We start from the raw sequence: 230,686 nt of genomic DNA, 5'->3' as shown, positions 1-230,686 counted from the left end.
AACGCCAGACGCTGCACAGCGACGCGACCATCGGCCAGCCGAAGGTCGATTCCGCCCGCGATGCGCTGGCGCGCATTAACCCGCACGTTCGGCTGGCCGCCATCAATGCAATGCTGGATGACGCGGCGCTGGCAACGCAGATTGCCGATCACCATCTGGTACTGGACTGTACCGACAACGTTGCTATTCGCAATCAGCTTAACGCCGGCTGCTTCCAGCACAAAACCCCGCTGGTCTCCGGCGCGGCGATTCGTATGGAAGGGCAAATCAGCGTCTTTACCTATCAGGACGGCGAGCCATGCTATCGCTGCCTGAGCCGCCTGTTCGGCGAAAACGCCCTCACCTGCGTCGAAGCCGGGGTGATGGCGCCGCTGGTCGGCACTATCGGTTCGCTGCAGGCCATGGAGGCGATTAAACTGTTGACCGGTTACGGCACCCCCGCCAGGGGAAAAATCGTGATGTATGACGCGATGACCTGCCAGTTTCGCGAAATGAAGCTGATGCGCCACCCCCAATGCGAGGTGTGTGGTTCACGCTAATTCCAGCCGCCGGCGAGGCAGGTCGCCGGTTATTTTGTGAACCACGCCGTTCTTTTTCTCCCATCTCTACTACCCACTCTGATTGTTGATTTGCGTCAATATAACTTTCATTCGAAAGTTATTTAATCTTCATATGCAAATAAGAGGGTAAATCATGATCTTCAACATCCAGCGCTACTCCACCCATGACGGCCCGGGGATCCGTACCGTCGTATTCCTTAAAGGCTGTTCGCTGGGCTGCCGTTGGTGTCAGAACCCGGAAAGCCGCGCCCGCAGCGAAGACCTGCTGTACGACGCGCGGCTGTGTCTTGACGGCTGCGAGCTGTGTCAGCAGGCGGCGCCGGAGGTGATTACCCGTACTCTGGACGGCCTGATTATCCATCGGCAAAACGTCAACGACGACCATATCGCCGCGCTACGCGACTGCTGCCCCACTACCGCGCTGACGGTCTGCGGCGAGGAAAAAAGCGTGGCGGAAATTATGGCGACGGTGCTGCGTGATAAACCATTTTACGATCGCAGCGGCGGCGGCATCACCCTTTCCGGCGGCGAGCCCTTTATGAACCCGACGCTGGCGCAGGCGCTGTTCGAAGCCAGCCATCAGGCGGGCATTCACACCGCCGTGGAAACCTGCCTGCACGTACCGTGGAAGTACATTGAACCCTCTTTACCGTTTGTCGATCTGTTTCTGGCCGACCTGAAGCACGTCGATGACGCCGTCTTCCAGCAGTGGACCGACGGCAGCGCCCGCCGGGTGCTGGATAACCTGCAGCGCCTGGCGCAGGCAGGGAAAAAAATCATCATTCGCGTCCCATTAATTCAGGGATTTAACGCCAGCGAAGCCGACATTACCGCGATTACCGATTTTGCCGCCGACCGTCTTCAGGTCAGCGAAATCCATTTCCTGCCGTACCACACGCTGGGAATGAATAAATACCAACTACTCAGTCAGCCCTATACCGCACCGGACAAACCGCTGGCCGCTCCAGAGCTGCTGGCCTTTGCGCAGCAGTACGCGCAAAGCAAAGGTTTAACGGCGACCCTACGAGGATAACTTATGACCACCTTAAAACTGGATACTCTGAGCGCCCGCATTCAGGCGCATAAAATGGCGCTGGTGCATATCGTTAAGCCGCCGGTTTGTACCGAGCGCGCCCAACACTATACCGCCGCCTATCAGCAACATCTCGATAAACCGATCCCGGTACGTCGCGCGCTGGCGCTGGCTCATCACCTGGCGGAACGCACTATCTGGATCAAGCACGATGAGCTGATCGTCGGCAACCAGGCCAGCGAAGTTCGCGCCGCGCCGATTTTCCCGGAATATACCGTCAGCTGGATTGAGAAAGAGATCGACGATCTCGCCGACCGTCCGGGCGCCGGCTTCTCGGTCAGCGAAGAGAATAAGCGCGTATTACATGAAGTGTGCCCATGGTGGCGCGGGCAGACCGTTCAGGACCGTTGCTACGGCATGTTTACCGATGAACAAAAAGCGCTGCTCGCTACCGGTATTATCAAAGCCGAAGGTAACATGACTTCCGGCGATGCCCACCTGGCGGTCAACTATCCGCTGCTGCTGGAAAAAGGGCTCGACGGCATGCGCGCGAAGGTCGCTGAACGCCGCTCGCGTATTAATCTGACGGTGCTGGAAGATCTGCACGGCGAACAGTTCCTGAAGGCGATCGATATCGTGCTCGCGGCAGTGAGCGAACACTGCAAACGCTTCGCTACGCTGGCGCGCGACATGGCGGCACAGGAGCCGCGCGAACTGCGCCGCGACGAGCTGCTGGCGATCGCCGAAAACTGTGAAATTATCGCCCACGAGCCGCCGAAAACCTTCTGGCAGGCGCTGCAGCTCTGCTACTTCATTCAGTTGATCCTGCAGATTGAATCCAACGGCCACTCGGTCTCTTTTGGCCGCATGGACCAGTACCTCTATCCATACTACCGCCGCGACGTTGAACTGCAGCCATCGTTGGATCGCGAACAGGCCATTGAGCTGCTGCATTGCTGCTGGCTGAAGCTGCTGGAGGTCAACAAAATTCGCTCAGGCTCGCATTCCAAAGCTTCCGCTGGTAGCCCGCTGTACCAGAACGTCACCATCGGCGGGCAAAATCTGGTCGACGGTCAACCGCAGGACGCCGTCAACCCGCTGTCGTACGCGATCCTCGAATCCTGCGGCCGCCTGCGCTCTACCCAACCGAACCTCAGCGTGCGTTACCACGCCGGGATGAGCAACGACTTCCTCGACGCCTGCGTTCAGGTGATCCGCTGCGGTTTCGGCATGCCGGCGTTTAATAACGATGAAATCGTCATCCCGGAATTTATCAAGCTCGGCATTGAGCCGCAGGACGCCTACGATTACGCCGCTATCGGCTGTATCGAAACCGCGGTCGGCGGCAAATGGGGCTATCGCTGCACCGGCATGAGCTTTATTAACTTCGCGCGGGTGATGCTAGCGACGCTGGAAGGCGGCCGCGATGCCACCAGCGGCCAGGTATTCCTTGCCCAGCAACATGCGCTATCGAAAGGTAACTTCGCTAACTTCGACCAGGTGCTGGAAGACTGGGACACCCAGATCCGCTACTACACCCGTAAATCCATCGAGATTGAGTACGTTGTCGATACCATGCTGGAAGAGAACGTCCACGATATTCTTTGCTCAGCATTAGTCGATGACTGCATCGAACGGGCGAAAAGCATCAAGCAAGGCGGCGCGAAATATGACTGGGTTTCCGGCCTGCAGGTCGGGATTGCCAACCTCGGCAACAGCCTGGCGGCGGTGAAAAAACTGGTCTTCGATCAGGGCGTCATCGGCCAGCAGGAGCTGGCGAAGGCGCTGGCGGAAGATTTTGCCGGCCTGACCCACGAGCAGTTACGTCAGCGCTTGATCAACGGCGCGCCGAAGTACGGTAACGACGACGACAGCGTCGACATTCTGCTGGCCCGCGCCTATCAGACCTATATCGACGAGCTGAAGCAGTACCATAACCCGCGTTACGGCCGCGGCCCGATTGGCGGTAACTATTACGCCGGTACGTCGTCTATCTCCGCTAACGTCCCGTTCGGCGCGCAGACCATGGCGACGCCGGATGGCCGCAAAGCGCACGCGCCGCTAGCGGAAGGGGCCAGCCCGGCCTCCGGTACCGATCACCTGGGGCCAACGGCGGTTATCAGTTCGGTAGGTAAATTGCCGACCGGCGCGATCCTCGGCGGCGTGCTGCTCAACCAGAAGCTGAATCCTGCCACGCTGGAGAACGAGTCTGATAAGCAGAAGCTGATGGTGCTGCTGCGCACCTTCTTCGAGGTGCATAAAGGCTGGCATATCCAGTACAACATCGTGTCACGCGAAACGCTGCTGGAAGCCAAGAAACACCCTGACCAGTACCGCGATTTAGTGGTCCGCGTCGCCGGATACTCGGCGTTCTTCACCGCCCTGTCGCCGGATACCCAGGACGACATCATCGCCCGTACCGAGCATACGTTGTAAGGAAAATACCCGGCCGGCGCTGCGCTGAGCCGGGTTACTGCTTCCATGCCCGGTAGCTACGCTGACGGGCATGCTGATGAATAGGTAACTTTCATTCGAAATAAATTTGTGCTCCCCATCACATTGTAATTAGAATGTTACTGGTCGAAGTTAAGCCAGGAGCACCTCTTATGACCGTTAAAGTTATCGTCACCGATATGGACGGAACTTTTCTCAATGACGCCAAGCAGTATGACCGCCCGCGTTTCCTCGCGCAGTTTGCGCAGCTTAAACAGCAAGGTATTGAATTTGTTGTCGCCAGCGGCAACCAGTACTATCAGCTGATCTCATTTTTCCCGGAAATTCGCGAGCAGATTTCATTCGTCGCAGAAAACGGCGCTCTGGTTTACGAGCATGGCAAACAGTTGTTCCACGGCGAACTGACCCGTCACGAGTCGCAGGTGGTGATTGGCGAACTGCTGAAAGATCCGCAGCTCAACTTTGTCGCCTGCGGCCTGCAAAGCGCATACGTGAGCGATAAAGCCCCGGACGCTTTTGTTGAGCTGATGTCGAAGCACTACCATCGTCTGCAGCGGGTAAGCGATTACCATCGCATCGACGATACGCTATTCAAATTCTCCCTCAACCTGCCTGATAGCGATATCCCACAGCTTATCGATAAATTGCACGTCTCGCTGGATGGGATCATGAAGCCGGTCACCAGCGGCTTTGGCTTTGTCGATTTGATTATCCCCGGCCTGCATAAAGCCAACGGCATCAGCCGCCTGCTCAAACGCTGGAACCTTTCGCCGCAGCAATGCGTAGCAATTGGCGACAGCGGCAATGACGCCGAAATGTTAAAACTGGTGAAATATGCTTTTGCTATGGCCAACGCTGCCGACAGCATCAAAGCCATCGCCGGTTTCACCACCGATGACAATAACCACGACGGCGCGTTGAAGGTGATTCAGGCCGTTCTCGATAAGACCTCCCCTTTCAACGACTGATCCTGTGCCGGGGCATCAATCCCCGGCTTTTCCATTTTGTGCGCCGCTGCATAATTTTAAACTTGCATTAACTTTAATTTAACTTAAATTAACGTTTGTAAGATTTAATACTTTCGAATGAAAGATACAGCGAGGTGATTATGGCTGCTCTCCCTACCCACGAAACATTACCTGCCGACCATAAAGCGGCGATTTGCCAGATGAAACAGGCCCTACGCGCGCAAATCGGCGACGTTCAGGCAGTGTTCAATAAACTCTCGGCGCGTATCAGCGAGCGCCTGGACGAGATTAACGCCCTGAAAGCCGCAGGCCAGGAGGTCTGGCCGACGATCCCGTTTAGCGATATCGCCCAGGGTAAAGTGAGCGATGCGCAGCGCGAGGCGATTAAGCGCCGCGGTTGCGCGGTTATCAAAGGCCACTACCCGCGCGAACAGGCGCTGGCCTGGGATAACGCGATGCTGGAATACCTGGATCTGAACCATTTCGACGACGTTTACAAAGGGCCTGGCGACAGCTTCTTCGGCTCGCTGGAGGCTTCGCGCCCGGAGATCTATCCGATCTACTGGTCGCCCTCGCAAATGCAGGCGCGCCAGAGCGATGAAATGGCGGCGGTACAATCCTTCCTTAACCGCCTGTGGCGCTTCGAACAGGACGGCAAACGCTGGTTCGATCCGGATGTCAGCGTGATTTACCCTGACCGTATCCGCCGCCGCCCGCCGGGAACCACGTCAAAGGGGCTGGGCGCGCATACCGATTCCGGGGCGCTCGAGCGCTGGCTGCTTCCCGCCTATCAGCAGGTTTTCGCCAACGTCTTTAATGGCAATATCGACGCCTACGATCCGTGGGACGCGGCGCACCGTACCGAAGTGGAAGAGTACACCGTCGATAACACCACCAAATGTTCGGTGTTCCGCACCTTCCAGGGCTGGACGGCGCTGTCGGACATGATCCCCGGTCAAGGGCTACTGCACGTGGTGCCGATCCCGGAGGCGATGGCTTACGTACTGCTGCGTCCGCTGCTGGATGATGTGCCGGAAGATGAACTGTGCGGCGTCGCGCCGGGCAAGGTGTTGCCTATCTCTGAGCAATGGCATCCTTTGCTCATCAAAGCGCTAAGCTCGATTCCCGCTCTAAATGCCGGTGATTCCGTCTGGTGGCACTGCGATGTCATTCACTCGGTCGCGCCGGTGGAAAATCAACAGGGCTGGGGCAACGTCATGTACATCCCAGCCGCGCCGATGTGCGAGAAGAATCTTGCCTATGCGCAGAAGGTAAAAATCGCCCTGGAAAAAGGCGCCTCGCCGGGGGATTTCCCGCGTGAAGATTACGAATGCGACTGGCAGGCGCGCTTCACCGTGGCCGATCTTAACGATCACGGCAAACGCGCATTGGGCATGAAGATCTAATCATCATACAGACCTTGCTGTTCTACGGCGGTATGGCTCTTGCCAGGCCGGATCCGCCGCACCGAATCGCGTACCACCAGGGCGCCGTGCAGCAGCAGCGAGCCGTGCGGCGCTTCCGGGCGCAGCAGACGCTGCTGCAAAAGATGCACCGCCTCGCTGCCGAGCTCATCCCGCGGCACATGAATCGCCGTTAGCGGCACGTCCTGAATCGCCGCCAGATTAAAACCGTCGATACTCATCACCGAGACATCCTGCGGCACCCGCAGGCCTCGTTTTTGCAGCGCGCTGACGGTACCTGCGGCCATAAAATCGCCGCCCACCAGGAACGCCGTCAGTATCGGGCGCCCCTGTAAAGCGTCGAGCCAGGCCCCGACCTGCTCTTCCGTTTCTCGGGCGCTAAAGTTGGCGACGCTAATCAGGTCGCGGCTACCGGTAAACCGCAGGTTGCGCGCGCGCCATGCCTCTTTAATACCCACCAGCCGTAGCTCCATGGTATAGCGGCGCAGGCACATCACGTTCATTACCGCCTGATGGCCCATATCAAACAGATAACGAGCGGCGCACTGGCCAATCAGCCGATGGTCAGGCGCAATGGAGGGGAGACGCATCCCTTCATCCCGGCAGTTAATTAATACACAAGGTTTGCCAAGATCCGCCGCCAGCGCGTGGATATGCCGATCGTCGATCCCCAGCAACACCGCCGCCTGGGTATCGGTCTCGTTCATGCGGGCCAGAAACAGATTGGCGTCGCTGTCGTTTTCTTCCAGCGCGCAATAGCGCAGACGCACTTCATGCGGCGCCAGCGCGTTATTGATACTCTGGATGACGCGGTAGTAGAAGATATCTGAGCGTTCGTCGAAGGCCCGCTGCGGCGCAAAAATCAGCAGATTATTCAACAGTAGCCGCCCGGCGGCCAATCCCTGCATCACCCCCAGTTCGCGGGCGCAGGCCAATACCGCCTGACGGGCCTTTTCGCTGGTATTCGCTTTTCCGGCTAAGACGCGCGAAACCGTACTGGCTGAGAGCCCGGTGCGGGCGGCAATTTCGGCGACTCGCAGCTTTTTATCCATTATGTGATCCAGCTCCAATTCAAAAATGAAAGAATTTTCATAGTCGCCAAACCCTGATCAACAAGCAAATACTCCGGCAAATTATGAGAACTACGTCATCTCATGAAAAATTTTGCATAAATAGCGCTACTGCCCGCCGCCTTTCTCCCTTATTTTGAATTGGTCCAATATCTTCCATACTAGTTATACCAATAGATATTGAAATAAAAACAAATAATTCAAATGGTTAGAACTATTACGTGACGACTCAGCGGCTGAAGCGTCACTTCCCCCTACAACGTCTTGTGGAGAGTTCTATGAGTCAAGGCCTCAACAATGATATGGCAGTCAGCAAAACGCGTCGGGTGGTGAAAAACCTGCGCTGGTGGGTGCTGGTGCTGTTTTTACTTGGCGTCACCGTCAACTACATCACACGCAACTCGCTGGGGATTATTGCCCCGGAACTGAAAGCCACTCTCGGTATTACCACCGAGCAATATTCGTGGATCGTCGGCGCATTTCAGCTGGCTTATACCATCTTTCAACCGCTGTGCGGCTGGCTTATCGACGTCATCGGGCTCAAGCTGGGCTTTATGGTTTGCGCCACATTGTGGGCAGTAGCCTGTATCGCGCACGCCGGAGCAGGCAGCTGGCTGCATCTGGCTATTTTACGCTTCTTTATGGGCGGCGCGGAGGCGGCCGCCACCCCGGCTAACGCTAAAACCATCGGCGAGTGGTTCCCGAAATCCGAACGGCCGATCGCCGCCGGCTGGGCTGGCGTCGGCTTTTCTATCGGCGCAATGCTGGCGCCGCCTATCATCTATTTCGCCCACGCTTCCTTCGGCTGGCAGGGCGCGTTTATGTTTACCGGCGTGCTGGCGCTGCTGTGGGTCGTGCTGTGGTGGGCGTTCTATCAGAGCCCGGAAAAACACCCGAATCTCAGCCAAAGCGAGCTGGAGTACATCAAGCAGGATAACGAAGCGCCGCCGGTGAAGCTGCCCTTTTTTACCGCGCTAAAAACCGTCTCGAAGAACAAACGTTTCTACGGTATCGCCATCCCCGCTTTTATGGCCGAGCCCGCCTGGGCGGTGCTGAGCTTCTGGGTGCCGCTGTACCTGGCGAAAGAGCACGGTATGGATCTTAAACAGATAGCGATGTTCGCCTGGCTGCCGTTCCTCGCCGCCGATCTTGGCAGCGTGGTCAGCGGCTACCTCACCCGCCTGTACGTCCGTTGGTTCGGCTGTACGCGAGTCAACTCGGTCATCGCCAGTTCCGTTACCGGCGCGTTTCTGATGATCTCGCTGGCGCTGGTCGCTATTACCCGCGATCCCTATATCACCATCATCCTGATCTCCATTGGCGGTTTCGGCCACCAGATCATCTCCTGCATGCTCAGCGCGCTGGTGGTGGAGTCTTTCGACAAGGGACAAATGGCGACGGTCAACGGTATGCGCGGTTCCGCGGCATGGATCGCCAGCTTCCTGTTCTCATTATTAATCGGGGTGACCGCCGACAAAATCGGCTTCAACCCGCTGTTTATCGCCATGGGGTTCTTTGACCTGATTGGCGCCGTTTTCCTGGTGGCATTTATTGCTGAACGTCGCGCCAAGCGCGCCTGAGAGTGGATGTAAAATATGAAGACGTTGAAACACTGGAGTTTGCACCAACAGCTGGAGCATCACGTTGAATTGACCGTTGATGGTCAGCACACTTTGTGTCTGTACGTGCTGGAAGAGAATTTATTCCGCGTCCTGCTGAAGCGCCAGGGCCAACTGGCGCTGGATCGCACCTGGAGTATCGCCCCGCAGCAGGATGTGCCGTGGGAAGGCCGCGCGCGGGATGACCTCAGCGGTTTTAGCCTCCCGGCCTGGCAGATGACCAAAGAAGATGACGCGCTGACCATCGCCACCAGCCAGCTGCGCGTCACCGTCCACCAGCCGCTTTGGCTGGAGTGGAGCTATCGCGACGACGCCGGCGAGTGGCGGACGCTCGCCAATGACCGCCCAACCAGCGCCTATCTGGCAAATGCCCACGGGGATGGCGTCGCCCATTATCTCAGCCGTCGTAAAGATGAGCGTTTCTATGGTCTGGGTGAAAAGGCCGGCGACCTGCAGCGTAACGGTAAGCGCTACGAAATGCGTAACCTCGATGCTATGGGCTACAACGCCGTCAGCACAGACCCGCTGTATAAACATATTCCGTTTACCATCACGCAGCGCAGCGATATCAGCTACGGCCTGTTCTATGACAACCTGAGCAGCTGCTGGCTGGATCTGGGTAACGAAATCGACAACTACCACACCGCCTATCGCCGCTGGCAGGCGGAAGCCGGCGACATCGATTATTACCTGTTTACCGGTCAGCAAGTGCTGGATGTGACCAAGGCGTTCGTCCGTCTGACCGGTAAAACCCTCTTTGGGCCAAAATGGAGCCTCGGCTACAGCGGCTCAACGATGCACTATACTGACGCGCCGGATGCGCAAAATCAGCTGATGAATTTTATCCGCCTGTGCGAGCAGCACGCGATCCCCTGTGATTCGTTCCAGCTCTCTTCCGGCTATACCTCAATCAACGGCAAGCGCTACGTCTTTAACTGGAACTACGACAAGGTGCCGCAGCCAAAAGTGATGAGCCGGTCGTTCCACGATGCCGGGCTGAAACTGGCTGCCAATATCAAACCGTGCCTGCTGCAGGATCACCCGCGCTATGGCGAAGTGGCGGAACGCGGCCTGTTTATTCGCGATTCGCAAACCGATGCGCCGGAGCGCTCCAGCTTCTGGGACGATGAAGGTTCGCATCTCGACTTCACCAACCCGCACACCGTGGCCTGGTGGCAGGAAGGCGTAACCACCCAGCTACTGGAGATGGGTATCGATTCGACCTGGAACGATAACAACGAATATGAGGTATGGGACGGCGAAGCCCGCTGCTACGGCTTTGGCCGCGAAATCGCCATTAAGCATATTCGTCCGGTGATGCCGCTATTGATGATGCGCGCCTCGCTGGAAGCGCAGCAGCGCTTTGCGCCGCAAAAGCGCCCGTATCTGATCTCCCGCTCCGGCTGCGCCGGGATGCAGCGCTACGTACAGACCTGGAGCGGCGACAACCGCACCAACTGGGATACGCTGCGCTATAACACCCGAATGGGATTAGGGATGAGTCTCTCCGGGTTGTTTAACGTCGGCCATGACGTCGGCGGTTTCTCCGGCGATAAACCCGAGCCAGAACTGTTCGTTCGCTGGGTGCAAAACGGCGTGATGCATCCGCGCTTTACCATTCACTCGTGGAATGACGATCAGACGGTCAATGAACCCTGGATGTACCCGGAAATCACCCCGGCGATCCGCTCAGCCATCGAGCTGCGCTACCGTCTGCTGCCCTATTTGTACACCCTGTTATGGCAGGCGCATGCCGATGACGAACCCATGCTGCGCCCGACCTTCCTCGATCACCAGCACGATACCCAGACCTTCGCCGAGTGTGATGACTTCATGCTGGGGCGCGATCTGCTGGTAGCAAGCGTGGTCGAGCCCGGCGCCCGTCAGCGCCAGCTGTGGCTGCCCGATAATCAGGACGGCTGGTACGATTTTTACAGCCACCAGTGGTTTGCCGGCGGTCAGTGGGTAACGCTGGACGCGCCGCTGGAAAAACTGCCGCTGCTGGTCCGCGCCGGCGCCGGTCTGCCGCTCAGTGAACGTATCAGCCACGTCGATGCGCAAAAAGACGATCGTCGCGAACTGCAGTTGTTCCCGCTGAAAGGTACCGGCTCAACCCGCGGTCTGTTGTTTGAAGACGACGGCGAAAGCTGGGGCTATAAAGAGGGGGATGCGCTATGGCTGGAGTGGGAAATGACCTGCAGCGCCAACAGCATAAACCTGAATATCAATGCTCGCGGCAACTATCGCCCGGCTTGGAAAGCGCTGAAGCTGTCATTACCGGCGGGAGAAAAACGGCAACTGCTGGTGAATGGCGTCGAAGGAACGGAGTGGATGCTCTGACCAAGGCCCGCTGAAACCGCCGGTATTGGTGACCTCGAAATCCCCGGTGGCGCTACCGCTTACCGGGGCTACAACACTGTGCGGTTTGGTCGCCCCGGTAACGGACAGTTTCAGAAGCCATGGGTACAAGATAGAGATCTTAAGCACACAATGGCACGGACCGTAGGCCGGATAAGGCGCAGCCGCCATCCGGCGCAAACAACACTGTGCGGTTTGGTCGCCCCGGTAACGGACAGTTTCAGAAGCCATGGGTACAAGATAGAGACCTTAAGCTTACAATGGCACGGACCGTAGGCCGGATAAGGCGCAGCCGCCATCCGGCGCAAACAACACTGTGCGGTTTGGTCGCCCCGATAACGGACAGTTTCAGAAGCCATGGGTACAAGATAGAGACCTTAAGCTCACAATGGCAAGGACCGTAGGTCGGGTAAGGCGTTAGCCGCCACCCGACAAAAAACGGCACCTCGTATTACCCGGGTAAGGCGCAGCCGCTACCCGGGTAACGGAGAGGGATTACTCGATACCTTTACTGCGCAGGTAATCTTCGTAGTTGCCGCTGAAATCGATTACGCGTTCTGGGGTGATCTCCAGTACGCGAGTCGCCAGCGAGCTAACGAACTCACGGTCGTGAGAAACGAAAATCAGGGTGCCCTGATACATTTCCAGCGCCATGTTCAGCGATTCGATCGATTCCATATCCAGGTGGTTAGTCGGTTCATCCATCACCAGGATGTTCGGTTTCTGCATCATCAGCTTACCGAACAGCATGCGACCTTTCTCGCCACCGGAGAGGACTTTCGCCGGCTTTTTGATATCGTCCTGGCTAAACAGCAGACGACCGAGGATACTGCGTACCGCCTGCTCGTCATCGCCTTCCTGTTTCCACTGGCTCATCCAGTCAAAGACCGTCAGGTCATTCTCGAAATCTTCGGCATGATCCTGCGCGTAGTAGCCGATACGGGCGTTTTCGGACCACTTAACGGTACCGTTGTCCGCTTCCAGTTCGCCAACCAGCGTTTTCAGCATCGTTGATTTACCGACGCCGTTGGTCCCCAGTACCGCCAGCTTTTCGCCGACTTCCAGCAGCAGATTAACCCCTTTGAACAGCGGGCCGTTATCAAAACCTTTCGCCAGCGCTTCCACTTCCAGCGCGTTACGGAACAGTTTCTTATCCTGTTCGAAGCGAATGAACGGGTTCTGACGGCTGGAGGCTTTCACTTCATCCAGCTTAATTTTATCAATCTGACGAGCGCGAGAGGTCGCCTGACGCGATTTTGAAGCGTTGGCGCTAAAGCGGCTAACAAAGGCCTGCAGGTCGGCAATTTGCGCTTTCTTCTTGGCGTTATCGGCCAGCAGACGCTCACGCGCCTGGGTCGCCGCAGTCATATATTCGTCATAGTTGCCCGGATACACGCGCAGTTCGCCGTAATCGAGATCCGCCATATGGGTGCAGACCATGTTCAGGAAGTGACGGTCGTGCGAAATGATGATCATGGTGCTGTCACGTTCGTTCAGCACCTGCTCCAGCCAGCGAATAGTATCGATGTCGAGGTTGTTCGTCGGTTCATCGAGCAGCAGGATATCCGGATTGGAGAACAGCGCCTGCGCCAGCAGGACACGCAATTTCCAGCCCGGCGCGACTTCGCTCATCGGGCCGTAATGTTGCTCCACCGGAATACCGACGCCGAGCAGCAGTTCGCCGGCGCGCGCTTCGGCGGAGTAACCGTCCATCTCGCCGTATTTTACTTCCAGGTCGGCCACTTTATAGCCGTCTTCCTCGCTCATTTCCGGCAGCGCGTAGATGCGATCGCGCTCTTGCTTCACTTCCCACAGCTCGCCGTGGCCCATGATAACCGTATCCAGCACGGTGAACTCTTCGAAGGCGAACTGATCCTGGCGCAGCTTACCGATGCGCTCGTTCGGGTCGAGAGACACGTTGCCCAGCGTCGGCTCAAGATCGCCGCCGAGGATCTTCATAAACGTGGATTTGCCGCTGCCGTTGGCGCCAATCAGGCCGTAGCGGTTGCCGCCGCCAAATTTGACGGAGATGTTTTCAAACAGCGGCTTACTGCCAAACTGCATGGTGACGTTGCTGGATACTAGCACGAGGATATCCTGAAAATAGAGAATTAGGGATGTGATGAACCAGACATTATGCCAGCAAATGGTTCACTTTTCACGGACTGCGGTAAAAAGCCCGCCAATAACTATGCTATGGTCAGGGTTTTACCGCAAAATGACCGATTGCTAAGACATAATAATTATCCGCAATTCAGAGGGAATTTATGACCACCCGCACCAGCCATCCTGCATTTATCTCGCTTCAAGGCGGCATCAACTTTCGCGACCTCGGCGGTCAACGCGCGGCCGATGGCCGGCGCGTACGTTCTGGCAAACTGCTGCGCTCGGGTTCGCTGCACAACATGACGCCGGAGGATCTCAATCATCTCAGCGCTATTCCGCTGAGCCGGGTGCTGGATTATCGCGATCCGACAGAGGTCAATCGCAGCCCTGACCGGCTAAATAGCGAGGCCTTCTACCTCAACGCTCCGGCCAATCCGCTTTCCAGCAGCGTCAATGCGAAAGTCACCGAGTTTAACGCCGCGACCCTCAACACCATGGACGGCGAGCAGTTTATGCTACAGCTCTACCGTCAGTTGCCGTTTGATAACGCCGCCTATCGCCAGTTGACTCAGTGGTTGATGGAACCTTTCGACGGCGCGCTACTGCAGCACTGCGCGGTTGGTAAAGACCGTACCGGCGTCGGCTGCGCCCTAACGTTGTTCGCGCTCGGCTGCGATAGCAATACGGTCATGGAAGAGTATCTGCTGACCCAGGGGATGCTGGCGCAGGTCGAAGGATTCCTGCTCGACACCTTCGGCGAAGGCCTTAATGATAACGGACGTAAAAATCTCGCCGCCATCATGACCGTCCAGGAGTCGTATCTGGCGACCGCGTTGTCCAGCATTGAACAACGTTACGGTCATGTCGACCGCTGGCTGGAGCAGGAATATCGCCTGACGCCGCAGGCGCGCGAAGCGTTACAGTCGCGGCTGCTGGAAGATTAATCCACGTTTCGATAACCAGACAATTCGCCGTGAAAGCGGCGCGTTGCGCACTACACTAGTAGCAACAGGAAAAAATTGTGATTTCGTACACATCTGATTTACCTGTTTATCGGAAAGCACATATAATGCGCTCCCATCTACTATCTGAATATCTAACAAGGCCCGTGTGGCGTTGACACCGCGCACGACATGAAGAATATGAAATTATCGACACTCTTAGCGGCAGCCTTCGCCATCGTGGGCTTTTGCAACACAGCTTCAGCTGTTACCTATCCTCTGCCGACCGACGGCAGCCGTCTGATTGGCCAGAACCAGGTCATTACTATTCCAGACGATAATAAACAGCCGTTGGAATATTTCGCTGCCAAATACCAGATGGGTCTGTCCAACATGCTGGAAGCGAACCCGGGCGTGGATACCTACCTGCCGAAAGGCGGCACCGTGCTGAATATTCCGCAACAGCTGATTCTGCCGGACACCGTGCATGAAGGTATCGTCATCAACAGCGCCGAGATGCGTCTGTACTACTACCCGAAAGGCACCAATACCGTGATCGTACTGCCGATCGGTATCGGCCAGTTGGGCAAAGATACGCCGATCAACTGGACGACCAAAGTTGAACGTAAGAAAGCGGGCCCGACCTGGACCCCGACGGCGAAAATGCACGCCGAATACGCCGCGGAAGGCAACCCGCTGCCGGCAGTCGTGCCAGCAGGCCCGGATAACCCGATGGGCCTGTACGCGCTGTATATCGGTCGTCTGTACGCTATCCACGGTACCAACGCCAACTTTGGTATCGGCCTGCGCGTGAGCCACGGCTGCGTGCGTCTGCGTAACGAAGACATCAAATTCCTGTTTGAGAACGTGCCGGTCGGCACCCGCGTGCAGTTTATCGATGAGCCGGTGAAAGCCACTACCGAACCGGATGGCAGCCGCTACGTCGAAGTACACAACCCGCTGTCGACCACCGAAGCGCAGTTCAAAGGCGGCGAAATCGTGCCTATCAGCCTGACTCAGGCCGTGCAGTCGGTGACCAGCCAGCCTGACGTTGACCAGAGCGTAATGGATCAGGCGATCCAGAACCGTTCAGGGATGCCGGTGCGCCTGAACTAATTTCAGCTAGCACATGAAAACGGCGGGCCAGGTGCCCGCCGTTTTTTTATCTGCTCGCAGCGCCAGCAGGGCAAATCTTCCCGCTAGCCGTTATTGACCAGAATGACCCCGCCATGATCGTAGCGGTAGTGGCAGTGCGCGTACTCCAGCGGCGTACCATCTTCCAGATAAATCACCTGCTCAACCTCCAGCACCGGATCGGTCGGCTCGCAGTTAAGATGTAATTTATCCAGATCATCCGGCTTCTTCGCCCGCACCACCCGATAAGACCCCATCAGCTTCAGCCCCAGCGTCTCCTGCACGTAACGAAACACCGAACTCTGCAGATGGCTTTTATTGAGCCCCGGCACCAGCGCCACCGGCATTACCGTAAGATCCAGCGAGACCGGCTCGCCGTTAAGCAACCGCAGGCGGACGAAGTCATACACCGGCGCATCGGCGTCGATCAGCAGCGAACTTTGCTCCTTCTCGCTGGGAAAACGCAGCTCAAAGCGCAGCACTTCGCTTTGCACCTCGCCAAGATGCTCCCAGGTTTTAGTGGCGCCAAAATAGTCGCTGCCGGGCAGTTCCCACTGCGATAGCTGGAGGAAATTTTTCCGTACAAAGGTACCCTGACCTTTGCGGGTGTAGATAAGACCCTCGACAATCAGCTGACGCATTGCCTGCTGGATGGTCATCCGGCTGGTATTGAACTCTGCCGCCAGCGCAAACTGGTCGGGTAACGGCGCGCTGGCAGGATACTGCTGGCTAATGATCCGCTTTTTTATTTCCCGCGCGATATTAAGATACTTCGCCGTCATTCTCCGATCCTTTAACATTTTGTGAATGGCTGGCGGGCGGCATACACCGCCCGCTCGCCGTTACATCTCTTCGCCATTACTGTGGATAACCCGCTTCAGCCACGCGTAGCTTTTCTTAGGTACCCGCTTGAGATCCTTAAGATCGTGGTTTTCACGATTGACGTACACCACGCCGTAGCGTTTACGCATGTCGCCCTGCGAGCTAAGGATATCGATTAATCCCCAGCCGAGATAGCCTATCACCTGCGCCCCGTCCTCAAACATTGCCGCTTTCATGGCGTTAATGTGGTCACGGTGGTAGGCAATGCGGTAATCATCGGCGACCTGATTTTCGCCGTCCCAGGATTCGATCACCCCAATCCCGTTTTCAATTGGGAAGACCGGCAGCCGCCAGTCGTTGTAATAGCGGGTAATGATCGTGCGGAATCCCAGCGGATCGATCTGCCAGTTCCATTCCGTCGCTTTCAGGTACGGATTGTCCTGATTACCGAACAACATATAGTTGTTCACCGCCGTACCTGGCGGAATCGCGTCGCTATTGAGCGTACGGCTGGCGTAGTAGCTGAATGCCAGATAGTCGACCTTCACCCTCGCCATCAACGCGATATCTTCAGGGCGATAGATATCGTCAAAGCCTTCACGGGCGACAAAATGCATCACTTCCGGGCTATAACCCTCGCCCGCGTAGGCGCGCAGCAGGTTCTGGTTTAAAAACTCGTCCAGTTGCTGGGCGCACAGAATATCGCGCGGCTTACAGGTCGCCGGATAGACCAGCGCATGGGCCAGCATTCCGCCCATCAGACACTGCGGTTTGGCCTGATGGAGATAGTCGGTGAGATGGACGTGGGCCATCATCACGTGGTGCTGAATTTGGTAAAGCTCGCGCAGCGTTTTATCGCCACGCAGATAGCCGGTGATCAGAAAAGCCTCCGGCGAATGGTAAAGATTCTGTTCGTTGAAGGTCAGCCAGTACTTCACCTTATCGCCGTAGCAGTCGATCATCTTCTGGCCATAGCGGATAAAGGCGTCCTTTACCCGGCGGTCGGTAAAACCGTTGTAGCGCTCCGCCAGCGACAAGGGCATATCGAAGTGATAGAGGCAGATCATTGGTTCAATACCGCGGGCAATGAGCTCATCAATAAACTGATGGTAGAACGCAATCCCCTCTTCATTGAACTCGCCATCTCCCTGCGGGCAGACGCGGCTCCAGGCTATCTGGAAGCGATAGCAGTTCATGCCCAGATCCTGCATTAAATCGAAATCTTCGCGGAAGCGATGGTAAGAGTCGGTCGCCACCTTCCAGTCCGAGGCGAACTCCGAGGGTTCACGGATATCGTACACCGACATCCCTTTCCCCCCCTCATTCCACGCTCCTTCGGTCTGCATGCTGGAGACCGAATTGCCCCATAAAAAATCGGCCGGTAGTTTGTCTTTCATGGTTCGCCTCTGTATATGACTAGTCATTTAAAAGTTATGACTAGTCATATACAGAAAAACCACCGCCGAAGCAAAAGCAGGATCGTTTTCTGTGAGCCATACAAACAAAAAAGATCGCCGCAAGCGGCGATCTTTATAAGCACGGAAAAAACGGCGTTACTGCGCGTCAAGCTGCTTATGGCGATATTCCCCCTGGCGCTCCAGCATCCAACCCGGATACTCGCGCGGCAGCGCGCTGACCGCGTCAAGCTGGCGTAACTCATCTTCACTCAGGCGAATAGCGGTGGCCGCAATATTATCCTGCAACTGTTCGGCCCGTTTGGCGCCAATAATAACGCTGGTAACCGCCGGCTGATGCAGCAGCCACGCCAGCGCAATCTGCGCCACCGAGACCCCTTTCGCTTCGGCTATCACCTGCATGACGTCAATGCAGTCAAAGGCGCGATTTTTATTCACCGGCGGGAAGTCAAACTCCAGGCGACGACCGCCCGCTTCCGCCTGTCCATCGCGGCGATATTTACCGCTCAGCAGACCGCCCGCCAGCGGGCTCCAGACCATCAGGCCGAGACCTTCGCTTTGCATCATCGGCACCAGTTCGCGCTCCAGGTCACGCCCGGCAATCGTGTAGTAAGCCTGCAGAGAAGCAAAGCGCGAGAGCCCAAGGCGTTCCGCGATGCCCAGCGCTTTGGCGATTTGCCAGGCCGCCCAGTTAGAAACGCCGATGTAGCGCACGTGCCCCTGCTGCACCAGGGTATCCAGCGCCGACAGCGTCTCTTCGATAGGCGTCGCCGGATCGAAGCCGTGCAATTGGTAGAGATCGATATGATCGAGCTGCAGGCGGCGCAGGCTCTCTTTCACGCTGCCCATGATGTGATAGCGGGAGCTGCCGCGCGAGTTCACCCCGGCGGTGCCGGTTTCGCCGAACACTTTAGTCGCCACCACCACGTTTTCACGCGGTATCTTCAGGTTCTTTAACGCCTGGCCGGTGATCTCCTCCGAGCGTCCTTCTGAATAGACGTTGGCGGTATCGATGAAGTTGATGCCCGCATCCAGCGCGCTCCCCACCAGCTGTTCGGCTTCCGCCTGGCGCAACTGGCCGATTTTTCCCCACATCCCCTCTTCGCCGCCGAAGGTCATGGTGCCAAGGCACAGCTCAGAGACAAACAGGCCGGTATTTCCCAGTTTTTGATAACGCATAGCAGTGTCCTCATTCGGATGATTAACGTCAGCCAGATAGTTATAGCCCGAGCGTCGTCATCGCGAATGGGGTGTTCCTGCCCGTTTCTTGCCCAATCCTCTGAAAATCAGCGCCACAGCGCGAGCAAGGCGTAACCGGTGAGCGCCGCCCAGATCAGCAGCGGAATGGAATAAAGATGAAAGCGCCACCAGATCCGGCGGTCGCCGGCCATCCGCAGCGCAATCAGATTCGCCAGCGATCCGGGCAGCAGGCCAAAGCCGCCGACGTTCACCGCCCAGGCTAATAACATCGTTGGCGGCACGTAGTTGAGCAGCAAAATAGTCGACGGCACGTTGCTGATAAACTGCGACAGTCCGATTGCCGTCAGCCACAGCCCGCCGGGAGAGAGCTGGCCGACGCCGTTCAGCCACTGCTGCAGCACCGGCAGCTGCGTCAGCAGGTGAACGTCGATAAACATCGCCATAAACACCAGCAGCAGCGACCAATCGACGTTGATAATCACCGCTCGCGCCAGCAACAGGAATCCGACGGCAATGAGCGCCAGCCCCCACAGCTCCTGTTTCATCTCCAGCGCCGCCAGAAAGACAAGGTAGAAAGCAAGACAGCTCCACACCAGCTTCGGCCGCCACTCCGGCGCTTTGTCGCTACTTTGATAATTGAGCCGCGCGGCGGGGAAACAGCACCAGCATAGCACCAGCAGGGTAAGCATCATCGCCGCCGCCAGCGGCAGCATCTGGCCGATAAAAGCGAGGAAAGACAGCCCGGAGCGCCCCCACAGTAAGATATTCTGCGGATTGCCGATGGGTGTTAATAAAGAGCCGGCGTTAACCGCCAGCGCTTCAAAAATTATCAGCCGGTTGACCGGGATGGCGCACCATTTTTTTAGCGTCAAGGTGAGCGGAACGACAATGAACAGGGCGACGTCGTTGGTCAGAAAGGTGGAAAGTAGCGCGGCAGCCAGCACCATAAAGATGGCCAGCTGGCGTTCGGTGACGAAACGGCGCGCCATTTTGCGCCCCAGCACATCAAAATAGCCGCTCAGTTCAATCCCTTTGGTCAGCAGCATTAGCCCGCTGAGAGTAATAATAGTGTGCCAGTCGATAGCCTGTCCCCAGCGCTGAGGCGCGAAAGGAACGAACAGGCTGAGGATAACGGCGATAAGTAACAAAAGATGCAGGAAACGGTCACGGGCAAGCGACTGCACAAAAGGGAGATTCATTCTGCGTGTAATCTCTGGGTAAACAGCTTGAATTGCGCCAGCGTTTCTTCGCTAACGTGGTGTTCCATTCCTTCCGCATCGCGGCGGGCAATCTCCGGACTCACGCCAATCGCCAGCAGAAAGTTTTCCACAATCTGATGACGCTCTCGGCTTTCATGGGCCAGCTTCTCCCCCTCCGGGGTTAAGAAGATCCCGCGCCAGGGGATCTGTTCGATCAAGCCGACGCTCGCCAGACGTTTAAGCATTTTCGCCACCGTCGGCTGCGAAACGCCAAGACGCGCAGCCATATCCACCTGGCGCGCCTCGCCCACTTCGTTAATCAGATCGGAAATCAGCTCCACATAGTCATCAATCAGCTCGCGGCGATGCGCTTCGCGCACCTGACGGAACCCCTCTACGTGTTCTTCGACATTAACCAGCTGCGTCACTTTTTTAGTTATGGGCTTACCTGCGCGACGGTTCATTGTGCTTCCTCGTTGGTGTGACGCATCAAGCATCATATAAAAGGATCCACATTGTAATGGATTGCGCTCATAGCACAAAAAATTAACGTTTTAGCCATAGCTATAAAATATAGCCTGTGCTATATCTGTATGTAATGCAAACAGCCATCACGGATTTGACGGCGCGAAAAGGCAGGAGGAATAACCATGAACGAATTCAAGAGGTGCTTAAACGTGTTTAGCCATTCACCCTTCAAAGTACGCTTAATGCTGATCGGCATGCTGTGCGACATGATCAACGGCAAACCGCAGCAGGACAAACCTAAACATTAACGCGGCGTCGCGGTACGCCGCTTCATTTTTTTGTCATCTTTCCCCGCTAACCTATCTGGTTACCTCGTCTTTCAGCGCTTTTTTCAAGTTTTGTAAGCTTTCTCGCAAAACAATCTGTTATGAACAGTTGACCTTACCATTCGCAGGCCCTATCGTTTGTCAGCCCTGCCACTACTGCGGCTCGCAGAGACCCTCTTCACGCACTGTCCAGCAGGTTTTACCCCCTTGATGCCAGGGGACGAACATGGCGTCTTGTTGATTACGAATTATGAATGTCACTCTGAAAGAAACGCTGGCCGCCCGCAGACTGGCCCTGAACCCGTGGACAGGATTCTACTTTTTACAGTCGCTGTTGATTAATCTGGCGCTTGGGTATGAATTTAGCTTGCTCTATACCGTTGCGTTTACCTGCGTACTCCATCTGCTTTGGCGCACCTTCCCGCGCGTTCAAAAAGGGGTAGTTGGCCTCTATTCCCTGCTGGCCGCGATGTACTATCCCTTCGGCCAGGCTTACGGCGCGCCAAACTTCAATACGCTGCTGGCGCTGCACGCCACGAATGTTGAAGAGTCGACGGAAATTCTCACTATTTTCCCGTGGTACAACTATTTGCTGGCGGTATTCATCTTCGCTCTCGGCGTCATTGCCGTACGGCGCAAACCGCAGCCGCCCACGCGCCTTGGCAAAGTGGAATATCTGGGACTGCTGTTTAGCATCGGCATCTTTTTCCTGCAGCCTGTGCAGAATCTGGCCTGGGGCGGCGTCTTTAAAGTCATTGATAGCGGTTATCCCGCCGTGCGCTTCGTAAAAGACGTGATCGTTAATAACAACGAAGTGCTGGATGAACAGGCGCGGATGGCGCAGTTGGCTAACATGAAAGATAGCTGGCACGTGCTGGCGGTGAAGCCGAAGTACCATCTTTATGTCGTGGTGATTGGCGAGAGCGCACGCCGCGATGCGCTTGGCGCTTTCGGTGGCCACTGGGACAACACGCCGTTCGCCAGCTCGGTCAACGGCTATCTGTTTAAAAACTACGTGGCCGCCAGCGGCTCCACGCAGAAATCGCTTGGCCTGACCCTCAACCGGGTGGTTGACGGTAAACCCCAGTATCAGGACAACTTCGTCACCCTCGCCAACCGCGCGGGCTTCCAGACCTGGTGGTTCTCCAATCAGGGACAAATTGGTGAATACGACACCGCTATCGCCAGCATCGCCAAACGTGCCGATGAGGTGCAGTTCCTGAAAAACGGTGATTTTGAAGCCAATAAAAATACTCAGGATGAGCAACTGCTGAAACTGACCGAGCAAGTCTTATCAGTCGAGCGCAGCCAGCCGCAGCTGATCGTATTGCATATCATGGGCTCGCACCCGCAGGCCTGCGATCGTACCAAAGGCAAATACACCACCTTTGTGCAGTCAAAGGAGACCTCATGCTATCTCTACAGCGTGACGCAAACCGACGCGCTGTTGGCGAAGCTCTACGGTCAGCTGCAGAATTCCGGCAGCACTTTCTCGCTCACCTATTTTTCCGATCACGGTCTGGCGTTTAAAGAGCGCGGTAAAGCGGTGCAATATCTCGCCCATGATGACAAATATCAGCAGAACTTCCAGGTGCCGTTTATGGTGCTCTCCAGCGACGATAAAGCGCATAAGATGATTAAAGCCCGCCGCTCGGCGAATGATTTTCTCAGCTTCTTCGCGCAGTGGACCGGGATCAGCGCGCAGGAAATTACCCCGCGCTATCGCTTTATCTCGGAACAGAAAGCCGGACCGGTGTATATCACCAATTTCCAGTTACAGAAGGTGGACTACAACCATCTGGGCAGCGACGAGTTTACCGTCAACTAAACGGTATTGCCGAATCACAGGCAAAAAAAATCCGCCCCTTGAGGCGGATTTTTTATATCACCGAAGTGATTAGAAGCGGTAACCTACACCGGCAATCCAGGTGCCGACGTCAACGTTACGAATACGAGACTGCTCGTAGGAGAAGTCCAGGGCAACGTTTTCGATCGGGTTGAACTGCATACCAGCGCCGTAAGAGAAACCGTAGTCGCTCATGTCGGATTTCTGGTTCGGGAAGTTGTTGTTCTGGAATTTACCGTAGCCAACACCGATTACGCCGTAGATGCTCGCCCAGTCGTTCAGACGGTAAGCCGGACCAGCGGTGATGCCGTAGTACTGACCTTTGTTGTAAGTACCGTTGCTGGTGTTGTCTTTTTCGGTGTAGGTGAAGGAACCGATAACGCCCAGCGGGTTGTTATCTTGCTCGTAACGGTACTTAAGGTTGAAACCGCCTGCTTTGTTGGCTTTACCCTGCATGTCGCTCTGAGCGTAACCACCGGTAACGGTAGAAGTTGCAGCGAAAGCAGTAGTACCTACGGATGCAGCCAGAACAACGGCCAGTGCTGAAAGACGTGCAATTTTATTCATAACCACCTCAAATGTGTTTCTAATAAGTCCTAAGTCTTAAATATATCAAAAACTTTTGGGAAACTCTTTTGACTTTACATTGTCTAACATACTTTTTCATGTAAGCAAAAGTTTCCACGATTTCGTAACAATCTGGAAATCAAACACTTTTCGCGCAAAAAGTGCTTAACGATTGCCAGCAGCAAACGCTGCGCATCCAGATTATTCTTAGCCGTGAAGGCATTCCCCTACGTATTTTACGCCATTGTACTGTTTTTCCACCCTCTTTTTTCAACAATCGCTAAACCGTTAAGCGGTTATTCCAGTACACTGGAACCTTTACCTCTTTTGACAAACCCTGACAGGAGAAAGGATGCCCGGCTCGTCCCGTAAAGTTCCGGCGTGGTTGCCGATACTGGTTATTTTGATCGCCATGGTCTCGATTCAGAGCGGCGCATCGCTGGCGAAATCGCTCTTCCCGTTGATTGGCGCACCGGGCGTCACCGCTTTGCGCCTGACGCTCGGCACTTTAATTTTAGTCGTTATTTTTAAGCCGTGGCGACTACGTTTTGCCCCGCAGCAGCGGCTGCCGCTGTTCTTTTACGGCGTGGCGCTAGGGGCGATGAACTATCTCTTCTATTTATCGCTGCAGCGGATCCCGCTCGGCGTCGCGGTCGCGCTGGAGTTCACCGGGCCGCTGGCGGTGGCGCTCTTCGGTTCACGCCGCCCGCTTGATTTCGTCTGGGTGGCGCTGGCGGTGCTCGGGCTGTGGTTCCTGCTGCCGCTTGGGCAAAACGTAGGGGAAGTGGATTTAGTCGGCGCGCTGTTCGCGCTCGGCGCCGGCGCATTCTGGGCGGTCTATATTCTTACCGGCCAGCGCGCGGGTGAAGAACACGGCCCGGCGACGGTGGCCATGGGCTCGCTCATCGCGGCGGTGATTTTTGTTCCCATCGGTATCGTCCAGGCCAGCGATACGCTGCTGCAATGGTCGCTGCTGCCGCTGGGGCTTGGCATCGCCATTCTCTCCACCGCCCTGCCCTACTCGCTGGAAATGATCGCCCTGACGCGGATGCCCACCCGCACCTTCGGCACGCTGATGAGCATGGAGCCGGCGCTGGCGGCGCTGTCGGGAATGGTGTTCCTCGGCGAGACGCTGACCCTGACGCAAACTCTGGCGTTAGGGGCGATTATCATCGCCTCAATGGGTTCGACGCTGACCATGCAGCGGCAAAGCAAAATCGAGAAAGTCGATATAAATTAAGATTTTGTTACCGCACTGGCTCGCGTTCATAGCGAGCCAGCTATTTACTTTTAATTATCTGATTTTATAAATCTTTTTAAATAGCCAACAACTCTGCGCTATCGGACTGATATGGACAGCCGATGCCTCATATCCAATATCCCTTGCTATAATTAGTCCCGAAGTCATTTGGGACAAACGCTCTACATAATTCAAATTTGAAGTATGACGAGTATCAATATCAAGAGGATATGAAACTATGAGTACCGCAAAACTGGTTAAAACTAAAGCGTCTAACCTGCTCTATACCCGTAACGATGTCGCAGACAACGAGAAGAAAGCTACCGTTGAGCTGCTGAATCGCCAGGTGATCCAGTTCATCGACCTGTCGCTGATTACCAAGCAGGCCCACTGGAATATGCGCGGTGCCAACTTTATTGCCGTTCATGAAATGCTGGATGGTTTCCGCACTGCGCTCACCGATCACCTTGATACGATGGCTGAACGTGCCGTTCAACTGGGCGGCGTCGCTCTGGGCACCACTCAGGTCATCAACAGCAAAAGCCCGCTGAAAAGCTACCCGCTGGATATTCACACCGTTCAGGAACATCTGAAAGAACTGGCCGACCGTTATGCCATCGTGGCCAATGATGTGCGTAAAGCGATCAGCGAAGCGAAGGATGAAGACACCGCCGATATCTTTACCGCGGCTTCCCGTGACCTGGATAAATTCCTGTGGTTCATCGAAGCGAATATCGAATAAATGTCCGCAGCCGTCAGCGCCCGCTGGCGGCATTTTTCATTTCTCCCACTCTTCCCCCCGTAATCGCTTAGCTCGCCCTCTTTTGGTGCAGGCGCTTGTACACAATACGTACTAAAGTAAAACAATTGTAATAATCACCTCACACAATCGTTACAGCAAGATTGTTTTCCCATCAGGGTTTGCGTTAAAAATGCTCTGGTTATTCGCTACGTTTATATTGCACCAAAATGACGCCCTGTTACGGTGCATTTGCTTTATCGGATAACCGAAATTGTGCAAACGATATGAAAGCTCCTGTTGAAAAACAATGGCTTGTAAAACTGGCACGATTTTTTCATTAGGCTACACGTTCTCGCAGGGGCTCGTCCCGTGGATAAAAAAGGAAATACTATGAAGTCTGTATTAAAAGTGTCACTGGCTGCACTGACCCTGGCTTTTGCGGTTTCGTCTCACGCCGCAGATAAAAAACTGGTAGTCGCCACCGATACGGCGTTTGTTCCGTTTGAATTTAAGCAAGGTGATAAATACGTCGGCTTCGATATTGACCTGTGGGCCGCGGTCGCCAAAGAGCTGAAACTGGACTACACCCTGAAACCAATGGACTTCAGCGGCATCATTCCCGCGCTGCAGACCAAAAACATCGATCTGGCGCTGGCGGGGATCACCATCACCGACGAGCGTAAAAAAGCAATCGACTTCTCCGACGGCTACTACAAAAGCGGCCTGCTGGTGATGGTGAACGCGAAAAACAATGACATCAAAGACGTGAAAGATCTGAACGGCAAAGTGGTCGCCGTGAAGAGCGGCACCGGCTCCGTTGATTATGCGAAAGCCAACATCAAAACCAAAGATCTGCGCCAGTTCCCGAACATTGATAACGCCTATATGGAGCTGGGCACCGGCCGCGCTGACGCGGTACTGCACGACACGCCAAACATCCTGTACTTCATTAAAACCGCCGGTCAGGGCAAGTTCAAAGCGGTAGGCGAATCGCTGGAAGCGCAAAGCTACGGTATCGCCTTCCCGAAAGGCAGCGACGAACTGCGCGAAAAAGTGAACGGTGCGCTGAAAACGCTGCGTGAAAACGGCACCTACAACGAAATTTACAAAAAATGGTTCGGTACTGAACCAAAATAATAATTAGGCCTACTTCTCGCGGCCAATCCGCCGCGGGCTCCACGGCGCCAGGGTTTCATTCCCCGGCGCCGTATTCGCAGAGGCTTTCTCTGCTTTCGACACGGTAACAGTAACAGGAACACATTATGCAGTTTGACTGGAGTGCCATCTGGCCCGCCATTCCTATTTTGCTGGAAGGCGCCAAAATGACGCTGTGGATTTCGGTCCTCGGCCTGGTTGGCGGCCTTATCATCGGTCTGGTGGCCGGTTTCGCCCGCTGTTTCGGCGGCTGGATAGCCAACCACGTCGCGCTGGTATTTATTGAAATCATCCGCGGCACGCCAATTGTGGTGCAGGTGATGTTCATCTACTTCGCGCTACCGATGGCGTTTAGCGACTTACGCATCGACCCATTCACCGCCGCGGTGGTGACCATCATGATCAACTCCGGCGCCTATATCGCGGAAATCACCCGCGGCGCGGTGCTGTCCATCCACAAAGGTTTCCGCGAAGCGGGTCTGGCGCTGGGGCTCTCCCGTCGCGAAACTATCCGCCACGTGATCCTGCCGCTGGCGCTGCGTCGTATGCTGCCGCCGCTCGGTAACCAATGGATTATCAGTATCAAAGATACGTCGCTGTTCATCGTTATCGGCGTCGCCGAACTGACCCGTCAGGGCCAGGAAATTATTGCCGGCAACTTCCGCGCGCTGGAAATCTGGAGCGCCGTCGCCGTCATTTATCTGATCATCACCCTGGTGTTGAGCTTCATTCTGCGTCGTCTTGAAAGAAGGATGAAAATCCTGTGATTGAATTTAAAAACGTTTCCAAACACTTTGGCCCGACTAAAGTGCTGCACGATATCGATCTGAAGATCGACAAAGGTGAAGTGGTCGTGATCATCGGGCCGTCCGGATCCGGTAAATCCACGCTGCTGCGCTGCATCAACAAACTGGAAGAGATCACCAGCGGCGATCTTATCGTCGATGGCCTGAAGGTGAACGACCCGAAAGTTGACGAGCGCTTAATTCGCCAGGAAGCCGGAATGGTATTCCAGCAGTTCTATCTGTTCCCGCACCTGACGGCGCTGGAGAACGTGATGTTCGGCCCGCAGCGCGTGCGCGGCGCGTCGAAGGCGGCGGCGGAAACGCTGGCGAAAGAGCTGCTGGCGAAGGTGGGTCTCGCGGAACGCGCGCACCACTATCCATCCGAACTTTCCGGCGGTCAGCAGCAGCGCGTCGCCATTGCCCGCGCGCTGGCGGTGAAACCGAAAATGATGCTGTTTGATGAGCCGACGTCGGCGCTTGACCCGGAACTGCGCCATGAAGTGCTGAAAGTCATGCAGGACCTGGCCGAAGAAGGCATGACGATGGTCATCGTAACCCACGAAATCGGCTTTGCTGAAAAAGTGGCGTCGCGGCTGATCTTCATCGATAAAGGCCGCATCGCCGAAGACGGCGACCCGCAGGTTCTGGTTAAGAACCCGCCAAGCCCGCGTCTGCGCGAGTTTTTACAGCACGTAGCCTGATGCGCCCGGCTCTCCCCGGCAAGGGGAGAGCCGCTTTCCAGATTCATCCCAACGCTCCTCCTCGTCTGACCCCTTCTATACTTAGCAGTTTGAGATGCAATGGAGGCGCCCATGCCGTGGATCCTACTGTTGCTCGCTGCGCTGTGGATTTCTCCGCTGTCGGCGGCGTCATTGCCCGGCATACCGGCGGCGACAACCGACAAAAGCACAGCCAGCGAGCCTGACCTCGAACAGAAAAAAGCCGCCTGGGCGGCATTAGCTGACGTGCTGGATAATCCGCAGTCGCGGCAGGAGTTAATCGATGAGCTGCGTAAAGCCGCCGCCACCCAGCCGCCTGCCGCCGCCCCCACGCTGACCCCGCCAGAAGTTAAAGACGAGCAAACCGTTCTGGAAAGCGTGACGGAAGTAAGTCGTCAGTATAGCGAGCGCCTGTCGTCGCGGTTTTCTCAGCTATGGCGCAATATCACCGGCTCACCCCATAAGCCTTTCCATGCCGATGCGTTTCGCAATGCCGCTGGCGACTTCCTGCTGCTGTCCGGGCTGGTATTTGCCTTCTGGTGGTTAGTACGCCTGGCGGCGCTGCCGCTGTATCGCAAAATGGGCCATTGGGGAAGGCACAAAAACAGTGAGCGCAATAACTGGCTGCAGTTACCGGCCACCATTGCTGGCGCTTTCATCATCGACCTGCTGCTGCTGGCGCTAACGCTGTTTATCGGGCAGCTGTTAAGCGATCGTTTAAACGGCGGCAACCGAACCATTGCTTTTCAACAAAGCCTGTTTCTTAACGCCTTCGCGCTGATCGAGTTTTTTAAAGCCATCCTGCGAGTGATTTTTTGCCCGCGAATCGCCGATTTACGCCCCTTCAATATCAGCAACGAACACGCAACGTACTGGAACTTACGCCTCAGCGCCTTGAGTAGCCTGATTGGTTACGGGCTGATCGTAGCGGTGCCGATTATCTCCAATCAGGTTAACGTGCAGATTGGCGCGCTGGCCAACGTCATCATAATGTTGTGCATTACGGTGTGGGCGCTGTATCTGATTTTCCACAACAAAAGCGCCATCACTCAGGGGCTTATCCATCTTGCCGACCGCTCGCTGCCCTTCTTCAGCCTGTTTATTCGCGCTTTTGCGCTGGTCTGGCACTGGCTGGCCTGCGCTTACTTTATCGTGCTGTTCTTCTTTTCGCTCTTTGACCCCGGCAACAGCCTCAAATTTATGATGGGCGCGACGCTACGTAGCCTGGCTATTGTCGGCGCCGCGGCGCTGGTATCCGGTATTTTGTCACGCTGGATAGCTAAAACCATCACCCTGTCGCCAGAAACGCAACGCCACTACCCGGAGCTGCAAAAGCGGCTCAACGGCTGGATCTCCGCCTCGCTGAAAGCCGCGCGGATCCTGACGGTATGCGTGGCGGTGATGCTGTTGCTGAGCGCCTGGGGACTGTTTGATTTTCAGCAATGGCTACACAATGATGCCGGACAAAAAACGGTGGATGTCCTGATTCGTATCGCGCTGATCCTGTTCTTCTCCGCCGTCGGCTGGACCCTGCTGGCAAGCCTGATTGAGAACCGCCTGTCATCGGACATTCATGGACGCCCGCTGCCCAGCGCTCGCGCCAGAACGCTGCTGACGCTGTTTCGCAACGCGCTGGCGGTGGTCATTACCACTATTACGATAATGATCTTATTGTCGGAAGTGGGGGTGAACATCGCGCCGCTGCTGGCGGGCGCCGGGGCATTAGGATTGGCCATCTCTTTCGGCGCCCAAACGCTGGTCAAAGATATTATTACCGGCATCTTTATCCAGTTTGAAAACGGGATGAACACCGGCGATCTGGTGACCATCGGGCCATTAACCGGCACGGTGGAACGGATGTCGATCCGCTCGGTGGGCGTGCGCCAGGATACCGGGGCGTACCATATTATTCCCTGGTCTTCGATAACCACCTTCGCCAACTTTGTGCGCGGGATCGGTTCGGTGGTCGCCAACTATGATGTCGACAGGCAGGAGGATTTGGATAAAGCCAATCAGGCGCTGAAGGCGGCGGTCGACGATCTGATGGCGCAGGAGGAGATCCGCGGGCTGATTATTGGCGAACCGTCGTTCGCCGGGCTGGTAGGGCTGAGCAATACCGCGTTTACCTTACGCGTCAGCTTTACGACGCTGCCGCTGAAGCAGTGGACGGTACGCTTTGCCCTCGATACCCAGGTGAAGCAGCATTTCGACCGCGCCGGCGTGCGCGCGCCGGTACAAACCTGGCAGGTATTGCCGCCGCCGGGCAACGCAAACCCGGCGGCAGAGACTTAAAATGGACGGCGGCGCTTTGCGTCGTCCATAAAACTCCAGGCGATAAAGCGGCTCTGTTTCTGCCCCTGCGCCATCTCTTTTTTCACCACTTTCACCGCGCCGACTTCGGTCAGCAGGCGATACAGCGGCGGCAAATTATCGCCGCGGGAGACCAGCGAGGTAAACCATTTAACCTGGCGGCCGAACTGCTGGCTTTCGCGGATCATCTGCGAAATAAAAGCCACTTCGCCGCCTTCACACCACAGTTCCTGCTGCTGGCCGCCGAAGTTCAGTACGCTATCTTCCCCCAGCCCCAGATTACGGCGTTTACGCTCGCCGCCGGCACGCGCGCTGGCGGCGGAATCGTGGAACGGCGGGTTGCAGAGGGTCGCATCATAGGTTTCATTCTTATGAATGATGCCGGTAAAGATTGCCTGGCCCTCTTTCTGACGACGCAGACGAATTTGTCGCGTCAGCCCTGGATTGCCGTTGATAATCGCCTGGGCGCTGGCAAAGGCCTGCGGGTTGACTTCGCTACCGGTGAAGCGCCAGCCGTATTCATGCACGCCAATCAGCGGATAGATGCAGTTCGCGCCGGTACCGATATCGAGAATGGTGGCATTTTTCGGGATCTCGCCGCTATCCTGCGCCAGCAGGTCGGCCAGATGATGGATATAGTCCGCGCGTCCCGGCACCGGCGGGCACAAGAAGCCGTCAGGAATATCCCAGTGTTTTACCGCGTAAAAGTGCGCCAGCAGCGCCTTATTCAGCGCCTTCACCGCCAGTGGATTAGCAAAATCAATGGTTTGCTCACCTACCGGATTCAGGGTGATATAGCTTTGCAGCTCGGGATGAGTCTGGCACAGCGCTGGCAAATCATAGCGTTGGTGATGACGGTTACGCGGGTGCAACCCCGGCTTTTCGGCTTTCATGGCAATCTCCTTTCAACAGCCGCGTAAGATACCCGTTGACGGCGGCGCGGTAAATAAGGGAGTCTGGATATCTTCTTATTTCGCTTTCTGGTGCTCTATGTACTTCTATCAACCTGCCGAAGGCCACGGCCTGCCGCACGACCCGCTGAATGCCATCGTCGGGCCGCGCCCCATCGGCTGGATCGCTTCGCTCGATAGCGCAGGGCAACGTAATCTCGCCCCCTACAGCTTCTTCAACTGCTTTAACTATCGGCCACCGATCATCGGTTTCGCCAGCGGCGGCTGGAAAGACAGCGTGCAGAACATTGTTGAAACAAAAGAATTTGTCTGGAATCTGGCTACCCGGCCACTCGCCGAAGCGATGAATGAAACTTCCGCCACTATTCCACGTCATGAAGATGAATTCCTGCGCGCCGGATTGACCGCTGCGCCGAGCCGGATCGTCCGCGCCCCGCGCGTGGCGGAAAGCCCGGTCAACTTCGAATGTCGCCTGTCGCAGTGTATTCAGTTAACGCGCGCCAGCGGTGAAGCCATCGATAGCTGGCTGGTGCTCGGTGAAGTGGTCGCCGTGCATATCGATGAGTCGCTGCTGGAAGACGGGATTTATCAAACCGCGAAAGCGCAGCCGATTTTACGCGCCGGCGGGCCGACGGCCTACTACAGCATTGATGAAAGCCAGCGCTTCGATATGATCCGCCCGGACGCTCGTTAACTTTAGCGTAGCAAGGCTAATACATGCCGCCGCGGGCGAATGCCCGGCGGCATTACGCACGTAAAGTGGTTGTTTGCCCACTATTATTTATCCGGTGGTTCGGCGCATCACGACCTAAACTTAAGGTATGTCCCATGCTGTTAATGAGGATATAGCCATGAGAACCTTTCTGCTCGCACCCGCTTTTATCGCGCTTGCCCTTCTCTCCCCGCCCACACAGGCCAACACCCCTGAGACCGCTGCCGTGGCCGTTGGCCCGCTGCGCCCGTCCGGCTCTGTTTCCGCCTCCGGCTCCAGCACCCTCGACGACTTACAGGCGCAACTGGCGCAAAAAGCCCACCAGCAGGGGGCGATTGCCTGGCGAATTAACGCCGCCGGCGGCGGCAACAAATTAGCCGGCAGCGCGATTATTTATAAATAATCCTTCTGCCCGCGCCGGGAATACGCAGGCGGAAATCCAGGCGCCCGGGACTTGGCTGCGCATTTTTTGCCCCCATATTTTCTATACTGTTTATAGATTGCTAATACGAGGAGCGCATCATGGCATCAGGTTGGGCAAACGATGGGGCCGTCCACGATCAAATTGACAGCACGGTAAACGATGCCGTCGCCCGCGCCCGCAGCGAGCTTCCTGGCGGGGAGAGCAACAAATTTTGTGAAGAATGCGGCGAGCCTATTCCAGAGGCGCGGCGCAAGGCGCTGCCCGGGGTTAAATACTGCGTGAAGTGCCAGCAGGATAAAGATTTACATAACAATACATATTCAGGATATAATCGCCGCGGCTCCAAAGATAGCCAGCTGCGCTGACCTTCCTTTACCGTTCATTACCGCTGATTGCGCTAACTTTTCACCCACGTTTTTTGGCGAAAAAAGTGGCAAAATGTGCCTTTAGTTGCCATGGCAATTAGTTTGAGTCTGCCGGAGCCAAAACCTGTAAAATAATTTATTAATAATCAATAAATTATTCCTCATTCAAAAAATTCGATGAAGACTGTGAATTTCCTTCGATTTTATCTCGCGACAAAAAACGTGATACTCATCACATCGACAGAACATCGTCCCCCTACAGAACACACTGCGAGAGATTAATTATGAAAAACATCAAATACGCTGCCGCTGCTATCGCCCTTTCCGCTCTGTCTTTCGGCGCATTCGCCGCTCAGCCGGTGACCTCCGCACAGGCAGAAAGCATGAATAAAATCGGCGTCGTTTCCGCTGAAGGCGCAACGACTCTGGATGGCCTGGAAGCCAAACTGGCTGCTAAAGCAGATGCCGCTGGCGCAACCGGCTACAGCATCACCTCCGCTAACACCAACAACAAAGTTAGCGGTACCGCGGTTATCTACAAATAATCGCAGCAACACTCTGAAATGCCACTGAATTAACCCTGAAAAGACCTTTTAAATACCCTTATTTGCCCGTCCGAGCCACCGGACGGGCTTTTTTTTGTCCGTTTACCAGCGTTCGGCAACCTGCGCCAGACCATGGGCGAGCGAAGTCGCCTGACCGGTGGCGACCAGGCAGCAGGCAAGCTGAATTTTCAGCGACTGCGGAACCGGCTCGCTACCGCTCACGCAGCGCTCAATCCAGCGCGCGGTGGTTTCGGGGTCTTTGGATTCCGGCAATGCCACTTTTTCCTGCGCAATCTCGTCGGCCCGCTCATGCAACACTCGGGTTCCCGCCGCATCAATCAGGTTAATTTGCGGGCAGCGCTGCGGGTTGGCATAGACTTCGCCTTCGGTACCGTGCATCAACAGCGCCCGACCGCCGATTTGCGTAAAGAACGCTGCGACCTTGCCGACATATTCCGGATGCGAGACGCTCGACAGCCGCAGCGCGGCATCTTCAGCGAACGGCGTCACCAGCTTGGCCAGGGTATGGGCGCTGTTGCGCACCCCCATCCGCCAACGCAATGCCAGCTGCTTTTCCAGCGCCGGGCACAGCGCGCCGACCGGGATATAGACCGGCTCATGGCTGTCGAGACGCGCCTGGGCCTGACCCGCGTGGGTGGTGGCCGGGATCCCCATCAGCGCAAATATGGTCTCGGTCAGGACGCGGGTTGGATCGTGGCTGACGCCGTGAACCACCACCGGGAAACCGAGTTTATGCAGCAGTACCGCCAGCAGCGGCGTCAGGTTGGCCTGTTTGCGCGCGCCGTTATAGCTGGGGATAACAATCGGCATCGGTTTCGCTACCGGTGGCGTCAGGCGGAGGGTCTGTAGCTGCATCGCCTCATAGAAGCCCTGTATTTCGGCTTCGCCTTCGCCCTTGATGCGCAGCGCGATGAGAATAGCGCCCAGTTCCAGATCGTCCACTTCGCCGTTTAACATCCGCGTATACAGCGCACGGGCCGTGGTTAAATCCAGGTCGCGAGCGTGATTTTTACCGCGCCCGACTTCTTTGATGATTTTGGTGTAATCCATCGACTTGCTCCCTCCAGCGGTAGGCTCCGCCGACCGGACCGCTTATGCGCTTAGCGGCGTCGGCGACGCGTCTGTTTTGCTTTGCTTTTTACTATAACCTCGGGAACGCCCGGCTGCTCTATGGGAAATACCGGTAACGCATTTAACAATCGCGCGCCGTAATTTTTGGTCAGCAGGCGCTTATCGTAAATAATGACTTCGCCCCAGCACTGATGGCTACGGATCAGGCGCCCGACCTGTTGAATCAGGTTGAATGAGGCGCTCGGCAGGCTTTGTACCTCAAAGGGATAGCGGTTGAGGCTTTTCAACCACTCGCCTTCGGTGATCACCACCGGGCTGTCGATCGGCGGGAAGGCGATTTTATGGATATGCACCTGGCTTAACAGTTCGCCCTTTAAATCCAGCCCTTCGGCAAAAGATTGCAGGCCAACCAGCACGCTGCGCTCGCCGCCTTCAACGCGTTTACGATGTAGCTCGACCAGCCGATAGCGCGGCTGGTCGCCCTGCACCAGCAGCATCAGGCGCAGGTCGGTAACATGTTCCAGAAAGCGATTCATGGCCCGCCCGCTGGCGAACAGCACCAGCATACCGAGATGCTTTTTGCTCTCGACCTGCTCACGGAAAAAAGCCGCCATTTCGGCGATGTGCTGCTCTTCGTTATCAATAAGCGGCTCATAGCGCATCTGCGGAATAATAATTTTTCCCTGCTCGACGTGATTGAACGGCGAGTCCAGCGCCACGAAACGATCGCCCGCTTTTTCTTTCAGACCGCTCATCTCCTGCAGACGCGAGAAGCTATTCAACGAACGCAGCGTCGCCGAGGTGACGACAATATGCGGCACGCTGCGCCACAGCAGACGTTCGAGCTGATCGCTGACGCGGATCCCAACGCAGTGGAACCAGACATGGATCTGGCCGTCGCGGACCTCGCGGGTGGCCCACTTGGTCACCGGGGCGCCGGAAGACTGCGCCATTGAGGCCAGCCGCCACAGCTTGCTCTGGCTTTCGAACATGCCAAGGGCCCGGTTCATCTGCAGCAGGATACGATGCAGGCGCACCACGTCGTGGCTGCCGGTCTTTTCACTGAGATCGTTGAGAAACAGCTCTGCCAGCCCGCGCAGCATTTCGGTGAGCTTGGCCAGCCGCTGACAAATCTCCATGACTTCCTGCGGCAGTTCGCCCATCGGGAAGCGATGCTCCGCCTCCTGGGCGGCTGGCATATAGAGATTGAGAATATTATTGAGCGAGGCGATAAGCTCATACAGCTCTTCGCAGTGTTCGTTCAACCGTTCCGGATTGGCCAACGGCGGCGCGGTCTTCGGACGGAACTGCTCCATGCAGGTCGCCACCAGCTTGCTGAACAGATCCAGCTGCAGCCGGTACCAGGGCGCGGTTATCTCCGCGCTCATCTCTAAGGCATCGCGGGCGACGTCCGGGAGATGGTGGCCTTCATCAAGCACCAGCAGCAGGTTTTTCGGCTCCGGCAGCACCGCTTCGCTCTCCATCGCCGCCATCACCAGCGCATGGTTGGCCACCACCACTTCCGCTTCCTGAATTTCGCGGCGGGCCACGAAAAACGGGCATTCACGGTAGTAGTGGCAGTTGCGGTTAAGACAGCTGGCTTTATCGGTGCTCAGCCGCCCCCACAGGGCGTCGTCAATGGGCTTATCGGTATGGTCGCGCAGGCCGTCCCATTTATAGCCGTCGAGATCGGTTTTCAGCGTCGCGCACAGCTTTTGTTCGGCCTGGTTTTTTGGCGTCAGATCGTCATCGAGGAACGCCAGCAGGTCCTGCTGCGTCGCCTCGGTGCTGGCCAGCGCCGCCAGATTACGCGGACAAACGTAGCGGCCGCGGCCAAAGGCGGCGGTAAAGCGCAGGTCGGGAATAATCTTGCGCAGCAGCGGCAGGTCTTTACTGTAGATTTGATCCTGCAGCGCGACGTTGGCGGTACTGACCACCAGCGTTTTTTGTTCCTCACGGGCGATGGCGATGCCGGGGATCAGATATGACAGCGTTTTGCCGACGCCGGTCGGCGCTTCGATAGCCAGATGCCGCCCCTCTTCCCCGGCGAGCGTTTTCGCTACATCGGCGATCATCTGCCGCTGCGGGGCTCGGGGGATAAAGTCCGGGATCTGTTCCTGAAGCGCCTTATACCAGGCGGCGATTTGCGCTTTTAGCGCAGCGGTCAAAGCCATGAGAAAACCTGAATACTGTATAAACAGCCACTATTGTGCCATTTTTGCCGGCCAGGAGGTATTGCTTTCTGTAAGGGGTGGAATCGCGCTCGATAAAAAGCGAGATGAACGGCAAAAAAACGGCCCGCCGCCGCGCACGCGGGCAGACGAGCCGTGATGATGCCTGAGCGCTTTATCGTCCCAGGCGACAGCGTCTTATTCGCCGGCAGGTTTACGCGGGCGACGACGACGCGGTGGTTTACCGTCCTGGGTACGCGCTTTCGGCGCTTCACCATCCTGACGGCGCGGCGCCTGTTGGCTACGGCCCTGGCTCTGACCGCCGCGTCCCTGTCCCTGCCCCTGACCGCGGCCTCCGCCGCCACGCTGCTGACGACCGTTTTGAATCGGCTCCGCTTTAATCGACGGATCCGGCTCATAACCGGCAATAGCAATACGCGGGATCTCTTTTTTCAGCAGGCGTTCGATATCACGCAGCAGCTTATGCTCGTCCACGCAGACCAGCGACAGCGCTTCGCCGGTCGCCGCCGCGCGGCCGGTACGGCCAATACGGTGTACATAATCTTCCGGCACGTTCGGCAACTCATAGTTAACCACGTGCGGTAGCTCTTCGATGTCGAGCCCGCGCGCGGCGATGTCGGTGGCGACCAGCACACGAATGCCGCCGGATTTAAAGTCAGCCAGCGCGCGGGTACGCGCGCCCTGGCTCTTGTTGCCGTGGATAGCGGCGCTACGGATACCGTCTTTATTCAGTTGCTCCGCCAGATGGTTGGCGCCGTGCTTGGTGCGGGTAAAGACCAGCACCTGCTGCCAGTTGCCTTCGCCAATCAGCTGCGAGAGCAGTTCACGCTTACGTTTCTTATCCACAAAGTGAACGTGCTGGGTGATCTGCTCAGAGGCGGTGTTTCGGCGCGCCACTTCGACTTCCAGCGGGTTATGCAGCAGTTTTTCCGCCAGCGCTTTGATCTCGTCGGAGAAGGTAGCGGAGAACAGCAGGTTTTGACGACGCGGCGGCAGTTTAGCCAGCACGCGGCGGATGTCGTGGATAAAGCCCATGTCCAGCATGCGGTCGGCTTCATCCAGTACCAGCACTTCAACTTTATCCAGGCTGACCGCGTTCTGGTGCTCGAGATCCAGCAGACGGCCCGGGGTGGCGACGAGGATATCGACGCCGCCGCGCAGTTTCATCATCTGCGGGTTGATGCTCACGCCGCCGAAGACCACCAGCGAGCGGATATTCAGATATTTGCTGTAGTCGCGGACGTTTTCGCCCACCTGCGCCGCCAGTTCGCGGGTCGGCGTCAGGATCAGGGCGCGCACCGGACGGCGCCCCTTCGCGTGCGGCTGCTCCTGGGTCAGGCGCTGCAGCAGCGGCAGCGTAAAACCGGCGGTCTTGCCGGTCCCGGTCTGGGCGCTGGCCATCAGATCGCGGCCCTGCAGTACTGCCGGGATCGCCTGCTGCTGGATAGGGGTCGGCTCAACGTAGCCCTGCTCGGCGACGGCGCGCAGGATATCGGGATTCAGGCCAAGGGAATCAAAAGACATAACAACTCCGAACCGCCCCGGCCCGTTTAAGGGCGTAGTTTTCAGGGAGATTATTGCGATAGAGATGGCAAAAACCACAATGCCATGAAGGGGCGCAGTCTAGCAGATTTTGTGACGAACCGCATAAAATATCCCCGCAGGAATTACCAGCAAAATAATGCACGCTTGCGCCGGGTAACTTTTAGTATTCATCATGATGGACAGTTCAGCGAATCGCCTCTATTCTTAATCAATCGATTGATTAATTTTTTAGAGTGCGATGAACAGTACCTCCGTGACCAGTAAAGGCGAACAAGCCAAAAGCCAGCTTATCGCCGCCGCCATCGCGCAATTCGGCGAGTATGGCCTCCATGCGACGACCCGCGATATCGCCGCGCAGGCCGGGCAAAATATCGCTGCTATCACCTATTATTTCGGTTCGAAAGACGACCTGTATCTCGCCTGCGCGCAGTGGATTGCCGACTGTATCGGCGAGAATTTCCGCCCGCATGCCGAAGCGGCCGAAGCCCTGCTCGCCCAGACGCCCCCCGACAAACCGGCGCTGCGGGAATTGATTCTGCGCAGCTGCCGCGATATGAGTCTGCTGCTGACCCAGGACGACACGGTCAACCTCAGCAAATTTATCTCTCGCGAGCAGCTCTCCCCTACGGCGGCTTACCAGCTTATCCACCAGCAGGTTATCGCCCCGCTACATAGCTATTTGACGCGGCTTATCGCCGCCTGGACCGGGCGCGATGCCAACGATACGCAAATGATTCTGCACACCCACGCCCTGCTTGGCGAGGTGCTGGCCTTCCGCCTCGGGCGGGAAACCATTTTACTGCGTACCGGCTGGGCGCAGTTCGATCAACAAAAGGCTGAACAAATTTTTCAGGTGATTACCTGTCATATCGATTTCATTCTGCAAGGGTTAGCGCAAAGGAGCCTGGGATCATGAAAAAACCCGTCGTCGTTCTACTGGTCGTCATCGTGCTCGCCGCGATCGGCGGCGCCTGGTGGTGGTATCAAAGCAGCCAGGCGAAAGATCTCACTCTCTATGGCAATGTCGATATTCGCACTGTGAATATGAGCTTCCGCGTCGGCGGACGGCTGGCAACCCTGAACGTCGATGAAGGCGATGAAATTCGCCGCGGGCAAACCCTCGGCGAACTTGACCGCGCGCCGTATGAGAACGCGCTGCAGCAGGCGCAGGCCAACGTCTCCACCGCCCAGGCGCAGTACGATTTGATGATGGCGGGCTACCGTGCCGAAGAGATTGCGCAGGCGGCGGCCGCGGTGAACCAGGCGCAGGCCGCCTGGGTCTATGCGCAGAATTTTTATCAACGTCAGCTCGGCCTGCGCGCCAGCAGCGCGATTTCAGCCAACGACCTCGAAAACGCCCGTTCTTCACGCGATCAGGCGCAGGCGACCTTAAAATCGGCGCAGGACAAACTGCGTCAATATCGCGCCGGTAACCGCCCGCAGGAAATTGCCCAGGCCAAAGCCAGCCTTGAACAGGCGCAGGCGGCCCTGGCGCAGGCCAAACTGGACCTGCACGATACCGTACTGACCGCGCCGTCCGACGGTACCCTGATGACCCGAGCCGTAGAGCCCGGCACCATGTTGAACGCCGGCGGCACGGTGTTGACGCTATCGTTAACCCATCCGGTTTGGGTACGCGCCTACGTTGACGAGAAAAACCTTGGCCAGGCGCAGCCGGGGCGCGAAGTACTGCTGTATACCGATAGCCGGCCGAACAAGCCCTATCATGGTAAAATCGGCTTTGTCTCCCCCAGCGCCGAATTCACGCCGAAGACCGTGGAAACACCGGATTTGCGTACCGATCTCGTCTACCGCCTGCGCATCGTGGTGAACGACGCCGACGGCGCGCTGCGTCAGGGCATGCCGGTCACCGTCTCCTTCAGCAACGGAAACGGGCATGAGTAAGGACGCGATAACTTTAACCGGACTGACACGCGGTTTTCCCGGTATGGACCGACCCGCGGTCGCGCCGCTGAACTGTACCATTCACTCAGGCTACGTCACAGGGCTCGTCGGCCCCGATGGCGCGGGTAAAACCACCCTGATGCGAATGCTGGCCGGTTTGCTTAAACCTGATGAGGGCAGCGCCAGCGTAATCGGCTTCGATCCGCTCAAGGACGACAGCGCGCTGCACGCGGCGCTCGGCTATATGCCGCAGAAATTCGGCCTGTATGAAGATCTGACGGTGATGGAAAACCTGAACCTGTACGCCGATCTGCGCAGCGTCACCGGCGAGGCGCGGAAGAAAATATTCGAGCGCCTGCTGGAATTCACTTCTCTTGGCCCTTTCACCGGGCGATTAGCCGGCAAACTCTCCGGCGGCATGAAGCAAAAACTGGGGCTCGCCTGTACGCTGGTAGGCGATCCGAAAGTGCTGCTGTTAGATGAGCCCGGCGTCGGAGTCGATCCTATCTCGCGCCGCGAGCTGTGGCAGATGGTCCACGAACTGGCCGGCGACGGCATGCTAATTTTGTGGAGCACCTCTTATCTCGATGAAGCCGAGCAGTGCCGCGATGTGCTGCTGATGAACGAAGGTAAATTGCTTTACCAGGGCGAACCGAAGGCGCTGACGCAAACCATGGCCGGGCGCAGCTTTCTGGTCTCCAGCCCGCAGGAAAACAACCGCCGTCTGCTGCAGCGAGCGCTGAAACTCCCGCAAATTAGCGATGGCGTGATTCAGGGCAAATCGGTGCGTTTGATTCTGAAAAAGGAAGCCCGCATTGATGAGGTTCAGCAACATAACGACATGCCGCCGCTACAGGTGGCCGAAACCGCGCCGCGTTTTGAAGACGCCTTTATCGACCTGTTAGGCGGCGCCGGAACCGCCGAGTCGCCGCTGGGAGAGATTATTCATCACGTGGACGGCAGCAAAGACGAAACGGTCATTGAAGCACGGTCGTTAACGAAAAAGTTTGGTGATTTCGCCGCCACCGACCACGTCGATTTCCAGGTTAAGCGCGGTGAGATTTTCGGCCTGCTCGGCCCCAACGGCGCCGGTAAATCCACGACCTTCAAAATGATGTGCGGCCTGCTGGTGCCGACCGACGGAAAAGCGCTGGTGCTGGGGATGGATCTCAAGGTTAGCTCCGGTAAAGCGCGCCAGCATCTGGGCTATATGGCGCAAAAATTCTCGCTGTATGGCAACCTCAGCGTCGAGCAGAACCTTCGTTTTTTCTCCGGCGTTTACGGCCTACGCGGCCGGGCGCAAAATGAAAAAATCGCGCGCATGAGCGATGCCTTCGGCCTAAAAAGTATCGCCAGCCACGCCGCCGATGAGCTACCGCTCGGCTACAAGCAGCGGCTGGCGCTAGCCTGCTCGCTGATGCATGAACCCGACATCCTGTTTCTCGATGAACCCACCTCCGGCGTCGACCCGCTTACTCGCCGCGAATTCTGGCTGCATATCAACAGCATGGTCGATAAAGGGGTCACGGTGATGGTGACTACCCACTTTATGGATGAGGCGGAATACTGCGACCGCATCGGGCTGGTCTACCACGGTAAGCTTATCGCCAGCGGCACGCCGGACGCGCTGAAGGCGCAGGCGGCGAATGACAGTCAGGCGGATCCCACCATGGAACAGGCGTTTATTACCCTGATTAACCAATGGGACAAGGAAAACGGTCATGAGCAATAGCATTCTCTCCTGGCGACGGGTTCGCGCGCTGTGCGTCAAAGAGACCCGGCAGATCGTCCGCGATCCCAGCAGTTGGCTGATTGCGGTGGTGATCCCGCTACTCCTGCTGTTTATCTTCGGCTACGGCATTAACCTCGACTCCAGTAAACTGCGGGTCGGCGTATTGCTGGAACAGCAGAGCGAAGAGGCGCTGGACTTTGTCCATACCATGACCGGCTCGCCCTACATCGACGCCACCGTCAGCGATAATCGCCAGCAGTTGATTGAGCTGATGCAGGCCGGGCGCATTCGCGCGATGGTCGTCATTCCCGTCGATTTTGACCGTCAGATGGCCCGCGCCGGCGCCAATGCGCCGATTCAGTTGATTACCGACGGCAGCGAGCCTAATACCGCTAACTTCGCGCAGGGCTACGTCGAAGGTATCTGGCAGATCTGGCAACAGCAGCGGGCGGAAGACCGCGGTGAAACCTTTGAACCGCTTATTGACGTGCAGATGCGCTACTGGTTTAACCCGGCGGCCATCAGTCAGCACTTTATTATCCCCGGCGCAATTACCATCATCATGACCGTGGTCGGCGCGATATTGACCTCGCTGGTGGTAGCGCGCGAATGGGAACGCGGCACCATGGAAGCGCTGCTATCCACCGAAATCACCCGCGCCGAACTGCTGCTGTGCAAGATAATTCCCTACTATTTCCTCGGCATGCTGGCGATGTTGCTGTGTATGCTGGTATCGGTATTTATTCTCGGCGTGCCCTATCGCGGCTCGCTGCTAATTTTGTTTGTCATCACCAGCCTGTTTTTGCTCAGTACGCTGGGAATGGGGCTACTGATCTCGACCATTACCCGCAACCAGTTTAACGCCGCGCAGGTCGCGTTGAACGCCGCTTTTTTACCGTCAATTATGTTGTCGGGGTTTATTTTCCAGATAGACAGTATGCCGGCGGTGATCCGCGCGGTGACCTACGTGATCCCGGCGCGTTATTTCGTTAACACCCTGCAAAGCCTGTTTCTGGCGGGCAATATTCCCGTGGTGCTGCTGGTGAACGTGCTGTTTTTGATTGCTTCGGCGGTGATGTTTATCGGCCTGACGTGGCTAAAAACCAAACGGCGTCTGGATTAACCCTGGCGCTCGAATTTTGCCCGGTGGCGCTACGCTTAACGGGCCTACGATAGGTTTCGGTCGCCCGGGTCCGACATGAGGAAGGTTCTATGTTTCATCGTTTATGGACATTAATCCGCAAAGAAATGCAGTCGCTGCTGCGCGAACCGCAAACGCGGATGATTTTAATCATGCCGGTGCTGATTCAGGTACTGTTGTTTCCCTTTGCCGCCACGCTTGAGGTGACCAACGCTACCATCGCTATCTATAACGAAGATAGCGGCCGCCACGCGGTGGAGCTCACCCAGCGCTTTGCCCGCGCCAAAGCCTTTACCCACGTCCTGCTGCTGAAAAGCCCGCAGGAGATCCAGCCGACCATCGATGAACAAAAAGCCCTGCTCGTGGTGCGCTTCCCGGCGGATTTCTCGCGTAATCTCGACAACTATCAAACCGCCCCGCTACAGCTACTGCTCGACGGGCGTAACTCCAACAGCGCGCAAATCGCCGCTAACTATCTACAGCAGATTGTTAAAAACTATCAGCAGGATCTGCTGCAGGACAAAGCGAAACCGAACAACAGCGAACTGGTGGTGCGCAACTGGTACAACCCGAATCTCGACTATAAATGGTTCGTGGTGCCGTCGCTTATCGCCATGATCACCACCATCGGGGTGATGATCGTCACCTCGCTGTCGGTGGCACGCGAGCGCGAACAGGGTACCCTCGATCAGCTGCTGGTTTCACCGCTCGCCACCTGGCAAATCTTCGTTGGCAAAGCGGTACCGGCGCTGATAGTCGCCACGATGCAGGCGACTATCGTGCTGGCAATCGGCATCTGGGCCTATCAGATCCCATTTGCCGGCTCGCTGCTGCTGTTCTATTTCACCATGCTGATTTACGGACTCTCTCTGGTGGGCTTTGGCTTATTGATTTCTTCGCTGTGTTCAACCCAGCAGCAGGCATTTATCGGCGTGTTCGTCTTTATGATGCCGGCGATTCTGCTTTCCGGCTACGTTTCACCGGTAGAAAACATGCCGCAGTGGCTGCAGGACATCACCTGGATCAACCCTATCCGGCACTTTACCGATATCACCAAACAAATTTATCTGAAGGATGCGAGTCTGAAGATTGTGTGGGGAAGTTTGTGGCCGCTATTAGTCATAGCGGCCACTACCGGCTCAGCGGCGTATGCGATGTTCCGAAGAAAGATTGCCTAGTTTTTTATCTTTCGCCAGCAGCGATACCACCGCCGGGCCTGCCAGTATGACCAGCCCGGCGAGGGCCAGCAGCAGGTTGTTGTGCAACACGCGCGACAACAACCAGAGCACTATCATGGCGGCGCCGAAGTACCAGGTTGTGGTGAGCTCCTCAAGGAAGTCCCCCACGTCGCGCCAGCGTGCTTCATGGTGACGCTGTAAAAACAGCATCGCCAGCAGCGTGACGCCGTACAGTACGCACAGCCCTAATCCGACGCGCACCAGCGCGCCGCTCATCCAACCCATCACCAGTACTGCCACGACCAGTAGATGCAACATAATCTGCCAGCAACTAAGACCTGTTGCGACGCGTACACGTTGTTGCCACTTCATGGCTTCTCTCCTGAAGGATTTTTCTCTGCTACTCAGAGTACCGCACTTTACGGAAAATTCCGTATCACCGCATCTTTTTGTGACGTCTACTACACTATTTTATTCAGGAAAGTGACATTAACTGGAGAATTATGGCTGAGCCAACGTCGCGAATTTCGGTGAACGTGCTGACAATTAACACTCATAAAGGCTTTACGGCGTTTAATGGGCGTTTTATTTTGCCCGAACTGCGCGAGGCCGTTCGCAGCGTCAGCGCCGACATAGTTTGCCTACAGGAAGTGATGGGCGCGCACGAAGTGCACCCTTTGCATATCGAAAACTGGCCTGACACCACCCATTACGAGTTTCTTGCCGACACAATGTGGAGCGATTACGCCTACGGGCGCAACGCGGTCTACCCCGAAGGCCATCACGGCAATGCGGTACTGTCGCGCTTTCCCATTGAATACTATGAAAATCGCGATATCTCAGTCGGCAATGGCGAAAAACGCGGCCTGCTTTACTGTCGCATCGTACCTCCGCGCAGCGGCGTGACGATCCACGTCATCTGCGTGCATCTCGGTCTTCGCGCGCACCAGCGGCAGGCACAGCTAACGATGCTGGCGGAATGGGTCAATACGCTACCGGTAGGCGATCCGGTGGTAGTAGCTGGTGATTTCAACGACTGGCGCCAGCAGGCTAATCAGCCCTTAAAAGCGCAGGCGGGGCTTGAGGAGATTTTTACTCGCGCCCGCGGGCGGCCGGTGCGCACCTTTCCGGTCGCTTTCCCGCTGCTGCGCCTCGATCGTATTTACGTTAAGAATGCTCATGCCAGCCATCCGAAGGCGCTGGCTCTTAAACACTGGCGGCATCTGTCCGATCATGCGCCCCTGAGCGTGGAGATACATCTGTGAAATGTCGCTGGCAGGAAGGCAATCGTATTACCCTACTGGAGAATGGCGACCAGTATTATCCGGCGTTATTCACCGCCATTGGCCGCGCGCAGCGCAAGGTGATCCTCGAATCCTTTATCTGGTTTGAAGATGAGGTGGGCTGGCGCCTGCATGCGGTGCTGCTGAAAGCCGCCCGCCGCGGTATTCAGGTGGAAGTGCTGCTCGACGGCTACGGCTCGCCTGATCTCAGCGATGAGTTTGTTGGCGAACTCACCGCCGCTGGCGTGGTCTTCCGCTACTACGATCCGCGCCCCCGGCTAATGGGTATGCGTACCAATTTATTCCGCCGCATGCATCGAAAAATCGTGGTGATTGACGACACAACGGCGTTTGTCGGCGGCATCAACTACTCTGCCGAGCACATGAGCGATTACGGTCCGGAGGCGAAACAGGATTATGCCGTGCAGGTTGAGGGGCCGGTGGTGCTCGATATTCTCCAATTCGAGCTGGAGAACCTGCCCACCAGCGAGGCAGCCCGCCGCTGGTGGCGTCGCCGTCGCCATCAGCCGGAAATTAACCAAACCCCTGGCGAAGCGCAGGCACTATTTATCTGGCGTGATAATCACGAACATCGTGACGATATTGAACGTCACTATCTGAAGATGCTGACCAGCGCCCGCCGCGAGGTCATCATCGCCAACGCCTATTTCTTTCCCGGCTACCGTCTGCTGCACGCCATGCGCAATGCCGCCCGGCGCGGCGTACGAGTCAAGCTGATTGTCCAGGGCGAGCCGGATATTCCGATTGTTAAGTTTGGCGCCCATCTGCTGTACCACTACCTGATTAAAGGCGGCGTTCAGGTGTATGAATACCGCCGCCGTCCGCTGCATGGCAAGGTAGCGCTGGCGGACGACCACTGGGCCACCGTCGGTTCAAGTAACCTCGACCCGCTGAGCCTGTCGCTGAATCTGGAGGCCAATCTGATTATCCACGACCGCGAGTTCAACCAGACCCTGCGCGATAATCTCAACGGCCTTATCGCCAGAGATTGCCAGCAGATAGATAAGTCCATGCTGCCAAAACGCAACTGGTGGCGGCTCGGCGTCAGCGTGCTGGCCTTCCACTTTCTACGCCACTTCCCCGCCTGGGTCGGTTGGCTGCCGGCGCATACCCCGCAATTAGCCAGGGTCAGCCCGCCAGTGCAGCCGGAAATTGAAACCCAGGACCGGGTAGAAACGCAAACCAGAGACAATCCGCTATGAGCAAATCGCATCCCCGCTGGCGGATGGCGAAAAGAGTGCTGACCGCGCTCTTTTTTATCGCCGTCATCGTATTGCTGGTGATTTACGCGCAAAAGGTCGACTGGCAGGATGTATGGAAGGTCATCCGCGGCTACGATCGTCTGGCGCTATTTAGCGCCGTTGGGTTGGTTATCGTCAGTTACCTGATTTATGGCTGCTACGATCTGCTCGGGCGAGCCTGGTGCGGCCATAAGCTGGCAAAAAAACAGGTGATGCTGGTATCGTTTATCTGCTACGCCTTTAACCTGACGCTGAGTACCTGGGTTGGCGGGATCGGAATGCGCTATCGGCTATACTCGCGGCTGGGGCTGAACGGCAGCACCATTACCCGTATTTTCTCGCTTAGCATTACCACCAACTGGCTGGGCTATATTCTTCTGGGCGGCGTCATATTCACCGCGAATCTGGTGACGCTGCCGCCGCACTGGTACATCAGTCAAACTACGCTACGTATTATTGGCAGCGTTCTGCTGCTTTTTACCCTGCTCTATCTTTTCGCTTGCGCCTTCGCTAAACGCCGCCACATGACGATTAAGGGGCAGCGGCTGGTGCTGCCCTCTTTTCGTTTCGCTCTACTACAGATAGGGATTTCGGCGGCGAACTGGATGGTGATGGGGGCGATTATCTGGCTGCTCCTGGGCAGCGAGATTAACTATTTTCTGGTGCTGGGCGTGTTGCTGGTGAGCAGTATCGCCGGTGTTATCGTTCATATTCCCGCCGGAATTGGCGTGCTGGAGGCGGTGTTTATCGCCATGCTCTCCGGCGAGTCGATTTCGAAGGGGGCGATAATCGCCGCTCTGCTGGCGTGGCGCGCGCTGTACTATTTTCTGCCGTTGCTGCTGGCGACCGTCGCCTATCTGGTGCTGGAGAGTCGGGCGAAAAAGCTGCGGCAGAAGAACGAACGCAAGCTGGCCCGCGGATGAAACGGCCCGGTTGCGCTCACCGGGCGACATTTTTGCGGATTGCCTGGATTGGTAGCCCGGATAAGGCGCATCGCGCCGCTATCCGGGATAACATTAACGGCGGTTGCCGAAGATACGCAGCAGCATCAGGAACAGGTTGATGAAGTCCAGATACAGCGTTAAAGCGCCGAGAATCGAATATTTACGCAGCGTGGCGCTATCGCGGGTATCAATCTGCTCGCCGATGTTTTTCAGCTTCTGGGTATCGTAGGCGGTCAGGCCGACAAACACCACCACACCAATGTAAGTCACCGCCCACATCAGCGCTTCGCTCTTCAGCCACAGGTTAACCAACGACGCCAGCACGATACCAATCAGCCCCATAAACAGCATGCTGCCGAAGCCGCTCAGATCGCGCTTGGTGGTGTAACCATACAGGCTCATCGCGCCGAACATCCCGCCGGTCACCACAAAAGTGCTGGCGATAGACGAATAGGTATAAACGATAAAGATGCTCGCTAAGGTTAGCCCGGTCAGCGCCGAATAAAGCATAAATAGCGTTGTCGCCATGCCCGCGCTTAAGCGCTGCACCATCCCCGAGAGCACAAACACCAGCGCCAGTTGGGCGATAATCAGCCCGAAGAAAGTGATTTTGCTTGAAAAGACGAACATCATGACCGCCGGGGTATTCGCCGCAAACCACGCGATAAACGCGGTTAACAACAACCCGACCGTCATCCAGCCGTAAACCTGCGCCATATAGGTCTGCAGGCCGCTGCGGCTCTGAACAATTGAATCGGAACGAGGGAATCTGTCCATGACTATCTCCTGATTAACAAGTTTCTCTCAGTAAGCGTATCACACTACCAACGCTCTGCCGCCTGATGATCGCTGTCGCGGGCATCGACCCAGCGTTCGCCTTCCGGCGTCGCCTCGCGTTTCCAGAACGGCGCGCGGGTTTTCAGGTAATCCATAATGAACTCGCCGGCGGCGAAGGCGCTGCCGCGGTGGGCGCTGGTCACGCCAACAAAAACAATCTCTTCGCCCGGCCACATTTCGCCAATGCGATGGATAACCGTCACCCGGCCAAGCGGCCAACGCTCTCGCGCCTGTTCGACGATTTCCGCCAGCGATTTCTCGGTCATGCCCGGATAGTGCTCCAGCGTCAGCGCTTTCACGCTGTCGCCGAGATTATGATTACGCACTTTGCCGGTGAAGGTGACCACCGCGCCGTCTTCATCGCGCTCGGCCAGCCACGGATACTCATCGCCGACGCAAAAGCGCGCCGGGCTAACCACGATACGAGTTTGCGTCATCTTAGCCCCCGGTGACCGGCGGGAAAAACGCCACTTCGTCGCCGCTCGCGACCGGATGGTCAAACGAGGTCAGCGTCTGGTTGACTGCCGCCAGCAATTTTCCCTCTTCCAGCGCCAGCGCCCAGCGGTCTCCGCGCGCGGCAAGCTGCTGACGGACGGCTTCAACGGTCGGCAATTCGCTGGCGTCGAGAGTCAGGGTATCGGTGCCAACCAGTTCGCGCACCTGGGCAAAAAACAGGACGTTAATCATGGGCTTCCTCCACCTTAAAATCGCCGGACTTACCGCCGCTTTTCGCCAGCAGACGTACCGGGCCAATCACCATATCTTTCTGTACCGCTTTACACATATCGTAAATCGTCAGCGCGGCAACCGAGGCCGCGGTCAGCGCTTCCATTTCTACGCCGGTTTTACCGGTCAGGCGGCAGAGTGACTCAATGCGCACGCGGTTATGTTCCGGCTGCGCCTGCAGGTTCACTTCTACTTTGCTGAGCATCAGCGGATGACACAGCGGGATCAGCTCCCAGGTACGTTTCGCAGCCTGGATCCCGGCGATACGCGCGGTGGCGAACACATCACCTTTATGGTGGCTGCCGTCAATAATCATCGCAAGCGTTGCGGCCTGCATTTCAACGTAAGCCTCAGCGCGCGCCTCGCGTACCGTTTCCGCTTTGCCGGAGACGTCAACCATGTGGGCTTCGCCCGCGGCGTTAATGTGGGTCAGTTGTGACATAAACTATTTCTTTAAATGAGGAATGAAGTTACACGGGCGAGTGCGCGCATCCAGCTGCGGCGCGATAATATTGTCCCACGCGGTGGCGCAGGCCTTAGTCGAGCCCGGCATGGCGAAAATCAGCGTGCGGTTGGCAACACCGGCAACGGCGCGGGACTGCAGCGTCGAGGTGCCAATCTCTTCAAACGAAAGCATACGGAACACTTCGCCAAAACCTTCGACCTCGCGGTCAAACAGCGGCAGCAGCGCTTCCGGCGCTTGATCGCCGTCGGTAAAACCGGTACCACCGGTGATCAGCACCACCTGCACCTCATCGCTGGCAATCCACGCCGAGACCTGGGCGCGAATCGCGTAGCGGTTCTCTTTCACAATCGCCTTATCGACGAGGATATGTCCCGCTTCGTGCAGCGCATCGCGCAGCCAGTGGCCGGAGGTATCGTCCTCTTCGCCGCGGCGGTTGGAAACGGTAAGAATAGCAATACGGGTCGGGATAAACTCAGCGCTAGCCTGGCTCATCTGAATGCTCCTTTCGAAAACGATTATCCGCCAATATACGATAGATTCTGCGTAATACCGGTGTTGCCCTGGTGCAGGAAATGGGTCTGCTTTTTATGGGTTAAGGCTTCGGCTATCCGCGCTTCCAGCTCGGCCTGCTGCTCGTCCTCGGCCATCAGGTCGCGCAGATCTACGCCGCCTTCGCCAAACAGACACAGGTGCAGTTTGCCAACGGATGAGACGCGAAGACGGTTACAGGTGGCGCAGAAGTCTTTTTCATAGGGCATGATCAAGCCGATTTCGCCGGCGTAATCCGGATGGCAAAAGACCTGTGCCGGGCCATCGCTTCGCTGACGGATCTGATGGATCCAGCCGCGACGCAGCAGTTCATCGCGCAGCACCATGCCGGAAATGTGGTGACGGCGGAACAGGTCGCTGCCCTCGCCGGTTTCCATTAACTCAATAAAACGCAGCTGAATACGACGTGGTTTGATCCACGCGAGGAAGGTGTCGAGCTGGTGATGGTTGACATCACGCATCAGCACGGTGTTGACCTTAACCTTTTCAAAACCGGCGGCAAAGGCGGCGTCAATACCGTCCATCACCTGCTGGAATTTATCCTGACCGGTAATGACATGGAACTGGCGAGCGTCGAGGCTATCGACGCTGACGTTTATCGCCGTCAGCCCGGCATCGCGCCAGCGTTCGACATCGCGAGCCAGACGGTAACCATTGGTGGTCACCGCGATCTGACGAATCGCGCTGTTTTCACGCACGGCGGCAATAATCTCGGTAAAGTCGCGACGTAAAGAGGGTTCGCCGCCGGTAAGGCGGACTTTTTCCGTGCCAAGGGCGGAAAAAGCGCGCGTCACGCGGCGCACTTCGTCTACGCTAAGAAAGCCCTTGTTGGTCACGGCGCCGGGCTTGTAGCCATCCGGCAGGCAGTAGGTGCAACGAAAGTTACACACGTCGGTAATCGACAGGCGCAAGTAATAAAACTTACGCGCAAATGCATCAGTAAGCTGTGAGGCCATATACACCTTTCCAAGTACGGGAGGCGTGGTCATTTCTTTCCACGCCCTGGCGACAGCGCGGCTGCCGCGGCCAGAGCACCATATCTTGCGACACAGGTACTAAGGCTAGAGTGTTAGTTGGTTATGCCGATAGTAGCGCTTTCACGATGGTTTCGCCATTTTCATTTTCGCTATATAATCATCTATATATCGCTAATATCTTGCATTTTCAGTACAGAATAGCCAAAAATCACACTTTAACATTGATATCGGTCAGTTTGACGGAAACCGGGCATTATCTTTTAGGGGTAGATCGGATACGCTAAACCCGAACATTGAACAGAAGGAATTCGTATGCGCAATCGCACTTTCGCCGATCTGGACCGCGTCGTCGCCCTTGGCGGAGGCCATGGTCTGGGGCGGGTGATGTCGTCGCTCTCGTCGCTCGGCTCGCGCCTGACCGGCATCGTGACCACCACCGATAACGGCGGATCAACGGGGCGAATTCGCCGCTCGGAAGGGGGGATCGCCTGGGGCGATATGCGCAACTGCATTAATCAATTAATCGCCGAACCCAGCGTCGCTTCAGCAATGTTTGAGTACCGTTTTGGCGGCAATGGCGAGCTTTCCGGACATAACCTCGGAAATTTGATGTTAAAGGCGCTGGATCACCTGAGCGTACGGCCTTTAGAGGCCATCAATTTGATCAGAAATCTGCTTAAAGTAGATGCTTTCCTGATTCCGATGTCGGAACAACCGGTCGATCTGGTGGCGCTCGATCATGAAGGCCATGAAGTTTATGGTGAAGTGAATATCGATCAGTTGGATCACGTGCCTCAGGAACTGATGCTCAGCCCACCGGTGCCAGCGACTCGCGAAGCGGTTGAGGCCATCGCCGAGGCCGATCTGATCCTGATTGGGCCCGGAAGCTTCTACACCAGCCTGCTGCCCATTTTACTGCTCGACGAAATGGCCCAGGCGCTGCGGCGGACCCCGGCGCCCATGGTGTTTATCGATAACCTGGGTAAGGAACATAGCCCAGCCGCCAATCTGACGCTGGCGGACAGAATTACTATTCTGGAACATTACGTCGGCAAAAAAGTGATTGATGCCGCCATCGTCGGGCCGAAAGCCGATGTTAAGGGCATGGAAGAACGACTGGTGATTCAAACTGCGCTGGATGCCAGCGATGTCACCTATCGGCATGACCGCGTACTGCTTCGCCAGGCGCTGGAGCAGGCTATTCAGGCATTAGGTTAATCCTCAAGCGGCACTATTTTAAACAAGACGACGCCTCAGATTAAAATCTTAAGGTTGTCTTAAAATATCGCTGTCAACATAACGAGCATCTCCTACTAAGGGTATTCGTTATGTCGTTTATTTCTTTACGTCGGCCGGTACTCGGCCGCACGGCTTATTTGATTCTCTTTGCCTGTTATATCGGTATCTTTCTTAACCTGGCCTTTTATCGCCAGGTTTTCCCGCTACTGCCGGTAAACAATCTCCATAACTGGCTGGTTTTCCTCAGTATGCCGATCGTGGCGATTAGCGTGATGAACATCATCACCACCCTCGCCTCGTTCTTAAAACTCGACCGGGTGGTCATCAGCCTGTTTATTCTGCTGAGCGCCTCGGCGCAGTACTTTATCTGGACCTTCGGCGTGGTGATCGATCGTTCGATGATCGCCAATATCTTCGATACGACACCTGCGGAAAGCTTTGCTCTGCTGTCGACGAAAATGGTCATCATACTGGGCCTCTCCGGGCTATTGATGGTTCTGGTCGCCTGGTGGATTAAAGTTCGTAAACCGGCCTCTTTCTGGCGCGGCGCGGCGATGCGCCTGCTCAATATCGCCGTTTCAGCACTGCTGATTGTGCTGGTGGCGGCGCTGTTCTACAAAGATTACGCCTCGGTGTTCCGTAACAATAAAGAGCTGGTGAAATCGTTAAGTCCCTCCAACAGCATTGTGGCGCTGAACTCATGGTATGCGCATAACCGGATGGACAACCTGCCGCTGGTGAAGATCGGCGAAGATGCCAAACAGAAAGCGGTGATGCATAACGGCGCGCGTAAAAATCTGACCATCGTGGTGCTGGGAGAAACCTCGCGCGCTGAGAATTTCTCGCTGGGCGGTTACGATCGCGAAACTAACCCACGCCTGAAGCAGGACGACGTGGTGTACTTCCCGAAAACCACCTCCTGCGGCACCGCGACCGCGGTTTCCGTCCCCTGCATGTTCTCCAATATGCCGCGCGCGCATTACGATGAAGAACTGGCGCACCATCAGGAAGGCGTTCTGGATATTCTTCAGCGCGCCGGTGTACAGGTGCTGTGGAACGACAACGATGGCGGCTGTAAAGGCGCCTGTGACCGCGTGCCGCACCAAAACGTCACCAACCTGAACCTCAGCGGCCAGTGCATTGATGGCGAGTGCTACGATGACGTGCTGTTCCATAATCTGGATAGCTATATCGATAATTTACAGCAGGATGGCATTATCGTTCTGCACACCATTGGTAGCCATGGCCCAACCTACTACAACCGCTATCCGGCTGAATTCAAAAAATTCACTCCGACATGCGATACCAATGAAATCCAAAGTTGTACGCAACAACAGTTGACCAATACCTACGACAACACCATTTTGTATGTCGACTATGTAGTTGATAAAGCGATAAAATTGCTGCAATCAAAACAGGATAAATTTACCACCAGTCTGGTGTATTTGTCTGACCACGGCGAATCGCTGGGTGAAGACGGCGTGTATTTACATGGTCTGCCGTACTCCATAGCGCCGGACACGCAAAAACACGTGCCGATGCTGCTCTGGCTGTCGCCGGATTATCAGCAACGCTATGGCGTATCCAGCCAGTGTTTGCAACAACACGCGAAGACGAACGATTATTCACAAGATAATCTGTTTTCTACCCTGCTTGGCCTGCTCGGGGTAGACACCCGCGAGTATCAGGCAAAAGACGACCTTTTAACGCCATGTAGAGAGACCGGCAGATGAAAATCTTAGTCATTGAAGACGATGCGCTCCTGTTACAAGGGTTAATCCTGGCCATGCAAAGCGAAGGCTATGTCTGCGATGGCGTCGCCACCGCGCACGAAGCCGCGCTGTCGCTAGCCAGCAACCATTACAGTCTGGTGGTGCTCGACCTGGGCCTGCCGGATGAAGACGGTCTGCATTTCCTGGCGCGTATGCGCCGGGAGAAATTCACCCAGCCGGTGCTCATCCTCACCGCCCGCGATACCGTGGGCGACCGCATCAGCGGGCTGGATACCGGCGCTGACGATTACCTGGTGAAACCTTTCGCGCTTGAAGAGCTCAACGCCCGCATTCGCGCGCTGCTGCGTCGTCATAATAATCAGGGCGATAATGAGCTGACCGTCGGCAACCTGCGCCTTAATGTTACCCGTCGTCAGGTGTGGCAGGCCGGCGAATCGCTGGAGCTGACGCCAAAAGAGTATGCCCTGCTCTCGCGCCTGATGATGAAGGCCGGCAGCCCGGTGCATCGCGAAATTCTCTACAATGATATCTACAGCTGGGATAACGAACCGGCCACCAATACCCTCGAAGTGCATATTCATAATCTGCGCGACAAGATTGGTAAAGCGCGGATCCGCACCGTCCGCGGCTTTGGCTACATGCTGGTGAATAATACGGAGTCAGAATAACGCTATGGCACTGTTTGCGACCGAAACCTGGACCATGCGCCACCGCCTGCTGCTGACCATCGGCGCGATTCTGGTGGTCTGCCAGCTGATCAGCGTATTTTGGCTATGGCATGAAAGCAAAGAGCAAATCCAGCTGCTGGTTGCCAGCGCCATTGAGGGTCATAACAATCAAAGGCACGTCGAGCATGAGGTACGCGAGGCGGTCGCCAGCCTGCTGATACCCAGCCTGCTGATCATCGGGCTGGCGCTGTATATCAGCCTGGTGGCGGTGAAGAAAATCACCCGTCCGCTATCAAACCTGCAGAGCGAGCTGGAAAGCCGGACGCCGGATAATCTGCAACCCATTATTCTGCAGGAGTCGGTGCCGGAAGTGACCGCAGTGACCATGGCGATTAACCAACTGGTGTCGCGGCTGACCATGACGCTCGATCGCGAGCGTCTGTTTACCGCCGACGTCGCCCACGAACTGCGTACCCCTCTTGCCGGGCTGCGCCTGCATCTGGAACTGCTGGCGAAGGTTCACGGCGTCAGCGTTGATCCCTTAATTCAACGTCTCGATCAGATGACCAACAGCATTTCTCAGCTGCTACAACTGGCGCGCGTTGGGCAGTCGTTTTCCGCCGGGAGTTACCAGCAGGTTCATTTGGGCGAAGATGTGGTTGAGCCCCTGCAGGATGAGCTGAAAACAATGCTCGAAGCGCGCCAGCAGACCCTGGAGATAGAAAGCGGCGCAGGCGAGGATCTCATTTCCGGAGATGCGACGCTGGCGCGGGTGATTTTACGCAATCTGGTGGAGAATGCGCACCGCTATAGCCCCGCGGGGTCGAAGATTAAGATTTCGGTAAAACCGGGAAATACGCCGATTCTGGCAGTAGAAGATGAAGGGCCGGGCATTGATGAGGCCAAGAGCGGCGAACTGAGTAAAGCATTTGTCCGCATGGACAGCCGCTATGGCGGAATAGGCCTCGGTTTAAGCATTGTCACCCGCATCGCTCAACTTCACGATGCGCAATTCTTTTTGCATAACCGCCAGCCCGGGCCGGGCGTCCGAGCCTGGGTGCTGTTCCCGCGCAGTTCGCGTCAGAAGGTTAATACCCATTGATGGAAGAAGGCGACCACAATCACAAAGGCGGTCGCAATGGCCAGATATTCACGGTTAGTCAGTTTTTGCATGGCGCTATCCTCATTAAACTGAGGATAGTTTGGCTGAAGAAAATTAAGCCAACATTAAGATCCTAAGATAATAGCGTGACGGCAATTGCAAATTACGCATTGCCGTCATTTTTTAACCGTTCCCCGTATCGCCCTCACGATGCCGCAATAAACAGTTCGCGTAGCTGATGCAATTGATCGCGAATCTGTGCCGCTTCCTCAAACTCAAGGTTCTGCGCGTGCTGCATCATTTGCCCTTCCAGCTCGTGGATCTTCTGCTGCAGCGCTTTCGGCGTCAGTTCGACGCTATCGGCTTCCACCGGAGAACGGGCTTTACCGCGGCCTTTGGCTTTGGTCTTCGCGATGTTCTGACCCAGCGCCAGAATATCGACCACTTTCTTATTAAGCCCCTGCGGCACAATACCGTGCTCTTCGTTATAACGCTGCTGCTTCTCGCGGCGGCGTTCGGTTTCACCGATCGCCTTCGCCATCGATGGCGTGATTTTATCGCCGTAAAGGATCGCCTTGCCGTTAACGTTACGCGCCGCGCGGCCGATGGTCTGGATAAGCGATCGCTCGGAACGCAGGAAGCCCTCTTTATCGGCATCAAGTATCGCCACCAGCGATACTTCCGGCATATCCAGCCCTTCGCGCAGCAGGTTGATACCCACCAGCACGTCGAACTCGCCAAGACGAAGATCGCGAATAATTTCCATGCGCTCGACGGTATCGATATCGGAGTGCAGATAGCGCACCCGCTCGCCGTGCTCTTCCAGGTATTCGGTTAAATCTTCCGCCATGCGTTTGGTCAGCGTCGTCACCAGTACGCGCTCATTAATCGCCGCACGGGTACGGATTTCTGATAACAGATCGTCGACCTGCGTCGCCACCGGACGCACCTCGATGACCGGATCCAGCAGCCCGGTTGGGCGGACGACCTGATCTACCACCTCATCGCCGGATTTTTCCAGCTCATAGGCGCCCGGCGTCGCCGAAACGTAGATAGTCTGCGGCGCCAGCGCTTCAAACTCTTCGAACTTCATCGGCCGGTTATCCAACGCCGACGGCAGGCGGAAGCCATATTCCACCAGCGTCTCTTTACGCGCCCGGTCGCCGCGGTACATACCGCCGATTTGCGGGATAGTCACGTGCGATTCATCGATAACCAGCAGGCCATCCGCCGGCAGGTAGTCGAACAGCGTCGGCGGCGGCTCGCCCGGCCCGCGGCCGGAGAGAAAGCGCGAGTAGTTCTCAATTCCCGAGCAGTAGCCCAGCTCGTTCATCATCTCGAGGTCGAACTGAGTGCGCTGGCTCAGCCGCTGCTCTTCAAGCAGTTTGTTGTTCGCCAGCAGTACCTTGCGGCGGTCAGCGAGCTCGTCTTTGATCTCTTCCATCGCCTGAACGATACGCTCGCGCGGCGTAACGTAGTGGGTTTTCGGATAGATGGTATAGCGTGGAATGGACGATTCAACGTGGCCGGTCAGCGGGTCAAACAGCGATAGCCGTTCGACCTCTTCGTCAAACAGTTCAATACGCAGCGCGATATCATCGGATTCCGCCGGGAAGACATCGATAACCTCGCCGCGCACGCGGAAAGTGCCGCGCTGGAAGGCCTGATCGTTGCGGGTGTATTGCAGTTCGGCCAGCCGGCGCAGGATCGCCCGCTGATCGATCAGCATGCCGGTGGTCAGGTGCAGCATCATCTTCAGATACAGATCCGGATCGCCAAGACCGTAGATGGCGGAAACCGAAGCCACCACCACCACGTCGCGCCGTTCGAGCAGCGCTTTGGTGGCCGACAGACGCATCTGCTCAATGTGTTCGTTCACCGAGGCGTCTTTTTCGATAAAGGTATCCGAGCTCGGAACGTAGGCTTCAGGCTGATAATAATCGTAATAGGAGACAAAATACTCCACCGCATTCTCGGGAAAGAACTCTTTCATCTCGCCATACAGCTGCGCCGCCAGGGTTTTGTTCGGCGCCAGCACCATCGTCGGGCGCTGTAAATCAGCGATAACGTTGGCGATGGTGAAGGTTTTCCCCGAACCGGTTACCCCAAGCAGGGTCTGATGCGCAAGGCCATCTTCCAGCCCCTCTTCCAGGCGGCGGATGGCTTCGGGCTGATCGCCGGAAGGACGGAATGCGGAGTGCAGCTTGAACGGTTTGCTCATATTTCAGGACCTGAAGATGGGATTGGCCAGCAGGTGTTTAATTCTACCCTTCAGTTTGACTTTTGCCAATAAATAATACTGGATATAAAAACAGTATCGCATTATTGTATGGCGGTAAACGGACGCGTTGTACTCTGACGGCGGGCGTAAAATGCGCGCTTTGCGGAATAATCCACCAGCCTGTGTGGTTATCCCCAGAAACATTTATCATTTAACATTTGTCAAGCAAGGTAATGAATCTTTTATGGCAGCCGGTGACACTTTTCTGACAGCCATTGCTTTTATTTAACTTGCTGAAATAAAACATAATTTACCAAAAGACGGGTTTCGCGCCAATTTGCTCGCAGGCCGCGTACTCTCTAGCTTACCGCAAGTTTTCTAACTCTAATACACAAGGTTATCCACAGGAATAGTGGATAACTGTCTGCAGGCCGCGAGGTCTGCCACCCGGCAGAAAAGTCTCATCGGACCAAAGCCCGCGACTAAAAAAAATTATCGAATTTTTTTTGATATTTATCAGCTAAAGACGGCTGGATTTTTTGCGTTTTCTGGACCACATTTCATCGTCCTGTCAACAAAAAATAGAGCCGTCTCGCAGGCTTATGCGGGATTATTGCAGTGGGCTCAGATCCAGGTACTGCGCGAGATCCTTACGCTGCGATGCGTCGGCAAGCCAGGGAATTTCCCCCAGCAGCGGCGCTGGCAATACCCGCATTAAGGTTTGCAGATATTCGCGATGGCGTTTACCCGGCGGCTGGATATCGTTGGCGATCCAGCCCACCAGCGGCAGCCCTGCCTTGCGTACCGCCTGGGCGGTGAGCATCGCGTGATTGATACAGCCAAGTTTAACGCCGACGACTAAAATCACCGGCAGTTGTTCCTGCTGCGCCCAGTCGGCGAAGGTCAGGGTTTCCGAGAGCGGCGTAAACCAGCCGCCCGCCCCTTCCACCAGCACCCAATCGGCCAGGCGTTCCAGCTCGCGTAAGCCGCAGGAAAGCGTGGTCGCGGCGATTGGTCGTCCTTCATCGGCGCTAATAATATGCGGCGAGGTCGGCTCGGCAAAGGTATAAGGGTTAACCTGTTCATAGCGCAGCGCTACCCGGCTATTGCGCTGCAGGGCCAGCGCATCTTCATTGCGTAACCCGTGTGCGGTCAGGTCGCTACCGGAAGCCACCGGCTTATAGCCCGCGGTGTTAAATCCCAGCTGATTCGCCGCCTGCAGCAGCGCGCTGCTGGCGACCGTTTTACCGACTTCAGTATCGGTTCCGGTAACGAAGAAACGTTTAGTCACGTTCAATGACTCCTGTAAAAAGATGATACGTCAGCGGGCACTGGCCCTGCTGTTGCGGCCAGGCCAGCTGCAGTTCGCGCAGCTTGCCGCGGCTAAGCGGCGCAGACGACCGCCCCTGGTGTAAATGGGTGGCGCCAATGCCCTTTAGCGAGCGCATGGCGCTTAACGCGTCGGCGAACGGTAAGCTAATCTGATGCACGACGCCTTCGGCGCGCAGGCCGCTCAGCGCCGCCCTTACCGCCTGTTCGCTGAGAAAACGGTTAGCATGGGGATGGTCGTCGACCGCCCGCCACGCTTGATTGAGTTCCGGTAGCGATCCGGCGAGCAACGTGGTGAACGCTACTCGCCCGCCGGGCCGCACCACCCGGTACAGCTCGCCGATTGCCGCGCTTAGCTCGTCACACCACTGCACCGCCAGGTTACTCCATGCCAGATCGAAGCAGGCATCCGGCAGCGGCAGCGCTTCGATATCGCCCTGCAGATAATGCTGCGCGGCGTCGTTGCGTTGCGCCTGCGCCAGCATCCCGGCGGAGAGATCCAGCGCGGTAACTTCGCTTCCCGCTTCGCGCCAGTAACGGCTCATGCTGCCGGGGCCGCAGCCGGCATCGAGCACCCGGGAAAAATCGCTCCGCGCCAACTGGCGCAGCAGCAATTCAGCGCTGCGGCGCTGCAGCTCATCATGTTGCGTATAGCCGCTGGCCGCCCGACCAAACGCCGCGGCGACCGCCAGCTTATTCACCGTGGTCATGCAGCACCTCCAGTAAACGAGCAATGTCCTCAGCCTGATGAGCGGCAGTCAGAGTCAGGCGCAGGCGAGCGCCGCCGACGGGAACCGTCGGCGGGCGAATAGCGGTAGCCCAACAGCCGGCCCCGCGTAGGCTGGAGGCCAGGGCCAGCGCTCGCGCGTTGTCGCCGACAATCAGCGGCTGAATCGCGCTCCGGGAATCGGTCAGCCCCAGCGCAACATCGCCCATTCCTGCGCGGAACTGACGGATGCGGGCGCTCAAGATTTCCCGCCGCTGCTGGCCCTCATCGCTGCGAATGACCCGCAGGGCCGCGCTCAGCGCCACCGCCTGCGCCGGCGGCATCGCGGTGCTGTAGATAAGATGACGGGCAAACTGCAGCAGATAGTCGGCCATCGATTCATTGCACAGTACCGCCGCGCCGCTTACCCCAAACGCCTTGCCGAAGGTGACTACCAGCAGCTCCGGACGAACCGCCTGCGTATGACAGCTTCCGCGCCCTTCATCGCCAATCGCCCCGATTCCGTGAGCATCATCAACCAGTAATAATGCTCCGGCGCTGCGGGCTGCCGCCTGAATGTCAGCCAGCGGCGCGCTGTCGCCGTCCATGCTGAAAATCCCTTCGGTAACGACTAACTGCTGGCCGTCCAGCGGTTTCGCCAGCAGTTGAGCGAGCTGTTGCGGGTCATTGTGGGTAAAGCGGCGCAGCTGCGCCGGGCTGAGGCTTGCCGCCTCCAGCAGGGAGGCATGGCTCAGGCGATCGGCCACAATCCGATCGTCTTTTTCCGCCAGCGCGGCAATCAACGCCTGATTCGCGGCAAAGCCGGAGATAAACAGCAACGCGCGCGGATAGCCCAGCCAGTCGGCAAGTTCCTCTTCCAGCACGCGATGCGCCTCGCTATAGCCGCTAACGTGGCCCGACCCGCCGGAACCGACGCCATAACGTTCCGCTCCCTGCTGCCAGGCGGCGATAATCTCGCCATGCTGGCTCAGGCCGAGGTAGTCATTACTGGAGAAGTTGAGCCAGCGCTCCCCTTCACGCTCCAGCCAGCGTCCGGCGCCGTGGCTTACCGGTAGGCGGCGGCGGAAAGCCTCCGCCGCCCGCCGTTCATCCAGCGCTCGATCGATTCGTTGCTGCCAACTCATAGCGCCGCCGCGTTGTAGTATTCCTCTGTGTCCGGGGTGAGTAAGGCCTGCTCCAGGCGCTGCTGCTGCTCATTATCGCCTTCCAGCACCGCCGTCTGCTGCGGATTGATCCCCAGCTTGCGGAACAGCTGCAGGTCTTTATCTTCTTCCGGGTTAGGCGTCGTCAGTAGCTTGCAGCCATAGAAAATCGAGTTCGCCCCGGCCATAAAGCACATCGCCTGAGTCTGCTCGTTCATCTGCTCGCGCCCGGCGGAGAGACGCACGTAGGAGGTAGGCATCATGATGCGCGCAATAGCGATCGTGCGGATGAAATCGAAGGCGTCGACATCGTCGTTATCCGCCAGCGGCGTACCCTTGACCTTCACCAGCATATTGATGGGCACGCTTTCCGGCGGCGTTGGCAGATTGGCCAACTGCAGCAGCAGCCCGGCGCGATCGTTCACGGTTTCCCCCAACCCGACGATGCCGCCGGAGCACACTTTAATCCCGGCATCGCGCACCTTATCCAGCGTATCCAGACGCTCCTGATAGGTACGGGTGGTGATGATGTTGCCGTAAAATTCCGGTGAGGTGTCGAGGTTATGGTTGTAGTAATCAAGCCCCGCGCCGGCCAGACGCTGCGCCTGACTATCGGTAAGGGTACCGAGCGTCATACAGGACTCCAGCCCCAGCGCCTTGACGCCTTTGACCATCTGTTCCAGGTACGGCATATCGCGGTCGTTGGGGTTCTTCCACGCCGCGCCCATGCAGAAACGGGTCGAGCCGGCGTTTTTCGCCTGACGCGCCGATTCCAGCACCTGCTCGACTTCCATCAGGCGCTCGGATTCAAGGCCGGTTTTGTAGCGTGCGCTTTGCGGGCAATATTTACAATCTTCCGGACAAGCGCCGGTTTTAATCGATAGCAACGTACTGACCTGCACCTGACGCGGGTCAAAATGCTGACGGTGGATTTGCTGCGCTTCAAATAGCAGATCGATGAGCGGTTTATTAAATAACTCAGTTACTTGCGACATTGTCCAACGTGCGTGGTGAGCCATTAGCCTCTCCAAAGGGTTTTGTTAATTTACGGTTCGGTTTATACTCGTAAACCTAAATGTTTTCAAAATGGTTTACAAGTCGCTTATGACACTGGACGATCTCGCCTTCGATCGGCGCCACATCTGGCACCCCTACACCTCTATGACTTCCCCCCTGCCGGTCTACCCGGTGGTTTCCGCCCACGGTTGCGAGCTGTCCCTCGCCGGCGGCGAACAGCTGGTTGACGGCATGTCCTCCTGGTGGGCGGCGATCCACGGCTACAATCACCCGCGCCTGAATGCGGCGATGAAAGCGCAGATCGACCAGATGTCGCACGTGATGTTCGGCGGGATCACCCATCCGTCGGCGGTGGCGCTCTGCCGCCAGCTGGTGGCGATGACGCCGGAATCGCTGGAGTGCGTTTTCCTCGCCGATTCCGGTTCGGTGGCGGTAGAAGTGGCGATGAAAATGGCGCTGCAGTACTGGCAGGCTAAAGGCCAACCGCGCCGTCGTTTCCTGACATTCCGCAACGGCTATCACGGTGACACCTTCGGCGCGATGTCGGTCTGCGATCCGCAGAACTCGATGCACAGCCTGTGGCAGGGCTATCTGCCGGATAACCTGTTTGCCCCCGCGCCGCAAAGCCGCTTCGACGGCGAGTGGGATGAGATGGATATGGTGCCGTTTGCCCGCCTGATGGCCGCGCATCGCCACGAAATCGCCGCGGTGATCCTCGAACCGGTAGTCCAGGGCGCCGGCGGGATGCGCATGTACCATCCGGAGTGGCTAAAGCGAGTGCGTAAAATGTGCGACCGGGAAGGGATTTTGCTGATCGCCGATGAGATTGCCACCGGCTTTGGCCGTACCGGCAAACTGTTCGCCTGCGAGCATGCCGGTATCTCCGCCGATATTCTGTGTCTGGGTAAAGCGCTGACCGGCGGTACCATGACCCTTTCCGCCGCCATCACCACCCGAACGGTAGCTGAAACCATCAGCGATGGCGAAGCCGGCTGCTTTATGCACGGCCCCACCTTTATGGGCAATCCGCTGGCCTGCGCGGTGGCAAGCGAAAGCCTGCGCCTGCTGGAGAGCGGCGAATGGCAACAGCAGGTAGCGGCGATTGAAGCCCAGCTGAAGGCCGAGCTGGCTCCGGCGCGCGAGTCAGAATGGGTCGCCGACGTGCGCGTACTCGGCGCGATTGGCGTGGTTGAAACCCGTCATCCGGTCAACATGGCCGCTCTGCAGCGCTTTTTCGTTGAGCAAGGGGTATGGATCCGCCCGTTTGGCCGCCTGATTTACCTGATGCCGCCGTATATCATCAGCCCACAACAGCTGACTCGCCTGACCCGAGTGGTCAATATGGCGGTACAAGAAGAAACATTTTTTAGCGAATAAACAGCGGAATTGCGCTGTCGGGACGGCTACACTTCTTTGTTAATCAGCGCATTATCAATGAGGATGAAGCATGAAACTGACCAGTCACGATCTGCAAGACGGCGGCAAGCTGCCTAATCGTCACGTATTCAACGGTATGGGATACGATGGCGATAATCTTTCGCCGCATCTGATGTGGGACGACGTTCCCGCAGGAACCAAAAGCTTTGTCGTCACCTGCTACGACCCGGATGCGCCGACCGGTTCCGGCTGGTGGCACTGGGTGGTAGCCAACCTGCCTGCCGATACCCGGGTTTTACCGCAGGGGGCCGGTTCCGGTCAGGCGGAGCTACCGGAAGAGGCCATTCAGACCCGCACCGATTTTGGTAAGGCCGGCTACGGCGGCGCGGCGCCGCCGAAGGGGGAAACCCACCGCTACATTTTTACCGTACACGCGTTGGATATCGATAAGATTGATATCGACGCCGAGGCGAGCGGCGCGATGGTCGGCTTTAATGTCCATTTCCATTCGCTCGCCAGCGCTTCCATCACCGCCCTGTTCAGTTAATTATCCCCCCGGATAGCGGCTTGCGCCTTATCCGGGCTACTCGCTATGGTCAGTGCCATTTGTAGCCCCGGTAAGCGCAGCGCCACCGGGGAGATTGACCTTACTGTTCCGTGGCCACCTGCAGCGCGGTTTTACGCACGCGCGCGTACCACACCACCGTCAGCAGCCCCAGCCACACCAGCCCGGCTAACAGCGCCACGCGCGTCTCTTCCACCATTCCCAACACGGCGATTACCAGCCCCATAAACAGTAGCGTCAACAGCGGGCCAACCGGCCAGAAGGGGATCGGGAATTCGATCTTACTGCGCTCTTCAGCCGACAACCCGCGGCGCATCGAGAAATGAGAGAGCAGGATCATCAGCCACACCCAGACGGTGGCGAACGCCGCCAGCGAGGCAATCAATACAAATACCTGTTCCGGCATCAGATAGTTAAGCACCACCGCCACCAGCAGCGCCACGCCCATCACCACGACCGTCATCCAGGGTACGCCGTTGCTGGCGATCCGCTGGAAGCACTTCGGCGCCAGCCCCTCTTTCGACATACCGTACATCATGCGTCCGGCGCCAAAAATATCGCTGTTAATCGCCGAGATACTGGCGCTAATCACGATGATATTCAGCACGGTCGCCGCCGCCGGGATCCCGAGACCATCGAAGATCAGCACAAACGGACTGCCCTGCTCGCCAAAACTATTCCACGGGAAGATCGCCATCAGCACCGCCAGGGTGCAGACGTAAAACAGAATAATACGCAGCGGAATGGTGTTGATGGCCTGCGGGATGACCTTCTTCGGGTTCTGCGCTTCCGCCGCGGTGACGCCGATAATTTCCACGCCGCCGAAAGCGAACATCACGATGCCAAGCGAGGCGATGATCCCCTGCCAGCCATTTGGCGCAAAGCCCCCGTGGCTCCACAGATTTTCCAGCCCGGTGGCCGGGAAACTATGGCCAAAGCCAAAGAAGATGATCCCTGCGCCCGCCGCCATCATGGCGATAATCGCCACCACTTTAATCAGCGACAGCCAGAACTCCATCTCGCCGAACACCCGCACGTTGCACAGGTTCATCGCGCCAATAAAGAAGATGATGCTAAGGATCCAGATCCAGCGCGGCACATCGGGATACCACAACCCCATATAGATACCGAATGCGGTGACGTCGGCCAGCGCCACGATCACCATTTCAAAGGTGTAGGTCCAGCCGGTAATAAATCCGGCCAGCGGCCCAAGGTACTGGCGAGCGTAGCTGCCGAAGGAGCCGGAAACCGGATTGCGCACCGCCATTTCACCCAGCGCGCGCATGACCATAAAGACCGCCGCGCCGCCGATCAGATAGGCCAGCAGCACCGCCGGACCCGCCGCCTTAATGGCGGAGGCCGAACCGTAGAACAGCCCGGTGCCGATAGCGGAACCGAGCGCAATAAAACGAATGTGTCGGGCATTCAGCCCGCGCAGCAGATGCGGTTTGTGTTGTTGTTGCATATACAGGTGTCCTGGTTTTTTTATATGACGACAAATATGCGATGTAGGACGGTCGGGGGGATGACATCCCCCCGACGCGGGTACAGAGAACAACGGTGATTAATTCAGGCCAGGCAATACGGCAGGCAGCAGACGCGTCAGGTGACGTGCGGCCAAAAGCTCGGTGGCATTTTCAATATCAGGAGCGAAGAAACGGTCTTGGGTATAATGCGGCACGCGTTCGCGCAGCAGATGACGCGCCTCTTCCAGCAGCGGACTGGTGGTCAGCCCTTCGCGCATATCCAGCCCCTGCGCCGCCGCCAGCCACTCGACGGCCAGCACCCCACGGGTGTTTTCCGCCATCGCCCACAGGCGACGACCGGCAGCCGGCGCCATGGAAACATGGTCTTCCTGGTTCGCGGATGTTGGCAGGCTGTCAACGCTATGCGGGTGCGACAGCGCTTTGTTTTCACTGGCCAAAGCCGCCGCCGTGACCTGAGCAATCATAAAGCCGGAGTTGACGCCGCCATTTTTGACGAGGAACGGCGGCAGCTGCGACATATGGCTGTCCATCATCAGCGCGATACGGCGCTCGGAGAGCGAGCCGATTTCCGCGATCGCCAGCGCGATATTATCCGCCGCCATCGCTACCGGTTCGGCATGGAAGTTACCGCCGGAGATGACGTCATTTTCGGCGGCAAAGACCAGCGGGTTATCGGAGACCGCGTTCGCTTCGGCTAACAACACCTCAGCCGCCTGACGAATCTGCGTCAGGCAGGCGCCCATCACCTGCGGCTGACAGCGCAGAGAGTACGGATCCTGCACCTTGGCGCAGTTATGGTGCGACTGCGAAATCGCGCTGTCATCGGTCAACAGATGGCGATAGAGCGCCGCCGCATCAATCTGGCCACGCTGGCCGCGCACCTCGTGAATACGTGCATCGAACGGTCGACGCGAACCCAGCGCCGCTTCGGTGGTTAACGCTCCGCAAACGACCGCGGAGGCGAACAGATCTTCGGCTTCGAACAGGCCGCGCAGCGCAAAAGCCGTCGACGCCTGGGTGCCGTTCAGCAGCGCCAGACCTTCTTTCGCCGCCAGGGTAATCGGCTCCAGCCCTGCCTGACGTAACGCTTCCGTCGCCGGCAGCCATTCGCCGCCGCGTACCCGCGCTTTGCCTTCGCCAAGCAGCGTCAGCGACATATGCGCCAGCGGCGCGAGGTCGCCGGAGGCGCCGACGGAACCTTTCGCCGGGATCCACGGCGTCACGCCGGCATTGACCAGGCCAATCAGCGCCTGGATCACGCTCAAGCGGATCCCGGAGAAGCCGCGGGACAGGCTGTTAATCTTCAGCACCATAATCAGGCGCGCCAGGTCATCGTCCAGCGGCTCGCCAACGCCCGCCGCATGGGATAACACCAGCGAACGCTGCAGATTCTCCAGATCTTCCGTCGAGATACGGGTCTGCGCCAGCAGGCCAAAACCGGTGTTAATACCGTAGGCGGTCCGCCCTTCGGCAAGGATGGCGTTAACGCAGGCCACGCTCTCATCGATTGCCGCAAACGCGCTGCTATCGAGGGTAATGTTCAGCGGGTGGCTGTAAACGTCGCGGAGCTGCGACAGGCTCAGTTGCCCCGGAATTAGCGTTAAAGATTTCATTTAGCGTTCCCCTGCGTTGCCGCAACCATCGGAAGATTCAGACCCTGTTCCGCCGCACATTCAATGGCGATATCGTAACCCGCATCGGCATGACGCATCACGCCGGTCGCCGGATCGTTATGCAGGACGCGAGCGATACGCGCTGCCGCTTCATCGGTACCATCACAGACGATAACCATCCCGGAGTGCTGCGAGAAGCCCATGCCTACGCCGCCGCCGTGGTGCAACGACACCCAGGTCGCGCCGCTGGCGGTGTTAAGCAGTGCGTTGAGCAGCGGCCAGTCGGATACCGCATCCGAGCCGTCGCGCATGGCTTCGGTTTCGCGGTTCGGGCTGGCGACGGAGCCGGAATCAAGGTGATCGCGGCCAATCACGATCGGCGCGGAGACTTCGCCGCTACGCACCATTTCGTTAAAGGCCAGCCCCAGCTTCTGCCGCCACTCCAGACCTACCCAGCAGATACGCGCTGGCAGTCCCTGGAAGCTGATGCGCTCGCGCGCCATATCCAGCCAGTGGTGCAGATGCTTATCATCTTTAATGATCTCTTTCACTTTCGCGTCGGTTTTGTAGATATCCTGCGGATCGCCGGACAGCGCCACCCAACGGAACGGGCCGATACCACGGCAGAACAGCGGGCGGATATACGCCGGCACGAAGCCCGGGAAATCGAAGGCGTTGCTGACGCCCATTTCCTGCGCCATCTGGCGGATGTTGTTGCCGTAGTCGAAGGTCGGTACGCCCATTTCATTAAAGGCCAACATCGCCTGAACGTGGTCGGCCATCGAGCGTTTGGCCGCCAAAATAGTGCCCTGCGGATCGGATTCGGCTTTCTGCTGATACTCTTCCCAGCTCCAGCCTTTCGGCAGATAGCCGTGCAGCGGGTCGTGGGCGCTGGTCTGGTCGGTGACCATATCCGGGCGCACGCCGCGTTTCACCAGTTCCGGAACGATATCCGCGGCGTTGCCGCACAGCGCGATGGAGATAGCGCGGCCTTCGGCGGTATATTTTTTGATGCGCGCCAGGGCGTCATCCAGAGAAGTGGCCTGTTCATCCACGTAGCGGGTACGCAGACGGAAATCGATGCGGCTCTGCTGACATTCAATGTTCAGCGAGCAGGCGCCTGCCAGCGTCGCGGCCAGCGGCTGCGCGCCGCCCATACCGCCCAGACCGGCGGTTAACACCCAGCGGCCTTTCAGGCTGCCCTGATAGTGCTGGCGACCGGCTTCGACGAAGGTTTCATAGGTGCCCTGCACGATGCCCTGGCTACCGATGTAGATCCAGCTGCCGGCGGTCATCTGGCCGTACATCGCCAGCCCTTTGGCATCCAGTTCGTTGAAGTGTTCCCAGGTGGCCCAGTGCGGGACCAGGTTGGAGTTAGCGATCAGCACGCGCGGCGAGTTTTCATGCGTTTTAAATACGCCGACCGGTTTGCCGGACTGCACCAGCAGGGTCTCGTCGCTTTCCAGGTTTTTCAGCGCCTTCACGATAGCGTCATAGCATTCCCAGTTGCGCGCAGCGCGACCGATACCGCCATAGACCACCAGCTCATGCGGGTTTTCGGCGACATCGGGATCGAGGTTGTTCATTAACATACGCAGCGGCGCTTCGGTCAACCAGCTCTTGGCGGTAAGCGTCGTGCCTCTCGGGGCACGTACGTCCAGCTGGCGATATTTGCTTTGCGACATCGGGGTTTCTCCTGACAATTAACGTTGTGTACGTAGATACATATACTTGTCTATACAACTCTACGCAAGCCAGGATTTAACAGAAATGATACAATTTTGTTATATTGCGTCAGCAATCACGTTTTGCTGACGCCAGGGAGAATTACGAGCTGAAATGGCCCTGCAGCCGGTAGCGCGCGCCGGGGAACAGCAGGCGAGCGTGTGAGACAATATGCGTCGTCGACCAGGTTCGGCGGCGAATAAGCAGACAGGGATCGTGCGGCATGATGCGCAGCAGCGCGCACTCTTCTGACGTCGCCTGCACCGCCTCGACGATATGTTCGCCTTCGGTTAACGGCGCGATGAGCGATAGATAATCATGCGGCGTGGTGGCGGTGTAATCCTGTAGTAGATAGTCCGGCACCACCGCGGCATTGACGCAGCGATCTTCGATTTGTACCGGGACCTCGTTTTCGAAATGCACCATCAGCGAATGGAAGATACGCGTGCCTTCGGCGACGTTGAGCGCCTCCGCCTGGATAACATCCGCTTCGGTCTCCTCTAAAAGCAGCACCTCGCAGCGGTGCTGGTGACGGCGGGAGGCAATCTCATCGGCTATGCTGCGCACTTCAAACAGCGCCGACTGCCCTTTCGGCTCAGCGACGAAGGTACCGACTCCCTGTAGCCTCACCAGCAAGCCTTCATCCGTCAGCTCGCGCAGCGCGCGGTTGATGGTCATGCGGCTGAAGCCGAACTGGGCGACCAGTTCAGCCTCCGAGGGAATTCGGTCGTGCGGACGCCACTCGCCGCGGTGGATCTTTTCGCTGATCGCCTGCTTCACCTTTTCATAGAAAGGCGCGGGCGCGGAGCGAGGTTGTTGTGCAAACATGGCCTGGCTTTCCTTATGCGTAATAAGCGGAGCGGCGAAACGAAAATAATAGCGCGGATCGCTAGCGCCACCAATGGGCGATTTGCCATGCCAGACGGGCCGCCGCGCGGGCGCCCTGTCCGTCGATGTCAAATTGCGGATTAAACTCGACCAAATCCACCGCCTGTAGCTTACCGCTGCGGCACAACGGCTCTACGATCCGCAGCAGGGTCGCCAGCGGCACGCCCAGCGCCGCCGGCGCGGAAACCGCCGGCATTTCGCGCGCCGGCAGCACGTCGAGATCGATAGTCAGATACAGACGGTCGAATTGCGCGATATTGCGCTCAAGCTCCGGCAACACGCGAGTTTCGAAGGCCTCCAGCACCTCCAGATCCTCAACGATAGCCACCTGGCGGCGCGCCGCTTCATCCCACAGCGCCTGGGTGTTCGCCGCCCGGCTCACGCCGATGCAGGTATAGTGAAAACCTCGCTGCTGCGCCTCGCACTCCAGCGCCAGCTGGCGGAACGGCGTCCCGGAGCTGGCGCATTCGGCAAAGCGTAAATCCAGATGCGCGTCGAGATTAATAATGCCCACGTTTTCACCCGGGAAGGCATCCAGTACCCCAGCGCCGTGGCCGAAGGCCGTCTCGTGGCCGCCGCCCAGCACCAGCGTGCGTTTGCCGGCGCGTTGACAGGCGGCCACCGCCTCGCGCAGCGCCTGATGCGCGGCTTCTAACTGTTCACCGTCGACGCTAATCGTGCCCATATCCACGCAGCGGTCATGGCCCTGATGGCTGGCCATATTGGCCAACGCCCGGCGTAGCGTTTCCGGACCATGTCCGGCGCCGGTACGACCTTTATTACGCCGTACGCCTTCGTCGCAGGCGAAGCCGAGCAGCGCGATATCGCCGGGCATCTCCTGCGGCGCGAAGCGTTCCGCGCGGGCGATGGTCTGGAACAGGCGCAGCGCATTGGGCGCTTCCGCGCTATCATCACGCCCCTGCCAAAGGTTGGCGGGCGTAGCTTGCCACAGCATCATTGCAGTTCTCCTCGTACCACGCGCCCCCAGAGCGGCGCGCGCCCCGGCTCATACACCATCTCGACCGGATGTTCTGCATCCCAGATAGCGAAGTTTGCGACAAAGCCCGCCGCCAGCTGACCATGACTCTCCTGTCGCCCCAGCGCCCGCGCGGCATGGCGAGTCACCCCGGCCCAGGCCTCCTCCGGCGTTAAACCAAACTTGACGCAGGCCATGTTCATCGCCAGATGCAGGCTAGCGAAGGGGCTGGTGCCCGGGTTGAAATCGGTCGCCACCGCCATCGGCACCTGGTACTTGCGCAGCAGTTCCACCGGCGGTTTGCGGGTTTCGTTAAGGAAGTAAAACGCGCCGGGGAGCAGGGCTGCCACGGTGCCGCTTTCGCGCATCGCCGCCACGCCCTCTTCCGTCAGATACTCGATATGGTCGGCGGAAAGCCCGTGATAGCGGCTCACCAGCTGAGCGCCGCCCAACGACGAGAGCTGCTCAACGTGGCCTTTTACCGGAATGCCCAGCGCCTGCGCGGCCTGAAAGACGCGCTCGGTTTGCTGTGGGCTGAAGCCGACGTTTTCACAGAAGACGTCAACGCTTTCAAACAGTCCCTCTTGCCACAGCGTCGGCAGTATGGTCTCGCAGACCAGCGAGATATAGCCATCGGCGTCGCCATGATATTCCGGCGGCGTGGCGTGGGCGGAGAGCAGCGTCGCCGACAGTTCTACGCCATTGTCGTCGGCCAGTTGTCGGGCGACCCGCAGCATTTTGCGTTCGTTTTGCAGATCGAGACCGTAGCCTGATTTAATCTCCAGCGTTGTCACCCCTTCACGCAGCAGGCGAGCAAGACGCGGCTGCGCCAGCGCCAGTAGTTCAGCTTCGCTGCTTTCGCGCGTGGCGCGCACGGTGGAGTTAATGCCACCGCCGTTGGCGCTGATGGTTTGATACGACACGCCGTTCAGCCGCTGCTCCCACTCCTGCGCCCGGCTACCGCCAAAAATCAGGTGAGTGTGGCAGTCAATGAGGCCCGGCGTCAGCAGCCGGCCTTCGAGGTCGATTCGACGCCCCGCCGGGGCATCAGCATCGTCGACGATCGCCTCAATGCGGCCGTTACGCACCAGCAGCGCATGGCGCTCCAGCAGGCCGTACGGTTGGGAATAATCAGGGTTCAGGGTGGCGAGACGCGCGTTTCGCCAGATAACGAGTTCAGAGGTGGCTTCAGTCATAGCGTTCAACTTGTCATGGGTTGTATAGACATTTATTTTCATAACGCCGGTAATGTCAATAAAAGCGCGGGTAAATGTTATTTTTTTGTGACTACAGACGTTCCACTGTCACCAGGTATTGCGTAAAGAAGTGAAGTTTTTGAACTGGCATCTTCCCGTTTCGTTCAAGTTAGTATAAAACAGCAGGTTTTAAAGGACTTATACCCTGTCGCGCACAAAGGGTATGTAACTTTGCATATTATCGCCCGGAGCAACATGAACACATATTCCGTTTCCCGTCTGGCGCTGGCGCTGGCCTTCGGCGTGACGCTGTCCGCCTGTAGCTCGACGCCTGCCGATCAAAAGCCCTCAACGCAGACTGCACCGGGCAATACCGCACGGCCAATTCTTAGCGCCGATGAAGCGAAAAACTTCACTCAGGCAGCTTATTTCCAGTCGCTGACGCCGAATGCCGCCGCGTGGACGCCATCCGCGATCAGCCTGCCGGCGCAGCCTGATTTCATCGTCGGCCCGGCGGGCGCCCAGGGCGTGACCCACACGACTATTCAGGCCGCGGTCGATGCGGCGATTGCCCGCCACTCCGCGCGTCGCCTGTTCATCGCCGTTATGCCGGGCGAATATGCGGGTACCGTCTATGTGCCTGCCGCGCCAGGCGCGCTGACCATTTATGGTACCGGTGAAAACCCTGCCGACGTCAAAATCAGCGAAGCGATTGATTCCGAAATGGACCGCAATAGCTGGCGTCACCTGGTCAATCCGGGCGGCAAATACATGCCGGGCAAGCCCGCGTGGTATATGTTCGACAGCTGCCAGAGCAAATCCGCCGCCACCGTGGGCGTGATGTGTTCCGCGGTCTTCTGGTCGCAGAACAATGGCCTGCAGCTGCAGAACCTGACTATCGCCAACAATCTCGGCGATAGCGTCGATGCCGGTACCCACCAGGCGGTGGCGTTGCGCAGCGATGGCGACCAGGTGCAGATCAACAAGGTCAACATTCTTGGCCGCCAGAACACCTTCTTTGTGACCAATAGCGGCGTGCAGAACCGTCTGCAGGACAACCGTCAGACCCGCACGCTGGTGACCAATAGCTATATTGAAGGCGATGTGGATATCGTTTCCGGTCGCGGCGCGGTGGTATTCGATAATACCGATTTCCGCGTCGTGAACTCGCGTACGCAGAAAGAAGCCTACGTTTTCGCACCAGCAACGCTGAAAAGCATGACCTACGGCTTCCTGGCGACCAATAGCCGCTTCACCGCGTCCGGCGATAACGTCGCGCAGCTGGGCCGCGCGCTGGACGTCGACGGCAACAGCAATGGCCAGGTGGTGATTCGCGATAGCGTCATCAATGAAGGCTTTAACATTGCTCAACCATGGGCGGCGGCGGTCGGTTCTAACCGCGCTTTCAGCGGTAACGTTGGCGCGCAGGATGATAAAGGCAACCCGCAGCGTAACCTTAACGACAACGGCTTCAACCGCATGTGGGAATATAACAACCGCGGCGTGGGCAGCTTTGTGGTTGCCGCTCCGAAACAGTAATATTATCGGCCCGCGCTCTCCCCAGGCGCGGGCTTTTCTTGTTAACGCATACTCTCACCACAACCCCAATTAATAATTTTCGCCAACGGCGAATAAATCCTCCCGCTCGCGCGTTTACTCCTCAGAACCGACAACGCGATGCTTTATCGCGTCTCTCGCCCTCCAGGAGGTCACCATGAACGCACAAATTTCTCCCATCAGGCGCTTAGTCGTTCCGGCGCTGCTATTTTTGTTATATACCCCGGCGGCGTTGGCCATGGGCGATAACAGCCCGAGCAAACAAACCCCGGATTGCCCGAACGGTCAGGCCTACGACAGCGTGAGCCAAAAATGCGTTCCGCAAAAAACCAGCAGCCTTAGCGATGAAGATAAAACCAATTATGCCTGGCATCTGGCGAAAAAAGGGGAATATCAGACCGCGCTTAACCTGCTGGATACGCTGCACAACGCCAATACGCCTGAGGCGTGGAACTATCGCGGCTACGCCACGCGTAAGCTCGGCAGAACCGATGAAGGAATTGGCTATTATCAGCGGGCGCTGGCGCTGAAACCGGACTACGCGAAAGCCCGCGAATACCTTGGCGAGGCATGGATGGTTAAAGGACGCCCCGATCTGGCTAAGCAGCAGCTGGCGGCGATTGCCGGCATTTGCGGCCAAAGCTGCGAAGAGTACCGCGATCTTCAGTCGGCAATAAACGGACACCCTGAATCCTGATAGTCGTGATTCGCCAGAATCAATAAGGATAAGAACATCGCTAACCGTATCGTTGATAGCCAACTGGCCGCCCATCTTCCTCGCCTGTGGCGCTACGGCCTCGTACTCTCGCACAACCGCGACGTCGCCGAGGAACTGGTGCAGGCCACCTGCCTTCGCGCGCTCGAAAAGAGCGCGCAGTTTACCCCCGGCACCCGCATCGACAGGTGGCTATTTTCCATTTTGCACTCAATCTGGATTTCAGAGCTGCGCGCCCGCCAGGTCCGCCTCGGCCAGGGGTTTGTCGAGTGTGAGGAGCTGGCCGCCCCCGAGCCGGGCGAACAGGACGATACGCGGTGGCGCTATCGGCAACTTATGCTGCGGGTTAATCAACTGCCCGAGGCGCAGCGTAATGCCGTCTTTTTGGTGTATGTCGAGGGGTTTAGTTATCAGGAAGCCGCCGAGACGCTATCGGTACCTATTGGCACCATTATGAGTCGGCTGGCCGCCGCGCGGGAAACGCTGGCCAAAACGCCGGCGATTTCGCCCCCGGCGCAGGAGAAACGCTCATGAACCCTATTCGCTTTTCCCCACCCTGGCAGGACGAGGCCATTGTCGCCTGGCTTGATGGCGAAATGTGCGCGGAGGACGCCCGCCGTTTTAGCGAAACCTTTGCCCGCGACCCGCAGCTCGCCAGCCGCACCGCCACGTTGATGAATAATCATCAGCCTTATCAACATGCTTTCGCCGCCCTGCTTGATGAAGCACCCGTGGCGCGGATGCAGGCGAAACTGGGGCCCTATCTCGCCGCGCCGGAAAGTGAAGCGCAAAATCAGGCGCGCTTCAGCCGCCGCGCGCTGATCGCCGCCTCACTGGGCCTGTTGGTTATTGGTAGCGCAACAAGTTACTTCTGGCGGCCTGCGCCGCAGGAGGACGATGACGAGAATATTCGTCGTCTTGAAGCCCAGTACATGTCGCTATATAGCGCGGAAACCGTGGCCGATGTTGATAATTCACCTGAGATGCTCGACCGTGGCCTGCGTCGTTCGGCGCAGGATACAGGACTGTTGCTAGAACGACGCCAGCTCGCCTTGCCTGAGGCGGAGCTGAAAATGGTCCGTATGCTGCGCTACGAAAGTACCTCCATCACGCAAATTCTCTGGCTGCATACCGGTTACGGCCCGGTCGCGCTTTGTATTTCACCCGCCGCCCGGCAAACCGCCTCGCCGCCGCAAAATGAGCAGCGTCAGGGCATGAACCTGCGCTGGTGGCGCCACGGCGGCTACCAGTTTGCGTTGATCGGCCGTATGCCGACGCCCGCGCTCAACGATGCGGCGCACACCCTGCTGCAGGCGATAGTTTAAGCCTTCGCCTGCGGCACCCAGACCAGTTTGTTAACCGCGAAACCGAGCTCAGCGGCCAGGGCAAGGTACTGTTGTCGGATGTGGGACGGAATATCCGGGGTGCGCGAAAGCAGCCATAAATAGTCGCGGTTAGGCCCACTCACCAGCGCGTATTGATAATCCTCGTCGAGCGCGATCACGTTATATCCGCCATAGAAGGGACCGAAGAACGAGACTTTCAGCGCTGCCGTGGTGGAAGCGCCGGTGAAATAGGCTTTGCCTTCACTTTCGCGCCAGCGGTTGTTTCGCGGATCAAATCCTCGATTAAGTACGCGAATGCCGCCGTCATCACGCATGCTGTAAGTTGCCGTTACCTGCTGCAGACCTCGTTCGAAACGGTTTTCCAGGCGCGCGACTTCATACCAGCGCCCCAGATAGCGGCTGGCGTCAAAGTGGTTTATCGGTTTTACTCCGTGAGGCGGCGTGGGAGTCTTACAGGCGACTAACGCCAGCGATACCGCAACCCCGGTCAGAATTGGCCATAGTTTCATCGCATTCCCTCCTTTTTCTCTTTCCTGGCAGACAAGTATAACCCCGCGCAGAGAGCATTCGTCGTTTTTCAGAGAGATTTACCGCCTGACCTGTACAAGAAAGAAGAAAATAAAAATCATACATATCAACAATATAAACAAAAACACATTAACCCATCGCTAATTTGTACAAATTAATTCGCAGAAATTTGTACAACTTTTCCCTGAGCGTCTATAGTTGACGGGTAGCTCGATTTTACGCGCGCGCTCGGGTCAGCACTCTGCGCCAACGCCGCGGTTATTTTGAGGTGGTTCCTGCTTTACCGTTGCCTGTCCGCAATGTTTTGGCGTAAACGATGTGCAAATCGTTTACGCCAGCGGCTTTTATTTATCGCGTGGGAGATTCAGGGTTATGCATATCAAAAATACGATCCCTGTGCAGTTTATAGCTAACTGCGCATTGCTGAAAAACATTGAAAATAGCTTATTGCAGGAAAATAAAACCGTGGATGACCTTCAATTAATTAGCGAGATTAATCAACGGTTACAAATAGAAAGTAATGAAATCCTTGCCGACCTCTATTTACAGGCGCTGGATATTCTGCGCTGTGGTGTTCATCATTAATCCGTCCATCCGCTTCGTGGAGACCAAAATGTTCAGTAAACACACGCACATTTGTTCCGAACGCTATGACCTGTGGATTGACAACCACTATCTTCTGAGCGGCATCAGCCTCATTCTGCGTACGCTGCCAGAAAGATGCTTCAGTAAAAAACATGTCTTTTTTACCAGCGACAGTTATTTTTCGGTATTACAGCATAAATACAATCGCCGGGAGACGGTTTTTGTTTTATTAACTGAAGGCAACGATCTTAATTTCCTTAGCGAGCTGCCAATGTTACGCATCCCCGCCAGATCGACCCCTGCTGAATTAAAAACATTTCTCAATCAACCGACCCGATATTATAAATCGCATACTTCTCCTGGCGAACTGATACAGTTTACCGAGCGAGAAAAGAAAGTCATTCAGCTCATCAGTAATGGCGAAGCCATTGCCAGTATTGGTCGCTCGCTAAACTTGCATATTAAGACTATTTATCAAATCCGCTTGAATCTGATAAAAAAACTTGGCTGCAGCGGCAGGACAGATTTCTTTAATATCAGCCGTAGCGAAACATTTAAGTCCTGGAGTCAAATCCATCTGTAAGCGCGCGCGGCGTGAGCAAACAGAAACCTGCCTCACTTAAAAGGCAGGTTTTTTTATTCGTTACCGTGGAAGTGAATACTGAAACCCTGTTCCTGCCAGTGGCCCAGCAGCTCCAGTTGCAGCGGCGAAGCGGGCCGCCCGGTCCAGACGAAGATATGTTGCCCAGGAAACAGCTCCGGGCGGGGAGATTCTAACGGTTCCGCCAGCACGTTGACGTGCCAGCCACGCTGAGAAAGGCGCCAGGCTTCCAGCCATAGGCCGGTGCGGTCTTCATTCCCCCACCCCACCAGCAGCGTCTCCTTACCATTTTTTTTACGCGATTCCGCTAAAAACAGCGCCACGCAATCAATCAATATGCCATCCAACATGCTGCTAATGACCATTGAGGTATTTTGATCGAGTTTCAGCCGCTGGCGCACCGGCGCGAACAGGCTATCAAGCAGGGTGTCGACGGGATGCTGATGGCTTAATGCGGTGATTTTGGCGCGGATTTTTGCCGGCTGCATATAGCGCAGGATACTCATCATCTCTTCCTGCAACTGTGCGGATTCGTCACGGGCGGCAGGTAGCTGGCCTTCAAGCAGCGCCTTCACTTTGCCCACTGAAACGCCACGCTCTATCCAGCGCTTAATTTCTTCGATTCGCTGAATATCTTCTTCATCAAACTGACGGTGCCCGCCTTCGCTACGCTGCGGTTTCAGCAAACCATAACGCCGCTGCCAGGCTCGAAGGGTGACCGGATTGATTCCGCAACGCTCGGCTACTTCACCGATACTGTAAAAAGCCATAAGCCGCCTTTTCTCAACCTGATACTTTAGCGCCTAAACTAACGAATTTAGGCATACTGTACAACTCTCTTTTCTTGTACAGATAAAGATATCAGGTTGCAGCTCACAGCTTGCGGGAAAAAGGATGAAAGTGCGTTTACGCTATCTCAGAGTGGATCATATTTTCCCCGGCCAGGCGATAGCCGGCAGGCCACCCAGTCGCGGACTGGCAAACAGATTTCCCTGAAAATGAGAAATACCCGCCGCCTCCAGCCACATCCACTCCTCCGCCTGCTCAACGCCAACCACCGATACGGAAATTTCCAGCGAGTGACAGCATTTAATAATCGCCTGCACGATAGCCTGACGCGGCCCGTCACGATGGATGTTGCGGATCAGCTGCTGATCAATTTTAATTCGATCCGGTTGATAGTGCGCCAGCAGCGATAGCCCGGCAAAACCGGCGCCAAAGTGATCGATAGCGACGCGAATTCCCGCCCCCTTCAATTTGCGTACGGCATCGGTAAACTCATCCATCCGCGAGATCACTTCACGCTCGGTGAATTCAACAATAATCTGTTCCGGGATCAGATCGTTGCGCTGAATTTCCGTTAGCAGGAATGGCACCGCATCCGCCACTTTCACCAGCGTCATCGGCAGCAGATTGATGGTCAGCGTACGTTCACGCAGGCCTAATTTACCGGCAATGGCCAACGCAACCCGTTTACATTGCAAATCCGCGACGTAAACCTCATCGCCGGACAAACCGGCAAAGTAGGCCGCAGGCGGCTCTCCATCAACGGTGCGTAGCAGCGCTTCCCAGGAGACTATTTCACAGGCAAAAGGGTCAACCACCGGCTGAAAAGCAAAACAGCATGATTCAGCGCGGTCGATACAGGGCGCGGCCGGGTAAAACGAGCTCTCATCAGCAGTAAAATCCCAGCTATCAGCTGACGGAATTTCATAATAATTCTCTTTTTCCGTCGCTTCGACAAAGGTACGGAAAAAATGTAGCGCCCGGTCGTCGTAAGTCAGCTGATATTTTGTCGTCCCCTTATCCAGCACGTTCTGTAATACCGCGTCGCGATCGTGTTCCCTTAAATCAAACAGCTCCATGCCGACCTTACCAAAGCGGCGAGACGGCGCGTAATCGCACAGAAGCTCCACCAGATTGTAATGACGCGGGTCCGCGCAAATATGCCGATAGATTTGCTGTACGTTTTCTTCCGGTCCCTCAATGAGTTGGAAGAAATGCGTACCGTTAAAAAGTAAAATACCGGTGACATCCGCCTGACCATTTCTCTCGTTAGCCGCAGCAACCATCGACTCGAGCGATTTGAATGAGACATCGTCGCAGATATGGCTGCGATAAATGATGGTGGTGAGCATAGCGATTCCAGATGAGAGGTATAAGCATTCACAGTAGCAGTTACTGTTCGATACGTCTTGCGAAACAAGTATTTATATTAACAAAAATTGAACACACAACGCCGCCAGGCCGTATAATCTTGTACAAACTGTCACGCTTAGAATCCTCATCGCAATTTTACACAAAATAAAAAAAACAACAAATTTATCGTTATCTTTCAATAAACTATACTCCAATCACAATTTATTGCGCAACACGCTATGTACAAGTTACAGATTATTGTATAAGTTTACTCACAGTTAACAGATGAGTGAAATTAAAGGAGCGCATATGCAGCAGAATGGTTACATTCCAGATACAGCGAACGCGATAGCCCAGTATTTCAACAAAGCATCGTTACCTTCCCAGCAGGAGACGCTGGGCGAAATCGTGATGGACATACTCACCGAAGGGCGGCATTTAAACCGCAAAGCGCTCTGCACCAAGTTACTGAGCCGTCTTGACGTCGCACGAGCTCCGGAAGAAGAAAATCATTATCAAACGTTGATTGGCCTGCTGTTTGAGCGTCAGGAGTAAACGCTGACTGTCGGCCTGCACCTGACCTGGCTTACAGGAACAACGAGGCATGCAGAGGGACGATGATGAAAAGCAGTCAATCAGAACGGGTTAGCGATGAGATTATTGGCGAGGCGGTTTTATCCCTTCTTAAAACAAACCGGCCAATTAATATTCCGACGCTGCTAGTCAAACTTCGGTTAATGCAGGCAGCGGAAACGAACCACCAGCGAAGGAATGCAATTATTGCCGTTATTGATGAAATTAGCGTCAGACTCACGACGCGCGGCAATCACGCTCCGGTCATTAAAAAGATTAACGGCCAGTGGGAAAACAGAGCCGTTGTTGTGGATGGTAACGTCGAACCGACGGGTAAAAAAATACACTGATCCCCAATCAAGTTTAATAAACAAGTGAGAATATGATGAGACAGACTATGCATCAGCAATCAGATATTTACGCAGGACTGCAGGATAGAGCGCTCTCAGAATATTTCCGCGCCGCCGGAGATAAATTAGTCGATGAATCTGCGGTAATGTCGCTGGCAATCGACAGCATCCTCAGCTCAGATGGGCATCTGAGCAATAAGGCGCTTATTTTATGGTTGATCAATGCCCTGGAAACCACCGATAACGTGGTCACCGCGGATGTGATTCGCAAGACGCTGGAAATTGTCGTCGGCTATACAATGGATGATATTTAAGCCTGTCAGTCCGAATAAAAAAACCTCGCGGCGCGAGGTTTTTTTATTCCATCAGTAGCACATTAATGCGCGTTAACCACTACCCACATCGGTCCCTGACCAACGGCATAACGCCCTTTCTCTTTTAACAGCCCCTGCTCGCCGGCAATTTCATATACTGCGATATGATGCGATTTCTGCCCGGCGGCAATCAAATACTTACCGCTGTGATCGAGATTAAAGCCGCGCGGCTGCGCTTCGGTCGGCTGGTAGCCTTCAATAGACAGTACGCTACCGTCTTCAGAAACGCTGAAGATGGTGATAATGCTGGCGGTACGATCGCAGGCATAAAGATGACGGCCATCCGGCGTAATATGAATATCCGCAGCCCAGCGCACGCCGGTGAAATCTGGCGGCATCATATCCAGCGTCTGCACGCACTCAATTTTCCCGTGCGGATCTTTAAGCTCCCACACGTCAACGGAGCTGTTCAGTTCATTCACACAGTAGCCATACTGCTGGTTCGGATGGAACACCATATGCCGCGGACCGGCGCCTTCAACGGTAGTGACTTCCGTCGGCTCCTGTGCGGCCAGATAGCCGTCGTCGCTCAGGTTAAACAGGCAAATACGATCCTGCTTCAGCGCCGGTACCCATAGCGTGCGGTTGTCCGGCGAAATATTGGCCGAGTGACAGCCTTCCAGCCCCTCGACGACGGTGACCGTTTCGCCCGGCAGGCCGTCAATCAATGGCGTCACGCTCACGCAACCCTGATTGTAGGAAGCGCTAAAAACAAAACGGCCCTGATGGTCGGTGGAGATATGCGTCGGGCTCCCCGGCAGCGCAGCTTCACCGGCGAAAGTCAGCGCGCCATTATCTGGCGCAATGCGGTAAGCCAGGACGCGAAACTCCGGACGAACGCCGACATAGAGATACTCTTTGTTCGGACTTACCACCATCGGCTGCACCTGGCCCGGGGCATCAACAACCTGAACCAATGTCAGATTTCCCTCAGCATTGAGGCTCCAGACGTGAATCTGATGGCTCTCCGGGCTGGCGGTATATACGGTTTGTTTCATGACTACTCCTTTCCTCACTGCTCGTGAAACTGCTCGTGGACATCGTTATACATTTCATCCGGCGCGCGACGCAACGATGAATGGTATAGACGTTTTTAACGGTAGATGCTGAAAAATTTGCCCCTGAGACGAAGCCGTGTACCATCATGGCAGACAACTTTTCATCATTTACCGGAACCAACACATGACCTCACGCGTGATCGCCCTCGATTTAGACGGCACCCTACTGACCTCGAAAAAAATGATTCTTCCGGCGTCGCTCGATGCGCTGGCTCGCGCCCGGGAGGCTGGATATCAGGTGATCGTCGTAACCGGCCGACATCACGTCGCTATCCATCCTTTTTATCAGGCACTGGCTCTCGATACACCTGCAATTTGTTGTAATGGTACCTATTTGTATGATTATCATGCAAAAAAGGTTCTCGAGTCCGATCCGATGCCGGTGGATAAAGCCCTCAGCCTGACCAACATGCTCGCCGAACACGATATTCACGGTCTGATGTACGTCGATAACGCCATGCTTTATGAACGTCCGACCGGCCACGTGATCCGCACCACTAACTGGGCGCAGTCGTTGCCGGTTGAACAACGCCCGGTTTTCACCCAGGTGGATTCTCTGGCGCAGGCGGCGCGTGAAGTACAAGCGGTATGGAAATTCGCCCTTACCGACGAAAATATCCCGAAATTGCAGGCCTTCGCGCAGACCGTCGGCCAGAAACTGGGCCTGGAATGCGAATGGTCGTGGCACGATCAGGTTGATATCGCCCGCGCCGGCAATAGCAAAGGCAAACGCCTGGCGCAGTGGGTCTCCGCGCAAGGATTATCCATGCAGGACGTCATCGCTTTTGGCGATAACTACAACGACCTCAGCATGCTGGAAGCCGCCGGGACCGGCGTGGCGATGGGTAACGCGGTTGAGGAAGTAAAAGCGCGGGCCAACGTGGTGATCGGCGAAAACGAAACCACCAGCATCGCCGACTTTATCAATCGTAACTTGCTGTAATCAGGCCGCGATCGACACGCTCTTAATTTGCGCATACAGCCACTGGCCTGGGCTGACACCCAGGTCATCCCGCGCCCACGGGCTAATTCGCGCCCATAGCGTTTTGCCGCTGACCGTAAGCTGTACCTCAATCTGACCGTTGGTTTCCACGCAGCCAACAACCTGTGCGCGCAGAATATTCCGGATACTGGTCTGTCGCGGATGCTCCAGCACCAGCGACACATCCGACGCCTGAATACGAATACGCGCCGCTTCGCCCGGCTCCCGCGCCAGTTGATTAACCCATAGTTGCTGATCGCCCAGCGCCAGCGCGGTCATCGCATATTGCGGATGCTGCGCGATGACCGAGACGTTAAGAATCGTGCTCTGCTGCTCCTGCGGCAGCCACGGATGCATCACGCTGCTGCTCCAGACCGTTTCGAGATCGCCAAACGCCTTCACTTTCCCCGCCTCCAGCACCAGCACGTTATCGGCCAGGTGCTGAATTTCATCGAGCGAGTGGCTGACATATAGCATCGGGATGTGGATCTCGCGCGCCAGTCTCTGTAAATAGGGGAGTAATTCGCGCTTGCGCGGAATATCCAGCGAGGCCAGCGGCTCATCCAGCAGCAGCAATTCCGGCGCGGTCAACAGGGCGCGGCCAATCGCCACCCGCTGTTTTTCCCCGCCGGACAAACTACCGGGCAGTCGTTCAAGCAGGTGCTCAATGCCCAACAACGCCACCAGCTTATCAAATTGCGCGGCCATGCTTTTGGCCATCCCATATTTCAGGTTGCCGCGCACTTTGTAGTGCGGAAACAGCCGCGCGTCCTGAAACACGTAGCCGATGCGCCGCTTCTCCGGCGCCAGGCAGATGCGCTGTCGCGCGTCATTGAGTACCCGACCATTGAGCACAATGCGCCCCTGCTGCGGCTGCGTCAGCCCGCCGATCGCATTAATCAGCGAGGTTTTGCCCGCGCCCGAGACGCCGAAAATTGCGGTAATGCCGCTGGCGGGCAGGGTTTCATGTACTTCAAGACAGTGGTTGCCCAGCGTCTGGCTAAAATCGAGCTCCAGCATAGTTATTTTCCCATCCGCTTACGGCTAAGGCGCGCCAGCCATTCGGAGACCAGCAGTGATACCAGCGCCAGGACAATAGAGATGATGCACAACCGCGCGGCGGCGCCTTCGCTGCCTGGCGTTTGAATCAGGGTATACATCGCGGAAGGAATGGTGCGCGTTTCGCCAGGAATGTTTGAGACAAAGGTGATCGTCGCGCCAAACTCCCCCAGCGAACGGGCGAAAGCCAGCACCGTACCGACAATAATGCCCGGCAGAGTCAACGGCAGCGTGATGGTGAAAAATACCCGCCAGCGATTAGCCCCGAGGGTGCGCGCCGCCTGTTCAAGCTTTACGTCCACCCCTTCAAGGGCGAGGCGAATCGCCCGTACCATCAGCGGGAATGACATCACCGCCGCCGCCAGTACCGCCCCCCGCCAACTGAAGGCGAAAGTCAGACCAAACCAGTCGTATAACCAACTGCCAATAAAGCCGCGCCGCCCCATGGAAATCAGTAGCAGATAGCCGACCACCACCGGCGGCAGCACCAGCGGTAGATGTATAATACTATCGAGTAACGCTTTGCCGGGAAAATGGCGGCGCACCAGCAGCCAGGCAAAAAAGATCCCAAAAGGTAAGCTGCAAACCACCGCCAGGGATGAAACTTTCAGGCTCAGCAGTACCGCCTGCCATTCGGGATCGCTTAAAATCATTGCTGTGTGGTGAATCCGTAACGTTTAAAGATAGCCGAGGCTTCCGGGCCTTTGAGGTAGTCGTAAAACGCGGTTACGGTAGCATTTTTATGCCCATCAACGATAGCCAGCGGATACTCGACTTTTTTGTGCGAATCCTCCGGGAAGGTGCCCACCACTTTAACCCCCTTGCTGGCGACGGCATCAGAGCCGTAGACGATGCCCAGCGGCGCTTCGTTGCGCTCCACCAGCGCCAGCGCGCCGCGCACGTCTTCTGCCGGCGCGAGCTTCGGCGACAACGTCTCCCAGGCCCCCAGTTTCTGCAGCGCTTCTTTCGCGTAGATCCCCGCCGGCACGTGATCCGGATCGCCGACCGCCAGACGCCCGCCTTGCAGCAGGCTGACCCAGTCGGTTTTATCATTAATGGCGATATCGCCGCGATCGCTGGCTTTCGGCGCCACCACCACCAGGCTATTGCCCAGCAGCGTGGTGCGGGAAGCCGTATCGATTGATTTTTTGTCTACGGCATAGTCCATCCATTTCTGATCCGCAGAAATAAATAGATCGGCAGGCGCGCCGGCTTCAATCTGGCGCGCCAGCGTGGAGGAAGAGGCAAAGGAAGAAACCACCTCGACATGACGCTCTTTTTTATACGCCTGGGCGATATCCTGCATAGCGTTAGTTAACGACGCCGCGGCAAAAACGGTTATTTTGCCGTCCTGCGCCAGCGCATGACCAGAAACGCAGAGCGTTAATACCGCCCCGGTAAGTAAACGCGACCATTGACCTGCCATTGGAAACTCCTGTTTATTCGTTATGTAATGAATAATATAACGACTATGGTGAGAATTTCACAGCGCCAATTAGGGGTAATCAGGATGGGGACAAAAGAAAACGCCCGGCGGGCCGGGCGTTGGGGAAATCAGTGGTTTTGCTGGCTGCTGTCTTTATGACCGGCGCCGGAGAAAAGGTTGAACACTTCACCGAGACCGTAAATCAGACCGAGGATGACCGCCATCACCACAGGTACCATGACGACAGCAAATACCAGACTTTTCAACAGCTCTAACATGGTTGGCTCCAGATAGTACGAATATTTCATTGTAACCATTTTGGCCGGAAAAACACGCCCCATTTGTGCGGTGCCTCGCCGCCGCGGCAGATGGCTGTTGCAAGATAGGCGCTATCGTTCACAATACGCTTTTTACGTCAGGAATTGATTATGCAGGCCGAAATCCTTCTTACGCTTAAACTTCAGCAGCGCCTGTTCGCCGATCCCCGCCGGATCGCCCTACTCAAGCAGATTGATCGGACTGGCTCAATTAGCCAGGGGGCGAAGAACGCCGGTATCAGCTATAAAAGCGCATGGGATGCGATCAACGAAATGAACCAGCTCAGCGAACAGTCGCTGGTCGACCGCGCCACCGGCGGTAAAGGCGGCGGCGGCGCGGTGCTGACCCGCTATGGCCAGCGGTTGATTCAGTTGTACGATCTGTTGGCGCAGATTCAACAAAAAGCCTTCGACGTACTAAGCGACGATGACGCCCTGCCCCTCGACAGTTTGCTGGCGGCAATTTCCCGCTTCTCGTTACAAACCAGCGCCCGCAACCAGTGGTTCGGCACCATCACCGGTCGCGACCACCAGCAGGTACAGCAACATGTCGACGTGCTGCTGGCGGACGGTCAAACCCGTTTTAAAGTCGCCATTACCGCACAAAGCGCCGACCGTCTCGGGCTCGATGAAGGCCAGGAAGTGCTGGTGTTGCTGAAAGCGCCGTGGGTCGGCATCACGCTGGATCACGCCGTGGCGCAGCAGGCGGATAACCAGCTTACCGGGCGCATTAGCCGCATTGAACGCGGCCCGGATCGGTGTGAAGTCATCATGGCGTTGCCGGATGGGCAAAACCTGTGCGCCACGCTGTCAACGGCGCAAATCGACGGTTTGCAGGAGGGCGCGCAGGCGATCGCTTACTTCAATGCCGATCGCATCATTCTGGCCACCTTATGCTAATGGCATTGACTTTATTGCCGTGAAGACGTATCCCTGAAGTACAACGCTGCAAAAAGTGGGATACACAATGTCATCATTGCAAATTTCGCAAGGCACGTTTCGCCTTAGCGATATAAAAACCTTACATATCGATCGCCTCACGCTGCGTGCTGGCGAAAGCTGGGCTTTCGTCGGCAGTAACGGTAGCGGTAAATCGGCGCTGGCCAGAGCGCTGGCCGGCGAACTGACTCTACTCAACGGGCAGCGCGAAAGCACATTTCAGCGTACGACTCGCCTCTCCTTCGAACAGCTGCAGAAACTGGTCAGCGACGAGTGGCAACGCAACAACACCGATATGCTTAGCCCCGGCGAAGAAGACACCGGACGCACTACCGCAGAAATCATCGAAGATGAAAAACGCGACCCGGAACGCTGTGCCCGGCTGGCGGAGCAGTTTGGTATTAGCCACCTGCTGACGCGGCGCTTTAAATATCTGTCGACGGGCGAAACCCGCAAAACGCTCCTCTGTCAGGCGCTGATGAGCGATCCCGACCTGCTGATCCTCGACGAACCGTTTGATGGCCTGGATGTCGCTTCTCGCCAACAGTTGGCCGACCTGCTGGCCAGCCTGCATCAGGATGGCATCACCCTGGTACTGGTTCTCAACCGCTTTGATGAGATCCCGGAATTTATTGAATATGCCGGCGTGCTGGCGGATTGCACGCTGAGCGAAATCGGCGAGAAACAGGCCTTACTGCAACAGGCGCTGATTGCCCAACTGGCGCACAGCGAGAAGCTTACTGGCATGACGCTCCCGGAACCGGATGCTCCCGCCGCGCGGCACGATTTAGCGGAGAACGCTCCGCTTATCATTCTTAACGACGGCACGGTGTCGTATAACGATAAAGCGATCATTAACCAGCTAAGCTGGACGGTGAATCCCGGCGAACACTGGCAAATTGTCGGTCCCAACGGCGCGGGCAAATCCACATTGCTGAGCCTGATCACCGGCGACCATCCGCAGGGTTACAGCAACGACCTGACTCTGTTTGGCCGCCGTCGCGGCAGCGGCGAGACCATCTGGGATATCAAAAAACATATTGGCTATGTCAGTAGCAGCCTGCATCTGGAATACCGCGTCAGCACTAACGTGCGTAACGTGATCCTTTCCGGCTATTTTGATTCGATCGGCATTTATCAGGCGGTCTCTGATAAACAGCACAAGCTGGTCCAGCGCTGGCTGGATATTCTGGGCATTGATAAACGCACCGCCGACGCCCCGTTCCATAGTTTGTCGTGGGGACAGCAGCGGCTGGCGCTGATCGTTCGCGCGCTGGTTAAACACCCGACCTTACTGATACTCGATGAACCTTTACAGGGTTTAGATCCGCTGAATCGTCAACTGGTACGTCGTTTCGTTGATGTTTTGATTGGCGAAGGGGCCACGCAGCTGCTGTTTGTATCGCATCATGCCGAAGATGCCCCTGACTGCATTACCCACCGTCTGGAGTTTATTCGTAGTGGAGACGGTTACACTTACCACCTCGGCACGCTGGCAGAATAGCGCTATACAGGGGTCTGCGGATCCCTGTATTTTTTCAGAGAAATAACCAAAAATCACAACAACCAACTGTTTTATAAAAGTTTATATAAAATCAGCCTTAATGTTGCACCAAGTGTAAACGATTCCACTATTTTAGCCTGTGTCACACTTTTGCCTTCTTTGGTATGCTATCTTCTTCTCACACGATAAGCCTATTGGAGCGAATCATGAAAGTACTGGTCACAGGTGGTAGCGGTTACATTGGAAGTCATACTTGCGTACAGCTGCTGCTGCAGGGACATGATGTGATTATTCTCGACAATCTCTGCAACAGTAAACGCAGCGTATTGCCGGTCATTGAACGTCTCGGCGGCAAGAAAGCCACCTTTGTCGAAGGCGATATTCGTAATGAAGCGCTGATGACGGAAATTCTGCACGATCACGCCATTGAAGCGGTGATCCATTTTGCCGGCCTGAAAGCCGTCGGCGAGTCCGTCGCCAAGCCGCTGGAATATTACGACAATAACGTCACCGGTACACTGAAATTAGTTTCCGCTATGCGCGCAGCCGGCGTTAAAAACTTTATTTTTAGCTCCTCCGCGACCGTCTACGGCGACCAGCCAAAGATCCCTTATGTTGAAAGTTTCCCGACCGGTACCCCGCAAAGCCCCTACGGTAAAAGCAAACTGATGGTTGAGCAAATCCTCGCCGACCTGCAGAAAGCCCAACCGGACTGGAGCATCGCGCTGCTGCGCTACTTCAACCCGGTCGGCGCGCATCCATCAGGCGATATGGGCGAAGATCCGCAGGGTATCCCGAACAACCTGATGCCGTATATCGCGCAGGTTGCCGTCGGCCGTCGCGAATCACTGGCGATTTTCGGTAACGACTACCCGACCGAAGACGGCACCGGCGTGCGCGACTACATCCACGTGATGGACCTCGCCGACGGCCACGTCGCCGCCATGGAAAAACTGGCGAATAAAGCCGGCGTGCATATCTACAACCTTGGCGCAGGCGTCGGCAGCAGCGTGCTGGACGTGGTCAACGCCTTCAGCAAAGCCTGCGGTAAACCGATTAATTATCACTTCGCGCCGCGCCGCGATGGCGATCTCCCAGCCTACTGGGCTGATGCCGCCAAAGCCGACCGCGAGCTGAACTGGCGCGTGACGCGCAACCTTGACGAAATGGCGCAGGACACCTGGCACTGGCAGTCCCGTCATCCGCAGGGTTATCCGGACTAATCGCCTAAAGGAAAGGCTCTAAGGAAATACCATGACGCAATTTAACCCCGTCGACCATCCGCACCGTCGTTATAACCCGTTAACCGGGCAGTGGATTCTGGTTTCACCGCATCGCGCCAAGCGCCCCTGGCAAGGGGCGCAGGAGACGCCGGCAAAACAAACGTTGCCCGCGTACGATGCGGATTGTTTCTTGTGCCCGGGTAATACCCGCGTCACCGGCGACACTAACCCGAATTACACCGGCACTTACGTGTTCACCAACGATTTTGCGGCATTGATGACCGATACGCCGGACGCCCCGGAGAGCGACGATCCGCTGATGCGCTGCCAAAGCGCGCGCGGCACCAGTCGGGTTATCTGCTTCTCGCCAGACCACAGCAAAACGCTGCCGGAACTGAGCATTGAAGCACTGGAAGGCGTGGTTAAAACGTGGCAAGAGCAGACCGCGGACCTTGGGAAAAGTTACCCCTGGGTCCAGGTCTTCGAAAATAAAGGGGCGGCGATGGGCTGCTCCAACCCGCACCCTCACGGCCAGGTTTGGGCCAACAGCTTCCTGCCTAATGAAGCGGAACGTGAAGACCGTCTGCAAAAAAAATATTTCGCTGAGCAGGGTTCACCGATGCTGGTGGATTATGTGCAACGCGAACTGGCCGACGGCAGCCGTACCGTTGTAGAAACCGAACACTGGCTGGCCGTGGTCCCCTACTGGGCGGCCTGGCCCTTTGAGACGCTGCTGCTGCCAAAAGCGCATATTCAGCGCCTGACCGATTTAACCGCAGCCCAGCGCCATGACCTGGCGCTGGCGCTGAAAAAGCTGACCAGCCGTTACGACAACCTGTTCCAGACCTCCTTCCCCTACTCCATGGGCTGGCACGGCGCGCCGTTTAATAACGAAGATAATCAACACTGGCAGCTGCACGCTCACTTTTACCCGCCGCTGTTGCGCTCCGCCACGGTGCGCAAATTTATGGTCGGTTACGAAATGCTAGCCGAAACCCAGCGCGATCTCACGGCGGAACAAGCCGCCGAAAAGTTACGTGCCGTTAGCGATATCCATTTTCGTGAATCAGGAGTTGAACAATGAGTCTGAAAGAGAACACCCAGGCGCTGTTTGCTGAACAGTTTGGCTACCCTGCCAGTCACGTCATTCAGGCGCCGGGCCGCGTCAACCTGATTGGCGAACATACCGATTACAACGATGGTTTCGTGCTGCCGTGCGCCATTGACTATCAAACCGTAGTCAGTTGCGCGCCGCGTTCCGACCGTATCGTGCGGGTCATTGCCGCCGATTATGACAACCAGCGCGACGAGTTTTCCCTCGATGCGCCCATCGTTAGCCACGACACCCAACAGTGGTCAAACTACGTCCGCGGCGTGGTCAAACATCTGCAAAAGCGCAATAGCCACTTCGGCGGCGCCGATCTGGTCATCAGCGGCAACGTACCGCAGGGCGCGGGGTTAAGCTCCTCGGCGTCGCTGGAAGTCGCCGTCGGCACCGTGTTCCAGCAGCTGTATCATCTGCCGCTCGACGGCGCGCAAATCGCCCTTAACGGCCAGGAAGCGGAAAACCAGTTCGTCGGCTGTAATTGCGGCATTATGGACCAGCTTATTTCGGCGCTGGGTAAAAAAGATCATGCGCTGCTGATCGACTGCCGTACACTTGGCACCAAAGCGGTGTCGATGCCGAAAGGCGTCGCGGTGGTGATTATCAACAGCAACTTTAAACGCACGCTGGTGGGCAGCGAATACAACACCCGCCGCGAACAGTGTGAAACCGGCGCGCGTTTCTTCCAGCAGCCCGCTCTACGTGACGTTGAGCTTGCGCAGTTTAATGCCGTGGCCCACGAGCTGGACCCGATTGTGGCGAAACGCGTGCGTCATGTATTAACCGAAAACGCTCGTACCGTTGAAGCGGCGAAGGCGCTGGCAAACGGCGACCTGCAGCGCATGGGCGAACTGATGGCGGAGTCTCACGCTTCCATGCGCGATGATTTTGAAATCACCGTACCGCAAATTGATACGCTGGTTGAGATTGTCAAAGAGGTTATCGGCGACAAGGGCGGCGTGCGGATGACCGGCGGCGGCTTTGGCGGCTGTATCGTTGCCCTGATGCCGGAAGCATTGGTTGAAAAAGTACAGCAGGCGGTAGCCGCTCAGTATGAAGCGAAAACCGGCATTAAAGAGACTTTTTACGTCTGCAAACCATCCCAGGGAGCCGGCCAATGCTAACGCCAACCCGCGAACTCGCGCCCGACGGACAGCCGTGGAACGTGATAACGCTGCGTAATAACGCCGGGATGACCGTAACGGTGATGGACTGGGGCGCGACGCTACTCTCCGCGCAAGTGCCCCTTGCCGATGGCAGCCTGCGCGAAGCGTTACTTGGCTGCGCCACGCCGCAGCAATATCGCCAGCAGGCGGCATTTCTGGGCGCGTCCGTCGGCCGCTACGCTAACCGTATCGCCAACAGCCGCTTCACGCTCGATGGCGAAATCGTGAATTTAACCCCGTCGAACGAGGCCGGCCACCAGCTCCACGGCGGGCCGGACGGCTTCGACAAGCGCCGCTGGCAAATTGTCAGCCACGACGACAGCCAGGCGCTATTTGCGCTCGACTCCGCCGATGGCGATCAGGGCTTCCCGGGCCATCTGCAGGCAACCGCGCGCTATCGCCTGACTGACGATAATCGTATCGCCATTGAGTACCGCGCCACCGTTGATAAGCCCTGCCCGGTCAATATGACTAACCATGTCTATTTTAATCTCGACGGCGTGCAGGGCGATGTGCGCCACCACCGCCTGCAGATCTTCGCCGATCGGTATCTGCCGGTAGAGAGCGACGGTATTCCGTATGGCGATTTGCGCGACGTGGAGTACACCAGTTTTGATTTCCGCGCGCCGAAGGTGCTTGCCGGAGAGTTTCTTGCCGATGCTGACCAGCAAAAAGTGAAAGGTTACGATCACGCCTTTCTGCTGCAGGCCAAAGGCGACGCCCGCCAGCCGGCGGCGCATGTCTGGTCGCAGGATGAAAAGCTACAGCTGACGGTGTATACCTCGGCCCCGGCGCTGCAGTTTTATTCCGGTAACTATCTCGGCGGCACGCCATCGCGCGGCAGTCAACCTTACGGCGACTGGCAAGGGCTGGCGCTGGAGAGCGAGTTCCTGCCGGACTCCCCCAATCATCCGCACTGGCCGCAGCCAGATTGCGTATTACGGCCCGGCGCCGAGTACGTTAGCCTGACGGAATATCAGTTGATCGCCAGATAACGCCATAGCCCTCCCTGCGGAGGGTTTTTTTTCGCCTTTTTGCTGTAATTTGCACCGTTGAAAGACAAAAAGCTAACCTGTGTTTTACAAGCATCTTACACTGCGTCACTATTTTCGCTATGGTTAGGGTTAAGCATTGCCGTGAGGTAAATCACGGCAATATAATGAGAATAGTTATCAATCAATAAACACATACACCACAGTAGTCGGGTTGCGTGTAGGAGGAGTAAGAGAATGGCTGTAACTAAGCTGGTACTAGTCCGTCACGGCGAGAGCCAATGGAACAACGAAAACCGTTTCACCGGTTGGTACGACGTTGACCTGTCTGAAAAAGGCGTTAGCGAAGCGAAAGCGGCGGGTAAACTGCTGAAGGAAGAAGGCTTCAGCTTTGATTTTGCTTATACCTCCGTGCTGAAACGTGCCATCCACACCCTGTGGAACGTGCTGGACGAACTGGATCAGGCCTGGCTGCCGGTTGAGAAATCCTGGAAACTGAACGAACGTCATTACGGCGCGCTGCAGGGCCTGAACAAAGCGGAGACCGCTGAGAAGTATGGCGACGAGCAGGTTAAACAGTGGCGTCGCGGCTTTGCCGTCACCCCGCCGGAACTGACCAAAGATGACGAACGTTATCCGGGCCACGATCCGCGTTACGCGAAGCTGACCGATGCGGAACTGCCGACCACCGAGAGCCTGGCGCTGACCATCGACCGCGTCGTACCTTACTGGAACGAAACCATTCTGCCGCGCCTGAAAAGCGGCGAGCGCGTCATTATCGCCGCTCACGGTAACTCCCTGCGTGCGCTGGTGAAATACCTCGACAACATGGGCGAAGACGAAATCCTCGAACTGAACATCCCGACCGGCGTACCGCTGGTGTATGAGTTCGATGAAAACTTCAAGCCGATCAAACACTACTACCTGGGCAATGCTGACGAAATCGCTGCGAAGGCCGCGGCCGTCGCCAACCAGGGTAAAGCGAAGTAATACGCAACTGAATTATTTCGGCAACAAAAAAGCGTGGAATTTTCCACGCTTTTTTATTTTTAGCTATCGCTGGCGCAACGCGAAGGCAACCAGCGATGGCAAAGCACAGGCTAGCCGCGGCGCGCTTTAACCGCATCCGCCAGCTGGCGCAGGATGGTCTCGGTATCTTCCCAGCCGATGCAGGCGTCGGTCACGCTCTTGCCGTAGGTCAGCGGTTCGCCGCTTTCCAGGCTCTGATTGCCTTCCACCAGGTGGCTTTCAATCATCACCCCCATAATCGCGTTTTCACCGCCGGCAATCTGCTGGCACACGTCGGCGCCGACTTCCATCTGCTTTTTAAACTGCTTGCTGGAGTTAGCGTGGCTGAAGTCGATCATGATTTGCGCCGGCAGACCGGCTTTTGCCAGACCCACTTTAACTTCGGCAACGTGCTGAGCGCTATAGTTCGGCTCTTTACCGCCGCGCAGAATGATATGGCAATCGCTGTTGCCGCTGGTGTTCACAATAGCGGAATGGCCCCACTTCGTTACCGATAAGAAACAGTGCGGCGCGCCAGCTGCGTTGATCGCATCGATAGCGACCTTGATGGTGCCATCGGTGCCATTTTTGAAGCCAACCGGGCACGAGAGGCCGGAAGAGAGTTCACGGTGCACCTGGGATTCAGTGGTACGCGCGCCGATTGCGCCCCAGCTCATCAGGTCCGCCACATATTGCGGGGTGATCATGTCGAGGAACTCGCCCGCCGCTGGCAAACCGCTGTCGTTGATTTCCAGCAGCAGCTTACGCGCGATACGCAGCCCGTCGTTGATGCGGAAGCTATTATCCATATGCGGATCGTTAATTAGCCCCTTCCAACCGACGGTGGTGCGCGGTTTTTCAAAATAGACGCGCATAACGATTTCCAGCTCGCCTTTGAGCGCTTCACGCAGCGTCAGCAGGCGGCTGGCGTACTCTTTCGCCGCGGCAGGGTCGTGAATAGAGCACGGACCAATTACCACCAGCAGACGATCGTCATTGCCTTTGAGGATGTTGTGGATCGCTTTGCGAGCATGTGCAACGGTATTGGCAGCATTTTCGGTAGCGGGGAATTTTTCCAGGAGCGCAACGGGAGGTAATAATTCGTTGATCTCTTTAATGCGTAAATCGTCGTTCTGATAATTCATCTTCTTTCCAGGCGTTGCCATACTTATACAATGAAATGCAATCCTTCCAATCTATCTCTTCGGTCAAAAAGTGTAAACGTGATTTTACACTGACGATGGAATAATCCTGGAATTAGGGAAAAATACGCCATAAAGTAGCGAAATCCCGCCAGCCAACTACAATTTTTAACTGCAACATCCAATTAAATGTTTATTTTCAGTATTATATTTTAAATCCTCACGCTAAGGCGGAGTGTTAAACCATAGCACCGCAGATCCCTGGCACATCTCTGTTGGCCGCGTTTAGCCAACAAATCGACTAAGCAGGAGTATCCGATGAATATGAATAAACTCACAGCCCTACTTCTCACCGCCACCTTAAGCTTAGCCAGCGGCGCCGCACTGGCCGCCGATAGCGGCGCGCAATCGAACAACGGCCAGGCCAATTCCGCCGCTGATGCCGGACAGGTTGCGCCCGATGCCCGTGAAAACGTGGCGCCTAATAATGTCGATAACGACAAAATTAACTCCGGCGGCACCATGCTTCATCCTGATGGTTCGACAATGAATCATGACGGGATGTCGAGCGACGAGGTCCATAAAAACAGCATGTGCAAAGATGGACGCTGTCCGGATACGGATAAAAAAATGGAAAGCGGCAATGGCATGAACAACGATGCCAGCAAAACGGATGGCACCTCGCAGTAATTGAAACGGATGAGATAAGGGATCAAGGTGGCAGTGCTCACCTTGATCCCTTTGTTCGCTGAATTTCGGTAAGATGTCATAGTGTAATAATGATAACTATTAAGGGATGACATCATGGCGCATGCACATTCACCGACCCCTGCTGGCGAAAACAGTAACGCCAACCGGCTGCTTTGGGCTTTTATCGTAACCGCCGGTTTTATGATTATTGAGGCCATCGGCGGCGTCATTTCCGGTTCGCTGGCCCTGCTGGCCGATGCCGGACATATGCTCACCGACTCCGCCGCCCTCCTGTTCGCTCTGCTGGCGGTACGCTTCGCCAGCCGGCCGCCAAATAGCCGCCACACCTTTGGCTGGCTGCGTTTAACCACTCTCGCCGCCTTCGTCAACGCCATCGCCCTGGTAGTCATTACCATTTTCATCTTCTGGGAAGCGGTACAGCGTTTTAACCATCCGCAGCCTGTCGCGGGAAAAACCATGATGGTTATCGCCGTCGCCGGACTACTGGCCAATATTCTCGCCTTCTGGATCCTGCACCGCGGCAGCGCCGAAAGTAATCTTAACGTTCGCGCGGCGGCGCTACATGTACTGGGCGATTTGTTGGGTTCCGTCGGCGCCATCGTGGCCGCTATCGTGATTCTGATGACCGGCTGGACGCCGATTGACCCGATCCTCTCGGTGCTGGTGTCGTGTTTAGTGCTGCGTAGCGCCTGGCGGCTGCTGCAGGAGAGTATGAATGAGCTGCTGGAAGGGGCGCCGCGCTCGCTGGATGTCGAAGCATTAGGCCGCGATCTACGCCGCTCGATACCTGAAGTCCGCGACGTTCACCACGTTCACGTCTGGCTGGTAGGGGAAAAACCGGTGATGACGCTACATGTACAGGTCGTGCCGCCACACGATCACGATGCGCTACTTGATAGCATCCAGCATTTTATTGAGCATAAATATGAAATTGAGCATGTGACGGTACAGATGGAGTATCGCCCCTGCAGCGGCCCGGAATGCCACCTGAATCTGGCGCATTCCGGACATGAACATCATCATCACCATTAACGTGAAAGCGCGTGAGAACCTCGCTCACGCGCGCTGTTAATCCACATCCGGCTACCGTTCAGGGCAATGAACGTGAGCAGCAAATACTCCAGCGACATCGCGTACACGCCCTGCAGAGCGAAAATCACCACGCTGATGACGTTGATGATCACCCACAGCAGCCAGTTCTCCACGTATTTACGCGTCATCAACACCATCGCGGCAATCGACAGCACCATCATGCAGGAATCCCAGAATGGGAAAGCATCCGGTTCCAGCGTCGGCATCGCCACCTGTAGCCCGAGCATTTGCATCAGGTTGACGGCGATGCGGGTCAGGAAGGCAAATACCGGGTTAATAAACACCGTCATCAGGCCGATAGCCACTACGCAGCCCGCCAGCCAGGCCAGCGCTTTTGGCAGCGGCAGCCAGCGAATTTTCAGTTCTGCTTCGTTATCGCTGGTCTGCCTTGACCACGCGTACCAGCCGTAAACGTTCGCCGCGAAGAAAAACAGCTGCAGCAGCAGGCTGGCGTACAGCTGGATCTGGAAGAAGATGATCGCAAAAAGCGTTACGTTCACCAGGCCGAAAGCGTAGTTGCTGATTTTTTCCAGGCTCGCCAGCCAGATGCACAGCAGGCCGGCGATGGTCCCCACCGCCTCAATCCACGACAGATCGTAGCCGCCGGCGCCGATCGGTATATGCACTAAAATATTCTGCGTACTGAAAAAATCCATTTTATCCCCTAAGCGTAACGCGACGCGGTAATGAGTTATCCCCGTAGTGTAGCCGCAAATTCCAGCATACGGTTAAGCGGAATTAATGCCCCGGCACGCAGTTTGGCGTCAACGTGAATTTCGTGTTCAACGCCGCCCTGCTCTAACCCTTCCGCAATCGCTTTCAGGCCGTTCATCGCCATCCACGGACAATGGGCGCAGCTGCGACAGGTTGCGCCCTCACCTGCCGTAGGCGCTTCCAGCAGCTCTTTTTCCGGTACCGCCTGCTGCATTTTATAGAAGATCCCGCGATCGGTGGCCACGATAAGCTGGCGCTGCGGCAGGCTTTTCGCCGCGGCAATTAATTGGCTGGTTGATCCTACCGCATCCGCCATGTCGACAATCGCCTGCGGTGATTCCGGATGCACCAGGATCGCCGCATCGGGGTAGAGCCCCTTCATGCGCGCCAGCGCCTGGGTTTTGAATTCATCATGGACGATGCAGGCGCCCTGCCAGCACAGCACGTCGGCCCCGGTCTGGCGCTGTACATAGCGGCCAAGGTGGCGGTCCGGCGCCCAAAGTATCTTTTGTCCGAGGCTATCGAGATGCTCAATCAACTCCACCGCGATGCTGGAAGTCACTACCCAGTCGGCGCGCGCTTTTACCGCCGCTGACGTATTGGCATAGACCACCACGGTGCGATCCGGGTGAGCATCGCAAAACGCGTTAAAGTCATCAATGGGACAGCCGAGATCCAGCGAACATTCCGCATTCAGCGTCGGCATCAGAATGGTCTTTTCCGGACTGAGGATTTTGGCCGTTTCGCCCATAAAACGCACTCCGGCAACCAGCAGCGTGGAGGCCGGGTGACGCGCGCCAAAACGCGCCATTTCCAGCGAGTCGGCAATACAACCGCCGGTCTCTTCGGCCAGTTGCTGAATTTCAGGATCGGTGTAGTAATGCGCCACCATCACGGCGTCGCGTTCACGCAGCAGGCGTTTAATTTTCTCGCGATAAAACGCTTTTTCGTCACGGTTCAACGGTTGTGGTTTTGGCGGGAAAGGATAAATCGCCGTTTCAGGATCAAACATTACGCTCATCATGCAATCTCGTTTTACTGGCTTAACTTTGAAACCGTAAATATCGCTATGTATCGCCTTAATACGGTCACTATGTTTTATATGCTAAACAAGATAGCCGATTGCAAGCGAAATGTCGTGATGAATTTTGTATTCCCCGGGGACGATGCTGCGCATCTTCCCGGGCTACCGGTTCGTGCGCTATGGAGTCAAGGTAAGCGTAGTGCGAACATGGAGTTGATTGTGGAGAATGACGCATAGCAAAAAGGCGCCTTTAGGGCGCCTTTTTACATTGGTGGGTCGTGCAGGATGACTCGGCTTCGCCTCGCCCTACGGGCCGTTGCTGACGCAACGTTATCCTTCACGTTCAACATCAAAGTTCAATGTTGAATGGTGGGTCGTGCAGGATTCGAACCTGCGACCAATTGATTAAAAGTCAACTGCTCTACCAACTGAGCTAACGACCCCTTGCGGGATTTTACTGCTGTAATCATTCAGGATGGTGCGTCGTGCAGGATGACTCGGCTTTGCCTCGCCCTTCGGGCCGTTGCTATCGCAACGTTATCCTTCACGTTCTACCAGAAACCACCGTTAAAGATTGGTGGGTCGTGCAGGATTCGAACCTGCGACCAATTGATTAAAAGTCAACTGCTCTACCAACTGAGCTAACGACCCTAAGGGTGTTACCTGAAAGATTTTGTACTCGGCACCATCATTTTAGATGGTGGGTCGTGCAGGATTCGAACCTGCGACCAATTGATTAAAAGTCAACTGCTCTACCAACTGAGCTAACGACCCGAGTGGTGGGTGATGACGGGATCGAACCGCCGACCCCCTCCTTGTAAGGGAGGTGCTCTCCCAGCTGAGCTAATCACCCGAAACTGCGCTGGATACTACCGATACTGCTTCCACCGACCCCATCATTAAGATGGTGGGTCGTGCAGGATGACTCGCTTCGCTCGCCCTACGGGCCGTTGCTGAAACAACGTTATCCTTCACGTTTAACACCGAAGTTCGATGCTAAAGATGGTGGGTCGTGCAGGATTCGAACCTGCGACCAATTGATTAAAAGTCAACTGCTCTACCAACTGAGCTAACGACCCGGTGGTGGGTGATGACGGGATCGAACCGCCGACCCCCTCCTTGTAAGGGAGGTGCTCTCCCAGCTGAGCTAATCACCCGATACTACGCTGGATACTACAATTAAAACTAATTAGTGGTGGGTCGTGCAGGATTCGAACCTGCGACCAATTGATTAAAAGTCAACTGCTCTACCAACTGAGCTAACGACCCACTCTGGCGTCGCTTTGGGCTTGTTCGATATCCCTTGGCAACGGCGGCATATATTACTGATTTCAGATTTCAGCGCAACTAAAATTTCGATAAAGATCACTTAACTGCTTGGGATTCGCGCGACAAGACCAGAAATAACGCGATTTCTGGTCATGCCATAATCAACCCAGGGCGTTAAGACGTTTTTGCGCTTGTTTCGCACCATCGGTGCCAGGGAATTTGCTGACCACCTGCTGGTAAACCGCTTTCGCTTTCGCGGTGTCGCCTTTGTCCTGCATGATGACGCCGACTTTAAACATCGCATCCGGCGCTTTCGGGGATTTCGGATAGTTTTTCACCACTGAGGCAAAATAGTATGCCGCATCGTCTTTTTTCCCCTTATTGTAGTTCAACTGTCCGAGCCAGTAGTTGGCGTTCGGTTGATAAGTTGAATCCGGGTACTTCTTGACGAAGTTCTGAAACGCCACCATCGCGTCATCCTGGCGGGACGAATCTTTAACCAGCGCAATAGCCGCGTTGTAATCGGTGTTGGCATCCCCGGTCATCGCAGGCGCCCCAGAAGAGGCCGCCGGCGCTGTACTGGCGGCAGCCGAACTCTGATCGCCAGAAGACGATGGAGCCTGCGTCTGCGCGCCTGCCGCAGCTGCTCCGCCACCGCTCGTCAGCCCGTCGATCTGTTGCAGAATCTGCTTCTGGCGTTCGACAATCTGATTGAGCTGATACTGATTTTCCTGAATCTGACCGCGCAGGGAATCAATATCGCTTTGGTTATCGGAGAGTTGTTGCTGGAGTTGGGTTAAAAGCTGGCTGTGAGCATTGGAAATACGCTCAAGTTGAGTGACGCGGTCTTCGACCGAGCCTGAGCCGACACTACTGATTGGCGCCTGAGCAAAAGCGGCCCAGGGGGCCGCTATGCCAACCAGTAACGACAGACTCAATAAATGATGTCTGAAGTTACTGCTCATGCAATTCTCTTAGTAAACCAGTACGGCGCGACGGTTTTTGGCATATGCCGCTTCGTCATGACCCAGTACTGCAGGTTTTTCTTTACCGTAAGAAACGATGGAAATCTGGTCAGCAGAAACACCTTTGCCCTGCAGATACATCTTAACGGCGTTAGCACGACGCTCACCCAGAGCGATGTTGTATTCCGGAGTACCGCGCTCATCCGCGTGACCTTCTACGGTCACTTTGTAGGACGGGTTGCTACGCAGGAAGTTAGCGTGCGCATCCAGCATTGCAGCGAAGTCAGAACGGATATCGTACTTGTCCAGATCGAAGTAAACGATGTTGTTCTGCTGCAGCTGCTGCATCTGCAGACGCGCTTGCTCTTCGGAAGACATGTTGCCGCCGTTACCGTTAGCGTCCATACCAGTGCCGGCACCCAGCATGCCTTCACCGCTCTGGTCGTTGCTGGCGTTCTTGTTGGAAGAACACGCCGCGATTGCCATAACCGGCAGAGCGATCATCAGCCCTTTCAGCACTTTGTTCAGTTGCATTTCTTTGATTCCTTTAATAATCAATTATTTATTATCACAGATACGGCGACCAGGCAGGGAATTTTACCTGTCCATCAGTTGCCGGAAGACGCGCTTTGAAACGCCCATCTGTAGAAACCAGATTCAGCACGGATCCCATCCCCTGAGAAGAGCTGTAGATTACCATAGTGCCGTTAGGTGCCAGACTTGGCGTTTCATCTAAAAACGTTGATGACAGAACCTGCACACCACCCGCTTCCAGATCTTGCTTAGCAATGTGTTGCTGACCGTTGGCCGAGCTTACCATTACCATAATTTTACCATCAGCGCTGACGTCAGCATCCTGGTTCTGCGAACCTTCCCAGGTAATACGCTGCGGCGTACCGCCGTTGATGTTGACTTTATACACCTGAGGACGGCCAGCCTGGTCGGAAGTAAATGCCAGGTTCTGGCTATCCGGGAACCAGCTCGGTTCGGTGTTATTGCTGCGACCGTTAGTCACCTGACGAATCTGGCCGGAGCCGAGGTCCATCACGTACAGGTTCAGGCTACCGGTTTTCGACAGTGCGAATGCCAGTTTGCTGCCATCCGGCGAGAAGGCCGGCGCGCCGTTGTGCTGCGGGAAGGAAGCAATCTGACGGACTGCGCCATTCGCCAGCGTCTGGACTACCAGCGCAGAACGGCCGCTTTCGAAGGTCACATAGGCCAGTTTAGAACCGTCCGGAGACCATGCCGGCGACATCAGCGGCTGCGATGAACGGTGAACCAGGAACTGGTTGTAGCCATCGTAGTCAGAAACGCGCAGCTCATACGGGAACTGGCCGCCGTTGGTGCGAACCACGTAAGCGATACGGGTACGGAAAGCGCCTTTAATCCCGGTCAGCTTTTCGAATACCGCGTCGCTGGCAGTATGTCCGGCATAACGCAGGTACTGCTTGGTCACTTTGAAAGAGCCTTGCGACAGGATGGTACCCGGCGCACCGCCGGTATCCACCAGCTGATAGGCAACCTGGTAAGAACCGTCAGGGTTCGGCGTCACCTGGCCTACGACCACGGCGTCAACGCCCAGCGCAGACCATGCCGCAGGCTGCACTTCCTGAGCGCTACCCGGCTGCTGAGGCAGGCGCGAGCGATCCAGCGGATTAAACTTGCCGCTGTTACGCAGGTCAGCCGCTACCACGCCGCCAATATCTTCAGGCGCAGCGCCCGGGCCAGCCCACTGGAATGGCACCACACCGATGGGGCGCGCCGAGTCCACCCCCTGGGTGATCTCGATGCGTACTTCTGCGTGCAGCACCGCCGCCCACAGCATCAAAAAACCAAATGCTACTCGTAATGCCTGCTTCATCATATCTCCCTTATCCGGGCGGAAAGCCCACGATAATTTAGCAGAATGTTAACAAACCCAAATACACAAAACTACCAAAACCCTGTGACTACCATAGATTGTTTTTCCCCGCTTGCACGGGGAAAAACGATTACAGTTTAAAGTCTAGTGTGGCATTTTTTATTTTCTCATAAACAGCCTGACTTGGCGGTTTAGGAATACTCGCAGTACGTGCTGCCGTTAATGCCGCCTGACACAGCGCAGGGTCGCCTCCTTCAGAGGTGATATCCTTCAATGTACCGTCAGGCCTAAGATTGATATGCAACACGCAACGCTTGCCTTGATAGAGGCTGGCATCATACAGGCGGCTTTGAATAGCCATTTGTATTTGCTTTGCGTATGCGCTGATATCAGCGCCCGTAGCCCCACCGTTGGCGCCAGAGGCGCCGCTATCTTTCGATGGCTGGCCATTGCCTTTAGCTCCACCGCCAGTTTTCGGCGCATTCTTACCTGAGCTCAGGTCACCGAGCAGATCGTCAACACCGCTTGCTTCTTTAGCTGCAGCGGCTTTCTTGGCCGCGGCGGCCTTCGCGGCTGCGGCCTTGGCCGCTTTATCAGCCGCCGCTTTTTCTGCGGCGGCTGCTTTGGCGGCAGCGGCTTTTTCGGCAGCTGCGGCTTTTTCAGCAGCGGCCTTCTCGGCTGCAGCTTTTTCCGCGGCAGCTTTCTGGGCAGCGGCTTTTTCAGCGGCGGCCTTTTCTGCCGCAGCCTGTTTCGCCGCTTCCTGCTGGGCTTTCTTCTCGGCCTGCTGCTGCGCTTTCTTCTCTGCATCCTGCTGAGCTTTTTTCGCCGCTTCCGCTTCGGCTTTCTTCTGCGCATCCGCGGCGGCTTTCGCCGCTTCGGCTTCCGCCTGTTTCTTGGCGTCAGCGGCTGCTTTGGCTGCCGCCTTAGCGGCAGCCGCTTCCGCGACTTTCGCCTGAGCATCGGCCTTAGCTTTGGCATCGGCGGCGGCTTTGGCGGCAGCTTCCTGCGCCTCTTTCGCCTGGGCATCCGCTTTCGCTTTTGCCGCGGCGGCAGCCTTGGCTGCGGCCTCTTCAGCCTGTTTCTGCTGTTCTTTCGCTTCTTTCGCCGCTTCCTGCGCCTGCAGACGTTCTTGTTCCATTTGCTTCAGGCGTTCCTGCTCGGCAGCCTGTTTTTCCCGCAGTTCCTCGGCCTGCTGCTGAGCCTGCTTTTCACGCTGCTCGGCCGCGCGACGCGCGCTGGACTGCTGCTGTTGCTGGCGGTTGTAGTTGTTGACTACCGCGCCAGGATCGACCATCACCGCATCAATGGACGAACCTCCGCCGCCGCCGGAAGTATCCAGATGCTCATCGAACGAACTCCAGATCAGTAGCGCAATCAGAATGATGTGCAGCACCACTGAAACTATGATCGCTCGTTTAAGCTTATCGTTTTGTTCGGTTGCCTTTGACACTATCGGTTCCCAAAAACTGTTCGCCTGTTGCCGCTTAAAAGCAGCAGCGGAATGCTAACGATATCCACCGCCGCTCGCTTCGCGGGCCGATTAAATAGGCTTGGTCATTAAGCCAACCGATTTAACCCCTGCGCTATGCAACAGGTTAAGCGCTTTAATAATTTCATCGTAAGGCACATCTTTCGCGCCGCCGATAAGGAACACCGTCTTCTCATTCGCTTCGAGTCGGCGCTTCGCTTCAGCAATGACCTGCTCCGGCGGCAGTTGGGACAACGTTTCCTGACCGACTTTCACGCTGTACTGCCCTACTCCGGAGACTTCAACGATAACCGGTGGTTCATCGTTGCTTTTCACCGCTTGCGACTCCGTGGCGTCCGGCAGATCGACTTCCACGCTCTGCGTAATGATCGGCGCTGTCGCCATGAAGATCAGCAACAGCACCAACAGGACATCCAGCAGCGGAACGATGTTAATCTCGGACTTCAGTTCGCGACGTCCGCGTCCACGTGCTCTGGCCATGGCTTACCCCTTATTGCTTTCGCTGCTGGTAAACGCCTGACGGTGCAGAATGGCGGTGAACTCTTCCATAAAGTTGTCGTAGTTCAGTTCAAGTTTGTTCACGCGCTGGTTCAAACGGTTGTAGGCCATAACCGCCGGGATGGCGGCGAAAAGACCGATTGCCGTGGCGATCAGCGCTTCCGCGATCCCCGGCGCAACCATCTGCAGCGTCGCCTGCTTCACCGCGCCGAGGGCGATAAAGGCGTGCATGATCCCCCAGACGGTACCGAACAGGCCAATATACGGACTGATGGAACCCACGGTGCCAAGGAACGGAATATGCGTTTCCAGCGTTTCCAGTTCGCGGTTCATCGAGATACGCATCGCGCGCGACGCCCCTTCGACAATCGCTTCCGGCGCATGGCTGTTGGCACGATGCAGACGCGCGAACTCTTTAAAGCCGCTGTAAAAAATCTGCTCGGAACCGGCGAGGCTATCGCGACGGCCCTGGCTCTCCTGGTACAGGCGAGACAGTTCAATGCCGGACCAGAACTTATCTTCAAACGCTTCGGCTTCGCGGCTGGCGGAATTGAGGATACGCGTTCTCTGAATAATAATAGCCCAGGAAGCGATAGAAAAACCAATCAAAATCAACATGATAAGTTTAACCAGAAGGCTCGCCTTCAGGAACAAATCAAGGATATTCATGTCAGTCACTGCTTAAACTCCGCGACAATAGACTTGGGAAGCGCACGAGGCTTCATTAAGAGTGGATCAACGCACACAATGAGAACTTCAGCTTCGTTCAAAACTGTATTCTCGGCGTTGACGATTCGCTGCGTGAAAACCAAAGAGGTGCCTCGCATCGAGGTAATTTCCGTCTGGATTTCGAGCATGTCGTCGAGTCTGGCGGGCGCAAAATACTCCAGCGTCATTTTGCGAACGACAAAGGCAACTCGTTCAGCCAACAGAATCTGCTGACTGAAGTGATGGTGGCGCAGCATCTCTGTGCGTGCTCTTTCATAAAAAGCGACGTAACTGGCGTGGTAAACCACACCACCGGCATCGGTATCTTCGTAGTAGACCCGGACCGGCCATCGAAACAGCGTTGTATTCACTTTACATCCCGGTAATGCAAAAAAAGAGTAGTGCTTTCAAACTTCGCTACTATACGCGCGGGAATCGTGGTTTGGAATGGGAGAAAGTAAACGGCGAGTAAATTTTTATGGGCTTATGCAAGCCCATGCGGTTAACAGACTTCTCTTATACTCTTATCTTTCAAAAGAAGAAAAAGATCAGGCCTGCGAAGAGAACGATATCAGCGATAAGCGGACAAAAAATCCCCTGCCAGTGCACGGCCTTCGGACGAAAGCCCACACCGTGAATGACGCCGGCGCACACCGCCCACATCAGCAAGAAACCATGCCAGATTTCAAGCTCGCTGGTCTTCGCCGCAAAGCGCGACGGATCCCAGAAGATGCAGCCTGCCAGCAGCAGCGCCATTAATAAGGAAAGCGCCCTTAACGGGCGCTTGTCCATTATCGCGTAAAGGGTCGCGATAATTTTCATCAATGCTCTTCTTTACCTGCTTTGGTAGCTTCCACGTGCTCAAGCGCCAGCGCGGTAATCACCCCAAAGGCACAGGCAAGCAGCGTTCCCAAAATCCATGCGAAGTACCACATATATAGCTCCTTACCTTAGTACAGCGAGTGGGTGTTCTTTTCGATGTCTTCGCGGGTAATGCGGCCAAACATCTTCCAGTAACACCAGGTGGTGTAGCCGAGGATAATCGGCACAAACACGATAGCCACGTAGGTCATCACATTCAGCGTCAGCTGGCTGGAGGTTGCATCCCACATCGTCAGGCTCGCATTCAGCATCGTGCTGGACGGCATGATGAACGGGAACATCGCGATACCCGCGGTCAGGATGATGCAGGCCAGCGTCAGCGAGGAGAACAGGAACGCCATGGCGCCTTTATCTGCTTTTGTTGACGCGACGGTCAGCAGCGGCAGCACCACGCCCAGGGCAGGAATGGCCCACAGCGCTGGCATGTTGTTAAAGTTCACCATCCACGCGCCGGCTTCACGCGCCACTTCTTTGGTCAGCGGGTTAGACGGGCCGGTATGATCCAGCACCGATTTCACCACGTAGCCGTCGATGCCGTAGTAGACCCAAACGCCCGCCAGCGCGAAGCAGACCAGCGTCACCAGCGCCGCCACCGTGGAGACGGTGCGGGTGCGCAGGTGCAGTTCGCCTACGGTACGCATCTGCAGGTAGGTCGCGCCCTGCGTCAGGATCATCGCCACGCTGACGATACCGGCCAGCAGACCAAACGGGTTCAGCAGCTGGAAGAAGTTGCCGGTGTAGTACAGACGCAGATACTCATCGATATGGAACGGTACACCCTGCAGCAGGTTGCCGAAAGCCACGCCGATTACCAGCGGCGGCACAAAGCTCCCCACGAAGATGCCCCAGTCCCACATGTTACGCCAGCGGGTATCTTCAATCTTAGAACGGTAGTCAAAGCCCACCGGACGGAAGAATAAAGATGCCAGCACCAGAATCATCGCCACATAGAAGCCGGAGAACGCGGCGGCGTACACCATCGGCCAGGCAGCAAACAGCGCGCCGCCGGCGGTGATGAGCCACACCTGGTTTCCGTCCCAGTGCGGGGCGATGGAGTTGATCATGATTCGACGCTCGGTGTCATTACGACCGAGGAAACGGGTGAGCATGCCCACCCCCATGTCGAAACCGTCGGCGACGGCGAAGCCAATCAGCAGAACGCCGATCAGTAGCCACCAGATTAAACGCAATACTTCATAATCGATCATTTGACGACTCCTGTCTTAGCGTGCCGACTGAATAGCCGCGGAGGACTGTTCAAAGTGATAGCGACCCGTTTTCAGGCTGCTCGGTCCTTTGCGGGCAAACTTGAACATGAGGAACAGTTCAGCCACCAGGAACAGCGTATACAGACCGCAGATCAGCAACATCGAGAAGATCAGATCGCCTGCGGTCAGCGACGAGTTCGCCACCGCGGTTGGCAGCACTTCACCAATCGCCCACGGCTGACGGCCATACTCGGCAACAAACCAGCCCGCTTCAACGGCAATCCACGGCAGCGGCAGGCCGAAGAACGCGGCGCGCAGCAGCCATTTTTTCTCGCCAATACGGTTGCGAATCACGGTCCAGAAAGAGGCGCCGATAATCAACAGCATCAGTACGCCGCACGCCACCATGATACGGAAGGCGAAGTACAACGGCGCTACGCTCGGAATAGAGTCTTTGGTCGCTTTGGCGATCTGCTCTTCCGTGGCGTCAGCGACGTTCGGGGTATAGCGCTTGAGCAGCAGACCATAACCGAGGTCTTTCTTAACGTTATTGAACCGATCGCGAACCGCCTGGTCAGTCGAACCGGCGCGCAGCTGTTCCAGCAGCGCATAGGCTTTCATCCCGTTACGAATACGCTCTTCATGCTGCGCCATCAGATCTTTCAGGCCGATAACCGGCTTATCCACCGAGCGGGTAGCGATGATACCCAGCGCGTATGGGATCTGGATGGAGAAGTGGTTGGTTTGCGCTTCCTGGTCGGGAATACCAAATAGGGTAAAGGCAGCCGGAGCCGGCTGAGTTTCCCATTCCGCTTCAATCGCCGCCAGTTTGGTTTTCTGCACGTCACCCATTTCGTAACCGGACTCATCGCCGAGGACGATAACGGAGAGGATAGCGGCCATACCAAAGCTTGCAGCAATCGCGAAGGAGCGTTTAGCAAAGGCGAAATCACGGCCTTTAAGCATGTACCAGGAGCTGATGGCAAGGATGAACATCGCGCCAGTCACATAGCCGGAAGCCACGGTGTGGACGAATTTAACCTGAGCAACCGGGTTCAGGACCAGCTCGGAGAAGCTGACCATCTCCATACGCATGGTTTCAAAGTTGAAATCCGATGCGATCGGGTTCTGCATCCAGCCGTTGGCCACCAGGATCCACAGCGCGGAGAGGTTAGACCCCAGAGCGACCAGCCAGGTCACCGCCATGTGCTGAACTTTGCCCAGACGATCCCAACCGAAGAAGAACAGACCTACAAAGGTAGATTCGAGGAAGAAGGCCATCAGACCTTCAATGGCCAGCGGCGCACCGAAGATATCGCCCACATAGTGAGAATAGTAAGACCAGTTAGTCCCGAACTGGAACTCCATGGTCAAACCGGTTGCGACACCCAGAGCGAAGTTGATACCAAACAACTTGCCCCAGAACTTGGTCATATCTTTATAAATCTGTTTGCCGGAAAGGACGTAGACCGTTTCCATGATGGCCAGCAGGAACGCCATACCGAGCGTTAGCGGCACAAAAAGGAAGTGGTACATCGCGGTCAAGGCAAACTGTAAGCGCGACAGTTCGACTATATCTAACATCATGACTCCTTGCTCATCGCATGAAGACTCCGAGAACGAACCCAATAATTCAGGTTCATACGCATGCCCCAATACAAAATTATTTGCTCCCTGGTACGTTACTGCTCATCTGGCGATGAAACAGCGCCCTCGCAAAGGTTACAAATACGTTAACGAAAAAACCAAATGATTCTCTAATATATTACGCCGCAATAACCTTACAATAAATAGGATTTTATTGTTCCAGCTTTACATTTTTCGACGGTGATCAATATATAGCGAAAATGCCCGGAATAGGCCAATTTGATTTGCGACAATTTAACGTTTTTTGGTGATTTTTTCCAAGGATTAAGCATTGATATAAATCAATTTTTTCTTCTTATGTTAATTATGTGGCGCAATAAAGAATAACGGTGAAATTGATGTTAAAAATGTGTTTAAAGTCTGCCGCTAGCGGTTACTAAAAAGGGGGAAATGAGAATTATAGGTAATATAATTTTAACTTTAACCAATTTAAGGCAAGAAATGATGCGATCCTAATAATGTTAGACCGGTCACACTATTTTTCCCAATCGAAATGCAAAAAAATAACGTCTGCGTTTTCCTGTTTATTTTCACATAAAATTAACCACCTCCCCTCCCCCGGACAAGCGGCGAGTGATTATTCCCAATAATATTCATCAAATCAATAGAATAGCGTTTTTTAACGTAAGAGAGCGCCTGCGGCTGACGACAAGGCAAAAAAAAGGCCACCTGACGGTGGCCAACCATGTCGAAATCGGACATTAGTCTGCTCCTGAGAGCAGTGAGGGTTTACTTGATGATAGCTTTCAGCGCTTCGCCGATATCCGCCAGGCTGCGAACGGTTTTCACACCGGCCGCTTCCAGCGCAGCAAATTTCTCATCAGCAGTACCTTTACCGCCAGCGATGATGGCGCCTGCGTGGCCCATACGCTTGCCTTTCGGCGCGGTAACGCCCGCGATATAGCCGACAACCGGCTTAGTCACGTGCTCTTTAATGTAAGCTGCCGCTTCTTCTTCCGCGCTGCCGCCGATTTCACCGATCATGACGATCGCTTCGGTCTGCGGGTCTTCCTGGAACATTTTCAGGATATCGATGAAGTTGGAGCCCGGGATCGGGTCGCCGCCGATACCGACGCAGGTAGACTGGCCGAAGCCATAGTCGGTGGTCTGCTTAACCGCTTCATAGGTCAGGGTACCGGAACGGGAAACGATGCCCACTTTACCCGGCTTGTGGATGTGACCCGGCATGATGCCGATTTTGCACTCGCCCGGAGTGATAACGCCCGGGCAGTTCGGGCCGATCATGCGAACGCCAGCTTCGTCCAGCTTCACTTTCACGGTCAGCATATCCAGGGTCGGGATACCTTCAGTGATGGTGATAATCAGCTTAATGCCCGCGTCGATAGCTTCCAGAATGGAGTCTTTGCAGAACGGCGCCGGAACGTAGATGACGGTCGCAGTCGCGCCGGTGGCTTCAACGGCTTCACGCACGGTGTTAAATACCGGCAGGCCCAGGTGAGTGGTGCCGCCTTTACCTGGCGTTACGCCGCCAACCATCTGAGTGCCGTAAGCGATCGCTTGTTCAGAGTGGAATGTACCCTGGCTACCGGTAAAGCCCTGGCAGATAACCTTGGTGTCTTTATTAATTAAAACTGACATTATTTCCCCTCCACTGCGGCAACAACCTGCTGTGCTGCGTCCGTCAGACTTTTCGCTGCAATAATATTCAGGCCGCTGTCAGCCAGTTTTTTCGCGCCCAGTTCGGCGTTGTTACCTTCGAGACGTACAACAACCGGTACGTTAACACCCACTTCTTCAACCGCGCCGATGATGCCGTCAGCGATCAGGTCGCAACGTACGATACCGCCGAAGATGTTAACCAGAACCGCTTTAACGTTGTCGTCAGAGAGGATGATTTTGAACGCTTCGGTTACGCGCTCTTTGGTGGCGCCGCCGCCAACGTCGAGGAAGTTAGCCGGTTCGCCGCCGTGCAGCTTAACGATGTCCATGGTGCCCATCGCCAGGCCTGCGCCGTTAACCATGCAACCGATGTTGCCGTCGAGAGCAACGTAGTTCAGTTCCCACTGCGCCGCCTGAGCTTCGCGCGGATCTTCTTGAGACTGGTCGCGCATTTCACGCAGATCCGGCTGGCGGAACAGCGCGTTGCCGTCAGCGCCCAGTTTGCCGTCGAGGCAGATCAGGTCGCCCTGCTTGGTGATAACCAGCGGGTTGATTTCGATCAGCGCCAGGTCGCGCTCCAGGAAGATGGTCGCCAGACCCATGAAGATCTTGGTGAACTGCTGAACCTGTTTACCTTCCAGACCCAGTTTGAACGCCAGTTCACGACCCTGGTAAGGCATCGGGCCCGCCAGCGGATCGATAGCGATCTTGTGGATCAGGTGCGGGGTTTCTTCCGCCACTTTTTCGATTTCCACGCCGCCTTCGGTAGACGCCATGAACACCACGCGACGGGAGCTACGGTCAACAACCGCGCCCAGATACAGCTCTTTATCAATGTCGGTCGCCGCTTCAACCAGAATCTGGTTTACCGGCTGGCCGTTAGCATCTGTTTGGTAAGTCACCAGGCGTTTGCCCAGCCAATGCTCAGCAAAAGCGCGAATCTCTTCTTTGCTCTTAACTACTTTCACACCGCCCGCTTTACCGCGGCCACCAGCGTGAACCTGACATTTCACTACCCACGGACCCGCGCCGATTTTTGAAGCGGCTTCTTCTGCTTCACGCGGAGTAGTACAGGCATAACCCACCGGCGCCGGTAAGCCATAGCGGGCAAAAAGTTGTTTTGCCTGATATTCATGTAAGTTCATGTGTTCAGTCCATCCTTCAGGTAATAATTATCTTTAAACCTGTAGGCCTGATAAGACGCGCAAGCGTCGCCATCAGGCATCTCATCAACGCCGGATGGCGGCGCGAACGCCTTATCCGGCCTACGGTAGGTAATACTCTTACAGACTACACGTCCAGCAGCAGACGAGTCGGATCTTCCAGCAGCTCTTTAATCGCTACCAGGAAGCCTACCGATTCACGTCCATCGATCAGACGGTGGTCGTAGGAGAGCGCCAGGTACATCATCGGCAGAATTTCTACCTTGCCATTCACCGCCATCGGACGGTCTTTAATGGCATGCATACCCAGGATGGCGCTCTGCGGTGGGTTGATGATCGGCGTGGACATCAGAGAACCGAATACGCCGCCGTTGGTAATGGTGAAGTTACCGCCGGTCAGGTCATCTACGGTCAGCTTGCCGTCACGGCCTTTCACTGCCAGCTCTTTAATATTCTTTTCGATATCCGCCATGCCCAGCAGGTCAACGTCACGCAGAACCGGAGTCACCAGGCCGCGCGGCGTAGAAACCGCCATGCTCACGTCGAAGTAGTTGTGATAAACCACGTCATCGCCATCGATGGAAGCGTTCACTTCCGGGTAGCGTTTCAGCGCTTCAACCACCGCTTTCACGTAGAAGGACATGAAGCCCAGACGGATACCGTGACGTTTTTCGAACGCTTCGCCGTACTGCTTACGCAGATCCATAATCGGCTTCATGTTGACTTCGTTGAACGTGGTCAGCATGGCGGTAGAGTTTTTCGCTTCCAGCAGACGCTCGGCAACGCGTTTGCGCAGACGGGTCATCGGTACGCGTTTTTCAGAGCGGTGGCCCAGTTGCGCAACCGGCGCCGCAGCAGCGGCTGGCGCTTTCGCTTCAGCTTTCGCCGGCGCGCTCGCCAGATGCTTCTCAACGTCTTCGCGGGTCAGACGGCCGCCAACGCCGGTGCCTTTAATCGCCGCCGCGTCGAGACTGTGTTCAGCCAACAGGCGACGGATAGCCGGGCTAAGCGCGTCGTTGCTTTGCTCTTCCAGAGACGCTTGCTGACGCTGAGCCGGGGTGGACTCTTTAGTATCAGCTTTCGCATCAGCGGCTTTACCGGCGCTGTTGCCTTCACGCAGGCGGCCCAGAATCTGACGAGACAGCACGGTGGCGCCTTCGTCTTCCAGTACTGCATCCAGAATGCCGTCCGCTGATGCCGGTACTTCCAGTACCACTTTGTCAGTTTCGATTTCGACCAGAACTTCGTCGCGGACTACCGCGTCGCCCGGTTTTTTGTGCCAGGTGGCGACGGTTGCGTCAGCTACGGACTCAGGAAGGTCGGGAACCAGAATATCTACGCTACTCATTGTGTATCCTTTAATTAATCGACGTTCAGCGCGTCATTGACCAGATCTTGTTGCTGTTTCTGGTGAACGGACATATACCCTACCGCCGGAGAGGCGGAGGCCGGGCGGCCTGCATAACGCAGAGAGGCCCCAAATGGAACTACTTCACGAAGGTGGTGCTGGCTGCAGTACCATGCGCCCTGGTTGAGCGGCTCTTCCTGGCACCAGACAAAATCGTGGACGTGCGAATAAGCTTTCAGCGCTTCCTGTACCGCCTGATGCGGGAACGGATAGAGCTGTTCGATACGCACGATGGCGACATCTTTTTGCTCGTTTTTACGGCGCTGTTCCAGCAGGTCGTAGTAAACCTTACCAGAGCACAGTACGACGCGTTTCACGGCTTGCGGATCGAGCTCGTCGATTTCGCCAATAGCCGGCATAAAGGTGCCGTTCGCCAGTTCATCCATGCTGGAAACCGCCAGCGGGTGGCGCAGCAGAGATTTCGGCGACATCACCACCAGCGGACGGCGCATACCGCGCAGCGCCTGACGACGCAGCATGTGATAAACCTGTGCCGGAGTGGACGGTACGCAAACCTGCATGTTCTGCTCAGCGCACAGCTGCAGATAGCGTTCCAGACGCGCGGAGGAGTGCTCCGGGCCCTGGCCTTCATAGCCGTGCGGCAGCAGCATCACCAGGCCGCACATCCGGCCCCATTTCTGCTCGCCGGAGCTGATGAACTGGTCAATAACGACCTGCGCGCCGTTGGCGAAGTCGCCGAACTGCGCTTCCCAGATGGTCAGGGTGCGTGGTTCCGCGGTGGCGTAACCGTATTCGAACGCCAGCACCGCTTCTTCAGACAGCACGGAGTCCCAGACGCGGAACTGGCCCTGGCCGTTGTGTACGTTCTGCAGCGGCGTATAGGTAGAGCCGTTGCTCTGGTTATGGATAACCGCATGACGGTGGAAGAAGGTACCGCGACCGGAGTCTTCGCCGGACAGACGTACCGGAATCCCTTCGTCAACCAGGGTGGCGTACGCCAGGTTTTCCGCCGCGCCCCAGTCGAACGGCTTCTCACCGGCGGCCATCAGCTGGCGGTCGCCGTAGATTTTCGCTACGCGAGACTGCATCTCAACGCTTTCCGGCACCGTACTGATGCGTTTGGCCAGCTCTTGCAGGCGTTTTGGCTCAACTTTATCCGGGTAGCTCTCATCCCACTCATGGTTGAGGTACGGAGACCAGGTAAAGGAGTGCATGTTCATCGGACGCCATTCCGCTACCACGCAATCGCCGGCATCCAGCGCATCGCGGTAGAGGTTAACCTGTTCGGTAGCGTCTTCCAGCGTCGCGACTTTGTCCTGCTCCAGCTTGTCAGCGTAGATTTTGCGCGGAGTCGGATGCTTTTTGATTTTCTGGTACATCAGCGGCTGGGTTGCGCTCGGCTCGTCGGCTTCGTTGTGGCCGTGACGGCGGTAGCACACCAGGTCGATGAAGACATCGCGTTTGAAGGTATTACGGAAATCCAGCGCCAGACGGGTAACGAAAGCGACCGCTTCCGGGTCATCCGCGTTAACGTGGAAAATCGGCGCCTGAACCATTTTACCGATATCGGTGCAGTACGGCGTAGAACGCGCATCCAGCGGGTTGGACGTGGTGAAGCCAACCTGGTTGTTGATAACGATGCGCACGGTACCGCCCACTTCGTAACCACGCGCCTTGGACATGTTCAGGGTTTCCTGAACTACGCCCTGGCCGGCTACCGCGGCGTCGCCGTGGATGGTGATTGGCAGAACTTTGTTGCTGCTCGGCTCGTCCAGACGATCCAGACGGGCGCGTACGGAGCCGATAACCACCGGGCTGACGATTTCCAGGTGCGACGGGTTAAACGCCAGCGCCAGGTGAACCAGACCGCCTTCGGTTTCCATATCGGAAGAGAAGCCCATGTGGTACTTCACGTCGCCGGTGCCGAGGTGTTCTTTATGTTTGCCCGCGAATTCGTCGAACAGGTCCTGCGGTTTTTTACCCAGCACGTTGACCAGTACGTTCAGACGACCACGGTGCGCCATGCCCAGCACCACTTCACGGGTGCCGCTCTTACCGGCGTGACGGATGATCTCTTTGAGCATCGGGATTAACGCATCGCCGCCTTCCAGCGAGAAGCGTTTCGCGCCCGGGAATTTGGCGCCGAGGTAGCGCTCCAGGCCTTCCGCGGCGGTCAGTTCGCTCAGGAAGCGCTTTTTCTCTTCCGCGGTGAAGCTCGCTTTGCCCGCTACTGACTCAATGCGCTGCTGGATCCAGCGTTTTTCTTCAGTAGAGGTGATGTGCATGTATTCCGCGCCGATGGAGCCGCAGTAGGTTTGCTTAAGCGCCGCGATCAGGTCGCCCAGCTTCATCGTGTCTTTTCCGATGGCGAAAGAACCTACGTTATAGCTTTCCTGGAAATCGGCCTCGGTGAGATCGTGGTAAGCCGGATCGAGATCCGCCACTCTCTCTTGCTGCCACAGTCCCAGCGGATCGAGATTCGCCTGCTGGTGACCGCGGAAGCGGTATGCGTTGATGAGCTGCAGGACTTTAACCTGCTTCACATTGGTATCAGGGTCGGATATCGAAGAAGTGTAACGTGAGGCATCCTTCGCCAGTCGACGGAAATAATCACGCGTTTTCGAATGAAATTGATCCGGTTTAACTCCGGTGCCAGGTAACTGCTGGAACATCGAACGCCAGTTGGCGTCAACAGAGTCAGGATCGGTTAAGAAGTCTTCATAGAGCTGTTCTATCCAGCTCTGGTTCGAACCAGAGAGGTAAGAAGAGTCCAGCCAGGCTTTCATTGCGCCGTTCTGCATCGTGATCCCTTAAGCATTTTTATGCTTATTTCGCCGTAGAAACTACCACGCACACCGAGTGCACGTGCCGGGGTTCACTTGTTGCGGACGAGTTGTGGTTTCTATCCGCTAAGGAACCTTTAAAAACTGTCTAACTATCAGGGGCAGTTTTTAGAGGTTTCCTGCTATCTCTATTGCCTGATGGCGCTTCGCTTATCAGGCCTACGCATTACTGGTACATATTTGGCGGTTTTTAAAGATTTCCTGCTATCTGTCCCCCGGCGGCGCTAACGCTTGCCGGGGCTACTGCTTTGGTAGCCCGGATAAGCGCAAGCGCCATCCGGGACAGACCGTGTTGCTTACGCGCTGCGCTGCAACAGCATCGACTTAATATGGCCGATGGCGCGCGTTGGGTTCAATCCCTTAGGACAAACACTGACGCAGTTCATAATACTGTGACAGCGGAATACGCTGAAAGCATCGCTCAGACCTTCCAGACGCTCGCTGGTTTCGGTATCGCGGCTGTCGATCAGGAAGCGATACGCGGCCAGAAGGCCTGCCGGGCCGATGAACTTGTCCGGGTTCCACCAGAACGACGGGCAAGAGGTCGAACAACATGCGCACAGAATACACTCGTACAGACCATCGAGTTTCTCGCGCTGCTCAGGCATCTGCAGATGCTCGCGAGCCGGAGGATTTTGCCCATTATTCAATAAGTAAGGCTTGATCTTCTCATATTGTGCGTAGAATTGCCCCATGTCTACCACCAAATCGCGGATAACCGGCAATCCAGGCAGCGGACGGATAACAATTTTCTTACCCGGCTGATTCAGCGCGGAGATCGGCGTGATGCACGCCAGACCATTTTTACCGTTCATGTTCAGACCATCGGAACCGCACACCCCTTCACGGCAGGAGCGGCGGAACGACAGCGACGGATCTTTTTCTTTCAGCTGGATAAGCGCATCCAGCAGCATCATGTCGCGACCTTCTTCCGCGTCGAGGGTGTAATCCTGCATATGCGGAGCGTCGTCAACATCCGGGTTATAGCGATAAATTGAAAACTCGAGTTTCATATTCCTGTCTCCGCATTAATAAGTACGAATCTTCGGCGGGAATGCCGGACGCAGTTTCGGTTCCATGTTGACCGCTCGACGCGTCATGGATTCCGACTCTGGCAGATACAGGGAATGGCACAGCCAGTTTTCATCATCACGTTCCGGGAAGTCGAAGCGGCTATGCGCGCCGCGGCTTTCGGTACGGAAGTTTGCGGATACCGCCGTGGAATAAGCCGTTTCCATCAGGTTATCCAGCTCCAGACACTCGACGCGCTGGGTGTTGAACTCGCTTGAAGTGTCGTCCAGGCGCGCATTTTTCAGACGCTCGCGGATCTCTTTCAGCTGTTCCAGACCTTTATGCATCGCATCGCCTTCACGGAAGACCGAGAAGTTATGCTGCATACATTCCTGCAGCGCTTTGCGGATAGCGACCGGGTCTTCGCCGGAACGGGTGTTGTTCCAACGGTTGAGGCGGTCCAGGGAAGCTTCGACATCGGACTCGCTGGCAGCGCGCAGCGCGCCCTGCTCGGCGATGGATTCCTGCAGATGCAGACCCGCCGCGCGGCCGAAGACCACCAGGTCCAGCAGCGAGTTGCCGCCCAGACGGTTGGCGCCGTGTACCGATACGCAGGCGATTTCGCCAACGGCGAACAGGCCCGGGATCACCACATCTTCGCCCTTCTCGTTCACGGTCAGCGCCTGGCCAGTTACTTTGGTCGGAATACCGCCCATCATGTAGTGGCAGGTTGGGATAACCGGAATCGGTTCTTTAACCGGGTCAACGTGGGCAAAGGTACGAGACAGTTCAAGAATGCCCGGCAGACGGGATTCCAGCACTTCTTTACCCAGGTGATCCAGTTTCAGCTTAGCGTGCGGGCCCCACGGACCATCGCAGCCGCGGCCTTCGCGGATTTCGATCATGATGGAACGCGCCACCACGTCACGACCCGCCAGGTCTTTCGCGTTCGGCGCATAACGCTCCATGAAGCGCTCGCCGTGTTTGTTCAGCAGGTAACCGCCTTCGCCGCGGCAACCTTCGGTGACCAGCACCCCTGCCCCGGCGATACCGGTCGGGTGGAACTGCCACATTTCCATATCCTGCACCGGAACGCCCGCGCGCAGAGCCATACCGACGCCGTCGCCGGTGTTGATGTGGGCGTTAGTGGTGGATTGATAAATACGGCCTGCGCCGCCGGTCGCCAGCACGGTAGCGCGGGCTTTGAAGTACACCACTTCACCGGTTTCGATGCACAGTGCGGTACAACCAACCACCGCGCCGTCCTGGTTTTTCACCAGATCGAGGGCATACCATTCGGAGAAGATAGTGGTGTGGTTTTTCAGGTTCTGTTGATACAGGGTGTGCAGCAGCGCGTGACCGGTACGGTCGGCCGCCGCCGCGGTGCGTGCCGCCTGCTCGCCGCCGAAGTTTTTCGACTGGCCGCCAAACGGACGCTGATAAATACGGCCGTCATCAAGACGGGAGAACGGCAGGCCCATATGTTCCAGCTCAAGAATCGCTTCCGGGCCGGTCTTACACATATATTCGATGGCGTCCTGGTCGCCGATATAGTCCGACCCTTTTACGGTGTCGTACATGTGCCATTCCCAGTTATCTTCATGGGTATTACCGAGCGCGACGGTGATGCCACCCTGCGCGGAAACGGTATGGGAACGGGTAGGGAAAACTTTAGAGAGCAGCGCACAGGTCTGTCCGCTCTGGGAAATCTGCAGCGCCGCGCGCATACCTGCGCCGCCGGCACCAATTACAACTGCATCAAATTCTCTGACTGGCAATTTCATTACACACCCCACACCACAATAAATCCATAAAGAACGTAAGCCACCAGCGCCACAACGATAATCAGTTGCAGAACTAAGCGCACGGCCAGTGGTTTAACGTAGTCCGTCAACACCTGCCACATACCGATCCAGGCGTGAATCAGGATGGAAACGAGAGCCAGCAGGGTAAAGACTTTGGTGAACGCGGAGGAGAAGAATCCGGTCCAGATTTCCCAGGAGATCTCACCGGAGGTGGCGAAGAAGCCAACCATGTAGATGATGTAGAGGGTCAGAACGATGGCGGTAGCACGGACCAGAATAAAGTCATGTACGCCGTTGCGTCCCAGTGCTGAGGCGTTGCTTACCATACGAGGACTCCTGCGAGAAGTGAAAGCACGACAGTAATAACAAAAGAAATTTTGGCGGAGCGTGTCCCTGCTTCGAGGGTTTCTTCCAGATAGCCAAAGTCCATCAGCAGATGGCGGATACCGACAACGGCGTGATACGCCAGCGCGGTGAGGATGCCCCACATGATGAACTTCACGAAGAAGCTATTCATGATGGAAGCGGCCGTCAGGAAGCCCTCCGGAGAGGAAAGGCTGGTGCCCAGCAACCAAAGCAGAATACCGACCGCCACAAAAGTGATCACACCGGATACGCGATGGAGAATGGACGCTATCGCCGTGATTGGGAATCGAATCGTTTGTAGATCCAGATTGACAGGTCTTTGTTTTTTCACATTTCTTACCATGAATAACGCCCACATGCTGTTCTTATTGTTTCCTTCCTCCGGTCTGCTTGCGGGTCAGACAGCGTCCTTTCTATAACCAGAAGTCATGTTAAAACCCCTTTCCAGGAGTAAAAGCGTGACCAAACAACGCTGGGTGGCTCGGGATTGCAGGGTGTTCCGGAGACCTGGCGGCAGTATAGGCCGTTCACAAAATCATTACAATTAACCTACATATAGTTTGTCGGGTTTTGTCCGGAACAGTGATCAAGGTCACGATTACAACATTATTTTAAATTTTAATCACCTGATTTGACAAATATTAAACATTCTTGTTACAACCATTACTAGATTAATGCAATAATGCCCAAAAGTTATGGGGTCACTCTTTCACCTGAGAATAAGTTATGTAACAGTGTGATGGTATTGACCGATGTAATCAGGACAGTTATTAGTGGTATACAGGTTTTAATATTCGGGCTGCTAAAACGCTGATTTGCTGCCGTTTCACTCCCGGGCTGAAGACGTACCATCAAGCGCCTGCGCTCTGTACCCTGCAATTTTCGCGACACAGAGCTGTGAGCAACATAACAATCTGGTAACGTAGTCAGGTTCGGGCCGAATGCAAATCCACCACCCGGCAGTCTTAAGCAATAAAAGGCGCTAAGGAGACCATAAATGTCTGATGCTAAAGCAAAAATCACCCTGGGTGGTGACACTGCTATTGAACTTGATGTGCTAAAAGGCACGCTCGGTCAGGATGTTATTGATATTCGTAGTCTTGGTTCAAAAGGTGTCTTCACCTTCGACCCCGGTTTCACTTCAACAGCCTCGTGTGAATCTAAAATTACTTTTATCGACGGCGATGAGGGGATCCTGCTGCACCGCGGTTTCCCGATCGATCAGCTGGCTACCGAGTCAAATTATCTTGAAGTGTGCTACATCCTGTTGAACGGCGAAAAACCGACTCAACAGCAGTACGACGAATTCAAAACTACCGTTACCCGCCACACCATGATCCACGAACAGATTACCCGTCTGTTCCACGCGTTCCGCCGCGACTCTCACCCGATGGCGGTGATGTGCGGTATTACCGGCGCGCTGGCGGCGTTCTATCACGACTCCCTGGACGTGAATAATCCGCGCCACCGGGAAATCGCCGCCTATCGTCTGCTGTCCAAAATGCCGACCATGGCAGCGATGTGTTACAAGTATTCTATCGGCCAGCCTTTCGTGTATCCGCGCAACGATCTCTCCTACGCGGGTAACTTCCTGAATATGATGTTCTCCACGCCGTGTGAAACCTACGAGGTTAACCCGGTGCTGGAACGCGCGATGGACCGTATCCTGATCCTGCACGCTGACCACGAACAGAACGCATCAACCTCTACCGTCCGTACCGCAGGCTCTTCCGGCGCTAACCCGTTCGCCTGTATCGCTGCGGGTATCGCCTCCCTGTGGGGACCGGCGCACGGCGGCGCCAACGAAGCCGCGCTGAAAATGCTGGAAGAGATCAGCTCCGTTGAACACATTCCGGAATTCGTGCGCCGCGCGAAAGACAAGAATGACTCTTTCCGCCTGATGGGCTTCGGCCATCGCGTGTACAAGAACTACGATCCGCGCGCCACCGTTATGCGTGAAACCTGCCACGAAGTGCTGAAAGAGCTGGGCACCAAGGACGATCTGCTGGAAGTGGCGATGGAACTTGAGCATATCGCGCTCAACGACCCGTACTTCATCGAGAAGAAACTGTACCCGAACGTTGATTTCTACTCCGGCATCATCCTGAAAGCGATGGGTATTCCATCCTCGATGTTTACCGTCATCTTCGCGATGGCGCGCACCGTCGGCTGGATTGCCCACTGGAACGAAATGCACAGCGACGGTATGAAAATTGCCCGTCCGCGTCAGCTGTATACCGGCTACCAGAAGCGCGATTTCAAATCCGATCTCAAGAAGTAATTTTTACCCTGTCGGGGTGAGCAATACAAAAATCGGGGATCTTCCCCGATTTTTTTTATTTAAGCGTACAAAAAAATTTTAATCGCTCAACAACTGGCATTAGTGCTGGCAGCCAGGGCACCAGTAAAAGGGTCGCGATGACAGCATCGTTTTCTCAATGATACTGCCGCAGCGTTCGCAGGCCTCGCCATCGCGATGAAAGACCTTAAAGCGGAATAGCGCGCCATGATGTTTGTTTTCATCCACCTGGCCGCGGGTACGGTAAGAAAGGCGCGGGATATCCAGCAGCGCGTGCGCCAGCGCAGCGAGCTGCGTTTCATTGAGCTCGGCGGCTTTATGCTGCCCGGTCAGCCCCACCTGCCACAGGATCTCTACCCGCAGATAGTTCCCGAGCCCGGCGAGAAACGCCTGGTCCAGCAACAGGCCGGAAAACTGGCGATTGCGAAATTTCGCCGATAACAGCCGCTCTCTGACCTGCCCGGCGGTTAACGTCATATCCAGCACATCCGGCCCGACCCGTTGTAAAAACGGATGATGGGCCAGCTGTTGCGCCGTCAATATCTCAATCTCCGAGGCGCTATAGAGCAAAATCGCCTTGCGTGCGGTCTGCAGTCTGACGCGCAGCACGCGGTTCGATTGCGGCTCAACGCCGGCATCCACCACGCGCCAGACGCCATACAGCTGGTTATGGCTATACAGCGTCAATCCGCCGGAGAAGTGGGTTAACAGGGCCTTGCCGCGGGTGGTGATATGGGTCACCCGCTGGCCAATCAACTGGCTTTGATAGGGTTGCAACTGTGGAAAGGCGAACCAGGCTTCGGTTAACGGTTCGCCTTTGATAGCCGCCTCCAGGTTATCCGCCGCGCGGCGGATCTCCGGGCCTTCAGGCATAGTTTCGTCCTTTTGTTAGTGCGTGGCGCCGCCGCCAATTTTGACATCGTCATTCTGTTCAAGAGCGACGGCAATCGCCGTTTCCAGCGCCGCGCGTACCGTCGCGACCGACATACTCGCCTCGCCAGGGTGGGCCGCCGCCTGTTCAGGCAGATACGGAATATGGATAAAACCGCCCTTCTGCCCGCTTTTTCCCTGCAGCTGATGCAGCAAACCATACATCACGTGATTGCAGACAAAAGTGCCCGCGGTTTGCGACACCGAGGCCGGGATCCCCTGCTGGCGCAGCGTGTTAACGATCGCTTTGATCGGTAGCGTGCTGAAGAAGGCCGCGGGGCCGTTAGCGACGATCGGCTCATCGATCGGCTGCTGGCCTTTATTGTCGGGGATCCGCGCATCATCGACGTTGATAGCCACACGTTCGACGGTAATATCGACACGGCCGCCGGCCTGCCCGACGGCAATCGTTAGCTGCGGTTGATAGGTTTCAAGCGCGGCGTTCAGCACCGTTAGCGCCTCGCCGAACACGCAGGGTAACTGTTTAGCCACCACCTGCTGCCCGCGAATAATCACGCCATCAAGCTGCTTAACCACTTCCCATGAAGGATTAACCGTTTCGCCGCCGAACGGCTCAAAACCGGTAATTAATACGCCAGCCATCATCCCTCCTTACAGGAACATCAGGAAATAGAGTAAGAATACGTTGACGATCAGCAGCAGGATACCGGTCGGTACCTGGGCTTTAATCACCGCGTTTTTATCCGGCAGTTCGAGCAGCGCCGCCGGCACGATATTAAAGTTCGCCGCCATCGGCGTCATCAGCGTGCCGCAGTAGCCGGAAAACATACCAATCGCCGCCATTACCGCCGGATTGCCGCCATGCTGCAGGACTAAAATCGGAATGCCAACCCCGGCGGTCACGATCGGGAAAGCGGCAAAGGCGTTGCCCATCACCATCGTCAGCACCGCCATGCCGATGGCGTACACGGCCACGGCGATAAAGCGGTTATCTACCGCCAGATAGTGCTCGGTCAGCCATGAAATGCTGGTTCCGACGCCCGCCGCGGTAAATAGCAGCCCCAGCACCGCGAGGATTTGCGGCAGGATAAAGGCCCAGCCGACGGAATCCAGCAAACGGCGCGCTTCCTGCATCGGCTGCGCCACCGTTTCATGGGTCATACGAATCGCCATCGCCAGGCCAATCAGCGTACCGGCAGTCATTGAGAACAGGGTAATCAGCGTCGCGTGGTTGCCCGGCCCGAAAAGGGCCACCTGCCATGAAGGCAGATTGTTAAACAGCAGAACGCCAATGACGGTGACGACCGGGATCGCCAGCGCCGGATAGAAAAGTTTGTTGCCGAGGCGTTTCGCGCTGGCGGTTTTCTCTTCCTGACTACGCTGATGGTAGCTGCCGAGGCGCACGCCGCCAAAACCAGCGATCAGCGCCAGTACCACCACCACCCCGCCGACGGCGATATTCACCGTACGCTTATCGCCCACCAGTTGATACGTCCAGTCGCCGAGCAAGAACACCAGCCCGTACAGGCCCCAGAACAGGCCGGTTGTCAGGCGCCGCGGATTGCTTTTGTCGCGCCAGGACATGATAGCCACGACCAGCAGTACCGCGCCGGCCAGCCAATATAAATACGTTTGTTGGAAGTTCATGCCGCACCGCCTTTCGCCTGCCCGGCGTTAACCCGGTCCAGCTCGCGCTGGAGATGGCGATCGAGGCGCCACAGGCGCGCGGCGTGGATCAGGAAGGCGCAGATCGCCGTCGGGATCCCCCACAGGGCAATATGCAACGGTTCCGTCTGGATCCCGCCCGACTCCAGCATAAAGTTGTGCATGAAGATGATCGCGCCAAAGGCGACAAAAATATCTTCACCGAAGAACAGGCCAACGTTGTCGGTCGCCGCCGACATTGCGCGCAGCCGGTAGCGCACATTGCCCGGCAGCGGGCCAAAGCGCTTTTCCGCCGCCCCTTCCGCCATCGGCGCCAGCAGCGGGCGCACCATTTGCGGATGTCCGCCGAGGCTGGTCAAGCCCAGGGCGGCGGTGGCTTCGCGCACGAAAAGATAGACGATCAGCAGTCGTCCGGCAGTCGCGCTATGGATCTTCGCGATCCACGCCTGCGCCCGCTCTTTCAGACCATGGCGCTCCAGCAGCCCGATCACCGCCAGCGGCAACAGCAGAATAAACGGCAGATTACGGGTATTGAGGAAGCCCTCGCCCAGTTTCTCCAGAATAGTGGCTATTGGCATATGCGCCGCCACGCCGGTGACGATCCCGGAGATAATCACCACCAGCACCGGGTTAAAGCGTAATAGAAAACCGACCACAATCACGGCAATGCCGATCAGCGGCCAGAGGGATATCACCTCTTGCATAATAACGTCCTGTTGAGTTGTGAGTGTTGTTAGTTATTTGATTTAATTATTATTAATAATACTAAGGCGGACTATTAATCAATGTCCGCGCTGACGTCGATATTGCGCCCTGCGAAAGCAGCGCGCAAGCGTCGGGCGAAATCGAGCGCATGAGCGCCATCGCCATGCAGGCAGACCGTTTCCGCCTTCACATGCGCCCATTCGCCGCTCAGGCTGCGCACCCGGTTGTGCTGCACCATTTCCAGCGTTTGCGCCAGCGCCTGTTCTTCGCTCTCAATCAGCGCGCCCGGCTGGCTGCGCGGCACCAGGCTACCGTCAGCGAGATAACCGCGATCGGCGAAGACTTCCTGGCGCGTCGTCAGCTGATAGCGCTGTCCGGCGCGGATAAGCTCGCTCCCCGCCAGCCCGACCAGCACCAGCCCGGCGTCGGCATCGCGCACCGCGCGAGCGATAGCATCGGCCAAAAGCGGCTCTTTCGCCGCCTGGTTGTACAACATGCCATGCGGTTTGACGTGCCGCAGCTCGCCGCCCTGGGCATGCACGATCGCCGCCAGCGCGCCAATTTGGTACAGCACCTGGGCGTAGACCGTCTCTGGCGGTAACTGCATCGCGGTGCGGCCGAAATTTTCCCGGTCCGGGAAGCTTGGGTGCGCGCCAATAGCAACGCCGTTTTTCAGCGCCTCGCGCACGCACTGCTGCATGAGCAGCGCATCACCGGCGTGAAAGCCGCAGGCGATATTGGCGGAAGAGACCAGCTGCAGCAGCGCGCTATCGCTGGCGCAGCCTTCGCCGAGGTCGGCATTTAAATCAATTTTCATCGCTTAATCTCCAGGCCAGTTGTTCAAGATAACGCTGCTGATCGGCGCGCGCTTTCAGCGCTTCTTCCAGCGAACATGGGACGAAATGGATCGGCTGACCCAGCGGAATTTGCGCCAGTTGGTACATATCGGCTTCAATAATGCAGGCTATACGCGGATAGCCGCCGGTGGTCTGCGCATCGTTCATCAACACAATCGGCTGGCCGTTATGCGGCACCTGTACCACCCCGGGCAGCAGGCCATGGGAGAGCATTTCCCGGTCGGTTGTGCGCTTGAGCGGCTGACCCTGCAGGCGGTAGCCCATCCGGTTGCTCTGCGGACTCAGCTTCCACGGTGAGCGCCAGAAAGACTCCTGCGACACGCTGTCGAATTCGTGATACTCCGGCCCCGGCAGCGCGCGAATAATATTGCCTATCGGCAGCTGTTTAACGCCGCGCGAGGCGCTAAAGCGACGGGAGGATTTCCCAATCTTCAATTGATCGCCATCCTGCAACCGGCGCCCTTCGATTCCGCCGATACCGACTTTCAGATCGGTAGAGCGGGAACCTAAAACTTCAGGCACGTCGATACCGCCCGCCACCGCCAGGTAGCTGCGGATCCCATGCTGCGGAGTTTTCAACACCAGCCGCTGCCCGGCCTTCGCTTCCATTCGCCAGCCCAACCAGACCGGCGCGCCGTCGAGCGTCGCTTCACAGGCGGCTCCGGTCAACGCGAACCAGCAATGGCGGGTAAACTGTACATCGACCTGACCCAGCGTAATTTCCAGCGCCGCCGTCTCCGGCGCATTGCCCACCAGCAGATTGGCAATGGTCATTGCCGGTTTATCCAGCGCGCCGCAGCGGCTAATCCCCCACTGGCGCTGGCCTTCCCGGCCGCCATCCTGGACCGAGGTGTACATGCCGGCGCGGTTAAATTTCAACATACCCCCTCCTTCTGCGGCACAAAGCGCACGCGATCGCCAGAACGCAGCAGCACCGGCTCTTCACGTTTTGGATCGAATAATGCCAGCGGCGTGCGACCCAGCAGCTGCCAGCCGCCAGGCGTCGCCAGCGGATAGATACCGGTTTGCGATCCGCCGATACCAACCGATCCCGCCGGTACCAGCACGCGCGGCTCGGCGCGACGCGGCATCGCCAGCTGCTCCGGCAGGCCGCCAAAGTACGGAAACCCCGGCTGGAAACCCAGAAACCACACCATGTACTCCACCGAAGAGTGCAGTTCGACCACCTGCTTTTCGCTCAACCCGCTATGGCGCGCGACATCGCCAAGGTCTGGCCCCGCCTCGCCGCCGTAGATAACCGGGATACTTATCTCGCGGGATTCCGGCTCCAGCGCATCGCTCTCTTCCCACCAGCGCTGCAGCTTGTCAATCGCCTCCCACGCCATCTCCTGCGGACGACGCAGCACAACGGTGATGTTGTTCATCCCCGGAATCACTTCAACCACCTCTTCGCGATCGGTCAACCGCTGCGTCAGGCCCCAGATACGTTTTTGGCTCTCCAGGGTCACCGGAGGCTCAAGCTCCAGGACCACCGCCGTTTCACCTAATAGATAACAACGCGCTCGCTGCACTTTTTTCTCTCTCATCAGGCCGGGTTAGGGATATCAATAAAGGTGACGTCCAGGTCAGTATTTTCCGTCAGCCACTCGCTCAGGGCGCGAATACCACCGCGCTCGGTGGCATGATGGCCGGCGGCATAAAAATGCAACCCCTGCTCACGGGCGGAATGAATCGTCTGCTCAGACACTTCGCCGGTAATAAAGGCATCGACGCCAAAGCGGGCCGCGCTATCGATAAAGCTCTGGCCGCCGCCGGTACACCAGGCGACGCGGGTAACTTTGTCCGGCCCGGTATCGCCGCTCCACAGCGGTTTACGCCCTAATCGCGCTTCAATCCACGATGCCAGTTCCAGCCCGGATACCGGCATAGACAGCTCGCCCCACGGCACCAATGGCTCGATTTCCCCCATGACATTGATCCCCAGCAGCTGCGCCAGCTGGGCGTTATTGCCCAGTTCCGGATGCGCATCCAGCGGTAAATGCCAGCCATAAAGGTTGATATCGTTGGCCAGCAGCGTTTTCAGCCGATTGCGCTTCATGCCGCGGATCACCGGCGACTCGCCTTTCCAGAAGTAACCGTGATGCACAATCACCGCATCCGCCTGCAGACGAACGGCTTCATCAAGTAGCGCCTGGCTGGCGGTCACGCCGGTGACGATTTTCCGCACCGTCTCCCGCCCTTCCACCTGCAGGCCGTTCGGGGCGTAATCACTGATGGCCGCGCTATTCAGTTTTTCGTTAATTAATTGTTCCAGTTCGCTATTTTTCATTGCCGCTCCATCAGAAAATCAGTTTGCACAAACCTATAACATAACCACATCCGCCCGAGTCGTCGATAGCGACGCCAAAGGGTCCATTTCAGCCATTCGCGTAATCGCCCAAATTGCCTCTTCCCCTCACCGCGCATTAGTGTATATTTATGCACTTATAAAGCATATTAAATAACCAGAAAGCCATTTAGGCCATGAATAACACCAGACAAACGCTATTCATGCAGAAAGATCGACTTTCGTTTTACGGCCAGGAAATGAACGTTACATGAACAGACAAACTTCACAGCCACGGGCGATCTATTACGTCGTTGCGCTGCAAATTTGGGAATACTTCAGTTTTTACGGCATGCGGGCGCTGTTAATCCTGTACCTCACCAACCAGCTCAAGTACGACGATAACCACGCCTATACTCTGTTTAGCGCCTACTGCTCCCTGGTCTACGTCACCCCTATTCTCGGCGGCTTCCTCGCCGACAAACTGCTCGGCAACCGCATGGCGGTGATGCTCGGCGCGCTACTCATGGCTATCGGTCACCTGGTGCTCGGCGCCAGCGAAGTCGCTCCCACCTTCCTGTATCTGTCGCTGGCAATCATCGTTTGCGGTTACGGACTGTTTAAATCCAACGTCAGCTGCCTGCTTGGCGAACTGTATGAGCCGACCGATCCGCGCCGCGATGGCGGCTTCTCGCTGATGTACGCCGCGGGCAATATTGGTTCGATCATCGCGCCTATCGCCTGCGGCTACGTGCAGGAAGAGTACAGCTGGGCGATGGGCTTTGCGCTGGCGGCAGTCGGCATGATTGCCGGACTGGTCATTTTCCTCTGCGGCGGTCGCCACTTTCGCCATACCACCGGCGTTAACCGCGAGGCGCTGCGCGCGCGGACCTTTGTCCTGCCAAATTGGGGCTGGCTGCCGGTTTTGCTGGTGGCGACGCCGCTGCTGATTACCGTCTTGTTCTGGCAGGAGTGGTCGGTGTATGCGCTGATCGTCGCGACGGTGATTGGCCTGGCGGTACTGGCGCGCATTTATCTGCGCGCGGAGAACGACAAACAGCGCAAAGAACTGCGCCTGATTATCGTCCTCACCGGTTTTAGCCTGCTGTTCTGGGCCTTCGCCCAGCAGGGCGGCAGCTCTATAAGCCTGTATATCGACCGTTTCGTGAACCGCCACGTCATGAGCTATGAAGTACCAACCGCGATGTTCCAGTCGGTTAACGCCTTTGCGGTGATGCTCTGCGGTATGGTGCTGGCATGGCTGGTCAAAGAAAACATCAAGGGCAACCGCACCGTGCGTATCTGGGGAAAATTCGCCCTCGGTCTCGGGCTAATGAGCGCTGGCTTCTGCATTCTGACCTTAAGCGCCCGCTGGTCGGCCGCGTATGGCCACTCCTCCATGCCGCTAATGGTACTGGGGCTGGCGGTGATGGGTTTCGCCGAACTGTTTATCGATCCGGTAGCGATGTCGCAAATCACCCGGATCGAAATCCCCGGCGTCACCGGGGTGCTGACCGGTATCTATATGCTGCTTTCCGGGGCGATCGCCAACTATCTGGCCGGCGTCATCGCCGACCAGACGTCGCAGGCGTCGTTTGATGCCGCCGGCGCGGTTAACTATTCGATTGAAGCCTATATCGACGTCTTCAGCCAGATCACCTGGGGCGCGCTGGCCTGCGTCGGCCTGGTGCTGGTCATCTGGCTTTATCACTCCGTGAAGGTCAAAACCCGCCAACTGGCGGTAGAATAAAAACTATCTGGCGGCTTCCCAGGCCGCCAGCGTCTCCAGCCGCGCCTGCTTATGGTCAACCAGCGGGCGCGGATACTTCAGCGCTACCCCCTGTTTATCCGCCCACAGCCACGGCTGATGCAGCGCTTTCTCTGGTACTTCCGCCAGTTCCGGCAGCCAGCGGCGAATAAACTCGCCCTGCTTATCAAACTTCTCCCCCTGGGTCGTCGGATTGAAAATACGAAAGTAAGGGGCTGCATCGGTACCGGTCGAGGCCGCCCACTGCCAGCCGCCGTTGTTGGCCGCCAAATCGCCGTCAATCAGTTGGCTCATGAAATAGCGCTCGCCTTGCCGCCAGTCGAGACGCAGGTCTTTCGCCAGGAAGCTGGCGACAATCATCCGCAGGCGGTTGTGCATCCAGCCGGTGGCGTTAAGCTGCCGCATGGCGGCATCGACGATGGGGAAACCGGTTTGCCCCTGTTGCCAGGCCCGCAGTTCATCCTCATTGCTGCGCCAGGCGACCTTGTCGGTCCAGGCGACAAAGGGCCGGCCTTTACACAGTTTCGGGTAGTAAACCATCAGATGACGATAGAACTCGCGCCAGATAAGCTCGTTCAGCCAGCTTGCGCCCGCTTCGCCATCCAGCGCGCCGGGCTGCTCCCGTAACAAGCGATGCAGGCACTGGCGCGGCGACAGTACGCCTACCGCCAGACACGGCGACAGTCGGCTGGTTCCTTCTAGTGCCGGGAAATCGCGCTGCTGATCGTAATCCGCCGCCGGCTGCTGGCAAAACGCGCGCAATCGAGCCAGCGCTGTTTTTTCATCCGCCGCGAACAGATCGGTGTCAAATGCCGTTTGCGGATAGTTGATCTCAGGCAGCGGCGGCGCCTGACGGGCGGCTGACGCGTGTGGTTTAGGCGCCGCCACGCACTCCGGCAGCCCTTCACGCAGGCGGCGGATAAAGGCATTTTTAAACGGCGTAAAGACTTTATACATCTCGCGGTTGCCGGTCATCACGCTGCCCGGCGGCAACAGCACGCTGTCGTCAAATCCCTGACAGGTAACTTCTGTCAGGCTTTTCTCAACACCGGCGTCGCGCCGGCGCTCATTAAACTCATACTGATAGTTATAAAATAGATGGCTCACCTGGTGCTGTTTACAGAAGCGCGTCAGCAGCTCGATGCTGGCGGCGAAATCGTCCGCTTCTTCTACCAGCAGCGGAATACCGCGTTCCGCTAATGCCGCGTGCAGGCTGCGTAAATGGCTGGCGATAAAGGCCGCCTGGCGCGGCGCCATATAATGTTGGTGCCACTGCTCTGGCGTGGCGATATACAGCGCCAGCACCTGCGCCTGCGGGTCGCGGCAGGCGGCGGCCAGCGCCAGATTATCGTGAAGGCGTAAATCCATGCGAAACCAGACCAGATGGGTGGCCATAAAACTCCTCACTCTCCGTAAGCAAAACTCATCACTCAGGCCGGCAAAATAGCGCGCTGCGACAAAATAAGCACCTGCCAATTCTGCCACGGCGCATGAAAGCTAAGTGTAGACAGCAGACGAAAAAAAACCGCCGGTCGTCAACCGGCGGTTTTTATATTCGTCGCAGCAGCGCGGATTAGTAGAAATCGTGCGCGGCTTTTTCCGCCTGCGCCATCCATACCGGCTGTTCACTGGTTTTCGCCCATACGCGATGCAGCCAGCTGTAGTAACGGGCGCGATCTTTCCAGAACAGCATCACCGGCAGCGCAGCAACCCCGGCCACGACGGCGAAAGCGCGACGCATCAGGATAATGTGAGCAGGATAAGCTTTGTACAACGCCATAATTTCTCTCCCCTTTGTCAGGCCGGCAAGCAACGCCGGTAAATGTCACAATGTTTGTCTGCACAAATAGTACCGCGCTGGTTGTAATTTTACTACTCATCCGACCACTAAAAAGCACTTATTTATACTTAATTTACATTCATGGCGTAACTGAGTTACAAAAAAGTTAAATTAATACTAATCATTAGTTAAATTGTGCCTTTAGCCATTTTTATACTTTTTTTACACCGCCCGCGGCGATTTTTGCGAAATCTTTGCGCCGAAATTCCTACCCTCTCGGTATATCAATAAGAGACACACCCGGAGGTGGAAAGTGACTACAGGCATCATTGCCGGCGTAACGCTGGTGTTCCTGCTGCTGGCGTATCTGGTCTATGCCCTGATACATGCGGAGGCGTTCTGATGGCCGCGCAAGGGTTCTTACTTATCGCCAGCTTCCTGCTGGTACTGCTGGTGCTGGCGCGGCCACTCGGTTCGCTGCTGGCGCGAATGATCAACGATGTTCCGCTTCCTGGACTTGCCGGCGTTGAGCGCGGTATCTGGCGGCTGGCGGGGATTCGCAGCCAGGAGATGGACTGGCGGCAGTACCTGATAGCCATTGTGCTGTTTAACGCTATTGGTCTCGCGGCGCTGATGGCGCTGCTGATGTGTCAGGGGTGGCTGCCGTTCAATCCGCAGCACTTCCCCAACCTGTCATGGGATTTAGCGTTGAATACCGCGGTAAGCTTCGTCAGCAACACTAACTGGCAGGCCTACGCCGGGGAAACCACCATGAGCTATCTCAGCCAGATGGCGGGCCTGGCGGTGCAAAACTTCCTGTCGGCCGCGACCGGTATTGCGGTGATCTTCGTACTGACCCGCGCCTGGGCGCGACAAAAAGTCAGCACCCTCGGCAACGCCTGGGTCGACCTGACCCGCATTACGCTGTGGCTGCTACTGCCTCTTTCTCTGCTGATCGCGCTGTTCTTTGTGCAACAGGGCGTGCCGCAGAACCTGCAGGCTTATCAGCCATTCACCAGCCTGGAAGGCGTTCGCCAGTGGCTGCCGATGGGGCCGGTCGCCTCGCAGGAAGCAATCAAAATGCTCGGTACCAACGGCGGCGGTTTCTTTAATGCCAACTCATCGCATCCGTTTGAGAACCCGACGGCGTTAACCAACCTGGTGCAGATGCTGGCGATCTTCCTGATCCCGGCGGCGCTGTGTTTTGCCTTTGGCGAAGCGGTCGGCGATCGCCGTCAGGGGCGCGCCATCCTGTGGGCGATGGCGCTGATTTTCGTGGTCTGCGTGGCGGTGGTGATGTGGGCGGAAACCCGCGGAAATCCGCATCTGCTCAGCCTTGGCGCCGACAGCAGCCTGAATATGGAAGGGAAAGAGAGCCGCTTTGGCATTCTCGCCAGCAGCCTGTTTGCGGTAGTCACTACTGCGGCCTCCTGCGGCGCGGTCAACGCGATGCATGATTCCTTCACCGCGCTGGGCGGCATGGTGCCGATGTGGCTGATGCAGATTGGCGAGGTGGTCTTCGGCGGCGTGGGCTCCGGGCTGTACGGCATGCTGCTGTTCGTCATGCTGGCGGTATTTATCGCCGGGCTGATGATTGGCCGCACGCCGGAATATCTCGGCAAGAAAATCGACGTGCGCGAAATGAAAATGATCGCGCTGGCGATTCTGGTGACCCCGACGCTGGTACTGCTCGGCACCGCGCTGGCGATGATGACCGAAGCCGGACGCAGCGCCATGCTGAATCCTGGGCCGCATGGCTTTAGCGAGGTGTTGTACGCGGTCACCTCGGCGGCCAACAACAACGGCAGCGCCTTCGGCGGCTTAAGCGCCGGCACGACCTTCTGGAACCTGCTGCTGGCGTTCTGCATGCTGGTGGGCCGCTTCGGGGTGATCGTCCCGGTGATGGCGATTGCCGGGTCGCTGGTGAATAAGAAAATTCAGCCCGCCAGCTCCGGGACGCTCGCCACCCACGATGCGCTGTTTATCGGCCTGCTGATCGGCACCGTCCTGCTGGTCGGCGCCCTGACCTTTATCCCCGCACTGGCGCTCGGCCCGGTGGCGGAACACTTCTCTTTACTTTAAGCGATGCGGAGCAGCCTGTTATGAGTCGCAAACAATTAGCCCTGCTGGAGCCGACGCTGGTGCGTCAGGCGCTGCTGGATGCGGTGAAAAAACTCAGCCCCTCGGTGCAGTGGCGTAACCCGGTAATGTTTATCGTCTGGATCGGCAGCGTGCTGACCACCCTGCTGGCGATCGCCATGGCCGGGGGGTATCTCGCGGGTCACGCCGGTTTTACCGCCGCCGTCAGCCTGTGGCTATGGTTTACCGTACTGTTCGCCAACTTCGCCGAAGCCATGGCCGAAGGACGTAGCAAAGCGCAGGCCAATAGCCTGAAAGGAGTGAAGAAAACCGCTTTCGCCCGTAAGCTGCGCGCGCCCCAGCACGATGCCCCGATGGATCACGTCCCGGCGGAAGAGTTACGCAAAGGCGATATCGTGCTGGTGGAAGCCGGCGACATTATCCCCTGCGACGGCGAAGTGATCGAAGGCGGCGCTTCGGTAGATGAAAGCGCCATCACCGGGGAATCCGCGCCGGTGATCCGCGAGTCCGGCGGCGATTTCGCCTCGGTAACTGGCGGTACCCGGATCCTTTCTGACTGGCTGGTGATCCGCTGCAGCGTCAACCCTGGTGAAACCTTCCTCGACCGGATGATCGCCATGGTTGAAGGCGCGCAGCGCCGTAAAACGCCGAACGAAATCGCGCTGACGATCCTGCTGATCGCCCTAACGCTGGTGTTCCTGCTGGCCACCGCCACCATCTGGCCCTTCTCGGCGTGGAGCGGTAATGCGGTTAGCGTTACCGTGCTGGTGGCGCTGCTGGTGTGCCTGATCCCAACCACCATCGGCGGCCTGCTTTCCGCTATCGGCGTCGCCGGGATGAGCAGAATGCTCGGCGCCAACGTTATCGCCACCAGCGGTCGCGCGGTGGAAGCCGCCGGCGATGTCGACGTACTGTTGCTGGATAAAACCGGCACCATCACCCTCGGCAACCGTCAGGCCTCGGCATTCCTGCCAGCGCGCGGCGTCGAAGAGCGCGTGCTGGCCGATGCCGCCCAGCTGTCGTCGCTGGCGGATGAAACGCCGGAAGGCCGCAGCATCGTGGTGCTGGCGAAACAGCGCTTTAATCTGCGCGAACGCGACCTGCAGTCGCTGCACGCCACATTTGTCCCCTTTACCGCCCAGACCCGTATGAGCGGTATCAACATCGACCAACGTATGATCCGCAAAGGGTCGGTAGACGCGATTCGCCGCCATATCGAAGCTAACGGCGGCCACTTCCCGGCCGATGTCGATAAGCAGGTAGAAGAGGTCGCCCGCCAGGGGGCCACGCCGCTAGTCGTCGCGGAAGGCGAGCGCGTACTGGGGATTATTTCGCTTAAAGATATCGTCAAAGGCGGCATTAAAGAGCGTTTCGCCCAGCTGCGCAAAATGGGCATTAAAACGGTGATGATCACCGGTGATAACCGCCTGACCGCCGCCGCCATCGCCGCCGAAGCGGGGGTTGATGATTTTCTGGCCGAAGCGACGCCGGAAGCCAAGCTGGCGCTGATTCGCCAGTATCAGTCGGAAGGACGGCTGGTGGCGATGACCGGCGACGGCACCAACGACGCCCCGGCGCTGGCGCAGGCTGATGTAGCGGTCGCGATGAACTCCGGCACCCAGGCGGCGAAAGAGGCGGGCAATATGGTGGATCTCGACTCAAACCCGACCAAGCTGATTGAAGTGGTGCATATCGGTAAACAGATGCTGATGACCCGTGGGTCGTTAACTACATTCAGTATCGCCAACGACGTCGCCAAGTATTTCGCGATTATTCCGGCCGCCTTCGCCGCCGCCTATCCGCAGCTGGCGATGCTGAACGTGATGCATCTGCACTCGCCCTCTTCGGCGATCATGAGCGCGGTTATTTTCAACGCCCTGATTATCGTCTGCCTGATCCCTTTAGCACTCAAGGGCGTGAGCTATCGTCCGCTGTCGGCATCGGCGATGCTGCGCCGCAACCTGTGGGTTTACGGCCTCGGCGGCCTGATTGTGCCTTTCGTTGGTATTAAAGCCATCGACCTGTTGCTGACCCTGACCGGTCTGGTGTGAGGAAACTACCATGTCATTGATTCGTCCGGCATTTGTGCTATTTATTCTGTTAACCCTGCTCACTGGCGGCCTGTATCCGTTGTTGACTACCGCCTTAGGGCAGTGGTGGTTCCCGCAGCAGGCTAACGGCTCGCTGATCCAAATCGACGGCGAGGTGCGCGGCTCCGCGCTGATCGGGCAGAACTTTACCGCAGCCGGTTATTTCCACGGCCGCCCTTCCGCGACGGCAGAGGTGGCGGATAATCCGCTGGCCTCTGGCGGCAGTAATCTGGCGGTCAGCAATCCGGCGCTGGATAAAGCGATTAGCGAACGGGTACAGGCGTTACGCGCCGCGAACCCGCAAGCGAACCCAACGGTGCCGGTCGAGCTGGTTACCGCATCGGCCAGCGGGCTGGATAACAACCTGACCCCTGCCGCGGCGCTGTGGCAGGTACCGCGCGTCGCTAAAGCGCGCAATCTCAGCGACGCGCAGGTGAAACAGCTAGTGGATCAGGCGACGCAAAAACCGTTGCTCAGTTTTCTCGGTCAACCTGTGGTAAATATACTGCAACTGAATATGGCGCTGGATGCCCTAAAGGATTAATCAATGAGTGACGAGCCGCTGCGTCCGGACCCCGACCGTCTGCTGCAACAAACCGCTGCGCCGCATCGCGGCAAGCTGAAGGTGTTTTTCGGCGCCTGCGCCGGGGTGGGCAAAACCTGGGCAATGCTGGCGGAAGCGCAGCGGCTGCGCGCTCAGGGGCTGGATATTCTGATCGGCGTGGCGGAAACCCACGGCCGCAAAGATACCGCCGCCATGCTGGAGGGGCTCAGCACCCTCCCGCAAAAACGCATTTCCCATCGCGGACGCTACGTCCATGAATTTGACCTTGATGCCGCGCTGGCCCGCCGTCCGGCGCTGATCCTGGTGGACGAACTGGCGCACAGCAACGCGCCGGGTTCGCGCCACCCGAAACGCTGGCAGGACGTCGAAGAACTGCTCGAAGCCGGTATCGACGTCTTCACCACCGTCAACGTCCAGCATCTTGAAAGTCTCAATGATGTGGTCAGCGGTATTACCGGCGTGCAGGTGCGCGAAACCGTCCCCGACCCCTTCTTTGACGCCGCTGATGATGTAGTTCTGGTGGATTTGCCGCCGGACGATCTGCGCCAGCGCCTGAATGAGGGCAAGGTGTACATTGGCGGCCAGGCCGAACGCGCCATCGAAAACTTCTTCCGCAAAGGTAATCTGATCGCCCTGCGCGAGCTGGCGCTGCGCCGTACCGCCGACCGGGTAGACGAACAAATGCGCGCCTGGCGCGACCGCCAGGGGCAGGAAAAAGTCTGGCACACCCGCGACGCCATTCTGCTGTGCATCGGCCACAACACCGGCAGCGAAAAACTGGTTCGCGCCGCCGCCCGGCTGGCGGCCAGGCTCGGCAGCGTCTGGCACGCGGTATACGTGGAAACCCCCTCGCTGCACCGTCTACCGGAGGCCAAACGGCGGGCGATCCTCGCGGCGCTGAAGCTGGCGCAAGAGTTAGGCGCCGAAACCGCCACCCTCTCCGATCCATCGGAAGAAAAAGCGGTACTGCATTACGCTCGCGAACATAACCTCGGCAAAATTGTGATTGGTCGCCAGGGGGAGCGACGCTGGTGGGAACGAGCCGGATTTGCCGACCGTCTGGCGCGCCGCGCCCCGGACCTCGATCTGGTGGTGATCGCGCTGGATGAAAAACCGGCTTCTCTGCCCGCCCGCGCGAACGACAACCGCACGGCGATCGATAAGTGGCGCCAGCAGTTGAAGGGCTGTCTGCTGGCCGTGGCGCTGTGCGCCATTATCACCGTGGTTGCCATGCAGTGGCTGATGGCCTTTGAGGCCGCCAACCTGGTGATGCTGTATCTACTGGGTGTGGTGATAATCGCTCTACTGTATGGCCGCTGGCCATCGGTGCTGGCGACCTTTATCAACGTCATTAGCTTCGATCTCTTTTTTGTCGCTCCGCGCGGTACGCTGGCGGTTTCCGACGTCCAGTATCTGCTGACGTTCGGCGTGATGCTGACCGTTGGTCTGGTGATCGGCAATCTGACCGCCGGGATGCGTTACCAGGCGCGGGTGGCGCGTTATCGCGAGCGACGTACCCGGCATCTGTATGAAATGTCGAAAGCGCTGGCGGTCGGACGCAGCCGCGAAGATATCGCCGCTACCAGCGAACGCTTTATTACTTCCACTTTTCAGGCCCGCAGCCAACTACTGCTGCCGGATGAGAACGGGCAGCTGCAGCCGATGACCCAGCAATCCGGCGTTTTCTCGTGGGATGATGCGATTGCCCGCTGGAGTTTTGATAAAGGCCAGCCAGCCGGGGCCGGCACCGACACTCTCCCCGGCGTACCGTATCAAATTCTGCCGCTACAAAGCGCCGCCCGCACCTGGGGGCTGCTGCTGGTCGAACCGGAAAATCTGCGTCAGCTGATGATCCCGGAACAACAGCGACTGCTGGAAACCTTTACCCTGCTGGTGGCCAGCGCCCTTGAGCGCCTGACCCTGACCGCCAGCGAAGAGCAGGCGCGCTTGACCAGCGAACGCGAAAGCCTGCGCAACTCACTGCTGGCCGCCCTCTCTCACGATCTGCGGACGCCGCTGACGGTCCTGTTCGGCCAGGCGGAGATCCTCACTCTCGATCTGGCCAGTGAAGGTTCGAAGCACGCGCCGCAGGCCAACGAAATTCGCCAGCACGTGCTCAACACCACCCGGCTGGTGAATAATCTACTGGATATGGCGCGTATCCAGTCCGGCGGTTTTAATCTGCACAAAGAGTGGTTAACCCTCGAAGAGGTTGTTGGCAGCGCCCTGCGTATGCTGGAGCCTGGGCTTGGCGGCCAGCGCATCCAGCTGACGCTGCCGGACCCGCTGCTGCTGGTCCACGTTGACGGCCCGCTGTTTGAACGGGTGCTGATTAATCTGCTGGAGAACGCGCATAAATACGCCGGCGCGCAGGCGCAGATTGGCATTCACGCCGAAGCGGATAGGCAGCAGTTAATCATTGAAGTCTGGGATAATGGTCCGGGGATCCCGGCAGGCCAGGAACAGGCTATCTTTGATAAATTCGCCCGTGGTAATAAAGAGTCTGCTATCCCCGGCGTCGGCCTGGGGCTGGCCATTTGCCAGGCCATTGTCGAGGTGCACGACGGTAGCATTACCGCCAGCAACCGTCCGGAGGGCGGCGCCTGTTTCCGTGTTACACTGCCGCGAGAAGCGCCCCCAGAACTGGAAGAGTTAACCGAGGAATTGTGATTAACGTTTTAATCATCGAAGACGAACACGCTATCCGCCGCTTTCTGCGCACCGCGCTGGAAGCTGACGGCATGCGCGTATTTGAAGCCGAAACCCTGCAGCGCGGGCTCATCGAAGCCGCCACCCGCAAACCGGATTTAGCGATCCTCGATCTTGGCCTGCCAGACGGGGATGGTAATGATTTTATCCGCGAAGTCCGCCAGTGGAGCCAAATGCCGATTATCGTGCTGTCGGCGCGCAGCGAAGAGCATGACAAAATCGCCGCCCTTGACGCCGGCGCCGATGACTACCTCAGTAAACCGTTCGGCATCGGTGAACTGCAGGCGCGGCTACGCGTCGCGCTGCGCCGTCACGGCAGCGCGCAGGCCGATGAGCCGGTGGTGCGTTTTGCCGATATTAGCGTCGATATCCCCGCCCGCCGTATCGTGCGCGGCAGTGAAGAAATTCACCTGACGCCCATCGAGTTTCGCCTGCTGGCGGCGCTGCTGAACAATCCGGGCAAAGTGCTCACCCAGCGCCAGCTTCTGAATCAGGTATGGGGGCCTAACGCCGTCGAACACAGTCACTATTTGCGGATTTATATGGGGCACTTACGGCAAAAGCTGGAGGTTGACCCGGCGCGGCCGCAGCATCTGCTGACCGAAACCGGGATTGGCTATCGCTTTATGCCCTGAAATTCGCCTCTGCAGTACCAGAGAGTGGCGATTTTCAGCCCTTCAGAGAGCAGCAGGAAGCCTGCCAGGATCGCTAAATTCCTGACGCCGGCGGCTTGAATCAGCCACAGACCCAGCGACAGCGAAGGCTGCATAAATACCAGCCTGAGCGGCGCCTGCCCCCAGGCCAACCACAGCGCATAGCGGCTCTGACGGAAAAATAGGATCATCGACAGCGGAATGCTGATAATCAGCAGAACATTCAGCGGGTACAGCCAGGCCGCCGCTGCGCCGTAAGTGTGCAGCAGCTGAAGATACGCCAGTAGATCGTCGTAGAAAGGAAGACGGCGGTGGGAAATATTCCACCATAAGAATTGCAGGACGAAAAAGAGATCCATCCACGCCCAGAACAAAAAAAGGGACTTCCGTTGTAATTTCATCGCATTCCTTGCGAAAAAAATCAGGCCCGCAGGGGGCCTGATGCTGATAGGACAATCAGGCGTTTTTCAGCACTTCGCTGACAATCTCTACCGCTTCTTTTTCAATTAGCTTGCGATGCTCTTCGCCAAGGAAGCTCTCGCAGTAGATTTTGTAGGCGTCCTCGGTGCCTGACGGACGGGCCGCAAACCAGCCGTTGTCGGTCATCACTTTCAGCCCGCCGATAGAAGCGCCGTTGCCCGGCGCCGCGGTCAGACGCGCGGTGATCGGATCGCCCGCCAGCGTATCGGCGCTCACCATTTCCGGCGAAAGCTTAGACAGCGCCGCTTTCTGCGCGGAAGTGGCGGAGGCCTGCAGACGGTTGTAGCTCGGGGCGCCAAAGCGTTCCGCCAGCTCGTTATAGTGCTCCTGCGGGTTCTTACCGGTGACCGCGGTGATTTCCGCCGCCAGCAGGCACATGATGATACCGTCTTTATCGGTGGACCACGGCGTGCCGTCGAAACGCAGGAACGATGCCCCGGCGCTCTCTTCACCACCGAAGCCGAAGCTGCCGTCGAACAGACCGTCAACAAACCACTTGAAGCCTACCGGCACTTCTACCAGCTTACGGCCCAGATCGTTAACCACGCGGTCAATCATCGCCGAAGAAACCAGCGTTTTACCAACCGCAACATCTTTGCCCCACTGTGGGCGATGCTGGAACAGGTAGTTGATAGCCACCGCCAGATAGTGGTTCGGGTTCATCAGCCCAGCCGGAGTCACGATACCGTGACGGTCGTAATCCGGATCGTTGGCGAAGGCCAGATCGAACTTATCGCGCAGCGCCAACAGACCCGCCATTGCACACTCGGAGGAGCAGTCCATACGGATCGCGCCATCTTTATCAAGGTGCATAAAGCGGAACGTCTGATCGACCTGATCGTTGACGATGGTCAGATCCAGCTTGTAGTGCTCGCCGATACGTTTCCAGTATTCGATACCCGAGCCGCCCAACGGATCGACGCCCAGTTTCAGGCCCGCTTTCTGGATAGCCGCCATATCGACGATATCCGCCAGCCCTTCAATAAACGGCTGCACCAGGTCCTGCTCTTTTACGTGGCCGGACGCCAGCGCGGCGTCGAGAGAGATACGCTTCACACCCTGCAGACCGGCGGCCAGCAGTTCATTAGCGCGGTTCTCCACCACTTTCGTCACGTTGGTATCAGCCGGGCCGCCATTTGGCGGGTTGTATTTGATACCGCCATCTTCCGGCGGGTTGTGCGATGGAGTGATCACAATACCATCCGCCAGCGGGCCGCCTTTTTTGTTATGCACCAGAATCGCGTTGGAGACCGCCGGCGTCGGAGTGAAACCGTTGTTTTCCTGAACGATCACATCAACACCGTTCGCCGCCAGCACTTCCAGCACGGAAATGAATGCCGGTTCGGATAAAGCGTGGGTATCCTTACCCACGTAGCACGGGCCGGTGATACCATTTTTCGCGCGGTTTTCCGCAATCGCCTGCGCAATCGCCAGAATATGCTGCTCATTGAAATTGTGGCGCCCTGCGCTACCGCGATGGCCGGAGGTGCCGAACTTAACCGCATGCTCCGCATTACCCGCTTCCGGCTTCAGCACATAGTACTGAGCGGTCAGCTGGGCGACGTTAATCAAATCACTCTGTTGTGCCGGCTGACCCGCACGTTTATCGATTGCCATTGCCTGATCCTTCTGGTGCAAAGTTTAATTAACTAGATCGTGCCGCAAACCTTTTCAATCAGCTCCGCAGGGAACTGCATTGATTGCATGATGTGTTCGATCATGCTGCATTTACGGCCGGTATTAGTATTGGTGATAACCCACCACGGCGTACCAGGAACCTGTTTCGGTTTGGTCTGATTACCGCTTTTCAGCAGCGTCCGTGAATCTTCGGCGAAGTATACGCGGGTGCGCCCGTGCAGAGATTCAGTGGCTTCTGAAAAAGCCTTACTGTCTAACGAGTAAAGCGTAGTCAATACCAGCATGAAGCGGTTAACCGCGCGCTTTTGTTCAGCGTATTCGTCAGATAACAGCAGTTCGCGCATGGCGCGGACTTTATCTTTAACCGGGTTGGCCGGCTTCGCTTCGACGACTGGCGCCGCCGCAGGAGCAGCCGCCGGCGCGGCTTTCGCCGCAGGCGCGCCAGATGCAGGCTGAGAAACGGCGGTAAATTTCAGCATGCGCCGTAAAATGTCGGATGCGCTCTCGCCGATATGCAGAGTGTGGCTGGCAATATAGCGGTAGAGCTCATCATCAACTTCGATTGTTTTCATCTTAATCCAGTGCGATTTCTTTGTTTCTGAATACAAGTCGTCGGGATTAACTATCCTTTGTCTTTCACACTACTGCGCAAAAGGCATCAGATAGAGGACAAATCCCAACCGCGAATAGCGTCAAACCAGGATGGCGGTAAAACTCAGAATGCTTCCGGGTCTTGCAGCCTAATGGCAGAATGTCCAACATAATACCCTAACCCGACGGAGCGAAAAAAAGAACTTTGCCATGAAATTAAATAGCCGAGCGCAATCTGCACAAAACCCGCACAATAAATCCCCAATCGTCCTGGTACACGGCCTGTTCGGCAGCCTGGACAACCTTGGGATCCTCGCCCGCGATCTGGTCGCCGACTACGATATATTGCAGGTCGATATGCGCAACCACGGCTTATCGCCGCGTTCGCCGGAGATGACCTACCGCGCGATGGCGCAGGATCTGTTGGATACTCTTGACGATCATCAGATAGAGAAAGCGACCTTTATCGGCCATTCAATGGGCGGCAAAGCGGTGATGGCGCTGACCGCGCTGGCGCCGGATCGCATCGCCGGGCTGGTGGCGATTGATATTGCGCCGGTGGCTTATCACGTCCGCCGTCATGATGAGATCTTCGCGGCGATTAACGCCGTCAGCGAATCCGCCGCCAGCACCCGCCAGCAGGCGGCGCAGGTGATGCGCGAGCATATAAATGAAGAAGGCGTCATTCAGTTTCTGCTGAAATCCTTTGTCGACGGCGCGTGGCGCTTCAACGTGCCGGCGCTGTGGGATCAATACCCGCATATTGTCGGCTGGGAAACGGTGCCAGCCTGGCCGCACCCGGCGCAATTTATTCCCGGCGGCAACTCCCCTTATGTTACCGATGAATACCGCGACGCGCTGCTGGCGCAATTCCCGCAGGCCCGCGCTCACGTCATTGCCGGCGCCGGACACTGGGTGCATGCGGAAAAACCCGAGGCGGTTTTACGCGCAATTCGCCGTTATCTGAGCACAATTGAAGCCTGAGTGGCTAAAAAACGCCCGACCGCGCGGCATAATGCCCGCGGTCGTTGGCGCGGCGGTTCGCCTGATGTATTATGGCGCGCTATCTGCGCCGGCTATAGCCCGGCAGCTTGTTTCCCCGAAGTCACTCTGAATCATGGCAAAAGAACAAACGGACCGAACGACATTAGATTTGTTCGCAAATGAGCGTCGCCCGGGTAGACCGAAAACCAATCCGCTTTCGCGCGATGAACAACTGCGCATCAACAAACGCAATCAGCTCAAACGCGATAAAGTTCGCGGCTTGAAGCGCGTTGAGTTGAAGCTCAACGCCGATGCGGTCGACGCGCTTAATGAGCTGGCGGAAGCCCGCAACATGAGCCGCAGCGATCTTATCGAAGAGATGCTGATGCACCAACTGGCCTGCCTGCGTAACCAGGGCGAAGTCTGAAAAACGCAAAAAAATCGCTTTCATGTAGCAGAGTGTGCACCAGGACGTTATTGCTGTTTCCGCGCCCTTCCCTGTTCTGCTATGATTGCCGTTAACTGTAGGCATAATGCCACTACCACATCATTAAGTTTCAAGAGGTTATTTTACTCATGGCAATCATCGGCATCTTTTTTGGCAGCGACACCGGCAACACCGAAAATATTGCAAAAATGATCCAAAAGCAGCTCGGTAAAGACGTTGCTGAAGTTCACGACATTGCCAAGAGCAGCAAAGAAGATCTGGAAAGCCACGATATTCTGCTGCTCGGCATCCCAACCTGGTACTACGGCGAAGCGCAGTGCGACTGGGACGACTTCTTCCCGACGCTGGAAGAGATCGACTTCAACGGTAAGCTGGTAGCCGTGTTTGGCTGCGGCGACCAGGAAGATTACGCAGAATACTTCTGCGATGCGCTGGGCACCATTCGTGACATCATTGAACCGCGCGGCGCAACCATCGTTGGCCACTGGCCGACCGCGGGCTACCACTTTGAAGCTTCTAAAGGCCTGGCAGACGACGATCACTTCGTAGGTCTGGCGATTGATGAAGACCGTCAGCCGGAACTGACCAACGAGCGCGTTGAGAAGTGGGTGAAGCAGATTTCCGAAGAGCTGCATCTGGAAGAAATCAAAAACGCCTAAGAATCAAACAGCGCAGCTATTAAGCTGCGCTGAATTAATAGATAAAAGCAATCAAACTAATAGCTACAAGTTTTTAACTTTTCATCACATATCTGTACAATGTCCTCTGATTCCACGAGGTCACGTGACACAGTTTGTAGCTGGTAATTCGTTTTTGACAGCTTACAAGGCGCGATGGTTGCAGTTTTCATTTCAGAGTTGCAGCTCTATAATGAGACGCATTACATCGGGTGATTCTCTGTATTGCTTCCCTTTGAAGGAAGCCGATCTTTAGCAACAGGACAGATTCCGCATGACTGACAACAATATCGCATTAAAGAAGGCTGGCCTGAAAGTCACACTTCCCCGACTGAAAATTCTGGAAGTGTTGCAGGAACCGGATAACCATCACGTCAGTGCGGAAGATTTATATAAACGCCTGATCGATATGGGTGAAGAGATTGGTCTGGCTACCGTTTACCGCGTGCTGAACCAGTTCGACGATGCAGGCATCGTGACTCGTCACAACTTCGAAGGCGGTAAATCCGTATTCGAGCTGACTCAGCAGCACCACCACGATCACCTGATTTGCCTCGATTGCGGCAAAGTGATCGAGTTCAGCGATGATTCTATCGAATCCCGCCAACGTGAAATTGCTGCGCAACACGGCATCCGCTTAACCAACCACAGCCTGTACCTGTACGGCCACTGTGCGGAAGGCGACTGCCGCGAAGATGAACATGCCCACGATGCGGTGAATAAATAATTTCCCGTCTCGTTTGTCGTAAAAAGCCAACCTCAAGGTTGGCTTTTTTATGGGCGAAATCCGCCGGCATGCGTATTCTGTCAGAGCATAACGCCTTGTACGGAGAGTCAATATGGAGCTGCGCCAGCTACGCTATTTTGTCCGCATTGTGGAAACCGGCAGTATGGGCCGCGCCGCGCTCGATCTGAATATTGGCGTCTCTGCGCTCAGCCAGCAAATGGCGCGTCTGGAAAATGAACTCGCTATCCGCCTGCTGCAACGGACTTCGCGCGGCGTAATGCCCACCAGCGCCGGCCTCGCCTTTTACTCGCAGGCGCAACTGGCGCTGCGCCATGCTGACGATGCAATTCTCGCCGCGCGTGAAGCGCGCCTTTCCGGTCACGTCAGCGTCGGTATGGCGCCGAGCACCGCTTCTGTACTGGGCGTACCTTTTATCAACGCCATGCGCGAAAGCTACGCCGACGTCCGCCTGCACCTGGTGGAGAGCCTCTCCGGCAATCTGGAACGGATGATCAACACCCGCCAGCTCGATTTAGCCATCGTTTTCCAGAAAGAGAAGATCCTGCGCTGGAGCGCCCGACCCATTCTTGAGGAACGTCTGTTCCTGATTGGCGCCCATGACGTGCTGGCGCCGCTGCCCGGCGATAGCATCTCCCCGAACCAACTGGCCGCCATCCCGCTGATTATGCCAAGCCAGGGGCATGGCCTGCGCGGCAGGCTGGACGCTATTTGCCAGGAGCACGCCATCAACGTTGACGTGGTGGCTGAAATCGATGGCCTGGCCCTGCTGATGCGCGCCGTTCGTGACGGGCTCGGCGCCACGCTGCAGCCGGGCGCGGCGATTTCTCATCTCGACAGCCAGGCGCTAAGAGTGATCGGCGTCGATAATCCGGTACTTAGCCGACCGAATTTTCTGGTCAGTCTTTCCGATGACGAACTCACCCCGGCAGGCCTTGCGGCACGGGTAATGCTGGCAAAAGTCATGCGCCAGCTAGTTGAATCCGGCAACTGGCCGGGCGCCAGCCTTTACACACACTAAACCCCCCTTTAGCTTCACGCCATAGCGCCTGCCGCCCCCTGCACCTTACATTTCCATTACAAATTTAACAATTAGTCAAAGCGTAATGGAGCCGATAATGGTGGATGTACTGGTGATTGGCGGCGGCAACGCCGCGTTATGCGCCGCCTTAACCGCCCGGGAAGCAGGCGCATCCGTACTGCTGCTGGAAGCCGCGCCGCGGGAATGGCGGGGCGGTAACTCTCAGCACACGCGTAATCTGCGTTGTATGCACGATGCGCCGCAGGATGTCTTAGTCGACAGCTATCCGGAAGAAGAATACTGGCAGGATCTGCTGCGCGTTACCGACGGCAATACCAACGAAGCGCTGGCCCGTCTGGTGATCCGCACCTCGTCGCACTGTCGGGACTGGATGCGCCGCCATGGCGTTAACTTTCAACCGCCGTTATCCGGCGCCCTGCACGTCGCCCGCACTAACGCCTTTTTTATGGGCGGCGGCAAAGCCCTGGTCAATGCCTATTACCGCAGCGCCGAACAGATGGGCGTACAGATCCGCTATAACACCCCGGTACAGGCGCTTGAATTACGTGATGGCGAATTCGTCGCCGCGCTGGCAGGCACTGAGCGGATCGCCGCTAAAACCTGCGTGCTCGCCGCCGGCGGTTTTGAATCTAACCGCGAGTGGCTGCGCGAAGCCTGGGGGCAAAATGAGCGCGGCGAATGGCCTGCAGACAACTTTCTCATCCGCGGCACCCGTTTTAATCAGGGAGTGCTGCTCAAATTTATGATCGATGCCGGGGCCGATATCATCGGCGATCCTTCACAGTCGCACTGCGTCGCCATTGACGCCCGGGCGCCGCTCTATGACGGCGGCATCTGTACCCGCGTCGACTGCGTGTCGCTGGGGGTGGTGGTGAACCGCGATGCCGAGCGCTTTTATGATGAAGGGGAAGATTTCTGGCCCAAACGTTACGCCATCTGGGGCCGTCTGGTCGCCCACCAGCCGGGGCAAATCGGCTATTCGATCATCGACAGCAAAGCCGTTGGACAATTTATGCCGCCGGTATTTCCGGGCGCCCAGGCCAATACCATCGCAGAACTGGCGCGCCAATTGGGGCTGGACGGCGAACGTTTGTCACAGACCATCGCCAGCTACAATGCCGCCTGTACGCCAGGCCAGTTCGACCATACCCGTCTTGATAACTGCACCACCTCCGGCCTGACGCCGCCGAAGACCCACTGGGCGCGGCCTATCGATACGCCGCCTTATTATGGTTATGCCCTGCGTCCAGGGATCACCTTCACCTACCTCGGGCTGTACGTCAATCAACACGCCGCCGTCCACTTTGCCGGTAAGCCGAGCCGCAACCTGTTTGTCGCCGGCGAAATGATGGCCGGCAACGTACTGGGCAAAGGCTATACCGCCGGCGTAGGCATGTCGATTGGCACCACATTCGGCCGCATTGCCGGTCAGCAAGCCGCCCTGGCGGCACAGCAGGAGAAACATCATGAAGTCGCTTGAAAAGCTGATCATCGAGGCGCAAATCATCACCGAGCCGGAAGCGGAAGTCGAACGGGTGATGCAGGTCTGTAACGCCTGCCGCTATTGCGAAGGCTTTTGCGCCGTATTTCCGGCCATGACCCAGCGTCTGGAATTTGGCAAGGCGGATATTAACTATCTGGCGAACCTGTGCCACAACTGCGGCGCCTGCCTGCACGCCTGCCAGTATGCCCCGCCGCACGAGTTTGCGATTAATGTTCCCAAAGCGATGGCGGAAGTGCGGCTGGAAACCTATCAACATTACGCCCGGCCCGCCGCTTTCGGCAGTTTATATCGCCGTGCGGGGATCGCCATGGTGCTGGCGCTGGTCGCGGGTCTTGTCCTGTTTCTGCTGTTGGCGATGGGGCTCAAAGGCTCTCTGTTGCACCCGCCGCTGGCCGGTGATTTCTACCAGATTTTCCCGCATAACCTGCTGGCGTGGATGTTCGGTTCGGTTTTCATTGCGGCCATCGGTTTACTGATGAGCGGGGTGATTCGTTTCTGGCGCGAGATCTCGCCGGGCCAACCGCAGGCTGGCGATATCGCCAGGGCCTCACATGATGCGCTGACGTTGAAATATCTCGACGGCGGACACGGTAAAGGCTGTAACGAGGCCGATGACGCCTTCACCCTGATGCGCCGCCGTTTTCACCACTTCACTTTCTACGGTTTCATGCTCTGTTTCGCCGCCACGGTTGTGGCCACGGGCTATCACTATCTCGCCGGTTGGGAGGCGCCCTACCCGTTCTTTAGCGTACCGGTACTGCTGGGCACGCTCGGCGGCATCGGGCTGCTGGTAGGCCCTGCGGGTTTGCTATGGCTGAATCTGCGCCGCTCGCCGCTGCACGGCGACGCGCGGCAAAAACCGATGGATCGCGCTTTTATCCTGCTGTTGCTACTGACCAGTTTTACCGGGCTCGCGCTACTGGCGGGCCGGGACACCTCGTGGATGGGCATTCTGCTCGCTATCCATCTCGGGGTGGTGATGGCGCTGTTTTTAACGCTGCCTTACGGAAAATTTGCCCACGGATTTTATCGCTGTGCGGCGTTACTCAAGTGGGCGATTGAGAAGCGGCGCGGAAAACAGGCGGCAGTCGCAGGCGACTAACCCGCTCCCTCTTACCTCTATAACAACAAGATAAAGACAATGGAGAGCAAACCCTATGACCCAACCAACCTCGCGCGCCGGTACCTTCGGCGCAATTCTCCGCGTAACCAGCGGTAATTTTCTCGAGCAATTCGACTTCTTTCTGTTTGGTTTCTACGCCACCTATATCGCCAGAACCTTCTTTCCGGCAGAGAGCGAGTTCGCGGCGTTGATGCTCACCTTTGCCGTGTTTGGCTCCGGCTTCCTGATGCGCCCCATCGGCGCGGTGGTATTAGGGGCTTATATTGACAGGATCGGTCGCCGCAAAGGGCTGATGGTCACCCTGGCGATTATGGGCTGCGGCACGTTACTGATTGCGCTGGTGCCGGGCTACCAAACCATCGGCGTGCTGGCGCCGGTGCTGGTCTTAATTGGCCGTTTGCTGCAAGGGTTCTCGGCCGGGGTCGAGCTCGGCGGTGTGTCGGTCTACCTGTCGGAAATCGCCAAACCGGGGAAAAAAGGGTTCTATACCAGTTGGCAGTCCGCCAGCCAACAGGTGGCCATCGTCATGGCGGCGCTGATTGGCTACGCGCTGAACGAAACGCTGGGTCACGACGAGATTGCAGAATGGGGCTGGCGCATCCCCTTCTTTATCGGCTGCCTGATTATCCCGCTGATTTTCGTACTCCGGCGTTCGCTGCAGGAGACCGAAGCGTTTCTGCAGCGTAAGCATCGTCCCGATACGAAAGAGATACTGACCACTATTGTTAAAAACTGGCGCATCATCAGCGCGGGCACTTTACTGGTGGCGATGACCACCACCACCTTTTATTTTATTACCGTCTATACCCCAACCTACGGCAGAGCGGTACTGCATCTGAGCGCGCGCGAAAGCTTGCTGGTCACGATGCTGGTCGGTATTTCTAACTTTATCTGGTTACCGATTGGCGGGGCGCTCTCAGACAAGATAGGCCGCCGCCCGGTGCTGATGGGAATTACCATCCTGGCGCTGTTGACCACCTGGCCGGTGATGCAATGGCTCACCGCCGCGCCGGATTTCACCCGCATGACGCTGGTGCTGCTGTGGTTCTCGTTCTTTTTCGGTATGTATAACGGCGCGATGGTGGCGGCGCTAACGGAAGTGATGCCCGTTTACGTCCGCACCGTGGGCTTTTCGCTGGCATTTAGCCTCGCCACCGCTATCTTTGGCGGGCTGACGCCGGCTATTTCCACCGCGCTGGTCGAAATCACCGGTGATAAAAGCGCGCCGGGCTGGTGGCTGATGTGCGCGGCGCTATGCGGATTCGCCGCCACCGCCATGCTGTTCATGCGTCTAAGCCGCGGCTATCAGTCGGCGGAAATACCGCGTTAAAATAGCCACGGGCGGAGTGTGCGCTCCGCCCGTTTTCGCTTAACCGTCTGCTTTACTTCGTGGTGTTATTACTGCGAATCTCCTGCCAGATTTTATCGCAGCGCGCTTTGACCGCCTGGTCATTACCGGTGCGCGTCGCCTGAATACAGGCCTGATAATCCAGCACTCTGACGCTTTCCTGCGTCGCAAACTGCTGATGCGGTTTCTCTTGTTTCAATACGTTCAGTACGCTCTGACAGGCTTCGATCTTGTCCGGATTACCTTCCGCCGTGTTGATACAGGCGCTATAGGCATCTTTCAATTTGGAATCTTCTTTCGGCGCTGGCGACTGCGCGCAGGCGACCAGACCCGATGCCATGATGGCGATGAGCAGCAGTTTTTTCATAGTTATTCTCCCGGAGGGGCGGCAGGCTCACGCCCGCCGCGCAGGCATCAGAAAATGGTGAACGGCGCGATAACCATAAACTTCACGTCACGCTCATCCTGGAAGATGTTGCCGTAACCGCCGCTCCAGCTTGGGATGTCGGAGTGGTTGTCGTATTGCGTGAAGTGCAGTTTGAACATCGTTCCTTTCGCGCGGCCTTCCTGCAGGGTGTAGATGGCATCCAGGCTGTAGGCGGATTCTTTGAGACGATAGTTAGGATCGTAGTAAGCATCCGGGGATGCCATTCTGCCAGGCTTCGCATCCCAGGCGTAAACATAGGACGCGCCAAACGCCCAGCCCGGCATATCCCAGTTCTTCATGTCGTACATCGCGCCGAAGAACACCGCTTTCTCGCCGTTGGCGTTAAAGTCAGAGCGGTTATCCCACCAGATATCGAGACGACCGTTAGAGGAGGCATAGGTTGGCGTCATACGCTGCAGGAAGTAGCCCTGCTGGCCATCGGCTTTCACCCAGGTCCCTTCCAGACGCAGATCCAGCACATCGGCCGCTTTATAACCGAAAGTGATCGCCTGCAGCCACGCGGTGCCGTCGTAGATATCGTTGACGCCGCCGTTGCTGACTTTATCGCGGGTACCGTAGAACTGATAGCTGGTGCTCAACGGTGAACCCGCGATATCAAATTTGTAGCTGGCTTTAGCAAAGTACTGATCGATATAGCCCTGGGCCTGACCAAATGCGGCTTCCAGCACCAGATCGTTTTTAAAATCGTACTTCGCGCCAAGAGAGTGCAGATAGTCAACTTTGGTTTTCTTATCGTTCTGGTAAAAATCATCCATCTCGATATGCCACGGCGCTTTATATTCGTTCGTCCACATATAGGAGAAACTCAGCGCGCCGTTATCGCCGTAGTCGAAGTTCGCCCCGGCTTCAGCCCCCTGATAGGTACCCGGCATAAAGCTCCAGTGCGGCGCCAGCAGCGTTTGTCCGGTCGGCTGAATGTAGCCCGCGCGCGCCCACGCCGGGCCGAATTTAAATTTAGCCGCCGCTTTATACAGGCTTATCCCGCTCTTATCGCCGGTATAATCTTCGCTGTAGGCACGGTTGCTGGAGGAGAAAGCAATTTCGTTCGGGTGGCCGCTGTCGCCGTTTTCCGCCATTTCAATCGCGGTGAAGGCAGCAATATCCAGACCAAACATGTCGGCCGCGTAGCCGGACTGGAAATCCAGGTTGGCGTTCCAGGTAGAATGAGAAAGGTTAGTTTCGTATTTGTCGGTTTCTACGTTTTTACGGTCGCGCTCACGCTGCCAGTAATAGATACCGCCGGTTAAGGTAGAATCATCGATAAAACCTGCTGCGCTGGCTTGTGGGGCCACAACCCAACCCGACATCGCGGTGACGGCGGCAATAGCCAGCGCCAGCGTACTACGTTTGCCACTAAACGTACGCATGTGCATATCCTCTTTGACGTTTTAAAATTGCGATTGCCAAAGGCAGCTCGCTAAAAAAATAAAAAAATTTGAAAAGCGGTGCGGTTAAAAGGCCGCGAAACCACTATGGATAGACTATTTTTCGTGACGCGAATTATCAATCTCTTTCGCAGAGCAAAGCTTAAGATTATGACAAAGCGCACATAATTTATGTCGTTTTGTTACAGACTTACTTCTCAGTATTTTTAACGATAAGTCATGGTTATATCGGAAAAAAACTGATAATTGATGAAAGCTGAAACGGTTAAATGTAAATATGCAGGCAGGAAGAGATGGGTAATTATTACTGCGTTTTAATAAGATTAATTCGCATCGAAAAAATATCAGTTTTTAATCCACTGATTCTGCAATAAAAAAACGCCGCAGGGCGCGGCGTTTCATGAATACGGCGAGCATTACTCGCCGATTTTAGCCCAGGTGTCACGCAGGCCAACGGTGCGGTTGAAGACCAGATGGCTCTCGGTGGCATAGCGGCTGTCGAGGCAGAAGTAACCTTCGCGCTCGAACTGGTATGCTTTACCCGCCTGCGCTTTCGACAGGCTCGGTTCCGCAAAACCTTGCTTAATGACCAGCGATTCCGGGTTCATTACCGCCAGGAAGTCATCCGCCGCGCCCGGGTTCGGTACGCTGAACAGACGATCGTAAAGGCGGATTTCAACCGGCAGCGCGTGCGCCGCGCTCACCCAGTGGATAACGCCTTTAACCTTGCGGCCATCGGCCGGGTCTTTGCTCAGGGTATCGGCATCGTAAGTACAGAAGATGGTAGTGATATTACCTTCTGCATCTTTCTCAACGCGCTCAGCTTTGATCACGTAGGCGTTGCGCAGACGCACTTCTTTACCCAGCACCAGACGCTTGTACTGTTTGTTGGCTTCTTCACGGAAGTCCGCGCGATCGATCCAGATCTCAGCGCTGAACGGAACCTCGCGGCTGCCCATTTCCGGCTTGTTCGGATGGTTCGGCATCGCCACCATTTCACTTGCGCCCTGCGGATAGTTTTCGATAACCAGTTTAACCGGATCGATCACCGCCATCGCGCGCGGGGCGTTTTCGTTCAGATCTTCACGAATGCACGACTCCAGCGACGCCATCTCAATGGTGTTGTCCTGCTTGGTCACGCCGATACGTTTGCAGAACTCGCGGATGGATTCAGCGGTATAACCACGACGGCGCAGACCGGAAATAGTCGGCATACGCGGGTCATCCCAGCCTTCAACGTGCTTCTCGGTCACCAGCTGATTCAGCTTACGCTTGGACATCACGGTGTATTCGAGATTCAGGCGCGAGAATTCATACTGACGCGGATGCACCGGAATACTGATGTTGTCGAGCACCCAGTCGTACAGACGACGGTTGTCCTGGAACTCCAGGGTACACAGCGAGTGGGTGATACCTTCCAGCGCATCGCTAATGCAGTGGGTGAAGTCGTACATCGGGTAGATGCACCACTTGTTGCCGGTCTGATGGTGTTCCGCAAATTTAATGCGATACAGCACCGGGTCACGCATCACGATGAACGGCGACGCCATGTCGATCTTGGCGCGCAGGCAGGCTTTGCCCTCTTCGAAGCCGCCGGTGCGCATTTTTTCGAACAGCGCGAGGTTCTCTTCCACGCTACGATCGCGGTATGGGCTGTTTTTACCCGGCTCTTTCAGAGTACCGCGGTATTCGCGGATCTCGTCGGCGGACAGCTCGTCAACGTAAGCCAAACCTTTGTTGATCAGTTCAACCGCATACTGATGCAGCTGATCGAAGTAATCAGAGGAGTAGCAGACATCGCCGGACCAGTGGAAACCTAACCACTGCACGTCGTTTTTAATCGACTCTACGTATTCGATATCTTCTTTAACCGGGTTGGTGTCATCGAAACGCAGATTACATTGACCCTGATAATCCTGGGCGATGCCGAAGTTCAGGCAAATGGATTTTGCATGGCCAATGTGCAGATAGCCGTTCGGTTCCGGCGGGAAGCGGGTATGAACGGTGGTGTGCTTACCGGTAGCCAGATCTTCATCGATGATCTGACGGATAAAGTTAGTCGGGCGGGCTTCTGCCTCACTCATCACGGGTTCCTCAAAGCGTAAACAACGTATAACGGCACATGATCTTACAAGCAGGACGCAGAGACAACTATTAGTTACGCAAAATACGTATCTGTTGTTGGATATGGGGGTATTTGCTGCAAAAAAAAAGCGGCGCAGGTTTCGCTGCGCCGCTGAGGCAAAACTCTACTCAGGAGCCTTACTTGCCTTTAATCTCGAACAACGGCGTTTGGCCGGCGACAACGTTACCCGTTGCCTGAATCACCAGCGCGCTGTAATCATCGCTGTTGCTGCAGACGACCGGACTAATCATCGAGCGAGCGTTGGCGTTGAGGAACGCCAGATCCATTTCCAGAATCGGCTCGCCGGCTTTCACCTGTGCGCCCTCTTCAACCAGACGTTTAAAGCCTTTGCCTTCCAGCGCGACGGTATCGATGCCCATATGGACGACGATTTCCGCGCCGTTATCGGTTTCCAGGCAGAACGCGTGGTTGGTGTTGAAGATTTTCACCACCGTACCGGCCGCCGGCGCGACAACGATGTTATCGGTCGGTTTCACCGCGACACCGTCACCGACGGCTTTGCTGGCGAAGGCTTCATCCGGTACCAGCTCAAGCGCAACCACTTCGCCGGTAATCGGGGAAACCAGCGCTTCGACGGTTTTAGCGTTGGCAACCGCCTGCGGTTTGGCCACAGGCGCGGCGGCTGGCGCGCTGTCAGTCGAGGCAGCCGCTGCGGCAACCGGGCCACGCGCCACCACTTTCTTCATCGCGTCGCCCACGGATTCCGCTTTCGCGCCAACGATGACCTGGATGGTCTGTTTGTTCAGTTTCACCACGCCGGAGGCGCCGAGACGTTTACAGGCGGCATCGTTGACTTTCGCCGAGTCGCCGACGGTCAGACGCAGACGGGTGATACAGGCATCAATAGCTTTCAGGTTATCGGTACCGCCTACGGCTGCGATGTAGTTGGTCGCCAGCTGAGTCAGACCTTCTTCGGTGTTGCTGTTAGCTTCTTCAGTCACGACGTCGTCGGTTTTATCTTCACGACCCGGCGTTTTCAGGTTGAACATGCGGATAACCGCGCTGAACAACAGGAAGTAAACGAAGAAGAACACCACGCCCATCACCAACAGCATCCAGACGTTTTTGCTGGCTGCCGGCAGGCTGTACATCAACACGTAGTCGATAGCGCCCGCGGAGAAGGAGAAGCCCGCATGGATACCCAGCGCCGTTGCGATGAACAGGCTGATACCGGTCAGGATTGCGTGCAGGAGGTACAGCAATGGCGCCAGGAACATAAACAGGAATTCCAGCGGCTCGGTCACACCGGTCAGGAACGCGGTGATGGCGACGGACAGCAGCATACCGCCGACCATCGGACGACGCTCTTTCGGCGCAGCCAGATACATCGCCAGCGCCGCGCCCGGCAGACCGAACATCATGATCGGGAAGAAGCCGGACATGAACATCCCCGCGGTGCCGTCACCGGCGTAGAAGCGGTTGATGTCGCCGTGGAAGACCGCGCCCGCGGCGTTGGTGAACTCGCCAATCTGGAACCAGGCAATGGTGTTCAGCACCTGATGCAGACCGGTTGGGATCAGCAGACGGTTGATGAAACCGAAGATACCGGAGCCCAGCGCGCCCGCAGAGACGATCCATTCGCCGCCCGCATGAATAGCGTGCTGCACCGGCGGCCAGACATAGCCGAAGATAGCGGCCAGCACCAGACAGAAGAAGCCGGTAGCGATCGGTACGAAGCGTTTGCCGCCGAAGAAGCTCAGGAAGTCTGGCAGTTTAATGCCGGCCCAGCGGTTATAAACAGCACCCGCGACCAGACCGGTAATGATACCCGCCAGTACGCCCATGTTAATTTCCGGGTTAATGGTGACCATCGCTTTGGTCATCACGAAATAACCTACCGCGCCGGCCAGCGCCGCAGAACCCGCGTTATCCTTGGACCAGCTTGATGCCACGCCGATGGCGAAGATCAACGCTAAGTTGTCAAAGATTGCCCCACCCGCTTGCGCGATGAAGGGTACGTTCAGCAGATCTGGTTGCCCGAATCGCAGCAGCAATGCCGCGACCGGCAGCACTGCGATAGGGAGCTGTAAAGCCCTACCCAGCCGCTGAAAGAAACCTAAAATATTCATCTTATTCCCCCTATGAGACCCCGATGAGGCTCATTTCAAAGCCACTTTTTTATTGTGTAACAAGGTCGGATTTATCACTTACCGGCAAAGTGTGTGAAAAATTAATTCGTATCGCAAATTAAACGGGTATTTTTTGTGACTATAATCACCAAATATCGTATTCACCCCTCCCTTTGACTGGCTAACATCGAAAACTTATTTTATCATTCAAAAAATCAACACGGATTGACCCCGGTCGGCGCAGTTGCTGCAATACTCTTCATAGTATGCTGGCGCCAATCCGCCAGGTTCTAATTTAACTATAGAGGTGAAGAATGAGACTGATCCCCCTGGTAACAGCTGAACAAGTAGGTAAATGGGCTGCCCGTCATATCGTTAACCGCATTAACGCGTTCAAACCGACCGCGGACCGTCCGTTCGTACTGGGTCTGCCTACCGGTGGTACGCCTCTTACCGCTTACAAAGCGCTGGTTGAAATGCATAAAGCAGGCCAGGTTAGCTTCAAGCACGTTGTTACCTTCAACATGGATGAGTATGTTGGCCTGCCGAAAGAGCATCCGGAAAGCTATCATAGCTTCATGCACCGCAATTTCTTTGACCATGTTGATATTCCAGCTGAAAATATCAACCTGCTGAATGGTAATGCGCCGGATATCGATGCAGAATGCCGTCGTTATGAAGAAAAAATTCGCTCCTACGGTAAAATCCACCTGTTCATGGGCGGCGTAGGTAACGATGGTCATATCGCGTTTAACGAACCGGCCTCTTCTCTGGCATCCCGTACCCGTATTAAAACCCTGACCCATGACACCCGCGTGGCCAACTCTCGTTTCTTCGATGGCGACGTGGATCTGGTGCCGAAATATGCGCTGACCGTGGGCGTGGGTACCCTGCTGGATGCGGAAGAAGTGATGATTCTGGTGCTGGGCCATCAGAAAGCGCTGGCGCTGCAGGCGGCGGTAGAAGGTAACGTCAACCACATGTGGACCATCACCTGTCTGCAGCTGCATCCGAAAGCGGTTGTAGTCTGCGACGAGCCGTCCACGATGGAACTGAAAGTGAAGACCCTGAAATATTTCAACGAATTAGAAGCTGAAAATATTAAAGGTCTGTAATGTAGTCCGTCCCGCGCCCTGGCGTGGGACCATCTTTTTCTTTGTATGCAACGCCAGAACAGTGCGAGTTGAGCTGGTGGGGCGTATATACCGGGGGTCGTAATGTATGCATTAACCCAGGGCCGGGTTTACACCGGTCATGAAATTCTCGATGACCATGCGGTTGTTATCGCCAATGGCCGTATCGAACGTCTCTGTCCGCTGGCTGATTTGCCGTCTGAAATTGAGCAACGCTCGGTCAACGGCGCGATTATTGCCCCCGGTTTCATCGACGTCCAGCTGAACGGCTGCGGCGGCGTGCAGTTCAACGATAGTCCGGATGCGGTCACCGTCGAAACGCTGGAAATTATGCAGAAAGCGAACGAACGTTCCGGCTGCACCAACTTCCTGCCGACGCTGATTACCTCCAGCGATGAGCTGATGAAACAAGGCATCCGCGTGATGCGTGAATACCTGCAAAAACACCCCAACCAGGCGCTGGGTCTGCATCTGGAAGGACCGTGGCTGAATATCGTCAAGAAAGGCACCCATAACCCGGACTACGTGCGTAAACCGGACGCCGCGCTGGTTGATTTCCTGTGCGACAACGCCGACGTTATTACCAAAGTGACGCTGGCCCCTGAGCGCGTCGAGCCGGAAGTGATCCGTAAACTGGTCGCCGCCGGCATCGTGGTTTCGGCAGGCCACTCTAACGCGACGCTGAAAGAAGCGAAAATCGGTTTCCGCGCCGGTATCACTTTTGCGACGCACCTTTATAATGCCATGCCGTATATTACCGGCCGTGAACCGGGCCTGGCCGGCGCCATTTTCGACGAGCCGGATGTCTACTGCGGTATCATCGTTGACGGCATGCACGTCGACTACGCCAACGTGCGTAACGCGAAACGGCTGAAAGGCGATAAACTATGCCTGGTGACCGACGCCACCGCGCCGGCAGGGGCTAATATTGACCAGTTCATTTTTGCTGGTAAAACAATATACTACCGTAATGGTCTGTGCGTGGATGAAAACGGCACTCTCAGCGGTTCTTCGCTGACCATGATTGAAGGGGTACGTAACCTCGTTGAACATTGCGGCGTGGCGTTGGATGAAGTGTTGCGTATGGCGACGCTCTACCCGGCGCGCGCGATTGGCGTGGACAAGCAGCTCGGTAGCATTGCGCCGGGTATGGTCGCTAACCTGACCGCTTTCAGCCGCGATTATAAAATCATCAAGACCATCGTTAATGGTAACGAGGTCGTCACTGAGTAAGTAAAAGTATGACAGCAGGCGGACAAGCTCAAATTGGTAACGTCGATCTGGTAAAACAGCTGAACAGCGCGGCCGTCTATCGGCTGATTGACCAACATGGTCCCATCTCGCGCATTCAGATAGCGGAACAAAGTCAGCTTGCCCCTGCCAGCGTAACCAAAATTACGCGTCAGCTTATTGAGCGCGGCCTGATCAAAGAAGTCGATCAGCAGGCCTCCACCGGGGGGCGCCGCGCCATCTCTATCATCGCGGAAACCCGCAATTTCAACGCTATCGGCGTGCGGCTAGGCCGCTATGACGCCACCCTGACCCTTTATGATTTAAGCAGTAAAACGCTGGAAGAAGAGCACTTCCCGCTGCCGGAGCGTACCCAGGAAACGCTCGAGCACGCGCTGCTGAATATCATCGCCACCTTTATTGAAAATTGTCAGCGCAAAATCCGCGAGCTTATCGCCATTTCGGTCATTCTGCCGGGGCTGGTCGACCCTGAAAGCGGCGTTATCCGCTATATGCCGCATATTCAGGTGGAGAACTGGGGGCTGGTCGAAGCGCTGGAAAAACGCTTTAACGTCACCTGTTTTGTCGGCCACGATATCCGCAGCCTGGCGCTGGCCGAGCACTATTTTGGCGCAAGCCAGGATTGCGAAGACTCTATTCTGGTGCGCGTACACCGCGGTACCGGCGCGGGCATTATTTCCAACGGGCGTATTTTTATCGGCCGTAACGGCAACGTTGGCGAAATTGGCCATATCCAGGTCGACCCGTTAGGCGAGCGCTGTCACTGCGGCAACTTCGGCTGTCTGGAAACCGTCGCCGCGAACGCCGCTATTGAGCACCGTGTCCGCCATCTGCTTGAGCAGGGCTATCAAAGCCGTATCACGCTTGATGACTGCAATATCAAAACTATCTGCAAAGCGGCAAATAAAGGCGATGCGCTGGCCTGCGAAGTGGTCGAATACGTTGGCCGTCATCTGGGCAAAACCATCGCCATCGCTATCAACCTGTTTAACCCGCAAAAAGTGGTGATTGCCGGTGAAATCGTCGAGGCGGAAAAGGTGCTGCTACCGGCCATTGAAAGCTGTATCAACGGCCAGGCGTTGAAAGCGTTTCGCCACAATCTGCCGGTGGTACGCTCGACGCTCGATCACCGCTCAGCCATCGGCGCCTTTGCGCTGGTCAAGCGCGCGATGCTCAACGGCATCCTGTTACAGCATTTGCTGGAAAGTTAATCCAGCTTTATAGTTTCGCCTTTCGTTAATGATGTTGGACTGTTCATGACCATTCAAAACGTAATTTGTGATATCGACGGCGTGCTGATGCACGATAACGTGGCTGTTCCCGGCGCCGCTGAATTTATCAAGCGCATCCTGGATAAAGGTATGCCGCTGGTGATGCTGACCAACTATCCTTCGCAAACCGGGCAGGACCTGGCCAACCGCTTCGCCACCGCCGGTATCGAAGTGCCGGATACCGCGTTCTACACTTCCGCCATGGCCACCGCCGATTTCCTGCGTCGCCAGGAAGGTAAGAAGGCCTACGTGGTTGGCGAAGGCGCGCTCATCCACGAACTGTATAAGGCCGGCTTCACCATCACCGACGTTAATCCTGATTTCGTCATCGTTGGCGAGACCCGCTCCTTTAACTGGGAAATGATGCATAAAGCGGCTTTCTTTGTCGCCAACGGCGCGCGCTTTATCGCTACCAACCCGGATACTCACGGCCGCGGCTACTACCCTGCTTGCGGCGCGCTCTGTGCGGGGATTGAAAAAATCTCCGGCCGGAAACCGTTTTATGTCGGTAAGCCAAGCCCGTGGATTATCCGTTCCGCGCTCAACAAAATGCAGGCCCACTCCGAGCAAACGGTGATCGTCGGCGATAACCTGCGTACCGATATCCTCGCCGGTTTCCAGGCGGGCCTTGAGACCATTCTGGTGCTCTCCGGAGTCTCCACGCTGGACGATATCGATAGCATGCCGTTCCGCCCGTCGTGGATTTATCCGTCGGTCGCTGAAATCGACGTTTTTTGAGCCGAAACCACGTCCCAGGACGTGGTTTTTTATTTATAGCGCTGCTAAAAATAGATTCATCTAATGAAAATGGCTTATTGCTAAACATTCATCAATAAAGCTGCGCTAAACATACGCATTTTTCAACATTCAACAATCAGTATTGCACTTTTTACTTTTCCGCCGGTAAATCTCTTGCGCCCCACTCTCCTTTACGGCATTTTCTTTAACACGCACTAAGACCTTGCAAGAGACGAGGTCTGCACAACATCACCACATGACAGGGTAACGGAGAAGGCTATGTGTTCTATTTTTGGCGTACTGGATATTAAAACTGACGCAGGCGAACTGCGTAAAAAGGCACTGGAACTTTCCCGCCTGATGCGCCACCGCGGACCGGACTGGTCCGGCGTTTATGCCAGCGATAAAGCGATTCTCGCCCACGAACGTCTGTCGATAGTCGACGTCAACGCCGGGGCCCAGCCGCTCTATAACCAACAAAAAACCCATGCCCTGGCGGTCAACGGTGAAATCTACAACCACCAGGCGCTGCGCGCCGAATATGGCGACCGCTACCAGTTCCAGACCGGTTCCGACTGTGAAGTGATCCTCGCGCTGTACCAGGAAAAAGGGCCGGAGTTCCTCGATGAACTGCAGGGAATGTTTGCCTTCGCGCTGTATGACAGCGAGAAAGACGCTTACCTGATTGGCCGCGACCATATCGGTATTATCCCGCTGTACATGGGCCACGATGAGCACGGCAACTTCTACGTCGCCTCCGAAATGAAAGCGCTGGTGCCGGTTTGCCGCACGATTAAAGAGTTCCCTGCAGGTAGCTACCTGTGGAGCCAGGATGGTGAAATTCGCCAGTACTATCAGCGCGACTGGTTCGACTACGACGCGGTAAAAGACAACGTCACGGATAAAAACGAACTGCGTCAGGCGCTGGAAGAGTCGGTGAAAAGCCACCTGATGTCGGATGTCCCTTACGGCGTGCTGCTTTCCGGCGGCCTGGACTCTTCGGTGATTTCGGCCATTACCAAAAAATACGCCGCACGCCGCGTTGAAGATCAGGAGCGCAGCGAAGCCTGGTGGCCGCAGCTGCACTCATTCGCGGTCGGCCTCGAAGGCTCCCCTGACCTGAAAGCGGCGCAGGAAGTAGCAAACCACCTCGGCACCGTGCATCACGAAATTCACTTTACGGTGCAGGAAGGGCTGGATGCGATCCGCGATGTTATCTATCACATCGAAACGTATGACGTGACCACCATTCGCGCCTCGACGCCGATGTACCTGATGTCGCGTAAAATTAAAGCCATGGGCATTAAAATGGTGCTCTCCGGCGAAGGCTCCGATGAAGTATTCGGCGGGTATCTCTACTTCCACAAAGCGCCGAATGCCAAAGAACTGCATGAAGAAACGGTGCGTAAACTGCAGGCGCTGCACATGTTTGACTGCGCCCGCGCCAACAAAGCGATGTCCGCCTGGGGGGTAGAGGCCCGCGTACCGTTCCTCGATAAGAAATTCCTCGATGTGGCGATGCGCATCAACCCGCAGGATAAAATGTGCGGCAACGGCAAAATGGAAAAACATATTTTGCGCGAATGCTTTGAGTCCTATCTGCCGGCCAGTGTCGCCTGGCGCCAGAAAGAGCAGTTCTCCGACGGCGTAGGCTATAGCTGGATTGATACGCTGAAAGAAGTGGCGGCAAAACAGATTAGCGACCAGCAACTGGAGACGGCAAGCTTCCGCTTCCCGTACAACACGCCGACCTCTAAAGAAGGCTATCTGTACCGCGAAATCTTCGAAGAGCTGTTCCCGCTGCCAAGCGCGGCGGAATGCGTCCCCGGCGGCCCGTCCGTCGCCTGCTCTTCGGCGAAAGCCATCGAGTGGGATGAAGCGTTCAAAACCATGAACGATCCATCAGGACGCGCGGTCGGCGTCCACCAGTCGGCTTATAAGTAAGCAATCAACACGCAGAGCGGACCCTACGGGGTCCGTCAGGCTGCTGACAAAGAAGGAAAAAGCGTGGTTTTTCCTTCTTTGTGGCTATCAGTCGAAAATCAATGAATTGATTTTCCTTGTTATTTGCCTGTCGCTATCTGCAAATCTAACGATTGCATGAGGTTTGTCATCAATCTCACGGACCTTACGGGGTCCATTTTTTTATGCCGAATTTGGCAAATAAAAACGATAAATAATCAATTCTTGCCGATTATTGCAGCATGCTGTTCGCAACCTAACCAAACAGTCACATTACGACGATTTTCCTTGAAAAAGTGGTTGACGCTCGCAGGCCCAATACGCATAATGCGCCCCGCAACGCCGATAAGGTAACGCGAAAAAAAGATGGCTACGTAGCTCAGCTGGTTAGAGCACATCACTCATAATGATGGGGTCACAGGTTCGAATCCCGTCGTAGCCACCATCTTTTTTGCGGGAGTGGCGAAATTGGTAGACGCACCAGATTTAGGTTCTGGCGCCGCAAGGTGTGCGAGTTCAAGTCTCGCCTCCCGCACCATTCACTAAAAAGCGTTGCACGGATGGGGTATCGCCAAGCGGTAAGGCACCGGTTTTTGATACCGGCATTCCCTGGTTCGAATCCAGGTACCCCAGCCATATTTCTTCGATATTTGCGGTTAGCCGCGACGGTATTGGGGTATCGCCAAGCGGTAAGGCACCGGTTTTTGATACCGGCATTCCCTGGTTCGAATCCAGGTACCCCAGCCATCGAAGAAACAGCATGACAATTTGGCTACGTAGCTCAGCTGGTTAGAGCACATCACTCATAATGATGGGGTCACAGGTTCGAATCCCGTCGTAGCCACCATATTCAGGACTATCGGTTAACATCGGTAAATCCGTAAAAATTTGTTGGGGTATCGCCAAGCGGTAAGGCATCGGATTCTGATTCCGGCATTCCGAGGTTCGAATCCTCGTACCCCAGCCAAATTCAAAAGACGTTCCTCTGTGAACGCAACCTGTTGAGGTATCGCCAGGCTGTAAGGCCACCGGGCTGAGTCCGGCACACGAAACACCAGCAGACAATTGGGGTATCGCCAAGCGGTAAGGCACCGGATTCTGATTCCGGCATTCCGAGGTTCGAATCCTCGTACCCCAGCCACTTATTAACAAAAAAGCTCACTTCGGTGAGCTTTTTTGCTTTCTGCTGATGGCTATTTCCCCGCCGGGGACTGCAAAACCTGCCCGCAGTCCCATGGGAATAGACTTACTACAATCCTAATGCATACTTCAATGCCTGGCGTTTCAATACTCCGGCACGTTCGGCTGCCATCAGGCCAATATTACGCAGCACGCGCACCGGCGCTAAATCGTTGCTAAAGCCCGCATAGAACAGATCCATGCCGGATTGCATAATAAAGTTATCCGCCCGGCGCCGCGCCTGATAGCGCTTCAGCACCGGCAGGCTGGACCAGGCTTCACCGCGACCGCGGGCTTCCGCCAAAATATCCAGCAGCGCGTCAACGTCGCGATAGCCAAGGTTGACCCCCTGCCCCGCCAACGGATGAATGGTATGCGCCGCATCCCCAACCAACGCCAGTCCCGGTTGCACGTACTGCAACGCATGACGGCGGGTTAACGGGAAGGCGCCGGCGCTCATTGGCGTCACGCTGCCCAGACGTTTTGGGAAATGCGCGGTGATTTCCTGCTGCAGTTGGGCCATCGACATCGCCTGCAGCTGGCGGATGCGCGCCGGGGTGTCGTACCACACCAGCGACGCCCAGTTATCAAATAGCGGCAGGAACGCGCGCGGCCCGCTGGGGGTAAACTGTTGCCAGGTACTATCGCCGGGATCGTCGGCGCACTGCACGCTAATTAGCATACAGGATTGCTGATATTGCCACGCCTGCACGCCAATGCCGGCCAGCTCGCGCACCTGCGAATTCGCGCCGTCGGCGCCGATCGCCAGTTGCGCCGCGCAAACGCTCTCATCACTCAGGCGCAGCGAAACGCCCTGCGGCTCACGATTAAGCTCGCTTAACGTCACGCCAACCCGCAAGGTCACCTGCGGATGGGCTTCGAGCGCCTGCCACAGCGCCAGCTGTAGCACGTTATTTTCCACCATATAGCCAAGCTCAGGCAGCTTCAGTTCGGCGGCATTAAAGTCAACGTGCGCGCTTTCCCACTCCCAGGTTTCAAGTCGCCGATAAGCATGCGCGCGCATACCACGCACCGCCTCCCAGACGCCGAGGCTTTTGAGCAGGCCGACCGACGACGCGCTGATCGCCGAAATACGCACATCCGGCGCCGCAGCGCCATCAAAGGCCGGAGGCGCGTGTTTTTCTATCACCGCTACCGAAAACCCGTGTTGCGCCAGCCCCAGCGCCAGCGCGCCGCCGACCATTCCGCCGCCGACGATGGCGATATCTGTTGCATGAATTGTCATGGCAATTATCCTTAAAGCTGATTTCCTTAAGTTTACCGGATTTTTTGCGCCTTGCGGGGATCGTGGTCGCACTGGTCAGGTGGCAACCAAAGCATTACAATGCGTACCCTGCAAACGAATTCTAATTCTTAACTTATACCCGTCTTTATAATTGAGCATGAGCAAGTCGATGACAAAAAAACTCCATATTAAAACCTGGGGCTGTCAGATGAACGAATACGATTCATCCAAGATGGCCGATCTGCTGGATGCCACCCATGGGTATCAACTCACAGAAGTGGCCGAAGAAGCGGACGTGCTGCTGCTCAACACCTGCTCAATTCGCGAGAAGGCGCAGGAAAAAGTGTTCCATCAGCTTGGCCGCTGGAAACTGCTAAAAGAGAAAAAACCCGGCGTCATTATCGGCGTCGGCGGCTGTGTCGCCTCCCAGGAAGGCAAGCTGATTCGCCAGCGCGCCCATTACGTTGACATTATTTTTGGCCCGCAGACGCTGCACCGCCTGCCGGAGATGATCGACGCGGTGCGCAACAACCATAAACCGGTTATCGACGTGAGCTTCCCGGAAATCGAAAAATTCGACCGTCTGCCGGAACCGCGCGCCGAGGGGCCGACCGCCTTCGTTTCCATCATGGAAGGCTGCAACAAATATTGTACTTACTGCGTGGTGCCCTATACCCGCGGTGAAGAAGTGAGCCGTCCGTGCGACGATATTCTGTTTGAAATCGCCCAACTGGCGGCGCAAGGGGTGCGTGAAGTGAACCTGCTGGGGCAGAACGTTAACGCCTGGCGCGGTGAAAACTACGACGGCACGACCGGCAACTTTGCCGATCTGCTGCGTCTGGTCGCCGCCATCGACGGTATCGATCGTATTCGCTTCACCACCAGCCACCCGATTGAGTTTACTGACGATATCATCGAGGTCTATCGCGATACCCCTGAACTGGTGAGCTTCCTGCATTTACCGGTACAGGCCGGTTCCGATCGCGTACTGAACCTGATGGGCCGTACCCACACCGTGCTGGAATATAAAGCGATTATCCGCAAGCTGCGCGAAGCGCGCCCGGATATCCAGATTAGCTCCGATTTTATCGTCGGCTTCCCTGGCGAAACGACGGAAGACTTCGAAAAAACCATGAAGCTGATTGCCGAGGTTAACTTTGACGTCAGCTACAGCTTTATCTTCTCTGCCCGCCCGGGCACCCCGGCGGCGGATATGGTCGACGATGTCTCTGAAGCCGATAAAAAACAGCGTCTGTACATTCTGCAGGAGCGTATTAATCAGCAGGCGATGGCATGGAGCCGCCGCATGCTCGGCACCACCCAGCGTATTCTGGTAGAAGGCACGTCGCGTAAGAGCCTGATGGAGCTCTCCGGGCGCACCGAGAACAACCGCGTGGTGAACTTCGAAGGCACGCCGGATATGGTCGGTAAATTCGTCGACGTGGAAATCGTCGATGTCTACACTAACTCATTACGCGGCAAAATCGTCCGCACCGAAGACGAGATGGGGCTGCGCGTCGTGGAGTCGCCGGAGTCGGTCATTGCGCGTACGCGTAAAGAAAACGATCTGGGCGTCGGCATCTATCAGCCGTAATCCCCGCAGGCCTGTCGGTTCCGACAGGCCTTGCATTTCCCCTCCTCGCCCCTATATCTACAGCAATGCTTGCGCCATATTCCCGTGACGTGAATAATTTCCTTATTGGCCGGATGACGAACGCCCTCCGGCAACACGCGTAATAAGAGGAACAGTTTGAACATAGAAACCCGTGAAATTACCCTGGAGCCAGCGGACAATACCCGCCTGTTAGCGCTGTGCGGCCCGTTTGACGACAACATCAAACAGCTGGAGCGCCGGTTGGGGATTGAGATCAACCGCCGCGACAATCATTTTAAACTGACCGGCCGCGCGATCTGCGTGCACGCCGCGGCCGATATTCTGACAAGCCTGTATGTCGATACCGCGCCAATGCGCGGCCAGATTCAGGATATTGAACCGGAACAAATCCATCTGGCTATTAAAGAAGCCCGGGTGCTCGAACAGAGCGCCGAGAGCGTGCCGGAATACGGTAAGGCCATCAATATCAAAACCAAACGCGGGGTCATCAAACCGCGTACGCCAAACCAGGCGCAGTACATCGCCAACATCCTCGACCACGACATTACCTTTGGCGTCGGGCCGGCGGGTACCGGTAAAACCTACCTCGCGGTTGCCGCGGCGGTCGATGCTCTGGAACGCCAGGAGATTCGGCGTATTCTGCTGACTCGTCCTGCGGTCGAAGCGGGCGAGAAGCTTGGCTTCCTGCCGGGCGACTTAAGCCAGAAGGTTGACCCCTATTTGCGCCCGCTGTATGACGCGCTGTTCGAGATGCTCGGCTTTGAGAAAGTCGAGAAGCTGATTGAGCGCAACGTGATTGAAGTCGCGCCGCTGGCCTATATGCGCGGGCGTACGCTGAATGACGCCTTTATCATTCTCGACGAAAGCCAGAACACCACCATCGAACAGATGAAGATGTTCCTGACCCGTATCGGCTTTAACTCGAAAGCGGTTATCACCGGCGACGTTACCCAGATTGACCTGCCGCGTAATACCAAATCAGGCCTGCGTCACGCCGTTGAAGTGCTGGCGGAAGTCGATGAAATCAGCTTCAACTTCTTCCACAGCGAAGATGTGGTTCGCCATCCGGTGGTCGCCCGCATCGTCAATGCCTATGAGGCATGGGAAGAAGCCGAACAAAAACGTAAAGCAGAACTGGCCGCCGAGCGCAAACGCGAAGCCCAGGAACAGGAGCAAAAATGAGTCAGGTGATTCTCGATTTACAGCTGGCCTGCGAAGACACCAGCGGTCTACCGGACGAAGCCCTCTTTCAACGCTGGGTGGATGCCGTCATCCCGCAATTCCAGGAAGAGTCAGAGTTAACGATTCGCCTGGTGGATGTCGCCGAAAGCCACGAGCTGAACCTGACCTATCGCGGCAAGGATAAGCCGACTAACGTCCTCTCCTTCCCTTTCGAAGCCCCGCCGGGCATTGAGATGCCGCTGCTCGGCGATCTGATCATCTGCCGCCAGGTGGTTGAACAGGAAGCCAAAGAGCAGGAAAAACCGCTGGAGGCCCACTGGGCGCACATGGTCGTGCACGGTAGCCTGCACCTGCTGGGCTACGATCATATCGAAGACGACGAAGCGGAAGAAATGGAAGGCCTCGAAACAGAGATAATGCTTGCTCTGGGCTATGAGGATCCGTACATTGCCGAGAAGATTGCTGAATAGTAACTTGCCGGATGACGGCGCGAGCGCCTTATCCGGCCTACATTCATGCGTATCGAAGGCCTGACAGGCGTAGCGCCATCAGGCTAAACATGCCGTACGACGCTGAGTTTACGCGCGACGAGCGACAATTAAATCAACACGAGAACCCATACGACGCCATGAGCGACGACAATTCACACAGTAGTGACACAGTAAACAGCAAAAAGGGATTTTTCTCCCTCTTACTCAGCCAACTTTTTCACGGTGAACCCAAAAACCGTGATGAATTATTGGCGCTGATCCGTGACTCCGGGCAAAACGAGCTTATCGATGAAGATACGCGCGACATGCTCGAAGGGGTAATGGATATCGCCGACCAGCGCGTCCGCGATATTATGATCCCGCGCTCGCAAATGATTACCCTGAAACGCAACCAGCCGCTGGACGAGTGCCTCGATGTGATCATCGAATCCGCCCACTCGCGTTTCCCGGTCATTAGCGAAGATAAAGATCACATTGAAGGGATTCTGATGGCTAAGGATCTGCTGCCGTTTATGCGCAGCGACGCCGAAGCTTTCAGCATGGAAAAAGTGTTACGCCCGGCGGTTGTCGTGCCTGAAAGCAAGCGGGTCGACCGCATGCTGAAAGAGTTCCGCTCGCAACGTTATCATATGGCAATCGTCATCGACGAGTTCGGCGGCGTCTCCGGCCTGGTGACGATTGAAGACATCCTTGAGCTTATCGTCGGCGAAATCGAAGACGAGTATGACGAAGAGGAAGATATCGATTTCCGTCAGCTAAGCCGTCATACCTGGACGGTACGCGCGCTGGCATCGATTGAAGACTTCAATAAAGCCTACGGCACCCACTTCAGCGATGAAGAGGTCGATACTATCGGCGGGCTGGTGATGCAGGCCTTTGGTCATCTGCCGGCCCGCGGCGAGTCGATTGACATTGATGGTTACCAATTCAAGGTCGCAATGGCTGACAGCAGACGTATTATTCAGGTCCATGTAAAGCTTCCTGATGATGCGCCGCAGCCGAAGCTGGAAGACTAATTTAACGGGACGATTAACCTAAATGGTATTTGCCTCTTTACTTGAACGCCAGCGCGTACGTCTGCTGCTGGCGCTGTTATTCGGAGCCAGCGGAACGCTGGCTTTTTCACCTTACGACTTCTGGCCGGCGGCCATCGTCTCGCTGTTTGGTCTGCAGGCGCTCACTCTTAACCGTCGCCCGCTACAGAGCGCCTGGATTGGCTACTTCTGGGGGCTTGGGCTATTCGGCACCGGAATTAACTGGGTTTACGTTAGCATCGCGCAGTTCGGCGGCATGCCGGGCCCGGTTAACGTTTTCCTCGTTGCCCTCCTGGCGGCCTATCTATCGCTGTATACCGGCCTTTTCGCCGGGCTCCTCGCGAAACTGTGGCCGAAAACCAACTGGATCCGTCTGGCCATCGCCGCGCCTGCGGTCTGGCAAATTACCGAATTTCTCCGCGGCTGGGTATTGACCGGTTTCCCGTGGCTGCAGTTCGGCTATAGCCAGATTGACGGCCCGCTGAAAGGTCTGGCGCCGGTGATGGGCGTTGAGGCGATAAACTTTCTGTTAATGGTGGTCAGCGGCCTGCTGGCGCTAGCTATCGTGCGGCGACACTGGAAACCGTTACTGGTGGCGATAGTGCTGTTTGCCCTACCCTTCCCGCTGCGTTATATCCAGTGGTATCAACTGCTGCCAGAACGGGCGACGGAAGTCTCTTTGGTGCAGGGCGATATTCCGCAGGCGATGAAATGGGATGAAAACCAGCTGGTTAATACCCTGAAAACCTACCTCGATCTCACCCAGCCGCATATGGGTAAATCGCAGCTGATTATCTGGCCGGAATCTGCGATCCCGGATCTGGAAATCAATCAGCAGCATTTCCTCAGCATGGTTGATGACCTGATGCGGGCCAAAAATAGCTCGCTGATTACCGGTATTGTCGATGCGCGGCTCAATAAACAAAACCGCTACGATACCTACAACACCATCATTACGCTGGGTAAAGATAATCCGTACAGCTACGACTCGACCAACCGCTACAACAAGAACCATCTGGTGCCGTTCGGCGAATTTGTGCCGCTGGAGTCGATTTTACGCCCGCTGGCGCCGTTCTTCGATTTGCCGATGTCCTCGTTCAGCCGCGGTCCTTACGTGCAGCCGCAGCTGGTGGCGCATAACCTGAAACTCACGGCGGCAATTTGCTACGAAATTATTCTCGGCGAACAGGTCCGCGATAATTTCCGCCCGGATACCGATTACCTGCTGACCATCTCCAACGATGCGTGGTTTGGTAAATCGATCGGCCCGTGGCAGCACTTCCAGATGGCGCGGATGCGCGCGCTGGAGCTGGCGCGCCCGCTGCTGCGCAGCACCAACAACGGTATTACCGCCGTTATCGGCCCGCGTGGTGAAATTCAGGACATGATCCCGCAGTTTACCCGCGCGGTGTTGACCACTAAGGTCACGCCAACCACCGGCCTGACGCCGTATGCCCGTACCGGCAACTGGCCGCTGTGGGCGTTAACCGCCCTCTTCGGCTTTGCCGCGCTGGTGATGAGCCTGCGCCAGCGTCGTCGCTAACCTTCTCCGCCGGGCTGCCGCCCGGCCAACTCCCGGCGGCGTTTGTCGCCGGTGACTCTTCCCAGCTTTACGCTCCCTTGCGCCAATCTGGCACGCCCATTGCTTAATTTCCCCCTGTAGACGATTTTGACCGCGGTTGCACCGGGGTTGCACCGAAAGCGTTCGCACTTCGCGCCATGTTGGTGCAACAAACCATTTTTGCCCATAAATGGTGCGGAGTGCTTCGCAAAAATAAACAATAACGCATCAAAATCTTTACATTAAGCCAAACTAAATGCTAACAAGCTCATACAAATACTGCACTTTAAGATTGCAGACGATTCCCGAAAGCGCCGCCTTACGGCAGAGCTAACGGGAATAACAACACATACACACAATCACAATGGGTATCACTAGCGTCCCTGGCGTTAAGGATAAGGAGTTGGATATGCAATTACGTAAACTGGCCGCCGCAATGCTGGTCATGGGAGTGACCGCCGGTCTGGCGCACGCTGAAGATGCCGCCCCGGCCGCAGGTCAGAGCACGCTGGATAAAATCGCCAAAAACGGGGTGATCGTCGTCGGCCACCGCGAATCGTCCGTACCATTCTCCTACTACGATAACCAACAGAAAGTGGTGGGTTACTCTCAGGATTACTCCAACGCTATCGTTGAAGCCATCAAGAAAAAACTGAACAAACCCGATCTGCAGGTGAAGCTGATTCCGGTCACCTCGCAGAACCGTATCCCGCTGCTGCAGAACGGCACCTATGATTTCGAGTGCGGCTCCACCACCAACAACCTGGAGCGCCAGAAACAGGCCGCCTTCTCTGACACGATCTTCGTCGTCGGCACCCGTCTGCTGGTGAAAAAAGGCGGCCCGATTAAAGACTTCCCGGATCTGAAAGACAAAGCGGTGGTCGTCACCTCCGGTACCACCTCGGAAGTGCTGCTGCATAAGCTCAACGACGAGAAGAAAATGAACATGCGCATCATCAGCGCGAAAGATCACGGTGACTCCTTCCGTACTCTGGAAAGCGGCCGCGCGGTGGCCTTTATGATGGATGATGCCCTGCTGGCCGGCGAGCGCGCAAAAGCGAAGAAACCGGATAACTGGGAAATCGTCGGTACGCCGCAATCGAAAGAGGCCTATGGCTGCATGCTGCGTAAAGACGACGCGTCGTTCAAAACGCTGGTCGATGACACCGTCGCCCAGGCGCAGACCTCCGGCGAAGCGGCAAAATGGTTCGACACCTGGTTCAAGAACCCGATTCCGCCGAAAAATCTGAACCTGAACTTCGAACTGTCCGACGACATGAAGGCGCTGTTCAAATCACCGAATGATAAAGCTCTTAACTAATTAAAAAAACAGGGGCTCGACAAAGTAGCCCTCCCGATTGTTGCCTTCGCACGGACAGACTATACGGCGGCTGGTCGTTCCCCAGCCGCCGCGAATACCGAAACAAGCAGGGCAACAATCTTCGAGGGTAGCGCTGCTACCCTTTTTTTTCTGGAGTTTATTTATGTCAATAGACTGGAACTGGGGAATATTCCTGCAACCCGCCCCGTTCGGCAACACCACTTACTTAGGCTGGTTATGGAGCGGCTTTCAGGTTACCGTCGCACTGTCGATTAGCGCCTGGATTATCGCTTTCCTTGTCGGCTCGCTGTTCGGCATTCTGCGTACCGTCCCTAACCGCTGGTTAGCCGGGATTGGTACCTGTTACGTCGAACTGTTTCGTAACGTTCCACTGATCGTGCAGTTCTTTACCTGGTACCTTGTTATTCCGGAGTTTCTGCCGGAAAACGTCGGTATGTGGTTTAAATCCGAGCTGGATCCCAATATTCAGTTCTTTGTCTCCTCAATGCTGTGCCTCGGGCTATTTACCGCCGCCCGCGTCTGCGAGCAGGTCCGCGCCGCGATACAGTCCCTTCCGCGCGGGCAAAAAAATGCCGGCCTGGCGATGGGCCTGACCCTGCCGCAAACCTATCGCTACGTGCTGCTGCCGAACGCCTATCGCGTTATCGTGCCGCCGATGACCTCGGAAATGATGAACCTGGTAAAAAACTCGGCCATCGCTTCCACCATCGGCCTGGCGGATATGGCGGCGCAGGCCGGCAAGTTACTGGATTACTCTGCCCACGCCTGGGAATCGTTTACCGCGATCACCCTCGCCTATGTCTTCATCAACGCCGTCATTATGCTGGTGATGTACGTGGTTGAACGTAAAGTTCGTCTGCCGGGCAATATGGGAGGCAAATAATGTACGATTTTGACTGGAGTTCAATTGTTCCTTCCATGCCCTACCTGCTGGCAGGATTGGTCATTACGCTGAAAATCACCGTCACGGCGATTATTATCGGTATCGTCTGGGGCACCATTCTGGCGGTGATGCGCCTGTCAAGCTTCCTGCCGTTGGCGTGGTTTGCCAAAACCTACGTTAACGTTTTCCGCTCGATTCCGCTGGTGATGGTGCTGCTGTGGTTCTATCTGATCGTTCCCGGATTCCTGCAAAACGTGCTGGGGCTGTCGCCGAAAACCGATATTCGCCTGATTTCGGCGATGGTGGCATTTTCGATGTTTGAAGCGGCCTACTATTCGGAAATTATTCGCGCCGGGATCCAGAGTATTTCCCGTGGTCAGTCGAGCGCCGCGCTGGCGCTGGGGATGACCCACTGGCAATCGATGAAGCTGGTGATCCTGCCGCAGGCCTTCCGCGCGATGGTCCCGCTGCTATTAACCCAGGGGATTGTGCTGTTCCAGGATACCTCACTGGTGTATGTCCTGAGTCTGGCTGATTTCTTCCGTACCGCCTCTACTATTGGCGAGCGCGACGGAACCCAGGTGGAAATGATCCTGTTCGCAGGCGCCGTTTATTTTGTATTTAGTCTCAGCGCATCGCTGTTGGTCAGCTGGTTGAAGAAAAGGACTGTGTAATGATTACCCTGAAAAATATTTCAAAATGGTATGGTCACTTTCAGGTGCTGACCGATTGCTCCACCGAAGTGAAAAAAGGCGAAGTGGTGGTAGTTTGCGGGCCGTCTGGCTCCGGTAAATCGACGCTGATTAAAACCGTTAACGGCCTTGAGCCGGTGCAGCAAGGCGAAATTATCGTTGATGGCACTCAGGTTAACGATAAGAAAACCAATCTTGCTAAACTGCGTTCCCGCGTCGGTATGGTATTCCAGCACTTTGAACTGTTCCCGCACCTGTCGATCATCGACAACCTGACGCTGGCGCAGATTAAGGTTCTCAATCGCGATAAAGAATCTTCGCGTAAAAAGGGACTTAAGCTGCTGGAACGCGTGGGTCTGGCGGCGCATGCGGAAAAATACCCGGCGCAGCTCTCCGGCGGCCAGCAGCAGCGTGTCGCGATCGCCCGCGCGCTGTGCATGGATCCGATTGCGATGCTGTTCGATGAGCCGACTTCAGCGCTTGACCCGGAGATGATCAACGAAGTGCTGGATGTCATGGTTGAGTTGGCTAACGAAGGTATGACCATGATGGTGGTGACGCACGAAATGGGCTTTGCCCGTAAAGTAGCCAACCGGGTCATCTTTATGGATGAAGGTAAAATTGTCGAAGATGTCGATAAAGAAGCCTTCTTTGCCAACCCACAATCAGAACGCGCGAAAGATTTCCTTGCCAAAATCCTGCACTAAAATCCCAGCGCGCACCTCATGTGCGCGCCTTCTTCCCCTGCGGTATTTGCATACATATATTAGTGGTTTATTTTAAGCTCCCTTCTATCAAGCAAATAAATAATTCAACCTCCTCGCCTAATAATTCACATTCTAAATTAGTTTAATTCATATAAAATTCAGTTTCCTTCGCATGGCTAAGCGTTACCGCCACCGCTAACATACCCCCCTTTAAAAACGACCTCAGGAAATACGTCTCTACATAACATTATCAACAATAAAAATAATATTTTTATAGATAACCCTATGGGCTTAATTACGCCACGCCTTGAGCGCGCTTAAACAACGGCATACACATTCAATGAAACAAATGGATCTTGCTTCATGTTTAATAAACACAATCTGCTTCACGCCCTACTAATTTTATTATTATGCCAGCATCAGGCTATTGCCAGCACCATTGCCTCGGCCACAACGAATCAAAACGAGCAGGATAAAGCGCGTCAGGCGGCGTTGACGCCACAGTATCAGGCCGCCCAGGCTTCACAAATTAATACCGACCGACAAACGCTCACCTTTCCGGAGGAAGAAAACTGCAGGCTCATCAATAATATTTATATCGATTCTGCCGAGCCGAAGCTCACTCATCAGCTTCTGGACAACCTTACAGCTCAGGCTCTGCATCGTTGTCTGGGGATTAACGGCATTCAGCATCTCGCCATGGCATTACAAAATGAGTTAATCGCCCGGGGTTATATCACTTCATTGGTGACCATCCCGGAACAATCATTGGCGGAAGGGGCATTAAGGCTCGAGCTGGCTTATGGCAAAATCGGTGAAATACTCTGGTCAACCGCAAGTGAGCAAACCACCAGCATCTGGAACAATATCCCCGCCAGCAAGGGAGATATTCTGCGCCTCTCTGACCTGGAACAGGGGATGGAAAACCTGCGTCGCCTGCCGGGAAGTTCAGCGAATATGCAAATCTTGCCGGGACAGCGGGAGGCGGAAAGCAATCTGCAGCTTACGCGGCGTCTGGATAAAAAGTGGCAGGTCGGTGCCTGGGTTGATGATGCTGGCAGCCGCGCCAGCGGCCGCTATCAGGCCGGGGGCGCGCTCTATTTGTATGATGTCACCACGCTCAACGATATTTTCTATGTCTCCGGCGGCGGCGATATTGAATTTAATCAGCATAATGACGGCAACCAGAATGGCAGTCTGTATTACTCGATCCCCTTCGGCTACTGGTCATTAAGTCTTTACGGTTCGCAGAGTCAATATAGACAGCTGTTCAAAGGCGCCTGGTCGCAAACGGACTATAAAAGTAAAAACCGCTACTACAGCGCTACGCTGTCGCGACTCCTGTCGCATACTCGTCAGCAACAGACATCGCTGGATTTACGCATCGCAAAAAGCGCTTCACGCTACTACTTTGGCGGTGAGGAGCTCGGGGTGATGCGCAAACAGAACCCGACATGGGAGCTGACGCTACGCCAGCAACGTTATTTCGATAAAAAAGTCGTCGCCGCCAGTCTGGGGCTACAACGCCGCCTTCCATGGCTAAGCTCCGTCGCCACGCCAGAAGAAAAAGCAGGCCTGTTCAGCAAGCGTTCACGCGTCGTGCACGCCGACTTGCAGGCTTTGATGAAATTCGATGTAACCGGCGATAAATTTAGTTACGCACCGCATGTTAATGCGCAATATAGCCCGGACATCCTCTCTTCGGACAACCAATTTAATATTGGCAACCGCTGGACGGTCCGTGGATTTGATGGCGAATATACTCTCTCCGGCAATCAGGGCTGGTACTGGAGTAATGATTTCATCTGGGATATCGCCGGCCCGGAACAGCAATTTTATTTAGGATTAGATATTGGTCGTATTATCGGCAGTGAACAATATCGGCAAGGAAAAGTTATTTCAGGTGCCGTTAGCGGATTGCGCGGTGATATATTCTCAACACAATATGATTTTTTCATCGGCACACCGCTAAGTAAACCAGATAACTTTAGTAGTGACTCATTCAATATGGGTTTCTCATTGAAGTGGAAGTATTAACACAACCTATTTTTCACTATATTTAAAGGAATAAATTCATGTTTAAGTTTAAATTAACCTATGTTGCTTTAGCAGCAGCGTTAAGCTCGACGGTGGTATACGCCGATCCGTCGACTTACACCCATCTATCAGGCGCAACGGTGGTTGATATTGAAGCGCCGAATGCTGCAGGCGTTTCGCACAACCTGTATCGCGAATTTAACGTAGGTAGCAATGGATTAATACTTAACAACAGCGACAGCGATATCAATCACGCGACTTTTGGCAATATTGCTAAAAACAATAATCTGACCAACGGCGGCGCATCGGTGATCCTCAATGAAGTCACCTCCAATAAAGCCAGTTCCCTGAATGGTTTTATTGAGGTCGCCGGACTAAAAGCCGATGTCGTGATTGCCAACCCCAATGGCATTACCTGCTCTGGTTGTAGTTTCGTTAATACCAACAAGGCGGTATTAACCACAGGCCAGGTCAATATGACCGATGAAGGCGCTATCGGCAGCTATACCATCACCGATGGCAAAATTACTATTGGCGAGAAGGGCATGGATGCCTCCACCAGCTATGCCGCATTGCTGGCTGACGCCGTCGCCATCAATGGCATGGTCAACGCAGGTAACGCCACGGTCGGCGGCGGTAACTTCACCTTCGACAACAGCACTGGCGCCATGACTAGCGCAGGTAAAAGCGCTACCGTCCTGCAAATGATCAGCCCGGTATACAGTATTGATATCAGTAGCCTGGGCGGCATCAAAGCCAACAGTATCAGTATGGTCGGTAACAATTTAGGCTTTGGCGTGCGTAACAAAGGGTCAATCACCGCCAACTCGACGCTTTCTATCACCAACAATGGATTACTGACCAACGATGGCTCCATCGCCAGTAATGGTTACCTTACCAGCATCGCCGCCTCTGGAAATTTCACTAATAACGGTACGCTGACGACCAAGAATATGACCATGATTACTACCTATGGCGCTCTCAATAACGGCAGCAAGGGCACGATCAGTTCAACAAAGCAGCTGGTGCTCAATGCCAGCGGCAATATCCAGAACAGCGGAACGATTAGCGCGACGTCCAGTCTGGTAGCCGCCAGCAACGGAGCGATAACCAACAACGCTGGTGCCAAAATCACTTCCGATGCGCAGATTACCGCCACGTCGTTAGGTAATTTCACCAATGACGGGACGATCAAAGGTAAAAACACTGCGTTAAACTTTATTGGCACCAATTTTAAAAATACCGGCACTATCAGCGCGACGGGTAAAGTGGCCGTGAAATCGCTGAAGCAGGATAGCACCACCAATACCGGTGAGATTTATAACCTGGGCACTATTAGCGGTGAAAATATTGATATGCAAACCAACGGCACGCTGGCGCAAAGCACCAGTGGTCGCATGGAGGCCACCAACGCCATTACCGCGCATAGCTACTGGCTGAATAACAACGGTTATATGAAAGCCGCTGATATTACTACCGATCATGGCACGATTAGTAACACAGGTACTATCACCGCGGCCAATGTCTCTCTGACAACTTATTATGATGTTACTAATGAAGGGACGATTTACAGCACCGGCGATCTGCTGCTGGACACCCAGTTGAAAGGCAATATCTATAACTACTCATTAATTCAGGCGAACGGCACCTTAACCATGACCGCGAAAAAGGTTGTTAACAGTGGTCGCGGCTGCGGTTGGTTGAAATTTAATACCTGTGATGTCGGCACCATCAGCGCCAACAAGATGGTCCTCAACTCCTCATATAAATACGCCAGCGAGATGGGCGGTTATCAATACTTTAAGATTGCGGAAATCAATACCGTTCTGTAATGACTCAGCGATGCGCAGCGCAATGCGCATCGCTGCTTTTAGCGTTTACGGCTCAAATGGCCGACGCTGGAACTGATCGTGCCCGCACTTTGGGCACCGCGGCAATACGTCCGGGGTATACACCGCCAGGTGATAGTGGCACTTCTCGCATACCAGGTTGCCAAGACCTACCACTTCACCGCTGTGATAGACCCCGTGGTGGTTCAGATCCTGAAATACTTCGCGCCACTCAAGCTGGGTTTTATCGGTGATATCGGCAAGCTCCTGCCACAGACTCTCTTTGATCACCCGCATAAATACGCTGTCGCTGTCGTCTTCCTGACTCTCTTCATAGCTGCGGGCAAATTCTTCCAGATCGCGCTTTACCGCCGCGATTAGCGATTCAATCTCGCTCTGCGTCAAATCGCCTGCCTGGGTGATTTTCTCCCTCGCCTGCTTCACCAGCGCGTCAATGTCACGCTCTCCATTGCGCAGCCGTTCACTGAGCGAGGAGACCAGTTCCCGGTAATATTGAGCAACCTTGTTCATCATTTCGCCTCCGGTGTGATTAACTGCTTCTAATAATAGACGTTATCGGCGGTTTGCTTTGCCATCCGCGCCACAGAGTCGCGAAAAATTCTGCGTCGCTTTTGCCGATGTTAATGTGCGAAAGGCTGTTTTGACGTGGACGTTTGGGCTATGCTATGCCGATCTGAAATAACACATCCATTGGCTACATTTTGTAGCTGTATTGAAAACAGGACCACTGGCTGCCATGCAAGAGCAATACCGCCCGGAAGAGATAGAATCGAAAGTCCAGCTTCACTGGGACGAAAATCGTACATTTGAAGTAACTGAAGACGAGAGCAAAGAGAAGTATTACTGCCTGTCGATGCTTCCTTATCCTTCTGGTCGACTACACATGGGTCACGTGCGTAACTACACCATCGGCGACGTCATCGCGCGCTATCAGCGCATGCTGGGCAAAAACGTCCTGCAGCCGATCGGTTGGGATGCGTTTGGTCTGCCTGCGGAAGGCGCGGCGGTGAAAAACAATACCGCCCCAGCCCCGTGGACCTATGACAACATCGCATACATGAAAAACCAGCTTAAAAAGCTGGGCTTCGGCTATGACTGGAGCCGTGAAATTGCGACCTGCACCCCGGAATACTACCGCTGGGAGCAAAAATTCTTCACCGAGCTGTATAAAAAAGGCCTGGTGTACAAGAAAACCTCCGCGGTCAACTGGTGTCCGAACGATCAGACCGTGCTGGCTAACGAACAGGTTATCGACGGCTGCTGCTGGCGCTGCGACACCAAAGTTGAGCGCAAAGAGATCCCGCAGTGGTTTATTAAAATCACCGCCTACGCCGACGAACTGCTCAACGATCTGGACAACCTGGATCACTGGCCTGACACCGTTAAGACCATGCAGCGCAACTGGATCGGCCGCTCTGAAGGGGTAGAAATCTCCTTTAACGTCAACGACTACGCCGATAAGCTGACCGTCTACACCACCCGCCCGGATACCTTCATGGGCTGCACCTACCTTGCCGTCGCAGCGGGTCACCCGCTGGCGCAACAGGCTGCGGCTAACAATCCGGCGCTGGCCGCCTTTATCGACGAATGCCGTAATACCAAAGTTGCCGAAGCCGATATGGCGACGATGGAGAAAAAAGGCGTCGACACCGGCTTTAAAGCTATTCACCCGCTGACCGGCGAAGCCATCCCGGTATGGGCGGCTAACTTCGTACTGATGGAGTACGGCACCGGCGCGGTGATGGCCGTTCCGGGTCACGACCAGCGCGACTACGAGTTTGCCAGCAAATACGGCCTGAACATCAAGCCAGTTATTCTCGCCGCTGACGGTTCCGAGCCGGATCTCTCCGAGCAGGCCCTGACCGATAAAGGCGTGCTGTTTAATTCCGGCGAATTTAGCGGCCTGGATTACGAAGCAGGCTTCAACGCCATTGCCGATAAACTGGCCGCGATGGGCGTTGGCGAGCGCAAAGTTAACTACCGCCTGCGCGATTGGGGAGTTTCCCGCCAGCGTTACTGGGGCGCGCCAATTCCGATGGTGACCCTGGAAGACGGTACCGTGCTGCCGACGCCGGAAGATCAGCTGCCGGTAATCCTGCCGGAAGACGTGGTCATGGACGGCATCACCAGCCCGATCAAAGCCGACCCGGAGTGGGCGAAAACCACCGTTAACGGCATGCCGGCGCTGCGTGAAACCGACACCTTTGACACCTTTATGGAGTCTTCCTGGTACTACGCGCGCTATACCTGCCCGCAGTACGATAAAGGCATGCTGGACCCGAATGCCGCGAACTACTGGCTGCCGGTGGATATCTATATCGGCGGTATCGAACACGCGATTATGCACCTGCTCTATTTCCGCTTCTTCCACAAGCTGATGCGCGATGCCGGTATGGTGAACTCCGATGAGCCAGCCAAACAGCTGCTGTGCCAGGGCATGGTACTGGCCGATGCGTTCTACTACGTCGGCGAAAACGGCGAGCGTAACTGGGTATCACCGATTGACGCTACCGTTGAGCGTGATGAAAAAGGCCGCATCGTTAAAGCCTTCGATCCGCAGGGCCGCGAGCTGGTGTACACCGGCATGAGCAAAATGTCCAAGTCGAAGAACAACGGTATCGACCCGCAGGTGATGGTTGAACGCTACGGCGCGGATACCGTACGTCTGTTCATGATGTTCGCGTCTCCGGCGGAAATGACCCTGGAGTGGCAGGAATCCGGCGTAGAAGGCGCGAACCGCTTCCTGAAACGCGTCTGGAAACTGGTTTACGAGCATACCTCTCAGGGCCCGGCTGTCGCCCTGGACGTGGCAAGCCTCAGCGAAGATCAGCAAGCGCTGCGTCGCGACGTGCACAAAACGATTGCCAAAGTGACCGATGATATCGGCCGTCGTCAGACCTTCAATACCGCCATTGCCGCGGTGATGGAGCTGATGAACAAACTGGCGAAAGCGCCGCAGGAAGGCGAGCAGGATCGCGCGCTGATGCGTGAGGCTCTGCTGGCAGTCGTACGTATGCTCAACCCGTTCACTCCGCATGCCTGCTTCACCCTGTGGCAAGAACTGGGCGGCGAAGGCGATATCGACAACGCGCCGTGGCCGGTAGCGGACGAAAGTGCAATGGTTGAAAACACGACTCTGGTCGTCGTCCAGGTAAACGGTAAAGTTCGTGGTAAAATTACCGTTGCGGTAGATGCAACCGAGGAGCAGGTTCGTGAACGTGCAGGCCAGGAACATCTGGTCGCAAAATACCTTGAAGGCGTGACCGTACGTAAAGTGATTTACGTTCCGGGCAAACTGCTCAATCTGGTCGTTGGCTAAGCGCGGGAGGAAGCGTGCGATATCTGGCAACAATGCTGTTATCTCTGGCGGTGTTAATCACCGCCGGTTGCGGCTGGCATCTGCGTAGCAATACGCAGGTTCCAACCACAATGAAAACTATGATTTTCCAGTCAAGCGATCCGAACGGTCCGTTAAGCCGTGCGGTACGTAATCAGCTGCGTCTGAATGGCGTTGAGCTGATCGATGCCGATACGCTGCGTAAGGACGTTCCGTCCCTGCGTCTTGGTAACTCATCCATTCAGAAAGATACGGCATCCATTTTCCAGGATGGTCGTACTGCTGAATACCAGATGGTGCTGACCGTTAACGCCACCGTATTGATCCCGGGTCATGACATTTACCCGATCAATACCAAGGTTTATCGTTCATTCTTCGATAACCCGCAGGCGGCGCTGGCGAAAGATGCCGAGCAGGACATGATTGTTCGTGAGATGTACGACAAGGCCGCGGAACAGCTGATCCGCAAATTGCCGAGCGTGCATGTTGCGGATGTCGAAGCCACCAAAGAGGCTGAGCAACCGGTGTCTGGAACCCCGGCCGCCTCGACCTCCGGCAACCGCGTTTCCACTACGCTGGGTAACTGATGATTCGGTTGTACCCGGAACAACTCCGCGCGCAGCTCACTGAAGGGCTGCGCGCGACGTATTTATTGCTTGGTAACGATCCGCTGTTGTTACAGGAAAGCCAGGATGCCATCCGCGAAGCCGCGGCCGCCCAGGGCTTTACCGAACATCACACCGCGACCATCGATGTCAGCACCGACTGGCCCGCCCTTTTCTCCTTAAGTCAGGCGCTGAGCCTCTTTTCCAGCCGCCAGACGCTTCTGCTTATTCTGCCGGAAAACGGTCCGAATGCGGCGATTAACGAACAGCTAGCCACGCTGGTCGGTATGCTGCATGAAGATCTGCTGCTGATTGTCCGCGGCAATAAGCTTACCAAAGCCCAGGAAAACGCAGCATGGGTAACCGCGCTTGCCAGCCGCGCCGTACAGGTCAGCTGTCAGACGCCGGAATATGCGCAGCTACCGCGCTGGCTGGCCGCCCGCGCTAAGCAGAACAAGCTGCAATTAGATGAAGCCGCCAGCCAACTGCTGTGCTACTGCTATGAAGGTAATCTGCTGGCGTTAGCGCAGGCGCTGGAGCGACTCTCGCTGCTGTGGCCTGACGGCAAGCTGACGTTGCCTCGCGTTGAGCAGGCGGTGAATGATGCCGCCCACTTCACGCCATATCACTGGGTCGATGCCCTGCTGGCCGGCAAGAGCAAGCGCGTACTGCACGTCCTGCAGCAACTGCGCCTTGAAGGCTGCGAACCCGCCATTTTGCTGCGCACGCTGCAGCGCGAACTGCTGCTGCTGGTGAACCTGAAGCGCCAGTCGGCGCATACGCCGCTGCGTACGCTGTTTGATAAACACCGGGTCTGGCAGAACCGCCGTCAACTGGTTGGCGACGCGCTCACGCGCCTCAGCGCCGAGCAACTGCGCCAGGCCGTCACGTTATTAACCCGCGCCGAGCTCACCTTCAAACAAGATTATGGCCAGTCAATATGGCCCGAGCTGGAAAGTCTTTCGTTACTGCTCTGCCATAAAGCGCTGGCGGACGTTTTCATTGATGGTTGATATGACTCAGTTGCAGGCGATGTACGGCGGCACCTTCGATCCGGTGCATTATGGCCACCTGAAGCCGGTAGAAATTCTGGCGAACCAGATCGGTCTTAACCGGGTGATCATCGTCCCCAATAACGTCCCGCCGCATCGTCCGCAGCCGGAGGCCACCAGCGCCCAGCGCGTACATATGCTCGAGCTGGCGATAGCGGATAAACCGCTGTTTGTCCTCGATGAGCGCGAGCTGCGGCGCGATACCCTGTCCTGGACGGCGCAAACGTTGCAGGAGTGGCGACAGGAACAGGGTCCCGACCGACCGCTGGCGTTTATTATTGGTCAGGATTCGCTGTTGACCTTCCCCACCTGGCATAACTACGCCACGATCCTCGATAACGCCCATCTGATCGTCTGCCGTCGTCCGGGATATCCACTGGCGATGAAGCGCGAAGAAGATCAGCAATGGCTCGATAAACATCTCACCCACGATATCGAGCTGTTACATAACCGCCCCGCCGGCGCTATCTATCTGGCGGAAACGCCGTGGTTCGATATTTCCGCCACGCTGATTCGTCAGCGTCTGCAGCAGGGGGTCTCCTGCGCCGATATGCTGCCCGCGGCCGTGCTGGACTACATTCACCAGCAGAAGCTCTATTGCTGAGAACCCGCTGCGGGGATATCGTTACGCTACGCGATTTCCACGGAGTGCATCATGAAATTATGGCTGGTTCGCCACGGCGAAACGCAGGCTAACGTCGACGGGCTGTATAGCGGTCACGCCCCCACCCCGCTCACCGAACGCGGTATCCAGCAGGCGTGCTCGCTGGGTGACTGTCTGCGGGCGGTACCTTTCGAGCTGGTATTGTGCAGCGAGCTGGAGAGGACCCAGCATACCGCCGACCTGGTGCTCGCTGGTCGGCTAATCCCACGGCAAGTGATTCCTTCGTTGAATGAGATGTTTTTTGGCGATTGGGAAATGCGCCACCATCGCGATCTGCAAAAAGAAGATCCGCAGAACTACGCCGCATGGTGCAAAGACTGGCAGAACGCCGCGCCGACCAACGGCGAAAGCTTCCAGGCCTTCGCGCAGCGTATCGCGGCTTTTGTCGCCACCCTCGGGCAATATCAGCCGCGGGATAACCTGCTGATCGTCGGCCACCAGGGCGCTTTAAGCCTGTTAATCGCACTCTTATTGCAGATGCCTGCGTCAGCAATGTGGCATTTTCCCCTCGCCCACGGCTGCTGGAGCCTTATCGAACGACGCGACGATTTTACAACCCTGCGGGTATTAAATAGCCAGGCGCAGTGGCGCGCGGAATAAGAATTCATGACCGCCCATTGACAGCCCCGAGCAGGCTGCTATTCTCCGCAGCCAGGCTACACCCGCTATACGCATCTTACAGAAATTGTTTTACAAAAATGGCGATGCATTCGTCGGCAAGGGATGGGATGATAGCCCGCTTTCAAGGGCTGAAAGCTGACTTTTCTCCCGACATTGCCATGACTTCGGGTATACTGTCAGGCTCGTTATTGTTATCACTCTTCACGCACCCAGGGGGAACACTTGCAGGGTAAAGCACTCCAGGATTTTGTTATCGACAAAATTGATGACCTGAAAGGTCAGGACATCGTCGCCATTGATGTACATGGCAAATCCAGCATCACCGATTGCATGATTATTTGCACCGGCACGTCTACGCGCCACGTGATGTCCATCGCCGACCATGTGGTGCAGGAATCCCGCGCCGCCGGAATGCTGCCGCTGGGCGTTGAAGGTGAAGCCGCCGCCGACTGGATCGTGGTCGATCTGGGCGACGTAATGGTTCACGTCATGCAGGAAGAGAGCCGTCGTTTGTACGAGCTGGAAAAACTCTGGAGTTAATGCGTGAAGCTACAATTGGTGGCCGTTGGCACCAAAATGCCGGACTGGGTTCAGACCGGCTTTAGCGAATATCTGCGCCGTTTTCCAAAAGATATGCCGTTCGAACTGGTAGAGATCCCTGCCGGTAAGCGCGGAAAAAATGCCGATATCAAACGCATCCTCGAAAAAGAGGGCGAAATGATGCTGGCGGCCGCAGGCAAGAACCGTATCGTGACCCTGGATATTCCCGGTAAGCCCTGGGATACGCCGCAGCTGGCGCGAGAACTGGAACGCTGGAAGCAGGATGGCCGGGACGTCAGTTTACTCATTGGCGGCCCGGAAGGTCTCTCTCCGGCCTGCAAAGCGGCAGCGGAACAGAGTTGGTCCCTTTCCACGCTCACGTTGCCTCACCCGTTAGTTCGCGTGCTGGTGGCTGAGAGCCTGTATCGTGCGTGGAGCATTACGACTAACCACCCTTACCACCGTGAGTAATGATGACCTGGGTAGACTAAGCAGCGAATGAAATTACAGAATTCTTTCCGCGACTATACGGCTGAATCCTCGCTGTTTGTACGCCGGGCGCTGGTCGCTTTTACGGGCATTTTGTTGCTTACCGGCGTGCTGATTGCCAACCTCTACAACGTACAGATTGTCCGTTTCAACGACTATCAAACGCGTTCCAATGAAAACCGTATTAAGCTGGTCCCCATTCCGCCCAGCCGCGGCATTATCTACGATCGCAACGGCACGCCGCTGGCGCTGAACCGCACCATCTATCAGTTAGAGATGATGCCAGAAAAAGTCGATAACGTGCAGCAGACGCTGGATGCGCTGCGCGACGTCGTCGACCTGACCGACGACGACATCGCCGGCTTTAAAAAAGAGCGCGCGCGCTCTCACCGCTTCACCTCGATTCCGGTGAAGGTCAATCTTAATGAAGTCCAGGTGGCGCGCTTCGCCGTAAACCAGTACCGCTTCCCCGGGGTCGAAGTCAAAGGCTACAAGCGCCGCTACTATCCCTATAACTCCGCCCTGACCCACGTTATCGGCTACGTCTCTAAAATTAACGATAAAGACGTCGATCGCCTGGATAAAGAGGGCAAGCTGGCTAACTACGCGTCGACCCACGACATCGGTAAGCTGGGAATCGAGCGCTATTATGAAGACGTGCTGCACGGGCAAACCGGTTATGAAGAGGTTGAAGTCAACAACCGCGGCCGCGTTATTCGCCAGTTAAAAGAAGTGCCTCCGCAGGCCGGACGCGATATCTACTTAACCCTTGATTTGAAGCTGCAGCAGTATATCGAAACGCTGCTGGCGGGCAGCCGCGCGGCGGTAGTGGTCACCGACCCGCGCAGCGGCGCGATTCTGGCGCTGGTTTCAACCCCGAGCTACGATCCCAACCTGTTTGTCGATGGTATCTCCAGCAAAGATTATTCCGGACTCCTCAACGATCCGAATACCCCGCTGGTTAACCGCGCCACACAGGGGGTCTATCCACCCGCCTCGACGGTAAAACCCTACGTCGCCGTCTCGGCCTTAAGCGCCGGCGTCATTACCCGCAATACCAGTCTGTTCGACCCCGGCTGGTGGCAGTTGCCTGGATCGGAAAAACGCTATCGCGACTGGAAAAAATGGGGCCACGGTCACCTGAACGTCACTAAAGCGCTGGAAGAGTCCGCGGATACCTATTTCTATCAGGTCGCCTATGATATGGGCATCGACCGCCTTTCCGAATGGATGAGTAAATTCGGCTACGGCGACTACACCGGCGTCGACCTGGCGGAAGAGCGCTCCGGTAACATGCCCACTCGCGAATGGAAGCTCAAGCGCTTTAAGAAACCCTGGTACCAGGGCGACACCATCCCGGTCGGTATCGGCCAGGGCTACTGGACCGCTACGCCGATTCAGATGAACAAAGCGCTGATGATCCTGATAAATGACGGTGTGGTTAAAGTCCCTCACCTGCTGCAAAGCACGCTTGAAGACGGTAAACAGGTACCGTGGGTTCAGCCGCATGAACCGCCGGTCGGCGATATTCATTCCGGCTATTGGGAAATCGCTAAAGACGGGATGTATGGCGTTGCCAACCGCGGCAACGGTACCGCGCACAAATACTTTGCCAGCGCGCCGTATAAGATTGCGGCGAAGTCCGGTACCGCGCAGGTATTCGGCCTGAAAGCCAACGAAACCTATAACGCGCACCGAATTTCCGAGCGTCTGCGTGACCACAAGCTCATGACGGCGTTTGCGCCTTACAACAACCCCCAGGTCGCGGTGGCGATGATCCTGGAGAATGGCGGCGCCGGCCCGGCGGTCGGTACCATTATGCGCCAGATCCTCGATCACATCATGCTGGGTGATAACAACACCAATCTGCCGAGTGAGAACCCGGCGGTGACGGCGGGGGAGGATCAATAATGACCGATAATCCGAACAAAAAATCGCTATGGGATAAAATCCATCTTGACCCAACGATGCTGCTCATTCTGCTGGCGCTGCTCACCTACAGCGCGCTGGTTATCTGGAGCGCCAGCGGCCAGGACGTAGGCATGATGGAGCGCAAAATCGGCCAAATCGCCATGGGCGTGGTGATTATGATCGTGATGGCGCAGATCCCGCCGCGGGTATATGAGGGCTGGGCGCCCTACCTGTATATTTTCTGTATTATTTTGCTGGTTGCCGTAGACGCCTTCGGCGCTATCTCCAAAGGCGCACAGCGCTGGCTCGATCTCGGTATTGTTCGTTTTCAGCCCTCGGAGATTGCTAAAATAGCCGTGCCGCTGATGGTAGCGCGGTTCATAAACCGCGATGTCTGTCCGCCTTCACTGAAGAATACCGCCATCGCGCTGGTCCTGATCTTCCTGCCGACCCTGCTGGTTGCGGCGCAGCCAGACCTCGGCACTTCTATTTTGATCGCCCTCTCCGGCCTGTTTGTTCTGTTCCTCTCCGGCCTGAGCTGGCGCTTAATCGGCATCGCGGTGGTACTTGTCGCCGCCTTCATTCCGATTTTATGGTTCTTCCTGATGCACGACTACCAGCGTCAGCGCGTAATGATGCTGCTCGATCCGGAGACCGATCCGCTGGGCGCGGGCTATCATATTATTCAGTCCAAAATCGCTATTGGTTCCGGCGGATTACGCGGTAAAGGCTGGTTGCATGGTACTCAGTCGCAGCTCGAATTCCTGCCGGAGCGCCATACCGACTTTATCTTCGCCGTACTGGCGGAAGAGCTGGGGCTTATCGGGGTGTTGATCCTGCTGGCATTGTACATTTTGCTTATCATGCGCGGACTATGGATCGCCGCCCAGGCGCAAACCACCTTTGGCCGCGTCATGGCAGGCGGTTTAATGTTGATTTTATTCGTTTATGTCTTCGTAAATATTGGTATGGTAAGTGGTATTTTGCCGGTGGTGGGGGTACCTTTGCCGCTGGTCAGCTACGGGGGCTCAGCCCTAATCGTATTGATGGCCGGGTTTGGTATCGTTATGTCGATCCATACCCACAGAAAAATGTTGTCGAAAAGCGTTTAAGGGGTTCGCAATGCGTAAGCAATGGCTGGGGATCTGCATAGCAGCAGGGCTGCTGGCGGCATGTTCAGGTGAAGACGTTCAGCAGAAGACGGTTAGCGTCCCGCAGCCGGCTGTCTGTAATGGTCCGACGGTAGAAATCAGCGGCGCCGATCCGCATTTCGAAACGCTGAATGCCACGGCCAATCAGGATTATGAGCGCGACGGCAAAAGCTATAAAATCGTCCAGGATCCGGCTAACTTCACCCAGACCGGTCTGGCGGCAATTTATGATGCCGAACCGAACAGCAACCTGACCGCCTCTGGCGAAGCGTTCGATCCGACACAGCTTACCGCCGCGCATCCTACGTTGCCTATCCCAAGCTATGCGCGTATCACTAACCTGGCCAATGGCCGGATGATCGTAGTGCGCATTAACGATCGTGGCCCGTACGGCAATGACCGGGTCATTTCCCTGTCCCGCGCCTCAGCGGACCGCCTGAACACTTCTAACAATACTAAAGTTCGTATCGATCCGATTATTGTCTCTCAGGACGGCGCGTTATCCGGCCCAGGTATGGCGTGCACCACCGTCGCCAAACAGACCTATGCCTTGCCTTCGCGTCCAAACCTTGATGGCGATGGTTCCGCGGCCATCTCACCGGCCGACCAATCAAACGTTCATGCCATTAGCAACTCAACGCTTAAGCCTGAAGATAACGTGGGCGCGCCGGTTAACGGTAGTGGATTCCTCGGCGCGCCGACGCCGCTGAATAATGGCGTACTGGAAGGTAGCGAACCCGCTACTGCTGCGCCTGCCGCCGTCGCCGCAACGCCCAGCGCGCCGGTTACCGCGCCTGGCTCGATTCAAGGTAGCGTCGCGCCTGCCGCGACCGCAACAGCAGCAGCAACCGCCGCTGTGGCCGCGCCAAACGCCGGCACCAGCGGTGAGTTCGTCGTGCAGGTCGGCGCCGTTAGCGACCAGGCTCGCGCCCAGCAATATCAGCAGCGCCTGAGCCAACAGTTCGCCGTTCCCGGCCGTGTGATGCAAAACGGCGCCGTATGGCGGATTCAACTGGGTCCATTTGCCAGTAAGTCGCAAGCGACGACGGTACAACAGCGTCTGCAAAACGAAGCGCAGCTACAATCATTTATTACTCGCGCCAACTAAACGTGACGCCGCGGTATCTCCCGCCACCGCATATGTAAAAGTCGTTAACAAAGTCATATGCAATGTCGGATGCCGCTGCGAAACGCATTTGTTATAGTAAGGCACTTTTTTTAATTTCATCACGGATGCCGTTGTTCTAACCATGAAGACCTCTTTCACCGCTCGTTTACTCGTTACGGCCCTCTCCGTTGCGGCACTGTCTACCGCTGCCCGCGCCGATGACCTGAATATGAAAACCATGATCCCAGGCGCTCCGCAGATCGATGCTGAATCCTGGGTTCTTATCGATTACAACTCAGGTAAAGTGCTGGCGGAAAACAACGCCGACGCCCGCCGCGATCCGGCGAGCCTGACCAAAATGATGACCAGCTATGTCATAGGCCAGGCCATGAAGGCGGGCAAATTCAAAGAATCCGATCTGGTCACCGTGGGTAACGACGCGTGGGCAACCGGTAACCCGGTGTTTAAAGGTTCTTCCCTGATGTTCCTGAAGCCGGGCATGCAAGTGCCGGTTTCGCAGCTGATCCGCGGCATCAACCTGCAATCCGGTAACGATGCCTGCGTGGCGATGGCCGACTACGTCGCCGGCAGCCAGGACGCGTTTGTCAGCCTGATGAACAACTACGTAAACGCGTTGGGCCTGAAAAATACCCATTTCCAGACCGTTCACGGCCTGGACGCCGACGGCCAGTACAGTTCCGCGCGTGACATGGCGCTGATCGGCCAGGCGCTGATCCGCGACGTACCGAATGAGTATTCCATCTACCGCGAAAAAGAGTTCACCTTTAACGGTATTCGCCAGCTGAACCGTAACGGCCTGCTGTGGGATAACAGCCTCAACGTCGATGGCATTAAAACCGGGCATACCGACAAAGCCGGCTACAACCTGGTTGCCTCTGCTACCGAAGGCCAGATGCGCCTGATCTCCGCGGTGATGGGCGGGCGTACTTACAAAGGTCGTGAGTCCGAGAGCAAGAAACTGCTGACCTGGGGCTTCCGCTTCTTCGAAACCGTGAACCCCATTAAAGCAGGTAAAGAGTTCGCCTCTGAACCGGCCTGGTTCGGCGATAGCGATCGCGCTTCTCTGGGCGTAGATAAAGACGTCTATCTGACTATCCCGCGCGGGCGCATGAAAGACCTGAAAGCCAGCTATGTGCTGAACAACACCGAACTGCACGCGCCGCTGCAGAAAAACCAGGTGGTCGGTACCATTAACTTCCAGCTGGATGGCAAAACTATCGATCAGCGTCCGTTAGTGGTGCTGCAGGAAATTCCGGAAGGTAATTTCTTCGGCAAAATCATTGATTACATTAAGTTAATGTTCCATCACTGGTTTGGTTAAAAATTGAACACTTGAAAGTGTGATTTCTATCCCCATATACTATTCATCAAAGAAACCTGATAACTCCCACATCACGTGGGAGTTATTATTTTAGTCGTCACACCGGAGCTGACATGAAAACCAAACTTAACGAACTGCTTGAATTCCCTACGCCATTTACTTACAAAGTAATGGGGCAGGCGTTGCCTGAGCTGGTTGATCAGGTGGTGGAAGTGGTACAGCGCCATGCGCCTGGTGATTACTCTCCGTCAGTAAAACCGAGCAGCAAAGGTAACTACCACTCGGTCTCCATCACCATTAACGCCACCCACATCGAACAGGTCGAAGCCCTGTACGAAGAGCTGGGCAATATCGAAATCGTGCGGATGGTGCTGTAATCCCTCGCCTTACCCGGCCTCAAGCGCCGGGTAATTCTCCTTCTTTCGCTGTGATATACTCTCCCCACTTAAGTCATCCCTCTCGGCGGAGACGTTGTTTTGCAGCACAATACCATTCTTATTCGACAACTCGGCCTGCAACCTTACGAACCCATCTCGCAGGCAATGCATGAATTTACCGACAGTCGTGACGACACGACGCTGGATGAAATCTGGCTAGTAGAACATCACCCGGTGTTTACTCAGGGTCAGGCCGGCAAAGCCGAACACGTACTGGTACCCGGTGATATCCCGGTCATTCAGAGCGACCGCGGCGGCCAGGTGACCTATCACGGGCCAGGCCAACAGGTGATGTATGTCTTGCTGAATCTTAAACGGCGTAAACTCGGCGTGCGCGAATTAGTGACGCTGCTGGAGCAGACCGTGGTCAATACGCTGGCGGAGTATCAGATTGAATCTCATCCTCGCGCCGATGCGCCGGGAGTTTACGTTGGTGAACAGAAAATCTGCTCGCTGGGGCTGCGTATTCGTAAAGGTTGTTCTTTCCACGGGCTGGCGCTGAATGTGGCAATGGATTTGACGCCGTTCCTGCGTATTAATCCGTGTGGCTATGCCGGCATGGAGATGACGCAAATGCGCCAGTGGCAGCCGCAGGCCGCTACAGAAAACGTCGCGCCGCGGCTGGTCGCCAACCTGCTGGCGCTGCTGAACAACCCACCGCATGAATATGTCGCCGCTTGATGCGCACCGCGCTCTGAACCTTCAGAGCGCAACTCCTTATTAATACTTCACATTTGCAATCAATTGTCACGCAACGCCACATCATCGCCCGCTATAATAAGCCTATGACCCAACGACCGGATCCGCGAGTGGCCGACAATCATCCCCCATTGGAAAACAACGAACAGCCAGAAGATCGGCAGATCTTTCGTATTCTGCGTAATATCGATCTTAATCTGTTAACTATCTTCGAAGCCGTGTACGTCCATAAAGGCATCGTCAATGCGGCGAAGGTGCTCAATATCACGCCTTCGGCCATTAGCCAGTCGATCAATAAACTACGGGCTCTGTTCCCCGACCCTCTCTTTATTCGAAAAGGACAGGGGGTGACGCCGACGGCTTTTGCGACTCACCTGCATCAATATATCAGCCAGGGGATGGAAGCCTTTCTCAATGCGCTGGATTTGGGCAGCAGCTCGCAGCAGCAGCGCGTGCTCACCATCGCTACCGCGCCGACCATCGGCGCATTGGTGATGCCAACCATCGCCAACGCGTTAAAAGCGCGGTTTCCTCAAGTATTGCTGCACAATATTGCGATTACCGATGCCGCCAGCCAGCTCAACCAGCGGCAGGTTGATTTGCTAATCGATACCTATAACCATAGCGGGCTGGCCATTGCGCATCAGGTGCTGTTTTCCGAGCCGGTTGTTATGTTTTGCCGCGAAAATCACCCAATTTTGCCTCTTCCGCTGACGCGGGAAAATCTACAGCAGTTTGAGTTTGCGCTGCTGCTGCCGGAAGGACAGCGCTACCCTGCCCTGCATCGGCAACTTGATGAATTCATCGGGGGACGGAGGTGCGGTTTTAGCAGCTATAACCTGTTGACTCAGGCGGCGATGATGAATAATAGCGATTTGCTGGGGCTGACGCCTGAGAGTATGTTCGCGCTGGTGGCGAAGATCTGGCCTCTACAGGCGATGCCTTTCCCGCCGTTACAAGACCAGCGCATTGATATCTCGCTACATTACAACCGGCAAAGCGCCCAGGAGCCGTTACTGAAAGAGATTATCGACACTATTCTGCAAACTTATTCCCGCTAACCGCACGCGAGGGAAAAGGATAAAACAACAACTATTTTACAATTTGCCGGGCAACCAGGCTGCTTTCAACCCCGTATCAATGATATACTGCCTGTCCTTAGTTCAAAAATAGTTGATAAATACAACATTTGATTGAATTAATTCGCTTTCCTTCGTGACTCGCAACTGGAACACGCACGCTATGAGTAAACCCATTGTGATGGAACGCGGTGTTAAGTACCGCGACGCCGATAAAATGGCCCTTATCCCGGTGAAAAACGTGGCAACTGAGCGTGAAGCTCTGCTCAGAAAACCGGAATGGATGAAAATCAAACTTCCGGCTGACTCGTCCCGTATTCAGGGGATCAAGGCAGCGATGCGTAAGAATGGCCTGCACTCCGTGTGCGAAGAAGCCTCTTGCCCGAACCTTGCCGAGTGCTTCAACCACGGCACCGCGACCTTTATGATCCTCGGCGCTATCTGTACTCGCCGTTGCCCATTCTGCGATGTGGCCCACGGTCGTCCGGTGACGCCTGATGCCAACGAGCCGCAAAAACTGGCGCAAACCATCGCCGATATGGGGCTGCGCTATGTGGTGGTGACTTCCGTTGACCGCGACGATCTTCGTGACGGCGGCGCGCAGCATTTCGCCGACTGCATCAGCGCTATCCGCGAGAAGAGCCCGAATATCAAAATTGAAACGCTGGTACCGGATTTCCGTGGTCGTATGGATCGCGCGCTGGATATCCTGAAAGTGACGCCGCCGGATGTGTTTAACCACAACCTGGAAAACGTACCGCGCCTGTATCGTCAGGTACGTCCGGGCGCAGATTATAACTGGTCACTGAAGCTACTGGAGCGCTTTAAAGAAGCGCATCCGGAAATCCCGACCAAATCGGGTCTGATGGTCGGTCTTGGCGAAACCAATGAAGAGATCATCGAAGTGATGCGCGATCTGCGCCGTCATGGCGTTACCATGCTGACGCTGGGTCAGTATCTGCAGCCGAGCCGCCACCACCTGCCGGTACAGCGTTATGTTAGCCCGGAAGAGTTTGAAGAGATGAAAGCTGAAGCCATGGCGATGGGCTTTACCCATGCCGCCTGCGGCCCGTTCGTCCGTTCTTCCTATCATGCCGATCTGCAGGCAAAAGGTATGGAAGTAAAATAACCTCTGCCTTTCTCTGGCCGTCGTCCGCGGCGGCCTGATTTCTCCAGTTCCCCCCCAACTTCCAACTTCCCGTTGTCACACTTCGTTTCATCTTTTCATCGCCAGAGTACCGGCAATAAAAAAGGCGACAACGAATACGCTGCCGCCTCTTTGCCGCCAGAGCTTCACACCCGGCCGCGACGCGCCCCCGTTCATCGGGAGCCCGTGATTAATTACTCTTTATGAGAGAGTTTCTGTGCCGGCGCTTCTTCCTCAGCGCTGGTCTTTTTGGCACTGTCATCGTCATCATTCATGGCTTTCTTGAAGCCTTTGATAGCCGAACCCAGGTCTCCACCCAGCGTGCGTAATTTTTTGGTACCAAACACTAAAATAATCAGCGCTGCGACTACCAGCAGTTTGGTAATACTAATCTCACCCATAGCTAACCTTCTTCTCTATACAAGCTCAAGCTGCGAATACGCCATCATACACATATACGCATACAATTAACGGCTATTTGACGCGCCGACACAATAGCAATCTGTAACAAGGTGAATCAAGCCTTGTTTAAAAAAACGTCACAATAATTGCGGTGGCGCAAATCTGCGATTACGCAGCACCGGCAAACTCTCACGCACCTGACGAATATAATCTGCTGATATCTCAGCAAAAATCAGCTGCGGTTGAGCGGCGGCGCCGGCAATAGTGGTACCGAGCGGATCGATAATCCGGCTCTGGCCGATATTACGCGTTCCGCACTCGCCTGCCGCAATAATATAGCAGGTAGTATCCAGCGCCCTTGCCGCCAGCAGCGTCGCCCAGTGATGTTCCTTCATAGGCCCGCGAACCCAGGCGGTCGGCAGCACCAGGACATCGGCCCCCTGTAACGCTAACGATAGCGCTAATTCGGGAAAGCGTAAATCGTAGCAGGTCATTAAGCCGATTCGCATCCCATTTACCTCTATTAAAGGAGGGATTTGCTCACCGGCATCCACCAGCCGTGACTCCTGCATATTAAACGCATCGTACAAATGGAGCTTCTGGTATTGTGCGCAAATTGCCCCTCGGCATATCGCCACCAGCGTATTGCTCGCGCGCCCTTCAGCAGAGGGCACGTGCAGCGTTAATATCGTGGTTAAGTCATTACGCCGGCTTTCGGCCAGCAGTTGCTGCATGAAACCGCCGTCCAGCGCCTGCGCTGATTTTACCGACATATCCGGATCGTTATCGGCCCGCGCCAGTAACGCCTCAGGCAAGACCAGTAACGAAGCGCCGCAGTCTGCCGCCTGACGCATCAGCTCAACGCAGATCTGCGCATTAGTTTGCCACTGCGCCGTGACGGCGAATTGCCCTGCTGCTACCCGCATCTCTTTCTCCCACTTGCGAATCCATAGCCAAAAACGCCTTTGTCGCGCTACACTCGACCCTCTACCTAACCAAATAGCAGGAAATGACCGTGTTACAACTCCTTTTAGCCGTTTTTGTTGGCGGCGGAACCGGCAGCGTGTTGCGCTGGTGGCTGGGCATGAAATTTAACCCAATGCATCATGCAATTCCCATTGGCACGCTAGTCGCTAACCTGCTGGGCGCATTTATAATCGGCGCCGGGTTGGCGTGGTTCAATCGCCTGACGCATGTTGATCCGATGTGGAAACTGCTTATTACCACCGGCTTCTGCGGTGGCCTGACTACCTTCTCCACCTTTTCCGCGGAGGTCGTGTTTCTGCTCCAGCAGGGACGTTTCAGCTGGGCGTTGCTAAACGTTCTCGTCAACCTGCTTGGTTCTTTCGCCATGACCGCGACGGCATTCTGGTTGTTTTCACAGTCAGCCGCCCGTTAACCTCAGGCAAAAAAAAACCCGCTATGAGCGGGTTTTTATATTCTACTGACGTGTTGGTTAGATAGCCATTACGTTTGCAGCAGAAGGGCCTTTGGCACCGTTAGTGATTTCGAACTCTACGCGCTGACCTTCAGCCAGAGTTTTGAAACCGTTGGACTGGATTGCAGAGAAGTGTACGAATACATCTTTGCTGCCATCTTCCGGAGTAATGAAACCGAATCCTTTGGACTCATTAAACCACTTAACGTTACCTTTAATCTTAGACATCAAAATTACCTTTAAATTAAAAAACGACACTAATGCTGTGTCGGATACCAGTACATCAATTGTGATGCCTTTTGTCCAGCGTAACTTTCTTAAAAAGTGATAAAAGTCTCTATCTTTATAGCCGACAGTTACGTTAGTCATTGTTTTTCAACAAGACAAAGAACTTATCACTTTTGTCACTACGTTATAACGATTAAAACTGTATGCGCGCCCAGGCAAAATAAACGTTGCCGTTGTTATAAGTACCGGGGATGTAGGTCATCTGGAACGTCGCCGGACCGTAGCCAATCGAGGCCAGGGGCAGCACCACCGGGATCGGGATATAGTTCCAGTTGTCGCGCGCCGTTACGCCAAGGGTGTAACCAAGGCCAAGGTGGAAGTTGTCATCGGCCAGCGGACGCCAGGTTTTCTCCCAGCCATAGCCGCCAATCGGCTCCCACTTATTAAAGGAATCTTTAAACGCCATCAGATACAGGCCGTGCCAGTTACCTTTATCGTCCCAACGCGACATGCCAAAACCCGCGCCCCACGGACGTTCGTTATACTTGTCGGTTTTCTCTTTGTCATAGGCAAAGCGGGCGTGCCAGGTGATCGCCGGAACGTACAGATCGTAGTGCTCAGGCTCGTTCCAGGTTTGTGCGACATTGTCCGTCAGCGTATTGTAGCCATCACGGATCGTTGACGAGAACGAAGCATTAGCATAGCCGGACGACAGCAACAGGCCGGACAGCGCGACAATAAACAATGCAAATTGGCGTAGTTTCAACACTTCTCTATTACCGATTTCAATTTTAAAAACGAAGTAAAGTAACAAATGTAATCTTAATAGACTGTTAACGGAATAAGGTAAAATCCTGAATTGCGCCGTGGCAAAAACTTCACTCTGGTAGACGACTTTTGTGATGTTAGCCGCGCCCCGGGTTCCGATTAGTCAATTCTCAGTATTTTATTGATTTGGGTCAGCAAGTTCTGCCCGTTTTTTGGGCACATTCCCTCACTTAATTTTTGTAGTGCTTTAGATATCAGCAGATTCTTTGGGTTAATGGCTTAGGGGTAAAGTATGCTTACGCTTGTTGAGATCCTTATCGGGGTCGTGGTTATTGTGGGCGTCGCCCGCTACATTATAAAAGGCTATTCTGCGACAGGCGTGCTGTTTGTCGGCGGTTTAATCTTGCTTATCGCCAGCGCCATCATGGGGCATAAGGTTCTCCCGGCTAGCGCCGCCAGCACGGGTTATACCGCGACCGATATCTTTGAGTATATTAAAATACTGCTCATGAGCCGCGGCGGCGACCTCGGCATGATGATAATGATGCTCTGCGGTTTCGCCACCTACATGACCCATATCGGCGCTAACGATATGGTGGTTAAACTGGCCTCTAAACCGCTACGATATATTAACTCGCCTTATCTGTTGATGATTGCCGCCTACTTCCTCGCCTGTCTGATGTCGCTGGCGGTCTCCTCGGCGACCGGCCTCGGCGTGCTGCTGATGGCGACGCTGTTCCCGGTAATGGTCAACGTCGGCATTAGCCGCGGCGCCGCGGCGGCGATTTGCGCCTCCCCTGCCGCGTTGATCCTGTCGCCGACCTCCGGTGACGTCGTGCTGGCCGCCAAAGCTGCCGAAATGCCGCTGATAGATTTCGCTTTCAAAACCACTTTACCTATCTCGATTGCCGCTATCGTCTGTATGGCTATCGCTCACTTCTTCTGGCAGCGCTACCTCGATAAAAAAGAGAACGCCTCACACGAGATGCTCGACGTCAATGAGATAACCACCACCGCCCCGGCGCTGTACGCCATTTTGCCTTTCACGCCGATTATCGGGGTGCTGATTTTTGACGGCAAATGGGGGCCAGAGCTACACATCATCACTATTCTGGTGCTCTGTATGGTACTGGCTTCGATACTGGAATTTCTGCGCAGTTTCGATACTAAAAAGGTCTTCGCCGGGCTGGAGGCCGCCTATCGCGGCATGGCTGACGCCTTCGCCAGCGTCGTCATGCTATTGGTCGCGGCGGGCGTATTTGCCCAGGGGCTGAGCACTATCGGTTTTATCGACGGTCTTATCTCCATAGCCACCTCGTTCGGTTCCGCCAGTATCATTCTGATGCTGGTGCTGGTGATCCTGACCATGCTGGCAGCGATGACCACCGGTTCCGGCAACGCGCCGTTTTACGCCTTCGTTGAGATGATCCCGAAACTTGCCCACTCTTCCGGCATCAACCCGGCCTACCTGTCGATCCCTATGCTGCAGGCGTCGAATCTGGGCCGCACTATTTCACCGGTTTCCGGCGTGGTGGTCGCGGTGGCGGGAATGGCGAAGATTTCTCCGTTCGAAGTCGTTAAACGCACCTCGGTTCCCGTTATCGTCGGTCTGTTGGTGGTGATCATCGCCACCGAGATTCTGGTCCCCGGCGCCGCGATTCAATAAACCACAAACCACACTGAAAAGGCGCCAGCAGGCGCCTTTTTTATGCTTTAATAAATCCCAGCAATTAATCATCTCCCACTATCAGGAATAAAAATGTTCAGGAAGGATGTCGTCGCCATTGCCCTTTTACTCGGCGCAACGCAGGTTGGCGCAGAACCGCTTACCGCGACGAAATACGGTGATTTCGATCGTTACGTGCTGGCACTGTCCTGGCAAACCGGTTTTTGTCAAAGCATGCTGGATAGTAACCGTAATGAGCCTGAGGAGTGTCGGCTACAGCAGGACGAACGTAATAAAGCCGATTTTCTGACGGTACATGGCCTGTGGCCGGGCCTGCCGAAGTCGATCGCCTCGCGCGGCGTCGACGAGCGCCGCTGGATGCGCTATGGCTGCGCGACGCGCCCTATCCCCAATATGCCGGAAGTCAAAGCCGGGCGTAAATGCCAGGCGGCGGAAACCGGGCTGTCGCTGGAAATGGCGAATAAGCTGAACAGCGTGATGCCGGGTTCCGGCGGGAACTCTTGTCTGGAACGCTATGAGTATGCCAAGCATGGCGTCTGTTTCGGCTTCGATCCGGATAACTACTTCGGCACGATGGTGCGCCTGAATGGCGAAGTGAAGCAAAGCGCAATCGGTGATTTCCTGGCGAAGCACTACGGACAAACCGTTAGCCGTAGCGATTTTGATGCCGCCGTCGCCAAAGCGTATGGCGCGCAAAACGTCAAAGCCTTTAAATTAACCTGCGACGGCAACCCGGCTTATTTAACGGAAATGCAAATTTCCATTAAAGCTGGCGCTATCAATGCCCCGTTGGGCGCAGATTCGTTCCTGCCTCAGCCGCATCCGGGCAACTGTGCGAAGCAGTTTGTGCTGGATAAAGTGGGTTCTTGATAGCAGGACCAGCCATCTTATCGTCCACTTCATCTGCTTTTGCTCACGATGCGCTGAATGTGCGCTTAATCACTTCAAACATCAGGCAAGTCTCAGTATGATGAAGGGACATTAACCCTTGCCCCTTTCGGCGAGGGTTTTCTTTTACGGAAAAGGTTCCTGGATAACATGGAGTATGCAATGACCAGACCCGCAATCATTATTAATGAATTCGATGCTGAACGTATCGATAGACTGCTTGAGCAACCGGCTTACGCGAATTCGCCGGTCGCCGATGCCCTGAACGACGAACTGGATCGCGCGCAAATGTTGGCGCCGGAAGCGATGCCGCACGATGTCGTGAGCATGAACAGCAAAGTCCGCTTCCGCGATTTAACCAGCGGTGAAGAGCGCGTGCGGACCCTGGTCTTCCCGGCTCAGGCGACCGATAGCGCCACTCAGCTTTCCGTTCTGGCGCCGGTTGGCGCGGCGCTGCTTGGGCTGAAAGTCGGCACCTCCATTCACTGGGAGTTACCCGGTGGCGCATCGGCACACCTGGAAGTACTGGAATTGTTGTACCAGCCGGAAGCCGCAGGCGAATTCCATCGCTAAGTTTCCCGCTGCCTGAGGCGTTTGACGCTTTATTCAGAGGATGCCTCGCCATCCTCTTTCTGTTTCCCTCCCGCTATGACAAATTTTTACCTCATCCCGTGACGGGGCATACAGTTTTGCGACCTGAATGCCACATTATCCTTGTATAATATGTTGATATAGAAACAGACAAACAAGGAGAAATGCATATGTATAAAACTATCATTATGCCGGTTGATGTCTTTGAAATGGAGCTGAGCGACAAGGCTGTCCGCCATGCAGAGTTTCTCGCCCAACAGGACGGCATTATTCATTTGCTTCACGTGTTACCCGGTTCATCGAGTTTCACCATGAGCCGTTTTACTGCCGATCTGCGCCGCTTTGAAGAGCATCTGCAGCATGAAGCGGAGACCCGCTTACAGACCATGGTCGGCCATTTTAGCATCGACCCCTCTCGTATTAAGAGCCATGTGCGTTTCGGCAACGTCCGCGATATGGTTAATGAACTGGCCAATGAAATAAAAGCTGACGTAGTGGTGATTGGCTCACGCAATCCGTCGATCAGCACCCATTTGCTGGGTTCAAACGCCTCAAGCGTCATCCGTCATGCGCATATTCCGGTAATGGTCGTGAGATAACGGAACGGTGAAATAAGCAAAAAAAGAGGCGACCACAAGGTCGCCTCTTTGCTGTGTGCAGGGAATGTCTTACAACTTTTTATGATTATGCGGTTTTGGTGCGAATCAGATAATCGAATGAGCTCAAAGAAGCTTTCGCGCCTTCGCCAGTGGCGATAATAATTTGTTTGTACGGCACGGTAGTACAGTCGCCGGCCGCAAACACGCCTTTCACGTTGGTTTCACATTTGGCATCAATGATGATTTCACCCATGCGGTTACGCTCAACCGTACCTTCCAGCCAGTTGGTATTCGGCAACAGACCGATCTGGACAAAAATACCGGCTAACGCGACATGATGCTCATCGCCGCTGACGCGGTCGCGGTACTGCAGCCCCGTCACCTTACTGCCATCGCCAACCACTTCGGTGGTCTGGGCGTTGAGAATAATATCGACATTTTTCAGGCTGCGTACTTTGTCCTGCAGTACCTGGTCGGCTTTCATTTCTGGTGCGAATTCCAGTAGCGTTACGTGTTCAACGACGCCCGCCAGATCGATCGCCGCTTCAACGCCGGAGTTACCGCCGCCAATCACCGCCACGCGTTTACCTTTAAACAGCGGGCCGTCACAGTGCGGGCAGTAGGTTACGCCTTTAGTCCGGTATTGGTCTTCACCCGGGACGTTCATGTTACGCCATTTAGCGCCCGTTGCGATGATCACGCTGCGCGCTTTCAGCACCGCGCCGGAGGCGGTTTCAATCTGATGCAGACCGCCTTCGACAGCTGCCGGGATCAGTTTTGCCGCGCTTTGTGAATCAATCACATCAACATCATATTCACTGACGTGCGCTTTCAGCGCGCCGGCCAACTTTTGACCTTCGGTTTTCGGTACGGAAATATAGTTTTCGATATCTACGGTATCCAGCACCTGACCGCCGAAACGTTCGCCCATCAGGCCGGTACGAATGCCTTTACGCGCGGAGTAAACAGCCGCCGCGGCGCCAGACGGGCCGGAACCAACAATCAAAACGTCATAAGCATCACGTTTGTTCAGCTCTTCCGCCGCACGTTTTTCCGCGCCGGTATCCACTTTGGCAACGATTTCAGTCAGCGTCATACGGCCTTGACCAAATTCCTGACCATTCACAAACACCGCCGGAACACCCATCACGTTGCGTTCAGTGATTTCATTCTGGAAGGTTCCGCCATCAATTGCCGTGTGTTTGATGCGTGGGTTAAGCACCGCCATCAGGTTCAACGCCTGCACCACGTCCGGACAGTTGTGGCAAGAGAGCGAGTAGTAGGTCTCAAATTCAAAATCACCGTCAAGATTGCGGATCTGCTCGAGCAGCGACTGGGCTTCTTTCGACGGATGACCGCCGGTCCACAGCAGCGCCAGCACTAATGAGGTGAATTCATGTCCCAGAGGAGAACCTGCGAAACGCGGCCCCTGGTTAGAACCTGGATTAGTAATCAGGAACGATGGCTTACGTACCGCCAGCGTGTTGTCTTCTTTAAAGGTGACTTTGTCTGACAGTTCAGCGATTTCAGCCAACAGTTCCTTGATCTCTGCCGATTTAGCGCTGTCATCCAGCGTGGCAATCAGCTCAACAGGTTTGGTCAGCTTCTCAAGATAGGCCTTGAGCTGGGTTTTCATGTTGGTGTCGAGCATTTTTATCTCCTGGGCTTAAAACATCATCATGCAAGCGGCCTTTATCAGGCAGCCTGAATGCGCTTGCATCATGGTGTTGGAATAAAACGGGCGCGGGTACGCCCGTTGATTAGCGGGAATAAAACGAATTAGATCTTACCAACCAGATCTAAAGAAGGAGCCAGAGTCGCTTCACCTTCTTTCCACTTAGCCGGGCACACTTCGCCTGGGTGGGAAGCAACGTACTGAGCAGCCTTGATTTTACGCAGCAGGTCAGACGCATCACGGCCGATACCTTCAGCGGTAACTTCGATTGCCTGGATGATACCCTGCGGGTCAACGACGAAGGTCGCGCGGTCAGCCAGACCTTCATCTTCACGCATGTTGTCGAAGTTACGGGTCAGGGCGCCAGTCGGGTCGCCGATCATCGCGTATTTGATTTTAGCGATGGTGTCAGAGCTGCTGTGCCACGCTTTGTGGGTGAAGTGGGTGTCGGTAGAAACAGAGTACACATCTACGCCCAGTTTCTGCAGCTCTTCGTAATGGTCAGCCACGTCGCCCAGCTCGGTCGGGCAAACGAAAGTGAAGTCAGCCGGGTAGAAGAAGAAGACGCTCCAGCGGCCTTCAGTATCCTTTTCGGTAACTTCGATGAATTCACCGTTTTTGAATGCCTGGTTTTTGAAAGGTTTGATTTTGGTATTAATTAAAGACATCGATACTTCCTCCGTGTTTTTGTTGAGGTCTAAGTTAACGAATTTTTCCTGACTCGACCAATGCGTTTGCATTATCAAATCAATAAGCGTTATCTAACAACCGTAACAAGACAACTTTGTGAACCTGCCTTCGCGATCGCGGTTTTTCTCCGTTTTTCGCCTCATTTCGCTGAAAGTAAAAAGGCCGCCCTCTCAGGCGGCCCCGTTACCTGAAATACCCGCAGGTAGCTTCAGCGCCAGAATGGCTGGCAATATGTTGCGCTCTACACCTTAATGTAACAGCATGAGGGATTACATCATTCGCCGAACTAAAGGGCAACCAAACGCCCGGCAGGTCTTATCTATGACTGCGATAGGTTTGACCACTACTTCGCATTATCTTCTGAATTAAAAGGAATACTCATGTTAAAACGACTACTTTTCCTGAGCCTGCTGCCGTTATGTAGCTATGCCGAAGACCTCCCCGCCCCCGTAAAAGCAATAGAAAAACAGGGTATTACTATCATTAAGCCCTTTGAGGCGCCGGGCGGCGTCAAAGGCTGGCTCGGGAAGTATCAGGATATGGGCGTTGCTATTTATCTCACTCCCGACGGTAAACACGCCATTTCCGGCTACATGTACGACGAAAACGGCAACAATCTGAGCGAACAGCTTTTCCAGAAAGAGCTCTATACCCCGGCGGGACAGGCGATGTGGAAAAAACTCGAGTCCGCTAACTGGCTGCTGGAAGGCAAAAAAGAGGCCCCCATCGTCCTTTATGTGTTTGCCGACCCTTTCTGTCCTTATTGTAAACAGTTCTGGCAACAGGCGCGGCCGTGGGTTGAATCCGGTAAGGTGCAACTGCGTACTTTATTGGTCGGCGTGATAAAACCTGAGAGCCCGGCCACCGCGGCAGCGATTCTGGCAAGCAAAAACCCGGCGCAAACCTGGCATGATTACGAACAGTCCAACGGCAAAATGAAGCTCAACGTCCCGGCAGATATCCCTGCGGACTTGATGAGGACGCTAAATATCAATCAGCAGTTGATGGATGACCTCGGCGCTAACGCCACCCCGGCTATTTACTATATGAATAAAGACAGCATGCTACAGCAGGTGGTGGGATTACCCGATAAAGAGAAACTGCAGGTGATGATGGGTGAAAAGCAGCAGTAAAAAATAACGCATTTCCGCCAGAAGCTTAAGGACACAAAAGGATCTGGCGGAAAGCGATCGCTTGGTATACATTAAGTAGGGGTTAATTGTATATTTAGCTATAGTAATGATAATTCACGGCATCACTTCAAATTTATTACGATAAGTAATAGTAATCCGTTCGCCTCGACGCAACATAAACAGGACGTTAAGCATGGCCAACCTTTATAATTTAAAAAAATTCGATCTAAACCTGTTGGTTATTTTTGAGTGTATTTATCAACACCTTAGCATCAGTAAAGCGGCAGAAACGCTGTTTATAACGCCTTCTGCGGTAAGTCAATCACTACAAAAGTTACGAAATCAATTAAACGATCCGTTATTTGTCCGCTCCGGGAAGGGGATAACTCCGACGACCGTTGGTGTGAATTTACATCATCATTTGGAACAGAATCTCAACCAATTAGAAAAAACGATTAATATTGCCAATCATTCTGAATTAAGTAAAAGATTTGTTATTTATAGCCCACAATTGCTTGTTGCCCCAGGTACAATGGATCTGATCAATGATTTATATCAGGATCCAAACCTACAAATCGAGCATCGCGATCTTCTTTTATCTTCGGAGAGTGCCGATGATTTGATGGCCTATCGTAAAGCGGATCTGGTTTATAGTTTAACACCAATCTCAAATCATAGCGTCGTATGTCAACCATTTCAGGAGATTGAGGTGGTTTTGATTTGTCGAAAAGACCATCCAAGAAAAGCCTTGCTTAATACACAGGAAGCGATTGAGAAGGAGGGCTTCACTTATTATATTTCTAATGATCCAGGTGTGAAATTATTTCAAAATAAGAATGAAAGTATATTTACCAATCGTAGAATTGCGTTCCAGAGCAACTCATTGATAGCTATTTTAACCATGATTCATCAAAGCGATTTTATTGGTTATATGGCCAGACATGTCCTGGAATACTTTAAAGGTTCATTTGATTTTCATGAAATCATTCAGCCCAATCCCGTGCCTCCAATCAAGGCATACATGATTTACAATCGTTCATCACTTAACAACCCTAAATTTGCTGCTTTTATCGGCAGACATAAAAATACAAACGAATAAACCTCACAATACATTCATACACCAAATATATTGTGAACCTCAATTTGTGAACCAGGTGAAACATTACTAATACATATTAACCTTACCATTAATGTGTTCTACACTACCCGAAAAAGCGTACCTATCACATTAAAGGATTAATGGTAATGTCATTAATAAAAATTCCATTACCCGAGTCCGTTCTTCAGGCTAGCCTGCAGCGGATACAGTGGGTATTAGAAAATTTTTCACGCATCTGCATCTCTTTCTCCGGCGGAAAAGACTCCACCACCATGCTGCATCTGGCGGCGCTTTGCGCCCGGCAAATGGGAAAAAAATTCAGCGTGCTGTTTATCGATTGGGAGGCGCAATTTTCCTGTACCATTCAGCATTGCGAAAATATCCGCGCCGAATACCGGGATGTTATTGAAAAATTTTATTGGGTTGCCCTACCGCTCACCACGCAAAATTCACTGACTCAGTTTTCGCCGGAGTGGCAATGCTGGGAACCTGGCGTCAACTGGGTACGCCAGCCCCCCGCTGACGCCATTACCGATCCCGGCTATTTCCCGTTTTATCGTAGCGGAATGAGCTTCGAAGAGTTCGTTCGCGATTTCGCCGACTGGTTTTCGCAAAACCGCCCGGCGGCGATGATGGTGGGTATCCGGGCAGATGAGTCGCTTAATCGTTTTATGACCATCTCATCGCAGCGCAAACTGCGCTTTGCCGACGACAAGCCATGGACAACATCGGCGCCGGGCGGTCATACCTGGTACATCTATCCGATCTATGACTGGAAAACCGCCGATATCTGGACGTGGTTTAGCAAAAGCGGCCATACCTATAACCCCCTTTACGATCTGATGTATCAGGCCGGGGTGCCGCTACGCTATATGCGGATTTGCGAACCTTTTGGCCCCGAGCAGCGCCAGGGGCTCTGGCTGTATCACGTACTGGAACCTGAGCGTTGGGCAGCCATTTGCCAGCGCGTAAACGGCGTGCACAGCGGCGGTATTTATGCCGGATATGACAACAAATTTTATGGTCACCGTAAACTCGATAAACCCGGGCACCACAGCTGGAAGAGTTATGCCCTGTTTCTGCTGGATAGCATGCCGCGACCAACTGCCGAGCACTATCGCAACAAAATCGCGGTCTACCTGCATTGGTATCAAAAACAGGGAATGGACGATATTCCCGATTGCCAGGAGGGCGACATCGGCACCCGGGATATCCCTTCGTGGCGACGCGTCTGCAAGGTGTTATTGAATAATGATTACTGGTGTCGCCAGCTTTCTTTTAGCCCAACTAAAGCCACCCGCTATAAAAACTACTGTGAGCGTATAAGTAAAAAACGCCAACAATGGGGACTGTTATGCAACAACGACTAATTACCCAGATAGAAGAGTATCTGGCCGCGCTGCCGGAAGAGGAGAAAATCGACGCACTGAACCGCTTTCGCCAGGCTTTGCATCGCCATAGTCCTTTTCGCAACCAGCCGGTTGACTGCGTGCTATGGGTTAAAGAGGGAGAAGTGGTTCCCAATGATTACAACCCTAACAATCTTGCACCACCGGAAAAACGGCTGTTACTAACCTCGCTGGAGGCCAACGGCTTTACGCAACCTATTGTAGTGCAGCATCAGCAGCCAAAGCGTTATACCATCGTTGACGGTTTTCACCGCCACGAACTGGCCAGTAATAAAGTGTCGCTGAAAAAGCAGCTCAAGGGGTATTTGCCGGTAACCTGTCTGACGGCGAACAGCCACCCGCGCGATGCCCTGATGGCCGCCACTATCCGCCACAACCGGGCCCGCGGACGCCATCAGATCCACGCGATGTCGGAAATTGTCCGCGAGCTGGCCAATCTCGGCTGGAGCAATAGCAAAATCAGTAAAGAGCTGGGGATGGACGCCGATGAAGTGCTGCGCCTGAAGCAAATTAACGGTCTGGCCGAGATATTCGGCGACCGTCAATTTTCTCAGGCGTGGACGGTAAAATAGCTACAGCCGACGCAGACGGTCTGCCGCCGCCAGCAGGGTCTCCGGCTGCTTGGCGAAGCACAGACGAATCAACTTATGAGGGAAAGGATCGGCGCAGAATACCGACAGCGGGATCGCCGCCACGCCGACTTCAGTGGTCAGCCAGCGACAGAAGCTGACGTCATCAAGATCAGAAATTGCGCTATAGTCGGCCAGCAGAAAGTAGGTCCCTTCACAAGGCAAAATCTCCAGCCGGCTATCGCGTAGCGCATCGATAAACAGATCCCGACGCTGCCGATAAAACGCTGGCAGCTCGCGGTAGTGCTCCGGCTGTGCGCGCAGCATATCCGCCAGCGCCAGCTGAGCCGGCGTGTTAACGGCAAAGGTTAAATACTGATGCACTTTACGCAGCTCGGCGCTGATAGCGGCAGGCGCCACGCAATACCCCACCTTCCAGCCGGTCATGTGAAAGGTTTTACCGAAAGAAGAAACCGCTACAGCCCGCTCCCGCAGCTGCGGATGGGCCAGTACGCTGGCATGCCCCTGCTCAGCAAAACAGATATGCTCGTATACTTCGTCGCTGATAACGTAAATTTCCCGCCCGGCGATAGCCTGCCACAGCGCGGCGAAGTCTTCCTGCTGCCAGACGGTGGCGGACGGGTTATGCGGCGTATTAAGAATGACCAAACGGGTGCGGTCGCTTAACGTGGCGGCAAACTGCTGCCAGTCAACGCGGAAATGCGGCGGCTGCAGAGCAATCCGTTTCAGCACCCCGCCGGAAAGCTCTACCGCCGGCGCGTAGCTGTCGTAGCTCGGGTCAAAGCAGATCGCTTCATCACCCGCCCTCACCAGCGCGGTAATCGCCGCATACAGCGCTTCGGTCGCCCCCGCGGTGACGGTGACATCGCTATTCGCATCCGGGCGATAGCCATACAGCTCAGCGGTTTTATCGGCAATGGCTTCGCGCAGCGCCGCTACGCCGGTCATCGGAGCGTACTGGTTAGCCCCCTGGGCGACGTGCCAGGCCAACCGTTCCTGTAGGTAACGCGGACCGTCAAAATCCGGGAAACCTTGTGATAGATTGATGGCCTGATGCTGCTGCGCCAGCGCGCTCATCTGGGTAAAAATGGTGGTGCCTAATGCAGGGAGTTTACTCTCAGGAATCAGTGGCTTATTGCTCATTCTCTTTGTTCCGATTGTAATGCTGTTGTTGAAGCCACTATAACACGATGTTAGTATTTGGCAATCAAGACGCTTAGACGTCTAAATGCTAACGTTATTTCGCTTGCCGCAGGCAGGCGGCAAACCGACGCCACCGGCAGCACGGCGCACTATCCACTCTGGAGATACCATGATCCGCGCTATCGTGACCGATATTGAAGGCACCACCAGCGACATTCGCTTCGTCCATAACGTCTTATTCCCCTACGCCCGCGAGCGGCTGGCCGCGTTTGTCAACGCGCAGCAGTACGTCGAGCCGGTCAGTACCATTCTCGACAATCTGCGTACGGAAATCGCCTCTCCCGAAGCCAGCACCGCCCAGCTTATCGATACGCTATTCCGCTTCATGGACGAGGATCGTAAATCGACGGCGCTGAAAGCGCTGCAGGGCATTATCTGGCGCGACGGCTATCTGAACGGTGATTTTACCGGCCATCTTTATCCCGATGTTCTCCCGGCGCTGGAGAAATGGAAGGCGATGGGCATTGATTTATATGTATATTCCTCAGGCTCGGTTGCCGCGCAGAAATTGTTATTTGGCTACAGCGACGAAGGTGATATTACTCATCTATTCAGTGGATATTTCGATACCCTGGTCGGCGCCAAACGCGAAGTTCAATCCTATCGCACTATCGCTGAGCAACTGGGGCATAACCCGGCGCGCATTCTGTTCCTCTCAGATATTCATCAGGAGCTGGACGCCGCCGAAGCGGCAGGTTTCCGCACCCTGCAGCTGGTACGCGGCGACCGCGACCCGGCCAGCCATCATCCACAGGTTCAGCGTTTTGACGACATCGACCCGGAGCAACTTCCCTCATGAGCGCATTAACTATTTTTTCCGTTAACGACGCCAGCCATCCACGCTGGCACAGCAGCAACGCCGATGAAATCCAGCAGCAATTGAGCGCAAAAGGGGTGCGCTTCGAGCGCTGGCAGGCCGATCGCTACCTGGGCCCGGCGCCAACCGCTGAAACCGTTATTGCGGCCTATCAACACGCGATCGATAAACTGGTCGCTGAAAAGGGTTACCAGAGCTGGGATGTCATTAGCCTGCGAGCGGATAATCCGCAGAAAGAGGCGCTGCGGGCAAAATTCCTCAATGAGCATACCCATGGCGAAGATGAAGTGCGCTTCTTTGTCGAAGGCGCCGGGCTATTTTGCCTGCATATCGGCGATGAAGTTTTTCAGGTGCTGTGCGAAAAGAACGATCTGATCTCCGTTCCGGCGAATACCCCACACTGGTTCGATATGGGGTCGGAGCCGAATTTCACCGCCATTCGCATTTTTGACAATCCGGAAGGCTGGATAGCGCAGTTCACCGGCGATGCTATCGCCGATGCCTACCCGCGCTTACCCTAATCGCCTTTACGCATAGCGGCGGCGCAGCAGCTCGCATTCGAAAAGGAATTCGAGCCCTTCCAGCTGACGCCGCGCCTCGCTAACATCCCTGCCCCAACAGGTTAAACCGTGGCCGCGGATCAAAAATCCATAACGTAAAGGATGACTACGGGCATACGCTTCAATCCGCGCCGCCAGCGCCTCGATATCCTGATCGTTATCAAAAATCGCCACCGCTACGCTATCGAGATGGCTATGCTGCCCGCTCAGCGTTTTTTGCATTTCATAGCCCTGCAGCTGAAGAGTATTGCCGGTTTCAAGGCGTGAGAGCACCGTAGCGTGCACGGTATGCACGTGCAGCACGACGTTCGCTTCCGGAAACAGACGATAGACCAGCGTATGCAACCCGGTCTCCGCCGACGGTTTCCGCCCCGACGGCGCATTATTGTTTAGGATATCTACCTGAAGAAAATCGTCGCAGGTCAGGCTGCCCTTATCGCGCCCCGATTCACTTAACCAACACCAGCGCGCATCCTCGCGTACTGACATATTGCCGCCGGTTGCCGGCGCCCACCCTTTCGCGCCAATCCAGTGACAGGTGGTCACCAGTTGTGCGAGTCGCTCTTGCCACATAATTGTTCCTTATCGAGGTTAACCGTTACGCCACCGGCGCGAAGATACCGTCTGCCACCTGCTGTGGCGTAACCACGCCGCTATCCAGCACCCAACCGCTGATTAACGACGCTGGCGTCACGTCAAAGGCCGGATTGTAAACCGGCGCGTTTTCTGGCGCCCACTGCACCGCGCCAAAGCTGCCTTTTACGCCAGTCACCTCTTGCGCCGCACGCTGTTCAATCGGGATCGCCGCGCCGTTCGGGCAGTGGCGATCGAGAGTGGTTTGCGGCGCCGCCACGTAGAAAGGAATGCGATGATAGTGAGCCAGCACCGCCAGCGAATAGGTCCCGATTTTGTTCGCCACGTCGCCATTAGCGGCGATACGATCTGCACCGACCCATACCGCATCAACCTGCCCCTGCGCCATCAGGCTGGCAGCCATGGAGTCGGTAATCAGCTGATACGGCACGCCCAGTTCACCCAGCTCCCAGGCGGTCAGTCGCCCGCCCTGCAGCAGCGGCCGCGTCTCGTCGACCCAGACGTTAGCCACTTTGCCCTGTTCATGGGCCAGGGCGATAACCCCCAGCGCAGTGCCAACGCCGGCCGTCGCCAGACCGCCGGTATTACAGTGGGTCAACAAGCGACTACCCGGCGTCACCAGTGTATTACCGGCTTCGGCAATACTGGCGCACAGCTGTTTATCTTCGGCAATCAGGCGCAGCGCTTCGCTCTCCAACGCCTGCGGATAGTTTTCCTGCGCCAGCGCCTGCTTCATCCGATCGAGATTGTTCATCAGATTGACCGCCGTCGGCCGCGCCGCACGCAATGTTTCCAGCGCCTGAGCAAGCTCGTCGCGGGAAAGACCGCGCTGGGCTAACAGCGCCAACAGCAGGCTGGCGGAAAGACCGATCAACGGCGCGCCGCGCACCCGCAGGGCATGAATATGGTCCACCAGCAGCGCAACGTTATCCGCCGCCAGCCAGCGTTTTTCCTGCGGCAATGCCTGTTGATCGAGAATAAAAAGCTGATTTTCGCTTACCCGCAGGCTGGTGGTCTGTAGTGTCTGCATATCGTTAAATCCCTGTTGCGTTGTTGTATCACATTGTGTCAGGATGAAATCCAGATGTATAGACGTCTGAACGGCTTAATTCAGCACTTTTGAGGATCGAGGCAATGTCGCAATACCATACCTTCACGGCCAGCGATGCGGTGGCTTACGCACAACAATTTGGCGGGCTCGACGATCCGTCTGAGCTGGTGTCGGCGCAGGAGGTAGGCGACGGCAACCTCAATCTGGTGTTCAAAATTTTCGATGCTCAGGGCGTGAGCCGAATTATTGTTAAGCAGGCGCTGCCCTATGTGCGCTGCGTCGGCGAATCCTGGCCGCTGACCCTTGACCGCGCGCGCCTCGAAGCGCAGACCCTGGTCGCGCACTACCAACACAGCCCGCAACATACGGTACAAATTCTCCATTTCGATCCCGCCCTGGCGGTGATGGTGATGGAAGACCTGTCCGACCACCGTATCTGGCGCGGCGAGCTTATCGGCAATGTCTACTATCCGCAGGCGGCGCGCCAGTTGGGCGAGTATCTGGCGCAGGCGCTGTTCCACACCAGCGATTTCTATCTCCATCCGCATGAGAAAAAAGCGCAGGTGGCGCAATTTATCAATCCGGAAATGTGCGAGATCACCGAGGATCTGTTTTTTAACGATCCGTATCAGATCCACGAGCGCAATAACTATCCGGCGGAGCTGGAAGCAGAGGTTGCCGCCCTACGTGAGGACGCTCAGCTTAAGCTGGCGGTCGCGGCGCTGAAGCACCGCTTTTTCTCACAGGCCGAAGCCCTGCTGCACGGCGATATTCATAGTGGCTCCATCTTCGTCGCTGAAAATAGCCTTAAAGCCATCGATGCCGAATTTGGCTATTTCGGCCCTATCGGTTTTGACGTCGGCACCGCCATTGGCAACTTGCTGCTTAACTACTGTGGTCTGCCGGGCCATCTCGGCATTCGCGATGCCGCCGCCGCGCGCGAACAGCGGCTCAACGATATTCAGACCTTATGGCACACCTTCAGCGAGCGTTTCCAGGCGCTGGCGGCGGAGAAAACCCGCGATGCGGCGCTGGCCTGCCCCGGTTACGCCTCAGTATTCCTGAAAAAAGTATGGTGCGATGCCATTGGATTCTGTGGTACCGAACTGATACGCCGCAGCGTCGGGCTTTCACACGTCGCCGATATCGATTCGATTCAGGACACGGCCATGCGCCACGAATGTCTGCGCCACGCGATAACGCTCGGCAAAGCGCTGATCGTCATCGCCGAGCGTATCGATAGCGTGGACGAACTTATCGCCCGCGTACGCCAGTACAGTTAATCGCTTGATTATTTATGTTGGGCTTCCAGCGTGGCAAACCACGGGGCAATAAAATCTTCGGTCTGCCCCCAGCCAGGGATTATTTTCCCCAGCGACGCCACGTTGACCGCCCCCGGCTGCGCCGCCAGCAGCGCCTGCGGAATCGCCGCCGCCTTGAAATCGTAGGTAGCCGGGGTACTTTCCCCGGCAATTTTATTGGCGATCAAGCGGACGTTGGTGGCGCCGATGAGTTTCGGGTCGACCGCCACGCTAACCTTCCACGGACTACCGGCTTCCCGCATCAGCTGTAAATCCTGATTGGAAATATCGATGCTGTAGAGTTTGATTTCGCTACGGCCGTTTTCTTTCAGTGCCTTATAGGCTCCCTGGCTAAAGGCATCCCACGTGCCCCAGATGGCGTCAATTTTACCTTTGGGATACTTGGCCAGAATCGCGCCGACTTTGTTGGCGGTGTCGCCCTGCACGTCGGATGACACGGCGCCGATCGACTCCAGCTCTTTAATCCCCGGATTTTGTTTAAGCAGCGTCTGGTAGGCCGCCTGACGGCGCTCCATTGGCGGGAATCCTGCCACCCATAGCTTGATAATGTTGGCCTTGCCGTTGAAGTCTTTTACCAGTTGGCCAAAAGAGAGCTCGGTCAACGAGGCGTCATCCTGCTGGCTAACCGTCACGCCGGGGATAGTTCCCTGCACCGCGGTATCGAATACCGCCACTTTTATCCCGGCATCGACCGCTTTTTTCACCAGTGCGGTCGAGTAGGGATCGCGCCCCTGGGAAAGAATAATACCGTCGTATTTCTGGCTAATAGCCTGATTGACGAAGTCCTGGAATTTCGCGTCATCGCCGTTGCTCAGGAAGGTGCTAACTTTAAAACCGAGTTTTTTACCTTCCTGAATCGCCCCGGCGACAAACTGGGTGGTGTTATCGTCAGAACCGAGATTGCGAATCACCGCGATGCGGATCGGGCCATTATGCTCCGCGATCGCCGCCGGAACCGGCGTTGGGGTCTGCGCCAGCGCTGCCATCGACTGCAGCAGGCCCAGCGCCATGAGAGAAAGTGCTATCTTTTTCATTTTGTTTACCCTGTAAAATGTTAGGTACGGCGCTGAAAATAGGTCAGTGCCAGCGCGCCAGCCAGCACCAGCCCTTTAATAATGTCCATCGCGTAATACGGCACCGAGAGCATCACCAGGCCATTGGAAAGCACGCCGAGGATCACCGCTCCCACCAGCGTCCCCAACGCATTCGGTTTGCCGGAGCCCGCCAGCGAAAAGCCGATCCACGCCGCCGCGACCGCATCCATCAGGTAACCGCCGCCGGCGTTCACCTGGGAAGAGCCAATTCTTGATGCCAGTAAAATGCCGCCCAATCCGGCCAGTAGCGAAGCAATCACGTAGGCCGCTACTTTATAGCGCGTGATCCGCAACCCGGAGAGCCGCGCCGCCTCCGGATTACCACCGATGGCGTACATCCGCCGCCCGTGGGTGGTGAACGACAGCGCCAGCTGCGCGATTAGCGTTACCACCAGCATGATAATGACGATGGTCGGTACCTGCCCCAGCGCGCCAAATGCTGCCGGGATCGTGCCTTCGGCCATTTCGCCGCTCGGCAGCACCATGTTTTCGGTGATCGAGCCGCCGTAGCTGTAGGTCATCGCCACGCCCTGAATCACAAACAGGCTGGCAAGCGTGGCGAGCATGTCAGGAATGCGCAGCACTACGATCAGAAACGCGTTGAATAACCCCACCAGCGTACAGAGCGCGAGGGTGATCAGAATGGCTTCAGTGGTGTTCAGGCCGTGCCAGACAAACAACGAAATCACTAACGCATTCGCCAGCGACGCCGTCGACCCCACCGACAGATCAAAGCCGCCGATGGTGAGCGAAATCGACACCCCAATGGCAATCACCGTCACAATAGCGATGGAGCGCAGAATGTTGATGATGTTAAACGGGTCAAGAAAGTTATCCGAGGCTAAACCAAAGACGCCAACCAGCAGCACCACGGTCAGCAACATGCCCCATTTATAGAGAAAATCGAAAAATCGCTGACGGCCCGATACCGTCGCGTTGACTGCCAGGGCCTTGCTCACGCTGCCGCTCCTCCGGTGGAGTAATAAAGAATCGTCTCTTCCCGCGCCTCGGCGCCGGGAATTTCCGCCACAATGCGCCCATCCCACAGCACGCAGATGCGATCGCACAGGCCTACCAGCTCGGAAAATTCGCCGGAGGCGTAAATCACGCCCCGTCCTTCCCGCGCCAGGCCATCAATCAATTGAAACAGATCGGTTTTCGCTTTCACGTCCACCCCTTTCGTCGGTTCGTCGAAAATCAGCACGTTTGCACTGCCGCGCAGCCATTTGCCGATGGCCACTTTTTGCTGATTACCGCCGGAGAGACGGCGCAGCGTCTGCCCCGGCCCGGTGGCGCGCACGCCGATACGGGCAATAACCTCCTGCGCCCACCGCCACGCCTGCCGATGGCCGAACAGGCTCCAGCGCGAAAAGCTGTTATCGGCGCTGACCGCCAGATTCATGGCGATCGCCTCATCGATGAATATCCCCTCTTTGCGCCGCTCTTCCGGCACCAGCGCCAGGCCCTGGAGGACGGAATCAGCCGGGTCGCGCGGCCGCCACGGCCGGCCGTTAAGTTCGCCGTGGCGCAGGCGGCTTTTACTGGCGCCGAATAAGGCTTTGCAGAGTTCAGTTTTCCCCGCGCCTGCTAAGCCGGCGATACCGAGAATTTCCCCCTTATGCAGGCGTAGCGAGATATCCTGCAACAGCGCCTCGTCATGCAAACCCTCAACCTGCAACAGCACCTCTGCGCCGTGCGGCGGACGCGCAGGCGGGAAAATATCGCTCAGCTCGTGACCGAGCATTTTTTCGACGATCTGCTCGCCGCTGAGCTGCGCCATCGGGCCGCTTTCGATTAAACGGCCATCGCGCAGCACCGTCAGGGTGTCGCAAATCGCTTTGAGTTCATGAATACGGTGCGAAATAAAGACCACGCCGATCCCCTGCTGCTGCAGACGACGAACCACCGTAAATAAGCGTTCGCTTTCGTGCTGATCCAAGGGCGCGGTGGGTTCATCAAGAATCAAAAAACGGCAATGGTGCGACAGTGCGCGAGCCAGCAGAATTTGCTGCTTTTCGGCAAGGGTACAGCTATCGATTGAACGTCGAACATCCAGCGCAATATCAAGCTGCGCCAGCGCGTCGCGCGCCTGCTGACGCACATACGACCAGCGAAAAACCGCACCCGGCTCAGCCAGCCTGTCCAGCATGATATTTTCGGCAATGCTCAACCCCGGAACCAGCGCAACATCCACCTCTTGCTGTACCAGATGAATTCCCAGTTGCTTTGCATCGCGCGGCGAACGAATGCTAACCGGCTGGTTATTGATCACCACTTCGCCTTCGTAATCGGCATGCGTCCCGCACAACACCGCCATCAGCGTCGATTTGCCAGCGCCGTTGGCGCCGGTCAACGCATGCACCGTTCCGCCCTTAAGGGTAAACGCCACCTTGCTCAGCGCCTGAAAACCGGAAAAAGCCAGGCTAATGTTATGCATCTCAAGGCGATTCACGCTCATCACCCTCCCGGGGCAATTAATATTCTGATTTAACGAATTTTTCACAGCCGCCGATGCCTGACAACTGCGTAAAAAGCATAAGATAAAACCAAATAATATTAGCCATCTGGATGTCCAGACATAACATCAGGTTAGCCCAACACCTATAAGAACCGCTTCCCACCGGGGTAGCGCTTTAGCCTGCCGATGACGTTAACCCTGACGTTCTGCGCGCGGCGTTCGAGAAGGTGGAATACTTCAGCCGTTAATCACCCCGACCGTCTATACCTAATGATGATTCTCACCACTCTCGCAACGAGGTCATCATGCAGATCGATTTAACAGGTAAGAAGGCGCTGGTTACCGGCGCCAGCCGTGGGTTGGGTCGCGCTATTGCGCTGTCGCTGGCGCGCGCCGGCGCCGATGTGGTTATTACGTATGAAAAATCGGCCGATAAAGCCCAGGCGGTCGCCGATGAAATAAAGGCCCTGGGTCGGTACGGCGAAGCGGTGCAGGCCGACAGCGCCAGCGCGCAGGCCATTCAGGATGCCGTCACCCATGCGGCCCGGGCCCTCGGCGGACTGGATATTCTGGTCAACAACGCTGGCATCGCCCGCGGCGGTCCACTGGAATCCATGACGCTGGCGGACATTGACGCCCTTATCAACGTCAATATTCGTGGGGTGGTTATCGCCATCCAGGAAGCGCTGGTGCATATGTCCGATGGCGGACGGATCATCAACATCGGCAGCTGTCTGGCCAACCGCGTAGCCATGCCGGGTATCGCGGTTTACGCCATGACCAAGTCCGCCCTCAACTCCCTGACCCGTGGGCTGGCGCGTGATTTAGGCCCTCGCGGGATCACCGTTAACCTTGTCCATCCAGGGCCGACTAACAGCGATATGAACCCGGAGGATGGGGAACAGGCGGAAGCCCAGCGCCAGATGATTGCGGTCGGTCACTACGGCCAGCCGCAAGACATTGCCGCGGCGGTCACCTTCCTGGCCAGCCCGGCCGCCGGACAGATCTCCGGTACGGGGCTCGACGTGGATGGCGGCTTGAACGCCTGATCGCCTATTTTCTGCAAGCCTCTGTCGCCCGGCAGAGGCCTTCCCGCACCGCCTCGACGGGTTACGCTTTGCCTCTTACCTGCGTTTACAGATGGCAGAGATCGACGACGAAACCGACGACGCTCTGGAAGATATTGAAATCGAACACGATTGCTATGATGACGTAATGCTGTCAGGTGAAGTATGCGACGTGATGCATAAAGAAAATCAGCCTCTACTTACCGAAAGAAGGCTAGCAGCACTTCGCCCCGCCCTTACCGCCGTAGCGCGCGTCCTGGCGTTCGCGAAAGAACTCTTCATAGGTCATCGGCGTCCGATCCGGATGGGTCAGCCGCATATGCTCGACGTAGTTATCGTAATCCGGCACGCCGATCATCATCTTCGCCGCCTGGCCTAAATATTTTCCTGCTTTGGAAAGGGTGTCGAACATAATGAGTTTCTCGCTTATTTCTCTCACCCCAGCCCTCTCCCACAGGGAGAGGGAGGAGAAGAAAGGTAGGCCGGGTCAGCGCTAGCGCCTCCCGGCAAACAGGTTAATGCGCGCGCTTCGCCTGCGCCGTTAAGGTCTGCGCATCCGCGGGCATCGCTTCATACGGCGTCTCTTTCGCCGTCGGTTTATCCTCTTTCAGCGCCGCCAGCGCGGTTTTAATCGAGAACAGCGCCAGAACCACCACCACAATCATAAAGAAGATAGTCAGCCCGGCATCGAGACGGTTATTAAACACCAGCTGCGCCAGCTGCGATTCCGTATACTGCGGCGGAATGGTACCGCTGTCGATCATCGCCTGGAATTTATTGGCGATGGCCAGGAAGCCGACTTTGGTATCCGGACTAAACGATTTCTGCCAGCCGGCGGTCAGCGTACAAATCAGCAGCCAGCTTGTCGGCAGCAGCGCCACCCACGCATAGCGCTGGCGTTTCATCTTGAACAGTACCACCGCGCACAGCATTAGCGCCATCCCCGCCAGCATCTGGTTGGCGATACCGAACAGCGGCCACAGGGTATTAATACCGCCCAGCGGGTCAACCACCCCCTGATGCAGGAAGTAGCCCCACGCCAGGACGCACAGCGCGGTCGCCAGCAGGTTAGCCGGAAGCGAGCTGGTTTTTTTCAACCCGGGGCTAATCACGCCCAGCAGATCCTGCAGCATGAATCGCGCCGCGCGGGTGCCGGCATCAACCGCCGTCAGGATAAACAGCGCCTCAAACAGAATGGCGAAGTGGTACCAGAAAGAGACATCCATCAGCCCGCCCAGCGAGCCGTGCAGAATGTAAGCCATCCCCACCGCCAGCGTCGGCGCGCCGCCGGCGCGTGAAATGATCGACTGTTCGCCGACCTCACTGGCTATTTGATTCAGCGTATCCGGGGTAATGCTAAAGCCCCAGCCGCTCACTACCTGCGCCGCCGAGGCCACGACGTCAGTCGTCCCCGCCGGCGCCAGCACCGCCATCGGGCTGTTCATCGCGAAGTAGACGCCCGGATCGATAATACAGGCCGCCACCAGCGCCATAATCGCGACGAAGGATTCCATCAACATGCCGCCGTAGCCGATAAAGCAGGCCTGCCCTTCGTTGGCCAACATTTTCGGCGTGGTACCGGAGGAGATCAGCGCGTGGAAGCCGGAAACCGCGCCGCAGGCGATGGTGATAAACAGGAACGGGAACAGGTTGCCGGTCCATACCGGGCCGGTGCCGTCAACGAACTTCGTCAGCGCCGGCATGGTCAGCGTCGGGCGCATAATCAGGATGCCAATCGCCAGACCAACGATAGTGCCGATTTTCAGGAACGTGGAGAGATAGTCGCGCGGCGCCAGCAGCAGCCAGACCGGCAGTACCGCAGCAACAAAGCCGTAACCCACCAGAATCCACGTCAGCTGTACGCCGGTGTAATCAAACCACGGCGCCCAGGTCGGGCTTTCAGCCACCCAGCCGCCGGAAATGATCGCGAACACCAGCATCACCAGGCCTATCACCGACACCTCGCCGATGCGCCCCGGGCGCAGGTAGCGAATATAGATACCCATAAAAATCGCCAGCGGGATGGTAAAGGCGACGGTGTATGTCCCCCACGGACTGTGGGTCAATGCTTTCACCACGATCATCGCCAGTACCGCGAGGATGATCACCATGATCATAAAACAGGCCACCAGCGCCAGTACGCCAGCGGTCGGCCCCATCTCCTCTTTAACCAGTTCGCCAAGCGAACGGCCATCGCGACGGGTCGAAACAAACAGCACCATAAAGTCCTGCACGGCGCCGGCCAGCACCACGCCGGCGAGGATCCAGATCATCCCCGGCAGGTAGCCCATCTGCGCGGCAAGCACCGGCCCCACCAGCGGCCCTGCGCCGGCAATCGCGGCAAAATGGTGACCGAACAGCACTTTTTTATCGGTCGGTACATAATCGAGGCCGTCATTATGACGCACCGCCGGGGTCATTCGCGTTGGGTCAACGCCGAGGACGGTTTTGGCGATATACAGGCCGTAGAAACGATACGCGATCAGATAAACGCAGACCGCCGCGACGACAATCCACAGCGCGTTTATCTGCTCACCCCGGTTTAAGGCGATATAGCCGAGGGCAAAGGCTCCGATCACGGAGAGCAGTGTCCAGATGAGGTATTTCCCTGAATTATTCATTGTTGTGGTCCACCGGTAGGGTAATCAGGATGTTACAGTTTGTTTCTAGAACACAACGCAGAATTTAACAACTTCGAAACAGCGCGGATGATGCACCGCGGCGGAGATTTATCTCACATTGCTAGCGGGATCACTTAAGACAGGAAAATAAATGAAAGGATTACCGTGAACGTTGCCGTTTTTTTGTCGGGTGGCGGCCTCAAAACCCCCGGTGGCGCTACCGCTTACCGGGGCTACAGCGCTGTGCGATTTGCTAGCCCGGAGAAGGCGCAACGCGCCGCCCCGTGTACCACGAGGTTGCCAACCGATAACAGTCCGTAGCCCGGCTCAGCGCAGCGCAAGCCGGGGAAATAGCGGCTTCTTAGCCTAGCACCGCGGTACCCAGACGACAGGTGCAGCAGCGCCGCCCCCTTTCGTCATACACCACAATTTCCCAGCTCTGACTCTGGCGGCCAAGATGCAGCGGTCGGCATTCGCCTCGTACTTTCCCGCTGGAGACCGGACGATGGTGGCTAGCGTTAAGCTCGGTGCCCACCACGCACTGCCCATCCTCGGTCATCAGCCAACCGGCCATCGAGCCCAGCGTCTCCGCCAGCGCCGCGGAAGCGCCGCCGTGCAGCAGGCCAAACGGCTGATGCGTGCGCGCATCCACCGGCATCTCCGCCTCCAGCAGCCCCTCTTCCAGCCGGGTGTAGACGATGCCAAGATGCGCCACCATGGTGTTTTCGCTGCTGGCGTTCAATGCCGCAAGCGTGAGCTCTCGTTTCCAGGCCATTTACGCCCCCAGCGTCGAGCCGCCATCGACCACAATATCCTGCAGCGTGATATGGCTGGCGTGAGAAGAGGCGAGGAACAAAATGGTATTGGCGATCTCCTGCGGGCGGGCGATTTTACCCAGCGGGATGCCAAGCTTAAACTGCTCGCCAAATCCGCGGATCCGCTGCTGTTCCGCATCGTCATTGACCCACAGGGTACGTTGCATATCGGTATCGGTAGAGCCCGGCGACACCAGGTTGCAGCGTACGCCACTGCCTGCCAGCTCAAGCCCGACGGTTAACGCCAGGCTTTTCAGCGCCGCTTTCGAGGCGCCATAGGCGCTCATACCGATACGCGGCGTATGTGCGGCATCGGAAGCGACGGTGACGATCGCCCCGCCACGCTGACGACGGAACTGCGCCATCGTCTGCTGAAACAGATTAAACGCGCCGCCAACGTTCACCGCGAAGGTTTGCTGCCAGTCCTCCGCGCTCAGTTGATCGGTCGCGCCCATGCGCAGGATCCCGGCTGCATTCACCAGTACATCCAGTCGTTCGATGTCGTTGAGCAAACGCGCGCATACGTCGCGTACCTGGTCGGCATCGGCGACGTCCAGCGTTTCGGTGGCAAACGGGTAGCCTTCGCCGGTAAAGGCAAGGTCGAAACCGGTGACGTTGGCCCCGGCCTCGACGAAAGCCAACGCGGTGGCATAGCCAATACCTTTACCTGCGCCGGTCACCCACACGGTCTGACCGCGAAAATCCAGCGCCGCCATTATTTCACCTCGCGGGAGAGCAGCGCCCACCAGGCGTCGATGGTCGGATTCTTCGCCAGCATTACGAAGTCGATATCGCCGTGCACTTTGCGCCAGCGGGCGGCCAGCGCCATCATGCGCACCGAATCCAGGCCGTAGTCGATCAGGTTTTCATCATCCAGCGGTTCATCGGATTCGTCGAGCAGCGGCAGGATCAGCGCGCGCAGCGCCGCTTTGGAGGCCGGCAGCGGCAGCAGCTCTTCGGTCATTACCACGCGTCCGGAACGGCCGGCGACGTATTTCAGCGCCATCAGGTGTTCTTCGCGGCTGAAATCCGCCAGCGCGTCGGCGACAAAGAACGGTTTGATATCGCGCATAAAAGCATCTGTGGCGGTAGTCATGCAGCCGATATGGGCGTAAACGCCGGTGATGATCAGCTGGTCGCGGCCGGTCTCTTTCAGCATCTCTTCAAGCGGCGAGCGATGAAACGCGCTGTAGCGCCATTTCACCAGCACCGTATCCTGTTCATCCGGCGCCAGCGCGGCAATCACCTGCTGCTGTTCCGGCGAGCGGGTCAACCCCGGCCCCCACATATCATTCAGCAGGGCGCGGTCTTCATCGCTCTGCTCTTTCGGCTGGGCGGTGTAGTACACCGGAATACCGTTTTGTTTGCAGAAGTCGCGCAGGGCGGCGATATTAGCCACCACTTTCTCCATCATCGCGCTGTTTTCGCCCCAGAAGTTGAGGAAATACTCCTGCATATCGTGGATCAGCAGCGCGGCGCGCGACGGCTCAAAGGCCCAGTTAACTTTGTTCGCCGGGATATCTCTGGCTTCCGGCAGCGCGTAAGCCTGTAATTTAGGGATTGCCATTTTCTGTTCTCCTTCAGCCCAGCTTGCCTTCGGCCAGCCACTGACGTAATTGTTTTTTATCGACTTTGCCCACCGGCGTCAGCGGCAGCGCGGCAACGCACTCCACGCGATCCGGCAATTTAAATTCGGCCACGCCCTGCTCGCGCAGAAAGCGACGTACCGCAACGGCGCGCAGCGGCGAGGTCACCACCAGATAAGCGCAGCTCTTCTCGCCGAGCAGATTGTCTTCAATGCTGACCAACGCGGCGTGGATCACCGCCTCATGGCGCAGCAGCAGGTTTTCGATCTCTTCAGCGGCGATCTTCTCGCCGCCGCGGTTGATCTGATCTTTTTCCCGCCCCTGGACGGTGATATAGCCATCTTCATCGATCGAAATCAGATCGCCTGAGCAGTAAAATCCATCGGCATCAAAGGCTTCCGCGTTATGTTGCGGGCTGTTGTAGTAGCCGCGGAAGGTATAAGGACCGCGGGTCATCAGACGGCCCACTTCGCCGCGCGGCAGCGGGTTGCCATCGGCATCCGCTACCCACACTTCGTCGTCCGGGCACATCGGGCAACCCTGGGTGTTGATAATTCGCTGCGGGCTATCGTTGAGGCGGGTGTAGTTAACCAGCCCCTCGGCCATGCCGAACACCTGCTGCAGCTGGCAGCCGATTTCCGCCGGGATACGCGCGGCGAGCGTCGCGGACAGGCGCGCTCCGCCAACCTGCAACAGCTGCAGCGATTGCAGTTGCGCGTTGCCGCCCCATTCATGAATAGCCTGCAGCCACAGGCTGACCGCCGGCGGCACCAGAGAAGCGACGTTTATCTGATGCTTTTCAATCAGCGGGAAACAGAGCGTGGCGCTCGGGTCGGCGGCGAGGATCACCCGGCCGCCGGCAAGAAAGACGCCCAGTGAGCCCGGCGAGCTCATCGCATAGTTGTGCGCCGCTGGCAATGCGTTGAGATAGCGCGTATCGGCGTTAATACCGCAGATCTCGTTGCTGCGGCGGATACTGTAGTCGTAATCGTTGTGGGTACGCGGGATAAGCTTCGGCGTCCCGGTACTGCCGCCGGAGAGCTGGAAAAAAGCCACTTCGTCAGCCGGCGTCGGATTGGCGACAAAGTTATCCGCCGTACGGTTAATTTCCGTTGCCAGATCGCGTTCGCCGCCGTCGTTACGCAGCAGCGCGACGCGCAGCGAAGGATGCTCAGCGATAAAACCATTAAGGAAACTATCGTCAGCAAACAGCGCGTGCTCGCGATCGGCAATCAGCAGCACCGGTTTAATCTGCGCGGCATAGGCGTTGAGTTCGCTGCGCTGGTGGCTAAACAAGGCGTTAACCGGAGCGACGCCGATACGCAGCAGCGCAAAGAAGGTAATGTAAAACTCAGCGACGTTGCCAAGCTGCACCAGCGCGGTTTCTCCGCGCTTGAGTCCCTGATGCTGCAGGGAGGACGCGAGGTTATCCACCAGCTGGTTAAACTGGCGGTAGCTAATCTGCCGCTCGCCGTCGATAATCGCCACGGCGTCATTTTCCGCATGACGGGTAATCAGATTGGTTAACGGCAGATCCTGCCAATAACCTTTTTGACGATAGCGGGCCGCAAACTCTTCCGGCCAACGGGTAAATGCAATCATCCTTGCCTCTTAATTCAAGCCAAATACGTTGAGCATGGTGGTCAGTTTGACGCCGGTTTCACGCCATTCGCCCAGTGGCGAAGAGGCCGGGACGATACCCGCGCCGGCAAACAGGCGCAGCGAGCGTTGATGCAGGCGCGCGCAGCGGATAGTCACCACCCATTCGCCGTTGCCTTCGTCGTCGCACCAGCCGACGATGCCGCCAAACAGCTGGCGATCGAAGGGTTCGAGCTCGGCTATCAGCCGCTTTGCCACCTGATGCGGGAAGCCGCTCAGCGCCGGAGTCGGATGCAGCAGACAGGCCAGCGACATGGCGTTCTCTTCCGCCAGCGCCGTACCTTCGATCGGCGTCGCCAGATGCCAGAGCGTCGGGGTGGTAATCAGCTGCGGCGATTCCGGTAGTGACAGCTGGCTGCTGCGCGGGCCAAGCACGCTCTTCATCGCCTGCGTGACCAGATCATGCTCATGGCGATCTTTGCCCGACGCCAGCAGCTTGTTGCCCGCTTCCCGATCCAGCACATCGTCAGGCTGGCGGCGGGCGGAGCCGGCCAGCGGCAGCGAACTGAAGTGCAGCCCTTCTTTACGCAACAGCAGTTCCGGACTGGCGCCCAGCAGTACCCCGCCGTCTGACAGCGGGACATGGAAGTTAAAGCTCGCCGGGTTCTGGGCGATCAGCCGTTCCAGCAGCGCGCCGCTATCGACCCGGTCGCGGGTAGTGATATCAATCAGCCTGGAGAGCACCACTTTGTCGACTTCGGGAGTCGCCGTCAGCGCGGCGGCGCGTTCTACCATCGCCAGAAACGCGTCCTGCTCCGGGATCTCCTGACGATCGACAACATCCATCGCCTTGAGCGGCGCCGCGTAACGCGCGGACTGTTGTTTGTCGGTACGGGAGAAAGATTCCCAGCGTTCGGGGATATAGAGTTCGGAAGGCTGATTGGTGTCGAACGGGATCGCCCCGACCATGACCGGCTTGCGGATCCCCGCCGCGCGGGCTTCGGCAAATGCGGCCGCCATTTTCTGCTGAAACTCGCCGTTCAGCGAATCCCCACCGACTGCAGGTTGGGAAAAACGGCTAAAACAGCCGGTGGTACTGAAGCTGCGGTACGGCGACATAAAGAAGAAGCTTTGCGGCGACAGGGTCTGCGTTTTTTCCTGTACATCCTCAGCCAGTGACGTTTCCATATCATCCTCCAAAAACGATAAAGATATTAAGAATAATTATCATTTATATTTTTGTTGGCTAACCTAAAAGGTATTGCTCTCCTTGTCAACCGCACAAACAGCAGGTTATGCGACTTAAACTTGCATCCGGGTTACACAAAGTTGAAAATGAGACGTATTTACTACAACTGACTCAGGATGCGAATTCGTGAATTTTGCCACTTTTTGCCGTCGTACTTTACTCGCCTGCGGGCTGTGCCTTTTAGGAATTACCTCAGCGCTGGCGGCGGACTGGCCGCGTCAGATCACCGACAGTCGCGGTACCCATACGCTGGAAAGCCAGCCGCTGCGCATAGTCTCGACCAGCGTCACCCTCACCGGTTCGTTGCTGGCTATTGATGCGCCGGTGGTCGCCAGCGGCGCGACCACGCCGAATAACCGCGTGGCCGATGCGCAGGGCTTTCTGCGCCAGTGGGGCGATATCGCTAAAAAGCGCAAACTAGCGCGACTGTATATTGGCGAACCCAGCGCCGAAGCGGTAGCGGCGCAGATGCCGGATCTGATCCTGATTAGCGCCACCGGCGGCGATTCCGCGCTGGCGCTGTACGACCAGCTTTCGACTATCGCGCCGACCCTTATCATCAACTACGACGATAAAAGCTGGCAGACGCTTCTAACCCAATTGGGACATATTACCGGTCATGAAAAGCAGGCGGACGCGCGCATTGCCGAGTTCAATAAACAGCTCGTTTCGTTAAAAGAGAAACTGAAGTTGCCGCCGCAGCCGGTCACCGCGCTGGTTTATACCGCCGCGGCGCATAGCGCCAATATCTGGACGCCGGAATCAGCGCAGGGTCAGATGCTGGAACAGTTAGGCTTTAAGCTGGCGACACTGCCGGGTGGTCTGCACGCCAGCCAGAGCCAGGGTAAGCGTCACGATATCGTGCAGTTGGGCGGCGAAAACCTGGCCGCCGGAATTAACGGCGAAAGCCTGTTCCTGTTCGCCGGCGACGAGAAAGACGCCGGGGCAATTTACGCCAATCCGCTACTGGCGCATTTGCCAGCCGTTGCCACAAAGCGCGTTTATCCGCTGGGGACGGAAACCTTCCGTCTTGACTATTACAGCGCCATGCTGGTGCTACAACGTTTATCGGCGCTCTTTGCCTGATTCTCTTCCCGGCCCTTGGGCCGGGATCTCATTTCACATCATCAACTACATCATCCTTTTGTTATAAAAGATTTTTTTATTACCTTCCCCACTTGAGACCTCATCGGCGCCTCACGCGAATCATCATCGTTTGAGGTGTTGTTTTGTGATTAGCCATCGCCGCCGCGTTCCTCGAATATCTGCCCCACACCACTTGAGGTGGACATTCAACTCATAAGGAAATTACCGTGACGACAAGCAAATTGATCAAGGGCGATACCCTGACCGAAACCAGTAACGCTGCAGATGGTTTTAACCCGGCAACGGAAGTCAGCAACTATAGCTATACTTCAGACCGCGTCGCCAAGCCGGTTTATAACAAATACAAAAGTTCAACCACTAAACCAAAGGTATTCGGTTACTACACCGACTGGTCTCAATACGATGGCCGCCTGCAGGGCAGCGATGCGAAAGATAACCGCGGTCGCGGCTATGACCTGACTAACGTCTCCCCTACCGCTTACGATAAAATCATCGTTGGCTTCGTCGGCGTAACCGGTTTCCATAAAGTAGACGGCCTGTGGCGAGACGTGGTGGCCGAAGGGGCTGAGCAGTGCGGCAAAGTGCAGTACGAACCGACCTTCCTTGACCCGTGGGGCGACTTCCAGTCCTACGTTAACGTCGGCCACAGCGTCAGCGGCTGGGATGTCGATCCGAAAACCGTCACCCAAACCAATACCAAAGGCCTGCTCGGCGGCCTGCGTGACCTGCAGGCGAAAGCCAAGCAGCAGGGGCACAACCTGGTGCTGTCGATGAGCATCGGCGGCTGGAGTATGAGTAACGGTTTCCATGAAACCGCGGCATCTGATTCCTCGCGTAAAGTCTTCGCCAAAGGCGTGGTGAAACTGTTCAAACAGTTCCCGATGTTCAGCGAAGTGGATATCGACTGGGAATACCCGAACGCCGAAGGCGCCGGTAACCCATACGGCCCGGAAGATGGCGATAATTACGCCCTGCTGATTGGTGAACTGCGTAAACAGCTCGATTCCGCCGGCCTGAGCGATGTCAAAATCTCCATTGCCAGCTCCGCGGTAGTAAAAACGTTTGGTTATTCCAACGTCAAAGCGCTGATGAATGCCGGTCTGTACGGCATCAACGTCATGACCTATGACTTCTTCGGCACCCCGTGGGCGGAAAGCATCACCCACCACACCAACCTGAAAGCCATTGAGCAAGGCGACTGGGCGATTAACACCATTGTTGAACACCTGCTGGCGGAAGGTTTCCCGGCTGAGCGCATCAACATCGGTTACGCCGGCTATACCCGTAACGGCCGCAATGCCGAGCTGGAATCGCTGTCGCCGCTGAAAGGCACCTATAACCCGGGTAACGGCACCACTGTCGGTACATTTGAATCCGGCACCAACGAATGGTATGACGTGATTTATAACTACCTGGACCTGGAAAACCAGAAAGGCCGTAACGGCTTCAACGTCTACACCGACCAGGTAGCTGATGCTGACTTCCTCTACAACCCGGAATCCAAACTCTTCATGTCGCTGGATACCCCGCGCACCGTCAAAGCCAAAGGCGAATACGCTGCCAGCCTGGGGCTGGGCGGTCTGTTTACCTGGACTATTGACCATGATAACGGCGTGCTGGTTAACGCCGCCCGTGAAGGTCTGGGGTATGAAATCGCTTCTGAAGTTATCGATATGGACCCGTTCTATTTCGAAGGCATCAACGTTGTGCCTGCTGATGAACAGGATGACGATAAGTCAGAAGATGAGCCAACCGAACCGACGGTAAACCATGCTCCGGAAGCGGCGATTGAAATGATGGTCGTAGGCGGCTCCCGCGTTCGCCTGTCCGGTGAAAAATCATCTGATGAAGATAGCGACGAGCTGAGCTACAGCTGGGGCGTGCCGGCAGCGATTGATGTCGCTGATAAAACCGCCGCGGTCATTGAGTTCGACGTACCGGAAGTCACCGCGGACACTGAATTTACTTTCACGCTGTTCGTTCGCGATACCTGGGGTGAACCGTCAACCCAGCAGCGCTTTATCCTCTCCGTGGTCGTGGCTTCCCAGAATGGCCAGAGCGATGACAAGCCAGCCGATGAGCCGGCTGATGAACCGACTGACGACGAAAAAGATGCCGATGACGTGCCGGCAAAGGATGATGACGTTGTTCCTTCGGACGATGCCGCCGCGCCTTACCCGCAGTGGAATGCCAATACCGTTTATGGCGGTAACTGGGGTACCTTTGAAACCGTGAGCTGGAAAGGCCATAACTACCAGGTGAAATGGTGGTCTCAGGGCAACCAGCCGGACCTGAACTGCGGCCAGTTCGACGTCTGGAAAGATCTCGGCGCGTACTAAGTGTTATAAGTGAAGCCAGGCCCCGGAGTAATCCGGGGCCTTTTTGCTATTGTTGCATTTAACTTTCGCTGATCATCTCCGGACGCTGAAAACGACGTAGCTCGCGCAATAAGCCAACCAGTAATATTCCCACAATCACCAGCGCCCAGCCGCTGGCGCTGGCCGAAGCCACCGGGGTCATTACCGCCCCTAATCCCCCCAGCAGCGCCGCGCCAATAGCATCGCCGGTCACGTTCTGCGCGGTCCACAGGCCATTAATGCGCCCCAGCATATTTTCCGGCGTTTGCGTCTGAATCAGCGTGTACTGCAGCAGCGAACTTATCGCGCTCAGCCAACCAAACAGCGCCAGACAGAGCGCGCCCAGCGCCCAGAACGGCATCACGCTGAATAGCGCAATCGCCACAAACGACCCCACCGTTGTCGTCAACATCAACGCCCCCGGCCTGGCGGTATGCGCCAGTTGTCCGCTGGTTAACGCTCCCAGCGCCGCGCCAAGCGGAATGGCGGCGTACAACAGGCCAATCTGCGAATTTGACATCTGCCAGCCCTCCGCCAGCGCCGGATAAAGCACCCGCACCGCGCTGGCCATCGTCAACAGGCCACCGAGCAGCGCAATACCGCCAATAAGCGGGCTATTAAAGAGAAATTTAAGCCCCGCCAGCAGAGATTTCAGCGGATGCTCGCGCGGCTGCGGCGGCGGAGGCAGCAGCGGCAGACGCAGCAGCGTCAGGGTGGTAATGAACGTCCCCGCCGCCGCCAGGCCGTAGTTCCAGGCCACGCCACCGGTCGCCAGCAGCAACCCGCCGATCATCGGCGATATCACCGAACCGAGACGCACGGTCAACATGGTGATCGCCCCGGCTTGCATCAGGTTTTCGCGGCCCACCAACGCCGGCGTCGCCGCCAGCAGCGCGGTCACCCCTAAGGAGGCGAAGAAGCCATCCCAAATCCCCAGCAGGTAAATGGCCGCCAGCGAGGGTTCCGGCAGCATGGCGTTCAGGCACAGGCCGACGAAGCCCACGCCGCAGGTGCCACGCGCCAGCAGGATCAGGTGTTTGCGCTCATAACGGTCGGCCAGCACGCCGCCAACCATCAGCCCAACGAACATCGAACAACCGGTCAGCATTACCGACAGTCCGACCTGCCAGGTCGAGTGGGTCATTGTCTGGATTTGAACCGGGATCGCCACGCCGAGCAGGCCAAGCGACAGGATCGAGATAAAGCGAGCGATAAAGACGGCGCGGAACGCCGGATGGGTGCGCAGGAGGCTGACATCAAGCAGCCGGGAAGGTCGATTCATGCAAGGGCCTTGTCGTTATTTTTCATACCATTTTTATGGTTTCTCATGGTAACATACCTGAATAAAATCGATAACGATAATTACTATCATTATCATATCAGGGATTTGAACTATGTCGTCTTCTACGACCACGGTGCGCGCCGTCGCCGTGCCGGGTCTCTTGTTACT

The 230,686-nt window shown here is 56.0% G+C and carries 218 protein-coding genes, 14 tRNA genes and 1 riboswitch (2 of these 233 cut by a window edge); of the genes, 125 read left to right on the top strand and 107 right to left on the bottom strand.

The annotated features are described in order from the left end of the window. The 5 genes from moeB to AC22LX_RS16230 all read left to right on the top strand — a co-directional run. A protein-coding gene (gene moeB, locus AC22LX_RS16250; RefSeq protein WP_047064985.1) for a molybdopterin-synthase adenylyltransferase MoeB crosses the window boundary here: on the top strand, positions 1-539 show its 3' portion. The gene continues 217 nt to the left of window position 1, outside the view; only the last 539 of its 756 coding nucleotides appear in the window; the start codon falls outside the window, past its left edge; it ends in the stop codon at positions 537-539. A 154-nt stretch (positions 540-693) separates the two neighbouring features. Then, on the top strand, positions 694-1,593 hold the full coding sequence (locus AC22LX_RS16245; RefSeq protein ID WP_032711275.1) for a glycyl-radical enzyme activating protein: 900 nt from the start codon (positions 694-696) through the stop codon (positions 1,591-1,593). Positions 1,594-1,596: 3 nt separating this feature from the next. After that, positions 1,597-4,029 (top strand): formate C-acetyltransferase/glycerol dehydratase family glycyl radical enzyme, encoded by a 2,433-nt coding sequence (locus tag AC22LX_RS16240; RefSeq protein ID WP_213292678.1) that lies wholly within the window; start codon positions 1,597-1,599, stop codon positions 4,027-4,029. 170 nt (positions 4,030-4,199) lie between these two features. After that, positions 4,200-5,015: a Cof-type HAD-IIB family hydrolase gene (locus AC22LX_RS16235; RefSeq protein ID WP_045395017.1), complete on the top strand. Its 816-nt coding sequence runs from the start codon at positions 4,200-4,202 to the stop codon at positions 5,013-5,015. Positions 5,016-5,155: 140 nt separating this feature from the next. After that, complete coding sequence (locus tag AC22LX_RS16230) at positions 5,156-6,421, top strand: DUF1479 domain-containing protein (protein ID WP_045395019.1); 1,266 nt, start codon at positions 5,156-5,158, stop codon at positions 6,419-6,421. On the opposite strand, the gene AC22LX_RS16225 is transcribed toward AC22LX_RS16230, so the two are convergent. Further along, positions 6,418-7,491: a LacI family DNA-binding transcriptional regulator gene (locus AC22LX_RS16225; RefSeq protein ID WP_487334094.1), complete on the bottom strand. Its 1,074-nt coding sequence runs from the start codon at positions 7,489-7,491 to the stop codon at positions 6,418-6,420. The genes AC22LX_RS16230 and AC22LX_RS16225 overlap by 4 nt on opposite strands. A 296-nt stretch (positions 7,492-7,787) precedes the next feature. Here AC22LX_RS16225 and AC22LX_RS16220 point away from each other — a divergent pair, with 296 nt between their 5' ends. Both AC22LX_RS16220 and AC22LX_RS16215 read left to right on the top strand, forming a co-directional pair. After that, complete coding sequence (locus AC22LX_RS16220) at positions 7,788-9,089, top strand: MFS transporter (RefSeq protein WP_045374148.1); 1,302 nt, start codon at positions 7,788-7,790, stop codon at positions 9,087-9,089. 15 nt (positions 9,090-9,104) lie between these two features. Beyond that, positions 9,105-11,468: a glycoside hydrolase family 31 protein gene (locus tag AC22LX_RS16215; protein ID WP_063447320.1), complete on the top strand. Its 2,364-nt coding sequence runs from the start codon at positions 9,105-9,107 to the stop codon at positions 11,466-11,468. A 513-nt stretch (positions 11,469-11,981) separates the two neighbouring features. On the opposite strand, the gene AC22LX_RS16210 is transcribed toward AC22LX_RS16215, so the two are convergent. After that, entirely contained in the window at positions 11,982-13,574 is a 1,593-nt protein-coding gene (locus tag AC22LX_RS16210; RefSeq protein WP_015367567.1) for an ABC-F family ATPase, read from the bottom strand. Between the two features lie 179 nt (positions 13,575-13,753). Here AC22LX_RS16210 and AC22LX_RS16205 point away from each other — a divergent pair, with 179 nt between their 5' ends. Beyond that, complete coding sequence (locus tag AC22LX_RS16205; protein WP_047049100.1) at positions 13,754-14,536, top strand: tyrosine-protein phosphatase; 783 nt, start codon at positions 13,754-13,756, stop codon at positions 14,534-14,536. Positions 14,537-14,734: 198 nt separating this feature from the next. After that, positions 14,735-15,649 (top strand): L,D-transpeptidase, encoded by a 915-nt coding sequence (ldtB, locus tag AC22LX_RS16200; protein ID WP_015367569.1) that lies wholly within the window; start codon positions 14,735-14,737, stop codon positions 15,647-15,649. An 83-nt stretch (positions 15,650-15,732) separates the two neighbouring features. Here ldtB and AC22LX_RS16195 read toward each other — a convergent pair whose 3' ends face one another. The 5 genes from AC22LX_RS16195 to mntR form a co-directional block, all read right to left on the bottom strand. After that, the gene (locus tag AC22LX_RS16195; protein WP_045395027.1) at positions 15,733-16,449 is read right to left on the bottom strand and encodes a GntR family transcriptional regulator; all 717 of its coding nucleotides are present in this window, start codon (positions 16,447-16,449) and stop codon (positions 15,733-15,735) included. A gap of 60 nt (positions 16,450-16,509) precedes the next feature. Beyond that, positions 16,510-17,886 (bottom strand): glycoside hydrolase family 1 protein, encoded by a 1,377-nt coding sequence (locus AC22LX_RS16190; RefSeq protein WP_047078438.1) that lies wholly within the window; start codon positions 17,884-17,886, stop codon positions 16,510-16,512. A gap of 156 nt (positions 17,887-18,042) precedes the next feature. Then, positions 18,043-19,083, bottom strand: coding sequence for an aldo/keto reductase (locus AC22LX_RS16185; RefSeq protein WP_487334093.1), 1,041 nt, complete (start codon positions 19,081-19,083; stop codon positions 18,043-18,045). A 107-nt stretch (positions 19,084-19,190) separates the two neighbouring features. After that, entirely contained in the window at positions 19,191-20,303 is a 1,113-nt protein-coding gene (locus AC22LX_RS16180; RefSeq protein WP_045395033.1) for an anion transporter, read from the bottom strand. After that, a complete protein-coding gene (gene mntR, locus AC22LX_RS16175) occupies positions 20,300-20,767 on the bottom strand; it encodes a manganese-binding transcriptional regulator MntR (protein ID WP_015367574.1) in 468 nt (155 codons plus the stop codon). Before mntR ends, AC22LX_RS16180 begins: the two co-directional genes overlap by 4 nt. A 186-nt stretch (positions 20,768-20,953) precedes the next feature. On the opposite strand from mntR, the gene mntS reads away from it, so the two are divergent. Next, complete coding sequence (gene mntS, locus AC22LX_RS16170; protein ID WP_045395034.1) at positions 20,954-21,079, top strand: manganase accumulation protein MntS; 126 nt, start codon at positions 20,954-20,956, stop codon at positions 21,077-21,079. Between the two features lie 268 nt (positions 21,080-21,347). Further along, positions 21,348-22,925, top strand: a complete 1,578-nt coding sequence (locus tag AC22LX_RS16165) for a phosphoethanolamine transferase (protein ID WP_289577105.1) — start codon at positions 21,348-21,350, stop codon at positions 22,923-22,925. A gap of 69 nt (positions 22,926-22,994) precedes the next feature. On the opposite strand, the gene ompX is transcribed toward AC22LX_RS16165, so the two are convergent. Then, positions 22,995-23,510 carry an outer membrane protein OmpX gene (gene ompX, locus AC22LX_RS16160; RefSeq protein ID WP_015367577.1) on the bottom strand — a complete coding sequence of 172 codons (516 nt, stop codon included), beginning with the start codon at positions 23,508-23,510 and terminating at the stop codon, positions 22,995-22,997. Between the two features lie 352 nt (positions 23,511-23,862). Here ompX and rhtA point away from each other — a divergent pair, with 352 nt between their 5' ends. From rhtA to ybiO, 6 genes are all read left to right on the top strand, one after another. Next, positions 23,863-24,750 (top strand): threonine/homoserine exporter RhtA, encoded by an 888-nt coding sequence (rhtA, locus tag AC22LX_RS16155; protein ID WP_045364611.1) that lies wholly within the window; start codon positions 23,863-23,865, stop codon positions 24,748-24,750. Positions 24,751-24,988: 238 nt separating this feature from the next. Then, positions 24,989-25,492, top strand: a complete 504-nt coding sequence (dps, locus tag AC22LX_RS16150; protein WP_015367579.1) for a DNA starvation/stationary phase protection protein Dps — start codon at positions 24,989-24,991, stop codon at positions 25,490-25,492. A 390-nt stretch (positions 25,493-25,882) separates the two neighbouring features. Then, positions 25,883-26,629, top strand: coding sequence for a glutamine ABC transporter substrate-binding protein GlnH (gene glnH, locus AC22LX_RS16145; protein ID WP_015367580.1), 747 nt, complete (start codon positions 25,883-25,885; stop codon positions 26,627-26,629). A 125-nt stretch (positions 26,630-26,754) separates the two neighbouring features. Next, positions 26,755-27,414: a glutamine ABC transporter permease GlnP gene (glnP, locus tag AC22LX_RS16140; RefSeq protein ID WP_045364618.1), complete on the top strand. Its 660-nt coding sequence runs from the start codon at positions 26,755-26,757 to the stop codon at positions 27,412-27,414. Then, on the top strand, positions 27,411-28,133 hold the full coding sequence (glnQ, locus tag AC22LX_RS16135) for a glutamine ABC transporter ATP-binding protein GlnQ (protein WP_045395036.1): 723 nt from the start codon (positions 27,411-27,413) through the stop codon (positions 28,131-28,133). Before glnP ends, glnQ begins: the two co-directional genes overlap by 4 nt. Before the next feature lie 111 nt (positions 28,134-28,244). Continuing rightward, entirely contained in the window at positions 28,245-30,443 is a 2,199-nt protein-coding gene (ybiO, locus tag AC22LX_RS16130; protein WP_487334092.1) for a mechanosensitive channel protein, read from the top strand. On the opposite strand, the gene rlmF is transcribed toward ybiO, so the two are convergent. After that, positions 30,440-31,354 carry a 23S rRNA (adenine(1618)-N(6))-methyltransferase RlmF gene (gene rlmF / locus AC22LX_RS16125; RefSeq protein ID WP_015367584.1) on the bottom strand — a complete coding sequence of 305 codons (915 nt, stop codon included), beginning with the start codon at positions 31,352-31,354 and terminating at the stop codon, positions 30,440-30,442. The two genes, ybiO and rlmF, sit on opposite strands and share 4 nt — an antisense overlap. Positions 31,355-31,451: 97 nt before the next feature. On the opposite strand from rlmF, the gene AC22LX_RS16120 reads away from it, so the two are divergent. The 4 genes from AC22LX_RS16120 to ybiJ all read left to right on the top strand — a co-directional run bounded on the left by AC22LX_RS16120 (position 31,452) and on the right by ybiJ (position 33,418). After that, positions 31,452-32,066, top strand: coding sequence for a flavin reductase family protein (locus AC22LX_RS16120; protein ID WP_015704818.1), 615 nt, complete (start codon positions 31,452-31,454; stop codon positions 32,064-32,066). 157 nt (positions 32,067-32,223) lie between these two features. Continuing rightward, complete coding sequence (locus AC22LX_RS16115) at positions 32,224-32,487, top strand: YdgH/BhsA/McbA-like domain containing protein (protein ID WP_080986071.1); 264 nt, start codon at positions 32,224-32,226, stop codon at positions 32,485-32,487. Between the two features lie 119 nt (positions 32,488-32,606). Continuing rightward, positions 32,607-32,873 (top strand): DksA/TraR family C4-type zinc finger protein, encoded by a 267-nt coding sequence (locus AC22LX_RS16110; RefSeq protein WP_049060415.1) that lies wholly within the window; start codon positions 32,607-32,609, stop codon positions 32,871-32,873. Positions 32,874-33,157: 284 nt separating this feature from the next. Further along, positions 33,158-33,418 (top strand): DUF1471 family protein YbiJ, encoded by a 261-nt coding sequence (gene ybiJ, locus AC22LX_RS16105; RefSeq protein WP_045395040.1) that lies wholly within the window; start codon positions 33,158-33,160, stop codon positions 33,416-33,418. A gap of 102 nt (positions 33,419-33,520) precedes the next feature. Here the strand turns inward: ybiJ and ybiB are convergent, their stop codons facing one another. The 3 genes from ybiB to rhlE form a co-directional block, all read right to left on the bottom strand. Then, positions 33,521-34,489, bottom strand: a complete 969-nt coding sequence (gene ybiB, locus AC22LX_RS16100; RefSeq protein ID WP_487334091.1) for a DNA-binding protein YbiB — start codon at positions 34,487-34,489, stop codon at positions 33,521-33,523. Positions 34,490-34,539: 50 nt separating this feature from the next. Beyond that, positions 34,540-36,684 (bottom strand): ATP-dependent DNA helicase DinG, encoded by a 2,145-nt coding sequence (dinG, locus tag AC22LX_RS16095; RefSeq protein ID WP_045395042.1) that lies wholly within the window; start codon positions 36,682-36,684, stop codon positions 34,540-34,542. 195 nt (positions 36,685-36,879) lie between these two features. After that, entirely contained in the window at positions 36,880-38,226 is a 1,347-nt protein-coding gene (rhlE, locus tag AC22LX_RS16090) for an ATP-dependent RNA helicase RhlE (RefSeq protein ID WP_045395043.1), read from the bottom strand. Positions 38,227-38,485: 259 nt separating this feature from the next. Here rhlE and cecR point away from each other — a divergent pair, with 259 nt between their 5' ends. From cecR to AC22LX_RS16065, 5 genes are all read left to right on the top strand, one after another. Continuing rightward, positions 38,486-39,163, top strand: coding sequence for a transcriptional regulator CecR (cecR, locus tag AC22LX_RS16085; RefSeq protein ID WP_045395044.1), 678 nt, complete (start codon positions 38,486-38,488; stop codon positions 39,161-39,163). Further along, positions 39,160-40,152, top strand: coding sequence for a secretion protein HlyD (hlyD, locus tag AC22LX_RS16080; protein WP_045395045.1), 993 nt, complete (start codon positions 39,160-39,162; stop codon positions 40,150-40,152). The genes cecR and hlyD overlap by 4 nt, the downstream gene beginning before the upstream one ends. Further along, positions 40,145-41,884, top strand: coding sequence for an ATP-binding cassette domain-containing protein (locus AC22LX_RS16075; protein WP_045395046.1), 1,740 nt, complete (start codon positions 40,145-40,147; stop codon positions 41,882-41,884). Before hlyD ends, AC22LX_RS16075 begins: the two co-directional genes overlap by 8 nt. Continuing rightward, positions 41,874-43,007, top strand: coding sequence for an ABC transporter permease (locus AC22LX_RS16070; protein WP_042895141.1), 1,134 nt, complete (start codon positions 41,874-41,876; stop codon positions 43,005-43,007). The genes AC22LX_RS16075 and AC22LX_RS16070 overlap by 11 nt, the downstream gene beginning before the upstream one ends. A gap of 89 nt (positions 43,008-43,096) precedes the next feature. Then, entirely contained in the window at positions 43,097-44,203 is a 1,107-nt protein-coding gene (locus AC22LX_RS16065) for an ABC transporter permease (protein WP_487334090.1), read from the top strand. Here the strand turns inward: AC22LX_RS16065 and AC22LX_RS16060 are convergent. Continuing rightward, positions 44,165-44,575, bottom strand: a complete 411-nt coding sequence (locus tag AC22LX_RS16060; protein ID WP_047049141.1) for a YbhQ family protein — start codon at positions 44,573-44,575, stop codon at positions 44,165-44,167. The genes AC22LX_RS16065 and AC22LX_RS16060 overlap by 39 nt on opposite strands. 131 nt (positions 44,576-44,706) lie before the next feature. Between AC22LX_RS16060 and AC22LX_RS16055 the strand changes: the two genes are divergently transcribed. Genes AC22LX_RS16055 through AC22LX_RS16045 form a run of 3 tightly spaced genes read left to right on the top strand, consistent with a single transcriptional unit; the run spans position 44,707 to position 47,671 of the window. Continuing rightward, positions 44,707-45,468 carry an endonuclease/exonuclease/phosphatase family protein gene (locus AC22LX_RS16055; protein ID WP_487334089.1) on the top strand — a complete coding sequence of 254 codons (762 nt, stop codon included), beginning with the start codon at positions 44,707-44,709 and terminating at the stop codon, positions 45,466-45,468. Continuing rightward, positions 45,465-46,709, top strand: coding sequence for a cardiolipin synthase ClsB (clsB, locus tag AC22LX_RS16050; protein ID WP_325909109.1), 1,245 nt, complete (start codon positions 45,465-45,467; stop codon positions 46,707-46,709). The genes AC22LX_RS16055 and clsB overlap by 4 nt, the downstream gene beginning before the upstream one ends. After that, positions 46,706-47,671, top strand: a complete 966-nt coding sequence (locus AC22LX_RS16045) for a lysylphosphatidylglycerol synthase domain-containing protein (RefSeq protein WP_045395049.1) — start codon at positions 46,706-46,708, stop codon at positions 47,669-47,671. The genes clsB and AC22LX_RS16045 overlap by 4 nt, the downstream gene beginning before the upstream one ends. 93 nt (positions 47,672-47,764) lie before the next feature. Here the strand turns inward: AC22LX_RS16045 and AC22LX_RS16040 are convergent, their stop codons facing one another. The 6 genes from AC22LX_RS16040 to moaA all read right to left on the bottom strand — a co-directional run bounded on the left by AC22LX_RS16040 (position 47,765) and on the right by moaA (position 51,226). Next, on the bottom strand, positions 47,765-48,469 hold the full coding sequence (locus AC22LX_RS16040; protein ID WP_045395050.1) for a Bax inhibitor-1/YccA family protein: 705 nt from the start codon (positions 48,467-48,469) through the stop codon (positions 47,765-47,767). A 44-nt stretch (positions 48,470-48,513) separates the two neighbouring features. Continuing rightward, the gene (gene moaE / locus AC22LX_RS16035; protein ID WP_032707649.1) at positions 48,514-48,966 is read right to left on the bottom strand and encodes a molybdopterin synthase catalytic subunit MoaE; all 453 of its coding nucleotides are present in this window, start codon (positions 48,964-48,966) and stop codon (positions 48,514-48,516) included. Position 48,967: 1 nt separating this feature from the next. After that, positions 48,968-49,216, bottom strand: coding sequence for a molybdopterin synthase sulfur carrier subunit (gene moaD, locus AC22LX_RS16030; RefSeq protein WP_015367604.1), 249 nt, complete (start codon positions 49,214-49,216; stop codon positions 48,968-48,970). Then, a complete protein-coding gene (moaC, locus tag AC22LX_RS16025; protein WP_015367605.1) occupies positions 49,209-49,697 on the bottom strand; it encodes a cyclic pyranopterin monophosphate synthase MoaC in 489 nt (162 codons plus the stop codon). Before moaC ends, moaD begins: the two co-directional genes overlap by 8 nt. Positions 49,698-49,700: 3 nt before the next feature. Beyond that, positions 49,701-50,213, bottom strand: a complete 513-nt coding sequence (gene moaB, locus AC22LX_RS16020) for a molybdenum cofactor biosynthesis protein B (RefSeq protein WP_487334088.1) — start codon at positions 50,211-50,213, stop codon at positions 49,701-49,703. A 23-nt stretch (positions 50,214-50,236) separates the two neighbouring features. Then, positions 50,237-51,226: a GTP 3',8-cyclase MoaA gene (gene moaA, locus AC22LX_RS16015; protein ID WP_063447328.1), complete on the bottom strand. Its 990-nt coding sequence runs from the start codon at positions 51,224-51,226 to the stop codon at positions 50,237-50,239. Next, a riboswitch (molybdenum cofactor riboswitch) is annotated at positions 51,214-51,351 on the bottom strand. (Overlaps the previous gene by 13 nt.) A 208-nt stretch (positions 51,352-51,559) precedes the next feature. Here moaA and yvcK point away from each other — a divergent pair. The 4 genes from yvcK to pmrB all read left to right on the top strand — a co-directional run bounded on the left by yvcK (position 51,560) and on the right by pmrB (position 55,989). Further along, positions 51,560-52,465, top strand: coding sequence for a uridine diphosphate-N-acetylglucosamine-binding protein YvcK (gene yvcK / locus AC22LX_RS16010; RefSeq protein ID WP_045395054.1), 906 nt, complete (start codon positions 51,560-51,562; stop codon positions 52,463-52,465). A 110-nt stretch (positions 52,466-52,575) separates the two neighbouring features. Then, positions 52,576-54,219, top strand: a complete 1,644-nt coding sequence (eptA, locus tag AC22LX_RS16005; RefSeq protein ID WP_487334087.1) for a phosphoethanolamine transferase EptA — start codon at positions 52,576-52,578, stop codon at positions 54,217-54,219. Continuing rightward, positions 54,216-54,887 (top strand): two-component system response regulator PmrA, encoded by a 672-nt coding sequence (gene pmrA / locus AC22LX_RS16000; RefSeq protein ID WP_487334086.1) that lies wholly within the window; start codon positions 54,216-54,218, stop codon positions 54,885-54,887. The genes eptA and pmrA overlap by 4 nt, the downstream gene beginning before the upstream one ends. Positions 54,888-54,891: 4 nt before the next feature. Then, complete coding sequence (gene pmrB, locus AC22LX_RS15995) at positions 54,892-55,989, top strand: two-component system sensor histidine kinase PmrB (RefSeq protein ID WP_045395056.1); 1,098 nt, start codon at positions 54,892-54,894, stop codon at positions 55,987-55,989. 205 nt (positions 55,990-56,194) lie between these two features. On the opposite strand, the gene uvrB is transcribed toward pmrB, so the two are convergent. The 5 genes from uvrB to bioB form a co-directional block, all read right to left on the bottom strand. Then, a complete protein-coding gene (gene uvrB / locus AC22LX_RS15990; protein ID WP_045395058.1) occupies positions 56,195-58,210 on the bottom strand; it encodes an excinuclease ABC subunit UvrB in 2,016 nt (671 codons plus the stop codon). 610 nt (positions 58,211-58,820) lie between these two features. Beyond that, entirely contained in the window at positions 58,821-59,501 is a 681-nt protein-coding gene (gene bioD / locus AC22LX_RS15985) for a dethiobiotin synthase (protein ID WP_487334085.1), read from the bottom strand. After that, the gene (gene bioC / locus AC22LX_RS15980) at positions 59,494-60,249 is read right to left on the bottom strand and encodes a malonyl-ACP O-methyltransferase BioC (RefSeq protein ID WP_045395063.1); all 756 of its coding nucleotides are present in this window, start codon (positions 60,247-60,249) and stop codon (positions 59,494-59,496) included. The genes bioD and bioC overlap by 8 nt, the downstream gene beginning before the upstream one ends. Beyond that, positions 60,233-61,390, bottom strand: coding sequence for an 8-amino-7-oxononanoate synthase (gene bioF / locus AC22LX_RS15975; protein WP_487334084.1), 1,158 nt, complete (start codon positions 61,388-61,390; stop codon positions 60,233-60,235). The genes bioC and bioF overlap by 17 nt, the downstream gene beginning before the upstream one ends. After that, a complete protein-coding gene (bioB, locus tag AC22LX_RS15970) occupies positions 61,387-62,427 on the bottom strand; it encodes a biotin synthase BioB (protein WP_032714117.1) in 1,041 nt (346 codons plus the stop codon). Before bioB ends, bioF begins: the two co-directional genes overlap by 4 nt. Positions 62,428-62,512: 85 nt before the next feature. Between bioB and bioA the strand changes: the two genes are divergently transcribed. Next, positions 62,513-63,802, top strand: coding sequence for an adenosylmethionine--8-amino-7-oxononanoate transaminase (gene bioA, locus AC22LX_RS15965; RefSeq protein WP_487334083.1), 1,290 nt, complete (start codon positions 62,513-62,515; stop codon positions 63,800-63,802). A gap of 70 nt (positions 63,803-63,872) precedes the next feature. Further along, positions 63,873-64,349: a kinase inhibitor gene (locus tag AC22LX_RS15960; protein WP_015367619.1), complete on the top strand. Its 477-nt coding sequence runs from the start codon at positions 63,873-63,875 to the stop codon at positions 64,347-64,349. Positions 64,350-64,449: 100 nt separating this feature from the next. Here AC22LX_RS15960 and AC22LX_RS15955 read toward each other — a convergent pair whose 3' ends face one another. The 6 genes from AC22LX_RS15955 to hutI all read right to left on the bottom strand — a co-directional run bounded on the left by AC22LX_RS15955 (position 64,450) and on the right by hutI (position 72,294). Then, complete coding sequence (locus AC22LX_RS15955; RefSeq protein ID WP_015367620.1) at positions 64,450-65,832, bottom strand: amino acid permease; 1,383 nt, start codon at positions 65,830-65,832, stop codon at positions 64,450-64,452. 99 nt (positions 65,833-65,931) lie between these two features. Continuing rightward, positions 65,932-67,467, bottom strand: a complete 1,536-nt coding sequence (hutH, locus tag AC22LX_RS15950) for a histidine ammonia-lyase (RefSeq protein ID WP_015367622.1) — start codon at positions 67,465-67,467, stop codon at positions 65,932-65,934. Beyond that, positions 67,464-69,152, bottom strand: coding sequence for a urocanate hydratase (gene hutU, locus AC22LX_RS15945; protein WP_015367623.1), 1,689 nt, complete (start codon positions 69,150-69,152; stop codon positions 67,464-67,466). The genes hutH and hutU overlap by 4 nt, the downstream gene beginning before the upstream one ends. Positions 69,153-69,294: 142 nt before the next feature. Then, complete coding sequence (locus tag AC22LX_RS15940; RefSeq protein WP_045395067.1) at positions 69,295-70,020, bottom strand: histidine utilization repressor; 726 nt, start codon at positions 70,018-70,020, stop codon at positions 69,295-69,297. 61 nt (positions 70,021-70,081) lie between these two features. After that, positions 70,082-71,038: a formimidoylglutamase gene (hutG, locus tag AC22LX_RS15935; protein ID WP_047049171.1), complete on the bottom strand. Its 957-nt coding sequence runs from the start codon at positions 71,036-71,038 to the stop codon at positions 70,082-70,084. Beyond that, the gene (gene hutI / locus AC22LX_RS15930) at positions 71,035-72,294 is read right to left on the bottom strand and encodes an imidazolonepropionase (RefSeq protein ID WP_162184077.1); all 1,260 of its coding nucleotides are present in this window, start codon (positions 72,292-72,294) and stop codon (positions 71,035-71,037) included. The genes hutG and hutI overlap by 4 nt, the downstream gene beginning before the upstream one ends. A 213-nt stretch (positions 72,295-72,507) precedes the next feature. Between hutI and AC22LX_RS15925 the strand changes: the two genes are divergently transcribed. The 4 genes from AC22LX_RS15925 (at position 72,508) to AC22LX_RS15910 (ending at position 75,849) form a co-directional block, all read left to right on the top strand. Further along, positions 72,508-73,791 (top strand): putative acyl-CoA thioester hydrolase, encoded by a 1,284-nt coding sequence (locus AC22LX_RS15925; RefSeq protein ID WP_045395070.1) that lies wholly within the window; start codon positions 72,508-72,510, stop codon positions 73,789-73,791. 175 nt (positions 73,792-73,966) lie between these two features. Then, positions 73,967-74,506 (top strand): tetratricopeptide repeat protein, encoded by a 540-nt coding sequence (locus AC22LX_RS15920; protein ID WP_045395071.1) that lies wholly within the window; start codon positions 73,967-73,969, stop codon positions 74,504-74,506. An 18-nt stretch (positions 74,507-74,524) separates the two neighbouring features. Beyond that, the gene (locus tag AC22LX_RS15915; RefSeq protein WP_045395072.1) at positions 74,525-75,058 is read left to right on the top strand and encodes an RNA polymerase sigma factor; all 534 of its coding nucleotides are present in this window, start codon (positions 74,525-74,527) and stop codon (positions 75,056-75,058) included. Further along, the gene (locus AC22LX_RS15910) at positions 75,055-75,849 is read left to right on the top strand and encodes an anti-sigma factor family protein (RefSeq protein ID WP_045395073.1); all 795 of its coding nucleotides are present in this window, start codon (positions 75,055-75,057) and stop codon (positions 75,847-75,849) included. Before AC22LX_RS15915 ends, AC22LX_RS15910 begins: the two co-directional genes overlap by 4 nt. Here the strand turns inward: AC22LX_RS15910 and blc are convergent. Continuing rightward, a complete protein-coding gene (gene blc / locus AC22LX_RS15905; RefSeq protein ID WP_045395074.1) occupies positions 75,846-76,379 on the bottom strand; it encodes an outer membrane lipoprotein Blc in 534 nt (177 codons plus the stop codon). The two genes, AC22LX_RS15910 and blc, sit on opposite strands and share 4 nt — an antisense overlap. Before the next feature lie 391 nt (positions 76,380-76,770). Here blc and AC22LX_RS15900 point away from each other — a divergent pair, with 391 nt between their 5' ends. Further along, positions 76,771-76,983, top strand: coding sequence for a biofilm development regulator YmgB/AriR family protein (locus AC22LX_RS15900; protein WP_045395075.1), 213 nt, complete (start codon positions 76,771-76,773; stop codon positions 76,981-76,983). 28 nt (positions 76,984-77,011) lie between these two features. Further along, a complete protein-coding gene (locus AC22LX_RS15895) occupies positions 77,012-77,566 on the top strand; it encodes a helix-turn-helix transcriptional regulator (RefSeq protein ID WP_045395089.1) in 555 nt (184 codons plus the stop codon). A gap of 53 nt (positions 77,567-77,619) precedes the next feature. On the opposite strand, the gene AC22LX_RS15890 is transcribed toward AC22LX_RS15895, so the two are convergent. Both AC22LX_RS15890 and AC22LX_RS15885 read right to left on the bottom strand, forming a co-directional pair. Next, positions 77,620-78,354: a MerR family transcriptional regulator gene (locus AC22LX_RS15890; RefSeq protein WP_015704784.1), complete on the bottom strand. Its 735-nt coding sequence runs from the start codon at positions 78,352-78,354 to the stop codon at positions 77,620-77,622. Positions 78,355-78,510: 156 nt separating this feature from the next. Then, positions 78,511-79,722 carry a diguanylate phosphodiesterase gene (locus AC22LX_RS15885; RefSeq protein WP_045395076.1) on the bottom strand — a complete coding sequence of 404 codons (1,212 nt, stop codon included), beginning with the start codon at positions 79,720-79,722 and terminating at the stop codon, positions 78,511-78,513. A gap of 310 nt (positions 79,723-80,032) precedes the next feature. Between AC22LX_RS15885 and ycgZ the strand changes: the two genes are divergently transcribed. The 3 genes from ycgZ (at position 80,033) to AC22LX_RS15870 (ending at position 80,960) form a co-directional block, all read left to right on the top strand. Next, a complete protein-coding gene (gene ycgZ, locus AC22LX_RS15880; protein WP_015367637.1) occupies positions 80,033-80,278 on the top strand; it encodes a regulatory protein YcgZ in 246 nt (81 codons plus the stop codon). A 65-nt stretch (positions 80,279-80,343) separates the two neighbouring features. Beyond that, the gene (locus tag AC22LX_RS15875; RefSeq protein ID WP_045395090.1) at positions 80,344-80,646 is read left to right on the top strand and encodes a hypothetical protein; all 303 of its coding nucleotides are present in this window, start codon (positions 80,344-80,346) and stop codon (positions 80,644-80,646) included. 47 nt (positions 80,647-80,693) lie between these two features. After that, positions 80,694-80,960 carry a biofilm development regulator YmgB/AriR family protein gene (locus tag AC22LX_RS15870; protein WP_045395077.1) on the top strand — a complete coding sequence of 89 codons (267 nt, stop codon included), beginning with the start codon at positions 80,694-80,696 and terminating at the stop codon, positions 80,958-80,960. Between the two features lie 62 nt (positions 80,961-81,022). Here AC22LX_RS15870 and pgl read toward each other — a convergent pair whose 3' ends face one another. Then, a complete protein-coding gene (gene pgl / locus AC22LX_RS15865) occupies positions 81,023-82,018 on the bottom strand; it encodes a 6-phosphogluconolactonase (RefSeq protein WP_487334082.1) in 996 nt (331 codons plus the stop codon). Between the two features lie 184 nt (positions 82,019-82,202). Here pgl and AC22LX_RS15860 point away from each other — a divergent pair, with 184 nt between their 5' ends. After that, positions 82,203-83,021, top strand: coding sequence for a pyridoxal phosphatase (locus AC22LX_RS15860; RefSeq protein WP_045395079.1), 819 nt, complete (start codon positions 82,203-82,205; stop codon positions 83,019-83,021). Here the strand turns inward: AC22LX_RS15860 and modC are convergent, their stop codons facing one another. From modC to AC22LX_RS15840, 4 genes are all read right to left on the bottom strand, one after another. After that, complete coding sequence (modC, locus tag AC22LX_RS15855) at positions 83,022-84,080, bottom strand: molybdenum ABC transporter ATP-binding protein ModC (protein ID WP_045395080.1); 1,059 nt, start codon at positions 84,078-84,080, stop codon at positions 83,022-83,024. It abuts the gene before it with no gap. A gap of 2 nt (positions 84,081-84,082) precedes the next feature. Then, positions 84,083-84,772, bottom strand: coding sequence for a molybdate ABC transporter permease subunit (gene modB, locus AC22LX_RS15850; RefSeq protein WP_015367643.1), 690 nt, complete (start codon positions 84,770-84,772; stop codon positions 84,083-84,085). Further along, positions 84,769-85,545: a molybdate ABC transporter substrate-binding protein gene (modA, locus tag AC22LX_RS15845; RefSeq protein ID WP_045395081.1), complete on the bottom strand. Its 777-nt coding sequence runs from the start codon at positions 85,543-85,545 to the stop codon at positions 84,769-84,771. The genes modB and modA overlap by 4 nt, the downstream gene beginning before the upstream one ends. 128 nt (positions 85,546-85,673) lie before the next feature. Next, positions 85,674-85,823, bottom strand: a complete 150-nt coding sequence (locus AC22LX_RS15840; protein WP_045395091.1) for an AcrZ family multidrug efflux pump-associated protein — start codon at positions 85,821-85,823, stop codon at positions 85,674-85,676. A 150-nt stretch (positions 85,824-85,973) separates the two neighbouring features. Between AC22LX_RS15840 and modE the strand changes: the two genes are divergently transcribed. The 7 genes from modE to gpmA all read left to right on the top strand — a co-directional run bounded on the left by modE (position 85,974) and on the right by gpmA (position 93,781). Then, entirely contained in the window at positions 85,974-86,762 is a 789-nt protein-coding gene (gene modE / locus AC22LX_RS15835) for a molybdenum-dependent transcriptional regulator (protein WP_045395082.1), read from the top strand. A gap of 67 nt (positions 86,763-86,829) precedes the next feature. Further along, complete coding sequence (gene modF, locus AC22LX_RS15830) at positions 86,830-88,305, top strand: molybdate ABC transporter ATP-binding protein ModF (protein WP_045395083.1); 1,476 nt, start codon at positions 86,830-86,832, stop codon at positions 88,303-88,305. Positions 88,306-88,511: 206 nt separating this feature from the next. Further along, a complete protein-coding gene (gene galE / locus AC22LX_RS15825) occupies positions 88,512-89,528 on the top strand; it encodes a UDP-glucose 4-epimerase GalE (protein WP_045364697.1) in 1,017 nt (338 codons plus the stop codon). Positions 89,529-89,559: 31 nt separating this feature from the next. Beyond that, a complete protein-coding gene (gene galT, locus AC22LX_RS15820) occupies positions 89,560-90,612 on the top strand; it encodes a galactose-1-phosphate uridylyltransferase (RefSeq protein ID WP_045395084.1) in 1,053 nt (350 codons plus the stop codon). Further along, the gene (galK, locus tag AC22LX_RS15815) at positions 90,609-91,757 is read left to right on the top strand and encodes a galactokinase (RefSeq protein WP_045395085.1); all 1,149 of its coding nucleotides are present in this window, start codon (positions 90,609-90,611) and stop codon (positions 91,755-91,757) included. The genes galT and galK overlap by 4 nt, the downstream gene beginning before the upstream one ends. Continuing rightward, positions 91,751-92,794: a galactose-1-epimerase gene (galM, locus tag AC22LX_RS15810; RefSeq protein ID WP_045395086.1), complete on the top strand. Its 1,044-nt coding sequence runs from the start codon at positions 91,751-91,753 to the stop codon at positions 92,792-92,794. The genes galK and galM overlap by 7 nt, the downstream gene beginning before the upstream one ends. A gap of 234 nt (positions 92,795-93,028) precedes the next feature. Then, positions 93,029-93,781, top strand: a complete 753-nt coding sequence (gene gpmA / locus AC22LX_RS15805; protein WP_015367652.1) for a 2,3-diphosphoglycerate-dependent phosphoglycerate mutase — start codon at positions 93,029-93,031, stop codon at positions 93,779-93,781. 110 nt (positions 93,782-93,891) lie between these two features. Here the strand turns inward: gpmA and aroG are convergent, their stop codons facing one another. Beyond that, on the bottom strand, positions 93,892-94,944 hold the full coding sequence (gene aroG / locus AC22LX_RS15800) for a 3-deoxy-7-phosphoheptulonate synthase AroG (protein WP_015367653.1): 1,053 nt from the start codon (positions 94,942-94,944) through the stop codon (positions 93,892-93,894). A 315-nt stretch (positions 94,945-95,259) separates the two neighbouring features. Here aroG and AC22LX_RS15795 point away from each other — a divergent pair, with 315 nt between their 5' ends. Further along, on the top strand, positions 95,260-95,631 hold the full coding sequence (locus AC22LX_RS15795; protein ID WP_015367654.1) for a YbgS-like family protein: 372 nt from the start codon (positions 95,260-95,262) through the stop codon (positions 95,629-95,631). Between the two features lie 114 nt (positions 95,632-95,745). Next, a complete protein-coding gene (gene zitB / locus AC22LX_RS15790; protein WP_015367655.1) occupies positions 95,746-96,684 on the top strand; it encodes a CDF family zinc transporter ZitB in 939 nt (312 codons plus the stop codon). Here the strand turns inward: zitB and pnuC are convergent. The 29 genes from pnuC to sdhC all read right to left on the bottom strand — a co-directional run bounded on the left by pnuC (position 96,681) and on the right by sdhC (position 119,544). Next, positions 96,681-97,400, bottom strand: a complete 720-nt coding sequence (gene pnuC / locus AC22LX_RS15785) for a nicotinamide riboside transporter PnuC (protein WP_015367656.1) — start codon at positions 97,398-97,400, stop codon at positions 96,681-96,683. The genes zitB and pnuC overlap by 4 nt on opposite strands. A gap of 35 nt (positions 97,401-97,435) precedes the next feature. Continuing rightward, positions 97,436-98,479 (bottom strand): quinolinate synthase NadA, encoded by a 1,044-nt coding sequence (nadA, locus tag AC22LX_RS15780; protein WP_047065013.1) that lies wholly within the window; start codon positions 98,477-98,479, stop codon positions 97,436-97,438. Positions 98,480-98,849: 370 nt separating this feature from the next. Continuing rightward, positions 98,850-98,925 (bottom strand) — tRNA-Lys (locus tag AC22LX_RS15775). Positions 98,926-99,057: 132 nt separating this feature from the next. Beyond that, positions 99,058-99,133, bottom strand: a tRNA-Lys gene (locus AC22LX_RS15770). 47 nt (positions 99,134-99,180) lie between these two features. Then, positions 99,181-99,256 (bottom strand) — tRNA-Lys (locus AC22LX_RS15765). A gap of 3 nt (positions 99,257-99,259) precedes the next feature. Beyond that, positions 99,260-99,335 (bottom strand) — tRNA-Val (locus AC22LX_RS15760). A gap of 150 nt (positions 99,336-99,485) precedes the next feature. Further along, positions 99,486-99,561: transfer RNA gene (locus AC22LX_RS15755), tRNA-Lys, on the bottom strand. Positions 99,562-99,563: 2 nt separating this feature from the next. Then, a tRNA-Val gene (locus tag AC22LX_RS15750) sits at positions 99,564-99,639 on the bottom strand. 36 nt (positions 99,640-99,675) lie between these two features. Beyond that, positions 99,676-99,751: transfer RNA gene (locus AC22LX_RS15745), tRNA-Lys, on the bottom strand. Positions 99,752-99,912: 161 nt separating this feature from the next. Then, entirely contained in the window at positions 99,913-100,716 is an 804-nt protein-coding gene (gene cpoB, locus AC22LX_RS15740) for a cell division protein CpoB (protein WP_045398365.1), read from the bottom strand. A gap of 9 nt (positions 100,717-100,725) precedes the next feature. Further along, on the bottom strand, positions 100,726-101,250 hold the full coding sequence (gene pal / locus AC22LX_RS15735; protein ID WP_002895068.1) for a peptidoglycan-associated lipoprotein Pal: 525 nt from the start codon (positions 101,248-101,250) through the stop codon (positions 100,726-100,728). Positions 101,251-101,284: 34 nt separating this feature from the next. Then, positions 101,285-102,577 (bottom strand): Tol-Pal system beta propeller repeat protein TolB, encoded by a 1,293-nt coding sequence (gene tolB / locus AC22LX_RS15730; RefSeq protein ID WP_015367659.1) that lies wholly within the window; start codon positions 102,575-102,577, stop codon positions 101,285-101,287. 130 nt (positions 102,578-102,707) lie between these two features. Then, positions 102,708-104,027, bottom strand: coding sequence for a cell envelope integrity protein TolA (gene tolA / locus AC22LX_RS15725; protein ID WP_047049207.1), 1,320 nt, complete (start codon positions 104,025-104,027; stop codon positions 102,708-102,710). 90 nt (positions 104,028-104,117) lie between these two features. Next, on the bottom strand, positions 104,118-104,546 hold the full coding sequence (gene tolR, locus AC22LX_RS15720; RefSeq protein WP_015367661.1) for a colicin uptake protein TolR: 429 nt from the start codon (positions 104,544-104,546) through the stop codon (positions 104,118-104,120). A gap of 3 nt (positions 104,547-104,549) precedes the next feature. Further along, on the bottom strand, positions 104,550-105,242 hold the full coding sequence (gene tolQ, locus AC22LX_RS15715; RefSeq protein ID WP_015704769.1) for a Tol-Pal system protein TolQ: 693 nt from the start codon (positions 105,240-105,242) through the stop codon (positions 104,550-104,552). Then, complete coding sequence (gene ybgC, locus AC22LX_RS15710) at positions 105,239-105,643, bottom strand: tol-pal system-associated acyl-CoA thioesterase (protein WP_487334081.1); 405 nt, start codon at positions 105,641-105,643, stop codon at positions 105,239-105,241. The genes tolQ and ybgC overlap by 4 nt, the downstream gene beginning before the upstream one ends. A 160-nt stretch (positions 105,644-105,803) precedes the next feature. Beyond that, positions 105,804-106,094 (bottom strand): cyd operon protein YbgE, encoded by a 291-nt coding sequence (ybgE, locus tag AC22LX_RS15705; protein ID WP_045393047.1) that lies wholly within the window; start codon positions 106,092-106,094, stop codon positions 105,804-105,806. Next, complete coding sequence (gene cydX, locus AC22LX_RS15700; protein WP_004100325.1) at positions 106,094-106,207, bottom strand: cytochrome bd-I oxidase subunit CydX; 114 nt, start codon at positions 106,205-106,207, stop codon at positions 106,094-106,096. The genes ybgE and cydX overlap by 1 nt, the downstream gene beginning before the upstream one ends. Positions 106,208-106,222: 15 nt before the next feature. Then, on the bottom strand, positions 106,223-107,362 hold the full coding sequence (gene cydB / locus AC22LX_RS15695) for a cytochrome d ubiquinol oxidase subunit II (protein ID WP_047049210.1): 1,140 nt from the start codon (positions 107,360-107,362) through the stop codon (positions 106,223-106,225). Positions 107,363-107,377: 15 nt separating this feature from the next. After that, on the bottom strand, positions 107,378-108,946 hold the full coding sequence (gene cydA, locus AC22LX_RS15690; protein WP_213293153.1) for a cytochrome ubiquinol oxidase subunit I: 1,569 nt from the start codon (positions 108,944-108,946) through the stop codon (positions 107,378-107,380). A gap of 603 nt (positions 108,947-109,549) precedes the next feature. Continuing rightward, complete coding sequence (locus AC22LX_RS15685; RefSeq protein ID WP_080758832.1) at positions 109,550-109,711, bottom strand: hypothetical protein; 162 nt, start codon at positions 109,709-109,711, stop codon at positions 109,550-109,552. 27 nt (positions 109,712-109,738) lie between these two features. Beyond that, on the bottom strand, positions 109,739-110,608 hold the full coding sequence (gene sucD / locus AC22LX_RS15680) for a succinate--CoA ligase subunit alpha (protein ID WP_015367669.1): 870 nt from the start codon (positions 110,606-110,608) through the stop codon (positions 109,739-109,741). Beyond that, complete coding sequence (gene sucC, locus AC22LX_RS15675; RefSeq protein ID WP_015367670.1) at positions 110,608-111,774, bottom strand: ADP-forming succinate--CoA ligase subunit beta; 1,167 nt, start codon at positions 111,772-111,774, stop codon at positions 110,608-110,610. The genes sucD and sucC overlap by 1 nt, the downstream gene beginning before the upstream one ends. Before the next feature lie 145 nt (positions 111,775-111,919). After that, positions 111,920-113,140: a 2-oxoglutarate dehydrogenase complex dihydrolipoyllysine-residue succinyltransferase gene (gene odhB, locus AC22LX_RS15670; RefSeq protein ID WP_020079338.1), complete on the bottom strand. Its 1,221-nt coding sequence runs from the start codon at positions 113,138-113,140 to the stop codon at positions 111,920-111,922. Between the two features lie 14 nt (positions 113,141-113,154). Then, positions 113,155-115,962, bottom strand: coding sequence for a 2-oxoglutarate dehydrogenase E1 component (gene sucA / locus AC22LX_RS15665; RefSeq protein WP_049060781.1), 2,808 nt, complete (start codon positions 115,960-115,962; stop codon positions 113,155-113,157). Between the two features lie 338 nt (positions 115,963-116,300). Then, a complete protein-coding gene (sdhB, locus tag AC22LX_RS15660) occupies positions 116,301-117,017 on the bottom strand; it encodes a succinate dehydrogenase iron-sulfur subunit SdhB (protein ID WP_020079339.1) in 717 nt (238 codons plus the stop codon). A gap of 15 nt (positions 117,018-117,032) precedes the next feature. After that, positions 117,033-118,799: a succinate dehydrogenase flavoprotein subunit gene (sdhA, locus tag AC22LX_RS15655; protein WP_032707635.1), complete on the bottom strand. Its 1,767-nt coding sequence runs from the start codon at positions 118,797-118,799 to the stop codon at positions 117,033-117,035. Continuing rightward, positions 118,799-119,146, bottom strand: a complete 348-nt coding sequence (sdhD, locus tag AC22LX_RS15650) for a succinate dehydrogenase membrane anchor subunit (protein ID WP_487334080.1) — start codon at positions 119,144-119,146, stop codon at positions 118,799-118,801. Before sdhD ends, sdhA begins: the two co-directional genes overlap by 1 nt. Continuing rightward, positions 119,140-119,544, bottom strand: a complete 405-nt coding sequence (gene sdhC / locus AC22LX_RS15645) for a succinate dehydrogenase cytochrome b556 subunit (RefSeq protein ID WP_020079340.1) — start codon at positions 119,542-119,544, stop codon at positions 119,140-119,142. The genes sdhD and sdhC overlap by 7 nt, the downstream gene beginning before the upstream one ends. Before the next feature lie 324 nt (positions 119,545-119,868). Here sdhC and AC22LX_RS15640 point away from each other — a divergent pair, with 324 nt between their 5' ends. Together AC22LX_RS15640 and gltA are read left to right on the top strand one after the other, a co-directional pair. Further along, positions 119,869-120,000, top strand: a complete 132-nt coding sequence (locus AC22LX_RS15640; RefSeq protein WP_418268990.1) for a hypothetical protein — start codon at positions 119,869-119,871, stop codon at positions 119,998-120,000. A gap of 183 nt (positions 120,001-120,183) precedes the next feature. Continuing rightward, positions 120,184-121,467, top strand: a complete 1,284-nt coding sequence (gene gltA, locus AC22LX_RS15635; protein ID WP_015367676.1) for a citrate synthase — start codon at positions 120,184-120,186, stop codon at positions 121,465-121,467. Positions 121,468-121,566: 99 nt separating this feature from the next. Here gltA and nei read toward each other — a convergent pair whose 3' ends face one another. From nei to ybgI, 8 genes are all read right to left on the bottom strand, one after another. Then, entirely contained in the window at positions 121,567-122,358 is a 792-nt protein-coding gene (gene nei, locus AC22LX_RS15630) for an endonuclease VIII (protein ID WP_045393042.1), read from the bottom strand. Between the two features lie 15 nt (positions 122,359-122,373). Then, positions 122,374-123,018 (bottom strand): pyroglutamyl-peptidase I, encoded by a 645-nt coding sequence (pcp, locus tag AC22LX_RS15625; protein WP_045393039.1) that lies wholly within the window; start codon positions 123,016-123,018, stop codon positions 122,374-122,376. A gap of 9 nt (positions 123,019-123,027) precedes the next feature. Continuing rightward, positions 123,028-124,023 carry a DUF979 domain-containing protein gene (locus tag AC22LX_RS15620; protein ID WP_045393036.1) on the bottom strand — a complete coding sequence of 332 codons (996 nt, stop codon included), beginning with the start codon at positions 124,021-124,023 and terminating at the stop codon, positions 123,028-123,030. Next, positions 124,020-124,745 (bottom strand): DUF969 domain-containing protein, encoded by a 726-nt coding sequence (locus AC22LX_RS15615; protein ID WP_045393033.1) that lies wholly within the window; start codon positions 124,743-124,745, stop codon positions 124,020-124,022. Before AC22LX_RS15615 ends, AC22LX_RS15620 begins: the two co-directional genes overlap by 4 nt. A 74-nt stretch (positions 124,746-124,819) precedes the next feature. Continuing rightward, a complete protein-coding gene (pxpA, locus tag AC22LX_RS15610) occupies positions 124,820-125,563 on the bottom strand; it encodes a 5-oxoprolinase subunit PxpA (protein WP_213292690.1) in 744 nt (247 codons plus the stop codon). Further along, positions 125,553-126,485, bottom strand: a complete 933-nt coding sequence (pxpC, locus tag AC22LX_RS15605) for a 5-oxoprolinase subunit PxpC (protein ID WP_213292691.1) — start codon at positions 126,483-126,485, stop codon at positions 125,553-125,555. The genes pxpA and pxpC overlap by 11 nt, the downstream gene beginning before the upstream one ends. Further along, positions 126,479-127,135, bottom strand: a complete 657-nt coding sequence (pxpB, locus tag AC22LX_RS15600) for a 5-oxoprolinase subunit PxpB (protein ID WP_004176857.1) — start codon at positions 127,133-127,135, stop codon at positions 126,479-126,481. The genes pxpC and pxpB overlap by 7 nt, the downstream gene beginning before the upstream one ends. A 14-nt stretch (positions 127,136-127,149) precedes the next feature. Beyond that, positions 127,150-127,893 carry a radiation resistance protein YbgI gene (ybgI, locus tag AC22LX_RS15595; RefSeq protein ID WP_047077874.1) on the bottom strand — a complete coding sequence of 248 codons (744 nt, stop codon included), beginning with the start codon at positions 127,891-127,893 and terminating at the stop codon, positions 127,150-127,152. A gap of 268 nt (positions 127,894-128,161) precedes the next feature. Between ybgI and dtpD the strand changes: the two genes are divergently transcribed. Beyond that, complete coding sequence (gene dtpD / locus AC22LX_RS15590; protein WP_487334079.1) at positions 128,162-129,640, top strand: dipeptide permease DtpD; 1,479 nt, start codon at positions 128,162-128,164, stop codon at positions 129,638-129,640. Between the two features lie 3 nt (positions 129,641-129,643). Here dtpD and phrB read toward each other — a convergent pair whose 3' ends face one another. Beyond that, a complete protein-coding gene (gene phrB / locus AC22LX_RS15585; RefSeq protein WP_487334078.1) occupies positions 129,644-131,053 on the bottom strand; it encodes a deoxyribodipyrimidine photo-lyase in 1,410 nt (469 codons plus the stop codon). 178 nt (positions 131,054-131,231) lie between these two features. After that, on the bottom strand, positions 131,232-131,438 hold the full coding sequence (locus AC22LX_RS15580) for a DUF2517 family protein (RefSeq protein WP_015367687.1): 207 nt from the start codon (positions 131,436-131,438) through the stop codon (positions 131,232-131,234). Positions 131,439-131,751: 313 nt separating this feature from the next. On the opposite strand from AC22LX_RS15580, the gene kdpF reads away from it, so the two are divergent. The 6 genes from kdpF to kdpE are packed head-to-tail and all read left to right on the top strand — an operon-like array spanning position 131,752 to position 139,537. Further along, entirely contained in the window at positions 131,752-131,841 is a 90-nt protein-coding gene (gene kdpF / locus AC22LX_RS15575) for a K(+)-transporting ATPase subunit F (protein WP_020079348.1), read from the top strand. Then, positions 131,841-133,520: a potassium-transporting ATPase subunit KdpA gene (gene kdpA / locus AC22LX_RS15570; RefSeq protein WP_045393021.1), complete on the top strand. Its 1,680-nt coding sequence runs from the start codon at positions 131,841-131,843 to the stop codon at positions 133,518-133,520. Before kdpF ends, kdpA begins: the two co-directional genes overlap by 1 nt. A gap of 20 nt (positions 133,521-133,540) precedes the next feature. Beyond that, the gene (kdpB, locus tag AC22LX_RS15565) at positions 133,541-135,589 is read left to right on the top strand and encodes a potassium-transporting ATPase subunit KdpB (RefSeq protein WP_063447457.1); all 2,049 of its coding nucleotides are present in this window, start codon (positions 133,541-133,543) and stop codon (positions 135,587-135,589) included. Positions 135,590-135,599: 10 nt separating this feature from the next. Further along, the gene (gene kdpC, locus AC22LX_RS15560; protein ID WP_045393015.1) at positions 135,600-136,172 is read left to right on the top strand and encodes a potassium-transporting ATPase subunit KdpC; all 573 of its coding nucleotides are present in this window, start codon (positions 135,600-135,602) and stop codon (positions 136,170-136,172) included. A gap of 3 nt (positions 136,173-136,175) precedes the next feature. Continuing rightward, complete coding sequence (kdpD, locus tag AC22LX_RS15555; protein ID WP_063447456.1) at positions 136,176-138,863, top strand: two-component system sensor histidine kinase KdpD; 2,688 nt, start codon at positions 136,176-136,178, stop codon at positions 138,861-138,863. Further along, complete coding sequence (kdpE, locus tag AC22LX_RS15550) at positions 138,860-139,537, top strand: two-component system response regulator KdpE (RefSeq protein ID WP_047049246.1); 678 nt, start codon at positions 138,860-138,862, stop codon at positions 139,535-139,537. Before kdpD ends, kdpE begins: the two co-directional genes overlap by 4 nt. Here the strand turns inward: kdpE and AC22LX_RS15545 are convergent. Genes AC22LX_RS15545 through seqA form a run of 3 tightly spaced genes read right to left on the bottom strand, consistent with a single transcriptional unit; the run spans position 139,519 to position 142,245 of the window. Beyond that, on the bottom strand, positions 139,519-139,956 hold the full coding sequence (locus tag AC22LX_RS15545; RefSeq protein WP_045393008.1) for a hypothetical protein: 438 nt from the start codon (positions 139,954-139,956) through the stop codon (positions 139,519-139,521). The genes kdpE and AC22LX_RS15545 overlap by 19 nt on opposite strands. Positions 139,957-140,011: 55 nt before the next feature. After that, the gene (gene pgm / locus AC22LX_RS15540) at positions 140,012-141,652 is read right to left on the bottom strand and encodes a phosphoglucomutase (alpha-D-glucose-1,6-bisphosphate-dependent) (protein ID WP_015367693.1); all 1,641 of its coding nucleotides are present in this window, start codon (positions 141,650-141,652) and stop codon (positions 140,012-140,014) included. Positions 141,653-141,684: 32 nt separating this feature from the next. Continuing rightward, a complete protein-coding gene (gene seqA / locus AC22LX_RS15535) occupies positions 141,685-142,245 on the bottom strand; it encodes a replication initiation negative regulator SeqA (RefSeq protein WP_045393006.1) in 561 nt (186 codons plus the stop codon). Between the two features lie 229 nt (positions 142,246-142,474). Here seqA and ybfF point away from each other — a divergent pair, with 229 nt between their 5' ends. The 8 genes from ybfF (at position 142,475) to tcuC (ending at position 150,117) form a co-directional block, all read left to right on the top strand. Beyond that, on the top strand, positions 142,475-143,248 hold the full coding sequence (gene ybfF / locus AC22LX_RS15530; RefSeq protein WP_045393004.1) for an esterase: 774 nt from the start codon (positions 142,475-142,477) through the stop codon (positions 143,246-143,248). A gap of 133 nt (positions 143,249-143,381) precedes the next feature. Then, positions 143,382-143,675: a LexA regulated protein gene (ybfE, locus tag AC22LX_RS15525; protein ID WP_015367696.1), complete on the top strand. Its 294-nt coding sequence runs from the start codon at positions 143,382-143,384 to the stop codon at positions 143,673-143,675. 149 nt (positions 143,676-143,824) lie between these two features. Further along, a complete protein-coding gene (fldA, locus tag AC22LX_RS15520) occupies positions 143,825-144,355 on the top strand; it encodes a flavodoxin FldA (protein WP_015367697.1) in 531 nt (176 codons plus the stop codon). A gap of 292 nt (positions 144,356-144,647) precedes the next feature. Next, the gene (gene fur, locus AC22LX_RS15515) at positions 144,648-145,100 is read left to right on the top strand and encodes a ferric iron uptake transcriptional regulator (RefSeq protein WP_015367698.1); all 453 of its coding nucleotides are present in this window, start codon (positions 144,648-144,650) and stop codon (positions 145,098-145,100) included. Positions 145,101-145,212: 112 nt separating this feature from the next. Then, positions 145,213-146,139 carry a tricarballylate utilization LysR family transcriptional regulator TcuR gene (gene tcuR / locus AC22LX_RS15510; RefSeq protein ID WP_045393001.1) on the top strand — a complete coding sequence of 309 codons (927 nt, stop codon included), beginning with the start codon at positions 145,213-145,215 and terminating at the stop codon, positions 146,137-146,139. 97 nt (positions 146,140-146,236) lie between these two features. Then, the gene (gene tcuA, locus AC22LX_RS15505) at positions 146,237-147,640 is read left to right on the top strand and encodes an FAD-dependent tricarballylate dehydrogenase TcuA (RefSeq protein ID WP_045392998.1); all 1,404 of its coding nucleotides are present in this window, start codon (positions 146,237-146,239) and stop codon (positions 147,638-147,640) included. Continuing rightward, positions 147,627-148,766, top strand: coding sequence for a tricarballylate utilization 4Fe-4S protein TcuB (tcuB, locus tag AC22LX_RS15500; protein ID WP_487334077.1), 1,140 nt, complete (start codon positions 147,627-147,629; stop codon positions 148,764-148,766). Before tcuA ends, tcuB begins: the two co-directional genes overlap by 14 nt. Positions 148,767-148,821: 55 nt before the next feature. After that, positions 148,822-150,117 (top strand): MFS transporter, encoded by a 1,296-nt coding sequence (tcuC, locus tag AC22LX_RS15495; protein WP_045392992.1) that lies wholly within the window; start codon positions 148,822-148,824, stop codon positions 150,115-150,117. Positions 150,118-150,169: 52 nt separating this feature from the next. On the opposite strand, the gene AC22LX_RS15490 is transcribed toward tcuC, so the two are convergent. The 4 genes from AC22LX_RS15490 to nagE form a co-directional block, all read right to left on the bottom strand. Further along, entirely contained in the window at positions 150,170-150,502 is a 333-nt protein-coding gene (locus AC22LX_RS15490; RefSeq protein ID WP_045392989.1) for a ChiQ/YbfN family lipoprotein, read from the bottom strand. Between the two features lie 47 nt (positions 150,503-150,549). Continuing rightward, positions 150,550-151,950 carry a chitoporin ChiP gene (gene chiP / locus AC22LX_RS15485; protein WP_045392987.1) on the bottom strand — a complete coding sequence of 467 codons (1,401 nt, stop codon included), beginning with the start codon at positions 151,948-151,950 and terminating at the stop codon, positions 150,550-150,552. A gap of 434 nt (positions 151,951-152,384) precedes the next feature. Next, complete coding sequence (gene glnS / locus AC22LX_RS15480) at positions 152,385-154,052, bottom strand: glutamine--tRNA ligase (protein WP_045381516.1); 1,668 nt, start codon at positions 154,050-154,052, stop codon at positions 152,385-152,387. A gap of 178 nt (positions 154,053-154,230) precedes the next feature. Then, complete coding sequence (gene nagE / locus AC22LX_RS15475) at positions 154,231-156,183, bottom strand: PTS N-acetyl glucosamine transporter subunit IIABC (protein ID WP_047050118.1); 1,953 nt, start codon at positions 156,181-156,183, stop codon at positions 154,231-154,233. Positions 156,184-156,497: 314 nt separating this feature from the next. Between nagE and nagB the strand changes: the two genes are divergently transcribed. The 12 genes from nagB to AC22LX_RS15415 all read left to right on the top strand — a co-directional run bounded on the left by nagB (position 156,498) and on the right by AC22LX_RS15415 (position 163,679). After that, positions 156,498-157,298: a glucosamine-6-phosphate deaminase gene (nagB, locus tag AC22LX_RS15470; protein WP_015367707.1), complete on the top strand. Its 801-nt coding sequence runs from the start codon at positions 156,498-156,500 to the stop codon at positions 157,296-157,298. 102 nt (positions 157,299-157,400) lie between these two features. Further along, positions 157,401-158,549 carry an N-acetylglucosamine-6-phosphate deacetylase gene (gene nagA / locus AC22LX_RS15465; protein WP_032712872.1) on the top strand — a complete coding sequence of 383 codons (1,149 nt, stop codon included), beginning with the start codon at positions 157,401-157,403 and terminating at the stop codon, positions 158,547-158,549. 8 nt (positions 158,550-158,557) lie between these two features. Beyond that, positions 158,558-159,778 carry a DNA-binding transcriptional regulator NagC gene (gene nagC, locus AC22LX_RS15460; RefSeq protein WP_015367709.1) on the top strand — a complete coding sequence of 407 codons (1,221 nt, stop codon included), beginning with the start codon at positions 158,558-158,560 and terminating at the stop codon, positions 159,776-159,778. Positions 159,779-159,823: 45 nt separating this feature from the next. Continuing rightward, positions 159,824-160,576 carry an HAD-IIA family hydrolase gene (locus AC22LX_RS15455; RefSeq protein WP_045392984.1) on the top strand — a complete coding sequence of 251 codons (753 nt, stop codon included), beginning with the start codon at positions 159,824-159,826 and terminating at the stop codon, positions 160,574-160,576. A 279-nt stretch (positions 160,577-160,855) separates the two neighbouring features. Beyond that, positions 160,856-162,520: an asparagine synthase B gene (gene asnB, locus AC22LX_RS15450; protein WP_015367711.1), complete on the top strand. Its 1,665-nt coding sequence runs from the start codon at positions 160,856-160,858 to the stop codon at positions 162,518-162,520. A gap of 386 nt (positions 162,521-162,906) precedes the next feature. Continuing rightward, positions 162,907-162,983 (top strand) — tRNA-Met (locus AC22LX_RS15445). 8 nt (positions 162,984-162,991) lie between these two features. Next, positions 162,992-163,076, top strand: a tRNA-Leu gene (locus tag AC22LX_RS15440). Between the two features lie 23 nt (positions 163,077-163,099). After that, positions 163,100-163,174 (top strand) — tRNA-Gln (locus tag AC22LX_RS15435). Between the two features lie 36 nt (positions 163,175-163,210). Then, positions 163,211-163,285: transfer RNA gene (locus AC22LX_RS15430), tRNA-Gln, on the top strand. 23 nt (positions 163,286-163,308) lie between these two features. Then, a tRNA-Met gene (locus tag AC22LX_RS15425) sits at positions 163,309-163,385 on the top strand. 45 nt (positions 163,386-163,430) lie between these two features. Continuing rightward, positions 163,431-163,505: transfer RNA gene (locus AC22LX_RS15420), tRNA-Gln, on the top strand. Positions 163,506-163,604: 99 nt separating this feature from the next. After that, positions 163,605-163,679 (top strand) — tRNA-Gln (locus AC22LX_RS15415). Between the two features lie 108 nt (positions 163,680-163,787). On the opposite strand, the gene ubiF is transcribed toward AC22LX_RS15415, so the two are convergent. After that, the gene (gene ubiF, locus AC22LX_RS15410; protein WP_045392980.1) at positions 163,788-164,963 is read right to left on the bottom strand and encodes a 3-demethoxyubiquinol 3-hydroxylase; all 1,176 of its coding nucleotides are present in this window, start codon (positions 164,961-164,963) and stop codon (positions 163,788-163,790) included. 169 nt (positions 164,964-165,132) lie between these two features. Between ubiF and miaB the strand changes: the two genes are divergently transcribed. The 11 genes from miaB to AC22LX_RS15355 all read left to right on the top strand — a co-directional run bounded on the left by miaB (position 165,133) and on the right by AC22LX_RS15355 (position 178,339). Beyond that, positions 165,133-166,557, top strand: a complete 1,425-nt coding sequence (miaB, locus tag AC22LX_RS15405; RefSeq protein ID WP_045381508.1) for a tRNA (N6-isopentenyl adenosine(37)-C2)-methylthiotransferase MiaB — start codon at positions 165,133-165,135, stop codon at positions 166,555-166,557. A gap of 156 nt (positions 166,558-166,713) precedes the next feature. Further along, positions 166,714-167,760, top strand: a complete 1,047-nt coding sequence (locus tag AC22LX_RS15400; RefSeq protein WP_045392978.1) for a PhoH family protein — start codon at positions 166,714-166,716, stop codon at positions 167,758-167,760. Further along, entirely contained in the window at positions 167,757-168,230 is a 474-nt protein-coding gene (gene ybeY / locus AC22LX_RS15395) for an rRNA maturation RNase YbeY (protein WP_042893289.1), read from the top strand. Before AC22LX_RS15400 ends, ybeY begins: the two co-directional genes overlap by 4 nt. 158 nt (positions 168,231-168,388) lie before the next feature. Further along, positions 168,389-169,267, top strand: a complete 879-nt coding sequence (gene corC, locus AC22LX_RS15390; protein ID WP_213293154.1) for a CNNM family magnesium/cobalt transport protein CorC — start codon at positions 168,389-168,391, stop codon at positions 169,265-169,267. A gap of 22 nt (positions 169,268-169,289) precedes the next feature. After that, positions 169,290-170,828, top strand: coding sequence for an apolipoprotein N-acyltransferase (gene lnt, locus AC22LX_RS15385; RefSeq protein ID WP_487334076.1), 1,539 nt, complete (start codon positions 169,290-169,292; stop codon positions 170,826-170,828). Positions 170,829-171,255: 427 nt separating this feature from the next. Continuing rightward, positions 171,256-172,167: an amino acid ABC transporter substrate-binding protein gene (locus AC22LX_RS15380; protein WP_015367719.1), complete on the top strand. Its 912-nt coding sequence runs from the start codon at positions 171,256-171,258 to the stop codon at positions 172,165-172,167. A gap of 163 nt (positions 172,168-172,330) precedes the next feature. Then, a complete protein-coding gene (locus tag AC22LX_RS15375) occupies positions 172,331-173,071 on the top strand; it encodes an amino acid ABC transporter permease (protein WP_045392974.1) in 741 nt (246 codons plus the stop codon). Then, entirely contained in the window at positions 173,071-173,745 is a 675-nt protein-coding gene (gene gltK / locus AC22LX_RS15370) for a glutamate/aspartate ABC transporter permease GltK (protein WP_015367721.1), read from the top strand. The genes AC22LX_RS15375 and gltK overlap by 1 nt, the downstream gene beginning before the upstream one ends. Further along, positions 173,745-174,470 (top strand): amino acid ABC transporter ATP-binding protein, encoded by a 726-nt coding sequence (locus AC22LX_RS15365; protein ID WP_015367722.1) that lies wholly within the window; start codon positions 173,745-173,747, stop codon positions 174,468-174,470. Before gltK ends, AC22LX_RS15365 begins: the two co-directional genes overlap by 1 nt. 363 nt (positions 174,471-174,833) lie before the next feature. Next, positions 174,834-176,507 (top strand): ShlB/FhaC/HecB family hemolysin secretion/activation protein, encoded by a 1,674-nt coding sequence (locus tag AC22LX_RS15360; protein ID WP_487334075.1) that lies wholly within the window; start codon positions 174,834-174,836, stop codon positions 176,505-176,507. A gap of 38 nt (positions 176,508-176,545) precedes the next feature. Beyond that, positions 176,546-178,339, top strand: coding sequence for a filamentous hemagglutinin N-terminal domain-containing protein (locus AC22LX_RS15355; RefSeq protein ID WP_045392969.1), 1,794 nt, complete (start codon positions 176,546-176,548; stop codon positions 178,337-178,339). A 45-nt stretch (positions 178,340-178,384) separates the two neighbouring features. On the opposite strand, the gene AC22LX_RS15350 is transcribed toward AC22LX_RS15355, so the two are convergent. Then, a complete protein-coding gene (locus tag AC22LX_RS15350) occupies positions 178,385-178,867 on the bottom strand; it encodes a zinc ribbon-containing protein (RefSeq protein ID WP_045381625.1) in 483 nt (160 codons plus the stop codon). 226 nt (positions 178,868-179,093) lie between these two features. On the opposite strand from AC22LX_RS15350, the gene leuS reads away from it, so the two are divergent. The 15 genes from leuS to lipA all read left to right on the top strand — a co-directional run bounded on the left by leuS (position 179,094) and on the right by lipA (position 194,521). Next, positions 179,094-181,676, top strand: coding sequence for a leucine--tRNA ligase (leuS, locus tag AC22LX_RS15345; RefSeq protein WP_487334074.1), 2,583 nt, complete (start codon positions 179,094-179,096; stop codon positions 181,674-181,676). A 14-nt stretch (positions 181,677-181,690) separates the two neighbouring features. After that, a complete protein-coding gene (lptE, locus tag AC22LX_RS15340) occupies positions 181,691-182,281 on the top strand; it encodes an LPS assembly lipoprotein LptE (RefSeq protein ID WP_047068301.1) in 591 nt (196 codons plus the stop codon). After that, complete coding sequence (gene holA / locus AC22LX_RS15335) at positions 182,281-183,312, top strand: DNA polymerase III subunit delta (protein ID WP_487334073.1); 1,032 nt, start codon at positions 182,281-182,283, stop codon at positions 183,310-183,312. Before lptE ends, holA begins: the two co-directional genes overlap by 1 nt. Next, positions 183,305-183,955, top strand: coding sequence for a nicotinate-nucleotide adenylyltransferase (nadD, locus tag AC22LX_RS15330; RefSeq protein WP_045392963.1), 651 nt, complete (start codon positions 183,305-183,307; stop codon positions 183,953-183,955). The genes holA and nadD overlap by 8 nt, the downstream gene beginning before the upstream one ends. A gap of 51 nt (positions 183,956-184,006) precedes the next feature. Next, entirely contained in the window at positions 184,007-184,615 is a 609-nt protein-coding gene (locus AC22LX_RS15325; protein ID WP_289577254.1) for an adenosylcobalamin/alpha-ribazole phosphatase, read from the top strand. A 243-nt stretch (positions 184,616-184,858) separates the two neighbouring features. Beyond that, positions 184,859-185,176: a ribosome silencing factor gene (rsfS, locus tag AC22LX_RS15320; protein ID WP_002894623.1), complete on the top strand. Its 318-nt coding sequence runs from the start codon at positions 184,859-184,861 to the stop codon at positions 185,174-185,176. Between the two features lie 3 nt (positions 185,177-185,179). Continuing rightward, the gene (gene rlmH, locus AC22LX_RS15315; protein ID WP_015367732.1) at positions 185,180-185,647 is read left to right on the top strand and encodes a 23S rRNA (pseudouridine(1915)-N(3))-methyltransferase RlmH; all 468 of its coding nucleotides are present in this window, start codon (positions 185,180-185,182) and stop codon (positions 185,645-185,647) included. Between the two features lie 27 nt (positions 185,648-185,674). After that, on the top strand, positions 185,675-187,576 hold the full coding sequence (gene mrdA / locus AC22LX_RS15310; RefSeq protein WP_045381467.1) for a peptidoglycan DD-transpeptidase MrdA: 1,902 nt from the start codon (positions 185,675-185,677) through the stop codon (positions 187,574-187,576). Further along, entirely contained in the window at positions 187,576-188,688 is a 1,113-nt protein-coding gene (gene mrdB / locus AC22LX_RS15305) for a peptidoglycan glycosyltransferase MrdB (protein WP_008805635.1), read from the top strand. Before mrdA ends, mrdB begins: the two co-directional genes overlap by 1 nt. 10 nt (positions 188,689-188,698) lie before the next feature. Further along, positions 188,699-189,835, top strand: a complete 1,137-nt coding sequence (rlpA, locus tag AC22LX_RS15300) for an endolytic peptidoglycan transglycosylase RlpA (protein ID WP_487334072.1) — start codon at positions 188,699-188,701, stop codon at positions 189,833-189,835. 142 nt (positions 189,836-189,977) lie between these two features. After that, positions 189,978-191,177: a D-alanyl-D-alanine carboxypeptidase DacA gene (gene dacA / locus AC22LX_RS15295; protein WP_015367735.1), complete on the top strand. Its 1,200-nt coding sequence runs from the start codon at positions 189,978-189,980 to the stop codon at positions 191,175-191,177. A 113-nt stretch (positions 191,178-191,290) separates the two neighbouring features. Next, positions 191,291-191,554 (top strand): DUF493 family protein YbeD, encoded by a 264-nt coding sequence (ybeD, locus tag AC22LX_RS15290; RefSeq protein ID WP_015367736.1) that lies wholly within the window; start codon positions 191,291-191,293, stop codon positions 191,552-191,554. A 99-nt stretch (positions 191,555-191,653) separates the two neighbouring features. Continuing rightward, entirely contained in the window at positions 191,654-192,295 is a 642-nt protein-coding gene (gene lipB, locus AC22LX_RS15285) for a lipoyl(octanoyl) transferase LipB (RefSeq protein WP_047049299.1), read from the top strand. A 104-nt stretch (positions 192,296-192,399) separates the two neighbouring features. After that, positions 192,400-193,374 carry a YbeF family transcriptional regulator gene (locus AC22LX_RS15280; RefSeq protein ID WP_263303181.1) on the top strand — a complete coding sequence of 325 codons (975 nt, stop codon included), beginning with the start codon at positions 192,400-192,402 and terminating at the stop codon, positions 193,372-193,374. 181 nt (positions 193,375-193,555) lie between these two features. Further along, entirely contained in the window at positions 193,556-194,521 is a 966-nt protein-coding gene (gene lipA / locus AC22LX_RS15275) for a lipoyl synthase (protein ID WP_015367739.1), read from the top strand. A gap of 212 nt (positions 194,522-194,733) precedes the next feature. Here lipA and tatE read toward each other — a convergent pair whose 3' ends face one another. Next, positions 194,734-194,940 (bottom strand): twin-arginine translocase subunit TatE, encoded by a 207-nt coding sequence (gene tatE, locus AC22LX_RS15270; protein ID WP_045381457.1) that lies wholly within the window; start codon positions 194,938-194,940, stop codon positions 194,734-194,736. A gap of 138 nt (positions 194,941-195,078) precedes the next feature. Further along, positions 195,079-195,867 carry a deaminated glutathione amidase gene (locus AC22LX_RS15265; protein WP_047049305.1) on the bottom strand — a complete coding sequence of 263 codons (789 nt, stop codon included), beginning with the start codon at positions 195,865-195,867 and terminating at the stop codon, positions 195,079-195,081. Between the two features lie 89 nt (positions 195,868-195,956). Here AC22LX_RS15265 and crcB point away from each other — a divergent pair, with 89 nt between their 5' ends. Beyond that, positions 195,957-196,340: a fluoride efflux transporter CrcB gene (gene crcB, locus AC22LX_RS15260; protein WP_045381622.1), complete on the top strand. Its 384-nt coding sequence runs from the start codon at positions 195,957-195,959 to the stop codon at positions 196,338-196,340. A gap of 57 nt (positions 196,341-196,397) precedes the next feature. On the opposite strand, the gene cspE is transcribed toward crcB, so the two are convergent. Continuing rightward, positions 196,398-196,607, bottom strand: coding sequence for a transcription antiterminator/RNA stability regulator CspE (gene cspE, locus AC22LX_RS15255; RefSeq protein WP_012542460.1), 210 nt, complete (start codon positions 196,605-196,607; stop codon positions 196,398-196,400). Between the two features lie 193 nt (positions 196,608-196,800). Then, positions 196,801-197,376 carry a lipid IV(A) palmitoyltransferase PagP gene (gene pagP / locus AC22LX_RS15250; RefSeq protein ID WP_161799856.1) on the bottom strand — a complete coding sequence of 192 codons (576 nt, stop codon included), beginning with the start codon at positions 197,374-197,376 and terminating at the stop codon, positions 196,801-196,803. A gap of 291 nt (positions 197,377-197,667) precedes the next feature. Between pagP and dcuC the strand changes: the two genes are divergently transcribed. The 4 genes from dcuC to uspG all read left to right on the top strand — a co-directional run bounded on the left by dcuC (position 197,668) and on the right by uspG (position 201,140). Further along, positions 197,668-199,041 carry an anaerobic C4-dicarboxylate transporter DcuC gene (dcuC, locus tag AC22LX_RS15245; protein WP_045392945.1) on the top strand — a complete coding sequence of 458 codons (1,374 nt, stop codon included), beginning with the start codon at positions 197,668-197,670 and terminating at the stop codon, positions 199,039-199,041. 93 nt (positions 199,042-199,134) lie between these two features. Next, complete coding sequence (gene rna, locus AC22LX_RS15240; protein ID WP_045392942.1) at positions 199,135-199,932, top strand: ribonuclease I; 798 nt, start codon at positions 199,135-199,137, stop codon at positions 199,930-199,932. A 180-nt stretch (positions 199,933-200,112) separates the two neighbouring features. Continuing rightward, positions 200,113-200,523: a nucleoside diphosphate kinase regulator gene (gene rnk / locus AC22LX_RS15235; RefSeq protein WP_015367745.1), complete on the top strand. Its 411-nt coding sequence runs from the start codon at positions 200,113-200,115 to the stop codon at positions 200,521-200,523. A gap of 188 nt (positions 200,524-200,711) precedes the next feature. Beyond that, positions 200,712-201,140 carry a universal stress protein UspG gene (gene uspG, locus AC22LX_RS15230; protein WP_015367746.1) on the top strand — a complete coding sequence of 143 codons (429 nt, stop codon included), beginning with the start codon at positions 200,712-200,714 and terminating at the stop codon, positions 201,138-201,140. A gap of 85 nt (positions 201,141-201,225) precedes the next feature. Here uspG and ahpF read toward each other — a convergent pair whose 3' ends face one another. Next, positions 201,226-202,791, bottom strand: a complete 1,566-nt coding sequence (ahpF, locus tag AC22LX_RS15225) for an alkyl hydroperoxide reductase subunit F (protein WP_045392939.1) — start codon at positions 202,789-202,791, stop codon at positions 201,226-201,228. A 128-nt stretch (positions 202,792-202,919) separates the two neighbouring features. Then, on the bottom strand, positions 202,920-203,483 hold the full coding sequence (ahpC, locus tag AC22LX_RS15220) for an alkyl hydroperoxide reductase subunit C (protein ID WP_004859485.1): 564 nt from the start codon (positions 203,481-203,483) through the stop codon (positions 202,920-202,922). Positions 203,484-203,885: 402 nt separating this feature from the next. On the opposite strand from ahpC, the gene dsbG reads away from it, so the two are divergent. The 4 genes from dsbG to AC22LX_RS15200 all read left to right on the top strand — a co-directional run bounded on the left by dsbG (position 203,886) and on the right by AC22LX_RS15200 (position 207,718). Continuing rightward, positions 203,886-204,638 (top strand): thiol:disulfide interchange protein DsbG, encoded by a 753-nt coding sequence (gene dsbG, locus AC22LX_RS15215; RefSeq protein WP_045392937.1) that lies wholly within the window; start codon positions 203,886-203,888, stop codon positions 204,636-204,638. 193 nt (positions 204,639-204,831) lie between these two features. Continuing rightward, positions 204,832-205,737 (top strand): DNA-binding transcriptional repressor CitR, encoded by a 906-nt coding sequence (citR, locus tag AC22LX_RS15210; RefSeq protein ID WP_487334071.1) that lies wholly within the window; start codon positions 204,832-204,834, stop codon positions 205,735-205,737. 146 nt (positions 205,738-205,883) lie between these two features. Further along, the gene (locus AC22LX_RS15205; RefSeq protein WP_045392931.1) at positions 205,884-207,107 is read left to right on the top strand and encodes a phosphoadenosine phosphosulfate reductase; all 1,224 of its coding nucleotides are present in this window, start codon (positions 205,884-205,886) and stop codon (positions 207,105-207,107) included. Continuing rightward, positions 207,092-207,718 carry an IbrB-like domain-containing protein gene (locus tag AC22LX_RS15200; RefSeq protein WP_045392928.1) on the top strand — a complete coding sequence of 209 codons (627 nt, stop codon included), beginning with the start codon at positions 207,092-207,094 and terminating at the stop codon, positions 207,716-207,718. Before AC22LX_RS15205 ends, AC22LX_RS15200 begins: the two co-directional genes overlap by 16 nt. Here AC22LX_RS15200 and AC22LX_RS15195 read toward each other — a convergent pair whose 3' ends face one another. Next, positions 207,719-208,864, bottom strand: a complete 1,146-nt coding sequence (locus AC22LX_RS15195) for a pyridoxal phosphate-dependent aminotransferase (protein ID WP_487334098.1) — start codon at positions 208,862-208,864, stop codon at positions 207,719-207,721. 184 nt (positions 208,865-209,048) lie between these two features. On the opposite strand from AC22LX_RS15195, the gene mtnC reads away from it, so the two are divergent. Beyond that, positions 209,049-209,738, top strand: a complete 690-nt coding sequence (gene mtnC / locus AC22LX_RS15190; RefSeq protein WP_045392922.1) for an acireductone synthase — start codon at positions 209,049-209,051, stop codon at positions 209,736-209,738. Next, positions 209,735-210,277 carry a 1,2-dihydroxy-3-keto-5-methylthiopentene dioxygenase gene (locus AC22LX_RS15185; RefSeq protein ID WP_045392919.1) on the top strand — a complete coding sequence of 181 codons (543 nt, stop codon included), beginning with the start codon at positions 209,735-209,737 and terminating at the stop codon, positions 210,275-210,277. Before mtnC ends, AC22LX_RS15185 begins: the two co-directional genes overlap by 4 nt. Before the next feature lie 6 nt (positions 210,278-210,283). Here AC22LX_RS15185 and AC22LX_RS15180 read toward each other — a convergent pair whose 3' ends face one another. Together AC22LX_RS15180 and mtnA are read right to left on the bottom strand one after the other, a co-directional pair. After that, positions 210,284-210,889, bottom strand: a complete 606-nt coding sequence (locus AC22LX_RS15180; protein WP_047050113.1) for a methylthioribulose 1-phosphate dehydratase — start codon at positions 210,887-210,889, stop codon at positions 210,284-210,286. 25 nt (positions 210,890-210,914) lie between these two features. Then, complete coding sequence (gene mtnA, locus AC22LX_RS15175) at positions 210,915-211,940, bottom strand: S-methyl-5-thioribose-1-phosphate isomerase (protein ID WP_047049332.1); 1,026 nt, start codon at positions 211,938-211,940, stop codon at positions 210,915-210,917. A gap of 104 nt (positions 211,941-212,044) precedes the next feature. Between mtnA and mtnK the strand changes: the two genes are divergently transcribed. Then, positions 212,045-213,244, top strand: a complete 1,200-nt coding sequence (gene mtnK, locus AC22LX_RS15170) for an S-methyl-5-thioribose kinase (RefSeq protein ID WP_045392911.1) — start codon at positions 212,045-212,047, stop codon at positions 213,242-213,244. Positions 213,245-213,252: 8 nt separating this feature from the next. On the opposite strand, the gene AC22LX_RS15165 is transcribed toward mtnK, so the two are convergent. From AC22LX_RS15165 to AC22LX_RS15155, 3 genes are read right to left on the bottom strand one after another with little or no spacing between them, the layout of a single operon-like run. After that, on the bottom strand, positions 213,253-214,317 hold the full coding sequence (locus AC22LX_RS15165; protein WP_045392908.1) for a sugar ABC transporter substrate-binding protein: 1,065 nt from the start codon (positions 214,315-214,317) through the stop codon (positions 213,253-213,255). A 20-nt stretch (positions 214,318-214,337) separates the two neighbouring features. Next, positions 214,338-215,336, bottom strand: a complete 999-nt coding sequence (locus AC22LX_RS15160; RefSeq protein WP_032714059.1) for an ABC transporter permease — start codon at positions 215,334-215,336, stop codon at positions 214,338-214,340. Next, on the bottom strand, positions 215,333-216,835 hold the full coding sequence (locus AC22LX_RS15155; RefSeq protein ID WP_045392905.1) for a sugar ABC transporter ATP-binding protein: 1,503 nt from the start codon (positions 216,833-216,835) through the stop codon (positions 215,333-215,335). Before AC22LX_RS15155 ends, AC22LX_RS15160 begins: the two co-directional genes overlap by 4 nt. A 305-nt stretch (positions 216,836-217,140) precedes the next feature. On the opposite strand from AC22LX_RS15155, the gene AC22LX_RS15150 reads away from it, so the two are divergent. After that, positions 217,141-217,884: an SDR family NAD(P)-dependent oxidoreductase gene (locus tag AC22LX_RS15150; protein WP_045392902.1), complete on the top strand. Its 744-nt coding sequence runs from the start codon at positions 217,141-217,143 to the stop codon at positions 217,882-217,884. Between the two features lie 232 nt (positions 217,885-218,116). Here the strand turns inward: AC22LX_RS15150 and AC22LX_RS15145 are convergent, their stop codons facing one another. The 7 genes from AC22LX_RS15145 to entC form a co-directional block, all read right to left on the bottom strand. Further along, a complete protein-coding gene (locus AC22LX_RS15145; protein ID WP_045392899.1) occupies positions 218,117-218,314 on the bottom strand; it encodes a YbdD/YjiX family protein in 198 nt (65 codons plus the stop codon). Positions 218,315-218,417: 103 nt separating this feature from the next. Further along, a complete protein-coding gene (cstA, locus tag AC22LX_RS15140) occupies positions 218,418-220,523 on the bottom strand; it encodes a pyruvate/proton symporter CstA (protein ID WP_047049343.1) in 2,106 nt (701 codons plus the stop codon). 361 nt (positions 220,524-220,884) lie between these two features. Continuing rightward, positions 220,885-221,298, bottom strand: a complete 414-nt coding sequence (gene entH / locus AC22LX_RS15135; protein ID WP_047049345.1) for a proofreading thioesterase EntH — start codon at positions 221,296-221,298, stop codon at positions 220,885-220,887. Next, positions 221,299-222,054 carry a 2,3-dihydro-2,3-dihydroxybenzoate dehydrogenase EntA gene (gene entA / locus AC22LX_RS15130; RefSeq protein ID WP_045392892.1) on the bottom strand — a complete coding sequence of 252 codons (756 nt, stop codon included), beginning with the start codon at positions 222,052-222,054 and terminating at the stop codon, positions 221,299-221,301. It abuts the gene before it with no gap. After that, positions 222,054-222,905 (bottom strand): enterobactin biosynthesis bifunctional isochorismatase/aryl carrier protein EntB, encoded by an 852-nt coding sequence (entB, locus tag AC22LX_RS15125; protein ID WP_487334070.1) that lies wholly within the window; start codon positions 222,903-222,905, stop codon positions 222,054-222,056. The genes entA and entB overlap by 1 nt, the downstream gene beginning before the upstream one ends. Before the next feature lie 13 nt (positions 222,906-222,918). Continuing rightward, positions 222,919-224,526, bottom strand: coding sequence for a (2,3-dihydroxybenzoyl)adenylate synthase EntE (gene entE, locus AC22LX_RS15120; protein ID WP_045392886.1), 1,608 nt, complete (start codon positions 224,524-224,526; stop codon positions 222,919-222,921). A 9-nt stretch (positions 224,527-224,535) separates the two neighbouring features. Beyond that, positions 224,536-225,711 carry an isochorismate synthase EntC gene (gene entC, locus AC22LX_RS15115; RefSeq protein ID WP_045392884.1) on the bottom strand — a complete coding sequence of 392 codons (1,176 nt, stop codon included), beginning with the start codon at positions 225,709-225,711 and terminating at the stop codon, positions 224,536-224,538. A gap of 187 nt (positions 225,712-225,898) precedes the next feature. Here entC and fepB point away from each other — a divergent pair, with 187 nt between their 5' ends. Next, positions 225,899-226,858 carry a Fe2+-enterobactin ABC transporter substrate-binding protein gene (gene fepB, locus AC22LX_RS15110; RefSeq protein ID WP_487334069.1) on the top strand — a complete coding sequence of 320 codons (960 nt, stop codon included), beginning with the start codon at positions 225,899-225,901 and terminating at the stop codon, positions 226,856-226,858. Positions 226,859-227,085: 227 nt separating this feature from the next. Beyond that, complete coding sequence (locus AC22LX_RS15105; RefSeq protein WP_487334068.1) at positions 227,086-229,218, top strand: glycoside hydrolase family 18 protein; 2,133 nt, start codon at positions 227,086-227,088, stop codon at positions 229,216-229,218. A 58-nt stretch (positions 229,219-229,276) separates the two neighbouring features. On the opposite strand, the gene entS is transcribed toward AC22LX_RS15105, so the two are convergent. Continuing rightward, positions 229,277-230,518 carry an enterobactin transporter EntS gene (entS, locus tag AC22LX_RS15100; protein WP_063447444.1) on the bottom strand — a complete coding sequence of 414 codons (1,242 nt, stop codon included), beginning with the start codon at positions 230,516-230,518 and terminating at the stop codon, positions 229,277-229,279. Positions 230,519-230,630: 112 nt separating this feature from the next. Between entS and fepD the strand changes: the two genes are divergently transcribed. Continuing rightward, positions 230,631-230,686, top strand: the 5' portion of a protein-coding gene (gene fepD / locus AC22LX_RS15095) for a Fe(3+)-siderophore ABC transporter permease (RefSeq protein WP_487334067.1). The gene runs 952 nt beyond the window's last position; only the first 56 of its 1,008 coding nucleotides appear in the window; its start codon is at positions 230,631-230,633; its stop codon lies off the right edge, out of view.

The sequence above is a fragment of the Klebsiella sp. PK01 genome, from assembly GCF_057624675.1.
Note: the sequence above shows the minus strand (reverse complement) of the source record. Positions and strands in the feature narration are given on the sequence as shown.

Bases quoted from the DNA above. Each gene is read 5' to 3' on its own strand.
- AC22LX_RS16245 (WP_032711275.1), top strand. From the start codon at position 694: ATGATCTTCAACATCCAGCGCTACTCCACCCATGACGGCCCGGGGATC.
- AC22LX_RS16240 (WP_213292678.1), top strand. From the start codon at position 1,597: ATGACCACCTTAAAACTGGATACTCTGAGCGCCCGCATTCAGGCGCAT.
- AC22LX_RS16235 (WP_045395017.1), top strand. From the start codon at position 4,200: ATGACCGTTAAAGTTATCGTCACCGATATGGACGGAACTTTTCTCAAT.
- AC22LX_RS16230 (WP_045395019.1), top strand. From the start codon at position 5,156: ATGGCTGCTCTCCCTACCCACGAAACATTACCTGCCGACCATAAAGCG.
- AC22LX_RS16225 (WP_487334094.1), bottom strand. From the start codon at position 7,491: ATGGATAAAAAGCTGCGAGTCGCCGAAATTGCCGCCCGCACCGGGCTC.
- AC22LX_RS16220 (WP_045374148.1), top strand. From the start codon at position 7,788: ATGAGTCAAGGCCTCAACAATGATATGGCAGTCAGCAAAACGCGTCGG.
- AC22LX_RS16215 (WP_063447320.1), top strand. From the start codon at position 9,105: ATGAAGACGTTGAAACACTGGAGTTTGCACCAACAGCTGGAGCATCAC.
- AC22LX_RS16205 (WP_047049100.1), top strand. From the start codon at position 13,754: ATGACCACCCGCACCAGCCATCCTGCATTTATCTCGCTTCAAGGCGGC.
- ldtB (WP_015367569.1), top strand. From the start codon at position 14,735: ATGAAATTATCGACACTCTTAGCGGCAGCCTTCGCCATCGTGGGCTTT.
- AC22LX_RS16195 (WP_045395027.1), bottom strand. From the start codon at position 16,449: ATGACGGCGAAGTATCTTAATATCGCGCGGGAAATAAAAAAGCGGATC.
- AC22LX_RS16190 (WP_047078438.1), bottom strand. From the start codon at position 17,886: ATGAAAGACAAACTACCGGCCGATTTTTTATGGGGCAATTCGGTCTCC.
- AC22LX_RS16185 (WP_487334093.1), bottom strand. From the start codon at position 19,083: ATGCGTTATCAAAAACTGGGAAATACCGGCCTGTTTGTCTCTGAGCTG.
- AC22LX_RS16180 (WP_045395033.1), bottom strand. From the start codon at position 20,303: ATGAATCTCCCTTTTGTGCAGTCGCTTGCCCGTGACCGTTTCCTGCAT.
- mntR (WP_015367574.1), bottom strand. From the start codon at position 20,767: ATGAACCGTCGCGCAGGTAAGCCCATAACTAAAAAAGTGACGCAGCTG.
- mntS (WP_045395034.1), top strand. From the start codon at position 20,954: ATGAACGAATTCAAGAGGTGCTTAAACGTGTTTAGCCATTCACCCTTC.
- AC22LX_RS16165 (WP_289577105.1), top strand. From the start codon at position 21,348: ATGAATGTCACTCTGAAAGAAACGCTGGCCGCCCGCAGACTGGCCCTG.
- ompX (WP_015367577.1), bottom strand. From the start codon at position 23,510: ATGAATAAAATTGCACGTCTTTCAGCACTGGCCGTTGTTCTGGCTGCA.
- rhtA (WP_045364611.1), top strand. From the start codon at position 23,863: ATGCCCGGCTCGTCCCGTAAAGTTCCGGCGTGGTTGCCGATACTGGTT.
- dps (WP_015367579.1), top strand. From the start codon at position 24,989: ATGAGTACCGCAAAACTGGTTAAAACTAAAGCGTCTAACCTGCTCTAT.
- glnH (WP_015367580.1), top strand. From the start codon at position 25,883: ATGAAGTCTGTATTAAAAGTGTCACTGGCTGCACTGACCCTGGCTTTT.
- glnP (WP_045364618.1), top strand. From the start codon at position 26,755: ATGCAGTTTGACTGGAGTGCCATCTGGCCCGCCATTCCTATTTTGCTG.
- ybiO (WP_487334092.1), top strand. From the start codon at position 28,245: ATGCCGTGGATCCTACTGTTGCTCGCTGCGCTGTGGATTTCTCCGCTG.
- rlmF (WP_015367584.1), bottom strand. From the start codon at position 31,354: ATGAAAGCCGAAAAGCCGGGGTTGCACCCGCGTAACCGTCATCACCAA.
- AC22LX_RS16120 (WP_015704818.1), top strand. From the start codon at position 31,452: ATGTACTTCTATCAACCTGCCGAAGGCCACGGCCTGCCGCACGACCCG.
- AC22LX_RS16115 (WP_080986071.1), top strand. From the start codon at position 32,224: ATGAGAACCTTTCTGCTCGCACCCGCTTTTATCGCGCTTGCCCTTCTC.
- AC22LX_RS16110 (WP_049060415.1), top strand. From the start codon at position 32,607: ATGGCATCAGGTTGGGCAAACGATGGGGCCGTCCACGATCAAATTGAC.
- ybiJ (WP_045395040.1), top strand. From the start codon at position 33,158: ATGAAAAACATCAAATACGCTGCCGCTGCTATCGCCCTTTCCGCTCTG.
- ybiB (WP_487334091.1), bottom strand. From the start codon at position 34,489: ATGGATTACACCAAAATCATCAAAGAAGTCGGGCGCGGTAAAAATCAC.
- dinG (WP_045395042.1), bottom strand. From the start codon at position 36,684: ATGGCTTTGACCGCTGCGCTAAAAGCGCAAATCGCCGCCTGGTATAAG.
- rhlE (WP_045395043.1), bottom strand. From the start codon at position 38,226: ATGTCTTTTGATTCCCTTGGCCTGAATCCCGATATCCTGCGCGCCGTC.
- cecR (WP_045395044.1), top strand. From the start codon at position 38,486: ATGAACAGTACCTCCGTGACCAGTAAAGGCGAACAAGCCAAAAGCCAG.
- hlyD (WP_045395045.1), top strand. From the start codon at position 39,160: ATGAAAAAACCCGTCGTCGTTCTACTGGTCGTCATCGTGCTCGCCGCG.
- AC22LX_RS16075 (WP_045395046.1), top strand. From the start codon at position 40,145: ATGAGTAAGGACGCGATAACTTTAACCGGACTGACACGCGGTTTTCCC.
- AC22LX_RS16070 (WP_042895141.1), top strand. From the start codon at position 41,874: ATGAGCAATAGCATTCTCTCCTGGCGACGGGTTCGCGCGCTGTGCGTC.
- AC22LX_RS16065 (WP_487334090.1), top strand. From the start codon at position 43,097: ATGTTTCATCGTTTATGGACATTAATCCGCAAAGAAATGCAGTCGCTG.
- AC22LX_RS16060 (WP_047049141.1), bottom strand. From the start codon at position 44,575: ATGAAGTGGCAACAACGTGTACGCGTCGCAACAGGTCTTAGTTGCTGG.
- AC22LX_RS16055 (WP_487334089.1), top strand. From the start codon at position 44,707: ATGGCTGAGCCAACGTCGCGAATTTCGGTGAACGTGCTGACAATTAAC.
- AC22LX_RS16045 (WP_045395049.1), top strand. From the start codon at position 46,706: ATGAGCAAATCGCATCCCCGCTGGCGGATGGCGAAAAGAGTGCTGACC.
- AC22LX_RS16040 (WP_045395050.1), bottom strand. From the start codon at position 48,469: ATGGACAGATTCCCTCGTTCCGATTCAATTGTTCAGAGCCGCAGCGGC.
- moaE (WP_032707649.1), bottom strand. From the start codon at position 48,966: ATGACGCAAACTCGTATCGTGGTTAGCCCGGCGCGCTTTTGCGTCGGC.
- moaD (WP_015367604.1), bottom strand. From the start codon at position 49,216: ATGATTAACGTCCTGTTTTTTGCCCAGGTGCGCGAACTGGTTGGCACC.
- moaC (WP_015367605.1), bottom strand. From the start codon at position 49,697: ATGTCACAACTGACCCACATTAACGCCGCGGGCGAAGCCCACATGGTT.
- moaB (WP_487334088.1), bottom strand. From the start codon at position 50,213: ATGAGCCAGGCTAGCGCTGAGTTTATCCCGACCCGTATTGCTATTCTT.
- moaA (WP_063447328.1), bottom strand. From the start codon at position 51,226: ATGGCCTCACAGCTTACTGATGCATTTGCGCGTAAGTTTTATTACTTG.
- yvcK (WP_045395054.1), top strand. From the start codon at position 51,560: ATGCGCAATCGCACTTTCGCCGATCTGGACCGCGTCGTCGCCCTTGGC.
- eptA (WP_487334087.1), top strand. From the start codon at position 52,576: ATGTCGTTTATTTCTTTACGTCGGCCGGTACTCGGCCGCACGGCTTAT.
- pmrA (WP_487334086.1), top strand. From the start codon at position 54,216: ATGAAAATCTTAGTCATTGAAGACGATGCGCTCCTGTTACAAGGGTTA.
- pmrB (WP_045395056.1), top strand. From the start codon at position 54,892: ATGGCACTGTTTGCGACCGAAACCTGGACCATGCGCCACCGCCTGCTG.
- uvrB (WP_045395058.1), bottom strand. From the start codon at position 58,210: ATGAGCAAACCGTTCAAGCTGCACTCCGCATTCCGTCCTTCCGGCGAT.
- bioC (WP_045395063.1), bottom strand. From the start codon at position 60,249: ATGACCACGGTGAATAAGCTGGCGGTCGCCGCGGCGTTTGGTCGGGCG.
- bioF (WP_487334084.1), bottom strand. From the start codon at position 61,390: ATGAGTTGGCAGCAACGAATCGATCGAGCGCTGGATGAACGGCGGGCG.
- bioB (WP_032714117.1), bottom strand. From the start codon at position 62,427: ATGGCTCACCACGCACGTTGGACAATGTCGCAAGTAACTGAGTTATTT.
- bioA (WP_487334083.1), top strand. From the start codon at position 62,513: ATGACACTGGACGATCTCGCCTTCGATCGGCGCCACATCTGGCACCCC.
- AC22LX_RS15960 (WP_015367619.1), top strand. From the start codon at position 63,873: ATGAAACTGACCAGTCACGATCTGCAAGACGGCGGCAAGCTGCCTAAT.
- AC22LX_RS15955 (WP_015367620.1), bottom strand. From the start codon at position 65,832: ATGCAACAACAACACAAACCGCATCTGCTGCGCGGGCTGAATGCCCGA.
- hutH (WP_015367622.1), bottom strand. From the start codon at position 67,467: ATGAAATCTTTAACGCTAATTCCGGGGCAACTGAGCCTGTCGCAGCTC.
- hutU (WP_015367623.1), bottom strand. From the start codon at position 69,152: ATGTCGCAAAGCAAATATCGCCAGCTGGACGTACGTGCCCCGAGAGGC.
- AC22LX_RS15940 (WP_045395067.1), bottom strand. From the start codon at position 70,020: ATGTTTGCACAACAACCTCGCTCCGCGCCCGCGCCTTTCTATGAAAAG.
- hutG (WP_047049171.1), bottom strand. From the start codon at position 71,038: ATGATGCTGTGGCAAGCTACGCCCGCCAACCTTTGGCAGGGGCGTGAT.
- hutI (WP_162184077.1), bottom strand. From the start codon at position 72,294: ATGAAAATAAATGTCTATACAACCCATGACAAGTTGAACGCTATGACT.
- AC22LX_RS15925 (WP_045395070.1), top strand. From the start codon at position 72,508: ATGAACACATATTCCGTTTCCCGTCTGGCGCTGGCGCTGGCCTTCGGC.
- AC22LX_RS15920 (WP_045395071.1), top strand. From the start codon at position 73,967: ATGAACGCACAAATTTCTCCCATCAGGCGCTTAGTCGTTCCGGCGCTG.
- AC22LX_RS15910 (WP_045395073.1), top strand. From the start codon at position 75,055: ATGAACCCTATTCGCTTTTCCCCACCCTGGCAGGACGAGGCCATTGTC.
- blc (WP_045395074.1), bottom strand. From the start codon at position 76,379: ATGAAACTATGGCCAATTCTGACCGGGGTTGCGGTATCGCTGGCGTTA.
- AC22LX_RS15900 (WP_045395075.1), top strand. From the start codon at position 76,771: ATGCATATCAAAAATACGATCCCTGTGCAGTTTATAGCTAACTGCGCA.
- AC22LX_RS15895 (WP_045395089.1), top strand. From the start codon at position 77,012: ATGTTCAGTAAACACACGCACATTTGTTCCGAACGCTATGACCTGTGG.
- AC22LX_RS15890 (WP_015704784.1), bottom strand. From the start codon at position 78,354: ATGGCTTTTTACAGTATCGGTGAAGTAGCCGAGCGTTGCGGAATCAAT.
- AC22LX_RS15885 (WP_045395076.1), bottom strand. From the start codon at position 79,722: ATGCTCACCACCATCATTTATCGCAGCCATATCTGCGACGATGTCTCA.
- ycgZ (WP_015367637.1), top strand. From the start codon at position 80,033: ATGCAGCAGAATGGTTACATTCCAGATACAGCGAACGCGATAGCCCAG.
- AC22LX_RS15875 (WP_045395090.1), top strand. From the start codon at position 80,344: ATGAAAAGCAGTCAATCAGAACGGGTTAGCGATGAGATTATTGGCGAG.
- AC22LX_RS15870 (WP_045395077.1), top strand. From the start codon at position 80,694: ATGCATCAGCAATCAGATATTTACGCAGGACTGCAGGATAGAGCGCTC.
- pgl (WP_487334082.1), bottom strand. From the start codon at position 82,018: ATGAAACAAACCGTATATACCGCCAGCCCGGAGAGCCATCAGATTCAC.
- AC22LX_RS15860 (WP_045395079.1), top strand. From the start codon at position 82,203: ATGACCTCACGCGTGATCGCCCTCGATTTAGACGGCACCCTACTGACC.
- modC (WP_045395080.1), bottom strand. From the start codon at position 84,080: ATGCTGGAGCTCGATTTTAGCCAGACGCTGGGCAACCACTGTCTTGAA.
- modB (WP_015367643.1), bottom strand. From the start codon at position 84,772: ATGATTTTAAGCGATCCCGAATGGCAGGCGGTACTGCTGAGCCTGAAA.
- modA (WP_045395081.1), bottom strand. From the start codon at position 85,545: ATGGCAGGTCAATGGTCGCGTTTACTTACCGGGGCGGTATTAACGCTC.
- AC22LX_RS15840 (WP_045395091.1), bottom strand. From the start codon at position 85,823: ATGTTAGAGCTGTTGAAAAGTCTGGTATTTGCTGTCGTCATGGTACCT.
- modE (WP_045395082.1), top strand. From the start codon at position 85,974: ATGCAGGCCGAAATCCTTCTTACGCTTAAACTTCAGCAGCGCCTGTTC.
- modF (WP_045395083.1), top strand. From the start codon at position 86,830: ATGTCATCATTGCAAATTTCGCAAGGCACGTTTCGCCTTAGCGATATA.
- galE (WP_045364697.1), top strand. From the start codon at position 88,512: ATGAAAGTACTGGTCACAGGTGGTAGCGGTTACATTGGAAGTCATACT.
- galT (WP_045395084.1), top strand. From the start codon at position 89,560: ATGACGCAATTTAACCCCGTCGACCATCCGCACCGTCGTTATAACCCG.
- galK (WP_045395085.1), top strand. From the start codon at position 90,609: ATGAGTCTGAAAGAGAACACCCAGGCGCTGTTTGCTGAACAGTTTGGC.
- galM (WP_045395086.1), top strand. From the start codon at position 91,751: ATGCTAACGCCAACCCGCGAACTCGCGCCCGACGGACAGCCGTGGAAC.
- gpmA (WP_015367652.1), top strand. From the start codon at position 93,029: ATGGCTGTAACTAAGCTGGTACTAGTCCGTCACGGCGAGAGCCAATGG.
- aroG (WP_015367653.1), bottom strand. From the start codon at position 94,944: ATGAATTATCAGAACGACGATTTACGCATTAAAGAGATCAACGAATTA.
- AC22LX_RS15795 (WP_015367654.1), top strand. From the start codon at position 95,260: ATGAATATGAATAAACTCACAGCCCTACTTCTCACCGCCACCTTAAGC.
- zitB (WP_015367655.1), top strand. From the start codon at position 95,746: ATGGCGCATGCACATTCACCGACCCCTGCTGGCGAAAACAGTAACGCC.
- pnuC (WP_015367656.1), bottom strand. From the start codon at position 97,400: ATGGATTTTTTCAGTACGCAGAATATTTTAGTGCATATACCGATCGGC.
- nadA (WP_047065013.1), bottom strand. From the start codon at position 98,479: ATGAGCGTAATGTTTGATCCTGAAACGGCGATTTATCCTTTCCCGCCA.
- cpoB (WP_045398365.1), bottom strand. From the start codon at position 100,716: ATGAGCAGTAACTTCAGACATCATTTATTGAGTCTGTCGTTACTGGTT.
- pal (WP_002895068.1), bottom strand. From the start codon at position 101,250: ATGCAACTGAACAAAGTGCTGAAAGGGCTGATGATCGCTCTGCCGGTT.
- tolB (WP_015367659.1), bottom strand. From the start codon at position 102,577: ATGAAGCAGGCATTACGAGTAGCATTTGGTTTTTTGATGCTGTGGGCG.
- tolR (WP_015367661.1), bottom strand. From the start codon at position 104,546: ATGGCCAGAGCACGTGGACGCGGACGTCGCGAACTGAAGTCCGAGATT.
- ybgE (WP_045393047.1), bottom strand. From the start codon at position 106,094: ATGAAAATTATCGCGACCCTTTACGCGATAATGGACAAGCGCCCGTTA.
- cydX (WP_004100325.1), bottom strand. From the start codon at position 106,207: ATGTGGTACTTCGCATGGATTTTGGGAACGCTGCTTGCCTGTGCCTTT.
- cydB (WP_047049210.1), bottom strand. From the start codon at position 107,362: ATGATCGATTATGAAGTATTGCGTTTAATCTGGTGGCTACTGATCGGC.
- cydA (WP_213293153.1), bottom strand. From the start codon at position 108,946: ATGTTAGATATAGTCGAACTGTCGCGCTTACAGTTTGCCTTGACCGCG.
- AC22LX_RS15685 (WP_080758832.1), bottom strand. From the start codon at position 109,711: ATGTCCGATTTCGACATGGTTGGCCACCGTCAGGTGGCCTTTTTTTTG.
- sucD (WP_015367669.1), bottom strand. From the start codon at position 110,608: ATGTCAGTTTTAATTAATAAAGACACCAAGGTTATCTGCCAGGGCTTT.
- sucC (WP_015367670.1), bottom strand. From the start codon at position 111,774: ATGAACTTACATGAATATCAGGCAAAACAACTTTTTGCCCGCTATGGC.
- odhB (WP_020079338.1), bottom strand. From the start codon at position 113,140: ATGAGTAGCGTAGATATTCTGGTTCCCGACCTTCCTGAGTCCGTAGCT.
- sucA (WP_049060781.1), bottom strand. From the start codon at position 115,962: ATGCAGAACGGCGCAATGAAAGCCTGGCTGGACTCTTCTTACCTCTCT.
- sdhB (WP_020079339.1), bottom strand. From the start codon at position 117,017: ATGAAACTCGAGTTTTCAATTTATCGCTATAACCCGGATGTTGACGAC.
- sdhA (WP_032707635.1), bottom strand. From the start codon at position 118,799: ATGAAATTGCCAGTCAGAGAATTTGATGCAGTTGTAATTGGTGCCGGC.
- sdhD (WP_487334080.1), bottom strand. From the start codon at position 119,146: ATGGTAAGCAACGCCTCAGCACTGGGACGCAACGGCGTACATGACTTT.
- sdhC (WP_020079340.1), bottom strand. From the start codon at position 119,544: ATGTGGGCGTTATTCATGGTAAGAAATGTGAAAAAACAAAGACCTGTC.
- AC22LX_RS15640 (WP_418268990.1), top strand. From the start codon at position 119,869: ATGCCCAAAAGTTATGGGGTCACTCTTTCACCTGAGAATAAGTTATGT.
- gltA (WP_015367676.1), top strand. From the start codon at position 120,184: ATGTCTGATGCTAAAGCAAAAATCACCCTGGGTGGTGACACTGCTATT.
- nei (WP_045393042.1), bottom strand. From the start codon at position 122,358: ATGCCTGAAGGCCCGGAGATCCGCCGCGCGGCGGATAACCTGGAGGCG.
- pcp (WP_045393039.1), bottom strand. From the start codon at position 123,018: ATGGCTGGCGTATTAATTACCGGTTTTGAGCCGTTCGGCGGCGAAACG.
- AC22LX_RS15620 (WP_045393036.1), bottom strand. From the start codon at position 124,023: ATGAACTTCCAACAAACGTATTTATATTGGCTGGCCGGCGCGGTACTG.
- AC22LX_RS15615 (WP_045393033.1), bottom strand. From the start codon at position 124,745: ATGCAAGAGGTGATATCCCTCTGGCCGCTGATCGGCATTGCCGTGATT.
- pxpA (WP_213292690.1), bottom strand. From the start codon at position 125,563: ATGAAAATTGATTTAAATGCCGACCTCGGCGAAGGCTGCGCCAGCGAT.
- pxpC (WP_213292691.1), bottom strand. From the start codon at position 126,485: ATGTTGAAATTTAACCGCGCCGGCATGTACACCTCGGTCCAGGATGGC.
- ybgI (WP_047077874.1), bottom strand. From the start codon at position 127,893: ATGAAAAATAGCGAACTGGAACAATTAATTAACGAAAAACTGAATAGC.
- dtpD (WP_487334079.1), top strand. From the start codon at position 128,162: ATGAACAGACAAACTTCACAGCCACGGGCGATCTATTACGTCGTTGCG.
- phrB (WP_487334078.1), bottom strand. From the start codon at position 131,053: ATGGCCACCCATCTGGTCTGGTTTCGCATGGATTTACGCCTTCACGAT.
- AC22LX_RS15580 (WP_015367687.1), bottom strand. From the start codon at position 131,438: ATGGCGTTGTACAAAGCTTATCCTGCTCACATTATCCTGATGCGTCGC.
- kdpA (WP_045393021.1), top strand. From the start codon at position 131,841: ATGGCCGCGCAAGGGTTCTTACTTATCGCCAGCTTCCTGCTGGTACTG.
- kdpB (WP_063447457.1), top strand. From the start codon at position 133,541: ATGAGTCGCAAACAATTAGCCCTGCTGGAGCCGACGCTGGTGCGTCAG.
- kdpC (WP_045393015.1), top strand. From the start codon at position 135,600: ATGTCATTGATTCGTCCGGCATTTGTGCTATTTATTCTGTTAACCCTG.
- kdpD (WP_063447456.1), top strand. From the start codon at position 136,176: ATGAGTGACGAGCCGCTGCGTCCGGACCCCGACCGTCTGCTGCAACAA.
- AC22LX_RS15545 (WP_045393008.1), bottom strand. From the start codon at position 139,956: ATGAAATTACAACGGAAGTCCCTTTTTTTGTTCTGGGCGTGGATGGAT.
- pgm (WP_015367693.1), bottom strand. From the start codon at position 141,652: ATGGCAATCGATAAACGTGCGGGTCAGCCGGCACAACAGAGTGATTTG.
- seqA (WP_045393006.1), bottom strand. From the start codon at position 142,245: ATGAAAACAATCGAAGTTGATGATGAGCTCTACCGCTATATTGCCAGC.
- ybfF (WP_045393004.1), top strand. From the start codon at position 142,475: ATGAAATTAAATAGCCGAGCGCAATCTGCACAAAACCCGCACAATAAA.
- ybfE (WP_015367696.1), top strand. From the start codon at position 143,382: ATGGCAAAAGAACAAACGGACCGAACGACATTAGATTTGTTCGCAAAT.
- fldA (WP_015367697.1), top strand. From the start codon at position 143,825: ATGGCAATCATCGGCATCTTTTTTGGCAGCGACACCGGCAACACCGAA.
- fur (WP_015367698.1), top strand. From the start codon at position 144,648: ATGACTGACAACAATATCGCATTAAAGAAGGCTGGCCTGAAAGTCACA.
- tcuR (WP_045393001.1), top strand. From the start codon at position 145,213: ATGGAGCTGCGCCAGCTACGCTATTTTGTCCGCATTGTGGAAACCGGC.
- tcuA (WP_045392998.1), top strand. From the start codon at position 146,237: ATGGTGGATGTACTGGTGATTGGCGGCGGCAACGCCGCGTTATGCGCC.
- tcuB (WP_487334077.1), top strand. From the start codon at position 147,627: ATGAAGTCGCTTGAAAAGCTGATCATCGAGGCGCAAATCATCACCGAG.
- tcuC (WP_045392992.1), top strand. From the start codon at position 148,822: ATGACCCAACCAACCTCGCGCGCCGGTACCTTCGGCGCAATTCTCCGC.
- AC22LX_RS15490 (WP_045392989.1), bottom strand. From the start codon at position 150,502: ATGAAAAAACTGCTGCTCATCGCCATCATGGCATCGGGTCTGGTCGCC.
- chiP (WP_045392987.1), bottom strand. From the start codon at position 151,950: ATGCGTACGTTTAGTGGCAAACGTAGTACGCTGGCGCTGGCTATTGCC.
- glnS (WP_045381516.1), bottom strand. From the start codon at position 154,052: ATGAGTGAGGCAGAAGCCCGCCCGACTAACTTTATCCGTCAGATCATC.
- nagE (WP_047050118.1), bottom strand. From the start codon at position 156,183: ATGAATATTTTAGGTTTCTTTCAGCGGCTGGGTAGGGCTTTACAGCTC.
- nagB (WP_015367707.1), top strand. From the start codon at position 156,498: ATGAGACTGATCCCCCTGGTAACAGCTGAACAAGTAGGTAAATGGGCT.
- nagA (WP_032712872.1), top strand. From the start codon at position 157,401: ATGTATGCATTAACCCAGGGCCGGGTTTACACCGGTCATGAAATTCTC.
- nagC (WP_015367709.1), top strand. From the start codon at position 158,558: ATGACAGCAGGCGGACAAGCTCAAATTGGTAACGTCGATCTGGTAAAA.
- AC22LX_RS15455 (WP_045392984.1), top strand. From the start codon at position 159,824: ATGACCATTCAAAACGTAATTTGTGATATCGACGGCGTGCTGATGCAC.
- asnB (WP_015367711.1), top strand. From the start codon at position 160,856: ATGTGTTCTATTTTTGGCGTACTGGATATTAAAACTGACGCAGGCGAA.
- ubiF (WP_045392980.1), bottom strand. From the start codon at position 164,963: ATGACAATTCATGCAACAGATATCGCCATCGTCGGCGGCGGAATGGTC.
- miaB (WP_045381508.1), top strand. From the start codon at position 165,133: ATGACAAAAAAACTCCATATTAAAACCTGGGGCTGTCAGATGAACGAA.
- ybeY (WP_042893289.1), top strand. From the start codon at position 167,757: ATGAGTCAGGTGATTCTCGATTTACAGCTGGCCTGCGAAGACACCAGC.
- corC (WP_213293154.1), top strand. From the start codon at position 168,389: ATGAGCGACGACAATTCACACAGTAGTGACACAGTAAACAGCAAAAAG.
- lnt (WP_487334076.1), top strand. From the start codon at position 169,290: ATGGTATTTGCCTCTTTACTTGAACGCCAGCGCGTACGTCTGCTGCTG.
- AC22LX_RS15380 (WP_015367719.1), top strand. From the start codon at position 171,256: ATGCAATTACGTAAACTGGCCGCCGCAATGCTGGTCATGGGAGTGACC.
- AC22LX_RS15375 (WP_045392974.1), top strand. From the start codon at position 172,331: ATGTCAATAGACTGGAACTGGGGAATATTCCTGCAACCCGCCCCGTTC.
- gltK (WP_015367721.1), top strand. From the start codon at position 173,071: ATGTACGATTTTGACTGGAGTTCAATTGTTCCTTCCATGCCCTACCTG.
- AC22LX_RS15365 (WP_015367722.1), top strand. From the start codon at position 173,745: ATGATTACCCTGAAAAATATTTCAAAATGGTATGGTCACTTTCAGGTG.
- AC22LX_RS15360 (WP_487334075.1), top strand. From the start codon at position 174,834: ATGTTTAATAAACACAATCTGCTTCACGCCCTACTAATTTTATTATTA.
- AC22LX_RS15355 (WP_045392969.1), top strand. From the start codon at position 176,546: ATGTTTAAGTTTAAATTAACCTATGTTGCTTTAGCAGCAGCGTTAAGC.
- AC22LX_RS15350 (WP_045381625.1), bottom strand. From the start codon at position 178,867: ATGAACAAGGTTGCTCAATATTACCGGGAACTGGTCTCCTCGCTCAGT.
- leuS (WP_487334074.1), top strand. From the start codon at position 179,094: ATGCAAGAGCAATACCGCCCGGAAGAGATAGAATCGAAAGTCCAGCTT.
- holA (WP_487334073.1), top strand. From the start codon at position 182,281: ATGATTCGGTTGTACCCGGAACAACTCCGCGCGCAGCTCACTGAAGGG.
- nadD (WP_045392963.1), top strand. From the start codon at position 183,305: ATGGTTGATATGACTCAGTTGCAGGCGATGTACGGCGGCACCTTCGAT.
- AC22LX_RS15325 (WP_289577254.1), top strand. From the start codon at position 184,007: ATGAAATTATGGCTGGTTCGCCACGGCGAAACGCAGGCTAACGTCGAC.
- mrdA (WP_045381467.1), top strand. From the start codon at position 185,675: ATGAAATTACAGAATTCTTTCCGCGACTATACGGCTGAATCCTCGCTG.
- mrdB (WP_008805635.1), top strand. From the start codon at position 187,576: ATGACCGATAATCCGAACAAAAAATCGCTATGGGATAAAATCCATCTT.
- rlpA (WP_487334072.1), top strand. From the start codon at position 188,699: ATGCGTAAGCAATGGCTGGGGATCTGCATAGCAGCAGGGCTGCTGGCG.
- dacA (WP_015367735.1), top strand. From the start codon at position 189,978: ATGAAGACCTCTTTCACCGCTCGTTTACTCGTTACGGCCCTCTCCGTT.
- ybeD (WP_015367736.1), top strand. From the start codon at position 191,291: ATGAAAACCAAACTTAACGAACTGCTTGAATTCCCTACGCCATTTACT.
- AC22LX_RS15280 (WP_263303181.1), top strand. From the start codon at position 192,400: ATGACCCAACGACCGGATCCGCGAGTGGCCGACAATCATCCCCCATTG.
- lipA (WP_015367739.1), top strand. From the start codon at position 193,556: ATGAGTAAACCCATTGTGATGGAACGCGGTGTTAAGTACCGCGACGCC.
- tatE (WP_045381457.1), bottom strand. From the start codon at position 194,940: ATGGGTGAGATTAGTATTACCAAACTGCTGGTAGTCGCAGCGCTGATT.
- AC22LX_RS15265 (WP_047049305.1), bottom strand. From the start codon at position 195,867: ATGCGGGTAGCAGCAGGGCAATTCGCCGTCACGGCGCAGTGGCAAACT.
- cspE (WP_012542460.1), bottom strand. From the start codon at position 196,607: ATGTCTAAGATTAAAGGTAACGTTAAGTGGTTTAATGAGTCCAAAGGA.
- dcuC (WP_045392945.1), top strand. From the start codon at position 197,668: ATGCTTACGCTTGTTGAGATCCTTATCGGGGTCGTGGTTATTGTGGGC.
- rna (WP_045392942.1), top strand. From the start codon at position 199,135: ATGTTCAGGAAGGATGTCGTCGCCATTGCCCTTTTACTCGGCGCAACG.
- rnk (WP_015367745.1), top strand. From the start codon at position 200,113: ATGACCAGACCCGCAATCATTATTAATGAATTCGATGCTGAACGTATC.
- uspG (WP_015367746.1), top strand. From the start codon at position 200,712: ATGTATAAAACTATCATTATGCCGGTTGATGTCTTTGAAATGGAGCTG.
- ahpF (WP_045392939.1), bottom strand. From the start codon at position 202,791: ATGCTCGACACCAACATGAAAACCCAGCTCAAGGCCTATCTTGAGAAG.
- ahpC (WP_004859485.1), bottom strand. From the start codon at position 203,483: ATGTCTTTAATTAATACCAAAATCAAACCTTTCAAAAACCAGGCATTC.
- dsbG (WP_045392937.1), top strand. From the start codon at position 203,886: ATGTTAAAACGACTACTTTTCCTGAGCCTGCTGCCGTTATGTAGCTAT.
- citR (WP_487334071.1), top strand. From the start codon at position 204,832: ATGGCCAACCTTTATAATTTAAAAAAATTCGATCTAAACCTGTTGGTT.
- AC22LX_RS15205 (WP_045392931.1), top strand. From the start codon at position 205,884: ATGTCATTAATAAAAATTCCATTACCCGAGTCCGTTCTTCAGGCTAGC.
- AC22LX_RS15200 (WP_045392928.1), top strand. From the start codon at position 207,092: ATGCAACAACGACTAATTACCCAGATAGAAGAGTATCTGGCCGCGCTG.
- mtnC (WP_045392922.1), top strand. From the start codon at position 209,049: ATGATCCGCGCTATCGTGACCGATATTGAAGGCACCACCAGCGACATT.
- AC22LX_RS15185 (WP_045392919.1), top strand. From the start codon at position 209,735: ATGAGCGCATTAACTATTTTTTCCGTTAACGACGCCAGCCATCCACGC.
- AC22LX_RS15180 (WP_047050113.1), bottom strand. From the start codon at position 210,889: ATGTGGCAAGAGCGACTCGCACAACTGGTGACCACCTGTCACTGGATT.
- mtnA (WP_047049332.1), bottom strand. From the start codon at position 211,940: ATGCAGACACTACAGACCACCAGCCTGCGGGTAAGCGAAAATCAGCTT.
- mtnK (WP_045392911.1), top strand. From the start codon at position 212,045: ATGTCGCAATACCATACCTTCACGGCCAGCGATGCGGTGGCTTACGCA.
- AC22LX_RS15165 (WP_045392908.1), bottom strand. From the start codon at position 214,317: ATGAAAAAGATAGCACTTTCTCTCATGGCGCTGGGCCTGCTGCAGTCG.
- AC22LX_RS15155 (WP_045392905.1), bottom strand. From the start codon at position 216,835: ATGAGCGTGAATCGCCTTGAGATGCATAACATTAGCCTGGCTTTTTCC.
- AC22LX_RS15150 (WP_045392902.1), top strand. From the start codon at position 217,141: ATGCAGATCGATTTAACAGGTAAGAAGGCGCTGGTTACCGGCGCCAGC.
- AC22LX_RS15145 (WP_045392899.1), bottom strand. From the start codon at position 218,314: ATGTTCGACACCCTTTCCAAAGCAGGAAAATATTTAGGCCAGGCGGCG.
- cstA (WP_047049343.1), bottom strand. From the start codon at position 220,523: ATGAATAATTCAGGGAAATACCTCATCTGGACACTGCTCTCCGTGATC.
- entH (WP_047049345.1), bottom strand. From the start codon at position 221,298: ATGGCCTGGAAACGAGAGCTCACGCTTGCGGCATTGAACGCCAGCAGC.
- entA (WP_045392892.1), bottom strand. From the start codon at position 222,054: ATGGCGGCGCTGGATTTTCGCGGTCAGACCGTGTGGGTGACCGGCGCA.
- entB (WP_487334070.1), bottom strand. From the start codon at position 222,905: ATGGCAATCCCTAAATTACAGGCTTACGCGCTGCCGGAAGCCAGAGAT.
- entE (WP_045392886.1), bottom strand. From the start codon at position 224,526: ATGATTGCATTTACCCGTTGGCCGGAAGAGTTTGCGGCCCGCTATCGT.
- entC (WP_045392884.1), bottom strand. From the start codon at position 225,711: ATGGAAACGTCACTGGCTGAGGATGTACAGGAAAAAACGCAGACCCTG.
- entS (WP_063447444.1), bottom strand. From the start codon at position 230,518: ATGAATCGACCTTCCCGGCTGCTTGATGTCAGCCTCCTGCGCACCCAT.